Here is a 229213-nt window from a genome sequence, read left to right on the forward strand (position 1 = left end):
CAAACTCTCCGTTGAAGACTCTCGAAACACCCCGAAAGGTGAATCAGAAATATCTAAACTAGAGTCCGAAAACCCAGCAAAACAATCGCCAGCCGGAAATTAGCTGACTAAAATGTCCGACCCTCCACACGGGGGGTGAAAAGGCCGGAACCAAAAAATATTTGGCACTGACATTCATCGACACACTATTGAGTTCTCAAAGAACACACGCACACACATCCGGGCCAGTCTCGACCGGACCTTCCGTGAGGCAACTTTCCCAGCCTAACCAAGCAACCAACCGAAGTCAAGACCATCGGCCGATCTGCGTCATACTGGGCTGACAGGCGCTCCTCGTACTACCTCGTTTCCCGGTCCTGCTCGGCGTTTCCGCTTCGCTTGGCTCCGGGTCGGAGTCCGTGTCGCTCTGACTTGGACTAAGTTACGCGGCGGATAACGCTACGTCAAATCGCCTGAACAACTTGGCGTTTCCGCAGGTCAACGGTGCGCGATCGGAGTGATCGGCGGCTTGAATCACACGGATGTGATTCAAGCCACCGCGACTGTCATGCACCTGCCCGAAGAACCCCCGCCAGGTTCTTCTTGCCGCGCCGCAGCACGAGCCAGCGTCCGTGCAGGTAGTCGGCCTCGGCAGGCGTCCATTCGATGTCGGAGATCTTCGCGTTGTTCACGGCGGCGCCACCCTCGTTCACCGCACGCCTGGCGGCGCCGCGGCTCTCGCACAGGCCGGTCGCGACGAGCAGATCCACAATGGTGTTCGATTCACCCGCCTTGATCTGCGCGACCTCACCGTCGACGGCGGCTTCGCGCAGGGCCGCGCCGAGCGTCGCCTCGTCGAGCTCACGCAGTTCACCTCGGCCGAACAGCGCCTGGCTGGCCAGTTGCACCGCATGGGTGTGGGCCTCGCCATGGACCAGGGTGGTCATCTCGGCGGCCAGCCTGCGCTGCGCCTCCCTGGCGTGCGGACGCTCGGCGGTCGCACGCTCGAGTTCGTCGAGTTCCTCGCGGGACAAGAAGGTGAACCAACGCAGGTAGCGCACCACGTCGGCGTCCGCCGTGTTCACGAAGTACTGGTACCAGGCGTACGGGCTGGTCATCTCGGGATCGAGCCACAGGCTGCCGCCGCCGGTGGACTTGCCGAACTTCTTGCCGTCCGCCGAGGTCACCAGCGGAACGGTCAAGGCGTGCACGGCCGCGCCGTCGACCCGGCGGTTGAGTTCGACGCCCGCGATGATGTTGCCCCACTGGTCGGAGCCGCCGACCTGCAGCGTGCAGCCGTAGTTGCGGCGCAGCTGCAGGTAGTCGTTGGCCTGCAGGAGCATGTAGCTGAACTCGGTGTAGGAGATGCCCTCGCCGTCCAGTCGTCGCTTGACGGTGTCGCGCGCCAGCATGACGTTCACCGAGAAGTGCTTGCCGATATCGCGCAGGAAGTCGACGGCGGACAGCGGCCCGGTCCAGTCCATGTTGTCGGCGATGACCGCTCCGGTCGGGGAGTCGTCCAGGTCGACGAAACGCTCGAGCTGGGAGCGGATCCGCTCGGCCCAGCTCGCGACGGTGTCGGCGGAGTTCATGGTCCGCTCGCCGACGTCGCGCGGGTCACCGATCAACCCGGTGGCGCCACCGGCCAGCACGATGGGTCGATGTCCGGCGCGCTGGAAACGCTTCAGCGCGAGCAACGGCACCAGATGGCCCGCGTGCAGGCTGGCCGCGGTGGGATCGAAGCCGGCGTAGAGGGTCAGCGGCCCGGCGGCCGCCGCCGCACGCAAGGCATCCAGGTCGGTGGACTGCGCGATCAGACCGCGCCAGGTCAGTTCGTCGATGATGTCGCCGCTCACGATGTCCTATCTTTCCGCACGAGGTTCGGGGCCACGTGTGCACCTCGGTCTCGGGCGCGCGGCGGTGTCGGTCGAATGATTTACATGCGAGCGGTCGAGGTGTCCGCCCGACCCGTTCGCGGAGACGGATCGCCGTCCGGTCTCGCCGCGTTCGGTGAACGAGCACAGGTGCGAGGTTCCGTGCCGCATCGGACCGCTACGCGGCGCTCGCCGCACTCGCGCGAGAGTTCGTGGTGGATGGCCGAGGCTCGCGGTCGAGACGGTCGTTCGACGACGAGCCCGGCAGAGTGATCGACGGTAGCGAGCACCTGGTGAGCGCACCGACCCAGAGCGCCCCAGGCGTCCACCGCGACGTATTACCCCGTAATGCGCATCGACGGTCGGTGGACCGGAGTCCACCGACCGTCCACTACGCGTGCACTCAGCGCGGCAGCATTTCCCGGACCGCGGCGATGCTGTCGCGGCGCTGGTAGGCGATCCAGGCGAACACGACGGCCAGCACCAGCGGGAACGGAGCCAGCGCGGGAGCGCCCAAGAGGAATGCCTGGGTGGCGGCCGCCAGCACCATGGTGACCGAAAGGCCGGAGGCGGCCAGTCCACTCAGCCGCGGCACGAGCAGACCTGCGCCGCCCGCGACCTCGACCAGGCCGGTGAGGTACCGGAACCAGTCGCCGAATCCGATCTCGTGGAAGATCCGCACCGCGTCGGACTGACCCACCAGTTTCGGCATGCCCGAGGCGACGATCAGGAACAGGCCGAGCAGGATCTGCAGGGTCCACAGGGTGCGGTTGAGCACCTTGCCGGGGCGGGCTACGGCGACGGTGCCGGTGGTGGTGATGGCGGTCATGGTTCTGTCCTTCGGGTCGGTGGCGCCGGGTTGGTGGCGCGTTCACCTGATAGGACGGGAACCTTCGCGAAAACTCATCGCGCCGCGGCGAAAAGTCTCGACGAGCCGTCAGACCGACTGCGCGGCGGACAAGGGAGCGCGCGGACTGCGCCGGTACACCGACACCGCCCGCGAACCCGGAAGCCAGAAACGCCACGGCACATCCGCCGCGCTGCTGACGCCGACCCGTGGGCCACTCGCGATCTCGGCGGCGTCGACGGGGCTGTCCAGTTCCAGCCGGATCGGCGACGACGGATCGAGCAGCGGAGTTCCGTAGTCGCTCAGAGTGATTCCCAGCGCACCGCCGAGATTGCCCGGGCCACGGGCCAAGTCGAGATCGGATCGGGCGCCGGGACGTCGCGCGCGCGCCGTCTCCAGTCCCGCGACGACCTCGCCGGAGCGGATGAGCGCGGCGCTGGCGATGCCGTCCGGTCCGCTCGTCACGTTGATGCAGGTGTGCATGCCGTAGCTGAGGTACACGTACAGCACACCGGCGGGGCCGAACATGACGCCGTTGCGCTTGGTCCGGCCGCGACCGGAATGCGATGCCGGATCCGGCCACGGCCCGGCCGGGTCTCCCCCGTAGGCCTCGACTTCGACGATCCGGACACCGACCGGGCCCGACCACAAGGTAGCCCCGAGCAGACGGCGGGCGGCGGCGGGAGGTTCGACGGCAAGTTCCTCGACATATTGGGCACACACAGCCGCCATTGTCCTCGACGGCGACAACGGAGGCGGGGCAGCGCAGCCGCTCGGCACGCGTACCGCCTCGGCACGAACGATCGCGACGAGGACATGACGGCGTGCCATGTGGCGTGAGCGCCGATGCGCACAGACCGACCCGACCCTCGACGACCGGCGGAAATCGTTGACCCGGCCGACCGGAGCAGACAGTGTGCGCATTCAGATATACGCGCTGTGCTCGCCGGACCGCAGTGTGAGCAAGTCGTCGGCGATCACGGCGGCGTACGCCACGATCACGATCGCGGCAAGTTGCGCCCAGGAGACCCAGTAGACGCCGATCGGGGTGGTGGCCGCCACCGCGAGCGCCGCGAGCAGGCGCGCCCAGGGACGCGTCAACCGCAGTGCCAGGCGGAAGAAGAACTGACCGAGGAAGTACAGCGCGACGCCGCCGGAGAGCGCGGCGGCCACGGCGACCGGGCTCGCCACGCCGCCCCGGGCGATGCTCATCTGGATACCCGCCGCGGCCACGATGACGCCGATCAGCAGTGGGTACAGGGCGTAGCCGTAGGCCAGTACGGCCGGCCGGGACCGTTCCCGGTCCGGCACCGCGGCCAGCGCGTGCTCGCCGCGCTCGTCGTCGACGCCGAAGTACGCCCACCACAGGACGTAGGCCAGGCAGAGGCCGAGGCCGACGGTGGCGATCAACTCCGGCGTGATCCGCTCTCCGGCCAGCCCGGCGCCGATGGCGACGAGGGATTCGCCGATCGCGACGATCACGACCAGCCCGTGCCGCTCGCAGAAATGACTGGCTCGGACCACGAAGTCGCCCGTGTCGACCAGATAGGGGCTGATCACCTGCACCGCGAACGCCGATATCCAGCAGGCGTACTGCACCCAGTCGTGCACGAACCCACCCGCCAGCACGAGGGCGGCGGCCAGGGCGTTGAGCGGGGCGATCCGGCGGATCGCGGTGGTCGCCGACGTGCCGCCCGCCGAGGCGAACAGCGCGGTATGCACGGCGGTGACCAGGACGTATCCGAACCCGAAGGCGATGCCGGTGCCGTGGAACGCGTCCGGGATGGCCAGAGCGAGGACGAAGAAGGCGAACATGCCGACCAGCAGCCAGGTCCGCCGGGCGGAACTGTTCGGCGCGACCTCGTTGGTGAGCCACACGTAACCGGAATACATCCACCAGATCACCCCGAACAGCAGCGCCACCTGCGCGAGTGCCTGCCAGCCTGGATGGTGTGTGTAGACGTGCGACAGCTGGGTGATGGTGAGAACGAAGACGAGATCGAAGAACAGCTCGAGCGTCGAGGCCCGTACCTGTCCGCCGTCAGCGGACAGGGCACTCTGGTTGGTCACGGCTGGAGCCTAGAACGGCGGAAGATCACCCGAGCGCGTCGGTGCCCATGGAAAGGCCCTTCAGCTTGTACGGGTTGACCTGGAACCGGAGGTTCTGGATTCGTCCGTCGACGATGTCGTAGGTGAACGCGGCCACCGGGGAGCCGCCGATGAATACGAGCGCGCCGAGTTCACCGTTGATGCAGGCGGATTCGAACACGAAGCCCGCGACGACCGGCTTGGCCAGCACGCCGAGGATCCAGCGGGCCACGTGATCGGGTCCGTACAACGGTCGGCGCGCCGCGGTGACCACGCCGCCGCCGTCCGACCACGACGTGACGTCCGGGGCGAGCAGATCCATCAGCGCGTTGAGATCGCCGCCGGAGCAGGCGGCCATGAATCGGGCGGTGACATGGTCGCGCTGCGCCTTGTCGGTGTCGAACCGCGGCCTGCGGGATTGCACGTGCTGCTTGGCGCGGTGCGCGATCTGCCGGATCGCGGGTTCCGGCCGGTCCAGGGTCTCGGCGATCTCGGCGTGCGTGTAGCCGAAGACCTCGCGAAGCAGGAAGACCGCGCGTTCGACAGGACTGAGCGTTTCGAGAACCACCAGCATCGCCGTGGAGACGGTGTCGGCCAAGTCGGTCTCCTCGGCGATGTTCGGTGCGGTGAGCAACGGCTCGGGCAGCCAGGGGCCCACGTAGTTCTCGCGGGTGGCCTTGGCCGAGGTGAGCCGGTTGAGCGACAGGTTGGTGACCGTGCGCACGAGGTAGGACTTGGGTTGCCGCACCGTCGACCGATCGGTGGCGTTCCACTTCAGCCAGGCGTCTTGGAGGACGTCCTCCGTATCGGTGACGGTCCCCAGCATCCGGTACGCGGTGGCGAACAGCAGACGTCGGTGTTCGAGAAACGGGTCCTGCTCGGTTGTCCGGTCGGTCATGGCTGAATTCTCCTGGTGGCTCGGCCACCTTTCGACAGCGCGACCGACACCGTCATCCGCTTGCTCAGCGCGAAGGTCGGTATCGGGCTGCTGCTGACGGTCTCCTTGTAGATGACCGCGGCGCGTCCGGCCAGGTAGCCGCGGCGCGGGCGGTCGTCGGCTTTGGTGAACTGGATGACCGCGTCCTTGCGGCCGAGGCTGACCGGCTGGTGGAAATACCCGAAGCGGAACGGCCGCACGCGCTTGCCGCGCAGTTGCCGCGCGATGACGTCGGCGGTGTAGGCGGCGGTAGGCATCCCGCTCTGGCAGGTGCCGTGGATCTGCCCCCACGCTTGACGGACCGCGGCGGCGTCGCCGATGGCGTGGACGGCCGGATGCGACACCGACCTCAGGGTCGGGTCGACCACGATCAGCCCGTGCGCGTCGGTCTCGATGCCCGCCCGCGCGGCCAGCGGTGACACGCGAACACCCGCCGTCCACAGCGTCAGGTCGGTGGGCACCAACTCGCCACCGGCCAGTTCGACGGCGTCGGGCAGCACCTTCACCACGGCCCGGCCGGTCTCGCGGGTGACGCCGAGGCGATCGAGCGCACGATGCAGGTACGCGCGGGCGTTCGTCCCCATCATGGCCCCGAGCTCGCCGGTGCTGATCAGGGTGACGCGCGCGCCGGGATGACTCTCGGCGATCTCGGCCGCCGCCTCGATGCCGGTGAGGCCGCCGCCGCAGACCGCGACGGCGCCGCCGCGCGCCGCGACCTCGGTGAGGCGCTCGGCGAACCGGTGTGCGGTGGCGGGGTTGTCGAGGGTCCACGCATGGTCTGCGGCGCCGGGCACGATGGTCGTGTCCGCGGTGCTGCCCAGGGCGTAGATCAATTCGTCGTAGGGAAGACGAGTCGTCTCGTCGACGGTCACCTCTTGGTTCACCGGATCGATGGCCGTGGCCCAGCCCTGGACGAAGGCGACCCCGGTGCCTTCCAGCAGTGCGGGAATCCGGTGGTCCGCGAGTTGCTGACCGGCGGCAACCTGATGCATGCGCAGACGCTCGGTGAATCGGGCCGAGGGGTTGACCAGCGTGATCCGGACGTCGAGCGCTCGGGTGCGCCGGGCCAGCCGCACGGCGGCGAGCATGCCGGTGTAGCCGCCGCCGAGGACGACGATGCGATGTTCGGTGTTCATGGCAGTGCTCCAATGGTCGGGTCACCGGGGCAGGAATGGCGGATGGTGACGACCATGGGACAAATGACCGGACCCGGACGTGACACCCCGGGCTGTGTTCTGGGTCACAGTACGCCAGCCGCTTCCGATCGGTGCGTGATCCCGCACCCGGAAAGTCCGGACGCGGGCATCAGGGGTGGACCGGGGGTGGAAATAGGGATGCTCCCGGATGCGTTGGGGCACTTGCCATTTCTACCGTCGGTCCATGCTTTCGGATTTCCGGCCGCGCAAGCGGCGGTGGTTGCTCATCGTTGTCGTCTGCGTCGCGGCGTTGCCGGTCCTCGTGGTCGGTGGGGTCGCCTGGGTCTACGCCCGAGCGGACGTGTCCACGGTCGGGAAGACGGAATTCCGGAACGAACTCGCCATTCCTCCGCTGGCGCCGTCGCGGGTGGGCGCCGACGGGACGCGCACGTTCGAACTCGACATGCGCGCCGGGCGAAGGGAATTCCAGCCCGGCCGGACTACGGAGACGTGGGGATTCAACGGCGACTACCTCGGGCCGACGCTGCGGGCGCGGCGCGGGGAGAACGTGGCCGTCACCGTGCGCAACACGTTGTCGGAGGCCTCCACCGTGCACTGGCACGGCATGCACCTGCCCGCGGCAATGGATGGCGGGCCGCACCAGATGGTGGCTCCCGGCGCGGCGTGGACGCCGCAGTGGACCATCGATCAACCGGCCGCGACGCTCTGGTATCACCCCCATCCGCACGGTGCGACCGAAAAGCACGTGCGCCGCGGACTGGCGGGTATGTTCCTGCTCGACGACGAGGTGTCCACCGCCTTGCCCCTCCCCTCCGACTACGGGGTGAACGATCTGCCGTTGATCGTCCAGGACGTGCGGTTCGACGGCGCGGCGTTCGACTCCGCGCATGCGATGTTCCGCGACGTCGGGTTTCTCGGCGATCGGACGATGGTCAACGGCACGCTGGCGCCGTACCGCGACGTCGGCGACGAACTCGTCCGGTTGCGTCTGCTCAACGCCTCGACCGCGCGGATCTATACCTTCGTCTTCGCCGACGGGCGGCCGTTCTCGCTCGTCGCGACCGACAGCGGGCTGATCGAAAGACCGAGCACCGTGGACCGGCTTCGGCTGTCACCGGGCGAGCGGGCGGAGATCGTGGTCCGGATGCGGCCGGGCGAGCGCACCGTGCTGCGCGGCGGCGAACTCGACGCCGGGCTGGATTTCTGGACTCAGCGGTTCTCCGGCGGCGACGACACTTTCGACATCCTCGAACTACGCGCGGCAAGCACGTTGCGGCCCGCGCCGGAACTCCCCGCGGTCCTGGCGTCTCCGACCACCCCGGACGGCGGTGATTCGGTGCTGGAACGGCATTTCGACCTGAACCTGGCCGGGATCAACGGCAGGCCGATGGCCATGGACCGCATCGATTTCGCGGTCACGCGCGGCACGGCGGAGACCTGGGTGGTGCGCAACAACGACGGCATGCCGCACAACTTCCACATCCACGACGTGCGATTCCGCGTGCTCGCGGTGGACGACGAGCCGCCGCCCCCGGCACTGACCGGCCCGAAGGACACCGTCTTCCTGCCGCCGAACAGCACGGTCCGGCTGGCGATGCGCTTCGACGGCCCGGCCGATCCGGACGCGCCGTACATGTACCACTGCCATCTGCTCTGGCACGAGGACCTCGGGATGATGGGCCAGTTCGTGGTCGTGAACCCGGGCCAGGCGGCGGGAACACCGCCGGTGCGGCACGGCCACTGATTCCGGGAAAAGCACTCTTGCCGGTCGAGCGCGAGCGCGCTAAATTCATCGTACAGTGAATTCAACACTCGATGAATTGAGGCGACCGTGTCGCAAGCCAGCCCCTCCCCCGCCGTCGAGGTACGAGATCTGCGGGTCCACCGCGGCGGCCGTGAAGTCCTGCACGACGTCTCGCTGACCATCCCGCGCGGCTCGATCACCGGGCTGCTCGGTCCGTCCGGATGCGGCAAGACGACGCTGATGCGCAGCATCGTCGGCACCCAGATCATCGAATCGGGTGAGGTCACCGCGCTCGGCCACCCGGCGGGCTCCCCGACGCTTCGCCATCTGATCGGGTATGTCACGCAGGCGCCCAGCATCTACAACGACATCAGCGTCCGGGAGAACGTCGCGTACTTCGCCGCGCTCTACGGCCGCGATCGCGCCGACGTGGACGACGCGATCACAGCGGTGGGCCTGGCCGATCACGCCCAGCAACGCGGCGACGAACTCTCGGGCGGCCAACTGACGCGGGCGTCGCTCGCGTGCGCGCTGGTCGCCCAGCCCGAACTGCTGGTGTTGGACGAACCGACCGTCGGCCTGGATCCCGTGCTGCGCGTCGAGTTGTGGAAGCAGTTCCACGAACTGGCCGCGAACGGGACGACACTGCTGGTCTCCAGTCATGTCATGGACGAGGCCGAGCACTGCGACCGGCTGCTGCTGATGCGCGACGGTCAGTTGCTGGCCCAGCTCAGCCCCGACGAACTGCGCGCGCAGACCGGCGAGCAGAACTTGGAAACCGCCTTCCTCACCCTTATCACGATGGGACAGAACGCATGACCGCCATCTCGGAAGCCGCGCCGAAGCGGACGCCGACGCTGCGCCCCTACGCCGCGACCACCGGCCGCATCCTGCGGCAACTGCGCAACGACCACCGCACCGTCGCCATGATCCTGGTGGTCCCCGCCCTGCTGATGGCGCTGCTGTATTTCATCTACAAGGACACTCCGACCAACCCGCTGAATCCGGTGCCGCTGTTCGACCGGGTCGGCATCAGCATGCTCGGCATCCTGCCGTTCATCGTGATGTTCCTGATCACCGCGATCGCCATGCAGCGGGAACGCACCTCGGGCACGTTGGAGCGACTGCTGTCGACGCCGCTGACGAAACTCGACCTGCTCGCCGGATACGGCACCGCGTTCTCGCTGGCCGCCGCCGCGCAGGCGATCGTCGCCTGCTTGGTCTCGTTCGGTTTGCTCGGACTGGGCTCGGCGGGCAGCCCCGCGTGGGTGGTGCTGATCGCCGTCGTCGACGCGGTGTGCGGGGTGGCGCTGGGTCTGCTGGCGAGCGCGTTCGCCCGCACCGAATTCCAGGCCGTACAGTTCATGCCGGTCGTGGTCGCCCCGCAGATCTTCTTGTGCGGCTTGCTCGTTCCCCGCGGCCAACTGCCCGATTGGCTGGAGGTGATCAGCAACGTGATGCCGTTGAGCTACGCGGTCGACGCGCTGCAACAGGTATCGACGCATCCGGAGGTCACCGGCCAGATGTGGCGCGATCTGGCCATCGTCGCCGGGTTCGCGATCGTCGCCCTGTGCCTCGGCGCGGCCACGCTACGACGGCGGACCGCGTGACGGCAGGCAACGGCGCCGAGCGTCCCGCTCGCACCGGCCGCCGACCCGGGCAATCGGGCGCCCGCGAGGCCATCCTCGCGGCCGCCCGCGCCCGGTTCGCGGATATCGGCTTCGACAAGACCTCCGTGCGCGCGGTCGCCACCGACGCCGGGGTCGATCCCGCTCTGGTGCATCACTACTTCGGCACCAAGCAACAGCTCTTCGCCGCGGTGGTGGAGTTGCCGGTGGATCCCGAGGCGACCTTGCGCGTCATCGAGGCCGCACCGCTGGACCGGTTGGGCGAGACCATTCTTCGCACGGTGGTCGCCGTGTGGGATTCGCCCGCGGGTCCCGGCGTGGTCGCGATGGTGCGCAGTGTCCTGGCCGGCAGTCACGATCCGTCCCTGGCCAGGGCGTTCCTCTTGGAGGTCGTGCTGGAACGCGTCCGCAGGCGGATCGCCACCCCGCAGGACGACGGCCGCGCCCGGATCAGCCTGGTCGCCTCGCAGATGATCGGCGTGCTGGTCGGCCGCAAGGTCATCGGAGTGGAACCGCTGGCCTCGATGTCCGCCGCCGACCTGGTCGCCGCCGTGGGCCCGACGCTGCAGCGCTATCTGACCGGTGACATCGGCCAGGAACCGGTGTCCCGGTGACCGCGACGAGGGGACGCCGGGGCCGTCACTCCACGACTTCGACGACGTCACCGGGCCACAGGTACTCGTAGAACGCCTTGGCACCCTCGTAGGTCATCCGGACGCAGCCGTGCGACTTCTTCTCGATCGGACCGACATGGAAGGCGATGTCGCCGTTGAAGAAGGTCGCGTACTCCATCGGAGCGTTGTGCATGGTGCTCCAGTGGAACTCCTTCTTGAACGAGACGTGGAAGACGCCGGGCGGCGTCTCGTATCCCGGCATGCCGTGCGAAATCGGCGTCGGGCCGTAGACCACCTTGCCGTCGTCCATCAGCCACGCCTCATTGGTGGACAGCCTCATGCACGCACGGGCCGCGGTGGAACACGGCGCCACGGCCGGAGGGGGCGGCGGAGGTGGAATGAGCGCGGGCAAACCGGGGATGTCCGGGCCACCCGGCCACAGTGGCTCGGCCTGCGCGGGCGTCGCCATGGCGAATCCCGCCGCCGCGACTGCGCAGGCCATCGCGCATCGAGCCGTCCAATTACGTAAACGCGAATCGCTCATGACGTTCCCGACCTCTCTCTCATACGCCACCTGTGCGCTGATCAGGTCGGTCGCAACGCCCCTGTGCTGGAGCGAGATGACCGTCTCGAAGTGCAAATGATCATGGCGGAGCCGGCTTCGAACGGTCAATGGACGCGAAACGACCGTGACGCATCCGTTGCCGCGCAGTGGGCGAGTCGTGAGAGAAAGGGGACGGCCGCGCGGAGGGTCAGGCGTCGCCCTGAGCGGTGAACGCTTCGTGCTCGGCGTCGGTGACGTCCCTGGCTTCGTCGACGAGCAGCACCGGGATGCCGTTCTCGATCGGGTATGCCCGCCGCAGGCGCGGGTTGTAGAGCAACGCGCTGTCGTCGGCGGCGCGGACCAGCCGCAGCGGGCCCTTGTCCTGCGGGCAGGCCAGCAGGCTCAGCAGTGTGGCGTCCAGGGTGGTGTGCTCAGGCATATCAGGAACCTACCTTCCGGCCGGGCCGGAACGAGAACCGTCCGCATCGGGGGCGGGCGTCCGGCGGAACGAGATGTGGCGATGACCGAAGAAGCTGGCGCCCGCCACCAGCGCCATCACCGCGATCGCCGACGGAATGCTCGGCAGGTGCAGCACCGAGACGCCCAATTGGAGCAGCACCATGTTCAGCACCAGTCCGCCGGAGTTCACCGCGACGAACGCGACGAAATCCCGCACCGTGCGCCCGCGCACCCGGAACACCAGGGTCCGGTGCAGGACGAACGCCACGAACACGCTGATCGAGTAGGCCAGGGCGGGCGCGAGCGCGGCGGGCGCCCGGTCGCCGAGTACCGCCAGCCACAGCACCGTCAGGGCCATGCCGAGACCCGTGTTCACCATGCCGACGATGGCGAACGCGATCTCTTGCCGACGCACCAGGCGCAGCAGCGGACCCGGGTCCGCGCTCTTGGCTCCGGAACCCGTCTCGGCCGTGACCCCCGCGGCATCGAAGCGCCGCGCGTCCGATGCAGGCGCGCCGACGTCGTCCGCCGCATCCGCGCTCATCGGGCGGCGTCGGCCAGGTGGGTTTCCGGCGTCACGGCCGCGTCGAGCGGGGACGGCTCGGCACCGGAACCTTCGTCGAGCCGCCGCCTGCCGCGCAGATACGCCCACTGCGACAGGCCGACGATGAGCAGGCCGAGCAGTGCCGCGGCGACGCCGATCCGCCACCCCGGCGGCTGCCACGACACGACCAGGTCACCGGAGCTGCCAGCCGGAAGATCCACGGCGACAAAGGTTTTCGCCACCAACGTGGAGGGTGTCTCGCGACCGTCGAGCGTCACGCGGTAACCGGGCCAGCCGAGCCGCGCGAAGACGATTCGGCCGCCCTCCGTGGAACTCACCCGCACCCGGCTGGTCGTGTCCGACTCCCCGACCGAGGTGGCAGTCACGCCCTGGGTGGCGGCGATCCGGCCGTCCCGCGCCGAGATCGAGCCGTCGGTGCGCTCCAGCACCGAGATGTACTTCTCGTGCCCGGGGTAGTCGACCCAGCGCCAGCCGGGCGGCGCGGGCTGGTCGCGCGCGTCCGGGTACAGAGCGCGATGCAGTACCACCCGGTCGACTTTCATCAGGTCGACGATGGTCCGGCCGGTGGTCGGCTCGGTCGCGAACGCGCGCCGGTAGGCATCGGGACAGACGCTGGTGTCCCAGCGCATGCACAACGTCTCGCCGAACCAGTAGTGCCCGTTGGGGGTGTATCCGCTGACGTAGGTCAGCTCGAGGTCTTTGGCGTAGTTGCCGAATACCAGCGATCCGTACGCGCCGGGCAGATTCCGTTCCTGCGGCGGGATGAGCATGCGGTCGCCGAGTTGCAATGTGGTGCCGGGGAAGTCGGGGAACGCGGCTTTCATCTCCGAGCGGTTCTCCGGCAGATTCCAGCCCATCGGCGTCGGTTGCGCGTCCCGCACCTGGACGTACGCGACGGGGAAGACCGAAACGACGATCAGCGCGCACGCCGCGGCCACGCCCCGGCTGCGCCCGAGCCATACCGCGACGGCGCCGAGCGCGGCCACCCCGAGCGCCGCGACGACGTGCCGGATCACCTCGTGCGGCGCGGCCGAGAAAGTGCGCACCCACAGCAGGCCGATCAGCACCGCGGCCGCTGTGCCACGCCGCCGCCAGTCCCGCACGGTCGCGAAACGGCCGAGCAGCACGCACACCAGCACCAGCAGGCCGAGCGCGATCATCGGCAACACCCGCGCGGGCCAGCGCAACGGTCCGACCGCGCCGGGACCGGCCGTCCACATCAGCGCCATCACCGCGAACAGCCCGGGCGCGACGAGCTCACGCGCCGCGCCGAGCGCCTTGCGCCAGTCGACGAACGCCAGCGCGGGAATCAGGAACCACGCGATGTAGACCACCGGCATCGGCTGCACGTAGCCCCACCAGGAACTGAACGCGGGCAGCGTGCTGGGCAGGCTGGCGTTCAGCGACTCCGACCACGGCACCGTCAGGAACTGGTCGTTGTTGATCTGCGCGGTGCCGCGCCAGGTCACCTTCGCCGACAGCATGCTCGGCAGGTAGGTGGCCAGTCCGGCCAGCGCCGCACCGGCGGCGACGGTGAGCAGACGCACCGACGGACGCCACGCCTTCTGGTACACGAGTTCGCCGATCGCGACCGCGACCACCATCAGCCCGGCCTCGACCGCCGGGAAGATGTACTGCACCGAGATGGCCAGATACAAGAAGACGAAGGTGGGAATCGGCCCGCTGCGCCCGCGGGCGTAGCGCACGCCGGAGGCCCAGGCGTGAGCCATCCAGGCGGTGCCGGTGAACGCGGTCATCCAGCTGGACTCGTCGAAGAACAGCAGCCATCCGGTGAACGGAATGGCGGCCCCCGCGACCGCCGCCCACGGCGCCTTCGCTCCGTAGGCCAGGCAGATCCGGTACACCCCGAGCGCCAGGATGATCGCGAAGATCAGTTTCACCACGGTGGCGTACAGCGCGAGGTTGTCGACCGAGGGCGCGATCAGATCGATCAGCAGTTGCGGCGGATTGAGCAGCCCGGCCTCTTCGATGGTGTAGTTGCCCGCCATCCAGTGCTCGGGGATCATGCCGGGCAATCGTCCCTCGCGCAGGTACCGGCCGAGCATCACCCACAGCGGCGCGTACTGCGATTCGGTGTCGTCGGTATAGAAATGCCGGACGTTGGCGAGTAGCACCGCACCGTATCCCGCGATGACCCCGAGCGCCGTGATGACGCCCCATGTGCAGACTTCGCGCGAAGGAAAGGTGCTACGTTCGGCCACGAGTTCCAGACCCTACCGTCACCGCGTTGCCGCTCCGGCAAGCCAGTACCGGGATGCCATTCGGTGACGCGTCATCCGGTCGCGTTCTCGGTCCGCGCCTCCGGCTTGCGGCGGAACGAAATGTAGCGATGGCCGAAGAAACTGACGACGGCGACCAGGCCCATCACCACGACGGCCGACGGAATCCGCGGCAGATGCAGCATCGAGACCGCCAGCGACAGCAGCACCGTGTTCATCAGCAGCCCACCGGAATTCACCACGACGAAGCCCGCGAAGTCGCGCAGCACCCGGCCGCGCACCCGGAACACGAGCGTCCGGTGCAGGACGAAAGCGACGACGATGCCGACGGCGTAGGCCAGCACGACCGCCACGGCGGGCGGCCACGCGTCACCCAGCACCGCCAGCCACACCACGGTCAGCGCGATCCCGAGCAGGGTGTTGCACGCGCCGACCAGCGCGAAGGCGACCTCCTGCCGCCGGACCACCCGCACCAGGAGTCCGGCCGCGGGCCCGTCGCCCACCGCGTCGGCGCCCACGGCGACCGGAGGCGGGTTCGTCGTCACGAAACGACGTCCGCCAACTGGCGATCCGGTTCGGCGGGCTCGGCGGCGGCGCTCTCCTCCGGCTCCTCGCGGCGCCGGGACCGGACGAACAGCCACTGCAGGACGCCGATGCCGAGCACACCCGCCACCACGGCGGCGATGCCGATCTTCCAGCCGGGCGGACGCCAGGTCAGCACCAGTTCGGCGTCCTGGGTGCCCGCGGGAACATCGACGGCGATGAAGGACTTGGCGACCGTCGTGATCGGAAGCGACTTGCCGTTCAACGTGACTCGGTACCCCGGCCAGCCCAGCCGAGCGAACACGACCCGGCCGCCTTCGGCCGAGGACACGCGCACCCGGCTGGTGGTGTCGGTCTCGGAGATCGATGTCGCGGTCGCTTTCTGGGTCGCCGTCACGCGGCCGTTCGTCGTCGAGATCGGTCCGCCGACGCGTTCCAGCACCGCGATGTAGCGCTCGTGCCCGGGATACTCGACCCACGTCCAGCCCTCGGGTGCGGGCTGGCCGGGCGCGTCCGGGAACAGCGCCCGCTGCACCACCACGCGGTCCAGGTTCATCAGATCGACCAACGGCCGCCCGGTGGTCGGCTCCGGCGCGAACATGCGCCGGTAGGCGTCCGGGCAGACACTGCCGTCCCAGCGCATGCACAGCAGCTCACCGAAGTAGAAATGGCCGCTGGGGGTGTACCCGTTGACGTAGTTCAACTCGAGTCCGCGGGCGTAGTTACCGAAGACGAGCGAGCCGTAGGCCGCCTCGATGCTCTTGTCCTGCGGCTGCAGCAGTCCACGGTCGCCCAGCTGGATGGTGTTGCCCGCGAAGTCCGGGAACGCGGCCATCGCCTCCGAACGCTTCGTCGGCAGATTCCACGACATCGGCGTGGGTTGCGCGGCATCGACCTGGAAATAGGCGATCGGGAACATCGCGACGATGGTCAGGGCGCACGCCGCCGCGGTGCCCTTGGCGCGCCCGAGCCACACCACCGCCGCCACCAGCGCCGCCAGCGCCAAGGCCGCGATGACGTGCCAGATGGCGTCGTGGGGGTCGGCGGAGAAGGAGCGCACCCACAGCAGCAGGATCAGCACGCCCGCCGCGATGCCGCGGTTCTTCGGATCGCGGAACGTCCCGAAACGCCCCAGCAGCACGCACACCAGGACCAGCAGCCCGATGGCCAGCATCGGCAGCACGCGTGCGGGCCAGCGCAGCGGCCCGACGGAACCGGGGCCCGCCGTCCACATCAGCATCATGATCGCGAAGATCGCGATCGCGCTGAGCTCCCGCCACGCCTCCTTGGCTCGCCGCCAGTCGACGAACGCCAGGGCGGGGATCAGGAACCAGGCGATGTATGTGACCGGCAGCGGCTGCACGTAACCCCACCACGACGTGAAGGCGGGCATCGAACTGGGCAGGCTGGCGTTCAGCGACTCCGACCACGGCACCGTCAGGAACTGGTCGTTGTTGATCTGCGCGGTGCCGCGCCAGGTCACCTTGGCCGACAGCATGCTCGGCAGGAAGGTCAGCAGGCCCGCGAGCCCGGCGCAGCCCGCCGCCAGCGTCAGCCGCAGCACCGGCTGCCACTTGCGCTGGTACACGAGCTCGCCCACGGCCACGGCCAGCAGCATCAGCACCGCTTCGACCGCGGGGAAGATGTACTGCGTCGAGATGGTCAGGTACAGGTAGACGAAAACCGGAACGGGCCCGCCTCGACCGCGCGTGTAGCGGACCGAGGCCGCCCAGGCGTGCACCATCCACGCTGTGCCGGTGAGCGCGGTCATCCAGCTGGCTTCGTCGAAGAACAGGAAGAAGCCTGACAGCGGCAGCGCGATACCCGCCACCGCCGACCAGGCGGGCCGCCCGCCGTAGACGAGGCAGACGCGGTACACGCCGAGCGCGGCGATGATCGAGAAGATCAGCTTCACGACGGTGGCGTACAGCGCGACGTTGTCCACCGAGGGCGCGATCAGATCGATCAGCAGTTGCGGCGGGTTGAACAGGCCCGCGTCGTCCATGGTGTTGTTGCCCGCCATCCAGTGCTCGGGCACCATGACCGGAAAATCGCCTGCGCGCAGCGCACGGCCGAGGCCGACCCACAACGAGGTGTACTGGGACTCGGTGTCGTCGGTGAAGAAATGCCGGGCGTTGGCGAGCAGGACAGCGAGGTAACCCGCGACCACTCCGAGCGCGGTGATGACCCCCCACCGGTAGACATCTCGCCGCGAATACGCGTCCGGCGGCGAGTCGAGCACTGCACTGTCCGTCACGAGTTCCAAACCCTACAGGGCGGCTCCCGGCTTGGCATCGGTCGCGGACGCCACCAAGATGAGGGCATGATCAGCTGCTCCGCTGGCCACCCGGCGCACCGTGCTAGAGTCCACACCGGTTCGGGCTCCGCAGTTCTGCCACGAGTACCGGCACGCACCGTCATCGAAAGTCGATCCAGCTGATGCCGATCCCACCCGCCCGCACACTCCGTTCCGGCGCCCCCGCGACGAACGGTGACCCGGCACGGCCCGGCGTGGACCGGCCGCACACGGTGTCGGTGGTCGTGCCGGTGTACCGGGGCGAGGACACGATCGCCGGTCTGGTCGCCGAACTGCACGATCTCACGCGCACCACCGAGACTCCCGGCGGTACCCCGTTCGTCGTCTCCGAGATCATCCTGGTGCACGACCACGGCCCGGACCGCTCCGACGTGGTGCTGCAAGAACTGCAACGGACCTATCCGACCGTGCGCACCGTCTGGCTCAGCCGCAACTTCGGCCAGGACGCTGCGACGATCGCCGGGATGTCGGCCGCGGCCGGTGACTGGATCGTCACCATGGACGAGGACGGCCAGCACGATCCCCGCTTCATCAGCACGTTCCTGGACACGGCGCTGGCGCAGCGCGCCGATCTGGTCTACTCCAAGCCGAGCAACACCAGGCCGCACGGCTTCCTGCGCAATCTGACCTCGCGCGGAGCCAAGCTGGTGCTCGCGACGCTGTTCGCGTTCCCGGATTCCACCCGGTTCGAGAGCTACCGGCTGATCCGCGGGGACATCGGCAGGCAACTGGCCGAGGTCGCGTCCAACGGCGTCTACCTGGACGTCGCGCTGACCTGGGTGGTCGGCGCCGTCGCGCAGGCGCCGGTGGTGCTGCGCGCCGAGGGCAGGGAGGAGTCCGGCTACAACTACCGCCGCCTGTTCTCGCTGTTCTGGAAGATGGTGCTGTGCAGCGGGACCCGCGGGTTGCGGCTGGTCAGCCTGCTCGGCGTCACCCTGGCGCTGGCCGGCGGCGTGATGGCCGCGGTCGTCGTGATCGAAGCGCTGACCACCGACGGCTGGGCGCCGGAAGGCTGGGCATCCACCATCGTGGTGCTGCTGCTGTGCTCCGGCGCCATCCTGTTCTCACTCGGACTCATCGCCGAGTACCTGGGCGTGGCGCTGCACATCCTGGTGGGCAAACCGCTCTATCTGACCGTCGAGACGCCGACACCGCGTCCGGCGGACACTTCGGAAATGACCGCGACCACCGCCAGCAGGGGGACCGACCGGGTTGAGCACTGACCGCGTCATCTTCAGCCGTCCGTACCGGGCGCGCCGGGAATTAGCGAATCTGGAGGCCGTGCTGGCCTCCGACCACAGCCACGGCGACGGACAGTTCACCGCGTCGGCCACCGCGAAGCTGAAGGCGATCACGGGCGCTCCACACGCCCTGCTCACCACCTCCTGCACATCCGCGCTGGAAATGGCGGGCCTGCTGCTGGAGTTGGGGCCCGACGACGAAGTGATCGTGCCCAGCTTCGCCTTCACCTCCACCGCCACCTCGATGGCGCTGCGTGGCGCCACGTGCGTCTTCGCCGACATCGATCCGGCCACCGGGAATCTGGACCCTGAGTCGGTGGCGGCCGTGGTCACCGAGCGGACGAAGGCCGTGGTGGTCATCCACTACGGTGGCGTCGCCGCCGACATGGCCGGACTGCTCGACCTGGCGAACACGCACGGCTTCGCCGTCGTGGAGGACAACGCGCACGGACTCGGCGGCACCTGGCGTGACCGGAAGCTCGGCACCATCGGCACGATGGGCACGCTGAGCTTCCACGACACCAAGAACGTGCACTGCGGTGAGGGCGGCGCGCTGCTGCTCACCGACGAAATCCTGATGGCGCGCGCCGAGATCATCCGGGAGAAGGGCACCGACCGGGCCCGGTTCCTGCGCGGCGCCGTGGACAAGTACTCCTGGCAGGACATCGGCTCCAGCTACCTGCCCAGCGAGCTGAACGCGGCCGTGCTCGACGCGCAGTTGGACGAGTTCGACACCATCCAGGCCGGACGCCACCGGGTGTGGGACGCCTACGCCGCCGCCCTGCCGGATTGGGCCGAGCGCAACGATGTCCGTCTGATGTCCGTGCCCGCCGATCGCGGGCACACCGCGCATCTGTACTACCTGCGGACCCCGAACGAGCGCCGCCGCGACGACCTGATCGCGCACCTCGCGGCGCGGGGTATCTCCGCACCGTTCCACTACATCCCATTGGATTCCAGCCCGGCCGGGTTCAAGCTCGGCCGCACGCCGCGGGCCTGCGCCCGCAGCGCGGAGTTCTCCGGAACCGTCGTGCGTCTGCCGCTCTGGCCGGATCTCACCGACGCGCAGGTGGCCCGCGTCGTGGACGCGGTCACCGCGTTCACCGTGTGAACCGGCCCGCACGCCGGTTCACGCGGTGAGTATGTAGAGCTTCTCCCGCCCGCCCGCGATGAGGGACTGCCGCGCCACCCGCGGGCCGTACGCCGTGAAGAACTCGTCCAGCGTCCGCTCGGTGAAGCGGTGCGCCTGCTCGCCGTCGCCCGCGTCGGTGAACCGCTTGCCGATCGTGGCGAGGACCGGATTGTCGCTGGTGGCCAGGTTGCGGACCGGTTCGGCGACGATCACCCGGTCGGTGGCCGCAGCGAGCATCCGATCGAGCAGCGGGCGCGGCTCGGGCAGGAAGTGGTAGAGGCTGGCCTGCATGATGACGTAATCGGCCGTGGGCAGCGCGTCGCCGGAATGCAAATTCCACACCTTGCCCCGCCCGCCCGCTTCGTTCACGCGCGCGACGAAGCGCTCGTTCAGATCGAGCCCGGTGTAGTCGACCGACTTGTGGCGCAAGTAGCGGGTGTAGAGCGTCGCGGGTCCGCAGCACAGATCGACCACGCTCGCCCCTTCCGGGACGAGTTCCGCGATAGCGCGATACCGAGCCGTGTAGTGCTTGCCGTACAACCCGCGCATCAGGACCTCGTAGACAGTCCCGTTGCGGTAAATGAGGCTCGTTCCCACAGGCACTCACTATGCCATCGGTCGATGAATCCGGCTCTTCGGCAACATGTATCGCGTCAGCCACCGAGCAGCGCGCGCGCTTGGTCGTCGGTGAGGATCTCGTAGGCGTCCGATGCCCGGTTGTACCACCAGGTATCCGGCCCCGGCTCCGGCCTGCCCGCCGCCTGCACGGCGCGGGCGGACGGACGGAACGACGGGCTGCGCGGGATGTCGTCCACCACGTACACCAGGTCGGGCCGCTGGTCCGGGTCCAGCACCCGCAACGCCTCGGTGACATCCTTCGGGTCCAGGCGGAGACCTTCGCGCACGCTCACCGCGGCCACCGCGATGCAATGGTCGTCGACGTTCAGTCCGTAGGTGACTTCCATGTCCACAGCGGTGATGTCGTTGAGCACGTCGACGATCGGCTGACCGAAGACCGGCCCGCGCCGGGTGTGGATCACCGTGTCCGTGCGGTCCATCAGCCAGTAGTCGCCGTCGCTGTCGCGGCGGAACAGATTCTCCGTCGGCATCCAGGAGTCGCCCGCCGTGAAGACCCCGCGCAGGCCGCCCGCGGAGATGTCGACGCCGTCGGACGCCTTGCCGATCAGCAGACCCACCTCGTTGTCCGCGCAACGGCGGGCGTAGCCGGATCCGTCGACCAGGATGCGTTCGGTGAGCGGGTCGTAGGCGACCAGTTCCACCTTCGCGGTGCCGGGAACCGGCCTCCCCTTGCAGCCGCGTTTCACCCCGGCCACGTTGGCCAGCACCACGTCACCCTCGATCGAGGCGTAGTACTCGAGCACGCGGGCGGGCTCGAATTGCTCCACGGTGCGCCGCCACAGTCCGGCGGGCATTCCGGAGCCGATGAACAAACGGATCGGGTGGCTGTGGCCGTCCGGGAACACCTCCGCGTCGAGGATGTCGCGCAGCATGGTCCAGGTGTAGGTCACCACGGTGACGCCGTAGCGGTGCACCTCCTCGGCGAAGCGCGCCGGGTCGAGCGACCGGGCCAGCGAGACCCGGCTGCCACCCGCGATCGCCCCGCCGAGACTGACCAGCAGCCCGGACGAATGATGCAGCGGCGCAAGGCAGTACACCGTGTCCCTGCGATTGAGATCGGCCGTGGTCGCGGTGCCGAACGCCGACAGCGCCCAGCGGTGGTTGGTGATGTACTTCGTCTCCAGCCGGTCACCGGTGCCGGTGACGAGCACGAACGCCAGCTCGCGCGCCAGACCGGGGTCCGGCCGGTACCAGGCGGGCACCCGCACCCGCGCCGGGTCGATCTGCTCGAGGTCGATCAGGCGGTCGGTCGTGGGCAGCGCCAGCTCGCGCGTGCTACCACCGCCGAGCACCAGCACCCTGGCGTCGGTCGCGGCGGCCTGCCGCAGGTTCTCCGGATCGGAGATCAGCGTCTCGACGCCGGTGAGCTCGATCGCGCGGCGCAGGTCGCTGTGCGGGGCGAGCAGCACCGCCACCGCGCCCAGCCGCGACAGCGCCGCGACCGAGGCCAGCGCGCTGGGCCGGGTCTCCATCACCACGCCGACCCGCATGGCCGGGCGCACGCCCACCGAGATCAGGCCGCGCACCACGTTGTCGATGCGCTCGTTGACCGCCGCGTTGGTGTGCACGCGGTCGTCGAACAGGAAGAGGTCCCGCTGCGGCGCGCGGCGCGTCTGCTCGGTCAGCAAACGGCCGAGCGATATACGGGTGTGCGGCTGGATCATGCCGAGGCGGGTCAGCCTGGGCAGAGCCCGCGCGGCCTCTCCCGCCAGTTCGATCGATCCGCGCACCGTGTTGCTCGCGATGCCTTCGAGGGCCTTGCCGACGCCGGTGCCCGCCTCGGCCAGCGTCGCGGCGGTGTGCACCACCCGGGTGGCCGCCGAGCGGGGGCGATTGCTGGGCACGTGCTCGGTCATCGGCACGATCTCAGGGGGCAGCGGCTTGTCGCCGTTCATCCATTCCACCCACTGCCGCACCAGCGGCCAGGTGTGTTTGCTGGCCATGCTTCCGGCCACCAGGCCGAAGTGGCCCGCGACCAATGTCGCCTCGTAGACCTCCGCGTTCGGCGCGGCCCGCACGATGCCGCGCACCGCGGCGGGCTGTCCGATGTCGTCGACCTCGCCGACGAACGCCAGGATCGGGCATTTCAGTTCGGCCAGCGAGATCGGGTGATCGCGAATCACGAAACCGCCGAGCATCAGTCGGTTGTGCGCGACGAATTGCTTGAGCAGATCCGCCGCGGCCGGGCCCGCGTAACCGACCCAGCCTTCACTGTTGAGGAATCGGCGCTGGCGCTCCTTCGGCAACAACGCCTCGCGGTCGTGCAGCTGAAGCAGGAAGTCGATCCTCGACTTGGCCGTCTTCACCGGATCGAGCAACTGGAAGCCGATGCGCACCATGGAGTCGGTGATCGGCAACCGGGTGACCACATGATCGGCCAGGAAGTCCGCGACGTCGGAGACCATGCCGTAGGGCAGCCCGAACGGCATGCCCGCGACGATGTCGACCGGGCTGCCGAAGGTGACGATGCTGTCCACGCCCTTGCCGTACCGGTAGGCGGCGGTCTGGTAGGCGAACATGCCGCCCTGCGAGTAGCCCATCAGGTGCACGCCGCTGCCGGTGGCCTCGTTGACGGTGTCGATCGCGCTGTTGACGGCCAGCACGTGGTCGGCGAGATCGCGCTGCCAGCCGCCCTCCTCGCTGGCGGGCGAGCCGAAGTCCACCACCCAGCAGTCGATGCCGCCGCGGTGCAGGATCCCGACGGCGCCCTCTTCGGCGTTCACATCCCAGATGTCGGCGTTCACCATGAGCGGCGGGACCAGCACGGCCACCGGGCGCCCCGGCGTCGTGTCGTCGGGGAAGTAATGCCGCAGCCGGTACATGCGTCTGCGTTCCACGACCTCGAACGGCGAGGACGCCACGTCAGGGGTCAGTCCGCCGAAGCGGATGACCTCCAGGCCGTTCTGCGCGGTCGCCATCAACCGCTGTACCGAGCCCACCACAACCTTCGCATTCAACTTCACCATCGCTCCTGGCCCTACCCTAGAACGTGACCCGCATCACACACGGCGACGTGTTCAGACGAGCTTCCCACACCACTTGTCCATTATGTGTCCGCTGTGACACGTCACATGCCAGGTTGCCGCAGTCGGCTCCCTGCCGGTCACGTATCGACGCGGAAACATTCCATCGCGGCAGCCCCGGCCACCGGCAACCCGGATAGGTCAGCGCCATCGGTGTGCCCGGGCGCCCGCCACCGTTTTCACGCCGCGCCGGAATACGGGCGCACATCGATCGAGGGGTCACCTACTCGACCGTATCCCGGCGGCACCCACGCCCCGGCTCGGACATGGCTTACGTCCGGCAGCACAGCGGGTAGGGACATCGCTCGCGACCGGTGGATGCCACGGCATGGCGGCGATGGCCACTCCAGCCGCCCGATTCGCCCACATCGAGAGAGCGCCGGGCACCGCTTGTGCCGAGGCAGTCGAACGCTCACATAGCTGATCTGCCGCTACCAGAACGCAATTCGGACCGGACCTCCGGACGCAACCCGCCGTTACCGGAATCGACCGCGTGTCGTGACCATCCGGCGCGCGTCGGAACGATCTTCGAAATTTTTCTGTGCACGACCGCTTTCGGCGTCTACCATCGATCACGTCTGGAACGCCCTGGCGCGTAGGCAAATTCGATCGATGAGCTCTCCGCGGGCACGCCCGCTGCTGTTTGATGTGAACACCCGGCGACTCTGAACTATCGACGATCTCGAATCCCCTGCTCCACAACCCGTCACCACGTCTCGGTGGCCGTCTCGAGGTGAGGACCACGCATGACCATTGAAATGCCAGTCCAAACGGAAAACAACGTGCGCAGGAGCCTGAGCACCAGTACCGCGGGCCTGCTCGCGCACACCACGAAATCCGAACCGCAGATGCAGGGCATCAGCTCGCGATGGCTCACTCGCGCGCTGCCGTGGACGCAGGTCAACGGCGGTGTATACCGAGTGAACCGCCGCCTCACCCACACCGTGGGCAACGGCGAAGTGGAATTCGTCATCGACGGCTCCACCGCACGCGTCATTCCCCTGGAATTGCAAGAACTTCCGGCGCTGCGCGGATTCGATGACGAGGACGTGCTGCGCGCCCTCGCGGACCGTTTCGAACAGCGCGATCTCGAACCGGGCATTGTGGTAGCGGAATTCGGCAATCCGATGGATCAAATTCTGCTGATCGTGCACGGCAAATTGAGCAAAATCGGGTCGGGTGAGTACGGCGAGCAGACGAAGCTCGGCATCCTCGGCGGCGGCGACTTCTTCGGCGACACGATATTGACCGAACCTTCGGCGATCTGGCCGGTCACCATCAAGACGGTCACGCGAACAACCATGTTGGTCCTTCCGCGACGATCACTCACAGAGTTCATCGACAGAACTTCGGCATTGCGCGAGCAACTTTCTCGCGTGGCTTCCGCACCCACCCATCCGCAGAACAACAAAGGCGAGGCGGACATCGCGATCGCCTCCGGCCACGCGGGCGAGCCGCTGTTGGAAGGCACGTTCGTCGATTACGACGCCGCCCCACGCCAATACGAACTCAGCCTGGCGCAGAGCGTGCTGCGGGTGCATACCCGAGTCGCCGACCTGTTCAACGACCCGATGAATCAGGTCGAGCAGCAGCTGCGCCTGACCATCGAAGCGCTCTACGAACGCCGCGAATACGACCTGGTCAACAACCCCGACTTCGGGCTGCTGCACAACTGCGATCTCAAGCAGCGCATCTACGCCGAGACCGGCGCGCCCACCCCGGACGACTTCGACGAACTGCTCAGCATGCGCCGCAGCACGAAACTATTTCTTGCCCATCCGAAGGCGATCGCCGCGTTCGGACGCGAATGCACCAAGCGCGGGCTCTACCCGGATCCGGTCGAGGTGGACGGGCACCGGGTTCCGGCGTGGCGAGGCGTACCGATCTTCCCGTGCGGCAAGATCCCGATCAGCGACACCCAGACCACCTCGATCCTGGCCATGCGCACCGGCGAGAAGGACCAGGGCGTGATCGGCCTGCACCAGACCGGGATTCCGGACGAATACGAGCCGAGCCTCAACGTGCGCTTCAAGGGCATCGACGACCAGTCGATCATCTCCTACCTGATCAGCTGCTATTACTCGGCGGCCGTGCTGGTGCCCGACGCGCTCGGCGTGCTCGACAACGTCTCGGTCGCCCGGCAAGCCGACTGACCGGGGTGATGGGCATGTCGGTGCTCTCCCGCGCCGCGGCGGCGCACGCCACCGATGAGGTGGCCGCCACCGTCGTCGCGCTACTCACCAATACCCGGACAACCGCTCCGGCCGACCTGTTGTCGACGAAAGCGGCTGATTCGCCGAATATTTCGTCGGTGGCCGGACAGGCGGGGGTCACACCGCGCGCTCTGCTCGGTCCGTCCGGCCTGGGCGCCGCCGCGCTGTTGCTTCCCCGTACCGGCGCGGACGCTGCCACGACGCCCGCCGTGGCGGCGACTTCCCCTACCGCTGTCCGCGCCGGCACACCGGGAGCAGCCATCGAAGGGGCAGCCGCAGTTCTCGCCACCGCACCGGGGCCGCCCCTGGTGACGGGACGAACTCCGTTGCCCGCAGCGCCACGCATTCCCACCGGACCCACCGGGCTCGGCACGCCGTCGGCGCTGCTACACGGCCTCGCGGGGCCACCTCGCACGGGCACGCGGACGCAACCGAGCATCGGGTCGGATGCCGCGGGCGGTCCCGCACGCGTGCCACGCACACCGACCGGATCCGGCACCGCCGAGGTGTGCCGCGATCGGCAGGATCCGATTCCACCGCTGTACTGCCCGCCGCCGCTGCGTGACGATCCGGCTCTCGCCGAGGCCGTCAACATCGGCATCGTCGACTGGGCCAGGGACATCGGGTTGTACGAGGGGCGGCTGCAGGAGTTGCGCGACGCCGATTTCGGCCGGCTGATCATGCTCGCCCACCCGGACTGCGACGATGCCGACCGGCTGCTGGCGGCGGCGAAATGCGCGGTCTCGGAATGGTCCGTGGACGACTACTACTGCGAGGAGGATGCCGACGACCGGGCACCGGACGGCACCCCCTCGAGCGCCGAGGCGGAGTTGGGTCCCCGGCTCGAATTGGCGGCCGCCGCCATGGACCCGGTCTATCTTCCCGCGCGTTACGTCGCCCAGCTCGAGGCCGCTCTCGAAGCCGATCCGATCCTGCGCGCGTTTCGCACGTCCTTCGAGCACCTCGCACGCTACGCACGCCCTACGCAACTGGCCCGGCTGCGCACCGAGATCGCGGGCTGGTTCATCGCGCTCGGAGCGGAGGCGGGCTGGCGCTCGGCGGGGCGGATGCCGCCGGTGTGGGAGTACCTCGCCAATCGGCAACCGCACAGCTTCCTGCCGTGCATGGCGCCGACCGATGTGGTCGGCGGCTACGAGTTACCGGCCGCCGAGTACACCGACCCCGCGGTGCGCCGCGTGGTCACCACCGCCGCGCTGGCCAGCCAGATGGTCAACGACCTGTATTCGATGGCGCGCGAGGATCTCTCCAACGGCAGGGAGTTCAACCTGCCGACCGTCCTGGCCGCCGAGGAGCGCTGCTCGCGCCGCGAGGCCGTGCTGCGCACCGCCGAGGTGCACGACGAACTCGTGCACCGGTTCGAACGGGAAGCGGCGCCCCTGGCCGCGCTCGGCTCGCCGGAACTACGCCGTTTCCTCGCGGGCCTGTGGGCCTGGATGGGAGGCAACCGCGCCTGGCACGCCGACAGCAAGCGCTATCGCGACCCGCACCAGAGCCACCTGTAAGAGAGCAACGAAGCAGTACCGCACCGAGAGAGGATGATCGCGCATGACCATGCTCAACCCGGAGACCGGGACCGTTCTGCGTACCAGCTACCAGAAATCCGTCGCCGCGTACTGGAACAACAACCCGAACGACGACCGGGTCAACACCAAACTCGGTGAGGTCGACGGGCTCTACCACCACCACTACGGCATCGGCGAGCCGGACCTGTCCGTGCTGACCGGCCCGGCGGACACCCGGGAGGAACGCATCGTCGCCGAACTGCACCGGCTGGAGACCGCGCAGGCGGACTTCCTGCTCGACCACCTCGGCGACGTCCGGCCCGGCGACCGGCTGCTCGACGGCGGCTCGGGGCGCGGTGGCACCAGCTTCATGGCCAACCAGCGCTTCGGCTGCCAGGTCGACGGCGTGACCATCTCCGAATATCAGGTCGGCTTCGCCAATGACCAGGCTGTTCACCGCGGCGTCGCGGACAAGGTGCGGTTCCACTTCCGCAACATGCTCGACACCGGCTTCGAGACCGGTTCCATGCGCGGGATCTGGACCAACGAGACCACGATGTACGTGGACCTCTTCGACTTGTTCAGCGAGTTCTCCCGCCTGCTGGAGCCGGGCGGACGCTACGTGTGCATCACCGGCTGCTCCAACGACGTGACCGGCGGTCGCGCGTCCTCGGTCAGCTGGATCGACGCGCACTACGGCTGCATGATCCATCCGCGCGGCGAGTACTTCCGCGCCCTGGCCGCGAACAACCTGGTGCCCATCTCCGTGACCGAACTCACCGCGGCGACCATCCCGTACTGGGAGCTGCGCACGCATTCCGAGCTCGCCACCGGCGTCGAGAAGCCGTTCCTGACCGCGTACCAGGAGGGGAGCTTCCACTACCTGCTCATCGCCGCCGATAAGGTGGGCAGGTGACCGACGCCCTCGCCCAGCCGTACACCGACCGCGAGGCCCTGCCCGTCGAACTCGTCGACGACGCGGGCCGCGCGGTCGGCGCGTGCACGGTCGCCGAGGCACACCTGGCCCCGGGACGACTGCACCGCGCGTTCTCCGTCTTGCTGTTCGACTCGGCGGGCCGGGTGCTCTTGCAGCAGCGTGCGGCGGTCAAGACCAGGTTCCCGTCACTGTGGGCCAATACCTGCTGTGGCCACCCCGCACCCGGCGAACCGGTCGCTGCCGCGGCGGGGCTGCGGCTGGCCGAGGAAATGGGCCTGACGATCGCGCTCACCGAGGCCGGGATCTACCGCTACCACGCGGCGGACCTGCGCACCGGCCGCGTCGAATCCGAGTGGGATCACGTTCTGATCGGGCGCCTCGACATCGGCAACCCTCGACCGGATCCGGCAGAGGTCGCCGACTTCGCGTGGATTCAGCCGGACGCGCTACGCGACGCGCTGGCCGACAACCCGGACGCCTACACCCCATGGCTGGCCGGTGTCCTCGACGTCGCGGAACACGCGCACGTCACAGGAACCTCTGCGCACTGATTCGTCGTATCGTTTCTCCTGGTCCGAGGCAGCCGAACACATCTCGCCGACTGCGCAGGCGGCGCGGCTGCCTCGATCCAGCCGGCGAATTCACGACGGCTTTCCCTCCCGAGCCGGTTGTAGCTCGACATTCGCGCTGGTCGACACACTCGGCACGGTGCGTGACATCGATTGATGCGCATATCCATGTAACAACATGGAGTGAAACTGAGAGAACTCATAGGAACGGCACAGGCTGTGACCAGGACCGTTCTGCATCGTTGAGAGGTACGAGTTCTCGGTGAAGTGAGGTGCGTGATGGTGGAATTCGAGGTCACCGGAACGACGGTGACGGTGCACGTGCTCGGTGCGCATCAGCTGCTGGCGCTGCGCGACCAGCTGAGTTTCGACCTGTCCGCCGTCACCGCGCTCGGCATGGCCGGGGTCGACCGCCGCCCGCCGTGGGTGCGCACGCCCGGCACTTTCTTCCCCGGCGTGATCGCGGCGGGGACCTTCCGCGGCAAGGGCCGCAAGGAATTCTGGGACACCCGATTCGACGGACACGCCATCCGTATCGACTTGGCGGGCGCGGACGTCACACGGCTCGTGGTCGACGTGGCCGACCCGGACGCCGAACTGCGCAAGCTCGCCATCGCGGTAGCCGCCTGAGCCTCGCTCAGGCCCCGAACGATCGCAGCGAGCCGGTGTAAGGCTTCGGCGGCGGCGCGGCGAATTCGCCCCGGCCGGACTTGCGCAGACCGAGCGTGAGCAGCGATTGGACGGTCAGGGTCGCCGCCGCCACACCGTCCACCACCGGCACGCCGACCTCGGCGCGCACGTGCGCGGACAGATCGGCCATCCCCGCGCAGCCGAGGACGATCGCGTCGGACCGGTCCGCCTCGACCGCTTCCCGGCACGCTTCGGTGACGATCTTGCGCGCGTCCGGATCGGTGTCGAGGGCGAGCACAGGAATCTCGCAGGCGTGGATACCGCGGCAGAAGTGCCGCATCCCGTAGCGCTCCGCCAGATCGGCCGCCCGGCCGACGGTCCGGCCCAGGGTGGTGACCACGCTGAACCCGCGACCGAGATGAGCGGCGGTACGCATAGCGGCCTCGGCGATCCCGATCACCGGTCCCCTGGCCAGCTCGCGCGCGGCGTCGAGACCGGGGTCGCCGAAGCAGGCCAACACGTAGCCGTCGACCCCCTCGGCCTCCCCGCGCCGGATCGCGGCGAGCAGGCCGGGAACGCTGAGCGCTTCGTCGTAGTGACTTTCGATCGAGGCCGGTCCCATCTCCGAGGTCACCGCGTCGAGCAGGGTGCCAGGACCAGCGACGGCCCTGGCACACCGCTCGATCGTGTCGGTCATCGCCCGGGAGGTATTGGGGTTGACCACACGGATATGCATCAGGCCGCGCTCTCCCGCATCGCCGGCCAGGTGCGTGTGGCAAGGACGTAGTAGGCCACGAAGCCGAGGCCGCAACCGATGAACCAGCTGTACTGTGCCGCGGTATACATACCGGTGACATCCTTGGCCAGCACCGGCATCACCGCGGCCAGCGCGCCGACGACCGTCGCGATCACCGCGGCCGGGTTGTATCCGCCGCGATACCAATAGCGTCCGCTGCTGGACATCGTGAACAGGTCGTCCACCGCCACGCGTTGCTTGCGTACCAGGTAGTAGTCGGCGATGAGCACCCCGAACAGTGGGCCGATGAAGGCGCCGAGCACCTCCAGCGTGTAGTGGATGACCTCCGGGTTGTTGTAGAGATTCCACGGCGTGATCAGCACCGAGCCCACCGCGGCGATCATGCCGCCCGCGCGCCAGCTGACGCGCTGCGGACTCACGTGCGAGAAGTCGAAGGCGGGCGAGATGAAGTTCGCGACGATGTTGATGCCGATGGTGGCGACAGTGAAGGTCAGTGCGCCGAGCACGATCGCGAAGGTGCTGTCGATGCGCGCCACCGTGGCGACCGGGTCGGTGATCAGCTCGCCGTAGACCGGCACCGTCAGCGAGGCGGTGATCACCACCAGCAACGAGAACAGCAGGAAGTTCAGCGGGAGACCGAGCAGGTTGCCCCGGCGCACCACGGCGAAGGACTTGCCGTACCGGGAGAAGTCGCCGAAGTTCAACATCGGCCCGGAGAAGTAGGAGACCACGAGCGCGATGGCGCCCAGCATCACGGGCACCGAATCCCATCCGGTGTACCGCACCGCGCCCAGGTTCAGATCGATCGCGCCCCAGCCGGCCTTCGCGATCAGGTAACCGCACAACAGGAACATCACCACGTACACCGCGGGCCCACAGAAGTCGATGAACCGGCGAATGGACTCCATGCCCTGCCAGAAAACGCAGGCCTGCACCACCCACAGCGTCAGGTAGCTGCCCCAGCCGAGCAGCGACAGACCGAGGAATCCGTAGTCGCCTGCCACCGCGTACGGCGCGAGGGACGGAAACAGCTTCACCAGTACGACATCCAGTGCCGCCGAAGCGAGGAATGTCTGAATGCCGTACCAGGCCACCGCGATCAGCCCGCGGATGATCGCGGGGATATTGGCGCCGAGCACGCCGAACGCACTGCGGCAGATGACCGGGTACGGCACGCCGGTCGCCTGACTCGGCTTGGCGACCAGATTGCAGAAGAAATACACCAGGGTGATCCCGATCAACAAGGCCACCAGTACCTGCCAGCTGGCCAAGCCGAGCGCGAACAAGCTACCCGCGGTGACATAGCCGCCGACGCTGTGCACGTCCGACATCCAGAACGCGAAGATGTTGTAAGAGCCCCAGTTCTGCTTGCGCAGCGGCGCGAGATCGTCGTTTGTGAGCCGTGGGTCATAGCCTGCGGGGGCGATCCGCTCGGGAGCGGGTGCCGCGGCGATGGTTTCGGTCATGGTGTTTCCCATCCGAAGGGTGAAACTGTGATCGAAACGACGGTAGGAATCGGCTATTGCCCGTCCATTGCGCGGTTATTGCCCGGCTATTGCGCGGCAGATATATCTTCCGGGGCGAGCAGACCGGTATCGGTGGGCAAGGTCGCGATCACGGACTCCAGCCTGCGATGGTGATGTTCGGCGACGAGCAGCAGGCGCTCGACGTCCCGGGCCAGGAACGCGTCCAGCATCAACGCGTGGTCGGTGTGCAGCCGCACTCGGTCGGCCCGGCCGATGTGCACCATCGACTGCACCGGCTCGGTGACGTTCCACGCCGCTTCGAGCATGTGCAGCAGCCGGAACATGCGTGACGGCCGGGTCAGCGCCACATGGAAGGTGCGCGACCCACGGTGGTAGGCGGCCGGGTCGTCGTCGCGTATCGCCTGTTCCATGGCCTCGTTCACATCCAGCAGTTCGGCGCGGTCGGCGGCGGAGTGGTTCATGGCGGCCGCGGCGAGCGAGGCCGTCTCCAAGGTCTGCCGCACGATGTACATCTCGCGCAATTCGGCGGCGGTCAGTTGCGCCACCGTGTATCCGGCGTGCGGCTCGTGGGTGACCAGCCCCTCCCCGATCAGCGTCTTGAGCGCCTCGCGCACCGGAATATGGCTCACGCCGAACAGTTCCGCCACCTCGCGCAGCGGGATGACGGTACGGGGCGGCACCGCCCCGTCGAGGATCACCCGGCGCAGTTCGCCGAGGATGATCTGCGGGCGGCCGGGGGTGTCGACGACCAACCTCGCGAGCAGCGCCGAACGTCGTCTCGGGGGCATGACAACACGCTAGGGGCAGCGTGTTGCGTTCCCGGTCACCCGTGTGACGGTCAGGAAACGTCTTCTCACAGTACCGACCGGTCGCGTGGTGGGTGCGGGTCCCGGCCACCGGTCTCGAGCGAAACGAGACACCTAGCATTGGATTGTTCGCGACGCCGCAGGCGCTGAAAGACAGGCACAGGTTTCGATGACAGTTTCGGCAGGACAATTCGTAGATCGCCGCTTCGCGCGATTGGTGGCGGAGTTCGACCGGCTGTTCCGGCGTCCGTCCGACGGCGGCGGAGCGCTGGCGGTCTACCTGCACGGCGAGCCGGTGGTCGACGTCTGGGCCGGTTACGCGCATCCGGATGTCCCGTGGGCGCACGACACCGTCGCGATGGCGTTCTCCACCGGCAAAGGGATCGCCAGCACGCTGGTGCATCGCCTGGCCGAGCGCGGCCTGATCGACTACGACGAGCCGCTCGCGACCTACTGGCCGGAGTTCGCGGCGGCGGGCAAGGAGCGCATCAGCGTTCGGGCGATGCTGACCCACCGGGCCGGGCTGCACCGGCTACGTGGGCTGCTGCCCGGACCGGTCGAGCGATTCTTCGACGACGCCGCGGTCACCGCGGCGCTCGCGGCCGCCGCGCCCGATCCGCGGCACAAGGTGACCAGCGGCTATCACGGCATCACCTACGGACACCTCGCCGCGGAGCTGGTGCGCCGGGTGACCGGAACGGAATTCACCGACGCGCTGCGCACCGAGATCGCGCTACCGCTCGCGGCCGAGGAACTGTGGTTCCGGGTCCCGGCAGCCGAGCGCGGGCGTATCGCCACCAATTTCCCGCGCCTGACGGTCGCGGGCATGAGCTGGGAGCGTGGCTCGCGGATGCTCGCCCGCACCCGCTTCGCGGCCGCCGCCGACACCACCCCCGTGGGTTTCGCCGAGCTGGTAGCCGATCCGCGCCTGCACGACTCGGTGATGCCCGGCCTCAACGGCGTCTTCTCCGCCCGCGCGCTGGCCCGCGTGTACGGCGCGCTCGCCAACGGCGGGCAACTGGACGGGTATCAGCTGCTGCGCCCGGACACCATCGAGCAGATCACCCGGCGGCAGGTGTTCACCCCCGACTACGTGCTGGCCTTCCGTATTCCCTGGGCGCTGGGTTACCACGGCGTGCCGATGAAGCCGTCCAAGGCCGAACCCATCTCGGCTTTCGGCCATTTCGGCCTCGGCGGCTCCGGCGGTTTCGCCGACCCGGCGACCGGGATGTCGCTCGGCTTCGTCACCAATCGCCTGGGCAGCCGGATCACCCCGCTCGGCGACGCGCGCCTGGCGCGCTTGGGGACGCTGGCCCACAACCTCGCCAGAGCCGCCTGATCTCGCCTGCCCGAGTGGCAGCATGGCGCTATGGAGACCGTCGACATGCCGCGGATCGCGGCGGCCACGCGGCTGCTGGACCCGGTGATCCGGCGCACGCCGCTGCTGGCCTCGCGAGTGTTGTCCGAGCGCGTGGGCGCCGAAGTGTGGCTGAAATGCGAGAACCTGCAGCGCACCGGGTCGTTCAAGCCGCGCGGGGCCTACAACCGAATCGCGAATTTGCCGCAGGAGGTTCGGGAGCGCGGCGTCGTGGCCGCGAGCGCCGGTAACCACGCGCAAGGCGTCGCGTGGTCGGCGGCCTCGCTCGGCATCGCGTCGACGGTGTTCATGCCGGTCGGGGCGTCACTGCCGAAAGTGACGGCGACCAGGGCATACGGTGCGCAAGTCCGCCAGGTGGGCGAGACCATCGACGAGTCGCTGGACGCCGCACTGGATTTCGCCGACCGGTCCGACGCGACGCTGATCCATCCGTTCGACCATCCCGATATCGTGGCAGGCCAGGCCACCGCCGGCGTGGAGATCGCGGAGCAGCTGCCGCAGGTCGGCACGGTGCTCGTGCCCACCGGCGGCGGCGGGCTCTTGGCGGGAGTCGCGGTCGCGCTGCGGCATATGGCGCCGAACGTCCGCGTCATCGGGGTGCAGGCGGCGGAAGCGGCCGCCTGGCCGGGCTCGCTGGCGGCGGGCCACCCGGTCCGCGTCGAGCGGATGTCGACGATGGCCGACGGCATCGCGGTCGGACAGCCCGGCAAAGTGCCGTTCGGCCATGTGGCCCAGCATGTTTCACGAATCGTGACGGTGGACGAGGAAGCGCTGTCGCAGGCGCTGCTGCTGTGCCTGGAACGCGCGAAGCTGATCGTCGAACCCGCGGGCGCCGCGGCGGTCGCCGCTCTGATGAGTATTTCGCCCGAGGAACTCGGCCTGCGGGGGCCGGTCTGCGCGATCCTGTCCGGCGGCAATATCGACCCGTTGCTGCTGACCCGCGTGATAGGTCACGGCCTGAGCGCGGCAGGTCGCTATCTCGCCGTGCGCGTGACGATTTCCGATCGCCCCGGCGCGCTGGGATCGCTGCTGGCGGTGGTCGGCAAGACGGGCGCAAGCGTGGTCGACGTGGCACACTCCCGCACCGGGACGTGGCTGGCGGTGGACGAGGTGGAAGTGGCGCTCACCCTGGAGACACGAGGTACCGCTCATCGCGACGACGTGCTCACCGCCCTCGGGAACGCGGGATACGGGGTCCGCGTATCGGATTGACCCGCGACAACTCGCGGGCTGCCTCGCAACCGAAGTCAGTGCGCGCCACCGAGTTCCAAGGCGAGCACGCCGAGTATCACGAGCCCGATGCCGCCGACCTGCACGAGGGTCAGCCGCTCGTTGAGGAACAGCACGCCGATCAGCGCGATCGCGGCGACGCCGATCGCCGACCAGATGCCGTAAGCCACCCCGATCGGCATCCCTCGCTTCAGCGCCTGGGCGAGGAAGAAGAACGCCGTGCAATAGCCGACGACCACCACGATCGAAGGGACGAGCTTGGTGAATCCGTCGGACAGTTTCAGTGAAACGGTCGCGGTCACCTCGGAGGCGATGGCCAAGGCGAGCAGCAACAAGGTCATTTTCGCAGCCTAGTCACAGCCGCGACCCGGCCTCGGCCCCCGCACCGGTGGGCACCGGCCCTCCCAGTGCCGGGGATTCGCGGACCGGCGACCGTTGCCGACGTGCCGATACGCTCGGCCGATGCGTAGCTCGAACGTTGCGGTGACCGGTTTCCCCCTCGACGAAGTGACCTGCAACGAGTTGCCGTATGCCGAGCGCGATGAGAGGTACCGGCGTTTGCACGAGTGGCCGGAACCGAGTTACGCGCATCGGTCCGGGCTGCGCATGATCTGGAAGTACGACGACGTGCGCGAAGTGCTGGACGCGACGACACCGGGCATCTCCAACGCGAATTCGCTGGATCCCCTCGTTGGTTACGCGCGCATCGCGGCGACGCCCCGCGCCATCCCGCATTTCGTCCGGCACCTGGTTCCGCCACCCGCGAAGGCGACCGCCAACCTGTCCGACGACCTGTTGCACAAGCGGGTGTGGAATACCATGGCCGGGCCTTCTGGGCATTTCACCATCTCCCCCGCCGATCGGGCCGGCCGGGCCGCCGAGATGGCCGAGCACTTCCACGCGGCGGTGCGGGACGCGGGATTCCGGCCCGGCTCGCCGTTGGACGTGACTGCGTTGTCGATCGGTTATGCCGCCCGCACCGTCGGTGCGGCGGTCGGCTTGCCCGCATCGGACTGGCCGAACGTGGCCGCTTGGAGCGGAGCGCAATCGGGACTGCTCGGCCGGGTGATGCGCGGACGCGAACTGGCCGACGCGGTGAGCGCGCTCGGCTGGCTGTTCACCGTCAGCGGCAGAGCGGTCCGCGCGGGCCGCGGCAGCGAGGCGACCGGGTTCGCCCGCACACTGCGCGACGCCGGGCTGTCCCATCGGATCGCGGTATCCGCCATGGCGAATTCATTGGCCGCAGGCGTGCACACGGTGAGCGGCAGCATTCAGCAAGGCGTCCAGCGACTGCTCGGGGATCCGGACCGCGTCTGGTGGGATCTGCTCACCGAGCCGAACGGCGGCGCACGGGTCGCGGCGAAGATCCTTCAACTCGATCCGGGGCTGGTGGCATGGAAGCGTCGGGCCAGGACGCCGGTCGTACTCTCCAGCGGCACGCGGCTGCCCGCCGGACCGTTGCTCGTGATGTTCGCCGCGGCGAACCGCGACCCGGAGGCGTTTCCCGACTGCCTCGCGCTGGACCGGACCGGCAAATTGCCGTTGACCTTCGGGTTCGGCAGGCATGTCTGTCCCGGCAAGAGCATGGCCACGCTGGCGGTCGAGGTGTTTCTCCGGCAGTTGCGCGAGCTGACGCCGGAGGCCGAACCGGCGCAAGGGTTCGACGTGGGTCCCCGGCGCCGCAGCGATCTGCTGTTCAGCGGAGCCGACATCACCGTCGTCGGATAGGCCGGGTCGCGGATCGCGGACGGGCGTAGCCCGGGTTCAGTCCAGCCAGGCTCGCGCCGCGGCCGCCGCCTCGCGCACCTCCGCGAGCTGCGCCGCGACCTGGACCCCGGCCGTACCGCCCCGGGCGTTGCGGGACGCGATGGAGCCCTGCACGGTGAGCACCTCGCGCACCTTCCCGGTCAGCGCCGGGTCGATCGCGGCGAACTCCTCGTCGGTGAGCTCGTCCAAGCCGACGCCGCTGGACTCGGCGGCACGCACGCACGCACCCGCCGCCTCGTGCGCGACCCGGAACGGAACACCCTGGCGGACGAGCCATTCGGCGATATCGGTGGCCAGCGTGAAACCCGCGGGCGCGAGTTCGGCCATGCGATCGGTGTGGAAGGTCAGCGTCGAGACCAAGCCCGCGATGGCCGGGAGCAGCAGTTCGAGTTGCGCCACCGAGTCGAAGAGAGGTTCCTTGTCCTCTTGGAGGTCGCGGTTGTAGGCCAGCGGCTGCGCCTTGAGGGTGGCCAGCAGGCCGGTGAGATTGCCGATCAGCCTGCCCGCCTTGCCTCGGGTCAGCTCGGAGACGTCGGGGTTCTTCTTCTGCGGCATGATCGACGAGCCGGTCGACCAGGCGTCGGCCAGCGTGACATAGCCGAATTCCGGTGTGCTCCAGAGGATCACCTCTTCGGCCATCCGGCTCAGGTCGACGCCGATCATGGCGAGCACGAACGCGGCCTCGGCGGCGAAGTCCCGCGCCGAGGTCGCGTCGATCGAGTTGGCGGCGGCCGCGTCGAAATCCAGATCCGCGGCGATGGCCTCGGGGTCGAGTCCCAGGGAGGAGCCCGCCAGCGCGCCGGAACCGTAGGGCGACACCGCCGCGCGGCGATCGAAGTCGCGCAGCCGGTCGAGGTCGCGCAGCAGCGGGTGCGCGTGCGCGAGCAGGTGATGGGCCAGCAGCACCGGCTGCGCCGCCTGCAAATGGGTCTTGCCCGGCATCACCGCGTCCGGATGCGCGGCCGCCTGCTCCACCAGCGCGTCGACCACCGCGAGCACGCCCGCGGCCACCCGGCGCACGCCGTCGCGCAGCCACATCCGGAACAGCGTGGCCACCTGGTCGTTGCGCGAACGCCCCGCCCGCAACCGGCCACCGAGTTCGGCGCCGACCCGTTCGATCAGGCCGCGTTCCAGCGCGCCGTGTACGTCCTCATCCGACTCGGCGGGGCCGAACGCGCCGGACGCTACGTCCGCCGCGAGGCGATCCAGCCCGTCGAGCATGCCGGACAGGTCGGTGTCGGAGAGCAGCCGGGCCTTGTGCAGCACACGCGCGTGCGCCTTCGACGCGCGGATGTCGTAGGGGGCCAGCGCCCAGTCGAAGTGCGTCGACTTGCTCAGCGCGGCCATGGCCTCGGCCGGTCCGGAGGCGAATCGCCCGCCCCAGAGCGCACCTTGGTTCGTGCTCATGCTGTTCCGCCTCTCCGGGTATTCAGGCCGTACCAGTTGGGTGGGTGGTCGGTTTGCGTTCAGGTCTTGCGTTGGGTGTCGGTCGGGTTTTGGGCGTACCCGGTGAGTTACCCATGTTCTTGCGAGATCAGTTGGTGCGTTGATTCGCGAGAACAGTTGTGGGTTGGTTTGCGGGATCAACTGGTGCATCGACTTGCGGCTCAGTCGTTCCGTTGGACCGAGGAACGAGTTGTTGCGTCGGCGCGCACAGGTCGAGTCGTTCCTGTTCGACGCAGCTTCGGTGGTTGCTCGAAACCATATGCCGGGGCCTCGAGCGCCGGGGCGAAGGCGTACGCAGGTTGCTTTCGGGGTGCACTGCTGCCCTGTCAGCACACTCCGAACGCCGATTCGAGACTACGGGAAGCCACACTCCTACCCCACCGCCGCCGAAGTCGAGGCGGTGCAGCGCGAATTCTGGTTCGAGGCCACCCTCGTGGGAGCCGTCGGCGTGCCGGTGCTCGGTCGGGCACCGGCACGCCTGAGGCTTACTTCTGGTTCAGGTCGCGGCGGGCGGCGACCTTGGAGGACAGGCCGTGGATCTGGACGAAGCCCTTGGCCAGGGACTGGTCGAAGGTGTCGCCCTCGTCGTAGGTGGCCAGGTTGAAGTCGTAGAGCGACTGCTCCGAGCGGCGGCCGTTGACCACGGCGGAGCCGCCGTGCAGCACCATCCGGATGTCGCCGGAGACGTGCTGCTGGGTGTCCAGGATGAAGGCGTCCAGCGCGCGCTTGAGCGGGGAGAACCACAGGCCGTCGTAGGCCAGCTCGCCCCAGCGCTGCTCGACCTGCCGCTTGTACCGGCCCAGCTCGCGCTCGATGGTGACGTTCTCCAGGGCCTGGTGCGCGGTGATCAGCGCGATGGCGCCCGGAGCCTCGTAGATCTCCCGGCTCTTGATGCCGACCAGGCGGTCCTCGACCATGTCCAGGCGGCCGACGCCCTGGCGGCCGGCGCGGTGGTTCAGCTCGATGATCGCTTCCAGCACGCTGACCTGGCGGCCGTCGATGGCCACCGGAACACCCTTGTCGAACGTGACGATGAGTTCGTCGGGAGCCTCGAAGTTGACGGTCGGGTCGGAGGTGTAGTCGTAGACGTCCTTGGTCGGGGCGTTCCACAGGTCCTCGAGGAACCCGGTCTCCACCGCGCGGCCCCAGACGTTCTGATCGATGGAGAACGGCGACTTCTTGGTGACGTTGATCGGCAGCGCGTTCTCCTCGGCGAAGGCGATGGCCTTCTCCCTGGTCCAGGCGTAGTCGCGAACCGGGGCGATCACGTTCAGATCGGGCGCGAGCGCGCCGATGCCGACCTCGAAGCGGACCTGGTCGTTGCCCTTGCCGGTGCAGCCGTGCGCGACGGTGCTCGCGCCGTGGAACTTGGCGGCCTCGACCAGGTGCTTGACGATGAGGGGGCGGCTGATCGCCGACACCAGCGGGTACTGGCCCATGTACATCGCGTTGGCCTGGATGGTGGGCAGGCAGTACTGGTCGGCGAACTCGTCGCGCGCGTCGACCACGATCGCCTCGACGGCGCCGCAGTCAAGGGCGCGCTGGCGCACCACGTTCATGTCCTCGCCGCCCTGGCCGAGGTCGATGGCCACGGCCACCACTTCGGCGCCGGTCTCCTTGCCGATCCAGCTGATCGCGACGGAGGTGTCCAGCCCACCGGAGTAGGCGAGTACGACGCGCTCGGACATGTTCTGTGTGCTCCTCGATGGTTCGGTAGGTGTATCAGCAGTATGGCGGGTGTCCGAGCAGTGGGAACGGCCCGGCCCCGACGCCCTCGCGACCAGCCTTGAGGCCCTGCGTCATTCTGCAAATGATTATGCACGATGATGCAAGCTCATTCATAATCGGGGGTCGGGTTCCGCGCTCCGCTGGAGAGCCGGCACCCATCAACCGTGCCCATGTACAGCCGCAGTATCTTCAGCTCGACCGACAAGTGAGCTGGATCGAGGTCACTGTCGGCCGTCTCGTTCCGATGCTGGAGTCCGCGTCCTTCCCGTCCGGTCACGCCGCCTCGGCTTTTGCGTTCGCCTATTCGGTGGGCCGACGCTACCCGGCGCTGGCAGTGCCGATCCGGTTGCTCGCCAGTGGGGTGGCCTATTCGAGGGTGCACACCGGCGTGCACTACCCCGGTGACGTCGTGCTCGGCTCGGTCCTCGGAGCCGGAACGTCGGCCATGGTGGCGGGCGTACGCGACCGCAGGTATCGGTCGTCGAGGCGGAGAGGCGTCGTACCCGGCCGACTACTCCGGCGCCTGCCGGCGGACAGACGGTGAAGCGCTCCTCGGGGACCGTGCCGGTCGCAGACGAGCGGAGGGCGAGGCGCCAGGATGCCGGGAGGAGATGCGCACGCGGAGCACTGCCGGGCGAATGGCGAACCTGAGCGGCGCGTTCAGCACCACCGGCTCACCGTCGATACCCGCGTGCACCGGCGCGGGGGCGAAGACCTCGAAGTCCGGTGCGCTCCAAGCGCGCCCTGGAGGATGCCGCCCGGGATCCGGCGCGTCGAGAACGACGATGCCCAGTAGGCCGCTCTCGAGCGACGGGCGACTGCCCAGGACAGGAGGGCCCAAGGCGTAGGGGTTGTTCGAAACCAGCACAACAGCGAGCTGAGCGTGCTGCCGGCCTACGTCGTCGACGAGGTGCAGCGCCGGTGTCCTTCCACCGGGGCCGGCCACCCGATCGGCCGTCTCCATTAGAGTGCGCACCTTGGCGTCGCGATAGGCCGGATGGCGGACCGCCTCACCGTAGATCCCGAGTGAAACGTTGTTCACGAATGCGCGGCCGTTCACTTCTGCCAGGTCGATCCGGCGCTCGACCCCATCGGTGAACGCGTCGAGCCCGCCCGCCACGTCCTGCCGGTTCACTCCCAGGTCGAGCGCGAAGTGGTTACGTGTCCCGGCCGGGACGCAGATGAACGGCACACCCTGCGCGGCGGCGGCCGCTGCCACAACCGCGAGGGAGCCGTCGCCACCAGCCATCCCCAGCGCGTCCGCGCCCTGCCTCACCGCCTCCTCGACGCGCTCGGTGAGGCTCTCGCCGGGATCGAGAACGACCACCTTTATCCCGAGATCCCGTGCCCGTTCAGCAACCCTCGCGCGACCGGCCGCCCCATCGCCCGATTTCGGGTTGACAAACAACACCGGCCGTAGCGGCGGGTCCACGGCACTCCAGCCACAACGTCCCTGCTCGGACGGGCCGCTGCTCGGACGGGGCATCAGGGGGAAGGTCATGAAGCTTTCCCCCGACTGCTATCAGCTACCGATGGCGACCTCAGGCCGCCTTCGCAGACTCCACTGGTCGGGTTCCGCGAAGGATCGTCGGCCGCTCGTCGGCATCGGACTGACACGTCATGTCCCCATTGGCGGTTGCTGACCCTGACACTTCCGTATCTTACGTCTCGGTCCACGGCGACCCGGTACGACGACGAAAGAAATGTGCCCCTGACCAGCGAATTCCTCAGCTCACGTGTGCAGGAGTCGTCGAGCAGCTGCCCGGAAGCCCTGCCGACGTACCCCACCTCGGGAGGGAGGACCAATGGACCTACTCACGCAGTTCGAGAGAAGGTCATTGGCGGTTCGACGAATCAGGCACGGAGTCGGGGACGGATCAGGCTAGTTGTTCGATCTTCGCGGCTACTTCCGCACCGGTCAGGGGTTCGCGCGCGATGACGGCGATGGTGTCGTCGCCCGCGATGGTGCCGACGATGTACGACAGGGCCGCGCGGTCCAGGGCGCTGGCCAGGTAGTGGGCCGCGCCGGGCGGGGTGCGCAGGACCGCGATGTTGCCGCTGGCGTCGGTGGAGACCAGCAAGTCGCCGAGCAGTTTGGACAGCCGGTCGGTGCCGCCGGTGACACCGCGGACGGGGCTGCCGTCCTCGGGGACCACGTAGACGCCCGCGCCGCCGTCTGCCGCGCGCAGTTTCACCGCACCGAGTTCGTCGAGGTCCCGCGACAGCGTCGCCTGGGTGGTCTCGATGCCCTCGGCCGCCAGGAGCGCCGCCAGTTCGGTCTGGCTGCGGACCGCGTGCGCCGACAGCAGTTCGACGATGCGCGACTGCCGCCCGGCGCGGGTGCGCGCGATGGCGGGGCCGCTTCTGACCTCGGTCACGCCCCTCCCCCGTATCGTCGCTCCAGCAGCCAGACCAGCAGCGCCTTCTGCGCGTGCAGGCGGTTCTCCGCCTCGTCCCACACCACGCTGTGCGGCCCGTCGAGCACCTCGTCGGTGACCTCTTCGCCACGGTGCGCGGGCAGGCAGTGCAGCACGACCGCGTCCGGCTTCGCGTGCGCGAGCAGCTCGGCGTTGAGCTGGAACGGGCGGAACGGACCCACCCGGTCCAGGCCGTCGTTCTCCTGCCCCATAGACGTCCAGGTATCGGTGACCAGCGCGTCGGCGCCCCACGCGGCGGCGACCGGGTCGCCGGTCACCGTGACGGTCGCGCCGGTCTCGGCGGCCCGCTTGCGCGCGGCCTCCACCACCCACGGCTGCGGCTCGAACCCCGCGGGCGCGGCGATGGTCACGTTCAGACCCGCCGTGGCGCCGCCGAGCAGCAGCGAGTGCGCCATGTTGTTGGCGCCGTCGCCGAAGTAGGCCAGTTCGCGACCGGTCAGGTCGCCCTTGTGCTCGGCGAGGGTCTGCAGGTCCGCGAGCACCTGGCAGGGATGGAACTCGTTGGACAGCGCGTTGACCACCGGCACCGTCGCGGTGGCGGCCATCTCGTCCAGCCGGGACTGCTCGAAGGTGCGCCACACGATGGCGTCCACATACCGAGACAGCACCCGGCCGGTATCGCCGAGCGTCTCCTCCCGGCCCAGCTGGGTGTCGCGGCCGTCGACGACCACCGCGTGCCCGCCGAGCTGGGCGATGCCCATCTCGAAGGAGAACCGGGTGCGGGTGGAGTTCTTCTCGAAGATCACGCCGACGCCGCGCGGACCCTCCAGCGGGCGCCGCGCGAACGGCGACTTCTTGAGTTCGGCCGCGAGGACGAGGATCTCGGCCTGCTCGGCCGGGCTGACATCGTCGTCACGCAGGAAATGCCGCACGGAAGTCATTGCGCCGCAGCTCCTTTCGCGTCAGCGAGCGCGGCGTCGAGGATCCCGGGCAGGTCGGCGACGAAATTGTCGGCCTGGGTCTCGGTGAGCACCAGCGGCGGCGCCAGCCGGATCACGTCGGGCTTGGCCGGGTTGACCAGGTAGCCCGCCTCCCGCGCCCGCGCCTCGACCTGTGCGGACACCTCGTCGGTGAGCACGATGCCCAGCAACAGGCCCGCACCGCGCACCTGATCGATGAGCGGATGCTCGAGCAGTTCGATGCCGTCGCTGAGCCGCTTGCCGACCGACTCGACGTGCGAGAGCAGGTCGGTCTCATCGATCGTGCGCAGCACCGCGAGCGCCGCCGCGGCGCACACGGGATTGCCGCCGAAGGTGGTGCCGTGCATGCCGGGGGTGAGCAGATCGGCCGCCCGCCCGGTGGCCAGCACCGCGCCGATCGGCAGTCCGCCGCCGAGACCCTTGGCCAGGGTGATCACGTCCGGGACGATGCCGACGGCCTGGTGGGCGTAGAACTTCCCGGTCCGGCCGATGCCGGTCTGCACCTCGTCCAGCACCAGCAGCGCACCCTTGCGCGCGGTGATCTCACGCGCCTTGGCCAGGTAGTCGAACGGCGGTACCACCACGCCGCTCTCCCCCATCATCGGCTCGAGGAACACCGCGGCGGTGTCCTCGTCGACCGCGGCCTCCAGCGCCGCGGCGTCGCCGTAGGGCACGTGCACGACGCCGGGCGGCATCGGTTCGAACGGGGTGCGCTTGGACGGCTGCCCGGTGAGGGCGAGCGCGCCCATGGTGCGGCCGTGGAAGGCCTCCTCGCAGGCGACGAGCTTGGGCCGCCCGGTCAGCCGTGCGATCTTGAACGCCGCTTCGACGGCCTCGGTGCCGGAGTTGCAGAAGAACGCCCGGCCTTCGCCGTCGCCGAAGTGCGCGAGCAGCCGCTCGGCCAGCTCGACGACCGGCTCGCTGGCATACAGATTCGACACGTGCCCGAGCGTGCCGAGCTGCTGGGTGACCGCCTCCAGAATCGCCGGGTGCGCGTGCCCGAGGCTGTTGACCGCGATGCCGCCGAGGAAATCGACGTAGCGCTTGCCGTCCGCGTCGTAGACCACGGCTCCCGCGCCGCGGACCAGCGCGACCTTCGGTGTGCCGTAGTTGTTCATCAGCGCGGCGGACCACCGCTGCTGCAGTTCAGCTGTGCTCATTGTTTCGTTCCGTTCGGCGCGCCGGACCCGTTCGGGATGAGCGGGGCGGGCGTCACCATCGTTCCGATTCCTTCTCCGGTGAACAGTTCCAGCAGCACGGCGTGCGGGACCCGGCCGTCGATGACATGCGCGGTCGGCACCCCGGCCGTCACAGCGCGCAGGCAGGCTTCCATCTTGGGCACCATGCCCGCATCGAGGCGTGGGAGCAACTCGTCCAACGCTTTCGTATCGATGCTGGAGGTGAGCGACGAACGGTCCGGCCAGTTCGTGTACAGGCCTTCGACGTCGGTGAGCATCACCAGTTTCTCGGCGCCGATGCCCTCGGCGAGCGCCGCGGCGGCGGTGTCGGCGTTGATGTTGTGCACCACGCCCTCCGCGTCCGGGGCGATGGTCGACACCACGGGAATTCGGCCCGCCCCGATCAGATCCAGCACGGCATCCGGGTTCACCTCGGTGACGTCGCCGACCAGCCCGATGTCGGTGGGCTCGCCGTCGACCTCGACCGTGCGGCGGGTCGCGGTGAACAGCCGGGCGTCCTCACCGGAGATGCCGACCGCGTACGGGCCGTGCGAGTTGATCAGGCCGACCAGCTCGCGGCCGACCTGACCGAACAGGACCATCCGCACCACGTCCATCACCTCGGGTGTGGTCACCCGGAAGCCGCCGCGGAATTCGCCTTGCAGCCCGAGCTTTTTCAGCATCGCGCTGATCTGCGGGCCGCCGCCGTGCACCACCACCGGGTGGACGCCGACCGTGCGCAGGAACGCCATGTCGGCGGCGAAGGCCCGCTTGAGGTCGTCGTCGACCATGGCGTTGCCGCCGTACTTCACGACGACGATCTTGTCCCGGAACTTCTGCAACCACGGCAGGGCGTCGGCCAGGACGTGCGCCTTGTCCAACGCCGAAAGCGTGTGCAGCACATCGCTGGTCATGAGCTGTAGGCCGAGTTCTCTTCGACGTAACCGTGCGAGAGGTCGGTGGTGCGGATGGTCGCACGCGCGGAGCCCACGTTCAGGTCGATCAGCACCTCGATGTCGGCGCCGGACAGATCGACCTCGCGTGCGCCGGGCGCGCCGACGCCATCGATGCACACCGGTTTGCCGTTGAACGACACCGAGATCCGATTCGGGTCCAACGTCACCGGCGCCATGCCGACCGCCGCGAGCACCCGGCCCCAGTTCGGGTCGGATCCGAACAGCGCCGTCTTGACCAAGCTGTCGCGGGCGACGGTGCGCGCCGCGGCCACGGCCTCGTCCTCGGTGACCGCGCCTGCGACGGTGACCAGCACCCGCTTGGTGACGCCCTCGGCGTCGGCCATCAGCTGGGCGGCCAGATCGTCGCAGACCGCGAGCACGGCGGCGTCCAACTCCTCCTGGCTCGGGCTGACCTCGCTCGCGCCGTTGGCCAGCAGCAGGACGGTGTCGTTGGTGGAGCAGGAGCCGTCCACGTCGAGCCGGTCGAAGGTGCGCGCGGTGGCGTTGCGCAGCGCGCGGTCGAGCTGATCGGCGGTCACCGCCGCGTCGGTGGTGAGCACGACCAGCATGGTCGCCAGCGACGGGGCCAGCATGCCCGCGCCCTTCGCCATGCCGCCGACGTTCCACTTGTCGCGGTGGTGGAACGCCGCCTCCTTGGGCACCGTGTCGGTGGTCATGATGGCCCACGCGGCATCAGCGCCGCCGGACAGGCCGCCGCCCATCTCGTGCACGATCTCGGTGACGGCGGGGATCAGTTTGTCCATCGGAAGCCGGTCACCGATGAGCCCGGTGGAGCAGACCGCGATCTCCCCCGCTCCGGTCTCGGTGCCCCAGTTGCTCAGCGCGGCGGCGAGTTCCTCGGCGGTCTTGTGCGTGTCCTGGAATCCGCCCGGGCCGGTGCAGGCGTTGGCGCCGCCGGAGTTCAGGATCACCGCGCGCAGCCGCTTGCCGGTCAGCACCTGCTGCGACCACAGCACCGGAGCGGCCTTCACCTTGTTGCGGGTGAACACGCCCGCGGCCGGGTACTCCGGACCCTCGTTGAACACCAGCGCCAGATCCGGCTTGCCGCTGACCTTGATGCCCGCGGCGATGCCCGCCGCGCGGAAGCCGAGCGGTGCGGTCACGCCCTGGGTGCGGACCAGCTTGCCGCTGGCGGTGTCGGTCGATGTCACGGTGCCACTCCTACGGTGGAAAGTCCTTCGGTCTCCTCGAAGCCGAGGGCCAGGTTCATCGATTGCACCGCGGCGCCCGCGGTGCCCTTGGTCAAGTTGTCGATCGCGCCGATCACCACGAGCACGCCCGCGTCGGCGTCCACGGCCACCTGCAGGGTCACGGCGTTGGAGCCGAGCACCGACCCGGTCTGCGGCAGCGCGCCCTCCGGCAGCAGGTGCACGAAAGGCTCGTCGGCATAGGCTTTTTCGTAGACCGCGCGCGCCTGCGCCGCGTCGACGCGAATCGGTGCGGTGCAGGTGGCCAGGATGCCGCGCGGCATCGGCGCGAGTACCGGCGTGAAGGACACTGTGACGTCCGTGCCGCCTGCCGCCGTGAGGTTCTGCGCGATCTCCGGGGTGTGCCGGTGCGCGCCCGCGATCCCGTAGGCCCGCGCCGAACCCATCACCTCCGACCCCAACAGCCCGATGTCCAGCTTGCGGCCCGCTCCTGAGGTGCCGCTCACCGCGACCACATGCACGGTGGGCTCAACGATGCCGGCGGCGACGGCGGGAGCCAGCGCGAGGCTCGCGACGGTCGGATAGCAGCCGGGGACCGCGATCCGCGTCGCGCCCCGCAGCTTCTCCCGGCCGCCGGGCAGCTCGGGCAAACCGTAGGGCCAGCTGCCCGCGTGCGGGCTGCCGTAGTATTTCTCCCAGGCCTCGGGGTCGGTGAGCCGGAAGTCGGCGCCGCAATCGATGATCACGGTGGACTCGGGCAACTCGGCGGCGATGGCCGCGGACTGGCCGTGCGGCAGGCCGAGGAAGACCACGTCGTGCCCGGCCAGCTCGGCGGCCGTGGTCGGCGCGAGCACCCGATCGGCCAGCGGCAGCAAATGCGGTTGCAGCTCCCCCAGCGGGGTGCCCGCGTTGGAGCCCGCGGTCAGCGCCCCGATGACGAGGCGCCCGGTTCGGTAGGCCGGATGCCCCAGCAGCAGACGCAACACTTCGCCGCCCGCGTACCCGCTGGCACCGGCTACCGCGACCCGCACGGCGGGTCCGCCCGAGGAATCAACCATGTGATGATTATGCATGACTATGCAAGCTCATTCACAGCCTGGTCGCCGGGAGCGGTTCACGACCACCAGATACCCGCCGCGTCGTCACACGAAACGGCGAGCTCGCGGTATCGGTCCCGCGAGCAACGGCGCATTTTTCCGCCGCAGGTCAGCGCAGTAGTTCGGGCGCGATGCCCAGCGTATCCACCAGCCCGGCCTCGCCCCGCGCCGTCACGCGCACGGCGCGCCCGCTACCGATCCGCTTGATCCACGCCAGCTCGATCATGCGGCGGCAGAGTTGCGCGCCCGCCGCGCCGCCCAGATGAACGCGGCGCTCGGTCCAGTCCAGACACGGCCGGACGATCGGCCGTCGCGTGGCGCGCAGCGCGGCGGGGTCGACGCCCATCGGCCCGGTGAGCCACGCCGAGCCGGGCTCCGTCAGCGCGAACCCGCTGTCGCCGCGCAACAAGCCCTGCGCGGTCATGGCGTCGGTGACCGCCACACCCAACCGGCCCGCGAGATGGTCGTAACAGGTGCGGCCACGGGCCAGCGCGGCGGCGGCGGTCGCGGTGCGCAGTCCGGTCGCCGGGGCGGCGGGCGGGCCGACATGGGCGACCATGGCCTCGAGCAGGTCCGCTACCCGGGGCCCGGCCAGCCGCAGGTAGCGGTGCCTGCCCTGCCGATGCTCGAGCACCAACCCGCCGTCGCGCAGCCGGTCCAGGTGTTGTGTCGCGGTGGACGGCGCGACACCGGTATGGCGCGCGAGTTCGCCCGCGGTCCAGGCCCGTCCGTCCAGCAGCGCGAGGCAGATGTCGGCGCGGGTGCGGTCGGCGAGCAGAGCGGCCAGGCCCGCCAGTTCGGCTCCTCGATCGGACATCACCTCATCATGGCGCGTCGTCGTTTCGGCGGGCGCCGAAACGTCCCGTGGCTACGGTCGCGGCATGACTTCGTCTTCTCCGGCGGCGCCCGCGCCGACCAAGTTCGAGATCTTCCGCGCTTTGCACCACCGCGACCTGCCCCTGGTGCTGCCGAACGCCTGGGATTTCGCCTCGGCGGCGTTGCTGGCGACCGAGGGATTCCCGGCGATCGGCACCACCAGCCTGGGCGTGGCCGCCGCGGCGGGGCTCGCCGACGGTGCGGGCGTCACGAAGGCGGAGACCTTCGATGCCGCCCGGCGCCTGGGCCGGCTGCCCATCCCGATCACCGTCGACATCGAGGGCGGGTTCGACGAGCGGCCCGAAGCGGTCGCCGATTTCGCCGGACAACTCGCCGCCTGCGGGATCGCGGGTATCAACCTCGAAGATGGCCGCGCGGGTTCCGCTCTGGCCGACCCACGGCACCAAGCCGCGCTGATCGGCGCGATCAAGGACCGCACGCCACAGCTGTTCGTCAATGCCCGCGTCGACACCTACTGGCTCGGCCTCGACCACGGCTCCACGCATGAGCGTGCGCGGCGCTACGCCGCGGCCGGAGCCGACGGCGTGTTCGTGCCAGGCGTGGCCGACCCGGCCCGCGTCGAGCGGATCGTCGCGGCGACCGAGCTGCCGGTGAACGTCCTCTATTCGGCCACCGGCCCCGGCATCGCGACGCTGGCAGACCTGGGTGTCCGCCGGATCAGCACCGGATCGCTGCTCTACCGCGCCGCGCTGTCGGCCGCGGTGGACGTGGCCCGCGCCGTGCGGCACGACGCTCCCGTCGCGCCGGGCATCGTCAGCTATTCCGACATCCAACGCCTGCTGCCTGACAAGTGAGTCCGCCCGATGCCGCGGTGCCGGAAATTGGGCGGAAAATATTCCGCGCTCGCTGTCGATACGCCGGTCGTCCGTTCGTGTACGTGGTGAGACCGGCGCCGCGCCGGTCGCGGAAGGAGCGGAGATGAGCAAGATCATCGCGGTGGAGCATCTGAGCTTGGACGGCGTCATGCAGGCGCCCGGCCGGGCGGATGAGGACAGCAGGGACGGATTCGCCCACGGCGGCTGGGCACACCGGCACGACGACCCGGTGCAGGCGGAGGTCATGGGCAGGCATATGGCGGCCAACCGCGGCGCGCTGCTGCTCGGCAGGCGCACCTACGAGGATTTCGCGGGATACTGGCCGCGACAGGTCGGCGATCCGATGGCCGAGGCGCTGGACAAGACCGAGAAGATCGTCGCCTCTCGCACCGGAAGCGGGCCGCTGGCCTGGCAGAATTCGATCTGGCTCGGCGGCGACGCGGCGACGGCGGTGCCCGGAATACAGCGGCGGCAGCCGGACCGGAACCTGGTGGTACTCGGCAGCGGTGACCTGTTGCGCTCTCTGATGCGTCACGATCTCGTGGACGAGTACCTATTGCTGACCCACCCGCTGGTGCTCGGCACCGGTCGCCGCCTGTTCGACGGCGTGGGGCCGGTCGGCCTGCGGTCGGTCGACACCGTGGTGACCGGCACCGGTGTCGTCATCACCACCTACCGGCGTGCGTGAGGGAGGACGACGGAATGAAGAACTATCTGCTCGGCATCTACCAGCCCGACGATGGCGTGCCGGACAACCTGGACGAGATCATGCGCGATCTCGCGGCGCTGAACGACGCGATGCGGGCGGCGGGAGCCTGGGTGTTCGCGGCGGGCCTGCACGCGCCGAGCACCGCCACCGTGCTGCGCGCCGAAGGCGACGACATGCTGATCACCGATGGCCCGTATGTCGAGGGCAAGGAGCACATCGGCGGGTTCACCGTCATCCGCGCCGCCGATCTCGACGAGGCTCTGGAATGGGGCCGCAGGCTCGCCGCCGTCGTCACTCTGCCCATCGAAGTCCGTCCGATCCGAGACGAATAGATGAGCGAGGCCGTGACCGGCTCGGTGATCGAAGCGGTGTTCGCCGAGCACTACGGCCGTGCGGTGGCGAGCCTGATCCGCGTGTTCGGGGACATCGGCGTCGCCGAGGACGCGGTGCAGGACGCGTTCGCCGCCGCCGTCCAGCGCTGGCCCGCCGACGGTGTCCCGCCGAGCCCGCCCGGCTGGATCATCACCACCGCGCGCAACCGGGCGATCGACCGCCTGCGCCGCGATGCCTCCCGGGCGGACCGGCACGCGCAGGCCAGGCTCCTGCATGCCGAGGACGAACCGTTGGAGCCCGTGAGCGCCGTGCGCGACGACCGCCTCCGGTTGATCTTCACCTGCTGCCACCCAGCCCTCGCGCAACAGGCGCGGGTGGCACTGACCCTGCGGCTGCTCGGCGGGTTGGGCACCGCCGAGATCGCCCGCGCATTCCTGGTCTCGGAAGCGACCATGGCGCAACGCTTGGTGCGCGCCAAAGGCAAGATCCGGGATGCCCGCATTCCCTACCGGGTGCCCGCCGACGCCGAGCTGCCCGCCCGGCTGCGCGCGGTACTCGCCGTCGTGTATCTGATCTTCACCGAGGGGCACACCGCCTCCTCCGGCGCGCGGCTGGTCCGGGCCGACCTCTGCGCCGAGGCGATCCGCCTCGGGCGCTTGCTGGCAGAGCTGATGCCGGACGAGCCCGAGGTGACCGGACTGCTCGCGCTGATGCTGCTGAGCGAGTCCCGCCGCGCCGCCCGCACGGGTGCCGACGGCTCTCTCGTCCCGCTCGCGGAGCAGGATCGCAGCCGGTGGGACCGCGACCTCGTCGCCGAAGGACACGCACTCGTCCGGCAGTGCCTGCGCCGCAACCAGCCGGGGCAATACCAGCTGCAGGCGGCGATCAACGCGGTGCATGCCGACGCACCCACCGCCGCGGCCACCGACTGGACCCAGATCCTGCGGCTCTACGACCAGCTCGCCGCACTCGCGCCGAGTCCGATCGTCGCGCTCAATCGCGCGGTGGCGGTCGCCGAAATACACGGTCCGGCAACGGCCTTGACACAGGTGGACGCCCTGCCCCTGGCGGGGTACCACCTGTTCCATGCCATCCGCGCCGACCTGTTGACCCGGCTCGGCAGCACCGAGGAGGCCACCGCCGCCTACGACGCCGCCATCGCCCGCACCGACAATGCCGCCGAGCGCAGTTTCCTGGCGCGTCGGCGCGCCGACCTCGGTGGGCAACCACGCCGGAGCGATTGACGGCGCGCCACGCCGGGCGGCTGCCACCACCGCCGCCCAGCTGGCCGCCGCCGGACTCGGCACCGCACTCGTGCCGACCAGCGCGCTGACGGCCACGTTCTCCGGCGCCGTCCGCAGCCTGCGTCCGCCCCTGGTGCGCGAGGTCGTCTGCCTCACCGCCACCCCGGGCGATCCTCTCGTCCGCCGATTCCTGGAAGACCTGCGCCGGCGCGGTGTCCCGGTCCCGAGCCCGATCGCCGTCCAGTTGACGGCACGGGAGTGAGGCGGCGGCGCCGGGTCAGTGCTTGCGCACCACGCGTTCGCCTTCGCCCGGTTTCCAGATGGTGATGTCGAGGTGGTCGCCCGCGACCTCCACTGTCGACGCGCCGGTGAGATCGGCGACGTAGAAGTGGTCGAACTGTTGGCCCCTGATGTCGAACCCGGTCTGGTCGAACAGGTGCTGAGCGAAGCGAACGTGCACGTCGCGGTCAGGAAGCTCGACGACCGTGCCGAAGAGTTTGGCGTCGCCGTCGGAAACGTTCGTGTCCACCGTGGCGGTGTGCAGGCAGAAGCGCGGATCGCGCGCCAGATCGCGGAACTTGGTCGTGCCCGGCATCCCCGCGATCACCAGGAGCCCATCGAAGACGCGCGGCTCGATCGGACTGATCCGTGGATATCCGTCCGAACGGATGGTGCCGAGCATGCAGAGATTGCCCGCCGCGCGGTGCCTGCGCAGGAAGATCTCGGCGATGTGCGGCGCTTCTTCGGTGAACCGGCTCCAAGTGGTCATACCGGCGACGGTACGGCGAATACTTGCCATCTCCTGTCCGGGTTTCCGGCTAGTGTCGCCTACGTGCGAGCGAGTCGACTGGTGCAGCTGCTCTTGCTGTTGCAGACGCGGGGCAGGCTCACCGCGCCCGAACTGGCCAGGGAACTGGAGGTGTCGGTGCGCACCGTCTACCGCGACGTCGAGGCCCTCTCGTCGGCCGGTGTCCCGGTCTACAGCGAGCCGGGCCGGGCCGGTGGCGTGCGGCTGGTCGACGGCTACCGCACCCGGCTCACCGGCCTCACCACCGACGAAGCCGACGCGGTGCTGCTGACCGGTCTGCCCGGTGCAGCCGCCGATCTCGGGCTCGGCACCGTGCTGGCCACCGCGCAGTTGAAGGTGCTCGCCGCGCTGCCGCCGGAACTGCGCGGGCGGGCGACGCGCATCGCCGAACGTGTGCTCGTCGACGCGCCGGGCTGGTTCCACCGGCCGGACGCGACGCCGATGCTCGCGACGATCGCCGACGCGCTCTGGCACGACCGCAGGCTGCGGGTGCGCTACCGCCGCAACGACAAAGTGGTCGAGCGCCTGCTCGACCCGCTCGGTCTGGTGCTCAAGGCGGGCACCTGGTATCTGGTGGCGCGCAGCGGGTCCACACCGCGCTCGTACCGGGTCGGCCGGATACTCGCCGCCGAGCCGACCGGCGAAACCTTCTCCCGCCCAGCGCAATTCGATCTGCGCACACATTGGTCCGAGGCCGCCGACGAATTCGCGCGCTCGATGCTGCGCGTGCGGGCGCGCTGCCGGATCGCCGCCACCCACCTGCGCCTGCTGCGGCTGACGAACGATCCGGCGGCGGTCGCGGAGGCACTGGCCTCGGCGGGACCGCCCGATGCCGAAGGGTGGGTCGAGGTGGTGGTTCCGTCGGAGTCCTACGACGTGCTCGCCCACGGCCTGCTGCCGCTCGGCGAGCACGTCGAGGTTCTGGACCCACCGCAGTTGCGCGCGCGACTCGCGGCGACCGCCGCCGCCATGCACGCGCGCTACTCCGGGAAGTAGTTCCTATGTCACCTGATGCCGAAATCCCCCTGACCGGAGGACGAATCACCCCCGGCGTGGTCCGCGTCGGCGACACAGTGCGACGACCCGCCACCGCCTCGTCGGCCTTCGTCGCCGAACTGCTCACGCACCTCCCGCAAGTCCGTTTCGCCGGCGCACCGCGTTATCTCGGAATCGACGACACCGGCCGCGATACCTTCACCTACCTGCCCGGATGGGTGCCCGCCAGGTTCCAGCGCTGGACGGACACCCAGGTCGCCGCGGCAGGGGCCCTGCTCCGTTCGCTCCACGACGCGACCCGCGACAGCGGCCTCACGGCAGGCAGGCCGGTCGTCTGCCACCACGACCCCGGCCCCAACAACACCGTCTTCCGGAATGCCCGACCGGTCGCCTTCATCGATTTCGACACCGCCGCCCCCGGCGACCCGCTCGAAGACTTCGGATACCTGGCCTGGACGTGGTGCGTCTCCTCGAAGCCCGACGCACCACCCGCCCCCGCCCAGGCAGCCCAGGTGCGAATCCTCACCGACGCCTACGGCCTCACCAATGCCGAGCGAGCCAACGTCGTCGACGCGATGCTCGACCGCCAGATCCGCAACGCCCACTGGTGGACAGCACAGCTGGCCGACCCCGGCCATCGCGGCACCAGCCCCGAGCAGGTCGCCTCCCGCATCGCCTGGTCCGAACGGGAACAGGCCTACACCAGCGCCCACCGCGCCGCCTTCGAAGCGGCACTCCGGTACGACGGATGATCCGGGTCTCGAGCGTGCCGCCGCACCGACATTCGACCCGGGAAAGCCCGGCGGGACAAGCGGATCCGCCGAGGTCCATCGACGGATGGACCACTCACCGGCCGTGCGCGGCCGCCGGGTGGTGTCCGGCCCGGTCAGCCCTGTGGACGAGTGGGCCGGATCAGCGCAGCGTGCGGAAGAACTCGCGCACGTCCGCGAGCAGCAGATCCGGCGCCTCCATCGCCGCGAAATGCCCGCCGCGGTCGAACTCGGTCCACCGGACGATGTTGTGCGCGTCTTCGGCGAGTTTGCGGACGGACATGTCGCCAGGGAAGATCGCCGCCGCGGTCGGCACATCGGACTTCCGCGTCGGCGCGCCCCAGACCGCGGATTCGCTGTAGAGCCGCAGCGAGGAGGCGAAGGTTCCGGTGAACCAGTACAGGCTGACGTTGGTCAGCAGCGCGTCCCGGTCCACCGCGTCGTCGGGCAGCTCGATCGCCGGGTTGGTGTACTGCCGGAACAGGTCGGCGATCCAAGCCAGCAGCCCGGCGGGTGAGTCCTGGAGGCCGATCGCGAGCGTCTGCGGACGGTTCGCCTGCACGGTCGCGTAGTCGTAGCGGGCATAGCTGTCCGGACCGGTCATCGTGTCCAGCTTCGCCTGATCCGCCGCGGACCATTCCGCCTGAGCCACGTATTCGTCCGGGCCGCCGGAGTTTTCGGCGTCGCCGTCCCAGGATGGAATCGTGATCGGACCGTTCACGTGCAGGCCTACCAAATGCTCGGGGTCGATATGGCCCAGTTGGGCGGCGACGAAGTACCCCGCGTCGCCGCCCTGCACGCCGTAGCGGTGGTAGCCCAGACGCGCCATGAGTGCCGCGACCACCTCCGCGAACCGCTCGGTCGAGCCCGCACCCGGGTCCGGGGCCACCGTGGAGAACGCGAAACCCGGCAGCGAGGGCACAACCACGTGGAACGCGTCGGCCGGGTCGCCGCCGTGTGCGCGCGGATCGCTCAGCGGTCCGAGCAACTCCAGGAACTCGACGAACGACGCGGGCCAGCCGTGCCCGAGCACCAGCGGCATGGCATCCGGCTCCGGCGAGCGCAGGTGCAGAAAGTGCACCTGCTGCCCCTCGATGTCGGTGACGAACTGCGGCAGCTCGTTCAGCTCCGCTTCCACTGCGCGCCAATCGAATTCGGTACGCCAGTACTCGGCCAGCGGTCGCAGGTAGGACACTCGCATGCCCTTGTCCCATCCGGCGCCGGGCAGGTCGCTCGGCCACGACGTGCCTGCGAGGCGCCGGCGCAGATCGTCGATCTGCTCCTGCGGGATGGCGATGCGGAAGGGGCGAATGTCCGGTTCGGTAGTCATATCGGCCACGGTAGGAAGGGCTTAGGACGGGAGCGTTCCTAACTTCCGGGCATGCTGGCGTCATGCTGGAAACGTCGGCCCGCCTGCTCGCCCTGCTGACTCTGCTGCAGACCCGTCCGGACCGGACGGGCACCGAACTGGCCGAACGGCTCGGCGTCACCGGCCGCACCGTTCGCCGCGACGTCGACCGGCTGCGCGAGCTGGGCTACCCGATCCATGCCACCCGCGGCGCAGCGGGCTACCGGCTGGGCGCGGGGACAGCGCTGCCGCCGCTGCTGCTCGACGACGACGAAGCGGTCGCGGTGGCGGTCGGGCTGCGCGGCGGTACCGTGACCGGGCTCGAAGAGGCATCGCTGCGCGCGCTGACCAAACTGGAGCAGGTGCTCCCGCCGCGCTTGCGGCACCGGATCCGCACCCTGCGCGGCGCCACCTTGCGCGTCGGCGCACCGGCGCCGCAGGTCGATCCGGACACGCTCATGGCCATCGCCGAAACGTGCCAGCGCCACGAACGGCTCCGGTTCGACTACCGCGCGCACAACGGCGCGCTCGGCCCGCGCACCGTCGAGCCGCACACCCTCGTGCACTTCAGCAGGCATTGGTACCTGGTCGCCTGGGATGTCGACCGCACCGACTGGCGCACCTTCCGGGTGGACCGGATGACCCCGCGGATTCCGACCGGGCCGCGCTTCACGCCCCGGGAGCCGCCGGAAGGCGATGTCGTGGCATATCTTTCGATGCGGCTGTCGGCCCACTCGTGGCCGTATCAGGCGACGGTGCTGCTGCACCGATCGGCCGACGACGCCGCCGGACGCGTCTGGCCCGGTGCGGGCGTCGTGGAAGCCGTCGACGAGCACAGCTGCCGCCTGCATGTCGGCAGCGAGACGCCCGAACAGCTGGTCTGGATGATCACCTCGGTCGATCTCGACTTCACCGTGCTCACCGGCCCACCGGAACTCCTCGACGCGCTCCGCGCCCAGGCCGCCCGCTGCGAGCGCGCGGTACGCGACTTCGCGCCGTAGCGAGCTAGCAGCGCCAATCCAGGACCGGCGCGAACGACCTGAGTTGCACCGAGCCGGGGATCGCCCGCAGCAAGGCGTCCCGCAGCGCGACGCCGGGCGGGAACGACAGTTGCGCCACCGCGCCGATCCGGCGCGAGCGAGCCGCGATCATCCGGGTACGCGGCCCGCGTTCCCGGTCGTAGGCGGTCAGGTCACCGTCGCGGGTCACGACCCTGGCCAGCACCACGGCGTCCTCCAGCGCCTGGCAGGCGCCTTGCCCGAGGTTGGGCATCATCGCGTGCGCGGCGTCGCCGACGAGCGCGATCCGCCCTGCCACAAAAGTTTTCAGCGCGGGCAGGTCGTAGAGATCGTGCCGCAGTACCTCGGCGTTCCCGGCCGCGGCGAGCAGGGCGGGAATCGGCTCGTGCCAGCCGCCGAACCGGGCGCGCAACTCGGCGAGCCCGCCGCTCGCCGTGCCCGCGGGCATGTTCGCGGTGGCGAAGCAGTAGACCCGGCCGTCCGCGAGCGGCGCGTACCCGAAACGCTCACCGCGCCCCCAGCTTTCGCCCATATCGGTGACCGGCTGGTGCGGCGTGACGACCAGACGCCATGCGGTGTATCCGCCGTAGCGGGGCCGAATCTCGCCGCAGACGGCGCGGCGCACCACACTGCGGATGCCGTCGGCGCCGACGACGAAGTCTCCGCTGGACGTCCCGGCCGAGTGCACCACCGTGCCGTCCACCCTCGCCTCGGCCACGGTGACACCGGTGCGCAGCGCCTCCGCCGGGATGGCCGACCGCAGAATGTCCACCAGATCGGCGCGGTGCAGCATGATCGGGCTGCCGTACGCCGCCCGGAGCTTCTCGGCGTCGATCCTGGTCAGCCACCGCCCGGTGCGGTCGCGAATACCCGCAGCGCCCTCCTCGACGGCCCGTGCCCGCACCGCGTCGCCCAGGCCGAGTACATCGAGAGCACGCAGGGCGTTGGGCCACAAGGACAACCCCGCCCCGACCTCGGTGATTTCGGCACTCCGCTCGAGCACTTCGACGCGCAGGCCCTGCCGGAGGAAGGCGACCGCGGTCGCCAGACCACCGATGCCACCGCCCACGATGACCACCTCGGGCATCGTTTCCCCTTTCTCCGGACCACTCGGTTCCCCGAACGCTACTACGTATGTAGTGTCGCCGCGCCGGACTGTAACCGGTATCACTACCGCTGTAGTATCGAGGAATGTCCGGTAAGCGCGAACTCGTCTTGGACGCGGCGATCGAGCTGCTCGGGTCCCGCGGGATCCGAGCCCTCACCCACCGCGCGGTGGACGAGGTCGCGGGCATGCCCGCCGGATCGGCGTCCAACTACTTCCGCACCCGTGCGGCGCTGCTGACCGGCATCGCCGAGCGACTCGAAGCTCGCGACTACGCGGATTGGGAGGCGCTCAACCGGCGACCCGCCCCCGCCACCATCGAGGACCTCGTCGACGGCACGGCCGCCTTCGTCGTCCACGCGGCGCGAACCGACCCCACAGGGACATTGGCACGCTACGCGCTGTTCCAAGAAGCGCGGACCTCGCCCGCGCTGCGTGAGACCGTGCGGAGCGGCCACCGCAGGCTGACCGAATGGGCCGCGAGCCTGCTGGCGAACGTCGGCGGGGACCGGGCGACGACGCAGATCCTGGTCGGCCAGCTCGAGGGCATCATCCTGCACCAATTGGTCGATCCGACACCGGATTTCGATCCGCGTCCGGTGCTGGACCGGTTGGTGCGCGCGCTGATCGCTTCGAACGACTAGCGCCGGGCGTCGCGGCCGAGAGCCCGGCGCCACCCGTCAGAAGAACGTGTGCAGGAGATCCACCACTCGCGGCGAGGGCGCATCGGCGTCATCGATCACCGGGATCAGCCGCCATTTGTCGAAAGCCGTGCACGGGTGTGACAGACCGAGCCGAACGACCGCCCCGATGGGCAACTCGGTGGCGGCGCCGCCCGGTAACCGGAGGAAGGCGTGCTGGTCGTTGAGCGCGGAGACCGTCGCGTCCGAGTCGAGCGCACCGCCCCGCGGTCCCGCGACGCGCTGCGGAACCGGCATCCCCTCGTCGAAAGGCAGATCACGTTTGCCCGCGTCGAGCAACGCGAGGCCGGGCTCCGGGCGCGAGAGTGCGCGTGCCCAGCCGTGCATCGCCGAGCGCAGCGGCCGCGCGCACTCGGGAGCCGCCAGTGGCGACATGCTCGCGTAGAAGCCGTCATCGTGGATGACATACGCGCCCGAGCGCAGCACGACCGTCGTCGCGACACCTTGCCTGCCCTGCTCGTCGGACAGCGGGGCGAGGTACTCGAGCGCCAGCTCGGGATAGGCGCTCCCACCGGCGGTGACGACGGCCGGACCGCGATATCGCCCCGCCGCGTCGAGTTCCCGGTGCAGCCGGGCGAGTTCCCCGAGGTAGTCGCGCACCGCGCGGATGCCGGTCGCGGTGCGGTCGTGTGCGAGCGCGCCCTCGTAACCGCCCACCCCGGCGAGCGTCAGCCGGGACGCGCCGGCGATCGCCCGAGCTACGGCGTGCGCCTGTTCCACCGTGCGTGCGCCGGTTCTGCCGTGCGGGCCGCCGAGTTCCACCAGCACCCGGATCCGCGCCGACTCGGGGGCGGTGCGCAGATGCGCGTCCATCAAGGCAACCGTTTCGGGGCTGTCGGCCCAGCAGTAGAACTCGAAAGACGGATCGCGCGCCGATTCCGCCGCGACCCACCGCAATCCGACCGGGTCAACCAGCGCGTTGGCCAGCAGCACCCGCGCGACGCCGAAGGACCGCGCCACCTGCGTCTGCCAGATGGTGGCGAGGGTGATGCCCCATGAGCCCGCGGCCAGCTGATCGGCCCACACCTGCGGCGCCATCGTCGTCTTGCCGTGCGGCGCCAGCCGAACGCCTGCCGCCCGCACCCACTCGGCCATGACCGCGATGTTCTCCGCGAGGGCCGCGCGATCGACCGTGAGCACCGGCGTCTCCAGCTGATCGAGCGCCGGTGCGGCAGCGCGGAGTTCGCGCACGGTCCGCCCCCAGAACGCGGGTGGCATGCCCTTGTGCTCGGGACCGATCCGGCGGTCCGCCAGCGCCGCCACGGCTGCTTCGTCGATCGACACGACGTCCTTCCTACCGGACGCGGGCCCTTCGGCGGCTAACCCGAGTTGCGCAGGGCGGTGGCCAGGCCGTTCATCGTCAGCAGGATGCCGCGTTTCACCAGTTCGGAGTCGTCCCCGGCCCGGAGGCGGCGCAGCAGCTGCACCTGCATCTGGTTCAGTGGTTCCAGGTAGGGGAAGCGGTTGTGGATCGACTCGGCCAGCGACGGGTTGTCGGCCAGCAGGTGATCGTTGCCGGTGATCGCGGCGTGCATGCGGACGGTCCGGGCGTGTTCGTCGTGGATCATGCCGAAGATCTGCTCCCGCAACGCCACGTCGTCCACGAGTTCCGCGTAGCGGGCGGCGATGTCCAGATCGCTCTTGGCCATCACCTGCGCCAGATTGGACAGCACCGTGCGGAAGAACGGCCAGCGGCGATACAGATCCGCCAAGGTCGCCAGACGTTCCGGGTCGCCGCCGATCCATTCCTCCAGCGCGGCACCGGTGCCGTACCACCCCGGCAGCATCACCCGCGCCTGACTCCACGACATCACCCACGGGATGGCGCGCAGGTCCGCGACCGAATTCGTCGGCTTGCGCGAGGCAGGCCTGCTGCCGATGTTCAGATCGCCCACCTCGGCGACCGGCGTGGACTGCCGGAAGTACTCGACGAATCCGGGTGTCTCGTGCACGAGCCGCGCGTACGCGGCTCGGGCGCGGGCCGCCAGGTCGTCCATGATGCCGTAGGACGGCTCGGCGTCGGCGCCGAGACCCTCCACGTCCAGCAGCGTCGACTCCAGGGTGCCCGCGATCAGCGACTCCAGATTGCGATGCGCCGCACCGGGTTCGGCGTATTTCGCGGCGATCACCTCGCCCTGCTCGGTGAGCCGCAGCGAGCCGCGCACCGCTCCGGCCGGCTGGGCGAGGATCGCGTCGTAGCTGCGGCCGCCGCCGCGACCGACCGTGCCGCCGCGGCCGTGGAACAGCCGCAACCGGATGCCGGTCTTGCGGGCGACCTCGACCAGATCCAGCTCCGCCCGGTACAGCGCCCAGTTGGCGGCCAGATACCCGCCGTCCTTGTTGGAGTCGGAGTAGCCGAGCATCACTTCTTGACGCATCCCCTGCGCGGCCACCAGCTCGCGATAGACCGGCACCTCCAGCGCCGCCGACAGCGTGGCCGCGCCAGCGCCGAGGTCCTCGATGGTCTCGAACAGCGGGACGATGCCCACCGGGCAACTCGGCGGCCCGTCCGGCTCCCCTGGGTCGAGCAGACCGCCCTCCTTCAGCAGCAGGGCGGCTTCGAGCAGATCACTGACCGACGTGCACATGCTGATGATGTAGTTCGGCACCGCCGCCGCGCCGAGCGTTTCCACCACGTCCCGGGCGGCGCGGACGATGCCGAGTTCCTTGACGGCCAGTTCGCTCAGCCGGGCGTGCGGACCGAGCAGCGGGCGGCGAGTGCGCAGCTCGGCGGCGAGCAGTTCCACTCGGCGCGACTCCGGCAGGCTCGCGTAGTCGGAGTGCACCCCGGCCCAGGCCAGCAGTTCGGCGACGACCTGCTCGTGCACCTCCGAGTTCTGGCGCATGTCCAGGCTCTGCAAATGGAAGCCGAACGTCTCCAGGGCGTGGCGCAACGTGGCGAGGCGATCGTCGGCGAGCAGGCCGTCGCCACTGCGCCGCAGCGAGGCGTCGATCGCGTCCAAGTCGTCCAGGACGGCCTGCGGAGTCGGGTAGGGCCGCGCCCCGGCATCGAGGCCGTTCGGCGGCACCTGCTCGAGCGCCGCCAGCGCGGTGGCGGTCAGCCGGGCCCGGACGTGGTGCAGCGCACGGCGATACGGCTCGTCGGCGTGCGTCGCCGGATCGGGGTACCCGGTCTCGGCGAGCGCGGCGACCTCGGGCGTCACGGCGACCAACCGGGCCGACAACGACAGCGTCTTCTCCAGTTCCACCAGATCGCGCAGGTAGCGCTCGAACGCGACGCCCGCGGCGCGGGAGGCGGCCTGCCGCACCACCTCGGCGGTGACGTACGGGTTGCCGTCGCGGTCGCCGCCGATCCACGAACCGGGACGCAGCATCGGGCGCGGCAGCAGCTCGACGCCGGGCCAGCGCGAGCGCAGCGCGGCGCGCACCTCCGCGTTGATCGCCGGGATCACGTCGAACAGGGTCAGGTCGTAGTAGCGCAGACCCACCGAGATCTCGTCCTGGATGCGCAAGCGCGCCAAGCGGATCAGCGCGGTGCGCCACAGGCTCAGCACCTGGCGGCGGATCCGCCGCTCGAGGTCGGCGCGCTCGCGCTCGTTCTCGGCGTAGCGCTGGCGCAGGCGCATCAGCTCGGTGATCCGGGCCTGCGCGTCGAAGACGGTGCGGCGGCGCGTCTCGGTCGGGTGCGCGGTGATCACCGGCGACACCAGCGCGTCGGCCAGCAGATCCGCGACCCGGGTTCCGTCCAGCGCCGCCGCGTCCAGCTTGCGGTAGGTGGCCGCCAGTGACGAGTCCTGCGGCGGTTCGCCCGCCGTCTCGTGCGCGGCGCGGCGGCGGTCGCGCTGGATGTCCTCGGCCAGATTGGCCAGCAGCACGAAGTAGCTGAACGCGCGGATCAGCGGAAGGGCCACCGCGATGTCCACTCCGTCGAGCATCTCCGCGACGGCGCTGCGCCCGACCTCCTCGCGGCGCACCCGGAACGCTTCGATGCGCACGCGCTCGATGAGGTCGAAGACCTCCGGCCCCTCGTGGTCGCGAATGGTGTCGCCGAGCACGCCACCGAGGAACCGGATGTCGTCGCGCAGCGGCCGGATGGCGTCCTGTTGGGTCTCGCTCGTCGTTTCACCCATGATCAGACAGTATTGTCCTCCGGCCCGCCGGGAAATGCGACGCGGCCCACACCGGCCGCGCCCGGCTCAGCCGAGGAGTTCGGAGAAGCGCAGGTGGTTGCCCCACGGGTCACGGAACCCGCAGTCGCGGACGCCGTACGGCTGCGAGATCGGCTCCTGCGTCACCTCCACCCCGGCGTCGCGCAGCCGGGCGAACGTGGCGTCCACGGCATCGGTGGTGAAGATCAACGTGCCCTGCGCCCCGTTGGCCAGCCGGGCCCGCGCCGCCGCGGCGGCCGCCTCGTCCGGCACCATCTCGGGGGTCTCCAGAATGAACTCGATGCCCGGCTGCTTCGCCGGCCCGACGGTCAGCCAGCGCCCACCGGCGAACGGCAGGTCCGCACGCACTTCCAGACCGATCACGTCGCGATAGAACTCCAAGGCCTTGTCCTGGTCACTGACCAGCACGCCGATGTGGGTGAGGCCGAGGTCCGCGCCGTTGCTCATGATGATGCTCCTTCTGTTCGTCAGGGCCGGGCAACAGTACGGACGACGCACGCGCGGCGAATTCATCGGTCGCGGCGCAATCTCGCGGCGATTCTCAGCCCGCGTCCCTTGCGGTCAGGTGATCCGTCCGGTGCAACAGGACCTGTTCGAGTAGCGAGACCAGCACCTCCTTGACCGAATCGCGCTGCCTGGCATCGCATTCCAGCACCGGGATCCAATCCTCCAGTTCGAGCGCCTCGCGGACCTCGTCGAGGTCGAAACGCGTGCTGCCGTCGAAGCGGTTGACCGCGATGACGAACGGCGTGCCGCGTGCCTCGAAATAGTCCAGTACCGGATAGCAGTCGTCGACGCGGCCGGTGTCCACCACGATCACCGCGCCGAGCGCACCGTCGACGAGGTCGTCCCACAGGAAGACGAAACGGTCCTGGCCCGGCGTGCCGAACAGGTACAGCAGCAGTGCGCTGTCCAGGGTGATGCGCCCGAAGTCGAGGGCGACCGTGGTCTGCGTCTTGTCGGCCCGATGCCCCGCGTCGTCCACGCCGACGGCCATCTCGGTCATCGCCGCCTCGGTCACCAGCGGCTCGATTTCGGAGATGGCTCCGATGAATGTTGTCTTCCCGACGCCGAAACCACCGCTGACCACGATTTTCACCGAGGACGGCATGGTAGGCGTTCGCATGTCAGAGTGCCCGGACAAGGTCCCTGATCCTCTCGATGGCGGCGGCGGTGAGCTGGTCGGCCGAGCGCACGGTCACGTGTCCGGTGGCGGCCAGGTCGCTGACCACGACCTTGGCGACCCCGACCGGCACGCCGAGCGCGGCGCCGATCTCGGCGATGGAGTGCGGCCGCTGGCACAGCCGCACGAGGGTGCGCTGCTCGAAACGCAGCGGCGCGGACAGCGCTGCGGGCTCGGCCCGCACCAACGTCTCGATGCGCAGTCCGTCCAGCAGCGGCCTGGTGCGTCCCGCGGTGACCACGAAGGGCCGCACGAATCGGTCCTCGCCGGAGGCGAATTCGTGTCTCATCGCCGCAGCGACTCACGCAGTTCGGCGATGAGCGCGGGATCGAGCAGCGCACCAGCGCGGTCGGCGAGCACCGCCATCTCGTAGCCGACCAGACCGACGTCGCAACCGCTGTCGGCGATCACGCCGAGACAGCTGCCGTCGCCTATGGCGGAGACGAGCAGGAACCCGCGCCTCATCTCGATCATGATCAGTTTCAGGCCGTCGAAGGAGTAGCTGCGCGAGGCGCTGCGGGCCAGCCCGACCAGCCCGGACACCATGGCGGCGAGCCGGTCGGCGGAGGCGCGGTCCAATCCGTCGGACATGGCGATGAGCAGGCCGTCCGAGGACACCGCGACCGCCTCGCGCACACCGTCGGTCTCGCGAACGAAGTTGGCCAGCATCCAATTGAACGTGTGCGGGTCGGCGCTCGATATGTGGGTGGTCACCGGATCTCCTCTGCCATGGTCGCGGCGGGCTGGAATTCGGGCGCCGCGGCGGCGGCGCGGACGCGGTCGTCCCGCGCGGCGGCGTGCCGTGCGGGCGCGCCACGCTGATGTCCCGTCCGGAAGGAGGACAGCATGCTGCGGATCTCCTCGGGTGAGCGCTCGACCGCGGGGGCGGGCTCCGTCCGGGGCGGCGCGTCGGGCCGCGCGCCGGTGGCGGCAGCGCGGGCCTTCTTGTTTCGTTTCACCAAGCCGTTCTTGGTGTGCCGCGCCGCGGGGTCGCTCGGCGCCGGGCCGAACGGCTCTTCTGAGCGGCGGGATTCGGTGCGGCCGACGCTCGCTGTCGGCTCGGTCCGTGCGGAAACGAACTGCGTGTAGGGCGACGACCCGGCGTTCACCGCGTGCGCCGGTGGGCGGTCGGCGGTCGTAGCGGTAGCGGTACCGCGCGATTGTGGCCTCGAACCGGTGGCAGACCCAGCGGTATCGCCCACCGTGGCGGTGTGGGAGGTGGCGGGATCGTCGCGCCGATCCGGCTCGGTCTCGACCATGCCGGGCGGCAGCGTCAGGCGCGCGACGATGCCGCTCACCGGCGAGACGCTCAGTTCGACCGTGATGCCGAGCCGTTCGGCGAGCCTGCCGACCACGTAGTGGCCGAGGTGGCGGGTCGGTGCGACGACGAAGTCCTGTTCGCCGCGCAGTCGTGCGTTGGCCTGGGCCAATTGGTCGGCGGGCATGCCCACGCCGTGGTCGACCACCGCGAGCAGGTACCCGTTGGGCCCGGCGCGCCCGTAGATCTCCACCTCGACATCCGGTGGGGAGAACGCCAGCCCGTTCTCGATCAGCTCCGCGAGTATGTGCGCGAGTTCGCTGGCCGCCGCGCCGGCGATGAGCACGTCGTCCATCCGGCGCAGCACCACCCTGCGGTAGTCGTCGACCTCGGAGAGGCCCGCGCGGATCACGTCGCTGAGCGGGATCGGTTCGGCCCAGCGGCGCGGGCTCGCCTCGCCGACCAGCACGAGCAGGCTTTCGGCGTTGCGGCGCATGCGGGTGGCGAGATGGTCGAGCTCGAACAGATTCGACAGCGCCTTGGGATCGAGCTCCTCGCGTTCGAATTCGCTGATCAGGCCGAGCTGGCGGCGCACGAGGTTCTGGTTGCGGCGGGCCAGGCTGACCATCGACTCGGTGGTGTTGCGGCGCACCAGCGCCTGTTCCGACGCGAGGTCGAAGGCGGTGGACTGCACCCGATCCAGCGCTCGGGCCACGGCGACGATCTCGACGCCCGCCCCCGGCGGCGGTCGCACCGGGGCGGGCGGGTCCGGCGGCCGGGTGTCGTCGCCGGTGCGCCAGGCCGAGATCACGTCGGGCAGCCGCCGACCGGATACGTCGTCGGCGTCCGCGGCCAGCGTGGCCAGCGGCCGGACGATCGCGCGCACCGCCGCGACGACCAGCGCCACCTCCAGCGCGATCGCCGCCAGCGCGGCGAGCACGAACGCGCCGAGGGCCAGCGCGGCGTCGCCGCGCAACACCTCTGCCCGCTGCCGCACGTCGGCGCCGACCGTCTGCTGCACGGTGCGCTGCTCGTCGATGACCGCGGTCATCCTGGCCCACCAGGCGATCGGATCGACCGGGCGCGCCAGCGGTCCGCCGCCCGCGGCGATCGCGACGTTCTCCGACTCCGCGGCCGCGGCCGCGTCCGCGCCGTCCAGCACGGCGTCCAAGCGCGCCTGCTGCGCGCCGGTCGCGTCGCGGGCGAACGCGGCCAGTCCGGCCAGTTTGGCCGCGCGGATGTCGAGGAATTGCACGTACTCGCCCGGCCCGAAGGCATCCGCGGCGAAGACGCCGTTGAGGAAGCCGCGCTCGCGAGCCGTCTGCTCCTTCGCCTCACCCAGCGCGTACAGCGCTTGCAGCCCGTGCCGGACCACCGGGTCGGCAGCCTGATCCTGACCGAGGGCCAGGTGGTTCAGGGCGTCGATCGCGTCGGTGTAGTACTGGAACGCCGCCTGCCGGGGTTCTCGCCGCTGGTCGATCGTGGATCGGGTCGCGTCCAAATCGGCCAGCGGCCGGGCGGCCTCCCGCACCCGCTCCGCGCCGGGCGGGCCGTCCGCCGCCGCCTGCCGCAGGGCACGCAAGGCGCGGTCGACCGCACCGCGCTGGTCGTCGACCGGCTGGCGCAAGCGCTGGTCGCCGCCGAGCAGGCCGTTGGTCAGGCCGCGCTCGCGCTGCGTCTCGTGCACCAGGTCCTGCACCGCCAGCGCGAGCGTCACCGCGGCGACTGTGTCCCGGCTCTTCCGGTACGCGTCCACTTCGCGCGCCACCAGCGTGCCCAACAGCGCGAGCACCAGCACGAGCGACACCACGAGGATGCGGGCCAGCTGCCCGCGGATGGTTCGCGGGCGCACAATTCCGCTGCCGGACACCTGGCGTTCACCATCGGAAATGCGGAGAGGGACAACCGGTGTGCCGCCGGAATTCTCCGGTCGTCCAGGTGACCGCACCACCCTCTGCTCCTCCGATCAGCCGCCGCGCCTGCTCCACAGCGAGCACGCGGAAATCAAGGGGAAACTGTCACACGGCCTACCCGTCGTCAACGCGAGAATCGGACAAAACGGACACTGTGCGGACTTCTAAACACACTGGCAACGAAGAGTTACGAGCGCGACAAAACCGGCATCCGCGAACGAATGCCGAGACTCGTTGTGTCCTACCCACCTTCGCCCGCCGCGAAACCTCGCGGCCCGACTCTGATACAGTCCGGCGCGACAAACCGGATGGCAAGAGGGCTGGATGGCGCACCGAATTACGTTGGTTCCCTTGGCGATCGCACTCGCGTTAGGACTGGCCGCCTGCGGCGACGAGTCCGGCGGGTCCCCCGCGACGACCAGCACGCAGACCGCGAGCGCCGCGGGCACGGCCACCCAGCTGTTCGATCCCTGCACCGGCATCCCCGACGCCGCGCTGACGAGCGCCGGACTCGACCCGGCGAGCAAGCAGGTCGGCGTCGGCGGGGTGAAGCAGCCCGGTTGGGAGATCTGCGGATGGAAGGGCGCCGACTTCACCCTCGGCGTGTTCTCCAACAACATGTCCGTTGCCGAGTTCGAGCGGAAGCCGGGCAATGTCGACTTCCAGGACGTCACCATCGCCGGACGCACCGGACGCCAGTTCCGCGTGGACGACGCCGCCAAAGACCAAATGTGCGACGTGCTCTTCCCCGCCCGGCAGGGCCTGCTGCAACTGACCCTGGTCAACAAGACCGCGGACCAGAACCCCTGCGATCGCCTCGCGACCATCGGCGAAGCGATCGTCCCGGCGCTGCCGAAATAGCACCGCCCCCTCGGCGCAGGACCGGGTACGGATTCGCCTGGCGCACCCGACAACCACGACCATCGCTGCGGCATCGGCGGAGTTCAGCCGCCGGTTACCTCGCACGCAACCACACCAAGCTCAACCACCGGTTTCGAGCGAAGCGAGACCGAGCATGCGCCGTTCGCGGCCCGGCTCGCGTCCGAGTGGCCGTCGCGTCCGCGACGAAGGAGCAAGCGGCGGTCGCTCGGACGCGAGCCATAAGGGGGCCGCGAACACCCAGCGCCGCAGGCGCTGGAAAACGAACACAGCCCGGCTCGCGTCCGAGTGGCCGTCGCGTCCGCGACGAAGGAGCAAGCGGCGGTCGCTCGGACGCGAGCCATGAAGGGGCCGCGAACACCCAGCGCCGCAGGCGCTGGAAGAACGAACACAGCCCGGCGCTGGAAATCAGACAGAGAGGATGGCGAGTACCTCGTCGGAGGTATAGAAGGGGGCGAGGCGCTCGCGGATCAACCCGGCGAGAACCCCTTCGCGCTTCGCGCCCTCGATGACCGCCGGTCCGTACCGGAGGATCTCCTGGACGATGTCGTCACCGGTCAGACCGAGTTCGGGCAGCATGGCCGCCAAGGTGTAGTCGCCGTACTTGGTGAAGAACACCTCCACGCACTCGTCCAGGAGCAGGCCGAAGTACTCCTTCTCGCGGGTGGTGACGGCGATCTCGTAGCACAGCAGCACCAGCTCGTTGAGATCCTTCCGGCTGAGGTATTCGCGCAGACCGCTGACCGGCTCGTCGGCATGCAGATCCCAGAACTCCATCGCGGCGGCGTGCACCGGGGCATCGCGCAGCATCTCGCGGATGGCGTTGTTGGTCCGCTTGAGGGCGAACAGCGCGCCCTTGCCCGCGAGGTCGCCGACGAAGGTGCCGTCGGCGGCCTTCTTGGCGCGATTGGCCGCGGACTGGCCCAGCGACATCAGCGAGGACACACCCGGGATCTTCTCCGCGCGTTCCCGGTTGGCCTGCATGAAGTCGTTGATCAGCTTGTCCACGAACTTCGACGCGACCGTGGCCACCAGCGGGCTCTCGGTGAGCCGATCCAGGATGCGCTCCTGCGCCTGGTGCATGCCGAAGATCTTTTCCAGCAGCGCCTCCACCGGCTCGCGCTCGACCACCTCGCCGAGCGTGTAGTCGTGGTTGGCGGCGATGTGGTCGTAGATGGAGTCGGCGAACACCCCGACCATATCGGCGAGAACCGGACTGCCGCCGATCAGCTCGACGACCGTGCGGACGGTCTGCTTGGCCTGGTCGATCTCCACCACGTCCCGGAAGACGAGCGTGTCGGCGACTCCGAGCACCGCCTCGGTGTCGCGCGCGACCACCTCCGCGAAACGCTCGCCGGTCACCTCGGCGAGCAGGAATGCCACCTGGGCCTCCAGTAGCCGTTCGGCGATCTCACGCGGCTCGCTCATCGAATTCCACCCATCACACCTCGTGCGGCGCGCCCGGCACGGTTCACGGCTGGTGCGGGTCGGCGTCGTTGCGTGCAACGATTTCCGGATCCGGTCCAGGCGCTCACGCGCGGCCTGCTCACGTGCCTGCCATTGTTCGTCCACGCCGTGGCCCGCTGGAGTCTGCCGGTCGAGTTCACCCATCCCCTGCGCGGTGCCGTAGCGATGCTCGACCTTATCGCGAACTGACTCGAAAGTAGGAACACCGGAGGCCGAATATCCGCCACTCGCGGCGGGCTCCGGCATACCCGGCGGCGGTACCGGTACCGCCGGTACCGCGGAACCGCCGCCGACCTGGCCCGACACATCGGGCGTGTGCTGCGGGAACCCAGGCCCGCCGGCCGGGGTGGCAGGAGTCACATCTCCGGCCGCAGCCGCATCACCGGTTTCCAACAGCCCGACCAGCGCGGCGTGGACCGCCGCGAACCCGGGACGCGCCGCCGTTGCGGCCAGCAGTACACCTGCCAGCTCCGCGTCCGGCAGCCCGGCCAACCGGCTCGCGATTTCGCTGTTGTCACTCATACCGCCAGGCTACGCACGCGCGACCGCACCGAAGGCCGTTCACGACCGCACGCGCGCACCCGCCCAGTCGCGCACCAGGTCGTACCAGGCCGAGCCGCCCACGACGATCAGATCGTTGTGCCCGGCTCCGGGGAAGACCACCAGCCGTTTCGGCTCCGGCGCTGCGGCGTAGAGCCGTTGCGCGTGCCGCAGCGGCAGCAGTTCGTCCTGGTCGCCGTGCATGATCAGCACCGGGGCGCGCAGCGCGCGGATGCGGCGTTCGTTCGGATAGGCGTTCGGCACCAAGGCCGCGGGCAGGAACGGATACACCGAGCGAGCCGCGTCGCGCAGGCCGCTGAAGGTGGACATCAGCATCACTCCGGCCGGGGGATGGTGCTGTGCCAGCTCGAGCACGACACCGCCCCCGAGGGACTTGCCCAGGTACAACACGCGATTCGGATCGACGCCGGGTTGTTCCAGCAGCGCCCTGCGCGCGGCGCGCGCGTCCAGGTAGGTGCCGTGCTCGGTCGGTTTCCCGGTGCTGCGCCCGTAGCCGCGGTAGTCGAAGGCCAGCACGTCGAAACCGGCCTCGGTGAGCAACGCGAAGATCGGCACCCGGTCGCCGAGATTGCCCGCGTTCCCGTGCGCGAACAGGATGTGCCCGATCGAATCGCGGGCAGGCATCCACCACGCGTGCACGGTCTGCCCGTCGGCCGTGGGCAGGGACAGGTCCGTGTACTCCATGCCGAGCAGCGCCGGAGTTTGCAGCACCGTCCGCTCCGGCAGATAAGTCAGCGCGTTGAGGATCGGACGGGCCGGGTGTCGCATGCCCATGTTCTTACTCCTGAACAGGCAAGGCCGGGTCGGGCGGGTGCCGCGACACGAGCGCTCGAAGCCGCGGCCCACCGCCGCAGGGCCGGTGCGGACGCCGGTCGCCGCCCGACCCGCGGAGACGATCGAACTCGGCCGGTAGCCGGTTGGGGTGACCGCGTGCGTCAGCCGCGCAGCACCGCGCCCACGGCGTCGGCCGCCGCCGCGACGGCCGCGTCGCGTGCCGCACTTGCCTCGTCCTCGGTGAGGGTCCGGTCGGTGGCACGGAAACGCAGGGCGTAGGTGAGCGACTTACGTCCCTCACCCGCCTGAGCGCCCTCGTACACGTCGAACAGCGCGATGTCCTCCAGCAGCTCGCCGCCGCCGGTGCGCAGTGCGGACTCGACGGACGCCGCCGGGACGGTCTTCTCGACGCTCACCGAGACGTCCTGGAGCACCGCGGGGAACGGCGACACCGTCGGGACCGGCCGGGACTCGCGCAGCGGCAGCGCGTCCAAGTCGAGTTCGACGGCGCAGGTGCGCGGCGGCAGGCCGGAACGTTCCAGCACGGCGGGATGCAGCTCACCCGCGTAGCCGACAACCGTTCCGTCGACCACCAGCTCGGCGCAGCGCCCGGGATGCCAGGGCAGCTGAGCCGCCGCACGGCGCTCGATGGTCACACCGGCCGCGTCGCCGACGGCGTCGGCGAGGGCGAACGCGTCGGCGGCTTCGACCGGACGGCCCGGCCCCCACGGCCCGCGCGGCTCCCTGCGGCCGGTCAGGACAGCGGCCACGTGCACCGGCTGTTCCGGCAGCGAGTCCAGCAACTCGGCGATCTCTTCGTCGGTGGGGCGCCGGTCCACCGGCAGCGGATCGACCGCTCTGGTGTTCGCGCCCGGCAGCACGACTTGCGCGATGCCGTAGATCGCCAGGTCACGCGCGCCCCGCGAGATATTGCGGACCGCCACCTCGAGCAAACCGGGGAGCAGGGTGGTGGCCAGCTCGGCGCGCTCCACGTCGAGCGGATTCAGCACCCTGGTGGTGGCGCGGCGCGGGTCGTCGGCGTCCAGGCCCCAGGTGTCGAACACTCCGGCGGGCAGGAACACCGGCGGCGGCACCTCCACGGCGCCCGCGAACGCCAGCGCGCGGCTGACGGCGCGCCTGCGGCGCTGGGTCGGCGTGAGCCCACGCCCGGCCGGTGCGGCCGGCAGCACGGACGGGATCCGCTCCAGGCCCTCCAGCCGCAGCACCTCCTCCACCAGGTCGGCGGGCTGAGCCAGGTCGGGCCGCCAGCTCGGCGGGGTCACCACCAGCTGACCGTGCCCGGCCTCGCTGACGCCGACCTCGACCGTGCAGCCGATCTGGGCCAGGCGGCGCGCCGAGGTGCCGGTCGCGTACGTGACGCCCGCGACGCGGTCGGCCAGGTCGATGTCCATCCGGATCGGCTCGGGCGCCGGGACGGGGGTCCGGACGTCGGTCAGCACGGGTTCGATGGTGCCGCCGGCGATTTCGGCCAGCAGCGTGGCCGCTCGATCGAGCGCGGCCACGTTGATCTCCGGGTCGACGACCCGTTCGTACCGCTTGCCCGCCTCGGACACCAGCTTGTGCCTGCGCGCGGTCCGGTAGATCAGCAGCGGGTTCCAGGTGGCCGCCTCGAGCAGGATGTCGGTGCTCTCCGCGCCGACCTCGGTGCTCGCGCCGCCCATCACACCGGCCAAGGAGATGACGCCGGAATCGTCGGCGATCACCACGTCCTCGACGTCGAGGGCGCGCTCGACGTCGTCCAAGGTGCGCAACTTCTCGCCCTTGTGCGCGGAACGGACCACCAATCCGCCCGACACCTTGTTCGCGTCGAAGGCGTGCAGCGGCTGCCCCAACTCCAGCATCACGTAATTGGTGACGTCCACGGCGGGCGAGATCGGGCGTACGCCCGACAACAGCAGCCTGCGCTGCAACCACCACGGGCTCACCGCCTCCGGGTCGACGCCGGTGACCCGGCGGGCCGCGAAGCGCGTGCACCGGGAGTCCGGCTCGACCCGGATCGGCCACGCTTCCTGCTCGTGGTCGGGCAGGGTGCGCACCGCCGGATCGGCGTACTCGAGATCGAAACCGCAGGCCAGCTCGCGCGCCAGGCCGCGAACGGAGAAGCAGTAACCGCGGTCGGGAGTGATGTTCAGCTCGATGACGGTGTCGTCCAGACCGAGTAGCGCGTTGGCGTCGGCGCCGGGCTCGGCGGTGCCCGGTTCCAGCACCAGGATGCCGGAATGGTCCTTGCCGATCCCCAGTTCGGCGACCGAGCAGATCATCCCGTTGGACACGTGACCGTAGGTCTTGCGCGAGGTGATCTCGAACCCGCCGGGCAGCACGCCGCCGGGCAGCACCACGACCACCAGATCACCGACCTGGAAATTCCGGGCGCCGCAGATGATCTCCTGCAACTCGGGCTTACCGATGTCCACCTTGCAGAAGCGGATCGGCTTCTTGAACTCGGTCAGTTCGGTGATCTCGGCGACGCGGCCGACCACCAGCGGCTCGCCGCCCTCCTCCGAACCCGCGATCCGCTCGAGCTGGTCGAGCTCTTCGACTTCCAGCCCGACCCGGACGAATCCCGCGTCGAGCTCCTCCGGCGTCACCGACCACTCCGGGTTGGTGCGCTGGATGATGTCGGTCAGCCAGGACTGCGCTACTCGCACTTGACGTTTCGCTCTCTCGATCGAAGGGTGGGGTCAGGACCGGATACCGAAGGGCAGCGTGAAACGCACGTCGCCCTCGACGATGTCGCGCATGTCCGGGATGCCGTTGCGGAACTGCAGCGTGCGCTCCAGGCCCATGCCGAAGGCGAACCCGCTGTACACCTCGGGGTCGATCCCGCTGGCGATCAGCACCTTCGGGTTCACCATGCCGCAGCCGCCCCATTCGACCCAGCCCGCACCGCCCTTCTTGTCCGGGAACCACACGTCGACCTCGGCGGAGGGCTCGGTGAACGGAAAGTAGTTGGGCCGCATGCGCGTGCGGGTCTGTGGTCCGAACAGCGCGCGAGCGAACGCGTCCAGCGTGCCGCGCAGATGCGCCATGGTCAGGCCCTTGTCCACCGCCAGGCCTTCGACCTGGGAGAACACCGGTGTGTGCGTGGCGTCCAGTTCGTCGGTGCGGAAGGTGCGGCCCGGGCAGACCACGTAGATCGGCAGCTCGCGTTCCAGCATCGAACGCACCTGCACCGGCGAGGTGTGCGTGCGCAGCACTTGGCGCGAGCCCTCCGGCGCGATGTGGAAGGTGTCCTGCATGGTGCGGGCCGGATGGTCGGGCAGGAAGTTCAACGCGTCGAAGTTGAAGTGCTCGGTCTCCACCTCGGGACCTTCGGCGACCTCCCAGCCCATCGCGACGAACACGTCGGCGATCTGCTCGGAGATGACGGTGATCGGATGCCGCGCGCCGACGGCCGCCCGGCGTGCGGGCAGCGTCACGTCGATGGTCTCGGCGACCAGCACGGCGGCGTCGCGCTCGGCCAGCAACGCGGCGCGGCGGGACTCGAATGCCTCCGACACCCTGGACCTGGCGACGTTGACCCGTTTGCCCGCGTCCGCCTTCTCCGTCTTGGGCAGGCTGCCCAGCGCGCGTTGGGCCAGCGCCAGCGGCGCCTTACCGCCGAGGTGCTCGGTTTTCGCGACCGCGAGCGCATCCAGGTCGGCGGCAGCGGCGAACGCCTTCTCGGCGGCCGCCGCGGCCGCGGCCAGTGCCTCCTCGGTCAGCGCCGCGTTCTGCTCGCCTGCGTCGATGTCGTCGGCCACGATGCTCCGTCTCTCCCCTGGGGATCAATTCGCGGGCACCGCTGCACGCCTGCCCGCATTGCTGCTGGTCGCAATCGTATTCGATGGGCCTCGGCGGATTCACGCGGATTACCCGCCACGCCGCGCGAGCCGTGTGGTACCCGCGAGCCGGACGGGCGCGCGCCGGCCCCGCTCCACTACCCGTCCGGAACGGCGCGACTCATCACAGGCTCGCAGGCGGTGACCGGTCAGGGCAGCGAAAGACCAGCTCCGACAGCCGCCGCGAAACGCCCGGCCCTGGCCGATACCCAGTGACCGGGCGCTCCGCGATCAGCGCGCGACAGTGCGGTCAGCGCGCGGCGGTGATGTGGCGGGGCAGCAACCGCGACCCCAGCGCGCCGACCGCCACGATCGCGGCACCCACCCACACCGCGGGCACCAGTCCGTCGACGTAGCTCTGCGGATCCAGGTACGAGCCCCGCGCCGCGAACACCGACGCCAGCACCGCGACGCCCATGGCGACACCGACTTCCCGCAGGGTGTTGTTGGTTCCAGACGCCATCGCGCGATCCTCCTCCGCCGCGGCGGCCATCACCACGGTCGCGCCGGGCGCGAAAGTCAGGCCCATGCCGATCCCGCCGAGCAGGAACGGACCGACGAACAACAGGTAACTCGCGTCGACGGAAGTGACCAACGCCATCCAGCCCAGCGCGACGGCGAGCAATGTCTGCCCGGTGGTGAGCAGCGCACGGGCGCCGACCTTGTCGACGATCAAACCCGCCAGCGGAGCGACCACCATCGGCGCCATCGTCCACGGCATGGTGCGGATGCCGGATTGCAGCGGTCCGTAGCCCTGCACGACCTGGAAGTACTGGGCCAGCAGGAAGATCGAGCCGAAGACGCCCATCGAGAAGGTGAAGCCGGTCATGTTGCTCACCCGGAACGCGCGGGAGCGGAACAGGCGCAGCGGCAGCATCGGCTCCCGCGTGCGCAGCTCCCAGGCGATCAGGCAACCGAGCAGCAACACGCCACCGATCAGCGCGGACAGCACGCCACGAGACGTCCAGCCATCATCGGCGCCGTGGATGACGCCCCACACCACCGCCAGCACGCCGCCCGCCGACAGCAGCAGTCCCAACAGGTCGACTCGTCGGCTGCCGCCGTGCGACTCCGCCAGCACCCGCAGCGCGAACGGCAGCACGACCAGGCCGATCGGCACGTTCACCCAGAAGATCCACTGCCAGGTCAGCCCTTCGACGACCGCGCCGCCGATGAGCGGCCCCAGCGCGACGCCGAGGCCGGCGATCCCGCCCCAGATGCCGATGGCGGCGCTGCGCATCTTCTCCGGCACCGCCGCCGACAACAGTGTCAGCGACAGTGGCATCACCCCCGCCGCGCCGAATCCCTGTACCGCCCGCGCCGCGATGAGCATGCCCGGTCCGGTCGCCAGCGCGCAGACCGCGGACGCCAGTGTGAACAGCGCGATACCGAGCAGGAAGATCCGCCGCCTGCCCAGTCGGTCACCGACCGCGGACGCGGTGAGCAACAGCGAGGCGAACGACAGCGTGTAGGCGTTGACGAACCATTGCAGGTCGGCCAGCGAGGCGCCCAGCTCGGTGCGGATCACCGGCAGCGCGTTCGTCACGACCAGGTTGTCCAGCGTGACCATGAACATCGGGATACCGACCGCGGCGAGGACGGCGGCGAGCCTGCGACCGCCGATCGTCGCCTCGGGCGCGGCGACGGTCGCCGTGGCGGATGGAAGGGTCTCGGTCATGTCCAGTCCTTGTTGTAATCGACTGATAACTAATGCTCGAAACGGTATGCATCGACTGATAACATGTCAAGAGCAAGGCCGGTACCAGCGAAAATGGAGAACGATGGCGACCAGAACCAGGATGACGGCGTCCGAACGGGGCGAGCAGGTGCTGCACGCGGCGGTCTCCGCGTTCGCCGAATGCGGTTACGCCGCTACCAGGACCGACGAGATCGCCCGGCGAGCGGGCGTGTCACAGCCCTACGTGATCCGGCTGTTCGGCACCAAGCAGAACCTGTTCCGCGCCGCCCAGCACCGCGTCTGCGACCGGATCGAGGAGATCTTCCGCGCCGCGCGCGCCGAGGCATCGCCCGAGGCGGCCCCCGACGAAGCCCTCGCCGCCCTCGCCACCGGCTATTCGGTCTTCCTCGCCGAACGTGAACTGCTCCAACTTCTGCTGCACGGCTTCGCGGCCAGCGCGGACCCGGAGATCGGCGACCAGGTCCGGGCCAGGTTCGGCGGTATCTACCACCTGATCCGCGACCTGACCGGAGCGCCGGAAACCGAGGCGCGCCGCTTCCTCTCCACCGGAATGCTGCTCACCGTCATGAGCGCCATGCGAGTGGCGGGCCCGGACGCGGTCCCCGCGACGTGGGCGACGGAGATCTTGGAGAACTTGAGCACCGAAGGCGACTGAATTCCATTCGCGGCCCGGCTCGCGCTCGGGCCTGCGCGCCCCGGGACACCCTCAGCACCGGTCAGGCACCCGAGCTACATGCGAATGTCCCGAGCTCGAACGCCAACGCGGCCAGCGCACCGTCACTCCAGGTTCCGAGCGAAGCGAGATCGAGCCTGTTCCGTTCGCGGCCCCGGCCCCCGGGGGGGGGGCGCGCCCCCCCCCCCCCCCCCCCCCCCCCCCCGCGGCCCCCCCCCCCCCCCCCCCCCCACCGGGGGGCCGCCAACACCCAGCGCCGCAGGCGCTGGAGATCTAATACCGCACGCGCGAGTTCGCGTACAGGCAGATCGCGGCGGCCGTCGCCAGATTCAGGCTCTCGGCGCGGCCGCGAATGGGAATGCGGACGCGGTGGTCGGCGCGGCGCGCGACGGCCGGGTCGAGGCCGTGCGCCTCGTTGCCGAACAGCCAAGCCACCGGTTCGGTGAACAATTCGTCGGCGTCGTCGAGGTCGACCTCGCCGTTCGCCGCCGTAGCGAGGATCGTGATGCCCGCCGCGGCGATCGCATCCAGCGTCTCGGCGACATCGCGGTGCCGGGCGACCGGCACATGGAAGATGCTGCCCGCGCTGGCTCGCACGCATTTGCCGTTGTGCGGGTCGACCGTGTCGCCCGCCAGCACCACGCCGTCGGCGCCAACCGCATCGGCGACTCGGATGACCGTGCCGGCGTTTCCCGGCTCGGCCATCTCGACCGGGACGGCGAGCATCCGGGGTCCGGTGTCGAGGATCGTGGCCAAGGGCACGTCGAGCAGATCGCAGACCGCCACCAAGCCCGGCGCCGTGACCGTTTCCGCGAGATGCTCCGCCGCGCGGTCGCTGACCAGCGTGGTGCGGACGCCCGCCGCGGACGCCCCCGCGATCAGCGCGTGGTCGCGTTCGGCGGCCGCCTGCGAATAGAACAGCTCGTGGACGCGCGCGGTCTCCAGGGCCGCGGCGACGGCATTGGCTCCTTCGGCGAGGAATCGGCCCGCTTTGCGGCGCTGCGCTCCGCGTTGCAGCTTGACAGCGGAAACGACCCGCGGATTGCGCTCACTGAGCGCTTCCACGGGTCGTTCCGAAAGTCGTCCGGGTGTCAACGAACGCGACTCAGGCGGCCGGCGCGTTGACATCCTGCGGCAGGGCGGCCTTGGCGACCGCGACGAGGCCGGCGAACGCCTCGGCGTCCGACACCGCGAGCTCGGCGAGGATCTTGCGGTCCACCTCCACACCGGCGGCCTTCAGGCCCTGGATGAAGCGGTTGTAGGTGATGTCGTTGATCCGCGCGGCGGCGTTGATGCGCGCGATCCACAGCTTGCGGAAGTCACCCTTGCGCGCCCGGCGGTCCCGGTAGGCGTAGGTGAGCGAGTGCAGCTGCTGCTCCTTGGCCTTGCGGTACAGCCGCGAGCGCTGGCCGCGGTAGCCCTTGGAGGCCTCGAGGATGGAACGGCGCTTCTTCTGAGCGTTGACGGCCCTTTTGACGCGTGCCACTGGTCAGTCCTGTTCGATCTGGGGGCGCGGGGCGGCGCCCGGAAATGGGTCGGGGTGGCGACGGAGGTAACTCCGGTCGCGAGTGCGTGCCGGTCTGCGCGCGGGCGCGATCAGAGACCGAGCAGCTTCTTCACGCGACGGACGTCGGCGGAGGCGACGACTTCCACACCGTCCAGACGACGAGTCCGGCGGCTGGGCTTGTGCTCGAACAGGTGGCGACGGTTCGCCTGCTGGCGCAGCAGCTTGCCTTTGCCGGTCACCTTGAATCGCTTCGAGGCGCCGCTGTGCGTCTTCATCTTCGGCATGGATTCCTCTATCTGTCGTCCCGGCGGTCGGGGCGGACCGCCGGTGTTCTGATCGGTGTTACTGCGGGCCGGCCGTCTCGGCCTGCTCCGGGGCGGGCTGACCGGCCGGGGCGGCGCTGGGCGCCGGGCGCGAAGCCGACTCCTGCTGCGCCTTCACCCGGGTCTTCGCGCCCTTGTGGGGGGCGAGGACCATGGTCATGTTGCGACCGTCCTGCTTGGCCGAGGTTTCCACGAAACCGAGATCGGCGACGTCGGACGCCAGCCGCTGCAGCAGCCGGAAACCGAGTTCGGGGCGGGACTGCTCGCGTCCCCGGAACATGATCGTCACCTTGACCTTGGACCCGGCCTCGAGGAAGCGCACGACGTTGCGCTTCTTGGTCTCGTAGTCGTGGTCGTCGATCTTCGGGCGGAGCTTCTGCTCCTTGATCACCGTCTGCTGCTGGTTCTTCCGAGACTCGCGCGCCTTCTGCGCCGTCTCGTACTTGAACTTGCCGTAGTCCATGATCTTGCAGACCGGCGGACGGGCATCCGGTGCCACCTCGACCAGATCGAGGTCGGCTTCGAGGGCGACGCGTAGTGCATCTTCAACACGCACGATCCCAACCTGCTCGCCGCCCGGTCCGATGAGCCGGACCTCGGGAACACGGATGCGATCGTTGATGCGGGTCTCAGTGCTGATGGGGCCTCCTAGGTCAAGCGGTGTCGTCAGACGACCGCGCGCAATAACTGCAACCCCTGTTCAACACGAAGGCCCCGGTGCGGTATTCCGCGCACGGGGCCCGATGTCGACCGATCACCGACCACGAGCGAACTCGAGTCGACTCTCGCGCGGCAGGGTTCTCCATGAGAACCCCGGCACGAGAAACCCACCCTCGCGGGTGAGTGACCGGACCGCTGGACCGTACGATGACTCGTCGGCAACGGTGGGAGTCGGGCTCCACTTATCAGCCCCGGGGCAGCCCGGGGCGGTCGTCAGCGGAAAGTCTAACATTCCGTTCGGCTATCGCCGAATCGGCCGCGAATCATTGCCCGGCCGCGTCCGGCATGGCACGCTCCCCCGGTGCCCACACCACCCCGCGACCTGCTGCGATGGCAGTTCGACCCGACCTGGTCACTCGCCGGGATCCACCTCGCCGACATCACCGAGATCGGCCACCTCCGGATGCTCCGGGCGGCGTCGCTAGCCTGAAGGCATGACTGACGAGCTCGACGCCTCCGTACGCGAACTGGCCGACATCCCCGCGGTCGAGGTGATCAGCCGCGCCGCCGTGATGCTGATGAGTTCGGCGGCCGAGAAGCTCGGGCTGGCGGACGAGGACCCCGAGACCAGCCCGCGCCGCGACCTGGACGAGGCACGCCGCGTGATCACCGCGCTGGCCGGACTCGTGACGGCGTCGGTGGAGTACCTGGGGCCCCACGCCGGACCGATGCGCGAGGGATTGCAGTCGCTGCAACGTGCGTTCCGTGAGTCCTCCGCGCATCCCGATGAGCCGGGCAAAGGCCCGGGCGAGAAATACACCGGTCCGGTCTACTGAGCTCGCGCGGTTCCCGAGCCTGGCATTGGAAGACGCCGAACACCGCACCGCGCTGAACAATCGACAGGCCGCGGCGGGTCAGGAGCAGGTCGTCCATCGGTGACGTGCCCGCCCCCATCCATTCTCAGCGTTCCGCCCGGTCGAGCACAGAATTCCGAAGTACCGGCGGAATTGTGAGCGAATACCGTTGGGTACAACGATGTTTAGGAAATTTACCAACGGGTGGGGCACAGTGAGCCCATGGCTACTCGGATTCTTCTCGCTCCCGGATTCTGGCTCGGTGCATGGGCGTGGGACGAGGTCGCACCCGATCTGCGGCGGCGTGGCAACGAGGTGGTGGCGCTCACACTGCCCGGCTTGGATGAAGCCGACCCGGACCGGTTGTCGGCCACCCTGGAATCCCAGGCGCAAGCCATCGTCGATGCGGTGCCCGAGGGCGAGACCGTCGTGCTCGTCGCGCATTCCGGCGGGGCGGCGCCCGCCTATCTCGCCATCGACCGCGCGCCCGAGCTGTTCCGCCGGGCGATCTACGTCGACAGCGCGCCGCTGCCGAACGGTTTCGTCATCAACTCCGCGCTCGACGTCGCCGTGCGCGAATGGATTCTGCCGGAATGGCCGGAACTGGAGGCCGCGGGCAACAGCCTGGCGGGCCTGGACGAGGCCGCCTTGGCGCGCTTTCGGGAGCGTGCCGTGTCGGAGCCCACGTCCGTCGCGGCCGCCCCGCTCCGGTTGAGCGATTCGGACGCCCGCCTGTCGGTCCCGACCACCGTGATCTGCAGCAGCATGACCGCCGACGTGGTCGAGAAGCTGCGCGACAACGGTGAAACTCCCCTCTTCGCCGAACTGGCACGCATCGACGCCGAGTACGTCGACCTGCCCACGGGACATTGGCCGATGTGGTCCAAGCCGAAGGAACTCACCGAACTGATCCACGCCATCGCCAACCGCTGAACGAACGGCGGCGCGGCCCGGCGCACCCGGACCGCGCCCGCTTCGGACGAGAGGTCAGCCGACCGCCGCGGCCTTCTTCGCCGGACGCTTGGTGGGCTTGGCCGCGGTCTTCTTCGCCGGAGCCTTCTTCGCGACGCTCTGCGGCGCGGGTGGCTGGTCCAGCACTTCCTTCAGGAACTGACCGGTGTAGCTGTCCGCCACGCCCGCGACCTCCTCCGGCGTGCCCTCCGCCACCACGGTGCCGCCGCCGGAGCCGCCCTCGGGACCCATGTCGATCACCCAGTCGGAGGTCTTGATGACGTCCAGGTTGTGCTCGATGACGATCACCGTGTTGCCCTTGTCCACCAGGCCGTTGATGACGTTCAGCAGCTTGCGGATGTCCTCGAAGTGCAGGCCCGTGGTCGGCTCGTCGAGGATGTACACCGTGCGGCCGGTGGACCGCTTCTGCAACTCGGCGGCGAGTTTCACTCGCTGGGCCTCACCACCGGAGAGGGTGGGAGCGCTCTGGCCGAGACGTACGTAGCCGAGCCCGACGTCCACCAGGGTCTTGAGGTAGCGGTGGATCGAGGTGACCGGTTCGAAGAACTCGGCGGCTTCCTCGATGGACATGTCCAGCACCTCGGCGATGGTCTTGCCCTTGTAGTGCACCTCGAGGGTTTCCCGGTTGTAGCGGGCGCCGTGGCACACCTCGCAGGGGACGTAGACGTCCGGCAGGAAGTTCATCTCGATCTTCAGCGTGCCGTCGCCGGAGCAGGCCTCGCAGCGACCGCCCTTGACGTTGAAGGAGAACCGGCCCGGCTGGTAGCCGCGCACCTTCGCCTCGGTGGTGGCCGCGAACAGCGTGCGGATCTTGTCGAAGACGCCGGTGTAGGTGGCCGGGTTGGACCGTGGCGTCCGGCCGATCGGCGACTGGTCCACCTGCACCAGCTTGTCCAGGTGGTCGAGCCCGTTGACCCGGGTGTGCCTGCCCGGCACCTGCCGGGCGCCGTTGAGCCGGTTCGCCAGCACCGTGGCCAGGATGTCGTTCACCAACGTCGACTTGCCCGATCCGGAGACGCCCGTCACCGAGGTCAGCACACCGAGCGGGAAGGCGACGTCGATGCCTTTCAGGTTGTGCTCGCTCGCCCCGACCACGGTGAGCTGCCGCTTCTTGGTGACCGGGCGGCGCACCAGCGGCACGTCGATGCGTTCCCGGCCCGACAGATATGCCCCGGTGAGCGAGTTCGGATCGGTGAGCAACTCTTCGTAGGGCCCGCTGTGCACCACCGTGCCGCCGTGCTCGCCGGCGAACGGGCCGATGTCGACCACCCAGTCCGACGCGCGGATGGTGTCCTCGTCGTGCTCGACCACGATCAACGTGTTGCCCAGATTGCGCAGCCGCGTGAGGGTTTCGATGAGCCTGCGGTTGTCCCGCTGGTGCAGGCCGATGGACGGCTCGTCGAGCACGTACAGCACACCGACCAAGCCGGAGCCGATCTGGGTGGCGAGCCGGATCCGCTGCGCCTCGCCGCCGGAGAGGGTGGCCGCCGCGCGGGACAGCGTGAGGTACTCCAGGCCGACATCGAGCAGGAAGCCCAGCCGCGCCTGCACCTCCTTGAGCACCTGCCCCGCGATCGCCGCCTCGCGCTCGCCCAGGGTGAGCGAGTTCAGGAACGCCGAGCACTCGCCGATGGACAGATCGCTGACGTCGGCGATGGACTTCTTGTCGCCGTTCGCGGCGATGGTGACGGCGAGGATCTCCGGGCGCAGCCTGGCGCCGTTGCACACCGGGCACGGGATGTCGCGCATGTACCCGTCGTAGTGCTCTTTCATCTGCTCGGACTCGGTGTTCTCCATGCGCCGCTGCAGGAACGGCATCACGCCCTCGAAGTCCGCGTAGTACGAGCGCTTGCGGCCGTAGCGGTTGGTGTAGGAGACGTGCACCTGGTCGGCGCTGCCCTCCAGCACGGCCTTGCGCGCCTTGGGCGGCAGATCCTGCCACGGGGTGTCCATGGAGAAGCCGATGGAATCGGCGAGGCCCGAGAGCAGCCGGGTGAAGTACTCGGCGGTCTGGCCGCGCGACCACGGCGCGATGGCGCCGTCGTTCAGGCTCAGCGCCGGGTCGGGCACCACCAGTTCCGGGTCGACCTCCTTGCGGATGCCGAGGCCGGTGCAGTCCGGGCAGGCGCCGTAGGGCGAGTTGAACGAGAAAGAGCGGGGCTCCAGGTCCTCGATGTCGAGCGGGTGGCCGTTCGGGCAGGCGAGGCGCTCGGAGAAGCGGCGCTCCCGGTCGTGCGCGTGCTCGTCGCGATCGACGAAGTCGAGCACCACGATGCCGTCGGCCAGGCGCAGCGCGGTCTCGATGGAATCCGTCAGGCGCTGCTTGGAACTCGGCTTCACCGCCAGGCGGTCGACGACGACCTCGACGTCGTGCTTCTCCTGCTTCTTCAGCTTCGGCGGATCGGTGAGCGGATACACCACGCCGTCCACCCGCACGCGGGAGTAGCCCTGGGTGTTGAGCTGGTCGAACAGGTCGACGAACTCGCCCTTGCGGGTGCGCACCACCGGCGCGAGCACCTGGAATCGGATGCCCTCCTCCATGGCCAGCACCTGGTCGACGATCTGTTGCGGCGTCTGCTTTGCGATCAGCTCGCCGCAGACGGGGCAGTGCGGCGTGCCTGCTCGCGCGTAGAGCAGCCGCAGATAGTCGTAGACCTCGGTGATGGTGCCCACGGTCGAGCGCGGGTTGCGGTTGGTCGACTTCTGGTCGATGGACACCGCGGGCGAGAGGCCTTCGATGAAGTCGACATCGGGCTTGTCCATCTGACCGAGGAACTGCCGCGCGTACGCCGACAGCGACTCGACGTAGCGCCGCTGCCCCTCCGCGAAGATCGTGTCGAAGGCCAGGCTCGACTTGCCGGAGCCGGACAGACCGGTGAACACGATGAGGCTGTCGCGGGGCAGGTCGAGATCGACACCCTTGAGGTTGTGCTCCCGAGCTCCGCGCACAGTGAGGCGTTCCGCCACGGCCGTCCCTTCTCCTTCGTGTTCGGCGTCCAGACATACCCCCGGCCGCCATGCTAGGCATGGGCACCGACAAGTTTCGCGGACCGGCCGTCACCTGGGCGAATGACGGGACCCCTGTGGCCGGACGTTGCGGATGAGCCGGGAAACGGGCCAGGACGCCTCCGTAGCATCGCCCTCCCGGCACCACTGGTCAACAGCGCGACGTCATTCGGCATTCCCTGGTCGACACAGTTACGGCAGGCAGCCCGACGCAGGGCGGCCGGCGACGCCCCCAACGGATGCGCGGTGCGCGAGATCACTCCGCGGTGGTGGGATGGAAAACCTCGAGCACGCGCGGCGAACGAACTGGTCAGCACGGTGCGAGCACCCACAGAAGCGCGGCGCGGATGTCTCCGGCGAGACCGGTCACCACTCCGCACAACTGCGCCCCGCGCGCACCGGTCCCCGACTAAACTGAGCCCGCTGTGCGCCCCCCACCGGCCTCCCCCACTCATCCATGACGATCCTGACCCAGCATCTCCCGTCAACGGTGCTCGACACCCTGCGCGCCCTGCTGCGAACCGCCACCCGCTCGGTCGCGGCCCGCTACGGCGCGCTCGGCATCCGCGGCCACGACGACCGGCTGGTCGAGTTCATCTTCCACGGCGTCGACGACGCGACGGCCGCCCACATCGGCCGCTCCCCCGAGGGACACGGCGTACTGGGCTTGCTGCCGGCGCACCCGCACCCGATCCGGCTGGACGATCTGTCGGAACATCCGGCCGCTGTGGGCTTTCCGCCCGGCCATCCGCCGATGGGCAGTTTCCTCGGCGTCCCGGTGCGGGTCGGCGAGGAGATCTTCGGCAATCTCTACCTCACCGAAAAGGCCGGGGGACAGTCGTTCACCGAGGACGACGAGGCCATCGTGCTCGCCATGGCCGCCGCGTCGGGTATCGCCATCGAGAACGCGAAGCTGTACGAATCCGCGCGGACCAGGCAGGCGTGGATCGAGGCGACGCGCGACATCGCGACCGAGTTCCTCGCGGGCACGGCGCCGGATCTCGTGCTCGCGCAGGTGGTGGCGCGCGCCCGCGCGCTGACCGGTTCGCAGCAGGCGCTGCTGGCCGTGGTGGCGCCGGGGACGCCGCCCGATGAAGCCACCGAACTCGTTGTGGCGCAATGGTTCGGCCCCGGAGGGGGCCCGGAGCGGGTGCGTATCGCGGATACCGCCACCGGCACGGCGTTCACTCGTCGCGCGCCGGTGCGGTTAGCCGACGCCGAATCGGTCGATCTCGGGGCCGAGGTCGGCGCGGCGGGGCCCGCGCTGGTGCTGCCACTGCAGACCGCGGACCTCGCGCTCGGTGTGCTGATCGTGGTGCGGCCACCCGGGTGTCCCCCGTACCCCGGCGAACTGGTGGACCTGACCGCCGCGTTCACCGATCAGGCGGCGCTGGCCATGCAACTGGCCCAGACCCAGCGCAGAATGCGCGAACTCGACGTGCTCGCCGACCGCGACCGCATCGCACGCGACCTGCACGACCATGTGGTCCAGCGACTGTTCGCGGTCGGGCTCGGGTTGCGGGCCACCGCGGCCCGCACCGAGGATCCCGTGGTGCGGCAACGGCTTTCGGTGGAGATGGACGGTCTGCAGGAGGTCGTGCAGGAGATCCGCACGTCGATCTTCGACCTGCACGGCGGCGACCCACTGCGCCGTCGGCTCGAGGACGCCATCCGCCAGCAGACCGCCGACGGCGCGTTCCGGACCAGTGTGCGATTCTCCGGGCCGCTGTCGGTGGTCGGCGACGAGCTCGCCGACCACGCGGAAGCCGTGGTGCGCGAATCGGTCAGCAACGCGGTGCGCCATTCCGGCGGGAACCGGCTCGCCGTCGAGATCACCGTCGGCGACGAACTGACCGTGCTCGTCGAGGACAACGGCGCGGGGATGCCCGCGCAGGTGACACCGAGCGGTCTGGCCAACCTCGCGCAGCGTGCGAGCATGTCCGACGGTCACTGCACGGTGCAGCGGACCGACAGCGGCGGCACCAGGGTGCACTGGTCCGCGCCGCTGGCCTGAGAGTCAGGCGGGCAGCACGATCGCCAGGTCGCCGTCGTGGCGCCGGTACAGCAACCCGCCACGCCCGCTACCCGGATCGGTACAGAACAGGAACGGCAATCCCTTGTGGCACAGGATGTTCGCGGCCTCGGCCGGGTCCAGGCAGGCGGCGGGAGCCGCGTCGGCCAGGATCGGCGGGGTGCCGCGCACCGGCTCCGTCGACCGGATCGGCGGATACGTCGCCCACTGGCGGACGAGTCGCACGCCCGCCTCCGCCCAGTGCACCACCGCGTCCGCACCGGTCTCGGCGTCGATGAACAGGTGGGCGTCGTAGTCCATGGCGTCCAGCACCGCGACCGCCTCGGCGGGCGTGCAGACGGACAGGACGCACCGCTTGCGGCGCACGATCGGACGCGGCGCACCCGCGCGGGCCAGCGGAGGGCGGGCCGGATCGGGCCAGGTCCGCGTCTCACCCGCGGCCGAGCGGGCCAGTCGGCGGTCGAGCCGCTCGGCGGCGAAGGTCACCGCGAACCCGCGCGGCCCGGTGACCTGCACCCGGGTGACCACATCCCGGTGGTGGACGTCGACTTGGACCACCGTCGGCGCCTCCGGATCGGGCGGCGCGCCGAGACGCACCCGGGCGGGCCCGTCGAGATGATGCCTGCGCAGAACCCGGGTGATGGCGCGCACCGCCCGCGTCACGTCCATGGCCGAGACCTCTCCACGCGTGTTCACCGCCACTTCCGGCCCCGCGGCCGTCGTCCACTGGTCCGACGCGAATCGCAGCCCCGATGAGACCATCTGCATTGCCCCGCCTTCCGGATCGATTCGTCCCACCCCATGCCAGCACCGCGGGGGATGCCGCGAACAGGGCCGAAAGTCCCCATCGAGCGAAAAAGACTGGCGCAGGCGGAATTCAGGCTCGGCCCGGGGCGAGTGCCCGCGCCGCGCCGCGCGTGGCGGCCACGATCACGCGGCGCCGAGCACCACGACGGAGTTGTTGCCGCCCATACCGAGGGAGAGCTTCACGGTGATGCCGCCCTCGAACGGTGTGGGGCCGTCCAGCAGCCGTGGATGCGCGGGCGCGACGATCGGGGCCGCGGGCACGATGCCCCGGTCGTAGCCGAGCGCGGCGGCCGCGACCTCGACGGCGGCCGCGGCGCCCTGGCAGTGGCCCGCAAGCGGCTTCACCGCGTAGATGTGCGGGCGGTCGGCGAACACGTCCGCGAGCAGATGGTGCTCGGCCACGTCACACTGCCGGGTCCCGGTGCCGTGCGCGTTGAAATAGCGCACGTCGGCGGCGGTGACGTGCGCGGCGGCGAGCGCGCCGCGAGCGCAGTCGAGGATCTGCTCGTGTGTCGGGTCGACCGAGACCACGTGATAGGCGTCGTTGGACATGGCGCCACCGAGCACCGCCGCATAGGGCCGATCCACCGAACGGGTCAGCACGAACGCCACCGAGGCCTCGCCCATGCTGAACCCGCGACTGCCCTCCTGGAAGGGACGGCAGGCGTCCAGCGGTTCGGCGTCGGCGACCGCGGCGCCGAGCCGCACGAAACTGTCCAGCATGTCCGGGGTTGCGGACAGGTCGGTCGCCACGAAGATCACGTCGTCGGCCATGCCCGCGTCCAGCCAGAGCTTCGCGGTGATGAGCGCGACGTTGGCGGAACTGCACGCGGCGGAGATGTTCATCGCCGGGCCGTGGAAGCCGAATTCCTGCATCAGCATCGAGACCGGCGTGGACGGCAACAGCCGCAGGTAGTCCCTCGACCGGCGGCGGCCGCCGTCGACGAGGTAGAAGTCGCGCCAGTTCACCACGTCGCCGAGCACGATGGCGTGCAGCAGGCCGACGGTGCGGCCTGGCCGCCAGCCCCGGTCGCGTGCGTCGGCGACGGCCTCCCGCGCCGCCTCGTGCACGGCCCGCCCGTACCGGCTCGTGCTCACCTCGGGGTCCCCGCCGTCGGGGACGAGCGCGACCCACGCGTCGTCGTCGCGGCCGGGCCCGTAGCCCGGTTGCAGAGCCGCCGCCGACTTGCCGCTGAGCAAGCCGTCCCACAGCTGTTCACGTCCCCATCCGTACCCGGTGATCGCGCCGATCCCGGCGATGGTCATGTTGTCTCGAGGCCCCCGCGGATCGGTGCGGAACCGCGTAGCGGCGTTCGGGTCGGCACCCGGCATGTATCGCTCCTTCACCGGCTCCCAGGGCGGGCCGAACCGTCTGCCCCGCCTCGACGCAGAAACCGGTTTCTGCCATGATCGCCGGATCCGGCCCGAGAACGTGCCAGTACTGTGATCGAAGCAATAGCGTGGAGGATGTGATCTTGTCCACGTCGATACCAGAATAATCCCGTGTTCCAATGGCCATAATGGGGTCGATGATCGGGGGTTCGAGTGGGTGACGACAAGCTGGCCGCGGCGGTCGACGCCGCCGAACAGCTGGCTGCGCGCTACCGCTCCCTGGTCGAGCACACCCCGGACGGGATCTGTGTGCACGAGCGTGGCCGGGTCGTCTACGTCAACCCGGCCACCGTCCGGTTGCTCGCCGCGGAGGACGCCGAGGAGATCATCGGCCGCCCGCTGACCGACTTCGTCCACCCCGCCTCCGTCCCCTCGATGCTCGACCGCATCAGCACACTCACCACCGCGGGCGCGGCCTCGATTCCCACCGAGATGACCTTGATGCGGGTGGACGGCGGCACCGTGCCCGTGGAGACGGTGTCCGTGCTGACCGCGTGGCACGATCACCTCGCCTATCAGGTGGTCATCCACGACCTCACCGCCCAGCGCCATGCCGAGGCCGCGCAGCGCAGGGCCGAGCACTACTTCACCACGGTCGTGTCCCAGTTGGAGGAGGGCGTCGTGGTGATCGATCCGGAGGGCCGGATCGAGTCGATGAACCCGGCGGCCAAGCGCATCTTCGGTACCGAGGGGCCCGACGGCATGGTCATCGGGCGCACCATCCAGTCGTTGCCGCTGGTGCTGCTGGACGCGAACGCCCAGCCGCTGCCGCCGAGCCGCCATCCGGTAGCGCGCACGCTGGCCACGGGCGAGACGATCACCGGCTATGTCTTCGGCGTCGACCGGGTGGACGGCCAGCGGCGCTGGCTGTCGGGCAGCAGCCGCCTGCTCAATCCAGGCGATCCGCGTTCGTCGGCGGTGTCATCCTTCGCCGACATCACCGAATTCCGCGCCAGCAGAAGGCAATTGGAGTATCAGGCCACGCACGACTCGCTGACCGGGCTGGCCAATCGCTCGCTGATCCTGTCCCAGCTGGCCGCCGCGCTGGCCAGCACCGAGGAACTGCTGCCGGTGTCCACCGTGCTGTTCATCGATCTTGACGGGTTCAAGGCGATCAACGACACGCTCGGGCACGCCATCGGCGACACCGTGCTGCAGATCGTCGCCCAGCGCCTGCAGCGCGCACTGCGCGGCGACGACATCGTCGGCAGGCTCGGCGGCGACGAATTCCTGGTCCTGCTGTCCGGCCGCACCCGCCGCGTCGACATCGACGCGCTGGTGAGCAGGCTGCGCTCCACCATGGCCGAGCCGATCATCGCGCGCGGGCACCGGATCGAGGTGAACGCCTCGATCGGCGTCACCGAACTGGGGGTGGGCGACCGGCGCAGCCCGGAGGCGGTGCTGCACGACGCGGACTTGGCGATGTACCGCGCGAAGCCGCCTGGACGGCGGGAAGGCACCGTCACCAAAGGCCGCAGACCCAACAGCACCCACGCGTCCTGACGAGCTCGCCATGATCATCGAACACGCACTTCTGCCGGTTCGCCCCGAACTCGCCGCCGATTTCGAAGCCGCCTTCGCCGCGGCACGGCCGATCATCGCGAGCATGCCCGGCTTCCGGGCGCTGTCGCTGTCGCGCGGTGTCGAGTCGCCGGGCAGCTACCTGCTCCGGGTGGAATGGGACCGGCTCGACGATCACGTCGTCGGATTCCGCGGCTCGCCGGAATATCAGCGCTGGAAGGACCTGCTACACCACTTCTACGACCCGTTCCCGGTGGTCGAGCATTTCACGCCGGTGCAGCTCACACCGCCCGCCGACCTCGCCCCCGCCCCGGCGCCGGGGGCCTCACCTGCGGTTACGGCGAGCCCGCCGCAACCCCAGTAGACTCGACAACTCTGTTTTCCGTGCGTGCACCTGCCCGATCCCGGCGGCGTGCGCGCGCCTGTTCGCGGTGACAAGGAGTTCAGTTTGCCCGACCTCACTCAGGACCGTGCCGCAGGCGGCGGCGCGCCCGAGCGGACCCGCGAAACCGATCAGGAGCAGGCCTACCTGTCGGTGCTGTACGAGCGGCTCGACGAGATGCGCGACTACGCGCGCAATCGCCTGCGCACCGTGCTGCTGGAGACCGGCGGCACGCCGCAGGCCCGCAGCGAACGGGAGTCCTTCAGTCAGCTCTACACCGAGGACCTGGCGAAATACGACGCCGCCGAGCACGGCCTGTGTTTCGGCCGCATCGACCTCGACGGTGAACAGGAGGAGTACCGCTACATCGGCAGGCTCGGCATTCTCGACGAGAAGGACGACTACGAGAGCCTGCTGCTGGACTGGCGCGCCCCGCTGGCGCGGCCGTTCTACCTGGCCACCACCGCGGCGCCGGACGGGGTGACCCGGCGCAGGCATATCCGCTCGCGCAACCGCAAGGTCACCGCGATCAACGACGAGTACCTCGATCTGACCGCCGCGCGCCGGGCCGGTGTCACGGCCGCGGACGGCGGTGTCGGCAGCGAGAGCGCGCTGCTGTCCGCGCTCAACGCCGCGCGCACCGGCCACATGAACGACATCGTCGAGACCATCCAGCACGAGCAGGACGCGATCATCCGCTCCGAGCACAAGAGCGTGCTCGTGGTGCAGGGCGGGCCCGGCACCGGCAAGACGGCGGTCGCGCTGCACCGGGCGGCGTATCTTCTCTACACCTATCGGCAGCAGCTGGCCAAGAGCGGCGTGCTGATCATCGGGCCGAACGCCACCTTCCTCGACTACATCGGCCAGGTGCTGCCGTCGCTCGGCGAAACCGGCGTGCTGCTGTCCACCATCGGCGATCTGTACCCCGGCGTCCGGGCCGCGCGCGAGGACTCGTTGCGCGCGGGCGAGATCAAGGGGTCGCTGACGATACTCGAGGTGCTCAAGCAGGCCGTGCGCGACCGTCAGGAGGTGCCCGCCGAACCGATCCGGTTGGGCTTCGACGGCTATCCGGTCACGCTGGATCGCAAGATCGCCACCAAGGCCCGTGGCCGCGCCCGTTCCTCGCGCCGCCCGCACAACCTGGCGCGGCCGATCTTCGCCGCCTCGGTGATCGATGCGCTGACCGATCAGCTCGCCGCGACCATGGGCGCCGACCTCTCCGGTGGGCCCAGTCTGCTCAGCTCGGCCGATCTCACCGAGATCCGCGACGAGATGCGCGCCGACCCGCAGATCCAGGCGGCGATCGCGAAACTGTGGCCGATCCTGTCCCCGCAGGATGTCCTGGCCGAACTGCTCGCCGACCCGAAGCGACTGGACCGGGCCGCCAGCTCGCTGGACCCGGCCGACCGCGCCGAACTGCTCCGGCCGGACGACGGGCGGTTCAGTCCGGCGGACGCACCGCTGCTGGACGAGCTGGCCGAACTGCTCGGCGTGGACGACACCGAGGAACGCGAACGCGCCCGCCGCCGCTGGCGCGCCCAGCTCGCCGAGGCGCAGGACGCCCTCGACATCCTCACCGGCTCCGCGCCCCAGGATCTGGAGGACGACCTCGATCCCGAGATTCTGATGGCCTACGACCTGATCGATGCCGGCCAGCTGGCCGAACGCCAGGACTTCCGCACCCGCCAGACGACCGCGGAGCGCGCTGCGGGCGACCGCACCTGGACCTACGGCCACGTGATCGTGGACGAGGCGCAGGAGCTGTCTGAGATGGCCTGGCGCATGGTGATGCGGCGCATCCCGAACCGGTGGGTGACGGTGGTCGGCGACGTCGCGCAGACCGGCGACCCGGCGGGCACGTCGTCGTGGCAGCGGATGCTGGAGCCCTACGTCGCGGCCCGGTGGAAGCTGACCGAACTCACCGTCAACTACCGCACCCCCGCGGAGATCATGGACGTAGCCGCCGACGTCCTCGCCGCCATCGATCCGACGGCGACCGCGCCGCGCTCGGTCCGCGCGACCGGCGTCGCGCCGCGCGCGTACCGGGTCGAGCCCGGCGACGTGCACGCGGAGGTCGCCCGGCTGGTCGCCCCCGAGACGGGGCCGGGGACCACGGCGGTGATCGCGCCGCAGGCGCTGGTGGCACCGCTGGCCGACCTCGCGGGCGAATCGGTGCGCGTGCTGACCGTGCACGAGGTGAAGGGTTTGGAGTTCGACGCGGTCTATCTGGTCGAACCGCGGGACATCCTCGACGAATCGCCGCGTGGCCTCAACGATCTGTACGTCGCGCTGACCCGCGCCACCCAGCGGCTCGGCGTGGTGCACAGCGCGGACCTGCCCGCCGTGCTCGACCGGCTGCGCTGATCACCGACGCACCGGAAGACGAAAGGCTCCGTGCCACAACGCTGTTCGCGGTGGGCACGGAGCCTTTCGGCCGAGGCGGGACTCAGCGCACGGTGTGCACGATCAGGACGTCGGAGCGCGATTTGCGCGCCACATCGGAGGGCACCGAGCCGAGCAGCCGTCCGGCCAAGGTGTTCAGGCCCCGGTTACCGACGACCAGCAGATCGGCGTCGACCTCCTTGACCAGCGCCAGCAGCGATTCCACCGGCTCGCCGACGATGGCGCGCTCGACGATGTCGGCCGCACCCGCCGCGATCGCCTTGTCCCTGGCGACGCGCAGGATCTCATTGGTCGGCGCGGAACCGCGTACCTGGTAAGCCTCCTCCTTGAGCACGTCGGCCGCGGCGGCGACATCGCGGTCGTCGGTCGGGTAGTACGCGCAGGCCACGACCAGGGTCGCGCCGGACACACCGGCCAGCGCCCCTGCCTTCTCGACGGCGACATACGACGAGTCCGAGCCATCGGTACCGACGACAATGGTCCGGTAGGCGGTCATTTCTCCTCCAACTATGCGGTGTGTCGGGTGCTGCGCACGGGTTCGCCTCTGGTTCGACGGCGCGCCGGCGCGGCGACTGGGGTCGACCATAGCGGCAATCGGTGCGGAAATTTCAGAAATCGCAAGACATCACACCGGGGCCGTCCGGCCATTCCCGCCGCGTATTCGCCAGGGAATACCGGAAGGGCCGGACCAACCAGGGCAGACGCAATTTCGGAGAACTAAACTTGTGATGTGCCACAACGGCCTTCAACGCCGTTGCGGGCCTGGGATATTCATCACAGAGCCAGGTCCGTCACACGAAGATCGGTCCGCCCCGCACGTTGATCACGTGCCGGGAACGGACCGATCGGGCCCGGACTACCGTGCGGCTACGGCCACTGCCGATAGTTTGCCCAGAATATGCCGAGAATCGCTCCGATGATGTCCATGGCTTCTTCTTCCTGCGGTGAAAAGGACGCGCAATATTAGCGCGCGGAGCGCGGACTAGAGGTCGAAAAGCGGACCGGTGATGGTCAATCCGAGTTCGTCGACGTGCGCGAAGAACGCGAACAGCATCAGGGCGGCGCCCGCCAGGGCGACGTCCTTGTTGAAATGGATCATCTCGCCCTGTCTGGTCTGCGGATCGGACTCCTGCCAGAACCGGTGCATCACGGCCGCCGTCGGCAGCAGCGCGACTACCAACAGCAGCGAACCGAGGTCGGCCCAGATGCCCAACAGCACGCTGAGGCCGCCCAGCAGGAACAGCGCCCCCGAGCCGAACACTGCGGCCTTCGCCATCGGGACGCCCTTACTCCGCGCGTACCCCGCCATCGCCTCGGTCTGAGTGAAATGCCCGAGGGCGGAGGCCAGGAACAGCAGCGCGAACAACACTCGTCCGATCAACACCACGACATCCATGTCCAGCTCCTCGTCGGCTGTCCGGCAACTAAGCCCTCGCCGGGATGACCTTGGCGGTGACCTCGTTCCGGAGACGTAGGGAATTCTTGGCGTATTCCAGGGGTGCCATACCCACTTCCGCGGTGAACTCACGCGAGAAATGGGCCTGGTCGAAATAGCCCAGGTCCGCGGCCAACGCGGCGAGATCCCCGGTACGGCCTTTCGCGAGCAGATCGGCGCCGTCCTGCAATCGATAGCGCCGCAGCACCCATTTCGGCCCCGCGCCGACGTAGCGGCGGAACATGCGCTGCAGCGTGCGGGCGGGCACATCGAACCGCTCGGCGATCTGATCGACCCTGGTGAGCTCCTGGTCGGTGGCCATGGCGTCGATGATGCGCAGCACCGACCGATAGGTCGGGTCCTCGACCGCGGGGTGGTCGGCGAGGTATTCCTCGACGATGTGGCGACGCCGCTCGACAGTCGGCGCGTCCAGCACGCGTTCGGTCAAGTTCGCGGCGTCGGGCAGCACGTCGGCGAGTGGCACGGCGCGATCGCGGAACGAGCCGACATCCAGGCCGGTGAACGCGCCGAATCCGCCCGCACGGAAGCGGATGCCGAACGTCTCCCCGAGCCCGCTGAGTTCGCGGATGAATTTCGTGGTGGTCACGCCGTTGACGAATCCGCCGGTGCGCGTTTCGGATCGCTCGAAGGTGACGTTCACGCTCGGATAGGACAGGACCTCCGCCCGGTACGGCGGCCTTCCCCGCAGATCCCAGCTCACCGCCCAGTACCACTCGATGTAGCGGTCGACCGCGGGACCCGGCGGCAAGCGAACCAGAGAGCGATGCTTCGCCTGCTCGTCCGGATGCAGAATGCCCTTCGTGTCCTCGGGCGCAAAGGGATTGCGGGGCTGCGGCGGCTCGGCGGCGGATGATTCGGCGCTACGCGGCACGGTGTCGCTTTCTTACAAGACCCGGGGGCCCGGACCGGCGAAAGTAGTGGTCATGACGAACACAGTGAATCCCATCGCCGATGGCTACCACTCGATCACCTGTTTCCTCGCGGTCGGCGACGGCAACAAAGCGATCGATTTCTACACCGCCGTCTTCGAGGCCGAGGTCGTCACTCGCAACGACATGCCCGACGGGCAGCCCGCGCACGCCGAACTGAAGATCGGCGACTCGACCCTGCAGATGGGGCTGCCCATCCCGGACAACGGCGTGCTGGCGCCGAACGGCGAGTGGGTGCACACCTCGATCGTGCACTACTGCCCCGATGTCGACGCCGTAGTGCGGCGCGCCGTCGAACACGGCGCCCGCAAGGTCGAGGAGCCGCAGACCTTCGTGACCGGCGACCGGTTCGGCGTGGTGATCGATCCCTTCGGGCACCGCTGGGTGGTGCTCACCAAGGTCGAGGACGTCTCGCGCGAAGAGGCCGAGCGCCGGGTGAACGAATGGATGGCCACCCAGGCCTGACGGCTCGGCTGCCTCCGCGGTCGTTCCGGGAACGGACCGCGGAGGCAGCGCCGCTGCGCCCCGGATCAACTCAACCCGGCGGCGTCCATGCCGCGCAATTCCTTCTTCAGATCCGCGATCTCGTCGCGTAACCGCCCGGCGAGTTCGAACTGCAACTCCCGAGCCGCGTTCATCATCTGTGCGGTGAGTTCCTTCACGAGATCGGCCAGTTCGGCGCGCGGCATCGACTTGACGTCGCGGCCCTCGTACACACCCGCGCTCACCGCCCGCCCCGGCTCGCCTTGCGCGCGTCTGCCCCGGCTGGCGTTGCGTCCGGAGCCGCCGACCTCCACCTCGGTCTCGTCGGCCTCGCGGTACACCTGATCGAGGATGTCGGCGATCTTCTTGCGCAGCGGCTTCGGATCGATGCCCATTTCCTCGTTGTAGGCGATCTGTTTCGCGCGGCGGCGTTCGGTCTCGTCGATGGCGAACTGCATCGAGTCGGTGATCTTGTCCGCGTACATGTGCACTTCGCCGGAGACGTTGCGCGCCGCGCGCCCGATCGTCTGGATCAGCGCGGTCGTGCTGCGGAGAAATCCTTCCTTGTCCGCGTCGAGGATCGCCACCAGCGACACCTCGGGCAGGTCGAGGCCCTCGCGCAGCAGGTTGATGCCCACCAGCACGTCGTATTCGCCGAGCCGCAGCTGCCGCAGCAGCTCGACGCGGCGCAAGGTGTCGATCTCGGAGTGCAGATAGCGCACCCGAACCCCCAGCCCGAGCAGGTAGTCGGTGAGGTCCTCGGCCATCTTCTTCGTGAGCGTGGTGACCAGGACCCGTTCGTCACGCTCGGTGCGCTGCCTGATCTCGTGGATCAGATCGTCGATCTGCCCCTTCGTCGGCTTCACCACGACCTGCGGATCGACCAGGCCGGTCGGCCGGATGACCTGCTCGACCACCTCGCCACCGGTCTGCCCGAGTTCGTACGGACCGGGAGTCGCCGACAGATACACCGTCTGCCCGATCCGATCGGCGAATTCCTCCCAGGTCAGCGGCCGGTTGTCCACCGCGGACGGCAACCGGAAGCCGTACTCCACCAGGTTGCGCTTGCGGGACATGTCGCCCTCGTACATACCGCCGATCTGCGGGACGGTGTTGTGCGACTCGTCGATGACGAGCAGGAAGTCCTCCGGGAAGTAATCCAGCAGCGTCGCGGGCGCCGAACCGGCCGGGCGGCCGTCGATGTGGCGGGAGTAGTTCTCGATGCCGGAGCAGAAGCCGACCTGCCGGATCATCTCCAGGTCGTATTGGGTGCGCATGCGCAGCCGTTGCGCCTCGAGCAGCTTGCCCTGACGTTCCAGCTCGGCGAGCCGGTCCTCCAGCTCGGCCTCGATGTCGTGCACCGCGCGCTCCATCCGCTCCGGGCCCGCCACATAGTGGGTGGCGGGGAAGATCCGCAGCATGTCGACCTGACGGACGACGTCGCCGGTGAGCGGGTGCAGGTAGTACAGCGCCTCGATCTCGTCGCCGAAGAACTCGATGCGAACGGCGAGTTCCTCGTAGGACGGGATGATCTCCACGGTGTCGCCGCGCACCCGGAACGAGCCGCGGGTGAACGCCATGTCGTTGCGGGTGTACTGCACGTCGACCAGCAGCCGCAGCAGCGCGTCCCGATCGATCTCGGTGCCGACCTGCAGCTGCACCGACCGGTCGAGATACGACTGGGGCGTGCCGAGGCCGTAGATGCACGACACCGAGGCGACCACCACCACATCGCGCCGGGACAGCAGGCTCGAGGTCGCCGAATGGCGCAGCCGCTCGACGTCGTCGTTGATCGAGCTGTCCTTCTCGATGTAGGTGTCGGTCTGCGCGATGTACGCCTCGGGTTGGTAGTAGTCGTAGTAGGAGACGAAGTACTCGACGGCGTTGTTCGGCAGCATCTCGCGCAGTTCGTTGGCCAGCTGGGCGGCGAGCGTCTTGTTCGGCGCCATCACCAGCGTCGGCCGCTGCAACCGCTCGATCAGCCAGGCCGTCGTGGCCGACTTGCCGGTACCGGTGGCGCCGAGCAGCACCACGTCGCGTTCCCCCGCGGTGATCCTGCGCTCCAGTTCGGCGATCGCGGCAGGCTGGTCGCCCGCGGGCTGGTGCTCGCTGACCACCTCGAACCGGCCGCCGACGCGCTCGATCTCGCCGACCGGGCGGAACTCCGAGTGCGCGAGCGGCTGCTCGGCGGCCCTGTCCTCGAAGCCCTCCGCCGGAATCTCGGTTGCGAATGCCATGCTCACCAGCCTAGGCCCACCCACCGACAGGTTCCCGTGGACAACGGACGGTCACGAGCCGGGTGATGCCCCGCGCTTCGGCGCTGTGAAACCGATCACACCGAAAGCGGTCGCCGGCCGGTCGTTCGCCGAAAGTTCCCGAGTTCGCGTGCCACCGATACGCGCGGACGCGATCGAGCCGCCTGTCGGCCATCGAGAAGAAGGGGATAAGCGACACCGCGCGGTGGGTACACCGAAAGCGAACGATTTCAACGACTTTCGATGAAGCGGTGCGAGCCCGCTCCTATCATCCTCGGCGGCACGGAGTTCGCCGTGCGGCCTGCGCTCGACCGCATCCTCACAGCCCACGTACCCGCGCTCGGCGCGAACGGTTACATGTCCGAAATGTCCGTTGCGGCAACAGGTTTCGTGTGGAAGAACACCTTATCGCGAACCGCGCGAGCACCCCGACCCAGGTGTAACCTGATCTGGTTGTTCGGACGTGGTGAAGGACAAAAGCCATGAGCGGTCTGATTCCATTGCTCGTCGCCGTGCCGGCTGTGACCGGCATCGCCGGGTACGTCGCCAGAGACATCCGCGCGGTGGTTCCCTCCGTCGCCGGCGCCGTCATGGCCGCCCCACCAGGGCCGATCGCTCCCGTCAGACCGGCGCCGCACCGGCCGCGGGTGGAGTTCTTCAATCTGGCCGAACTCAGCAACACCGACGCCAAGGGCTTCGTCCGCCCGGTCGACCGCTTCCACGTCGAGCCGTGGGGCCTGTACATGGCCCGCCGGGTCGGCGGACCGGATTCGCACTACCTCGAATCCTGGTTGCTGCCGGGACTCTCGTTGCGCGCGACGCTGGCGCGGACCAACCCGGCGCACCACCGGGAACCGGTCTACCGCCTCGACGTCGGCGAGTTCAGCCGGGTCGGCCAGAAACGCTGGAAGGCGGTGGACCAGTACTTGTCCATCGCCGTGCGCCGCGGCGGCACCGCCGAACTGCTCGGCGTCGACGAACTGCTCGCCGCGCATGCCGCGGGACTGGTCGAGACGGCGCAGGCGCACCGGGCGTTCGAGCGGGCCACGGCCGTGCTGGACGGGCTGGCCGCGCACGATCACCGCGTGGAGGGCTGGCTCGCCACCCACGGCATCACCCTCACCTGGATGTAGCCCGCGGATTACTGCCTCCGGCTCGACGCGCCGGGAACGGCGGTAGATTCTTGATGCATGACGCAGGCACCCATCGTCGACGTGCACCGGCCCAAAGTCGAGTACTTCAACCTCGCGGACCTGACGAACACGGATCCGAAAGGCTTCGTGCGCCCGGTCGAGAAGTACCACGTCGAGCCGTGGGGCCTGTACATGGCGCGCACCTCGGATCACCCGCAGTTCCACTACATCGAGTCCTGGTTGCTGCCGAAGCTGCACCTGCGCGCGACCATCTTCCACTACCTGCCCGCGCATCGGCGCGACCAGGACTATTACCTCGACATCGGTGAATTCACGCCGGTCGCCCCGAAGAAGTGGAAGTCCGTCGATCACTACCTCGACATCGTCGTGCGCTCCGCACGCGAGACGCAGCTGCTCGACGTCGACGAGCTGATCGCCGCGCACGCCGCGGGCCTGATCAGCCTCGCCGACGCCGAGGCGGCGGTGCAGCACGCCACCGCCGCCATCGACGGCATCGCCGCGAACGGTCACACCTTCGAGGGCTGGCTGGAGACCATGGACATCACCTTGACCTGGCTGTAGTCCCGGACCTGCGCACACCCGACCCGATCGGCGCGGCGGACGGCCGGGGCCGGAGCGGCTAAGGCGCCGACGACTCCCGCCAAGCGAGCGCCCGCGGATACGCGGCGTCGAACCAGGGCTCTTTGACGTCGAGGTAGGCGGCGGTGGCCTCCGCTCCCGTCAGCCCTGCCGCCTTGGCTTCACCCTCACGCTTGACGGCGAGATACTCCGCGCGAGCCCCGGCGTCGGCACGCAGCCAATCCCGCAGCAGCAGCGCGTACTGCTGCCCCGGCGAACCCTCGACGCGCACGTGCACGTTGGCCAGCCGGCCGGGGTCGGCGCTCTGGTGGAAGCGCTTGCTCCACAGCGCGGTGTCCACGCCCGCCGGGTCCTGCGGCGTCGGCTTGGGATTGTCCTGGGTACTCTCTGGCCGCGCCGGGAATCCCGCGGCGGCGATGGCATCGCGCAGGCCGTCGGCGGCGGCCAGGTCGGCGACCGTGATCTGCAGATCGATTACGTCCTTGGCGGGCAGGCCCGGCACGGACGTGGAACCGACGTGGTCGATCCGGGAGGCGGCGCTGCCGCAGGCCACCCACAGCCTTGCGATCAGCCGCTGCGCCTGCGCCGGCCAGGCCGGATCGGCGGGCACCAGCCGGATGTCACCGCGTCGCGCGGGCGTCCCGGCGCGCAGGTTGCGCTCGAAGGGCACCAGGCGCTCCGCCCACAGCGCGCGTACCTCCGCCTCGACCTCACCCGGCGCGCCACTGTTGTCCAGCAAAACATCGGCAACGGCTCGACGCTGCTCGTCGGTGGCCTGCGCCGAAATACGCGCACGCGCATCGGATTCGGCGACACCACGGAATTCCACCAAACGGCGAATTCGCGTTTCCGCGTCGACGTCGACGATGAGCACGAGATTCATCAACGGCGCCAGGCCGTTTTCCACCAGAAGCGGAATATCCTGCACCACAACGGCGTCCGCGGGTGCGGCCGCGATCAATTCCGCGGTACGTTTTCCGACGAGCGGGTGCACGATCGAATTCAGTCTCGCGCGCGCCGCGTCGTCACCGAAGGCCGCGGCGGCCAGGGCGGGCCGGTCGAGACTGCCGTCCGCGGCGAGGATGCCTGCGCCGAACGCCTCCACCAGCGCGGCGAGTCCCTCGGTGCCCGGCTCGACCACCTCCCTGGCGATGAGGTCGGAATCGATGACCACCGCGCCGAGGTCGGCCAGTGCGCGAGCCACCGTCGACTTCCCCGCTCCCATGCCTCCGGTGAGGCCGATTCGTAACATTCGACCAGTCTCGCATCCGGGCCTGGCGGGGGCCTGTGCTGCCCCGAACGCGTCGGCGACGGTCCGCCTCGTAGGCCCGGCCCGTCGACGGGCGATCCGGCCGATTACCCGATGCGGTCGCGTATTCCACCGCCCGGGAAGCCATTTGCCCGATCCGTGACAGCGCCGAGACCGATTCGCAACAATTCCGGATGTTTACGGTTCGGCCGCGACGACTTTCCGACACGCCGAGGCAATTACTCGGGCAAAATACTCTGCCGATCAGTTTCGTTCCGCTAATCTTCGCCGTGGCGATCCAGGCCGACACCAGCGAAGCAAAGGAACACCATTGGGCACCAGAATCAACCGGGCGGGTCGCCACCGCCTGGGCATGGCGGGGCGAGTGCACTGCATTCAGATCCCCGCTGTCGCGGCGGCGCTCGCCGAGCACCGTCGCTCTTGGTTCACCGCGTTCATCAGTCCCGCGCGGCACAGTTTCGCTGCCATGCGGAACCGTCCGGCCGCACCCGCGGTCCGGTGGGTACCTGCTACCGCAAGCTGAACCCGAGCTCGAAGTGGCCCAGCCTCTCGCCAAGGCTGGGCCACTGTTTTGCGTGCCAACGGTGAGCGCGGTTCCCGGTGCGCGACATCGGCCGGACAGAATGTAAGTACAGATGCAAGATCGATGGCGGGCCGCGACAGTGAACTCGCTTCCGGCGGAACTCCGCGCCGACCGTCCCCGAATAAGCCGTGCTTCCCCGAGCGCGAACTCCGAGCGGCCCGGATGCCCGGGTGACATCGTAAATAATTACGAAAGTTCTCCTCCGATTCGGTGACGAAGCCGTGCGACGACACGGCATGCACTCGGTTTCGATTCGTGACCGTCACCGGGACGAGAGAAAAACATCTCCGAAACCGCCGCCGTTTCCACGGCTTCTCGCGCAACTCGACCCACCGAACGGTCCCATAAGCGCCGACGACCGAATTCCCGGCATTATCGCCAGCGGGATATCGCCTTTCACCAGCGGCCGACGCCTTTCGGATTCTCGATGTGGTGCGTCTCCTGGCAAACCATCCGCAGCGAGCCGGGCTACCGGGTCTCTCGCGGCGCTCAGCCCGACGTCACGCGGCGCAGCAGCCCGTACAGTTGCCTGCGCTCCGGTTCGTCGAGCACGGCCAGTGCTGGCACGTTGTCGAACACCTCTCGATCGAGAGTTCTCCGGAGGTCCTCTCCCCGCTCGGTGAGAGTCAGCAGGCGCGCGCGGCGATCGGTGGGGTGCACCTCCTTGCGCACCAAGCCCAGCGCCTCCAAGCGGTCCACCATGGTCGCGGTATTCGACAGGTCGGCACCCAACTGACGGGAGAGATCCTTCGGCGTCATGGGCGTAGCCAGTCGCCCCAGCGCCTTCGCCTGCGCCGGGGTCACGCCCAAACGCGCTGTGGCAGCGGCGAAATGCGCACGCACCAGCCCGACCGCGCGCTGCAGCACGTCGACCAACTCCGCCATGCTCGGCACCTCTTGCGGTTCGCTCACCGGCACAGCCTACCCACGGCACACTAATTAGTGGTTGACCACCATTAAATCGGATGTCACCATAGCTCGGTAATAGTGGTACACCACCAATGAAGGAACCATGACTACTTCGACGATCGCACCGCGCCCCGGCCTGAGGTCCGGCTATCTGGCGTTGACGCTGTTGTGCTCGGTGCAGATGATGCTGAATCTCGACGACACCGTGGTCAACGTCGCACTGCCCACCATCCAGCGCTCGCTGCACATGTCCGAAAGCGACCTGACCTGGATCGTCAACGCCTACCTCCTGCTGTTCGGCGGGTTCCTGATCTTCGGCGGACGTTGCGCCGACCTGTTCGGCGGCAAGCGCGTCTTCCTGGTGGGCGTCACCGTGTTCGCGGTCGCGTCACTGACCACCGGCCTCGCGCAGAACGGCTTGATGGTGGTGGCGAGCCGGGCGGGTCAGGGCATCGGCGGCGCTCTCGCCAGTCCGGCCGCGCTGAGCATCGTCGCGGGATTGTTCACCGACCCACGGGCGCGAAGTCGCGCCTTGGGCATCTGGGCCGGCCTCGGCGGCTTGGCGGCCACGCTCGGCGTGGTGCTTTCCGGCGTCATCACTCAGTACGCGAGCTGGCGTTGGTGCTTCTTCATCAATGTGCCGGTGGCGCTGATCGCCCTGGTCGCGATTCCACGACTGGTCGAGACGGGAACCCGGAGCGAGGCCGTGCGGCCGCGCATCGACGGGCTCGGCGCAGCCCTGATCACCGCGGCGGTCGCGGCGTTCGACTACGGGCTGATCGACAGCGGCCGAGCATCCTTCGCCGCGACGGCGTTCCGGCTGGATGCGGGTCTCGCGCTGCTGCTCGCGTTCCTCGTCCGCGAACGGCGCCACGCGTCCCCCCTGATTCCCTTGTCGTTCTTCCGCGATCGGGATCGGGCGGTCGCCAACGCGGCCAACGTCCTGTTCTGCTCGGCGATCCTGTCGATGTTGTTCTTCCTCACCCTCCACCTGCAGCAGGTCATGCACTACAGCCCGGCCCGAACCGGAGCGGCCTGGCTGCCGTTCTGCGCGTTGGTGATCGCGGGCTTCGCGACTTCGGCGGCCCTCACTCCACGTTTGGGCGTCCGCTGGGTTCTGACCACCGCGATGGTCGCCTGCGGTCTCGGCATGCTCGCGCTGTCGCGGCTGTCACCCACGGGAGGCTATCTCGAGCTGTTGCCGGGCATGCTGGCCGCCGGGTTCGGAATGGGCTTGGCGTTCGTGTCGATCACCATCGCGGCGGTCGGTGAAACCCACGAGGACATCACCGGACTGGCCTCCGGACTGGTGACGACGACGCAACAGCTCGGCGGCGCGTTCGGGCTCGGCGTGCTCAGCACCGTCGCGATCAGCCGCAGCACCGCGTTGCTCGAGTCCGGGATCTCCACCGAATCCGCACTCACCCAGGGATTCCGGCTCGCATTCGAAATCAGCTCGGCGATTCTCGCGGTGGCGGCGATCCTCGCGGCACTCGGCATCACAGCGAAAGCCGGCACCGCTCCGGCACCGGCTCGCTGAATTCATGGACCGGCGACGGCGAGACACCTCATCGGATGCCTCGCCGAAGCCGCACCAGCCCGGAACGCGGGGTCAGGCAGTCGTACCCGCGTGCATCTGCCGAGGCGGATTCGGCAGCCCGAGTGCGGTATTGAGGCGGTAAGCCCCACCCAGACCGTGGAAGACCGCCATGCTCAGGCCTCCGATGCCGATGCTCACCGCACCGACCCATGGATGACTCGCCAAGTCGGCCCAGTACACCAGCAGCGCCGTCAGCAGCAGTCCGAGGAATCCGGCCACGGAGTTGCGCACGGGCGCGTTACCCGTGACGTTCGGGAACTCCTCCCCCATCATCCCTTTCACGAAATGCGGAACGGCGTTCACTCCCAGGATCCCGGCACCGAGGGCCAGGGCGACAGTGGACCACATCGCTACCACCTCACTCTCCAATTCGGTCAACAGTTGTAGACCGAAAGCTACCCCTGCGCGGCCTTTGAGTCAACGCACGTAGACTGAATTCATGGATGCCACTCCCACCCGAGCCCAGCAGCGCCGCAACACGGAGGAACGGATCCTGGCGGCGGCGGGCCGGTTGTTCGCGGAGATCGGCTACGACCGGACGACCATCCGGGCCGTCGCGACGGAGGCGGACACCGATCCGAGCCTGGTGATGCGCTATTTCGGATCGAAAGAGAATTTGTTCGCGCGGGTCGCGGTCTTCGCCGACGACCACCCGATCACCGGGACGCCGGAGCAGGTCGCCGAACTCCTGCTCGACGCGCTCGCCATCAAGCTCGCCGACCAGCCGGTCAACACGCTGGCGGCGATCCGCTCGATGCTCACCCACCCGGACGCCGCCGACGAGGTACGCGCGGCCATGACCGCGCGACAGCGGGAAGCGGCCGGGCAGTTGCGCGACGATGAGGCGGACCTGCGCGCCGGATTGCTGGGAGCCCTCACCATCGGCGTGGTGATCGGCCGTCATCTGCTCGAACTCGATGGTCTGCGCGACGCGCCGCCGCAGCGCATCATCGCCTTGCTGCGCAACGCCTTTCACGACATCGCGCACGGCCCCGCCGAACCGGGATCGCACGAGGGAACACGACCGGCACGCTAGACCGTCCGAGCTCCGCGACGCCGCTGCGGAACCGCCGCCGAACCCGACGGGCTAGAAGCCGAGCGAACGAACCAGGTCGCGCATCTCGGCGCGGAACAGTTTCCCCGGGTCCTGCGACTGTGGACGCAGGTGGCCGTACACCTCCAGTGCGATCGGGCCGTGCATCCGGCCCCACAGACGCAGGGCGAGGGCGAGCGCGTCGGGAGGTAGATCCGGGAAGTCGGACCGGACATGGTCGACCAAGCTCACGTCGAAGTCGGACCACGTGCAGTCACCCGCGGACTGGGTAGCCGCGGCCCGTGGCCACGCGGCGGCCGCGAGACCGACCAGGCCGGTACAGGCGCGTAATTCGGCCGCGCCGGCGGGTCCGCCCGGCGGCGGCCGATAACCGGGCACCGGGTCGCCGTAGATGAGCCGGAATTCGGCGGGCCGTTCGATCGCCCAGGCGCGCACGGCCTCGGCCCAGGCCATGATGCGTCCGGCCGGATCCGCCGCCGGAACGGCGTCGCGCGCCGCTTCCAGCCGGTCGACCAAGGCGGTGTAGACGTCCGAGATGAGGGTGGAGATCAGGTCGTCGCGGGTGGCGAAGTAGCCGTAGATCGCGCCCGCCGTCATGCCCATTTCGCGAGCGATGGCGCGCAGCGAGATCGCGTCGGGACCGCCCTCGGCGAGCAGCCGCATCGCGATCGTCGTGATGTCCTCCAGCGTCTGGGCGCGCAGGCGCTCCCGGCGACTTCTCACGATTTCGGCCACGGTTGACACCCTACAGCGTTTGTATACTATCTGCCGTGTTGTTACTGAACAGCGTGTAGTAAATGAACATTGCTAAGGAGAATCGTGGACATCGGAGTTTTCGGGGCGACCGGCGTCATCGGGTCGCGCGTGGTCACCGAAGCGCTGCGGCGGGGGCACCGGGTCACCGCGTTCACTCGCGACGCGGCGCGTATCCCGACCCGCGAGGGGAGCGCGACGTGGGCGGTGGCCGACTGGCTGGATACCGACAGCATCGCCCAGGCCATAGCCGGGCTCGACGTCGTCGTGAGCGCGGTGAACGCCGGGCACGGCATCGCCGACACCATCGCCAGAGCGGACGACTTCGTGGTGGGCGCACGGGCGATGGTCGCCGCGCTCGACCGGCAGCCGCGCGTCCGGCTGATCGCGGTGGGCGGGGCGGGCAGCCTGGAAGTCGCGCCCGGCATCCAATTACTGGACACCGGAGACGATTTCACTCGCACCCTCACCGAAGTGCTCGACGTTCCCGCGGACTACGCGCGGGTGGTGCGCGCATTGCGCGACGCGTTGAACATCTATCGGCTGTCCAACCGCAATTGGACCTACCTGAGCCCCTCCTCTGGGCGGATCGCTCCGGGCGAGCGCACCGGCCGCTTCCGGATCGGCGGCGATCAACTCTTGGTCGGCGGCGGAGACCTCTCCGCCGAAGACGTGGCGGTCGCCCTCATCGACGAGGCCGAGCAGCCGCGTTTCGTTCAGCGCCGCTTCACCGTGGGCTACTGAGGCTGGAGTCGCCTGCCGAACAACCCGGGGCCTACGGGCGAACAGCCGGGCGCCGCGCACGGTTTCTGTCGGACCCCTCCGGCACAATAAGGGATGTCGGACGTCGATCAGGTTGCCACACAAAGTAATCCGCAACCCGAGAGATAGGGGTCACCATGCCCGACGTCCTTGCTTCGACGCCCGACCGTCTCACCGTGGACCACGAAGAGCTCGTGGCCTTCGCGGCGGAGATCGAGCGGCACCGTGCCCTGCTGCGCCCCGCCGCGGAGGATTACCGGTACCGCGTGGCCCAGCGGATCGAGCATCTGGACCCGTCGGACCAAGAGCCGTTCCTGCGGCAGGCGGAGCAATTCGTCGAGTCGCTGCTGATCGACCCGATCCGGCACAACACACTGGATCTGGCCGCTTACCGGGCGATCCGGGACGGTGTCCCCGTGCGGTTCGACGCCGAACGTCGAGCCTACGTTCTGCGTCGATCGGAGCGGGAACCGCTGGTGATTCGCCCCGGCTTGCCGGAACATCGGCTGGGCGTCATCGCCCGGCTGGCCTCGCTCGGGTTGCGGCTCGAGCAGATTCAGGTCGTCGCGCTCACCACGGCCCAGATGGTGGCGCCACATGAGGCGCTACGGCCGCCCGCTCACGCGCCACGAGTGCAACGCGGCACGACGAAAGCCTCACGGCACGAGAACGACTGAAAAACTCACCGAAAAACGACTGTGCCCCAACCGAATCCCGGTTGGGGCACAGTCGTTCAGCCTATTGCCGATCAGGCGTTGCCGGACAGCTTCTCACGCAGAGCCGCCAGCTGGGCGTCGCTGGCCAGCGAACCGCCGGCGGGCTCGGCCTGGCCCGCGGAGGACTGCGAACCGCTCTCGGAGGAGTAGTTCGACGCGCCGCCGCCGTTCGCGGCCTCGGCCGCGGCGTCGGCCGCCATCTTCTCCATCTGCGCGGTGTGCATCTTGTGGCGACGCTCCGCCTCGGCGTAGCGGCCCTCCCACTCCTCGCGCTGCTTGTCGAAGCCCTCGAGCCACTCGTTGGTGTCGGGGTCGAAGCCCTCGGGGAAGATGTAGTTGCCCTGCTCGTCGTAGCTGTCGGCCATGCCGTACTTCGACGGGTCGAACTCGGCGTGGTAGTCCTCGTTGGCCTGCTTGAGGCTCAGCGAGATCCGGCGACGCTCCAGGTCGATGTCGATGACCTTGACCATCGCGTCGTCGCCGACGGCCACGACCTGGTCCGGCACCTCCACGTGACGCTCGGCCAGCTCGGAGATGTGCACCAGGCCCTCGATGCCCTCCTCGACGCGGACGAACGCGCCGAACGGAACGAGCTTGGTGACCTTGCCCGGCACGATCTGGCCGATCGCGTGGGTGCGGGCGAACTGACGCCACGGGTCTTCCTGGGTCGCCTTGAGCGACAGCGAGACGCGCTCGCGGTCCAGATCGACGTCGAGCACCTCGACGGTGACCTCGTTGCCGACCTCGACGACCTCGGACGGGTGGTCGATGTGCTTCCAGGACAGCTCGGAGACGTGCACCAGACCGTCCACGCCGCCCAGGTCGACGAAGGCGCCGAAGTTGACGATCGAGGAGACCACACCCTTGCGGACCTGGCCCTTCTGCAGCTGGTGCAGGAACTCGCTGCGCACCTCGGACTGGGTCTGCTCCAGCCAGGCGCGGCGGGAGAGCACGACGTTGTTGCGGTTCTTGTCCAGCTCGATGATCTTGGCCTCGATCTCCTTGCCGACGTACGGCTGGAGATCGCGGACGCGTCGCATCTCGACCAGCGACGCGGGCAGGAAGCCGCGCAGGCCGATGTCGAGGATCAGGCCGCCCTTGACGACCTCGATGACGGTGCCCTTGACGGCCTCGTCCTTCTCCTTGAGCTCCTCGATGGTGCCCCACGCACGCTCGTACTGCGCCCGCTTCTTCGACAGGATCAGGCGGCCTTCCTTGTCCTCCTTGGTGAGAACAAGGGCCTCGACCTCATCGCCCACGGAAACGACCTCGTTGGGGTCGACGTCGTGCTTGATGGAGAGTTCACGAGAGGGGATGACGCCTTCGGTCTTGTAACCGATGTCGAGCAGGACCTCGTCGCGATCGACCTTGACGATGGTTCCTTCGACGATGTCGCCGTCGTTGAAGTACTTGATCGTGGCGTCGATGGCGGCGAGGAAATCCTCGGCGGAGCCGATGTCGTTGACGGCTACCTGCGGCGAGGTGACGGTGGTGGGCATATGTCGGTTTGCTCCGGACGGATTGTGGTCGGTTGCGGACATTGGAACTTTCGGTACGCTGCGATCTCACCGCGAAGTGTGAAGACGGACACTAGGAACGTACCGCACGCGACGCGCGTGAAACTCAGCACGGGTTGAACTTCGGTACGGCTGTACGGAAGACACTCGCGCGTTCAGCGTACGCGACCTCGGTCCGGGCGGGCAAACCGGTCGGGTCGCCACGCCGATAGTCTGATCGGCGTGTCGGAAGATCGCCATGCGCAAGCAAACGCACTGCTCGGAACGACGGGCACGGTGCGGACCCGGATCGGATCGGCGGCCAGCAGACTGGCCAGCAGGCGATGGTGGGACGCCGACGCCGCGCAGTACCACGAGACGCACGCGGAGTTCCTCGGCGTGGACTCCCCCGGCGGCGAGTTCGTGTGGTGCCCGGAGGGCCTGCACGAAGGCGACATGAGATTCCTCGGCGACGTCACCGGCAAAGCGGTGCTGGAGATCGGCTGCGGCTCCGCTCCGTGCTCGCGCTGGCTGGCGGGGCAGGGCGCGCGTCCCGTCGGGCTCGACCTGTCGCGCGGGATGCTCGAGCGGGGCCTCGCGGTGATGGCGCGCGGCGGCCCGCGAGTGCCGCTGGTGCAAGCGGACGCCGAGGCCCTTCCGTTCGCGGACGCGTCGTTCGATCTGGCCTGCTCGGCGTTCGGCGCGGTGCCGTTCGTCGCCGATTCGGCGCAGGTGATGCGCGAGGTCGCGCGAGTGCTGCGCCCCGGTGGGCGCTGGGTGTTCTCGGTGAACCACCCGATGCGCTGGATCTTCCCGGACGATCCCGGCCCGGCGGGCCTGACCGCCACCATCCCGTACTTCGACCGCACCCCTTACGTCGAGGTCGACGGCGACGACGTGCCCACCTACGTCGAGCACCACCGGACCATCGGCGACCGGGTCAGGGAGATCGTCGCGGCGGGCCTGGCGCTGGAGGACATCGTCGAACCGGAGTGGCCGGAATGGCTCGACCGCGAATGGGGGCAGTGGAGCCCGCTGCGCGGTGAGCTTTTCCCCGGTACGGCCATCTTCGTCACGAGGAAGCCCGGGCCGTGAGGCGGCGGTCATCGACGAGCTCGAGGATGGAGACCTCGTGGCTGACCAGTAGCATCTGCGTCCGCGGCAGGTCGATCAGCTTGTGCAGACCGTCCCGGAAGGCTTCGGCCTCCGCCATGGTGTCGAAGTCCAGCTCGATGAGCACCCGGTTGGGGTTGTGCGTGAACCGCGCCACCCGGCAGTTGCGGGCTCCCGCCTCGGTGTAGTACTGCACCAGACCGTCGAAGGCGGGCTTCCACGTCTCGTAATCGCGGACGGTGTCATCGATGTGCACGACCGTGGTCATCATTTCCCCTTTCGGTTCCGATGGCCGGACATTTGCTGACACCTTGCAAGTCTTCGCGCCCTCGGGCCGGGGCACCATCTCTGATCGGTATCGAGGTCGTGTCACTGCGACTTCGGTTTGCGTCCGGCCTGCTCCAGCGCCAGGCGCAGCGCGTACTCGATCTGGGCGTTGATGCTGCGCAGGTCGTCGGCCGCCCACTTCGCGATGGCGTCGTGGACGGCCGGGTCCAGGCGTAGCAGCAGTTTCTTGCGCTCGGCCATGGGCAGCCCGCCTCAGGAGTAGAGCGAACCGGCGTTGACGACGGGCTGGGTGGGACGGTCACCGCACAACACGACGAGCAGGTTCGACACCATCGCCGCCTTGCGCTCCTCGTCCAGTTCCACCATGCCCTCCTGAGCGAGCCGCTCCAGCGCCAAGCCGACCATGCCGACCGCGCCCTCGACGATCCGGGTCCGCGCGGCGACCACCTGGGCGGCCTGCTGGCGGACCAGCATGGCCTGGGCGATCTCGGGCGCGTAGGCGAGGTGGGTGATCCGCGCCTCCAGCACCTCGATACCCGCCATTTCGGTGCGTTCACGCAGTTCGACGGTCAGTTCCCCGGCCACCTCCGCGCCGTCGCGCAGGCTGGTGCGGTCGGCCTCGTGCGCGTCATACGGGTGCGTCGTGGCCAGGTGCCGGACGGCCGCCTCGGACTGGGTCTCGACGTACTCCTCGTAGTCGTCGACGGCGAAGGCCGCCTTGAAGCTGTCCACCACCCGGTAGACGACTACCGCGGCGATCTCCACCGGGTTGCCGTCGGCGTCGTTGACCTTGAGCTTCTGGGTCTCGAAGTTCCGCACGCGCAGCGAGATGCTCTTGCGGTCGGTCAGCGGGAGCACGGAATAGAAGCCGGGCTCGCTCACCGAGCCGACGTAGCGGCCGAAGAACTGCACCACCTTGGCCTCGTTCGGGTTCACCACGGTCAGCCCGGTCGCGAGCAGCAGCAGGACGACGACCACGACGACCGCCGCCACCGCACCGGCCACCGCGAAGCCGTTGCCGTCCCTGGCGCCCACGGCGAAACCGAGCGCCGCGCCGCCGCCGAACAAGACCGTGAGCACGAACCACCCGAGCAGCACCAGAAAGCCGTCGACGTGGAACGCGGATCGAAACTGCATGACATTCTCCCAATATCAGAGTGATATCACGAAGATAGCATGACGCCGCCGCGCCGCACCAGGGCGCGGCGGCGGTGGGATCAGCTGGCTTCCGGCCGGATATTGCGGTTGAAGCGGAACAGATTGCGCGGATCGTGCTCGGCCTTGAGCGCGGCCAGCCGGGCGTAGGTGTCGGGCCGATAACCCGCGCGGGTCTGCGCCTCGTCCGCTTCGGCGCCCGCGCCGTAGAGGAAATTGAGGCTGTGCCCGAGCGTCCACGGCGTCAGCGCGGCGCGGATCGCGGCGCGAGTCGCGGCATCCTCGGGGCCGGTGATGATTCGCACGACATACGCGGCCTCGCGATGATCCACGGCGATGCCGGTATCGCTCGGGCGGGCCAGTGCCCCGCCGAGATGACGGACGTCGACGACCGCGCCCGCCCCGGAATCCGGGCCCGCGGCGGCGAGGAGGGCAGCGGCCGTCTCCTCGGTGAATTCGCCGAGTAGCGCGTTGGTAGCGGCATAGGCGTGTGGATGATCAGGGTCGCTGTGAATGGTGTGCGACTCCGGGTACGGCATTTCGCGCAGATCGTCCTTCAGCCGTTCCCCCACCGCCCGCAGTGGCGCGACCAGCCGTTCCCCTTCTTCCGCGGGCCCGTTGTAAGCGATCCGTGCGGAGGCGACGTACCGTCCGCGCAGCGGCGCGGGCACCTGGGGGATATCCGGGAAGGCGAGCATGGTGACCGTCGAGGTGAGGTTTTCCGGCACGGTCGCGGTCCATCGTCGCCACGCGTCCAGCGCCCGCTCGACCAGCGGCGTGTCGAACACCAACTGTCCGCCGTACACCGTGGTGACCGGGACCAGGCCGACTTCCAGCGCGGTCACGACGCCGAAGTTGCCCCCGCTGCCGAGTACGGCGCCGAACAACTCGTCGTCCGGCGTCAGCGTGCGCACCCGGCCGTCGGCGGTGACCAGCTCGATCGATCGCACGTGCTCGGCCGCGTACCCGAACCGGCGCGCGAGCAGACCGACGCCGCCGCCGAGCAGATAGCCGACCACGCCCACCGACGGCGACGAACCGTTCAGCGGCGCCAGTCCGTGCTCGGCCGCCGCGTCGACCAGCGCGCCCGCCCGCACTCCCGCGCGGACATGCGCGATCCGACGCACCGGATCGATCCGGAGGTCGGTCATGCGCCCGGTGCTGATCAGCACACCGCCGTCCGCGGCGACCGACAGTCCGTGGCCGGTGGCCTGCACGGCGATCGGCAGATCGTGGCGCGCGGCGTATTCCACGGCCGCGCGCACGTCCTCGGTGTGCACCGCGCCCACGATCAGCGCGGGCCGATGGGTGTAGGCGGTCTGGAACCCGGCGATCTCGGCGTCGTAACCGTCGTCGCCAGGGCGGAAGACCGGGCCGGTGAAGATGTCGCTGTTTTCTTCGATCTGTGCGGCGTTGTTTCCCATGGCTTCGACCCTGCCCGGCCAGGGTGAAGAAGTAAAACAGATAGTTCTTCTAGTTCCTATAATGATCGATTATGGAGCTGCGTCAGCTACGGTACTTCGTCACGGTCGCCCAGGAAGCGAGCTTCACCCGCGCGGCGGCTCGGCTGCATCTGGCCCAACCCGGCCTGAGCGCCCAGATCCGGCAGCTGGAGCGCGAACTCGGCCAACCGCTGCTCGACCGTGGGGGGCGTACGGTGACCCTGACCGAGGTGGGCGCCGCCGTTCTGCGGCACGCGCAGGCGGCGCTGGCCGCCGCCGAGCGGATCACCCATACGGTGGACGAGTTCAGCGGGTTGCTGCGGGGTCAGGTCCGAGTCGGCCTGATCTCGGGAGCGGCGGTCGAGGAGTTCGACGTCGCCGCCGTGCTCGCCGAATTCCACGGGGACCACCCCGAGGTCGGCATCAGCCTCACCGAGGACACCTCCGAGCGGATGCTCGCCGCCCTCGGCCGGGGTGATCTCGACATCGCCCTGATCGGGGTGACCGGCGCGGACCTCGAACCGGGCATCGGCATTGAAGTGGTGCTGGAGACCGCGGTGGTCGCCGCCGTCGCGGTGGCGGACCTCGACTACGGTGCGGAGATCCCGCTGACCGCGCTGCGGGATCGTCCGCTGATCTGTCTCACCCCCGGCACCGGAATCCGCGGCGTCTTCGAGCGGGCATGCGCCGCGGCGGGATTCGAGCCCGCGATCGCCTACGAGGCGGCGGCGCCCGCGCTGCTGCTGCGCTTGGCCGCGCGCGGTCTCGGTGTCGCGGTCGTGCCCGCGCTCAGCACCGAGGAGGCCGCGGCCTTCGGGGTGCGGACCGTCCGGATCGTCGAACCGGAACCGCGCGGGCGCCTCGCACTGGTCTGGCGCACCGACCGTCCTGCGAGTCCGGCAGCCAAAGTGCTGCTCGGACAGCTGCGCATCGCGCTGCGCGCCGGGACGTAACCTCCTCAGAGCAGTCGCGAGAGGAACGCCTTGGTGCGCTCGTGCTGCGGATCCGCCAGCAGTTGTCTGGGCGGCCCCGACTCGACGACCACGCCGCCGTCCATGAACGCCAGCTGGTCGGCGACCTCGCGGGCGAATCCCATCTCATGGGTCACCACGACCATCGTCATGCCCGAGCGGGCCAGTTCCCGCATGACCGTGAGGACCTCACCGACCAGCTCCGGATCCAGCGCCGAGGTCGGCTCGTCGAACAGCATGAGCTTGGGGTCCATGGCCAGGGCACGGGCGATCGCGACGCGCTGCTGCTGCCCGCCGGACAGCTGCGCCGGGTAGGCGTTCGCCTTGTCCGCCAGCCCGACCCGGTCCAGCAGCTCACGCGCCCTGGTCACCGCCTCCGCTTTACGCACCTTCTTGACCTGGGTGGGCGCCTCGATGATGTTGTCCAGCGCCGTCCGGTGCGGGAACAGATTGAAATGCTGGAACACCATGCCGATCTCGCGGCGCTGCTTTGCCGCATCACGCGGGTGCATCTCGTAGAGCTTGTCGTTCTTCTCCCGGTAGCCCACGATCTCGCCGTCGACGTACAGCCTGCCCGCGTTCACCTGCTCCAGGTGATTGATGCAGCGCAGGAAGGTGGACTTACCCGAGCCGGACGGCCCGATCAGGCACAGCACTTCGCCGCGGCCCACCTCGAGGGAGACGCCCTTGAGCACCTGCAGTGCGCCGAAGTTCTTGCAGACCCGGTCCGCCAGGACCATCGGAGGGGCCGTGGTCTTCTCGACCTGCACGCTCATTTGGCCTTCTCCCCCTGCTGGGCGTCGGCCAGCTCCTGCAGCTGCTTGGTGGTCAGCGTGCGGGAGACGCCGCGCGAGTAGTAGCGCTCCAAGTAGTACTGCCCGACCATGAGCACACTCGTGATCGCCAGATACCAGGTGGCGGCGACCAACAGCAGCGGAATGGGCTGGAAGTTCACGCCGTAGATGTCCCGCGCCCGGCCGAACAGATCGGTGCTCAGCGGGATGCCGGTGACCAGCGAGGTGGTCTTCAGCATGCCGATGAGCTCGTTGCCGGTCGGCGGGATGATCACGCGCATGGCCTGCGGCAGCACCGTGCGGCGCATGGTCTGACTCCAGGACATGCCGAGCGCCAGCGACGCTTCCCGCTGCCCTTCACCGACGGAATTGATCCCGGCCCGCACGATCTCGGCCATGTACGCCGCTTCGTTGAGCCCGAGGCCGAGGACGGCGAAGGCGAACGCGGCCTGCAGTTGCTGCACGTCGAGGTGGAAGAACTCCGGCCCGAACGGAACGCCGAGCTGGATCCGGCTGTACAGCGACGGGACCAGCCCCCAGAACACGAGCTGCACGAACACCGGGGTGCCACGGAAGATCCAGAGGTACACCCATGCCGAGCTGCGCAATACCGGGTTCGGCGACAGCCGCATCACGGCCAGCACCGTTCCGAGCACGACCGCGATCGCCATCGCGCACACGGTGAGTTCCAGCGTGACGATCGCGCCTGCCGTGATCCTGGTGTCGAACAGGTACTTCCCATAGGTATCCCAGCGATAGGCCGGGTTCGTGGCGGCGCCGTAGACGAACAACCCCACCAGGACGAGGATGACCGCCGCCGCTATCCAGCGCCCCGGCCTGCGCAGCGGAACCGCTTTGATCGGCTCCGGCTCCCGCGTCGAATCCGCTCCGCCGGGCCCGGGATCGCCGGGCGCCGGCCGAGTGTCGTTGTCCGTCATCGATCAGCTCACGGCGCCGTTGACGACGGACTTCGTGATCGCGCCTTCCTGCACGCCCCAGTTCTTCGTGATCTCGGCGTATTTGCCCGTGTCGATCAGGTGCTGGACCGCCTTCTGCAGCACGGCGGCCAGCGGCGCGCCCTTGGGCACCGCCCAGCCGTAGGGCGCGGAGTCGAACACCGGCCCCGCGTTCTCGATCTTGCCGCCGCTCTGCTTGATCGCGTACGCCGTCACCGGCGAATCGGCCGACATGGCGTCGACCTGACCGAGCACCAGCGCGTTGGTCGCGGCGCTCTGCTCGTCGAACGACTTGATATCGATGGCGGGTTTGCCCGCGGCGACGCACTTGGCGCTCTTGGCGGGCACCTCGTCGGTGTGCTCCACGGTGGTGGCCTGCACGGCGACCTTCTTGCCGCAGGCGTTCTCCGGATCGACCGGCTTGCCCTTCTGCTGGGCCCACTGGATGCCCGCGTTGAAGTAGGTGGTGAAGTCGACCTGCTGCTCACGTTCCTTGGAGTCGGTGATCGACGACATGCCCACGTCGTAGGTGCCCGCCTGGATCGAGGGGATGATCTTCTCGAAGGCCGACTCGAGGTACTCGGCCTTGACGCCGAGCACGGAGGCGATCGCGTCCATCAGGTCCACGTCGAAGCCGACGATCCGGCCACTGGCGTCCTTGTACTCGTTCGGCTGGTAGGGGATGTTCACGCCCACGACGAGCCGGCCGGATTGCTTGATCTTGTCGGGGAGTTGTGCGGCGATCTCGTCGACCTTGTCCACCTGCACCTTGGCCACCGAGGGTCCGGTGTCCTCGGTGTTGGTGGTACATCCGGTCAGCACCAGTGCGCCCGCGGCGAGCGCGCCCGTGGCGGCTCGCAGGGCGCGCCTGCCGAGAAACGAACGATCAGACACAGCAGCCCTCCACATTTTGGCTCCACGCTACCCGGGCGTCATCACCCGTTTGGCAATTTAAGCGACCGGGCCGCTCCGCGCTGGACAGTAATGCAACAGCAACACGATCTGCTCGCGCGCCCCGTGCCGGGGCGCCGGCGGGGAGACCCTACTCCGCCGGGTGCCGCTCCGCGGATCGAATGAACGACGTCGGCTCGGGCTCTGCGTCGGCCCGGTTCCGCCGCCGTACGCCGCGGCTCTTCCCACGCGTGCTGTCCGGGGCGTGGCGGTGGACACGGCGCTCACATCCGCGCACGCGGTCCATCGGACACCGGCTCCGTTCGCGCGACGACGCCGTTGCGGCACCGGCGCCGAATTCCCCGGCAATCTTGACGACGCCTCCGCCAGCGCCGATGATTATTTGCCGGTCTTTTCGGGCCGGACGAGTTTCTCCGGATCGACGGATGAACCGAACGACTGTCCGGACACTCGAAAATTGATGTGCCCTCGAATATTCGAGCGACACGGCGGCGGTGAAACGTTCCCTCTTTCGGACGCTTCGCACCGACGCCCGCCCCGAGCACCGATGCGGGCCGGCCTACCGAACAAAGAGATATACGGCAGGCAGAGCCCGGCAAGCGCACAGAGAAAGGTTTGTTTTCCGGCCACCGGGCCGTCCGACGGTCCGATCCAGGACATGGTGAGCCGCGGATTTCGAATGCGCCGCGGGCTCGTCAGAGGAGGTTCACATCATGGATTCGTTCTGGGACTACGTGTGGTACACGATCCTCGTATTCGCTTTCGTGGCATACCTGATCGTGCTGTTCCAGATTCTGGTCGATCTGTTCCGGGATCACTCCGTCTCGGGCTTCGCCAAAGCCGTGTGGGTGATCGCCTTGGTGGTGTTCCCTTACCTCGCGGCATTGGTCTACCTCGTCGTCCGGGGCCGGGGCATGGCCCTGCGCGCCCAACATGCCCAGGCAGAAGCGAAACAAGCCACCGACCAGTACATCCGGGAGGTCGCTGGCAGGTCTCCCGCGGAGAGTATCGCCGACGCCAAAGCCCTCCTCGACTCCGGCGCGATCACCGTGGCCGAGTTCGAGCAACTCAAGGCCCAGGCACTGGCAGGACAGCAGCCCGGTGCGGTGCCGCAAGCGGGCGCGGCGCCGACGCCGACGCCGCAACCGAGCGGGGCGCCCACCCGGCCGGCGGGTCGGTGACCAGCGCCGGTCTCGCGCTCAGGAAGCGAGGATGCGGGCCTTCTCGGCCTCGAATTCGGGTTCCGTGAGTACGCCCTGAGCTTTGAGTTCGGCGAGTTCCTTCAACGCGGTGATCCGGTCCATGCCCGCACCGCCGCCACTCGGCGGTGCGGGCGCGGGCTGCGGCGCGGCGGGTTGCTGCGCATACTGCTGCTGCGCGTACTGCTGTTGCGCGTACGGGTCGTACTGCGACTGTTCCTGCGCCGCCCAGCGGTCCCCCTGACGTCGGGAGACCCGATTGGAGACGGCGGTCGCGGTGCCCGCGACGACGGCGGTGCGGGCGACTCCGCGAAGCAAACCTGGCATGACTGTCTCCTATCGACTCTGTGCCTCGAGGGCATCCAACGACGACAAAAGGCTTTGCACCGGGATGCGCCCGGAGGCCACGAGCTGAGCGCCGTTGCGGCGCAACGCGGACGCGAAAGGCGCCGCCCACCTGTTCTCGTAGACCAGGATCGCGGCCGAACATCCCGGTTCGAGCGCCGCCCCGGCTTCCCTGCGGTCGGCTTCGTCGAGCAGGCCCGAGCCCGCCTCCGCGAACAGGGTGATGTCGAAGTCCCCTTCGAGTCCCATGTCGGCGATGTCGATTCCGGTGAGGGAACCGTCGGTGTCCTTGCGGACGAACGCCAGATCGAGGACCCGGACTATGCCGCGCTCGACGAGGTCGGCCAGCATGGGCAGCGCCGAACCGTCCGGGGGTCGATCCGGGGGAAATTCGATAACGAGATAGTCAATAGGGCCTATCGCGTCGATATCGGTATCGGTCACCGGAAGCCTCTTTTCCGTTGCGAAATGGAGAAATTCGTTCGAATCGGGCCGCCGTACCGATCGGCCTCTCACAGGTCTGCCGGAATACGCACCGGCATCCCGGATCCGAGAAATGACAACTTCGAACTCGGCTGCCATCCCGATGCTAATCTCAGTCATAGCGTACGCCGCCGACCGCTACCCGGTCGCGAAACCTTCAGCCCGGCCCGGACCCTCAGGTTCGAAGCCCGTCCCGACATGGCGTGCGTGCGCACATCCCATGCCGATACGAAATCGTCGCGAAAGGGAACCGCAAATGTCGCAACACACGCCTGTGGGCCAGGAAAACCACCGCGTCCGGCAAGGCATCGCCGCGGGCACATCGATTGCGGCCGCGATCATACTGACCACCGTCGGGTTCCTTCAGCTGTTCCAAGGAATCTCGGCGGTCGCCGAGGACGAGTTGTTCGTCCAGGGCCAGCAGTACACCTTCAAATTCGACTTCACCGCCTGGGGATGGACGCACATCGTGCTCGGCGTGGTGATGATCGTCGTCGGCATCGCGTTGATGACCGGCGCGACCTGGGCGCGGGTGTCGGCGATCGTCATCGCGGCGCTGTCGATCATCGCCAACTTCCTGTGGCTGCCGTACTACCCGGGTTGGTCCATCCTGATCATCGCGCTGGACGTGGTGGTGATCTGGGCCGTCACGACGTGGAACCCGGAGACCACGTTCCAGGGGCCGGGTTCCGCCGCTGGCCCCGGAGCGCCGCCCTCCGGCTCGGCGACGGCCTGAGCAGCGCCGCTGCCGGTCGCGTCCCGCAGCCCGAATCCGTTCCTGGAGTGAGGAACCCATGGATTCCAACGCGAGTGACAATGCACCCGAAAGTCGGCTGAGCGCGGACGAACGCGCCGAGCTCGTGCGCCTGCGCGCCGAGGTCGCCGCGCTGCGGACGGAGGCGCGCGGCGCGCCGCCGCGGGTGTCGCGGCCACCGCGGCATGCGTGGCGGTGGACCGCGGTGGTGATATTGACGGTGCTGGTCGCCGTCCTGGCGATCACCACGGTGCTGGCGCGCTTCGTGCGCGGCGAGATCCTCGACACCGACCGGTACCTGAGCACGGTGGCGCCGCTGGGGTCGGATCCGGCGCTGCAGACGGAGGTGGCCGACACGGTCACCGACGAGATCTTCGCTCGCGTCGACATCGAGGGCCTGACCGCGGACGCCCTGGCCGCGCTGACCGACGCCGTTCCGGCGACCGCGAACCGGCCTCGGGTGGACCGGGCGGTCGAGGGTCTGGCGCCGGTGATCACGCAGCAGGCCCGCGGCTTCGTCAACGACACCGTGCTGTCGTTCGTGCGCAGCGACCAGTTCGAGGATCTGTGGGTGCAAGCCAACCGCGCCGCCCACACCGCGCTGGTGGGGGTGCTGACCGGCCACGTCGGCCCGCAGTCGGTGACCGTCGACGAGAACGGCACGGTGAGCCTCTCGCTGCGCACCGTGATCGAGAACGTCAAGGCGCGGCTGATCGATCGCGGCTTCACGTTCGCCGAGAAGATCCCCGCGGTCGACAAACAGTTCGTGTTGTTCCGGTCGCCGGAACTGGTACGGGCGCAACGGGCGGTCGACAATCTCGACAAAGCTTCGGCAGTGCTGCCGTGGGTGACGATCGCGGCCGCTGTGGCCGCGATCGCCGCGGCACCCGTCGGCCGTCGCCGCCGCGCCCTGGCCTTCGTGGGTCTCGCGCTTGCGGTGGGCATGCTGATCTTGGCGATCGCGCTGATGATCGCGCGAGCGGTGTATTTGGACAGAATGCCGCCCGATGTGCTGTCCCCGGACGCGGCCACCGTTCTCATCGACACGGTGCTGGTTCCGCTGCGGACCGCGCTGCGCGGGGTCGCCGTGCTCGGTCTCGCGATCGCGGTGGGCGCTTACCTCACCGGAGGCTCGGCCTCGGCCACCGTGGTGCGCCGCGATTTCGGGCGTGCCATGGACGCGGTACAGCGACTGCGGCGATCGCGTCCGCCGAACCCCGTGGAGACCTGGGCTTTCCGGGCGCGCACCGCGCTGCGCTGCGCGATCATCGGCATCGCCGCGCTGCTGCTGGTGTTCTGGCGGTACCCCACCGGTCTCGTGGTGGTGTGGATCGTCCTGGGCGCGCTGCTGGCGCTGCTCCTGCTGGAGCTGTTGATTCGTCCCGCTCGGGCCTGGCAACAACCAGCCGAGCCCGAAACGAAGGACGGGGCCACGGCCGGGACCGGTACGTGATGGCGGGAGCGGAGCGCCGCTCGGCGCAGCCGCCGATGGCTGGGCAGTGGTGGGCCAGGGCGGCATTCGCCGCCGTGATCGCCGCGGCCGTGCTGCCACTCGCGGTGGCCGGGCTGCTCGGTCTGCTCACCTTGCTGATCGCCGTGACGGGCGGCGTCGCGGTCGGCGTCGCCGGAATCTACTGGTCCTTGGTCAACCGTGGCGCGGTGCGGGTCGCTTCGGCGGCTCTGGCGATCCTGGCGCCGGTCGCGGTGGCGCTTCTCTTCGTCCGGGAGCGTCAGCTGTGGGTGGTGCTGGTCTCCGGAGCCCTGGTCGCGGTGGCCGTGGCGTGCGCACGCCGGGCATTGCGGAACGATCCAGGCGAGTCGCGACTGCCCGAGTTCCCCGCCGCCCCGGCACAACACCCGTTCCTGGTGATGAATCCCCGCTCCGGCGGGGGCAAGGTGGTCGAGTTCGAGCTGCCACGCAAGGCCAGGGAACTCGGCGCCGAAGTGGCGCTGCTGTCCGGGTCGCATCCCACCGATGTCGCCGCGCTGGCCCGGCGAGCGGTTCAGCGGGGCGCCGACCTCCTCGGCGTGGCAGGCGGCGACGGAACGCAGGCCTCGGTCGCGGCGGTCGCCGCGGAACACCGGCTACCGTTCGTGGTGCTCGGCGCCGGTACGCGAAACCATTTCGCGCGGGATCTCGGACTGGATACGAAGAACCCGGCCGCGGGCTTGGCTGCGCTGCGCGACGGTGTCGAGATCCTGGTCGACCTCGGCACCGTCAACGGGCGCACGTTCGTCAACAACGCCTCCTTCGGCGTCTACGCGGAGGTGGTGCGGAGTCCGCAGTATCGCGACGACAAGACCGGGACCGTGTTGCGCCTGCTACCCGACCTGCTCGGACGTGGCTCCGACACCGGGTTGCGAGCGCGCATCGGCAACGTGTCCGTGGACGGGCCCCAGGCGGTCCTGGTCAGCAACGGCCCTTACGCCACCGGCGATCTCGCGGGCCTCGGCCGCCGCGCCCGGTTGGACGCGGGGCTGCTCGGCGTGGTGACGGTCACGGTGGCGAGCACGCGCCAAGCGGTGGGCCTGCTGCGGAGGGCGCACGATCGCGGTCTGGTGCGGCTCACCGCCACCGAGGTGGTCGTCGACGCGGACCGGGCCGAGATCCCGGCCGGTGTGGACGGCGAATCCCTCCGCCTCGAAACGCCGGTGCGCTGCGCGATCTCGCCGGGCGCGCTGCGGGTGCGGGTGCCGCGGACCCGGCCGGGCACGCGGGTGCCGCCACCGACGCTGAACTGGGCGCGGTTGCGAGAACTGGCCGGGCCGCGCAAATTTCGCTGACCGCTACCTGCGATGCACCCTGGCGCAAACCTGCTCGGTGAATTCGCTGGTGGATGCCAGTCCGCCGAGGTCGGCGGTGGCGATGCCCGCCTCGAAGGTCGCGGCGACGGCGCGTTCGATCCGCTCGCCCGCCCGCGCCAGGGCCATCTCGGCGTCCCGGGTCGCCAGCCAGCGCAAGAGCATCGCCGCCGACAGTTGCAGCGCCACCGGGTTCGCCCGGTTGTGCCCGGCCAGCGACGGGGCCGCGCCGTGCACCGCCTGCGCCATGGCCGCGGTGGCCGAACAGTTGAGCGACGCGGCCAGCCCGAGCGATCCGCTCAACTCACCGGCCAGGTCGGACAGGATGTCGCCGAACAGGTTCTCGGTGACCAGGACGTCGTAGTCGGAGGCGGCGCGGACCAAGTGCGCGGCCGCCGCGTCGACGTGTTCCTCGTCGACCTCGATTCCCGGGTAGTCCTGGCCGACCGCACGGCAGACGTCGCGGAACAGGCCCATGGTCAGGGGCAGGACGTTGGCCTTGTGCACGATCGTCACCCGTTTGCGCCGGGTCGCGGCCAGCCGGAACGCCTGATGCGCGATCCGCTCGCAGGCGGCCCGGGTCACCAGTCCGACCGACATCGCGATGTCCGGCGTCGGCCGGAATTCCCCCGACCCGGCGAACATGTTGCGGTCGGCATAGAACCCCTCGCTGTTCTCCCGCACGATCACCAGGTCGATATCCGGGGCCGCCGCGTGCACACCCGCGAAGGCCCGGGCGGGACGGATGTTGGCGTAGAGGTCGAAATGCTTGCGGATCACCCCGCCCGGCGCGACGCGATGTTCGGCCGGATAGGACGCGTTGTCGTGCGGGCCGAGAATCCACGCGTCCACACCGGCCAGCTGCTCGAGCGTCTGCTCGGGCAGCGGAGTGCCGAACTCGGCGATGGCCTGGTGTCCCATGGCCAGTGGCACCCACTCGACCGGGGCGGCGCCCGCCGCGGACAGCGCCTCGTCGACGACCTGCCTGGCGGATCGCACCACCTCGGGGCCGATGCCGTCGCCGTCGATCAGGCCGAGTCGCAGTGCCCGGTGCGCCCGGGGTCGCTTCACGTCGTTCACCGGGACATCCTCCCGCCGGCGCGCCCGGCCGCCGGAACCGGCCCGCGGACACGCCGGTTGCGGCTACCTTCGGGAGACCATGGTGCAGTCGGTCGAACTACTCCTCGACGAGGCCGCCGACACGGAGATCCGCCGCCAGTGGCAACTGCTGGCGGAAGCAGGCGTGCCGAGCCTCGCCGCGCGCACCGACGAGTCCAACCGCCCGCACATCACCGCAGGGGTGGCCAGGCAGATCTGGCCGCGCATCGAGCAGGCACTGGACGAGCAGGCCTTCGCGCCGATCCCCGTGCGGCTCGGCGGGCTGGTGGTCTTCGGCGCCCGCCGCTCCATCCTGGTGCGGATGGTGGTCCCGTCCGAGGCACTGCTCGCCCTGCACCGCCGGATCTTCCACACGATCTCCCCGTGCCCCGGCGTTCCGGCCAACCTGCATCCGGACGCGTGGACCCCGCACATCACCCTCGCCAGGCGGGTGCCCCCGCACCAGCTCGGCGAGGCCATCCACGCCGTCGCGCGGGACCGGGATTTCCCCGCGACGGTGCTGGGTATCCGTCGATGGGACGGGGATCAGCGACGCGAGTGGCCGGTCGGCCGGATCCGTCGTGGAAGATAACCGAGGCAGCCCGCGTTGTAGCAGGCACACCGAAACGAGAGGACGTCATGGCCACCCAGACGCTGACCCAGCACAATTTCGATGAGGTAGTCACCGGAAACGACGTGGTACTCGTCGATTTCTGGGCCGATTGGTGCGGCCCGTGCAAGAGTTTCGCACCGACTTTCGAGGCCTCCTCCACCAAGCACCCCGACGTGGTGCACGGAAAGGTCGACACCGAATCCGAGCAGGGCCTCGCGGCGGCTGCCAACATCCGCTCCATCCCGACCATCATGGCTTTCCGGGAGGGCGTGCTGGTGTTCGCGCAGCCCGGCGCGCTGCCGCCCGCGGCGCTCGAGGACCTGGTGACCCAGGTCAAGGCGCTGGACATGGACGAGGTGCGCAAGCAGCTCGCCGAGCAGCAGAAGGCCGAACAGTAGTTCGCGTGGCGCGGTGCGGCACTGCGCCACAACGGAATTCACTCGGGCCCGGGGACGGACACGCGAAAGCGGCAGTCCGTGTCCGGGCCTGTCGCACGTCAGTGGCCGGGCGCGAACCTCGGGGCGCGGCAGGCCGCCGCCCCGAGGCCGAATGACCCGATGTCAGGACACGCCGAGCAGGTTGACGCCCGCGATCATGGCGCGGACCGTCGACTCGGCGCCGTCGTCGGCGATCGCCGCGCCCCAGCCGCGCCTGCCGTTGCATTCGCACTGCACGAAGGTGGCGGTGCCCTCGGCGGTGCGCCGCTGGTGGAATTGCAGGATCTCGACGGGGTAGCCCTCCTCGTAGAGGGCCGAGGTCATCGCCGCGACGGGGCTGCCGGTGGCGACGACGGTCCGCAGATGCCCGGCGAACTCCAGCGTGGCGGTGAACTCCGCGGTTCTGGCGCCCGCGGGCGACCACTCGCCGAGCCGGATCGGACCGCCGTGCGCGCAGTAACGGCTGTGGAACTGCGCCGAGGTCAGCCCGGTGGCTTCGGCCCGTAGGCCCTTGGGCGCGGCGGCCTGGAACATGTCTGTATCAAGAGTCAGGATGGTCATTGAAAGTAGGTCTTCCCGAAGAATGTCGTGGCTCAGTTGACAGAGGGGACCAGCACTAACAAGTGGAAATGCCCGCAGCGAGGGGGCCGGCCCGAATCAGACCCCGCTACGGCGGGCTACTACGAGAACTCGGGGAAGCGGCGCCACCATCGCGGTGAGCGGAAGTAGCTCGGCGCGATCCTCGGACACGGAGGCGGTAGCCTGCGTTGCCACGGAGGGCCCGATGAGCGACGCCGAAAGCAAAGCGCTGTCGCGGTCTGCGACATGGAGCGCTGCGTTGCGGCGGTCGGCGGGTTTCGGCACGGCATCGAGGATAGGGACATCGCGGCGCAATAGCAACCACATTCGATGCCCGAATTGTCTACTGGCGAGTATCAAACGTGCAGTTCAGCGCGGTGCGGCCAGGGCAAGGGTAGCGTCGGTGACATGGGTCTCCTCGTGGCGATGACCATTCCCGGTCTGGCCGTCCTGCTCATCCTGTTCGCCTTCGCCGAAGTCGCCTGGAACAAACTCACCGGCGGCCGCGCGCTGCCCTGGACTCGCAAGCGGTCGGGGCTTCCGGTCGCGGCGGCGGGGTTCGAAGAGGTCACGGCGGTTTTCCAAGGCGGCAAGCACCACGAGTTCGAGCAGCGGATGACGACGCTGATGCATCGGGAGGACGCATCCGACGGCGCGCCACCCCGCGACGAGGTGGATCTCGGCGCCGGATCGGCGCGCCTGATCGTGCGACAGCCCTCGTGAAATACGCCACACGCAGTGCGATCCGGGTGACTTCACCCGGATCCCACTGGCGCAGTGTGAAATTCGTCCCTATCGGGGCAGAACCTCGTTCAGCTTTCCGGTGGCGACGTCGAAGACGAAGCCGCGGATGGAGTCCTTGTGCGGCACGAACGGGCTCGCGACGATGCGCGCGATCGATTGGCGCACATCGGTTTCCAGGTCCGAGAAAGCCTCAGCCGACCACTCGGGCTTGATGCCGGTCTCCTCCTGGATGCTCGCCTTGAAGTCGTCGTCGGTGAAGGTGAGCATGCCGCAGTCGGTGTGGTGGATCAGGATGATCTCCCTGGTTCCCAGCAGCCGCTGGCTGATGGCCAGCGAGCGGATCTCGTCGGCTGTGACGACGCCGCCGGCGTTGCGGATGACGTGCGCCTCGCCCTCGGCGAGGCCGAGCGCGCCGTAGACATTGAGCCGCGCGTCCATACACGCGACCACGGCCACGCCCTTCGCGGGCGGCAGCGGCAGCGGGCCTTGGAAGGTGCTCGCGTACGCCGCGTTGTTCTCCAGGTACTCATCGGTGACAGTCATGGGCCATCCCTGCGCTCGGTATGCGTGAATCCCTATGTATGACCAGCCCCACGGTAGGTGGCCGCGCGGCACGGGACATGGATCCCGTTCACCGTGATTCGTTTACTTGCGCGCGGTGGCCCGATGATAGCTCTCGGGATGCCCGATGCCGGGCCCGTGCGGTGGGGCCCGGCATGTCGGTGCGGTGTGCCCGCGCCGGTCAGTGCGCGGCGGAGTCCCAGCTGCGGCCGACGCCGACGGAGACCTCCAGCGGCACCGAGAGGGCGATCGCGGCGGACATCTGCTCACACGCCAGCGCCTCGAGCGTCTCTCGTTCCCCGTCGGCGACCTCGAACAGCAGTTCGTCGTGGATCTGCAACAGCATCCTGGAGCGCAAACCCGCCTCGCGCATCGCCCGGTGCACGTTGATCATCGCCACCTTGATGATGTCGGCCGCGGTGCCCTGGATGGGGGCGTTGAGCGCCATCCGTTCGGCGGCCTCCCGGCGCTGCCGGTTGCTGGAATCCAGATCGGGCAGGTACCGGCGGCGGCCGAACAGCGTCTCGGTGTAGCCGACCTTGCGTGCCTGCTCCACCACCTCGTACAGATAGTCGCGGATGCGGCCGAAGCGGGCGAAGTAGACCTCCATCTGCTCCTTCGCCTCGGTGGTGCTGATCTTCAGCTGCGCGGACAGACCGTAGGAGCTCAACCCGTAGGCCAGGCCGTAGGACATCGCCTTGATCCGGCGGCGCAGTTCCGGGCTCACCTCGGAGATCGGGATGTCGAAGGCCTTCGACGCCACGAAGCTGTGCAGGTCCTCCCCCGAGTTGAACGCCTCGATCAGGCCCTCGTCCCCGGACAGGTGCGCCATGATCCGCATCTCGATCTGGCTGTAGTCGGCGGTCATCAGCGACTGGTACCCGGAGCCGACCACGAAGGTGTCGCGGATCTGCCTGCCGGTATCGGTGCGGATCGGGATGTTCTGCAAGTTCGGTTCGGTGGAGGACAGCCGCCCGGTGGCCGCGATCGTCTGGTTGAACGTGGTGTGGATGCGACCGTCCTCGGCGACGCACTTGAGCAGGCCGTCGACGGTGACCTTCAAGCGCGTGGCGTCGCGGTGCGTGAGCAGATGCTCCAGGAAGGGGTGCTGGGTCTTCTCGTAGAGCGATTCCAGCGCGTCCGCGTCGGTGGTGTAGCCGGTCTTGGTGCGCTTGGTCTTCGGCATGTCCAGCTCGTCGAACAACACCACCTGCAACTGCTTGGGCGAGCCCAGGTTGATCTGCTTGCCGATCACCTCGTAGGCCGCCTCGGCCGCCTCGGCCACCCGGTCGGCGAACTGCCGCTGCAGCGTCGCCAACTGGTCGGTGTCCACCGCGATGCCCGCTTCCTCCAAGGTGGACAGCACACCCAGCAGCGGCAGCTCCATGTCCGCCAGCAGCGGGGTGGACTCGATCTGGGCCAGTTCCCCGTCGAGCGCGTCGGCCAGGTCGGCGACGGCACGCGCGCGCAGCATCTGCGCCCGCGCGAGCTCGGCGTCGACGGCGTCCTCGTCGTCGAGCAGCGACAGCTGCGCGGTCTCGCCGGTCTCGGCGCGCAACTCGCGGTGCAGGTAGCGCAGTGACAGGTCGTCGAGGTTGAACGTGCGCTGGCCCGGGCGGACCAGATACGCCGCCAGCGCGGTGTCGCTGGTCAGCCCGCCCAGTGCCCAGCCGCGGCCGCGCAGGGCGTGCAGGGCGGCCTTGGCCTCGTGCAGCGCCTTCGGCACGGCCGGGTCGGCCAGCCAGGCGCCCAGCGCCGCCTCGTCCTCGGGGGTGAGCACCGTGACGTCGATGTAGCCGCTCTCGCCGTCACCCGCGGCGATGGCGAGCGCACGAACGTCACCGCCGGCCGGGGAGCCGGTGCCGAGGATCGAGATACCGTGGCGCACACCGGCTTTCGCGTGCTCGGCGAGCCAGTCCGCGACCGCGCCGATCTCCAGCGCGCCGCCGCTGATCTCGAAACCGGCCTCCGCCTCCGGCTCCGGCGGAGCCAGCGTCTCGAACAGCCGGTCGCGCAGCACGCGGAACTCGAGATCGTCGAACAGCTGATGGATCTTCTCTCGATCCCACGGCCCCTGCGCCAGCTGATCGGGGGTGTACGGCAGCGGCACCTCCCGCATCAGCTCGGTGAGCTGCCGGTTGAGCACCACGCTGCTCAGATTGGCCCGCAGCGCGTCGCCGACCTTGCCTTTCACCTGGTCGACCTTCTCGACCAGCGTGTTCAGGTCGCCGTACTCGCGGATCCACTTGGCCGCGGTCTTCTCCCCCACGCCGGGAATGCCGGGCAGGTTGTCACTCGGATCGCCGCGCAGCGCCGCGTAGTCGGGGTACTGGTTGGGTGTGAGGCCGTATTTGGCCATCACTTCGTCAGGGGTGAACCGGGTGAGGTCGGACACGCCCTTGCGCGGGTACAGCACCGTGACGTTCTCGTTCACCAACTGGATGGAGTCCCGGTCGCCGGTGACGATGAGCACGCGGAAACCCGCGGCCGTCGCCTGCGTGGTGAGCGTGGCGATGATGTCGTCGGCCTCGAAGCCCTCGATCGCCATCACCGGAATGCCCAGCGCGCCCAATACGTCCTTGGTGAGTTCCACCTGTCCGCGGAACTCGTCCGGCGTGGTGGTGCGGTTGGCTTTGTACTCCGGATACGCCTCGGCGCGGAAGGTCTGGCGCGACACGTCGAACGCCGCGGCCACGTGCGTCGGCTTCTCGTCGCGCAGCAGGTTGATCAGCATCGCGGTGAAGCCGTAGACCGCGTTGGTGGTCTGCCCGGTGACCGTCTTGAAATTCTCCGCCGGTAGCGCGAAGAACGCGCGATAGGCGATCGAATGCCCGTCCAGCAACAGCAGCGTCGGCCGGTCTCCCGAGCCGGGATCGCCGGAGCCGGACGCGGGGGCAGGACGCGGAGCGGTCGTGGGTGAACTCACGCCCCAGAGTCTAGGGACCGGCACCGACAAGGCGATACGCCGACACCCGGCAGCCGGAGCCGCCGGGACCGGATTCCGGTCCGCGGGGCGCGAGTACCGGTCGCGCCCCGCGCCGTCAGAGTGTGCCCGCCAGTTCCCGCAGCACCGGCAGACTCACCGATCCGGAGCCGAGCACCACGTCGTGGAAGGCCTTGATGTCGAAGTCCGCGCCGAGCCGCTCGGTGGCCGCCACCCGCTGGCGCAGGATTTCCAGCTGCCCGATCTTGTAGCCGACCGCCTGCCCCGGCATCGCGATGTAGCGGTCCACCTCCACGGTGATCTCGGCCAGCCCGACCGGCGCGTTGGCCACCATGAAGTCGATGGCCTGCTGCCTGCTCCAGCCTTTCGCGTGCAGGCCGGTGTCGACCACCAACCGGCAGGAGCGCCAGGAATCGCCCGCCAGCATGCCCAGGCGGCCGAGATCGTCCTCGTACAAACCCATCTCGTCGGCAAGCCGCTCGGTGTAGAGCGCCCAGCCCTCGACGAACGCGGTGTTGGCGAAGGACTGGCGCTGGAAACGCGGCAGGTGATCGAGTTCGTTGGCGATGGTGAGTTGCAGATGATGACCGGGGATCGCCTCGTGGTAGGCCACCGACGCGGTCTCGAAGCGCCCACGGCCGGAGGGATGGTGCTGGTTGACGAAGTACGTGCCCGGCCTGGACCCGTCGGCGGCCGGCGGGAAGTAATACGCCGCAGGCGAATCCGCGGCCAGGAACTCCGGCACCGGGACGATGTCGCAGGACTCCTTCGGCAGGCGCCCGAACCAGTTCCCCATTTCGGCGGTCGCCACGGCCAGGGCGCGGCGGGCGTCGAACATGATCTGCTCGGCGTCGTCGTAGCGCAGCGCGGGATCGTCGCGCAGCCGACCGAAGATCGCACCGAGATCGCCGGTGCCGAACAGGCGCGCGCCCACCGTCGCGTATTCCTCGCGCAGCTTCGCCAGCTCGGCGAGGCCGAGTTCGTGGATCTCGTCGGCGCCGAGATCGGGCAGCGTGGTGTGGTGGCGCAGCAGCCGCCGGTAGATGTCCTCGCCGTCGGCGCCGAGCCAGCACAGGCCCGGCTGGTCGTCGGGACGCGCGGCGGGCAGCAGCTCGTCGTACAGCGCGTCGCGGTAGACCTGGAACGCAGGCCGGATGACATCCCGCGTCACCTCGGACAATTCCGAGCGCCATGCGGCCTCGCCGTCCCAGCCCTCCGGACCGGCGAAGGTGACGAACGGATCGGCGGCTACGTCGGAATCCAGGTAGCCGTCCAGCTGATTGAGCGAGCGCTCGATGGCGATCCGGGCGGGCGTGCGGCCCGCGGCCAGTCCCGCGCGGAACCGCTCCACGGCCTGGCCGAGCATGTCCCCGAACTGGCGGTAGCGGCGTACCAGCGCCAGCGCGTGCTCCGGCCGCGGCGCGTTCGTCTGCGGCGCCACCATCAGCACGCCCGCGTGCACGCCGTTCATCTGGTCGGAGGCCAGTTCCAGCGGCCGCCACTCCAGATGCTCGACCGCACCGTTCAATTCGGTGCGCAGCAAGCTGCGGGTGATGCGGTCGCCCTGGCTCAACCGCTCGGCGTCGAGCGCGTCGACCGCGCGCAGCAGATCTCGCCAGGTCGACAGCAACCGCTGTTCGGCGTCGACGGACAGATCCTCGATCCGATCGTCGAAGCGGCGGTCGCCGAGCAGGGTCGCCTCGCTCGGCGCCGCCTCGAGGACGCTGTCCCAATACCGATCGGCCAAGCTCATCAGCTCGTCGTGACCATCCATGGTCACGATCATGCCTCGAGCCAGGCCGCGCGGCACCGGAGTCTGCGGCGAGCCAGGCGAAGCCGCCCTAGCGAAGGCGGAGGTACGCCTAATCGGCGCAGTCGGACGAAGTCCGTCCTCAGCCCGCGCATGGCCGCAGCGAAGGCGGAGGTACGCCTCAACGGCGCAGCCGGACGAAGTCCGTCCTCAGCCCGCGCATGGCCGCAGCGAAGGCGGAGGTACGCCTAGCCCACGCCGAGATACGCCGATTTCACCGCGGGATCGGTGAGCAATTCCGCGCCGCGGCCGGTCTTGGTGACCTCACCGGTCTCCATGATGTAGGCGCGGTCGCTGCGGGCCAGCGCCTGCTGCGCGTTCTGCTCCACCAGCAGCACCGTGGTGCCCTGCTGGTTGATCTCGCCGATGATCCGGAAGATCTGCTGGATCACCATGGGCGCCAACCCCATCGACGGTTCGTCGAGCAGCAGCAGCCGCGGCCGCGCCATCAGCGCGCGGGCGATGGCCAGCATCTGCTGCTCACCGCCGGAGAGCGTGCCGCCGACCTGCTTGCGCCGCTCCAGCAACCGGGGAAAGAGCTCGAACACCCACTCCAAGGTCCGGTCGTACTCGGCCTTCTGCTTGAAACCTCTTCCGTAGCAACCCATGTCGAGGTTTTCCTGCACCGTCATGCCGGGGAAGACGCCCCGGCCCTCCGGCGCTTGGATCAACCCGTGCAGCACCCGCTCGTGCGCCTTCATCTGGGTGATGTCGCGACCCTCGAACAGGATCCGGCCACGCGTCAACGGCAGCAGTCCCGACATCGCGCGCATCGTGGTCGTCTTGCCCGCGCCGTTGGCGCCGAGCAGGGTGACCAGCTCGCCCTCCGCGACGGTCAGCGAGATCCCGTGCAGCGCTTGGATCCTGCCGTAGTTGACGACCATGCCCTCGACTTCGAGCAGCGGTGTGCCCGCTGCGGTCTCGCGTGCCGTCTCCGCCACCGGCTCGGTGGCCGCGGCCTTGGCGAGCGGCACCGCCTCCGGCTCGGGCCCGGACGGCGCGACATCCCCGGACGCGCCGTCTTCGCCCGTGGCGGAGCCGGTTTCGACCGCTTCGGCGTCCGGCACGCCGAGATACGCGGCGATCACGGCGGGGTCGTCCTTGATGTCCCCGGGGAGCCCGTCGGCGATCTTGCGGCCGAACTCCAGCACCACGATCCGGTCGGTCACGCCCATCACCAGCCGCATGTCGTGCTCGATGAGCAGCACGGTGAACCCGTCGTCGCGGATCTTGCGGATCAGGTCCATGAGCGCGGACTTCTCGCTCGGATTGAACCCGGCCGCCGGCTCGTCCAGGCACAGCAGCTTCGGCTCGGTGGCCAGCGCGCGGGCGATCTCCAGGCGACGCTGGTCGCCGTAGGACAGGTTGCGCGCCTTCTCCACCGCGCGCGGAGCGATCCCGACGAACTCCAGCAGCGCCATACCGCGCTCGATGGCGTCGCGTTCCTCGCGCCGATGCCGCGGCGTCCGGAACACCGCGCCCGGCACCGAGGTCTTGTGCCGCGCGTCGGTGCCGACCACGACGTTCTCCAGCGCGGTCATCTCACCGAACAGGCGCACGTTCTGGAACGTGCGGGCGATGCCGAGGCGAGTGATCGCGTTGCGTTTGGTCTTGGTCAGCGGTTTGCCGTCGAAGTAGACCAGTCCGGAGGCGGGTTGGTAGACGCCGGTGATCGCGTTGAAGCACGTGGTCTTGCCGGCGCCGTTGGGTCCGATGAGACCGAGGATCTCGCCGCGGCGGATCTCGAAGCTCACCTGGTCCAGCGCGGTGAGCCCGCCGAACTGCACCGTGAGGCCCTCGGTCCGCAGCAGCGGCGCACCCACCGCGGTCTCGATCTCGCGGCGCGGGGCGACCACTTCCGCCACGGCCTCCGCGTCGGCGAGTTCCGGGATCACCTGGGTGACGTCGACCGTGCCCGCGGACTCGGCCTGTGGCTCGGCAGCGTAGCCCGCGGCCATGTCCTCGTTGTCGAACAGCGCGTCGCCCGCACCCGGCCCGGTCATCGGCCCGCTCCGATCGGCTCGACGGGGGCCGGTCTGCGCACGGCCTGGTACACCTGCCTGCCGTAGGTGAGCAGCTTCTGCCGCACCGGGAACAGACCCTGCGGACGCAGAATCATCATCACCACCAACGCGATGCCGAAGTACAGATATTTGAGGTCGCCCAGCGACTGCGCGCCGCCCTTGCGGAACAGCAGCACACTGCCGAGCAGCAGCAATGCCAGCACGCCGGTCACCACCATCGCGGTGATCACGCCGCGCCGCGGCCATACGCTCAGCCGGCCCGACCACAGCCGCCACGCGACGATCAGCGCGACGAACACCGCGACATCGATCGCCAGCAGGACGTACCCGGTCGACTCGTTGCTCACCAGGTTCACCGACTGCAACCTTGCGGGCAGATAGGCGATCACGAACGCGCCGAAGATCACCCCGAGCTTGTTGCCTTGCCCGCCGATGACCACCGCGCACAGGAACAGCATCGAGTTGATGATGTTGAACCCGGTGGGATTGATGAACTGCACCTGTCCGGCGTAGATCGCGCCGGACATGCCGCCCACCGCGGCGCCGATCATGAACGCCCACAGCTTGAACTTGAACGTCGGCACGCCCATGATCTCGGCCGCGTCCTCGTCCTCGCGGATGGCGACCCAAGCGCGGCCGACGCGGCTGCGCTCCAGGTTCCCGACCAAGAGCAGCACGATCACCACCAGCACCATGCCGAGCCAGTACCAATAGGTGCCGTAGCCGGCGCGGTCGAGCAGGTCGGCGCTGTCCGGGTTGCCGCTGTTGCCGCCGGAGAACACGCCTTCCGGTCTGCTCGCGGACTCGCCGACGTGCGGGTACGCGACACCCGACAGGCCGAGGCTGCCGTTGGTGATCTCGGTGAGGTTCTCCGCGAGCAACCGGACGATCTCACCGAAGCCGAGCGTCACGATCGCCAGGTAGTCGCCGCGCAGGCGCAGCGTCGGCGAACCGAGGATCAGACCGGACACCGCGGTCACCGCGACCGCGATCGGCAGGCACGCCAGCCAGGCCCATTTCGGATCGAGCCAGCCGCCGTCGGTCTGGTTCCACGGGCTGTTGGGGCTGGTGAGCAGGCCGACGGTGTAGGCGCCGACCGCGTAGAAGCCGACGTAGCCGAGATCGAGCAGGCCCGCCTGCCCGACCACGACATTGAGGCCGATGGCCAGCAGCGCGTACATCGCGACCTGCGCCATCACCAGGCCGAAATTGTAGGAAGGGGTGTTCAGCAGCGGCGGCGGGAACAGCGGGAGCAAGGCGAGCAGGAGCAGGATCGGGACGCCGACGCCCCACTGCGCGGGCCTGCTCAAGCCGTCCCACCAGGTCCGGATCGCGTCCCCGAGGCCGCGGCGCGCGGGGTCCGGCGTGGACGCCGTCGTAGTCGTGTCGGTCATGCGCGCGCCCTTCCGAGACTCTCGCCGAGGATGCCCGTCGGGCGAACCATCAGCACCAGAACGAGCACCACGAACGCGACCACGTCACGCCACTCGGTGCCGAACAGCATCTGGCCGTACTGCTCCACCACGCCGAGCACCAGACCGCCCAGCAGCGCGCCGCGCAGGTTGCCGATGCCGCCGAGCACCGCGGCGCTGAACGCCTTGATACCGAGGATGAATCCGCCGGAGTAGATGATCCCGTTCGGGATCTTCAGCGTGTACAGCATCGCCGCCGCGCCCGCGAGCACACCGCCGATGAGGAAGGTCAGCATGATGACCCGCTCCCGCGAAACGCCCATCAACGTCGCGGTGTCGGGATCCTGCGCCACGGCGCGGATACCGCGCCCGAACTTGGTCCGGTTGATCAGGACCTCGGTGACGATCGCCAGCGCCACGGCCGCGATCACGATGAGCAGCATGATGTTGGTGACGTCCGCGCCGCCGAAACTGAACTGCACGGTGGGCTCGACGAGCCGGATGGCCTGCTGCGCGTTGGTGCCGCCGAGATCGGGGCGGATCTTCGGCAGCACGAAGTGCACCAGTTCCTGGAGGACGAACGACATGCCGATCGCGGTGATCAGGAAGGCCAGCGGTTTGGCGCCGCGCTTGCGCAGCGGACGATAGGCCACCCGCTCCAATCCGACGGCCGCGCCTCCGGATACGAGCATGCCCACCACCATCGCCAAGCCCAGGTACACGACCGTGAGCGCCACGCCCTGGGTGTAGGCGTCGGGGCCTGCCGTGAATCCGAAGATCATCAATCCGATCAACTGGCCGAACAACCCGAGCATGAAAATTTCCGAATGGGCGAAATTGATCAGCCGCAATACGCCGTACACCAAGGTGTAGCCCACGGCGACCAAGGCATAGATGGCGCCATAGGTCACGCCGTCGACGGTCAGCCGCCAGAAATTATCGATCAGGCCCTCGTAGTTGAAGTCGACCGAGCCGGCCGCGAGTTGTACCCCGGCGGCCAATGCCGTTTGTTTCATTTATTTCTGCCCTCATCCATTCGCCCACCGAACAACGGCACGTACGGGGATTCGTCCGAATCCCCGTACGTGCCGTGCGCCCGGGATCCCGGGCTACTTGACCTCGTACACCCAGATCAGCGCGTTCGACAGTTCACCGTTCGGGTTCCACTTGTACTGACGCGCGAGGCCGGCACCGTCGTACGTCCGCACATAGTCGAGCAGGTCCGGGCGGGTGACCTTCCCGCCGTCGATGCCCTTGGCCAGGATCGTGGTGAGGTCGTAGGCCTCGACCGAGTAGACGCCCGGCGCCTGACCGTTGAGCGCCTCGTAGTCCTTGGCGAACTTCTCCGGGGCGGGACCGCACGGGCACGACAGCTTCGCGCCCTTGGCCGCGCTGCCCGCCTGGGCGACGAACTGCGGGTCGTTGGTGCCGTCGGCGGAGACGAAGACCGCCTTCACGCCACCGGACTTCAACTGCTGGGCCAGCGGCGCGGCCTCGGAGTAGTAGCCGGAGTAGAAGATGGCGTCCGGATTCGCCGCCGCCACCTTGGTGACCGTCGCGGAGAAGTCCTTGTCGCCCTTCTTGATGCTGGCCGCGCACGCCGGGTCAGCGGCGGCGCCGAGGCCTTCGGTGATGGACTTCGCCAGGCCGGTGCCGTAGTCGGTGTTGTCCTGGATGACGCAGACCTTCTTGTAGCCGGCACTGTTTACCAGGTACTTCGCCACCGAGGGACCCTGCACGTCGTCGTTGGCCAGACCGCGGAAGAAGGTGGTCCAGCCGTTCTGGGTCAGCGTCGCGTTGGTCGCCGACGAAGTGACCGAGACCAGGCCCGCGTCGCTGAGGATCTTGCCGGTCGCCTTCGTCTCACCGGAGAAGGCGGGACCGACCAGGCCGATGATCGAGCGGTCGTTGACGATCTGCGGGATCACCTGGGTGGCCTTCTGCGGGTCGCCCTCGGTGTCGAACTGCTTGAGCTCGATCTTGCAGCCGGGGTTGGCCTTGTTGTGCTTGTCCAGGGCCAGCTTGACGCCGTTGACGATGTTGATGCCGAGCGCGGCGTCGGGGCCGGTCAGCGCGCCCGCCATCGCGATGGCCGTGCCCGGCGCGCAGGTCGCCTTGCCGTCGCCTGCGGGATCGGCCGCCGTGGCCGCGTCGGCCTTCGGCACTTCCTTGCCCTGCTGGTCGACCTGCAGAACCGGCTGGATGGAGAGGCCGCCCGCCCCGCTGGTACCCGAGGAATCCGAACCGCTGCTGGTGGATTTGTCGCTACAACCCGTCAGCACCAGCGCGGCGGCGGCGCCGACGGCCAGAACAGCTCGCGTCGAGCGACTGCGCCATGTCGAACTAAGCACGTTTCACCTCATCTAAGTTCTGTGCTCCCCCGGGATCGCCGAGGAGGCCGACTCACATCAGCCCGGTCAGAACATAGCGTCGGTACGTTAGTTCCGCATCACATTCGGATCATGCGCGCGACATCGTTTCGAATTCTTGTTCACGACTACGTTTCGTTCGCGTAAATTTTCCCGCGAACGGCGCCGTCACTTCGGTGTCAGGTTCTCCAGCACTACCTCGGCGACCGCCTTCATCGTCGTGCGGCGGTCCATTGCGGTGCGCTGAATCCACTTGAACGCCTGCGGCTCCGAAAGGCCCTGCGTCTGCATCAGCACACCCTTGGCACGCTCCACCAGTTTGCGCGTCTCGAGTCGCTCGGCGAGATTCGCGACCTCGCTCTCCAGCGCGGTGATCTCGTGGAAGCGACTGGCGGCCAATTCGATGGCGGGCACCAGATCCGATTTCGTGAACGGCTTCACCAGGTAGGCCATCGCACCCGCGTCACGGGCCCGCTCCACCAGATCGCGCTGGCTGAACGCGGTCAGGATGACCACCGGGGCAACGCGTTTCGACGCGATCTCCGCCGCCGCGTCGATCCCGTCACGGCGCGGCATCTTCACGTCCATGATGACCAGATCGGGCCGGTGCTCGACGGCGAGGTCCACCGCCTGCTGGCCGTCACCCGCCTCGCCGACCACCTGATAGCCCTCTTCGGTCAGCATCTCGACCAGATCCATGCGAATGAGCGCCTCGTCCTCGGCGACGACGACCCGCTTCGCCCCGGCGTCCTTCTTGGTGCCGGCGCCCCCAGCTGCTGTGCTCATAGGTAGACCCCTCTGGTTCCGATGCCCTGTACCCGACCCAACCAAAGGAAAGCCGCGCTCGCACGGGGCGAGCTCCGGCCATCCTTCGGGCTGTCGAGTGATGTAAAGAGTACCTTTCACTTCGGCATAGAACGCATATACCCTGCGCAAACCGCGCCTCCGCGCCGTTCGGGCCAACCCATTTCCGTCCACGCCACCCGACCCGCTATAGTTCCACCCGGTGCGCCGAGTTGGCGGAACTGGCAGACGCGACGGTCTCAAAAACCGTTGTCCGAAAGGACGTGTGGGTTCGAGTCCCACACTCGGCACCAAGGTGGAACGCGATCTCTGCGATTGCCACTCCCTGATCCCGTCACGCGGCCCCCGCCGAGCGCAAGCGCGGTGCCACACCACGTGATGCCACGGCCACGCCTCCGCCTAAACGTCCGGCGTCGTCGGCTGCCGCAGCTTCGGCCGTGGTTGCCGTGCTTCGGCGTCTTCGGCGGTTCTGATCACCTCGCGAAGGGTTTCCCGGGCCTGCGCCAGGTCGGTCGCACGGTGATCGAGCCGGACCAGCTGGGTGCGTAGCTTCTCCAGCACCCCGGGGCAAGGGCGCAGGGAGCCCTCGTCCAGAGCGCAGGGCAGCACTTGTCGAACCAAGCGCGTCGACAGGCCCGCGGCCAGTAAGGCCCGGATCTGCCGGACGGTCTGTTCCGCGGTGCGGTCGTAGTCGCGGTAGCCATTGGCCTGCCGCTGCGGTGTGAGCAAACCGGCGTGCTCGTAGTAGCGCAGCTGACGTTCGCTGGCGCCGGTGCGTTCGGCCAATTCTCCGATCAACATGCGACGTCACTCCCGATCTCTTGACCTTGCACTGCGTCAACCTTCAACACTGCACCCGCGGCCCTATTCCTCGAACGCCACGGGAGGCATCCCTTGATCATCGACGCGCACAGCCATGTTCACGACCCGGTGCGGACTCATATCGAACTCATGGACGAAGCGGGAGTGGACCGGGCGGTGCTGTTCGCCACACGTCCGCATCCGGAACGGGCGACCGATCTCGTGTCGCTCCGAAACGAGATGAGCGCTTTGACCGCCGCCCTCGACGGGCGCGGGAAAGACGCCGACAGCTACCGCCTGGCGTGGCAGGAACTCGACGCGGCGCTCGCGGCATATCCCGATCGTTTCATCGGCTTCGGCACGGTGCGGCTCGATCTGCCCGCGTCGGAGATCGCCGAGTACGTGTACCGCGAGGTGGTCGGCCGAGGCCTGCGCGGCATCGGCGAACTGACACCACAGCCCGACAACGCGGCGCGGATCGAACCGGTCCTGCGAGCCGCCGCCGACCACGGGGGCCTTCCGGTGGTGGTCCATGGATTCGCCCCGACCACGGCCCGGGACTTGAGAACTCTGGCGGACCTCGCACGTCGGCATTCGACCGTTCCACTGATCATCAGCCAGATGGGCGGGCTCAACTGGCTGTCGGCCATCGAATTGGTCCGTGAAATTCCGAACATGTACCTCGAACTGTCCACCGCCAACGTCATATTCGCTGTTCGGCTCGCGATCGACGAAATTCCCGACCGTACTCTGTTCGGCTCGGACGCCCCCTACGGCGACCCTTTCCTGGCCCGCGCCACGGTGGAACGCGTCACCGCTTCGGGCGAAGTGCGGGAACGCGTGCTCGGCGGAACCATCGCCCGGCTACTGGAACTCTGACACCGACCGGTCACTGCGATGGCCACCGCCGACACCCGCCGAAGCCGTGATCGACACGCCCCGGCCACTGTCGCAGCCAACCGTGTACCAGCGGATGGCGATGGGTACTCGACGGCCGGGGCGATATCGCGGATGGCGAGCATGCGTCCTCATCGAACCGATCCGAGTGTCGAATCGTTGTCCCTGTGGCGGCATTCGACATCCGGGGCCAGCGGAGGTATGCGATGCGAGTGAACAGGACCACCGTGGATCTGTCGGAGTATCCGGATCTGGTGGTCATCTATATCGGCATGCGGGTGCGGCGGCCTCGGGGGATGCTGCGGTTGCTCGGGCTGGGGCCGAAACTCTATCGCTCGCACAAGGATCGTCCGGACGGGTTGCTGCTGCACGAAGATCTCGTGTGGGCGCTGTTCCCGCCGCATTGGGGCGCACGGCAGTACTGGCGTGATCTCGAGAGCCTCGAAGCCTGGACCCGGACGGCGCCACATCGGGACTGGTGGCGGGAGTTCCTGCGCGACTCCGGCGGCACCGGCTTCTGGCACGAGGCGTACTTCGCTCGTGGCGGCATCGATGCCATGTACGACGACATGGACCCCGCGACAGGACTCGCGCGGTTCGCGCCCGTGGTCGCCTCGCGCGGTCAGCGCTTCTCCACTCGCGGTCGGGTCCAGGGCAGACCGGCCGGGGTCGAGCCCGTGGTGAGCGAAAACGTTTACTACGGCAGCGAATCCGAGTAGTCTGCGCGCGCTGTCATATCACGAAGCAATCACAATGCAGCGTTTGAATGCCTGCGCGCCGGGGTACAGCAAGAAGGAGAATCGAACAGCACCACTCCTCGGAGTGACGTACGTCGCAGGCCAGAGGCCGGAAGCGGCGTACTTCGTGTACGGCGCGCTACGAGCAGATGAATATGTTGTTCCCACATGTGGGACTAACGACTCATGCCCTTCTGATAGCCTCTGCGCCGTTTATCGTTATCGGTATGCACGTCTTGTTCGTCTGCAACGGCAACGTTTGCCGTTCGGTGATCGCCGAGCGGCTCACGCGCGCCCTCGCGGTCGAACACGATCTCCCCTACCTCACCGCCGAAAGCGCGGGAACCCGTGCGCTGGTGGGATTTCCCGTCGAGCCACTGGCCGCGCAGACCATCACCGGGCTCGGCGCCGACGCGAGCAACTTCCGGGCACGTCGCCTGAAGCCGGAGCTGGTCGACAAGGCCGACCTGGTGCTCACGATGACCGAGCAGATCCGCGACCAGGTGGTCGACCTGGCTTTCGGCGCCGGAGCGCGCACCTTCACGCTGCTGGAGGCCCATCGCATCGCGCACGTCACCGGCGCGCGCACGGTCGCCGAATTGCACCGGGCGCGCAACGATCTGTCGCTGGTCGGCCGGGAGAACATCGCCGACCCGGTCGGGCTGTCCCCCCAGGCGTTCTGCGAGGTCGGCGACCGCATCGCCGAGGCGCTGGTGCCGCTGCTGCTCGCGCTCGCCCCGCACGAGCAGCCGCGCTGGCCGCACGACGAGCGCCGCGGACTGGTGATCCGCCCCGGCGGCGCACCGGCGCCGCTGGCGACATTCCTCGCCGCCCAACGCACCCGGTGACCGCAGGCGAAAACCGCACGCGACAGCGCACGCAGCCGTCGCGTATCGAACCTGTTATCAACGGGCTGTGTTCATTTCCGCATCGGACGCACTAAACTCCCGCCGGACAACACTCTCCGCCGTTGCTGGTTCGACACAGGACAGGAATCAGACATGCCGAAACGCATTTCGGATGTTTCGCTCCATGTTTATGTGACACCGGAAACTCTCGAACGCGTCGTCGACACCGTGCGCGAGGTGGTCGACGACCATCTCACCGACCGGGACGTGTTCGCCTGGCGCTTCACCCTGCCGGTCGACGCCGACGACCCGGCCCACGCGGCTCTCGAGAGCCGCTGCCCCGCGGATCCGCCCGGCGACCGCTCGGACCGTCGCAGCACCTACGAGATCGCGCTCAGTCTGGTCGGCGCACCCGACCAGCTGACCGACGACCATATGGCCGCACTGGAACGCCAACTGCTGCAGCGCATCTCAGGGCTGGCGCGAACCGAGCCGGGATCGGATATCCCGGTCTCGATCCGCGCATCGCAACGCACCGACGTCGATCTCGACATCGATCGCGATCTCGAACTGCTGTAACTCCGGACCTCAGCGCCGCGAGGGGAAGTGGCGGATGAGTCCCTCTTGCACCGTGGTGGCCAGCAGATCGCCGCTGCGGGAGTAGAAGCGGCCGGTCGCCAGGCCACGGGAGCCCGCGGCCACCGGCGATTCGGTGCAGTACAGCGCCCACTCGTCGAAACGGAACGGGCGGTGGAACCAGATCGAATGGTTGACCGTGGCCGCGACGATGCGGTCCAGACCCCACGACAGCCCGTGGGTGGTGATGATCGAGTCCAGCACCGTGGTGTCGGACGAGTAGCCCAGCGTCGCCACATGGATCAGCGGATCGTCGGGCAGCCTGCCGTCCGCGCGCATCCACACCCGGTTGTGGTTGAGCCGCTCCCCCGTGCCCTTCAGGATCCACGCCGGATCGTTGGTGTAGCGCATGTCGATCGGATGCGGCGCCTTGACGAACATCTCCAGCTTGTCCTCCAAGCCTTCGAAGCTCTCCTCGACCCGCGGCAGTGTCTCCGGGTCCGGCACCTCCGGCTGGGCGTGCGCGTGCTCGAGTCCCCTGCCCCAGTCCTGGAACGCGGCGAGCATGACGAACAGCTCCTGGCCGTCCTGGCTGGCGGTGACCGTGCGGTTGGCGAACGCCCGGCCGTCGCGATGACGGTCCACCCGGTACTCGATCGGCTTCTTCACATCGCCGCCGCGCACGAAGTGCGCGTTGACCGCGTGCACCGGCCGGTCGCCGACCGTGCGGCCCGCGGCGATGATCGCCTGCGAGACGAGCTGACCGCCGAAGGTACGGCTCCACACCTTCTCCGGGTGCTGGCCGACGAACACGTCCTCGTCCATCTGCTCGAGATCGAGCAGGGCAAGCAGCACATCCAGGTCGGAACGCTGCGTGCCGTCCGCGACGTCGACGGGGCTGCTCAGGGAAGCACTCACTAATGGTCCTCCTCACCGATTCGGTGAACGTGGATCAGGTTGGTGGAACCGACGGTACCGGGCGGCGACCCGGCGACGATGACCACCAGGTCACCCTTCTGGTATCGGTCCATCGACAAAAGTGCTACATCCACCTGGTGGATCATCGCGTCGGTGCTGCTCACGGTCGGCACGATGAAGGTCTCGGTGCCCCAGGTGAGCGCCAGCTGGCTGCGGACCTCCGGCAGCGGCGTGAACGCCAGCAGCGGCAGCGGGGTGTGCAGGCGGGCCAGGCGGCGCACCGTGTCGCCCGACTGGGTGAACGCGACCAGCGCCTTGGCGTTGAGCCGCTCGCCGATGTCGCGGGCGGCGTAGGAGATCACGCCGCGCTTGGTGCGCGGCACGTGGGTCAGCGGCGGCACCCGGGTCGACTCGGTCTCCACCGCGTGCACGATGCGCGCCATCGTGCGCACCGTCTCGATCGGGTACTTGCCCACCGAGGTCTCGCCCGACAGCATCACCGCGTCGGCGCCGTCGAGCACCGCGTTCGCGACGTCGGAGGCCTCGGCGCGGGTGGGGCGGGAGTTCTCGATCATCGATTCCAGCATCTGCGTGGCGACGATGACCGGCTTGGCGTTCTCGCGGGCCATCTGGATGGCGCGCTTCTGCACGATCGGAACCTGCTCCAGGGGCAGCTCGACACCGAGATCGCCGCGCGCGACCATGACCGCGTCGAAGGCCAGGACGACGGCCTCCAGGTTGTCGATCGCCTCCGGCTTCTCCAGCTTGCCGATCACCGGCACCCGGCGGCCCACCCGGTCCATCACGTCGTGCACGAGCTCGACATCGGACGGGGACCGCACGAACGACAGCGCGATGAAGTCCACGCCGAGCTTCAGCGCGAATTCCAGGTCCTCGATGTCCTTCTCCGAGAGCGCGGGGACCGACACGTCCATGCCCGGCAGCGAGACGCCCTTGTTGTTGGAGACCGGCCCACCCTCGGTGACCCGGCAGACCACGTCGTTGCCATCGACGCGGGTGACGATGAGGCCGACCTTGCCGTCGTCGACCAGCAGGCGATCGCCGGGCTTGGCGTCCTGCGCGAGTTCCTTGTAGGTGGTGGACACGCGGTCGTGGGTCCCGTCGATGTCGTCGACGGTGATGCGGACCTCTTCACCCGTCGCCCAGACGGTCTTGCCTTCCAGGAAGCGGCCGAGGCGGATCTTGGGACCCTGCAGGTCGGCGAGAATGCCGACCGCCCGGCCGAGGTGGTCGGAGGCCTGGCGCACCTTCTTGTAGTTCTCGGCATGGTCGGCGTGCTCGCCATGGCTGAAGTTCAGCCGAGCCACGTCCATGCCGCTCTCGACGAGTTCGCGGATACGGTCCTCGGTGGCAGTGGCCGGTCCGAGCGTGCACACAATCTTCGTCCGTCGCATCACGGGTAGAGCCTAGTCCCGCTCGGTGGGCAGGTCCCGCCGTGGCCATGGTGAATCCTTGGTGAAAAAAATGAACGACAGCTCCATAGCAGGTACAAACGGATATTCAGCGAGCGACATGACGGGCCAACCTCGTTTCCAGCCGGGTCTGCCCGAACCCGAGGATCAGGCAGATCACCCAGTAGTACAGCGCCGCGACTCCGTAGAGCGCGAAGAAGTCGAAAGTGGGGGCGGCGGCGAGCTGGGCGACGCGCAGCAGTTCGGTCACCAGGATGGTGGAGGCCAGTGAGGTGTCCTTCACCAAGGAGATCAAGGTGTTCGACAGCGGCGGCACGGCGATGCGCGCGGCCTGCGGCAGGATGACCAGCCGCAGCATCATCGGGTACGACATGCCGAGCGCCTGCGCCGCCTCCCATTGCCCCGTGGCGACGCTCAGGATGGCGGCGCGCACCACCTCGGCCGCGTACCCGCCGACATTGAGGCTGAACGCGATCACCGCGGCGGGAAAGGGGTCTATCACGATGTCGAACTGCGGCAGCGCGTAGAACACGATGAACAGCTGCACCAGCAGCGGTGTGCCGCGAATCAGGGAGATGTAGAAGCGGGCCGCCGCCGACAACGGCCGCACCGGCGACATCCTGGCCAGCGCGACGAACAACGCGAGCGCAAGGCCGATGGCGAAGCTGATGGCGGTGAGCGGAAGGGTCTTGGTGACGGTGGCCTGCAGCATCGGCCACAGGTTGTGCCAGATGAGGTCCCGGGTGGCGGCGTCCATGAACGATGTCGGCTACTGGCTGACGTCTGTCCCGAAATACTTCTCGGAGATCTTCGCCAAGGTGCCGTCGGCGCGCAGCTGGTTCAGCGCGTTGTCCACGTCGGTGATCAGGGCGTCGCCCTTGCGCGCGGCGAACGCCTGCTTGCTCACCGATCCGGTCCGGCCCGCGATCTTCACGCTGGTGTCGCCGGTCTTCTTGGTGTATTCGGCGACGGCGAGATTGTCGTTGACGGTGGCGTCCACGCGGCCGTTCTTCAGCAGCTGGATGGCCTGCACGAAACCTTCGACGGCCTCGACCTTCGCACCCGCGTCGGTGGCGACCTTGCTCCAGTTGCTGGTGGCCGACTGCGCGCAGGTCTTCCCGTTGAGATCGGCGAGGCCGGTGACGGCGTTGTTGTCGGCGCGGGTGACGATCACGCCCGCCGATGTGGTGTAGGGCGCCGACAGCGCGTACTTGACCGTGCGCTCGTCGTTCACGGTCACCTGGTTGGCCACCAGGTCGAAGCGCTTGGATTCCAGGCCCGCGAAGATGGCGTCCCACGGAGTCTGCACGAACTCGACCTTCTTGCCGAGCTTGGCACCGACCGCCTGGATCACCTCGACGTCGTAGCCGGTGAGCTTGCCGTCGGAGCCCTGAAAACTGAACGGGGAGTAGGTGCCCTCGGTGCCGACCTTCAGCACATTCGGGTCGCTGTCACCGCACGCGCTCAGTCCGGTGGCGGCGACGATGGCGAGCATGGCGGCGGCGAACAGCTTGCGACGCACGGAAATCCTCTCTTCGGTGCGTGGACCTCCACACACGGCACGCGAGTCCGGTCATGCTACGCCCGGACCCGTGCGCGCGACAGTATCGCGATCACCACGCTCGAAAAGGTTGTGCTCATTGATTTCGCCCGAACGACCGGGAGGCGGGTATCCCCACCTCCCGGCATAGTCGATACCGCGGCGGTCAGTCGCGCAGCGGACGGCCCTGCGAATCGGGGACCTTGCCGACCAAGATCATGACGCCGTCGATGAGACCCCAGATGCCGCCGAGACCACAGGTCAGGATCGTGACCACCAGCTGGGCGATGCCGAGGCCGGTGTACCCCAGGTAGAAACGGCCGACACCGAAACTGCCGAGGAAGATCTGCAGCAGGCCCGCGACCAGCTTCTGCTTGTCCGACAGCGGAACACCGAACGGGTCGCGGCCCCAGGGCGCCTCCGGGTCGTTCGGGTTGTAGCCCTGCGGGCCGACCGGGTACGGCGCGGCCGGGTAGCCACCGGGCTGCTGGCCGTAGGCTCCGACGGGCTGGCCGTACTGGGGCTGCTGGCCGTAAGGGTCCGGCGGCGGACTGTACTGCGGCTGGCTCTGTTCCTCCAGCGGCTTGGTCAGGTCAGGGCCGGTGCCCGGCGGGCCGTACTGCGGGCCCCCGGCGCCCGGATTCTGCTGGTAAGGGTCGGTCACTCATGTCCTCCTCATTAGTGCGGGCACCCTCTTGTCGGCCCCCGGCCTCACTGGATCGCCGAACCGCGGCTCGTCACGATCACGAGTCATTGTCACCGGGAACGACCGGGTTGTCGCCTCCGGAGCGTTCGGCGCTACCAGTGGTTATCGCGGCGGATCGCCCGATCGTTGCCGCCGAGCAGAGTCGAGGCCGCCCGCGACGGATCGGGCCGTCGCGGCGACCGGCGGCGATCAGCCCTTGTCCGACGCGGCCGTGCCGGAATTCGTTTTCGCCGAACCGTTTTCGGAGCCATCGGGATGTCCGCCCAGCTCGGCAGCGGACGTCCCGGTCTCGGCTGCGTCGGCGGCGGACCCAGCCTTCTCGAATTCGCCGGTACCCGAGGACTTCTCGGTCGGCGCCGCTGCGGCGGCACGCAGCGCGCGGAGCTGCCACGGCCACGGCCGGGGGCTCGCGCCGGGTTGCAACTGCTCGGGCGTCTCGCGTCCCTTGGTGGCGAACACGAAGTAGGCGATCGCGGCCAGGAACACGAGGGCGGAGGTGAACGAGTTGATCCGGATGCCCGCGATCTTCGTCGCCTCGTCGGCGCGCATCAGTTCGACGAAGAACCGTCCGAAGCAGTAGCCGGCGACGTACAGCGCGAACAGCCGTCCGTGACCGATCCGGAAACGCCGGTCCACGTACACCAGCAGCACGACGACCAGCAGGTTCCACAGCAGCTCGTACAGGAAGGTGGGGTGCACGATCTTTTCGACCACGCCGGTGGAGCCGCCGTTCATCATGTCGAGCTGACCGTCGTCGCCCACCCGCCGGTAGATCTCCAGGCCCCACGGCAGGTCGGTCTCGCGCCCGTAGAGCTCTTGGTTGAAGTAGTTTCCGAGCCTGCCGATGGCCTGCGCCAGCAGGATCGGCGGCGCGACCGCGTCACCCAGAGCGGGCAACGGGATCTTGTATACCCGGCAGCCGATCCACGCTCCGATGCCGCCCAGCAGCACCGCACCCCAGATGCCGAGCCCGCCTTGGTAGATCTTCAGCGCGTCGACCGGGTGCCCGCCCGCGCCGAAGTATTTCTGCCAGTCGGTGGCCACGTGGTAGAGCCTGCCGCCGACCAGGCCGAACGGCACCGCGAACATCGCGACGTCCAGGATCGCGCCGGGCTGGCCGCCGCGAGCGCGCCAGCGCCGTTCGCCCCACCAGATCGCGACGATGATGCCGAGGATGATGCACAGGGCATACGCCCGCAGCGGAAACGGACCGAGCTGCCAGACGCCGCGCGCGGGGCTGGGGAGGTAGGCCAGCACGGCGCCGCTGACGCCGCCGTCGGCCAGGACACTGTCTGCGAGGACTCGTAACGTCACGGGGCCACCGTAGCGGAGATGCTCGACCGTCCCGCCACCACCGCACCGCCCTCGCCGCGTCGGGGTTCGCCGAAGACGCCCAGAGCAGGCCCGTGCCGAGCCCGATCATGGCGATTCGGCGGCTACCGGGTCCGGAGTCCGGGAGTCGGAGCCCGTCGGACGCGCTTCGGAACCGTGCGCTGCGCTGGACTCCGACCGGTTGCTAGGACGCGACGGTCGCCGACCGCACGCCTTCGGCCAGCTCCGCGGTGAGTGCTCGCACCGCGTCCAGCCCTCGGCCCGCCGCGCTCACCAGCGCCGAGCCGACGATGACGCCGTCGGAGTAGGACGCGATCTCGGCGGCCTGCTCGCCCGAGCGGACGCCGAGGCCGACGCCGATCGGGATATCGGAGTGGGCCCGGATCCGCGCGCACAGGGCGGGTGCGGCCGAGGACACCACGTCCCGCGCGCCGGTCACGCCCATGGTCGAGGCCGCGTAGACGAAGCCGCGACTGGCCTCGAGCGTCTTCACCAGGCGTTCCTCGGTGGACGACGGCGCGACCAGGAAGATGCGGTCCAGGTTGTGCGTCGACGAGGCGATGAACCAGTCGTCGGCCTCTTCCGGAATCAGGTTCGGGGTGATGATGCCCGCGCCGCCCGCGGCGGCCAGATCCCGCGCGAAGCGATCCACGCCGTACTGGAGCACGGGATTCCAGTAGCTCATCACGACGGCCTTGCCCCCGGCTTCGGTGATCGCCTCGACCACCGCGAACACGTCGCGCACCCGCACACCGCCGCGCAGCGCCTGTTCGGCGGCGGCCTGGATGGTCGGGCCGTCCATCACGGGATCGGAGTAGGCGACGCCGACCTCGACGATGTCGCATCCGGCTTCGACCATCGCGCGCACGACCTCGATCGAACCGGCCAGGTCGGGGTAGCCCGCGGGCAGGTAGCCGATCAGTGCCGCGCGGCCCTCGGCTCGGCAAGCGGCGAAGGTGTTCGCCAAGCGGGACTGCTGGCTCACCGGCCCTCCTCCTTCGGCTCGTCGAACAGCCCGAACCACCGCGCTGCCGTGTCCATGTCCTTGTCGCCCCGGCCGGAGAGGTTCACCAGGATGATCGCGCCCTCGCCGAGTTCCTTGCCCAGTTGCAGGGCGCCTGCCACCGCGTGCGCCGACTCGATCGCGGGGATGATGCCCTCCTTGCGACTGAGCAGCAGCAGGGCGTCCATCGCCTCGGCGTCGGTGATCGGGCGGTATTCGGCGCGGCCGACGTCCTTGAGGTAGGCGTGCTCGGGTCCGACGCCCGGATAGTCCAGGCCCGCCGAGATCGAATGCGACTCGATGGTCTGGCCGTCCTCGTCCTGCAGCAGGTACGAGTAGGCGCCCTGGAACGCTCCCGGCGTCCCGCCGGTGAACGTGGCCGCGTGCCTGCCGGTGTCGACGCCGTCACCGGCCGCTTCGTAACCGATCAGCCGGACCTCGGGGTCGTCGAGGAACGCGTGGAAGATGCCGATGGCGTTGGATCCGCCGCCGACGCAGGCGACGACCGCGTCGGGCAACCGGCCGGTGGTGGCTTGCACCTGGGCGCGGGCCTCCAGGCCGATGATGCGCTGGAAATCGCGCACCAGCATCGGGAACGGGTGCGGGCCCGCGGCGGTGCCGAAGCAGTAGTAGGTGTCGTCGGCGTTGGTCACCCAGTCGCGCAGCGCCTCGTTGATGGCGTCCTTGAGCGTCTGCGAACCGGAGGTCACCGAGATCACCTCGGCGCCGAGCAGGCGCATCCTGGCCACGTTGAGCGCCTGGCGCGCGGTGTCGACCGCGCCCATGTAGACGACGCAGTCCAGGCCGAGCAGCGCGCAGGCGGTCGCCGTGGCGACGCCGTGCTGGCCCGCGCCGGTCTCCGCGATCACCCTGGTCTTGCCCATCCGCTTGGCGAGCAGCGCCTGGCCGAGCACATTGTTGATCTTGTGCGAGCCGGTGTGGTTGAGGTCTTCGCGCTTGAGCAGGATGCGGGCGCCGCCCGCCTGCTCGGACAGCCGCTTGCACTCGAACACCGGCGACGGGCGGCCGGTGTAGTCGCGCTGCAGCCGATCGAGTTCGTTGAGGAAGGAGTCGTCGAGCCGGGACTTCTCGTACTCGGCGGTGACCTCCTCGATGACGGCCATCAGCGCTTCCGGCACGTGCCTGCCGCCGTAGACGCCGAAGTGCCCGCCCACGTCGGGCTCGTGGCCGCTGCGCTGGGCGACGCCGTCGCTGGCCTGAGGTACCGCCGCCACGCCGGTCACCGACCCCGCCGTGCCGGCTTCGGGCAGGACGGGTGGGTGCCCGCGGTCACCAGCTCGGAGACCGCCGCGCGGGGGTCGCCACTGGTCACCAGCCCCTCGCCGACGAGCACGGCGTCCGCGCCCGCGCCCGCGTAGGCCAGCAGGTCGGCGGTGCCGCGGATGCCGGACTCGGCGATCCGGATGACCTCGGTGGGCAATCCGGGCGCGATCCGCGCGAACACGTCGCGGTCGACCTCGAGTGTCTTGAGGTTGCGGGCGTTGACGCCGATCACCGACGCGCCCGCCTCCAGCGCGCGGTCGGCCTCCTCCTCGGTGTGCACCTCGACCAGCGCGGTCATGCCAAGCGACTCGGTGCGGTCGATCAGGGAGGACAGCACGTCCTGTTCCAGCGCCGCGACGATCAGCAGGATGACGTCCGCGCCGTGCGCGCGCGCCTCGTGGATCTGGTACGGGCCGACGACGAAGTCCTTGCGCAGGATCGGGATGCTCACCGTGGCGCGGACCGCGTCCAGGTCGTCCAGCGACCCGTTGAAGCGGCGGCCCTCGGTGAGCACGCTGATGATCCGCGCGCCACCGTCCTCGTAGGCCTTGGCCAGACTCGCCGGGTCCGGGATGTCCGCCAGCTCGCCCTTGGACGGACTTGCTCGCTTGACCTCGGCGATCACGCCGATGCCGTCCTCGAGCAGCGCCGCGCGGGCGTCCAGCGGCGCGGGAGCCGCCGCGGCGGCCGCCTTGACCGCCTGGAAGTCCAGCAGGGCTTCCCGAGCGGCCACATCCGCGCGGACCCCGTCGAGAATCGAGTCGAGTACCGTCATCTGGCTCGAATCCTTTCTGGGGAGACGGACTTGCTACCTGAGAATCCCCCCAGGCGCTGTCTCACCGATGCTGTCAAAGAATAAATGGACCTACCGGGCGCGTTCGCGCCGGGGCTGGGGTTGAACCATGCGGAAGGGCTCCGCGCAAGGTGGCACCCGCCACACCCGCCGCGCGGAGACAGCTCAGCGGCCACGTCGGCCCGCCTCGCCCGGGTCGGAATCTTCTGGGGACGCCTGCCCGGCCTGCGGTTCGTCGGTCGGGTCGGTGCCCGCGTCCAGCGCGTCCCACAGCACGCGCTCGGACAGCTGAGGTGCCGACCGGTCGTCCGGAGACTGCGCGCGCCGCTGCGTGACCTCGGCCGTGGCGGCGGCGCGCCGGAAGACCGGGTTGTCGTACTTGCCGGACAGCCGCGCCGTCTCGGCGGGCATGCGGGCCAGCAGGGCGCCAGCGCCGAACGCGGCGATCGCGCCGAGCAGCGCGAGCACGGCGGGGAACGCCGAGGTGGTCGCCGTCTCGACCTGCGCGCGCGCCGGGAGCTCCGCGAGCTTCGCGGCCCGCTCGGCGGTCTTGCCGGAATCGGTCAGCAACGCGAACGCGGGTACCGCGGCCACCGCGGCGACCAACGCGATCAGCACGCCGACCACGCGACGCAACCAGCCCTTGGTGGCCAGCACGGCCGCGATCGAGGCGAGCAGGACCAGCGCCAGCGGTGTCAGCGCCCCGAACCACACGCCGCCGTTCAGATGATCGGTGCGGGGCTGGGTCAGACCGTCCGACGAGGTGACCGTCACCCAGGTCATCCGGGACGACGCCCACAGCGCGGCGGCGGCGAGGGCGAGCAACGCCACTGGAGCGACGGGGTAGTTGCGGCGCGAATGGCCTTCCGCGCTCGCCGATCCGGCCGAGCCGTCGGCCGCTGGAACGGCTTGTGGCCCCGCGGTGTCCGGGGTCGGTTCTCGCGCTCGGTCCGGTTCGTCTCCGGGATGGGCAGCCGTCATCGCGTGCCGCCGTCCGCCGCGCCGGGTTCCGTGCCGTAGGCCCGCACCGTTCCGGCCGCCGCGATCGCCTTGAGCACCGCCATCGCCTTGTTGCGGGACTCCACGTCCTCGTACTCCGGGTCCGAGTCCGCGACGATACCCGCGCCCGCCTGCACGTAGGCCGTGCCGTCCTTCAGCAGCGCGGTGCGGATGGCGATGGCGGTGTCGGCGTCACCGGCGAAGTCCAGGTACCCGACGACGCCGCCGTAGACGCCGCGCCGGGTCGGCTCGAGTTCCTCGATCAGTTCCATCGCGCGCACCTTGGGAGCGCCGGACAGGGTGCCCGCCGGGAAGCACGCCCGCACCGCGTCCAGCGCGATCCGTCCGGGCGCCAACCGGCCCGACACCGTCGACACGAGGTGCATGACATGGCTGTAGCGCTCGATGTGCCGGTACTCGGTGACCCGCACGGTGCCCGGCTCGCACACCCGGCCCAGGTCGTTGCGGCCGAGGTCGACGAGCATGAGGTGCTCGGCGTTCTCCTTCTCGTCGGCGAGCAGGCCCTTCTCCAGCAGCAGGTCCTCCTCCTCGCTGACGCCGCGCCAGCGGGTGCCCGCGATCGGATGTGTCGTCGCCACACCGTCTTTCACGGTCACCAGCGATTCCGGGCTGGAGCCGACGATGGAGAACGCGGTGCCGCCCGCGCCGTCGGGGATGTGCAGCAGGTACATGTAGGGGCTCGGATTCGACGCGCGCAGCATCCGGTACAGATCGATCGGCGCACCGTCGTAATCCATCTCGAAACGCTGGGACAGCACCACCTGGAACGCTTCGCCCGCCTCGATCTCCTTGACCAGGCGGCGCACGCCCGCGCCGAACTCCTCGGTGGTGCGCTTGCGCCGGTATCGCGGCTCGGGCCGGTCGAACACCGACACGGTGGAGTCGGCGGGCGCGCCGAGCGCGGCGGTCATCCGGTCCAGGCGGGCCACCGCGTCATCGTAGGCCTCGTCGACGCGCTCGGCGGTGCCGTTCCAGTTCACCGCGTTGGCGATCAGCGTGATCGCGCCCTCGTGGTGGTCGAACGCGGCCAGGTCGGTGGCGAGCAGCAGCACCATCTCCGGCAGTCGCAGATCGTCCAGCGCCAGGGCGGGCAGCCGCTCGATCCGGCGCACCGCGTCGTAGCCGAGGTAGCCGACCATGCCGCCGGTCAGCGGCGGCAGCCCGGGCAGCCGCTCGGTGCGCAGCAGCTCCAGCGTCTCGCGCAACGCGACCAGCGGATCGCCGCCGGAGGGCGCGTCGGCCGGGACATTGCCCAGCCAGGCCGCCTCGCCGTCCACGACGGTCAGCGCCGAGGGGCTGCCCGCGCCGATGAACGACCAGCGCGACCACGACCGGCCGTTCTCCGCGGACTCGAACAGGAAGGTGCCCGCCCGGTCGGCCGCGAGTTTGCGGTAGGCCGACAGCGGAGTCTCCGAGTCCGCCAGTACCTTTCGGGTGACCGGGACCACCCGGTGCTCCGCGGCCAGCTGATGGAACTGCTCGCGGGTCGTGGTGGTGGGAGTGGACGCGCCTGCCATGTACTCATCATCCCAGGCCGGACCGACCGGCGATTGAGCGGTGCCGCCGACGCGGCGACCCGGCGCGACAAACCCGACAAATCAGGTCGACCGTCCGGTTCTCACGCGGTCGCCGAAGGTGTGGCGAGGCTCACTACACTCGCGGCGTTCCACGTCGCATGCGGTATCCATCTCGAGAGGAGACAACTGATGTACCCCTCGCAATCGGTAGCGCCCGAGGGTTCTCGGCACATCCCGAACCACAGCGTCCCGCGCCCGCACGCCCCGCGCACCGGGGGCACGAGTCATCCGGCCTACCAGCAAAGCGCCCCGGCCAACGCGCTCGCGTCCTTCGTCACCTACGTCAAAGCACTGGAGTCCCTCGACAAGAACCGCTTCCCCGACGAATACGCCGTCCACAGCGACCGCATCAAAGAGCTGAGGCCGTTCCTGCGGGCCCACGGCATCCTCGATGTGATGGCGATCAAGAACCCTGAGGTGGCGGCGCTCATCGGCGCGTAGCCGCCCTGCCCCTCGGCTCGTGCCCGATGACCGGCGCCGCGATCGGATCGCGGACAGCGCACGGCGGGCACGAGCACCAGGTCCGGCGCGCACGAAATACCCGATTCGACCGACCGCGCGGTAGTGTTCCCGGGTATGCAGCAAGGACAGCTCGCCCCTGATTTCGAGCTTCCCGATCAATCCGGCACTCGCCGCTCGCTCGACGCGCTGCTGGCGGACGGCCCTCTGGTCCTCTTCTTCTATCCCGCGGCGAACACGCCCGTCTGCACGGCCGAGGCCTGTCACTTCCGCGACCTCTCCGCCGAATTCGCCGCACTCGGCGCCACCTGTGTCGGCATCAGCGCCGACAACGTGGACACCCAGGCCGGGTTCGCCGAGAAACAGCGCCTCGGCTACCCGTTGCTCTCCGACGCCGACGGCGCCGTCGCCGCGAAGTTCGGCGTCAAGCGCGGGCTGCTCGGCAAACTCGCACCGGTGAAGCGGCAAACGTTCGTCATCGACACCGACCGCACCATCCGCAAGATCATCACCGGCGAGCTGCGCGCCGCCGTCCACGCCGACGAAGCGCTGAACTACCTGCGCAACCGGTAGACGAGCGCTGCCGGGCAGTCCGTATCAGCCCTTCGCATGGCCGCAGCCAAGGCCGGAGGTACGTAAAGAGCGCGCGCCGTGACCGCTTCCCGATGACGGCGCGGCCTAGGCTGGACGCATGACTTCGACCGACGTGCAGCCGGGCGAGCGCAAACCCGCGGCAGCCGTCTGGCGCACGCGGATCATCGTCGGCGCGGCGATTCTCGCGGTGCTGGTCGTCTCGTACTTCATCCTGTCCGCGTTCGTCCCGCGCTGGTGGGCGCAGCGGGTCGGGTCGATGGTGCACGGAAGCTTCGCCAAGGGCATCGGCTGGGGGCTGTTCTACGGCGGATTCTGTACCGTCGTCACGCTTTTCCTGCTGCTGTTCGCCGTGCTGGTGTGGCGGCGTAAGGCAGGCAGGTTCCTGGCCGGAGCGGCCGCGGTGGTCGCGATCCTGTGCGCCATCCCCAACCTGATGACGCTGACCATCGTGCTGGGCAACAGCAGTGCCGCCCACGCGGGTCAGCGGATCTTGGATGTCGACGCGCCCGCCTTCCGTGGCGCCGCGCTCACCGGCGCCGTCATCGCGACGCTGTTGTTCCTCGTCGCCGTGGCGCTGTTGCTGCTGCGCAGGTGGCGGCGCACCCACCCGGCGAAACCGAAGGCCGAGGACACGCCGCCGCGCCACGTGTGAGTGAACTCACGTCATGCGGCATCTTTATGACGGTCGAGCGAAGTCGTGGCAAACTCAATGTCGCGGGTGACTGTGCACAAGATTTTCGACAATCACTAGGACAACGAACAAAACCACGTCACTTGGCTTGAAAGAAGGCACACAGTGACGAAGTGGCTCGACCCGGTCGAACAACGCGCGTGGCGTGCGATCGTGGCGCTGATGACGCGGCTGCCAGGAGCCTTGGACACCCAGCTGCAGCGCGAGTCCGGCGTGACGCATTTCGAGTACTGGGTACTGACGCTGTTGTCGGAGGAACCGGGCCATCGCCTGCAGATGAGTGAGCTTGCCCACAAGGCAAATGCATCGCTATCGCGATTGTCGCATGTGGTGTCCAAATTGGAGCGCATGGGCTGGGCACAGCGTTCGGCGACGGCGGGGCGGCGCGGCGTGCACGCGGTACTCACCGACGACGGGTACCTGAAGGTCGTCGAGGCCGCACCCGGATATCTGGAAGCCGTGCGGCACTTGGTGTTCGACGGCTTGGACGAGGCGCAGAAGGCGCAGGTCGCCGAACTCGGCGAACTGCTGGCCGAGCGGCTGGCCGACGCACTCGACCGGCTCGGCGAACTCACGCCCGCGAGCCGGGACGACCAGCAACCGAACGGCTCCTGAACGTACCTCTGCCTTCACTGCGGCCATGCGCGGGCTGAGGACGAACGATGTCCGACAGCGCCCATTCGGGGCATCCCCGGTTCAGGATCGCGCGGCCAGGAGCACGTCCGAGTCGAAGCAGGTGTGCGTGCCGGTGTGGCAGGCCGCGCCTTCTTGGTCGACGATCAGCAGGATCGTGTCGCCGTCGCAGTCGAGTCGTACTTCGTGCACGTACTGGGTGTGGCCGGAAGTCTCCCCCTTGACCCAGTACTGCCGACGGGAACGCGAATAGTACGTGGCCTTACGGGTTTCCAGCGTGCGCGCCAGCGCCTCGTCGTCCATCCACGCGACCATCAGCACGTCACCGGTGGCGCGTTCCTGCGCGACGGCCGAAACCAATCCGGCGTCGTTGCGCTTGAGACGGGCGGCGATGGCGGGGTCGAGACTCATAGCACCGTTATAACAAGGGCGCCCGCGACCGAGCGCGCCGGGAGTGCACGATCAGCCCACCCGGGAGCGCTGGAGTTCGCCGAGCACCGCCCAGGTGCGCCGCTGGTCCTCCGGGGTGGTCAGATCGGTCTGCGAGAACACGACCTCCGTCGCGCCCGCCGCGAAGTACTCCGCGACGCGGGCCGCGATCAGGTCCTCGTCGCCGATCACCACGAGTTCCGCCGCCCGCGAGGCACCGGACAGCTCGATCACCCGCGCATAGGAGGGGATGTCGTCGTAGAACGTCGTCTGGGCCGCGGCGGCCGCACGGGCGGCATCGAGGTCGGCGGTGATCACGCCGGGCACCAGGACGGTGATCCGGGGTGCGGGCCGCCCGGCCCGCTCGGCCGCGGCGGTGAGCGGTGCGACGATGTGCTCGGCCAGCGCCTTCGGGCCGACCAGGAAGGGCAGGGTGCCGTCGGCCAGCTCACCCGTGACGCGCAGGGCCTGCGGGCCCATGGCGGCCGCCAGGATCGGCACCGGCGGCTGTGCGCCGGCCACCGCGGCGGGCAGCGGCGTGGCGGCGGTGAGCGTCTCGCCGTGGAAATCCACCGTGCCGGTGTGCAACACGGTGCGCAGCGCGGTGAGGAACTCGCGCAGCCGGGTGATCGGCCGGTCGAAGGATCCGCCGAAGACCGGGTCGGCGAGGAATTTCGCGCCCAGGCCGAGCCCGAGGGTGAACCGGCCGCCGGTGGCCGCCTGCGCGGTCTGCGCCTGGCTGGAGATCAGCAGCGGATGACGCGCCGTGATCGGCACCGCGGACGTGCCGACCGTGAGTCCCGGCACGGCGCGGCCGACGATCCCGGCCAGCGCGATGGCGTCGTAGCTGAGCGTCTGGCCGAACCACACGGACGACACTCCGGCGGCGAGCGCCGACTCACCCAGCGACACCGCCGTGTCCACGGCGTTGCCGGGGGCGTCGAGGGCGAACGGCGACAGCGCGATTCCGATGGTCATGCCCGATGCAACCGCGCCGCTTCGACCCGCCTTCCTGGTCGGCGAATTTCCGCCAGTCGCTACCGGACGACGATCTTCTCCGCCCGCATCGAATCCTTGACCTGGCCGATGGTCAGATCGCCGAAGTGGAACACGCTGGCCGCGAGCACCGCGTCGGCGCCCGCGTGCACCGCAGGGGCGAAGTGCTCGACCGCGCCGGCGCCGCCGCTGGCGATCACCGGGACGGTGACCGCCGCCCGCACGGCACGGATCATCGACAGGTCGAAACCGGCCTTGGTGCCATCGGCGTCCATGGAATTGAGCAGGATCTCGCCGACACCGAGTTCGGCGCCGCGCACGGCCCATTCGACGGCGTCGATGCCGGTGCCGCGTTTGCCGCCGTGGGTGGTCACCTCCCACCCGGAGGGGGTGTCGGGTTGCCCCTGCGGCACGGTGCGCGCGTCCACCGAAAGCACGATGCACTGGGAGCCGAATCGCTCGGACATCTCGCGCAGCACCTCCGGCCGCGCGATCGCGGCGGTGTTCACCGAGACCTTGTCCGCGCCCGCGCGCAGCAGGCGGTCCACGTCCTCGACCGTGCGCACCCCGCCGCCCACGGTGAGCGGGATGAAGATCTGCTCGGCGGTGCGGGTCACCACGTCGATCATGGTGCCGCGGTCGCCGGTGGAGGCGGTCACGTCGAGGAAGGTCAGCTCGTCGGCGCCCTGCGCGTCGTAGAGCGCGGCCAGTTCGACGGGATCACCCGCGTCCCGCAGGTTCTCGAAGTTGACGCCCTTCACCACGCGTCCCGCGTCGACGTCCAGACACGGGATCACCCGTACGGCCAACGTCATTGCCTCACCCTTTCTCCGCGGCCGCCGGATCGGCGACCGTGCAGATCATGTCGAGCAGTTCCTCGTGCACGCCGGGCGCGGCCGCGAGCACGGAGCCGGAGGCGATGGTCCACGGCTCGCCCACCAGGTCGGTGACCACTCCGCCCGCCGCGCGCACCAGCGCGACGCCCGCCGCGTTGTCCCAGGGATGGTGCCCGAACACGATCGCGCCGCCGAGCACGCCCGAGGCGGTGAACGCCAGATCGATGCCGGTCGAGCCGTGCATGCGCACCCGGGAGGACAGCCTGCTCAGCGGGCCGAGCAGGTCGAAGCGGAACTGGCCGGGGATGCGGCCGTGCGAGTCGACGTTGAACGCGCCGAAACCGATCATCGCCTCGGCCAGCTTGCCGCGCGGCAGCGGCGGCAGCGGTCGCCCGTCCAGCAGCACTGGGCCTCCGGTCATGGCGGCGTAGCGGCGGTCGAGCAGCGGCAGCCAGGTCAGCCCGAGCACCGGCTCGCCGTCGCGAACCAGCGCGAGCAACATGCCGGAGAGCGGATGCCCGGACGAGTAGTTGAAGGTGCCGTCGATCGGGTCGAGCACCCATGCGGTGCCCGAGGTGAGTTGCGGTCCGCCGAACTCCTCACCGTGCACCTCGATGCCGGTGCGTCTGCGCAGTTCGGCGGAGACGGTGCGTTCCAGTTCCAGGTCCAGCTCGGTGGCGAAGTCGTTGCGGCCCTTGGCCACCGCGCTCGGCGCGCCGATGCCCTCGATGAACCGCGGGCGCACCGAGTCCAGGATCTCGCTCGCCTCCGCGAGCAGTGCCGACAGCTCCTGGGTCATCTCACCGCGGCCAGCGCCTCGGGCAGGGTGAACCGGCCCGCGTAGAGCGCCTTGCCGACGATCGACCCCTCGACGCCTTCCGGCACCAGTTCGGCGATCGCGACCAGGTCCGCGATGGTGGAGACGCCGCCGGAGGCGATCACCGGGGCGTCGGTGGCCGCGCAGACCTCGCGCAGCAGGTCCAGGTTCGGGCCGGTGAGCGTGCCGTCCTTGGTCACGTCGGTCACCACGTAGCGCGAGCAGCCGTCGCGCTCCAAGCGCTCGAGCACCTCCCACAGGTCGCCGCCGTCGCTCACCCAGCCGCGTCCGCGCAACCGGTGTTCGCCGTCGACGATGCGCACGTCGAGGCCGACGGCGATGCGCTCGCCGTGGCGGGCGATGGCCTTCGCGCACCAGACCGGGTCCTCCAACGCGGCGGTACCGAGGTTGACCCGGGCGCAACCGGTGCTCAGGGCCGCTTCCAGGCTCTCGTCGTCGCGGATGCCTCCGGACAGTTCCACCTTGACGTCGAGTTCGCCGACGACGCCGGCGAGCAGTTCCCGGTTCGAGCCGCGCCCGAAGGCCGCGTCCAGGTCGACCAGGTGCACCCATTCCGCGCCGGCTTCCTGCCAGGCCAGCGCCGCCTCACGAGGCGAGCCGTAGCTGGTTTCGCTTCCGGCTTCTCCTTGCACGAGGCGCACGGCCTCTCCGTTGGCGACATCGACGGCGGGTAGCAGCACAAGACTCACGAGAGCAGCCTAGTGGTTACCCGGCCGCGTCCGAGTGCAGGGCCTGGGCGGATGGGAGCTCGATCACGGATTCGGGCCGATCGACGCGAGCCGGTGGCCGCCGGTGTGCGACCCAGCCTGGCGGGTACCCCGCGGACCTTCACCTGCGCGACGTCCACGCGGCCACCTCGCCAAAATTTGTTGGCTGCGCCCACAATCTGTTAAGTTGGCGTAGCCAATGTTGGAATCACCAACGTTATCCTGAAAGGTGCGTTCGATGCGCAAAGTCCGGCTCGCCCTCCCCCTGCTGACCCTCCCGCTGGCCGCACTCACCGCCGCCTGCGCCTCGGCCACCGCGACGCCGACGGCGGAGGTGCGCGAACTGCTGGACCGCGGGCAGATCACCGCGTTGGTCGACCGGCTCGGTCGCGCCCTGGACGAGGGACGATTCGACGAACTGCGGACGATCTACACCCCCGACGCGACCGCGAAGACACCCGGCGGCACGGCCGAGGGCCGCGACGCGCTGATCGCCCAGGCGAGCCGCAACCACGGCGAACATCTGCGCATCCAGCACGTCATCGGCAATGTGCTGATCGACCTGCGCGGCGACACGGCGGAGGTGCGGGCCAACCTGATCGCCACCTTCGCGCTCGCCGCCTCCGACGGCACACCTCCGCAGCCGGTCTACACCCTCGGCGAGGTCTACCGCTTCGACGCGATCCGCACCGGCGAAGGGTGGCGTCTGTCCCGGGTGCAGACGACCCCGATCTGGTCCACCGGCACGCGCCCGTGATCAGGGGCGCGTCGAACACGCGAGAGCGGTTCCGGGCCGCAGCGGCGAGCACGGCCGTCACCACGGCCGCCGCGATCCGCGCACCCCGGTCGACCTGGACCTCCCTTCGCCGTCCGTTCGATCTCGGTGAGCGTGGGCGTGGGCGTGCTCCGGCGGTCGAACAGGATCCAGCCCCGCGGTCACGAATAGCGCCGAGTTACTGCCGCCCGGTCCGGTGCGCAGGCGACACCGTGCCCGCGATCAGGGCGCAGCGTCGGCGCTGCGCCGAGGTGAGGTCCTCGCCGGGGACGGTGCTCGCGAATCGCTCGATGGTTTCAGCGAAGCCGGGATGTCGTGATCCGCCGCGAGATCGCCGCGATCCCCGGTGGCGCGGGCGGTATCGTCTCCGCTCGGCGATCACCCCGGTCGCCGCTTCCATTTCGCACCGAGGAAGTGCATGTCACGATCCAAACTCGCTGCCGCCCTGTCTCTTTCGGCAGCCGCATGCTCCGCGGCCTTCGTCGCCGCTCCCGCCGCCACCGCCGCCCCGCCCGAGGAGGCGCGGCTGGCGGGATGCGAATTCGGTTCCGCCGCGGCGACCTACGACTACGCGCGGTTCGGCGACCACGCGCGGCGGATGCTCGACCTCAGCACCGGGGAATTCCGGACCGAGTTCGAGAACTTCCGCGCCAACATCCAGTCGAGCGCGGAGGCCGCGCACATTCGCGCCGAGGCCAACTCGGCCGATTGCCGCATCGTCTCGGGTGACGACAACCGGGCCGAGGTGGACGTCGACGTGGTACGGACGGTGACCAGCGACGAGACCGACGGTCTCCCGCAGACCAGCCGCATGTCGATGACCGTGACGGTGGACCGGGTCGACGGGCGCTGGCTGGTCAGCAAGGTCAGGAAGCACTGACCGGACGGCCGGTCTCGCGCGCTCGGTGCGCGGGACCGGCCTACAGCGCGTTCACCCAGTTGCGCAGCAGGTGTGCACCCGCGTCACCGGACTTCTCCGGGTGGAACTGGGTCGCCGACAGCGCACCGTTCTCCACCGCCGCCAGGAACGGCACTCCGTGCTCGGCCCAGGTCAGCTTGGGTGCGGCGAAGTGCTCGCTGGGCGGCAGATCCCACGTCTGGGCGGCGTAGGAGTGCACGAAGTAGAACCGGGTGTCGGCGTCGAGGCCCGCGAACAGCACGCTGTCGGACGGGGCGGAGACGGTGTTCCACCCCATGTGCGGCAGCACCGGCGCGGACAGCCGTTCGACCGTGCCGGGCCATTCGGCGCACCCGTCGGTCTCCTCGCCGAACTCGACGCCGCGCTCGAACAGGATCTGCATGCCGACGCAGATGCCGAGCACCGGCCGCCCGCCTGCCAGCCGCTGACCGATCAGGCGCTCGCCCCGCACCCCGCGCAGTCCCGCCATGCACGCGGCGAACGCTCCGACGCCGGGCACGACCAGACCGTCGGCGGCCAGCACCGCTTCGGGGTCGGCGGTCACCTCCACCCGCGCGCCCGCCCTCGCCAGCGCTCGTTCGGCGGAGTGCAGGTTTCCGGAGCCGTAGTCGAGCAGGGCCACGGACTTGCCGCTCACAGGGTTCCCTTCGTCGACGGAATCCCGCTCACCCGGGGATCGAGTTCCACCGCGGTGCGCAGCGCACGCGCCACCGCCTTGAACTCGGCCTCGGTGACGTGGTGCTGGTCGCGGCCGTAGAGCACCCGCACGTGCAGCGCGATGCGCGCGTTCAGCGCGATCGACTCGAAGACGTGGCGGTTGAGCACCGTTGAGTACGGCGCGCCGGGCCCGGAACCGGGAATCACCGTGTGCAGCAGGTGATCCGGCTCGCCGGTGTGCACGCAGTAGGGGCGGCCGGACACGTCGACCGCGGCGTGCGCCAGCGTCTCGTCCATCGGGATGTAGGCGTCGCCGAACCGGCGAATGCCCGCCTTGTCGCCCAGCGCCTTGCCCAGTGCCTGACCGAACACGATCGCGGTGTCCTCGACCGTGTGATGCGCCTCGATCTCGATGTCGCCCTCCGCGCGCACGGTCAGGTCGAAGCTCGCGTGCGCGCCGAGCGCGGTCAGCATGTGGTCGTAGAAGGGGACGCCGGTGGCGATCTCGGTCTTGCCGGTGCCGTCGAGATCCAGCTCGACCACGATGCTGGATTCCTTGGTGACCCGCTCCACCCGGGCGGTCCTACTCATGCTCACGTCCAATCGAATCGTCGCCTAGGGATGTCCGGCGCTGGTTCATCGCGGCGCCAGGTCGGTGCCCGCCAGCAGTCCGCTGACCCGCAACAGTTCGTCGTTCTCGGCGGCTAGGCCGATCGTGGTGCGCAGGTAGCCGGGCAGGCCGACATCACGGATCAGCACGCCGTGATCGAGGTAGCGCTGCCAGCTGCGCGCCGCGTCGGTGAAGCGGCCGAACAGCAGGAAGTTGGCGTCGCTGGGGATCACGTCGTAACCGAGTTCTCGCAGCGCCGCCGCCACCCGGTCGCGCTGCGCGGCCAGTTCGGCGACGCTGCCGAGGGTCTCCTCGGCGTGCCGCAGGGCGGCGCGCGCGGCGGCCTGGGTGACCACCGACAGGTGGTAGGGCAGCCGCACCAACAGCATCGCGTCGATCACCGCGGGTGCGGCGACCAGATAGCCCAGACGCCCACCGGCGAACGCGAAGGCCTTGCTCATCGTCCTGGTCACCACGAGCTTCGCGGGGAAACGGTCGATCAGCCCGATGGCGCTCGGCTGCGCGGAGAATTCGCCGTAGGCCTCGTCGACCACCACGATGCCGGGGGCGGCCGCGAGGATGCGCGCGAGGTCGTCCTGCGGGATGCTGTGCCCGGTGGGATTGTTCGGGCTGGTCACGAACACCACATCCGGCCTGCGCTCGGCGATGGCGGCCAGCGCGTGCTCGATGTCGAGGGAGAAGTCGGCGTTGCGCTTGGCCTCGATCCACTCGGTGTCGATGCCCTCGGAGATGATCGGGTGCATCGAGTACGAGGGCACGAAACCCAGTGCGCTGCGGCCCGGTCCGCCGAAGGCCTGCAGCAGCTGCTGCAGGATCTCGTTGGAGCCGTTGGCCGCCCAGACGTTGCCGGTCTGCACCGCGACACCGGTCTGCGCGGTCAGATACCGCGCCAGGTCGGTGCGCAGCGCGACGGCGTCGCGGTCCGGATAGCGGTGCAGGTCCGCGGCGGCCGCCCGGATCGATTCGGCGACATCGTCGATCAGCGCCCGGCTCGGCGGATGCGGGTTCTCGTTCGTGTTCAACTGCACGGGGACCGTCAATTGCGGTGCGCCGTAGGGTTTCCTGCCACGCAGGTTCTCCCGCAGCGGCAGATCTTCCAGGGTCAGGTCCGCGCCGGGCGCGCTCACCGCGCGCGTCACGACAGGGCCTCGAAACGCGCCTGCACGGCCTGGCCGTGTGCGGGCAGGTCCTCGGCGTTCGCCAGCGCCACCACGTGGCCTGCCACGTCCTTCAGCGCCGCTTCGGTGTACTCCACGACGTGGATGCCGCGCAGGAAGGTCTGCACGCTCAGGCCGGAGGAGTGCCGCGCGCAGCCCGCGGTGGGCAGCACGTGGTTGGAGCCCGCGCAGTAGTCACCGAGGCTGACCGGCGCGTACGCGCCGACGAACACCGCGCCGGCGCTGCGCACCCTGGCCGCGACCGCGGGCGCGTCGGCGGTCTGGATCTCCAGGTGCTCGGCGGCGTAGGCGTTCACCACGCGCAGGCCCTGCTCGATGTCGTCGACCAGGACGGTGCCGGACTGCTTGCCGCGCAGCGCCTCGGTCACCCGGTGGGCGTGCTTGACCACGGCCAGTTGCGTGGTGAGCGCCGCGTCCACCGCGTCGGCCAGCTGCGCGCTGTCTGTGACCAGCACGCTCGCGGCGAGGACATCGTGCTCGGCCTGGCTGATCAGGTCGGCGGCGACGTGCACCGGATCGGCGGTCGCGTCGGCGAGGATGGCGATCTCGGTGGGCCCCGCCTCGGCGTCGATGCCGACCAGGCCGCGGCACAGCCGCTTGGCAGCGGTGACGTAGATGTTGCCCGGCCCGGTGATCAGATCGACCGGTTCCAGCTGCGCGCCATCGGTGTCGACGCCGCCGTAGGACAGCAGCGCGACGCCCTGGGCGCCGCCGACCGCCCACACCTCGTCGACGCCGAGCAGTTGCGCGGCGGCCAGGATGGTGGGGTGCGGCAGCCCGCCGAACTGGGCCTGCGGCGGCGAGGCCACCACCAGCGAGCCGACGCCCGCGGTCTGCGCGGGCACCACGTTCATCACGACGCTGGACGGGTAGACGGCGTTCCCGCCCGGCACGTACAGGCCGACCCGCTCGACGGGCACCCAGCGCTCGGTGACGGTGCCGCCCGGCACCACCTCGGTGGTCTTGTCGGCGCGCCGCTGGTCGGCGTGCACCTTGCGCGCCCTGGCGATGGATTCCTCCAGCGCGGCGCGGACCGCCGGATCCAGCCGCTCCAGCGCGGCTTCCAGCTCGGCCGCGGGCACCCGCACCGTCGCCGGGATGACCCCGTCGAAGCGCTCGCTGAACTCCAGCGCCGCCGACACACCGTGATCACGGATCGCCTCGACCACCGGGCGCACCTGATGCAGCACCGAGTCCACGTCGACTCCCCCGCGCGGCAGCGCGGCGCGCAGCTCGGCGACGGAGGGAGTACGACCGCGCAGATCGACGCGGGCGAGCTCGATGCGGGTTGTCATGTGGTGTCGGTCCTTGTCTCCAGCTGATTCCGCAACAGGAAAGTTGCCGCTACCAGCCTAATGGGCCGACGCCAGCCGTTATCCGCGTGGTCCGGGCGGCGGGGCCGCAGTGGACCCATGTGCGCAGGTCCGGGCAGCGGGGGTGTTCCCGCGGCGCGCCGAGTCCGGCACCGCTCTCGATCTATCGCGGGGGGTGCGCCGGGTTCACGCGTCAGCGGGTGTCGCTGTCGATGAGCACGGACCCGTTTCCGGGATTGATCAACCGGAGCGTCACCGACTTGTTCCGGCTCCCGTAGGACACGCTGGCCACGTTGACGTCCACCGAACCGTCCGCGTTGACGCCCGAACCGCCGCCGGTGTCGACGGTGTTGAACGTCGACACCCGATTCTGCGTCCAATAGTCCTCGAAGGCTTGCTGGCTGCCGTATACCTGCTGGGCAGCGGGGGTCAGCTGTTTCCAAGCAGCGGAGAAGCTCGAGTACGTCAGATTGTTGTAGAAGTTCACCACTAGATCGATGGACTGCCGCGAGTCGGCCTTGCCGACGCTCTTCGTCTCCCCGACCGAGGCGGCGGCCGACGTCGTGTTCGCGCCTGGGTGCGTCGACGCGACCACGGAAGACGTGCTGCCCTGGGCCGTGCTGGTGCCCGAACCCGACGAACTCATCATGTTCACCACGATGGCCCCGACGACGGCGACCGCGCCGATCAGTGCGCCGATCAAGATCGCGCGGCGTTTGCCGCCCGAGCCCTGCCGGGACTGCGGCCGCGGCTGGGCCATGGTGCGGGGGTGCGTCGCGGTGTCCGGGTGGGCGGGTGGCGGCGGGGGGACCGGACGGGAGCGCGGCTGGCGCTCGGTCGGCGTGTAAGGCGTCGACGCCATCGCCGAAGGCCGCAGCTCGCGGGTCGCCGATTCGGACTGGCCCGCCCTCGGCCGGGCGAACGCCTCGCTGGCGGGCACGAATCCGGCGGCCACCGGGGCCGGACCCGCGTCGGCGAACGCGGCGAGGTGCTCGCGCGCCGCCCGCATGCTCGGACGCTCGCGCGGCTCGGGGCTGAGCAGGTCGAGCAGGAAGTCCGTGGCGGGGCCCGCGTTGCGCGGTTCGCTCAGCTGACCGTTCGCGGCCGCGTAGAGCACCGCGAGCGGATTGGAGCCCGCACCGTAGGGCGGTTCGCCCTCGAGCGCGTGGAACAGCGTGGCGCCCAGCGCGAACACATCGGAGGCGGGACTCGGATCGGAGCCACGGGCGACCTCGGGCGCGAGGTAGGCGGCGGTGCCGCAGATCAGCCCGGTCTCGGTGAGGGTGACGTCACCGGTGGCGCGGGAGATGCCGAAGTCGGTGATCTTCACCGTGCCGTGATCATCGAGCAGGATGTTGCCCGGTTTCACGTCACGGTGCACGATGCCCGCCTGATGCGCCGCGATCAGCGCCGAGGCGACCTGCTCGCCGATCCGCGCGACCTGGGTCAGCGGCAAGGTGCCCTGCGCGGCGATCACCGCGGCGAGGCTCTTGGACTTCAAGTACTCCATCACCAGGCAGGGGTCGCCCTCGTGCTCGGTGATGTCGAACACGACGATCGCGTTCGGATGCTGGAAACGGGCGGCGTTGCGGGCCTCCCGGATCGCGCGCTGGCGCACCACGTCGCGTTCGGCCTCGGGCAGGCTCGGCTGGATGTGGATCTGCTTGACGGCCACGGAGCGCTGGAGGCGTTCGTCGACGGCACGCCAGACCACGCCCGTGCCGCCGCTACCAATCCGCTCGACCAGGCGGTAATGCTCCGCGATCAACTGACCGGTATCGATGGCGCCTACTCCGAACCTTCTCGAAATCGTGACATCCCGCATATTGATTACTCACGCGGTCCGGGGATGAGTGTAGCGGGCGTAGGAATGCTCGCACGCGTCAGCCGGGCCTTCACACTGCCTCGAATCGCCCGAAAGGGACTAACCGCGAGCACGCAGCATCCGGCCCGCCGCGTCCACCGCGGGAGCCGAACTGCCCGCGTCGCTGATGAACACGGAAAAGGCCAGGTCGCCGTCGATGCCGACGAACCAGCCGTGGGCGTGGGCGTCATCGATGTACTCCGCGGTGCCCGTTTTGCCGAGCAGGCCGGGAATGTCGCGCAATTGGGTCGCGGTGCCACCGGTGACGGTCTCGCGCATCATGGCTTTCAGCTGGTCGTCGACCTGCGGCGGCAGCGCGTCCGAGGTGCGGTCCGGGGTGCCCGGCTTGCCCGCGACCAGGGTGGGCGCGGGCACCGAGCCGCGAGCGATGGACGCGGCGACCAGGGCCATGCCGAACGGCGACGCTGTCACCTGCCCTTGACCGATCGCCGACTCCACACGTAACGCGGAGGTCTCGGCCGCGGGCACCTTCCCCGTGACCGTGGTCAGGCCCGGTGTGACGTAATCGATGCCGAGGCCGAGTTGTGTGGCCGCTTTCGTCAGCGCGTCGGCGGGCAATCGCACGGCGAGGGCGCCCATCGTGGTATTGCAAGAGCGGGCGAACGCGGTGTGCAGCGGAACCGCGCCGAGATCGAAATTGTTGTCGTTGGGGATGCGGCGACCCTCGATGTTCGCGGTGCCGGGGCAGGGCAGCACGGTGTCGGGTGTGACCGTCCCCGCCTGCAACGCGGCGGAGACGGTGACCGTCTTGAACGTCGAACCCGGCGGGTACAGCCCGGTCAGCGCGATCGGGCCCTGCGCGTCGGCGGGGGCGTTCTGCGCGATCGCGACGACCTCGCCGGTCGACGGACGCAGGGCGACGATCGCCGCGGGCTGTGCGATCGGGGCGAGCGCCGCCTCGGCCGCGCGCTGCAAGCCGAGATCGAGCGTGGTCGCGATGTCGGCGGTGGGCGTGGGATCCGTTCCCGCGACCCGCTCGGTGCCCTGCGGCGTCTGGGCGCGCACGGCCCACCCGGCGTGCGCGTCGGCGGACTGCTGCCACAACTCGGCCAGTCCGGACAGGGTCGGGGCGGCCAACGCCTTGTCGGTCGTCAGCAGGCGGGTCTGCGGCGCGAGGGTGACACCGGGCAGCGCGGCCAGGCGGTCTCGGATCGGGGCGAGGTCGGAATCGCGCAAGGTGATCGCGGTGATCGGCTTTCCTTGCGCCGCCGCCAGTTCCGTTTGCACCGACCCGGCGGTGAGGCCGGGCGCGAGTGGGCCGAGCAGATCCGCGACCGCGGGGATGTCGGCGCCGGGGCCGACGTCGACCAGCGTGACGACCTGTTCGGTCATCAGCTCGCCGCCTGCGGAATCGAGGATGCGGGCCGGTTGCGGATAAACCCTGCCGTAGCTCAATGGCCCCGCCGCGAGCCCGGGGGCGACCGTGGCGGGATCCCACTTCACCCGCCATCCGTTCCCGTCGTCGTGCGCGGCGCCGTTGGTGGTGTAGGTCCACTCCGACTTGCCGTCCGCGCCCAGCTTCCAGGTGGCGGCCAGGGCGAAGCGGTTGTCGTCGACCGAGCGGACGTCGAAGCGCACGTCCTTGCCGAGGCCGTCGTACAGCGCACCGAGGGTGTCGGCGGCTACGGCCGGATTGTCGGTGAGCGCGGCCGCGGCGGCGATATCGTCGCGGTTCAACGCCTCGGCGAACTGCCCTGCCACGGTATCGGGCTGGTCCGGCCCTGACGAGCAGGCGGCGACCACGAGCAGCGGTGCGGCGAACAGGACGAGGGCTTTCCGGTTGGTACGCACCCGACGACCATAATGGGCGCAGCCGGACATCACCGGTCAACAGCCCGCTCGCGGGGTCAGTCGCGTATCCACGGAGCATTCGCGAGTGCGGCGGCATCGGCCTCGGTGAGGTCGATGTCGAACACCTCCGCGAGGACCTTGGGCAGCTCGGTCGGCTCCAGTTCCCTTGTGTTGCCGGTGCCGTCGGGGTACTCGGTGACGAGCGTGGTGCCGTCCAGCACGTGGTGGACTTCCGGGTGGAAACGCTGCACGAACGGCCGGGTGGTGAACGGGGAACGCGGCGAGGTCGACACGAAATGGTTGCCGACGGCGTAGTCGATGCCGTACTGCGGATTCAAGGTGAAACTGTACCGGTCGATCCAACCGTCTCGGCCGAATTGGTGCAGTACCCACAGGTCGGAATCCAGCTCGCCGCGCCTGCTCTCCAGCCGGAACTGCCAGTCGCCGCCGGTGAATTCGCCCGCGGACAACTCGAACGGCACCAGCGGTCCGGCGCCGAAGCCGACGTCGCACAGCCAGACGCGGTCGTCGTCGGCGGTCGTCACGCGCAGCAAGGCATGGGTGGCAGGCCGCAGCGCCGTGCCCGCGCCCATGCTCACGCGACCGCTGAGGCCGGTGACACCGAATCCGAGCCGTTCCAGCGCGGCCGCGAACAGTCCGACGTTCTCGTAGCAGTAACCGCCGCGGCGGCGCCGCACGAGTTTGTCCTGCAAGGTCGCCAGATCCAGGGGGATCGACCGGCCCAGGATGATCTCCAGGTTCTCGAACGGGATCGCGGTGGTGTGCGCCCGCACCAGCTCGTGCAGCGTCCGGACGGTGGGGGCGCGCTCGCCGTCGAACCCGATCCGGGCCAGGTAGGCGTCCAGATCGAGATCCGCTCCGTTCCAGTGGTAAGCCGGGTCGGCGGGTTTGCTCATCGCGTCCTCACTTCGTCGTCGGTTCTTCTCGGTCAACTGCGCGCAACGGCGATCGTGTTCCCTCACGCCGCGCACTTCGCGCCCGGCGGGGCGGCCGGTGCGGTGACGACGTCGTGCGCGACGTCCACGAGGTAGTCGCGATCCGGGCCGTCGACCGGCTCCGCGCCGAGCAGCAGGCGCTCGACGACGCAACCGCCCTCGAAGAGGGCCGGTCCGACGCTGTGGTCGCCGGGAACCACTTGCCCGTTCAGATCGCGGCCGGTCACGACGGTGTACATCGAGGTGGGTCGGCCCGCGGCGAGCAGCCCCGCGCGCATCTCGACGCTGGTGGCATACGGCACCACGTCGTCGGCGGTGCCATGCACGAGAAACGCCCGCCGCACGTCCATCCGGGCCGCCAGCAGCGCGGGCGAGCGTTCGGCGTAGGCGAGCGGGCAGGTGGCGGGCGGGCAGCCACCCGCGTCGCGCTCGATCTGCGCGGGCAGCGCCGGATCCACGGACCCGGCGCCCAACCACATCGTGAAATCGTCGGCGGGACCGTAATTGTCGACCCAGTAGTCGAACATCCCGCGCGGGCCGTGCGCCACCGCGAGACCACTGGTGATGCCGCCCTGGCTCCAGCCCCACAGCACCGTGCGGGTGATCGAGCGATGGGTATCCCGGTACCACGTGGTCGCGGCGACGATGTCGCGCCACCCTGCCCACAGATTCCATTCTCCGGTGCGCCACATGCTCTGCGCCGAGCGCAGATCCATCGACAGGATCGGCGTCGCGGTGCGCCGGGCGATCGACTCGAGGTAGCCCGCGAAATCGGCCGACGACCCGTCGTGCCCGTGCACCGCGACCACGAGCGCGTGCGCGGTCGCGTCGTCCTCGGCGCACCGATAGGGCTCGAATACCCGGCCGGTCGCCTCCTCCCCGTCCACGGTCAGCGAAACAGGGCGCACCGCCACATCGACGGCGCAGTCCCCATCCGCCGAAACTCGTGGCGCCACAAGAACTGTCGTCAGGAGCACACCGGCCAACGCGCAGCACGATACGAGAGATGCCCATCGCATCCCCGGATGATGTCACGCCGTCAGCGCGGCATCGCGGCGCAGGCGCGCCACGACGAGCAGTCCGCCCGCTGCGGCCGCGAGGCCGACCACCACGCCGAACGCGATCACACCTGCGCTCAATCCATAAGCGTCGCCGAGAAACCCGGCGGCCAGCGGTAGCACCGCGGCGGGGAGATACCCCCCGACGTTCTGCGCGGCGTTGGCCTCGGCCAGCCGCTCGCCCGGCACGCTCGCGCTGATCGCCGTCAGTCCGCCGAACTGGCCGAGCCCCTGACCGGCACCGGCGAGCACGGCCGCCGTCACGAACAGCGGAAGCGAGGTCGCGACCAGTGAGAGCACCAGCGCGGCCATGCTCGTCACGGTCGCGATCGTGCCGCCGAGCAGGATGACGCCCACACCGAACCGCCGGGCCGCGAACTGGACTCCGGTCGCGGCCAGGAACATCGCGAACGCCACCGCACCGGCGAGCACCCGGTCGGCGACACCGAGCAGATGTGCCAGCACCGACGGCCCCAGCGACAGGACGAACGACGTCGCGGTGATGCCCGGTCCGAACACCGCGATCCCCAGCAGCACCGCGGTGCGGCCTTCCCTTACGACCGACGGGATCCGGATCCACGGTCCGCGCCCGCCGGCACCGGCGGGCAGAGGCAACCGGGCCACCACCGCGAAAGCCGTAGTGAGCACGGCGATCTCGACCAGGAACACCGTCACCGTCGGGCCGGGCAGCGCTTCGGACAGGATGCCTGCCAGCAATGGCCCGCTCCCAGCTCCCAGCACCATCGCCGTGGACGCGGCCAGCGCGGCGACCCGTTTGCGGTCGGACCCGCCCACATCGGTGACCGCCGCCATTCCCGCCGACACCGTCGCGCCGACCGCCAGGCCGGTCAGCAGCCGCGCCAGGGCCAGCAGCGGGACCGACTGCGCGACCGCGAACAACACACAGGCCGCCACCGCCGCCGCCACCGCGGGCAGCAGCACCGGTTTGCGACCCACCCGGTCCGACACCACGCCCGCGACCAGCAGCGCACCCAGCAATCCGGCGATGTAGCAGGCGAACACCGCGGTCAGCGTCCCGGCGGAGAAGCCGATCGCCCGCTGCCACACCACGTACAGCGGGGTCGGCGCGTTCGACAACACGAACACCGCGAACACCGGCCACGCCGCCGCCCACACCGAACGTCCGCCCGTCCGTGGTGCTTCCGTGCGTGGCACCGTCACCGTCGATCCCATCACCACTCCTTGGTTCGAATTTTTTCGTACTGGTACGACAGTAATCGAACTTAGCGCCTAGTACGATAGAAGTCGTACAAGTCGTCCGAAATCCGAGGAGAACGCGATGCCAGCGGCCGCCGACACCGCCGATGCCACCTCCGTCCTGCCCGAGCCGGCCCGCGCCGACCTGCGACTGGATCACGTGCTGGCCGCGCTGAGCGACCCGCTGCGCCTGACCATGGTCCGCCGGTTGCTACTGGACTCCCCCGACACCGACCGGTCGTGCTCCTGGTTCGGCATCGATCGCCCCAAATCCACGTTGACGCACCACTTCCGGGTCCTGCGCGAGGCGGGCGTCACCCGGCAGCGACGCTACGGACTCGAACGCCGCAGCCAGGTCCGCGTCGACGATCTCGAGGCGCGCTTTCCCGGCTTGCTCGACCTGGTCCGCGCCTGGGAGCCCGCCGACTGATCCAGAACTTTGTGGGGCAGGACCCGACGCCCGAGATCGCCGCGACCTGGCGCGAACAACTGCTCGCCAGGCGGAACGAATTGCGCGGCGGGTCCTTTCGCGACGCCGCCGTGGCCCTGTGCGCGCTGGTCGCCGTGGCCGACGACGCGACGTCGGCGGCGGACGCGGCACCGTCGCCGAACTGGTCGCGGCGGATCCGGTGCTGCGCAACTTCCCGGTCGACGACTTGCGCGCCTTGTTCGAGGACAACTGCAATCGGCTGGCGAACGATCCGGTCCTCGGCTGCGCGCACGTGCTGCGGCAGATCGCCAAAGCGATGCACAAGCCGGCCGAGGCGGACGCGGTCGTCCGCACCGGCATCCTGATCGGCGGCGAGGCGGGCGCGTGCGGCCCGGCGGCGAAGCGGGCGCGTGCGGCCCGGCGGCGACCGAGGCCGTCCGCGACGCCTGCCGGACGCTGCACCCGGCTCCGGAGCGCTTCGGCCTCTGACCCGACGGTGCGAACGCTACGATTCGCCTATGCGTTCGATTGATGTCGCCGAGCGGCGCGCCCGGCTGGCGGTGCGACACCGGCTGGCCATCCCGGAGCGGGCCGGACAGGTCGCGGAGATCGCCCGCTCGCTGGTCGCCCTGCACGCGACCGATCCGGCGACTGTCTTCCTCTCCGTCGCGGCCCGCGCCGAGGGGCTGGCGCCCGCGGATGTCGAACAGGCGCTCTACGACGACCGTTCGCTGCTACGGATGCTGGCCATGCGCCGCACCATGTTCGTCGTGCCGGTGGAGCTGGTCGCGATCCTGCAGGGTTCGTGCGCGGACGCGCTGGCGCACAAACAGCGGCGCACCTACGGCAAGTACCTGGAACAGGCGGGCATCGGGGACGGCGATGTGCGGCGCTGGTGGGCCGAAGTCGAGACCGAGACGCACAAGGCGCTGCTCGATCGCGGCGCGGCGACCGGCGCGCAGCTGAGCAAGGACGTCCCACGCTTGCGCACCCAGGTGAACACCGCGCCGGACAAGCCGTATTCGAAGCCGACGAACATCACCACCTGGGTACTGGTGACGCTCGGCTGCGAAGGCCGCATCGTGCGCGGGCGGCCGAACGGCAGCTGGACCAGCAGCCAGTACACCTGGGCGCCGATCGAATCGTGGTTGCCGGACCCCGTCCCCGTGATTCCGGCCGCAGAAGCCCGCGCCGAGCTGGTCCGCCGCTGGTTGCGCGCGTTCGGTCCCGCGCCGGTGTCCGACATCAAGTGGTGGACCGGGTGGACGCTGGGCGAGGTGCGCGCGGCGCTCGGCGCGCTCGAGCTGATCGAGGTCGACCTCGACGGCGTGACGGGCGTACTACTGGCCGACGACGCGGAGCCGGTCGCCGCCCCGGAGCCATGGGCGGCATTGCTTCCCGCGCTCGATCCGACGCCCATGGGCTGGCAGGCTCGAGAATGGTTCCTCGGCCCCCACGCACCGAACCTGTTCGATCGCAACGGGAACATCGGGCCCACCGTCTGGTGGGACGGGCGCATCGTGGGCGGCTGGGCGCAGCGCGGTGACGGCGAGATCGTCTACCGCCTGCTCGAAGACGTGGGGACCGACGCCGAGGCGATGATCGCCGCGCAGGCGCAGCGAGTCGCCGAATGGTACGGCGACGTGCGCGCCATTCCCCGTTTCCGGACGCCGCTGGAACGGGAACTCACCGCCTGACCGAGCGCCCCGGCGCACCGCCGGGTAGCTCGGGCGACATGGAGATTCGCGCATTCGCCGAGTCCGACCGAGCCACGCTGCGCGGCTTGCGCGTTCGGGCGGGTACCTACATGTCCAGTCCGAGGTCGAGGACGCGGACCGAGTGGGTGAGCGCGCCGACGGCGAGGTAGTCGACGCCGGTGCGGGCGTAGTCGGCGGCGACGTCCAGGCTCAGGCCGCCGGAGGACTCCAGTTTCGTCCGCGGTGACGCGGCGTTGCGGCGCTGCACTGCCGCCTGGGTCTGCCAGAGCGGGAAATTGTCCAGCAGTACCAGTTCCACGTTCTCGGCGAGCACGGCGTCGAGCTGTTCGAGGCTGTCGACCTCGACCTCGCAGGCGATGTCGGGGGCGGCGGCGCGGACCGCGCGCAGCGCCTCGACCACCGACCCCGCGGCGACCACGTGGTTGTCCTTGATCAGGGCGGCGTCGCCGAGACCCATCCGGTGGTTGACGCCGCCGCCGACCCGCACGGCGTACTTCTGCAGCGCGCGCAGTCCGGGCAGCGTCTTGCGGCTGTCCCGGATGCGGCAGCGGGTGCCCGCGACGGCGTCCACCCAGGCGGCTGTCGCCGTCGCGATGCCGGACAGATGGCACACCAGGTTGAGCATGGTGCGCTCCGCGGTGAGCAGCCCACGGGTGGGCGCGATCAAGGTCAGCACGGACTGTCCGGGCGACACCCGGGTGCCGTCGGCGACGCGGTCGGTGATCTCGTAGGCGTCCGCGCCGATCACCTCGTCGAGCACCAGCAGCCCGGCGTCGAGCCCGGCCACGGTTCCCGGTTCCCGCGACACCACCGATGCCTTGATCACCGCGTCCGCGGGCACGGTGGCCGTCGTCGTGACGTCCGGGCCGTAGCGCAGGTCCTCGTCCAGCGCGGCGCGGATGACGCGCAGCACCTCGTCGCGATCCAGGGCGTCGTCCAGAGCCATCGAAGCGTTCCTCTCTGACCGAGCGGGGTTCTCGCGGTCCACCGGATGCCGCGCTCGGTGCGTGTGGTCAGGGAATGGGGGCGTACTCGGGGACGCCGTCGCCGTTGAGCCGGATCGGGAGGCTGTGGCGGAGTTCGGGCAGGGCGTCCGGGTGATCGGACCGGGTGTGACAGCCGCGGCTCTCGGTGCGGGCGAGCGCGGCCAGCAGCAGCGCGCGGGCCGCGAGAGTGAGTGCGGCGTCCTCGATTCCGGCGATCGGGTGGGTGGCGGCGGCGAGCGTGTCGCGGTTGGTGACCACGTCGTCGAGTCGCTTGAGCGCTTCCGCGAGTCCGGCGCGGTCGCGGACCACCGAGGCGTGCGTGGTCATCAGGTGCTGCACTACGTCGCGGTCGACGTATTCGGCTACGCGAGTGGGAATCTCACTCACCCGGGCCCGCTCACCGAGCCGCTCGGCGGCGGCGGCTCCGGCACGCTCGCCGACCACCAGCCCCTCCAGCAGACTGTTGGACGCCAACCGGTTCGCCCCGTGCAGTCCGGTGCGCGCGACCTCTCCGGCCGCGTACAGGCCGGGCACTCCGGTACGGCCGTGAGTGTCGGTGACGACGCCCCCGCACTGGTAATGCGCGGCAGGCGCGACCGGGATGAGGTCGGTGCGCGGATCGATGCCCGCCGCCAGGCACGAGGCGGTGATCGTCGGAAACCGCTGCGGGAAACCGTCGATCGAGCGGGCGTCGAGATAGACGTGCTCGGTGCCCAGCGCCCGCATGCGCGCGGCGATGGCGCGGGAGACGACATCGCGAGGCGCGAGATCGCCCCGTGGATGCACCCCCTCGGTCACCGCGTTGCCTTCGGTGTCGACCAATGTCGCGCCTTCGCCGCGCACCGCTTCGCTGATCAGCGGCCTGCGCCCGATACCGCCCGGGGTGTACAGCACCGTCGGGTGGAACTGCACGAATTCGAGGTCGGCGACGGCGGCGCCGGCCCACAGCCCGAGCGCGATGCCGTCGGCGGTGGCGCCCGGCGGATTGGTGCTCAGCGCGTACAACTGGCCGAGCCCGCCGGTGGCCAGCAACACAGCGGGCGCGTGCACGACACCGAAACCTCGGTCCGACAGCGCGACCACGCCCCGCACACCGTTCGGCCCCGTGACGATCTCGCCGACGGCCGCGCCGAACAGCACCGGCAAGCCGGCTTCGTTCAGCGCCCGCTGCACCTCGGCGCCGGTGGCGTCGCCCCCGGCATGGATGATCCGGCGGGTGCTGTGGCCGCCCTCGCGGGTCCGCGAGATCTGGCCGTCGCGGCCGAGGTCGAACACCGCGCCCAGGTCGGTCAGCGCGGCCACCGCGTCCTGCCCGCCCTCGACGATGGAGCGCACGGCGTCCACGTCGCACAGGCCGACGCCCGCCTCCACCGTGTCGTGCACGTGTGACTCGACCGAGTCACCGTGCGGCGCCACGACGGCGATGCCGCCCTGGGCGTACTGGGTGGACGTATCCGTCGGCCCGCCCTTGCTGAGCGTGAGCACCCGCAGCCCGCGCAGTGACGCGGTGCGCGCCGCGGTCAGTCCCGCGACGCCACCGCCGATCACGACCAGATCGGCCTCGGCCTCCCAGTCGATGGAAACCCGGGTTGTCATCGCCCCGCGCCTCTCTGCCTTCCGATCCGCGAACGTTCCGCGGCGCGGGCGCTGTGGTCAGCGCGTTGCGCCGGAGAGCGACCCGCCGCCGCGAGGGCAGCGGTCGGACTCATTCACCGCCGCCGGGATTGCCGATCGCGATCATCCGCTGCACCGAGTTGCGGCCCAGCGCGGCGGTTTCCGGATCGACATGGACCTCGTCACGGCCCTCGACCAGGCAGCGCAGCAGGGCCGCCGGAGTGATCATCTTCATGTACTTGCAGGACGCCCGGTCGTTCACGGCCTGGAAGTCGATGCCGGGGGCGGCCTTGCGCAGCTGGTGCAGCATGCCGACCTCGGTGGCCACGAGCACCTGATTCGACTTCGCCGCCTTGGCCGCGTCGATCATGCCTCCGGTGGACAGGATGTGCACCCGATCGGCCGGGAACGCTCCCTCGCCCGCGAGGTACAGCGCCGAGGTGGCGCACCCGCATTCGGGGTGCACGAACAGTTCCGCGTCCGGGTGGGTACGCGCCTGCTCGGTGAGCTCGTCGCCGTTGATGCCCGCGTGCACGTGGCACTCGCCCGCCCAGATGTGCATGTTCGTGCGGCCGGTGACCCGCTTGACGTGCGCGCCGAGGAACTGGTCCGGCAGGAACAGCACCTCGCGGTCCGGGTCGATCGAGGCGACCACGTCCACCGCGTTGGAGGAGGTGCAGCAGATGTCGGTGAGCGCCTTCACCTCGGCCGTGGTGTTCACGTAGGACACGACCACCGCGTTCGGGTGCTCGGCCTTCCAGGCGCGCAGTTCGTCGGCGCTGATCGAATCCGCGAGCGAACATCCCGCACGCTGATCGGGGATGAGCACGGTCTTCGCCGGGCTCAGGATCTTGGCGGTCTCGGCCATGAAGTGCACGCCGCAGAACACGATGGTGTCCTCGGGCGCCTCGGCCGCGATCCGCGACAGCGCCAGCGAGTCGCCGACGTGGTCGGCCACGTCCTGGATCTCCGGCAGCTGATAGTTGTGCGCCAGGATTGTCGCGTTGCGCTCCCTGGCCAGACGCTTGACTTCCTGCGCCCACTCCGGCGTCGCCTCGACACCCGCGAACCCGGAGGGTCCGTCGAACACCTGCCCCATCAGCGGGGGCGCCAGTTTCGCACCCGTCGTCGCCATGGATGGCTCCCTTCCTCGTGCGGTCGGCTACACCGCCGATTCGCACCAAACCAGGTTTTCGACTTATAATCGAAAACGTGGCCCATAGTAGCACCATCCACGAATCGCTCACCGCGGTGTTCCAGGTTCGTCGCTACCCCCGGGACATCGCCGCAGGTCACGCCCCTGCCGACCGGGCAGAAGGCATGCTGCTACGTTGCCCGCCCGACCAGCGGACCGAACTCGCGGTGTTGTTGTGGGAACGCGCACTCGACCCGCAGAAGGGCACCTGGTCGCTCCCCGGCGGACGTCTCGGCGACGACGAGGACCTCGACGCCTCCGCGCGCCGCCAGCTCGCCGAGAAGGTCGACGTGCGCGAGCTGAGTCATCTGGAACAGCTCTCCGTGTTCAGCGCCCCCGACCGGGTGCCGAGCCCGCGCCGCATCGCCTCGGCCTACCTCGGGCTGGTCCCGCTGACCGCCGACCCGCAGCTGCCCCCGGACACCGCCTGGCACCCGGTGTCGGCACTGCCGGACATGTCCTTCGACCACCGCACGGTAGTCGACCACGCCCGCACCCGGCTGGCGGCGAAACTGTCCTACACCAACATCGCCTTCGCTCTCGCGCCGGACCGGTTCACCATGTCGACACTGCGCGAAATCTATTGCGCCGCACTCGGTTACGACGTGGACACTACGAACCTTCAGCGAGTCCTCTCCCGCCGCAAGGTGATCACCCCCACCGGAGCCACCGCCGCCCCCGGCCGCGCGGGCGGCCGCCCCGCCGCGGTGTACCGCTTCACCGACTCCGGCCTGCGCGTGACAGACGAATTCGCGGCGCTGCGCCCACCCGGCCCTTCGTAACCGGCCGGAAAGCCGGCGATATCGGCGGGTACGCCAGATGCCGGCCGCGGAAGCGGCGGTCAGGCATTGCTCAGCCTTCTGCCGCAGTCTTGCGATGCTTGTCCCGGCGACGGTACTGCCGTTTGCTCGGAATGGGCCGCGCCGCATTACCGCGCCGCAGCGCATCCCGCCGCCGCCACGCCGCCAGATCGGCCCGTTCGCCCCGCGCAGAAGCCGCCCCATCCTCCACCGCGTGCGCGGTCTTCACCACCCCAGCCCCTTTCCGACAACCCTCGGCCACTCCGGCCGCCCACCATATCCTCGCGCCCACGGCGGCTCCAACGGATTTTCAAGATCAGCGGCACATGGTTGCGGCATTTCGCGAGAAGGCCCTCCGTCGTGTGCCGTTGATCATGAGGAGGCGTCGAGGAAGGCGACGATCGCCGGGAGGTCGGGGCGGTAGGCGGAGGTGGTGTCGACCTCGAGTGTCGGCGCGTCGAGGGAGATACGCTGGAAGGCGGCGGGTGCGGGGTGGTCTGGATCGTCGTGGGCGCGGCGGAGCGGATCCGAACGGTGGCGCTGGTGGATTCGCTGTGTCGCGAGAGCTGGATCGATCGTGCAGTGCACGATGCGGAGCTGGGCGTGGGCGCGCAGCGGTGTGAGGCCGGGACGCCACAGCCGGTCTTGGAAGGCGGCTTCGGCCACCACCGTGACACCGGCCCGCAGGAGCAGTTCCAGCGTCTGGAAGAACACCGGCAGCGTGCGGAGGTTCAGCTCGTTCGAGCGGCTCGGGGCGTAGTTCTCCGTCGCGTGGACCATGCCCTCCTTGATCTCGTCCCGGCAGATGGCTGGGCAGCCGATCGCCCGGGCGAGAGCGTGCGCGAGCGTCGTCTTGCCCGACCCCGGCGGGCCACTGACGACGACGAGGGTGGGGAGCCTGGGCGATCCGTCGCTCATATCGGCACCGTAACTCGTGCGCCGCTGCGGCAGCCGAGAACTCGTCCGCGCCGGTGGCGGGTTGCCCGCGCGGATCCGGCGACCCGGCCGGGCTCGCCGGCGCGAGGCTCGCCAGCAGCGCGCACGAAGTTCGCACCGAGACCCCAGGTCGGTCAGGCGGTCTTCATCTGCGGACCGGGCGGCGGAGCTTCGGTCCGCTGCGTTAGGCGCGACCCGGCCCAGAAGGCCAACTCCACCAACCAGAACAACAGGAGGAACACCGTCACCACGGTCGCGGGAACGGCGAGGAAGAACACCGAAGGGACCGCGACGACGACGAACCGGGCGACGTCGCCCGCACTCGCGCCGCGTAACCGGTGCGCCGCGCGCACGGCCGCCCACATCATCCAGCGGCGTGGCAGGGAGACTCCGAGTTCGTGCAGGCATCGGCGGAAGATGCCGTCGGCGTCGGCCACGCCGACCGTGTCCGTGCTCAGCAGGTAGTCGTGCAGGATGGCGGCACGGGTATAGCTGCCGTAGCGGGGAATCAGCCAGATCAACGGGCGCGGCACCGAGGCGAAGTCCGTCCGGAAACCAGCTGGGACCACGAATTCCTCACTCGCACCGCGATAGACCAGTGGTTCGGTCACCCGCCAGAACTTGGCGTCGAGCTCTTCGACGACCGGACCGCCACCCACGAAGGCCACGTCCCATTCCTTCCCAGCACGCCACGAGTTCCGGACCCCGAAGTGGTTCGGAAAGCCTTCCCCGTCGCGGCGACGTGCCGGACGACGCGTCAGCGGCGCTGGCGATATTCGGGCAGCGAATATCCCTCTGGGGCAGGCTGGTAGCCACCATAGGGCAGCTCTGCGCTGCTCGCAGCGTCACCATAGGGCATGAAGGCGCCCTGGCCGTCGTAGGAGGCTTCCTCCTTCCGGGCGGCGCGGCGGCCACTGCCGAGATCCGCCGAGGTACTCAGCGCCGCGAGGAACAGCATGACGAACGACGCGATCAGCGGCTGCACGATCAGCGCGAGGTCGCTGCCGAGTTCGATCGGCAAGGTGACGATCTGGCCCACCGGCGGGTCGTGCGGGCGCGGATGCGACCACTCGGCGACCTGCTCCCCTACACCGGCCATCACCACCGCACCCAGGCCGGAACCGATCAGCAGGCCCAGCTGCAACAGCGGCCCACGCGCCGAGCGCCAGCGCCACACGGCCAGTGCGCACAGCAATCCGAGCACCGCCCCCGCGAGGACGAACAACGCCAGCGCGTCGAACTGATGCGCACTCTCCCCGGTCAGTCCGACACCGCGACCCGGCTCGACCACGAGCAGCCGCTCGGTCGGCGCGAGCAGGCCCCAGCCGACACCGGCGAGCGCGCTCACCACCACCACGGCGACGGCGACCACAGCCGCCGCCCGCACCTCACCGCGCAACGGCGACGCCACTAGCGGCGTTCCAGTTCGGCCGAGTCGACGACGCCGTGCCGGGAGCACTTGGCCCACCAGCCGTCCGGGCTCACCTGCACGATCATGCGGCGTCCGCACTGTTCGCAGAAGCGCGGCGGCTCCAGGCCCAGCGCGGCGGCGGCCGGGATCGCGTCGTCGAGGCCCGGCACGATTCGCTTGCCGGTGAACGGGTTGTAGCGCTCGTCCATGTCCATGACAGTACTCATGCTCGCTCGCCTCTTCGTCGCAACCGAGCCGGTCAGAGCGTTTCGTTGAGCGCCTTGATCGGCATCTTCAGCTCGCCGAGCAGGTCCAGGTCCTGTTCGGCCGGGCGGCCGAGGGTGGTCAGGTAGTTGCCGACGATGACGGCGTTGATGCCGCCCAGGATGCCCTGCTTGGCGCCGAGGTCACCGAGGGTGATCTCCCGGCCGCCCGCGAAGCGCAGCATGGTGCGCGGCAGCGCGAGCCGGAACGCGGCCACGGCGCGCAGCGCGTCGGACGCGGGCAGCACCTCCAGGTCGCCGAAGGGCGTACCCGGACGCGGGTTGAGGAAGTTCAGCGGCACCTCGTCGGGCTCGAGTTGGGCCAGGTTCGCGGCGAACTCGGCGCGTTGCTCCAGCGTCTCGCCCATGCCGAGGATGCCGCCGCAGCAGACCTCCATGCCCGCTTCGCGGACCATGCGCAGGGTGTCCCAGCGCTCCTCCCAGGTGTGCGTTGTCACCACGTTCGGGAAGTAGGACCGCGAGGTCTCCAGGTTGTGGTTGTAGCGGTGCACACCCATGGCGGCCAACTGGTCCACCTGCTCCTGGGTGAGCATGCCCAGCGAGCAGGCGACCTGGATGTCCACCTCGTTGCGAATCGCCTCGACACCGGCGGCCACCTGGGCCATCAGGCGCTCGTCGGGACCGCGCACGGCCGCCACGATGCAGAACTCGGTGGCGCCGGTCTTCGCGGTCTGCTTGGCGGCTTCCACCAGGCTGGGAATGTCCAGCCACGCGGCGCGCACCGGCGACTGGAACAGGCCCGACTGCGAGCAGAAGTGGCAGTCCTCCGGGCAACCGCCGGTCTTGAGGCTGATGATGCCCTCGACCTCGACCTCGGGGCCGCACCACTTCATGCGCACCTCGTGCGCCAGGGCGAGCAACTCCTCCAGCCGGTCGTCACCGAGCCGTAGCACCTCCAGCGTCTGCTCCTGGGTCAGCCCCACCCCGCGCTCGAGCACCTGCTCGCGGGCGATCGACAAGATTTCGGTGTCTACAGGTGCCTGGGTCACTGCACGAATCCCTTCGTCCGGCCGAGGTGGCCGTGCAACTTGAACGGTGTTCAGGCTAGGGTAGCGGTAGGAGTGAGTCAAAGCACGACGGGAAGGGCATCGAGTGCAGCTGCACCGGGCGGACGTGGTCGACGGAGCCATCGCGATTCTGGACCGATACGGCCTGGCCGACCTCACCATGCGCAGGTTGGCCGGCTCGCTCCAGGTGCAGCCCGGCGCGTTGTATTGGCACTTTCCGAACAAGCAGGCGCTGCTCGGCGCGGTCGCGGACAAGATCCTCGCGCCCATGGAGGACCCGATCGCGGCCGAGGAATGGTCCGGGCAGATCACCGAACTGGCGCACCGGCTGCGCGACTGCTTGCTGGCCTATCGCGACGGCGCCGAATTGGTGTCGGCGACCTACGCGTCCCGGCTCACCACGAGCAAAGGGCGAGAACGGCTGGTGAGCGCCGCCATCCGCGCGGGCATGCCGCGCCAGGAGGCCGAACTCGCGGCGTTCACGCTGCTCTACTACGTCCTCGGCGAGACCGTGGACGAGCAGTCCAGGATGCAGATGGACTCGGCGGGCGCCCTGCCCGAGGGCGCCTCGCCGTTGGAGGAGACCACCGACCCCACCGCCCGTTTCGACTTCGGCCTGCAATTGTTCGTCGCGGGTGTGCGGCACTTGCTCGGCACCCGCGTCCGCTGACGCCGGGCGGGTAACCACGCCGTTCCGAACCTCAGCGCAGGTGCGTGTTCAGGAAGGCCAACGCGTCCGGGAGCGATGCCAGGAACGCGCCGCTGTGGTCCTGGCCGGGGTACTGCTGGACCGTCACCCGTATTCCGGGGTTCAGCTCTTGCAGTTTCTTCCCGTAGTTCGCGGTGTCGGTCGGAGGCACATCGATGTCCGCGGTGCCGTAGCCGATCAGGAGATCGCTGGTGAACCGGTCTTCCGGATATCCCGTCAGGGCGGCGATGTCTTCGGCGAAGGTGGGCGTCGGCCGGTCGGGGTCGGCGACGAGCGCCGACGGTCGGCGGCCGTCGGCGCGCTCGACCAGATGCGAAAGGCATTCGTGGGCGGCCTTTTCCACGAAGTCCTTGCCGAAATCGGACAGGTACGGGGTGACGCTGCCTGGGTTCAGTTCCTCCAGCGAGGCCAGATAGTACGCGGCGTAGGCGATCTGGTTCTTGGAGCCGGTCGAGTCCGCCCGGAACATCTCCGGCAGGCTCTTGCTCGGGTCGGTGCGCAGCCCGGTGGCCACCACTCCGCTCAACCCCGTAGCGGAACCGCCTTTCTCGGCATACAGACCGGCCGCGCTCATCACCGCGTGCGCTCCCTCCGACTGACCGACCAAGGCCCATCTGCGTGATAGCGGAATCGGAGTCGTGCGCACCGCCGCGACCGCGTCGATTATCGACATCCCCTCGACGTTCGTGTTGTAGTAGCTGAACTGCCCGCGGGTGCCGAGGCCTTGATAGTCGGGAGCCAGTACCGCGTACCCGTTCTCCAGGATCTGGTCGAAATAGGTGATGTTCCGCTCGGACTGCGGGCGGCGCGACGGCGCGCAGGCATCGCCGATGCCCGCGGTTCCGTGTGCCCACACCACCAGCGGCCATCCTCCCTGCGGCGGCAGGCCCGGGGGCAGATAGAGCGCACCGGATGCCTGCGCGGGTGCGCCGTGCTGATCGGTCGTGGTGTAACCGATCCCGAGCGACACCGCGGCCTTGGGGAAAGTCCACGCGGGATCGAGCAGCTCGATCCCGCTCAATTGCCCGGTCGTCGGGCTTTCCGCTGTCGCAGGGGCCACCCCGAGCGTGACCGCGACGCACATACTTATCGAGGCGGCGACCAGGCCGGATCGCCGAAGGAACGATAGGGACATGCCGCAGCACCATACCGACGCACGCCGATGACCAGACCCTAGCGACACGTGCCACCAGTGGAAATTCTCGAATCCCGCGCAACGGCGGCGAGGGCGAGCGCCTACCCGGTCCGGGCCGACCGCCGCCCTGGCGCCCCGACCACGCCCGGAAACCAGCGATGCATCGCGTAGGCGCCCGCCGCGGCGGTGAGCGCGAGCGCGATGGCCGCTCCGCCGAGCACGGTCACGGCGCTGATCGCGCCGACCGCCACCGGTCCGACGAACATGCCGATGTCGTGGGTGAGCCGCCAGGCCCCGAGGAACTCGGCCCGCTGCCCGTCGGGCGCGACATCAGCGCCGACCGTCATGATCAGCCCGTTGCTCATGCCGTTGGCCAGCCCGAGCAGCACGGCGACGCAACCGAGCCCGAGCACCGAGGAGGTGCACGGCAGCACACCGAAACCGGCGGCGAACAGGACCATCGACGGCACGCCGGTCGCCCGCCTGCCGTAGCGATCCAGCCACACGCCCGCCGGATACGACATCAGCACGTCCACCGCGCCCGCCAGGCCGAACACCAAACTGGTGGTCGACGCGCTCAGTCCGATGTGCGCGGCCCACAACGGAAGCAGCGCCAGCCGGGCCGCACGCGCGGCCCCGACCAGCAGCGCGGCCAGGCCGAGCGTGCCGAGGGTCCTGCGGTGCTCGACCACGATCGCCGTCAGCGCGTGCCCCGCGCCCGCCTCGCCCGATCCCTCCGGCGATCGGATCGCCGCCATGGCCGCGCCGGACACCACCGTGGTCACCAACTGCAACCACAACGCGCCGTTGGGACCGAGCGAATGCACCACGGCCGCACCGAGGAACGGTCCGCAGAAGAACCCCAGCCGCATGGAACCGGCCAGCGTCGACATCGCGCGGCCGAGGTCGTTCGGGGGCACCACGGCAACCAGATAGGACTGGCGAGCCAGGCCCCACACCGCGCCCGCCGCGCCGCCCAGCAGCATGCCCAGCGCGAGCACGCCGACATTCGGCGCGATGATCGCCGCGAGCACGCCGATCGCACCGAGCACCGAACCCACCGCAAGCGCACCGCGTTCCCCGATGGTCGCGACGACCCGCCCCGCGGGCAGGTCGGTGAGCACCATGCCCAACCCGGACAACGCGACGATGATCCCCGCCAGCCCGGCCGACGCGCCCAGGTCGAGCGCGCGCAGCGCGTACATCGGCGCCGCCGCGCCGGACCCGATGCCGTACACCACCATCGGCACGAACACCGTCCAGGTCAGCGACCGCAACCGCACGCCGCCGATGTCGCCCGCTACGACGGACCGCTCGCTCATCGCATCGCCGATCGATGCCGCGAGGCCGCGCTCCGCCCGATCACATTCAGCCCGAAGCCGCCGCCCGAGGCGAGACCGCGCGCCGATTGCCATTCCCCATTTCCAGCGAACCTCGCTACCGGAGGGCGGCCGCAGGCAGCTGGTTCACGGCACGCGGTAGGCGTGGTGGAGGCAACCCGCGACACGACAGCAGGAGACTCGGAACCGGCCGACCACCAGCACCCGGAGCGCACCTGGCTCGCATTGCCCTGGAACCCGACTCGCTGGTTCGAGTCGACCAGCACAGCGTGTGGATCGAAGACGCGCACGCTAGCGTGCGCGACCGACTTCGAATGCCCGACCCGTGAGCGGGGCACGGCGTCGGCCGGCCCCGCACCGAACGCGCGGGGCCGACCCATCGCATGCACCGGTGCCGTCCTGTGGCGGACAGCCCGGCGCCCAGGCGGACAGTCGCTTTCGTCGGCGCCGCTCACCGGGCCAGCGCGGGCTGCGGGGCGAAACGGCTGTCGGGGCGGGGCAGGCCGAAGTGGTCGCGCAGCGTGGTGCCGGTGTACTCGGTGCGGAACAGGCCGCGTTCCTGCAGGATCGGCACGACCGTCTCGGCGAAGATCTCCAGTCCGCCCGGGTAGTACGGCGGCATGACGTTGAACCCGTCGGCCGCGCCGTTGCGGAACCATTCCTCGATGGTGTCGGCGACCTGCTCGGGGGTTCCGGCGAACACCCGGTGGCCGCGCGCACCGGCGAGGCGGTGCAGCAGGCCGCGCACGGTCGGCCGTTCGCGCTGCACGATGCCCGCCACGACCTGCAAGCGGCTCTTCCCGTTGTCGGTCACATCGCCCGCCGCGTCGAACAAATCGACCGGGATCGGCTCGTCCAGCGGCAGGTGCCGCAGGCTGATCCCGACGATGCCCTCCAACTGGGCCAGGCCGTATTCCGGCACGGTGAGCTCGTTGAACTCCTGCTCCAATTTCTTGGCCGCCGCCTCGGTGTCGGCGATGAACGGGCTGATCCCCGGCAGGATCTTGATGTGCTCGGGGTCGCGGCCGAAGCCACGGGCCCGCTCCTTGATGTCGGCGTAGAACGCCTGGGCGTCGCTGAGCCGCTGATGCGCGGTGAAGATCGCCTCGGCGTACTTGCCCGCGAACGCCCGCCCGTCGTTCGACGCGCCCGCCTGCACCAGCACCGGGTGGCCCTGCGGCGTGCGCGGCGCGTTGAACGGTCCACGCACCCGCAGGTATTCGCCGGCGAAGTCGATCTGGTGGATCTTCTCCGGGTCGGCGTACACGCCTGAGGCCTGGTCCAGGACGATGGCGTCGTCCTCCCAGCTGTCCCACAGCGCCACCACGGCGTCGACGAATTCCCTAGCACGGGCGTACCGTTCGGCATGGTCGGGATGCTTGTCCAGACCGAAGTTCGCCGCGGCGAGATCGGTGCCGGTGGTGACGATGTTCCAGCCCGCCCGGCCGCGGGAGATGTGGTCCAGCGTGGAGAACAGCCTGGCCAGGTTGTAGGGCTCGTAGTACGTGGTCGACGCGGTGGCGATGAGGCCGAGATGCGTCGTCGCGGTGGCGATCGCGGTGAGCAGGGTGATCGGTTCCAGGCCGGAGGTCGCGTTGTGCTTCACGTTGTTGTGCAGGGCGGGTCCGTCGGCGAAGAACACCGCGTCCAGTTTCGCCGCTTCGGCGGTGCGTCCGATCTCCTGGTAGTAGGCGACGTCGTAGATCCGTTCGGGGCTGCTCCACGGATGCCGCCATGCCGCCTCGTGGTGGCCGGAGGGGTAGATGAAGGCGTTGAGGCTGAGTTGGCGCGGTGCGGTCATGAGGCTTTCTTCTCGTCGGTGGGCCTGTCGACGACGTCGACGCCCAGGCTGGCCAGCAGCAGGGAACGGTGCCGCAGGAAGGCGGGATCGCCGTGGCGGCGTGGGCGTTCCAGGTCGATGCGCTGGTCCACCGCGATGCGCCCGTCGTCGAGCACCAGGACACGGTCGGCCAGCAGCACCGCCTCGTCCACGTCGTGGGTGACCAGCAGCACGGCGGGCCGATGCTCGGCGCACAGGTCCTGCAGCAGTGCGTGCATCTTGATCCGGGTCAGCGCGTCCAGCGCGCCGAACGGTTCGTCCGCCAGCAGCAGCTCGGGTTCGCGCACCAGCGAACGCGCCAGGGCGACACGCTGTTGCTCGCCACCGGAAAGCTCCTTGGGCCAGGCCTTCTCCCGGCCCGCGAGCCCGACCTCGGCCAGTGCCGCGCGACCGCGACCGGCGGCGTCCGAACCTCCTAGACCGAGGGTCACATTGTCGAGCACCCGCACCCAAGGCAGCAACCGGGAGTCCTGGAACACCACCGAACGCTCGGTGGGCACGCTCAATTCGCCGGAACCCGGCACGTCGTAGTCCAATTCGGCGAGCGCCCGCAGCAGCGTGCTCTTGCCCGAACCGCTGCGGCCGAGCAGCGCGACGAACTCGCCGCGCGCGATGTCGATGTCGATGTCGCGCAGCACCACCCGGTCGCCGAAGCCACGGCGCAGCCGCCGGGCGCGCACGACGTTCAGTCCCCGAGTGTCTGCCGCCATGACAGCGCCTTCCTTTCCACCGCGCGCACCAGGATGTCGCCGAACAGGCCGAGCAGGCCGTAGATCACCAGGCCGACCACGATGATGTCGATCTGGCCGTAGGTGCGGGCCTGGGTCATCAGGTAACCGATACCGCTGGTGGCGTTGACCTGTTCCACCACGACCAGCGCCAGCCAGGAGATCGTGACGGCCAGCCGCAGGCCGGTGAAGAAGCCGGGCAGCGATCCCGGCAGCGCGATCCGGCGGACGAATCCCCACCGCGACAGTCCGACGGTCTGGGCGAGTTCCACATACCTGGCGTCGACGCTGCGCAGGTGCGCGTGCGTATTCAGGTAGATCGGGATCGCCACGCTGGTGGTGATCACCACCAGCTTCATTTCCTCGCCGATGCCGAACCACACGATGAACAGCGGAATCAGCGCGAGCGTCGGAATGGCGCGCTTGATCTGGATCGGCCCGTCCACCAACGCTTCACCGACCCGGCTCAGCCCGGCCAGCAGCGCCAGCACCAGGCCGATCGCGACACCGAGCCCGAGCCCGATCACGGCGCGCTGCACCGAGGTCAGCAGATTGCTCTGTAAACGGCCGTCGGCGAGCAGGTCACCGGCGGTCTCGGCGACCGTCCACGGCGCGGGCAGGGTCTCCGGATCCAAAGCGCCCGTGGCCGAACCGGCCACCCAGGCGGCGATCAGCAACGCCGGTCCCACCGCGATGCCGAACGGGATGGGGCGGCCAGGACCGAGGCGCGGCCGGGTCGGTTTGCGTTTCCCCAGTATCGGTTCCGCCGTGGAGCGGCCGAGGCCGAAGCGGCGCAGCACCCCGGCGTCGAGGGTCGCCATCAGCGTGCCTTCGGTTCGAACGACGCGCCGCTCTCGGTGACCGCTTGCGTGATCGCGGCGTCGAAGCGCAGGTCGAAGCCGTTGGACGCCTGCACCTTCTTGGGCAGTTCGCCCGCCTTGGCGATGGCGTCGATGGTGGCCTGCTGCCGGTCGACCAACTGCTGGTCCAGATGCGGGAAGACGTAGGTGCCCAGCGAGTCGACGATGCGCTTGGCGTCGTCGGCGCTCACCTTCTGGTTGTCCACGTAGTAGCGGCGCGCCCAGTCCTCCGGGTGGGTGTTGGCCCACTGGTAGGCGCGGACGAACGCGCCGACCAGCGCCCGGGTGGCGGCCGCCTTCGCCGGATCCCGCACGACCGCGCGGCGGGCGTACAGATAGGCGAGACCGCCGTAGAGACCTACGGTCTCGGAGTCGGGGACCAGCGAGGTGCCCGGCGTGCGCAGGAACCGGGTGACGTTCGGCTCGATCAGCGGCGCGACGTCGACCTGGCCGGTGCGCACGGCATCGAGGAACTCGGCCAGTTGCAGCCGGACCAGCTGCACGTCGGAGGTGGTGAGCCCGGCCTTGTCGATGGCGCGCAGCACGGCGGCCTGCTGTGCCGTGCCCTCCGCGTAGGCGATCTTCTTGCCCTTCAGATCCGCGAGCTTCGTCACCGACTTGCCCGGCGCCACCGCGAGTTTCAGGGCGGTGGTGCTGGTCTGGTAGGACGCGATGATCGGGACGTCCTGCCCGGCCACCAAGGCGTGGATCGGCGGGACGTCGCCGACCTGGGCGACGTCGGCGGCGCCCGCCCGGAACGCCTCCAGGATGGCGGGACCGCCGACGAAGTTGGCGAACTCCACCTTGAACGGAAGCTTGTCGAGCTCGCCGGAGATGCGCAGCACCGATTGCAGGCGCTCGGATTGGTCGGCGACCACGAGGGTGGTGCCTGCGGGAACCTCGGTCGGCAGTGGTCCTTCGGCGGTGGGACCGACCGGCTTGTCGTCCTTCGCGCAGCCGGTGAGTCCGAGGGTCGCAACGGTCGCCACGGCGAGCAATGCGGCGGTCGCGCGGCCACGGAGGCCGGACCGGAACGTACTTGGTCGGAACATAAGGCGAATTAGAACAAGACGAAACCGGCGCGAAAACGGTTTGTCTCAGCCTGGTTCGAACCCCTCAGCGGGGCGGCGCTGCCACCGTCGTCGACCGGACCTGCTGCTGGTAGCGCTGCACGAACGGCAGAATCTGCTGCTCGATCACCGTGTTGTATTCCCGGGGCCGCTGCATCGGATTCGCGTGCCCGGTGTTTCGCGCCAGCACCACCAGCAGCGTGCCGTCCACTCCGCCGGACCGCTCGATCAGCACCCGATGGGAGTACTCGACGTCGACCACGCGGTCGGCGCTCGCGTCGCGCGGCCGGATGAAGACGATGGCGGGCCGTGGCTTGTCGGCCACGGGCTGGGCGAGGGCGCGCAGGTCGTCCGTCGCGCCACCGGCCACGATTGCGGTGAACTGGGATTCGATCAGACCGTTGCTCGCCGCGTCGCGCGAGACGATCTTCTCCCGCATCACTTCCGCCAGCACCTGGCCCAGTTGGCCGAACCGGATGCCGGGCAGCCCGTCGCCCCGGTCGACGAAACGGTCCCGGCGAGCGTAGGTCTCCACGGCCAGCCGGAGCATGCGGCTTTCCCGCGCACCGGGCAGCCAGCCCATCCACCGCAGCATGTCCTCACCGCGCCCGCGACTCTCCGGACGGACCGCGTTCAGGTCGACCGGCGTGCAGTCCAGGATCACCCCGACCAGTCTGCGGTCGCTGTCCCGGTGGATGTGCTCGGCGACCTCCAGTGCGATCACGCCGCCCATGCTGTGGCCGACGAGCACGATGTTGCGCAGGCCCGACAGTTCGGCGGCGCGCACCACGAGGTCGGCGATCACCTTGGTATCGATACCTTGATTGTCGTAGCGGATCGCCCACACCATGCCCATCCTGCGCAGAGCGGGCAGCGCGGCGGCGGTGCCACTGGCGTCGAGCCCGCCGAGCCCGACCAGATCCACCACGACGGTGTCCCAGTTCTGCGGGTCCACCGGCGGGGCGACGGGCAGGATGGCGGGCTCGGTGCGCGCCAGTCGCGCCTGTTCCGGCGCGACGTCGTACTTCCAGTACTGCGCGAACACCACGAGTCCGGCAAGCAGCAGTGCGGCCACCCGAAGCAGCGTCACCCTGGTGCGGCGCAACGTCTTCCACCCGTGCCCCAGGCTCGTGTCCCGCAGCCGAGATCGGCGTCGCGCGTCGTCCCAGTCGGAGACGGTGGACGGGTGCCTCTCGTCCATCGGCGACATCCATCCCACTGTAGGCACGGGTGCGGGCGGTCGCCATGAGCCCGCTATCGTTCAGCGTGCCGCCTCGGCCTTGGCCGCGAGTTTGCCCAGCGAGTTCCGCCGACCGAGTTTGTTGTCGTCGAGCGCGATTAAGCTCGACAGACCGTCGGGTACCTCCTGGATGTCGGTGCCGCCCTCGACATGGTGCAAGGTAGCTGACAGTGTGCTCGTCGCCACCGACGGATCGCAGGTCGTGAATTCGATGATCTGCACCACGTGCTCGTGCGGGCCGCGCGAATTGCTGTGCGCGGTGGCCTTGCCGCTACCGTGGACTCGTCGCGCAAGCGAGCGTGATTCGGAACACGCCGACCTCCCCAGGTATCGAATTCGCGCACGTGTCCGGTCCTGCCGTCTGGCACCATCCACTGCCGCACCGCTTCCGCGCGCAGATGCCACCGAACACGGGTCGCGCGTCCGCACTCAGCGGGGTCACCGACACGTTCGGGGAGACTCGCGTCGCGGAAACGCCATCGATCAGCGGAAAGGCGACCAGGCGGGCTCGAACCACCCCGGGGCGGCGGCGATGAATCGCGCACGCTCCCAGCCGCCCGCGCCTTGCGGCACCGAACCCACCAGGTCGACGCCGCTGACGCGCGGCAGGTCGATGCGATTGCATTCGGCGGCGAGATCCGGTTCGGCGGGCCAAGAGCCGATCACCAGGCCTTGGCACCGCACGCCCGCCGATTGCAGTGCGCGGGTGGTCAGTTCGGTGTGGTTGAGCGTCCCCAGCCCGGCCGCGGTGACCAGCAGGACGGGCGCGCCGAGTTTCTGGGCGAGGTCGAGCAGGGTGAAATCGCCTAGGCGCACCAGCAATCCGCCCGCGCCCTCGACCAGGACGAGGTCGGCGTCGGTCAGGGAATCGACGGCGGCGGCGGTCTCGGCGAGTGTCAGCTCCGGCAGCCCGGCCCGGCGGGCGGCGGTGTCGGGCGCCAGCGGGTCCCGGTAGCGGGCGAGTTCGAGCGTGCGGGTGACGCCGGACAACCGTTGGATCTCCGCGAGGTCTCCGGGTTCGCCCACCGCGACACCGGTCTGGCCCGGCTTGCACACCGCCACCGAACGGCCGTTCGCCATCGCCGCGGCGGCGACGGCCGCGGTGACGACGGTCTTGCCGACATCGGTGGAGGTTCCGGTGATCAGCAGGACGGTCATGCCGCCACCGCCTCTCGCGCCTGCGCCAGCACTTCGCCGAGCACCGTCGCGATGGAGTCGAGTTCGGCCGGTGTGAGATTCGCCCGCGCGGTCAAGCGCAGTCGCGACGTGCCTTCCGGAACCGTCGGCGGACGGAAGCAGCCAACGTCCAGCCCGTGCGCTCGGCACGCCTGCGCGGCGTCGAAGGCCACTTGCGCCGGACCGAGCACGACCGACACCACCGCCGAAGGCGGCGCGGGCACACCGGCGATCCCGGCGATGTCCGCGGCGCGCGCCAGCACCCGCTCGGCCAGCTCCGGCTGGGCGCGCAGCACCCGCAACGCGGCCCGCGCGGCGCCGACGGCGGCGGGCGCGAGACCGGTGTCGAAGATGAACGTGCGCGCGGCGTCGATCAGGTGGGCGCGCACCCGGCCACTGCTCAGCACCACACCGCCCTGCGCGGCAAGGGATTTCGACAGCGTCGCGGTGATCACCAGATCCGGCGCCCCCGCCAGGCCCGACTCGTGCGCCAACCCGCGTCCGCCCGCCCCGCGCACACCGATGCCGTGTGCCTCGTCCACCACGAGCACCGCCCCGTTGGCCCTGGTCACCCGGTGCAGTTCGGTCAACGGCGCGAGATCGCCGTCGGCGCTGAACACCGAATCCGTGAGCACCAGCGCACGTTCCTCGACGCGCTCCGACAGCAGCCGCTCCACCGCCGCGACGTCGCGATGCGGCGCGATCTCCACCCTGGCGCGGGAGAGCCTGCACGCGTCCACCAGCGAGGCGTGGCTGCCCGCGTCGGAGATCACCAGCGAACCGCGCCCGGCCAGCGCGGTCACCGCGCCGAGGTTGGCCGCGTATCCGGAGGCGAACACGAGTCCCGCTTCGACGCCGACGAATTCGGCCAACTCGGTCTCCAGCAGTTCGTGCTCGGTGGTGGTGCCGGTGACCAGCCGCGACCCGGTCGACCCCGCACCCCAGCGGCGCACCGCCTCGATCGCGCCTTCGATCACCTCGGGGTGGCGCACCAGGCCGAGATAGTCGTTGGAGGCGAGATCGATCGACGGCGCCTGCGGGGCGCGCGGCCGCAGCTCGCGGCGCAGTCCCGCGGCCACGCGCGCGGAAGCGCGTTCGTCCAACCAGCTCAACGGATCGGTAGTCACAGCTCCGAAGCATACTTGAACACCGTTCAGGGCACTCTCCCGCAGGTCCGCTGGTACCGTTGAGCCCATCGTTGGTGGTGTCACCGGCCCGCGGTGACAAGCTGCACCGGGAGGTACACGGCCGGATGCCGCGGTGGGCGATAGTCGTCGAGGAAACAACGGGCTCGGGCGATCACAAGCGCTGGTCACCCCGAATCCTGACGGAAGTGGTCGGCACGCGCGCACAAGCGCTGGCGAAACTGGCCGGAGTGCTGCCCACCTACACCCCGGAGCATCCCAAGCTGCGCGGTCGCCGCGTCGTGCTCCGCGACGGTGACACCTATCTACTGATGGTGCGCGGCTGGTCGGACGACTACCACTGCATCTTCCGGGTGTGGGAGATGCTGTCCGACAGCGATCGTCCCGACCTCGCCGACGGCCGCCCTAATTCGTCCGATCGGCTCACGGACCGGTGAACCAGTTCGGCGTATCCAGCCGGAACACCTCGCCGGGCGTCAGCGAGCGCAGATCGCGCTCCAGGTCGGCCAGCCGATCCGCGCCGAGCAGTTCCGACCAGCGATCGTGGATCCGGTCGAACGTTCGCGCCGATCGGGTCAGCACGTCATCGGCGCGTTCGGTGAGCGTGTAGACCTTGCGCCGCGCGTCGGACGGATCGTGCCCGCGGCGAAGGTAGCCCAGCCGCTCCAACGCCTCGATATGCTTGCCCGCGGCCTGTTTCGAGACACCGAGCGCGCGCCCCAGGTCGGCGGCCGTGCAACCGTGCGGCCCGCCCGCGCGGCCGATCGCCTGGAAGACGAAGCCGTGCATCGGCCGCAACTCGGCGTGACCGTGCTCGGCCAGATCCGCGTGCACCTCGTCGATCACAGCCCGGAAGCCGAGCAGCATGCGCAGCGGCAGCTCATAGCCACCCCTGTCACTTGACATGATGGACAACCTCGTTGACTATATAGACAACCATGTTGTCTATTATAGAGGTGGTAGCCAGATGACCGTCATCCGACACTCCGACACCCGCCGCACCGAAACCCCTGGCGGTGTCATGACCACGCTCGCCTCCCCCACCCAGGGCGGCTCCGGACTCGCGTTGTGGCGGGTCGAGGTGCCCGCCGACACCGCGGGACCGCTGCACTTCATCGACGCCGAGCAGATCTGGACCGTCCTCGCCGGACGGCTCGACGTCACGCTCGACGGCACGGAACTCACCGCGGCCGAAGGGGATACGGTGATCCTCCCGCCGAACACGCTGCGACAGGTGCACACCGGCGACGGCTTCACCGCCATCGTCACCGCGCCCGCGGGGGCGCGGGCAGGCACACCGGACAGCGACGGCACCATCGTCCCGCCCTGGATCGCCTGACCGGTCACCGACCGATCCCCGCGGCGACCGCGGCGCGCATGCCGGCGGTGATCGTGGCGATGTCGCCGGACGTGCTGATGAACGGCGGCATGGTGTAGACGAGGTTGCGGAACGGACGCAGCCACACCCCGGCCGCCACCGCGGCGTCGGTCGCGGCGCGCATGTCGACCGGGTGGTCCAGCTCGACCACACCGATCGCACCGAGCACACGCGCCTCGATCACGCCCGGCAGCTCGCGCGCCGGGGCCAGGCCCGCAGCCAGCTCCGCTTCGATCCGGGTCACCTCGCCGCGCCAGTCGCGCGAGCGCAGCAACTCGATCGACGCGACGGCGACCGCGCAGGCCAGCGGGTTGCCCATGAACGTGGGGCCGTGCATGAGCCCGCCGTGCGCCGCGCTGATCGTCTCGGCGATCCGCGTGGTGCACAGCGCGGCGGCCAGGGTGAGGTAACCGCCGGTCAGCGCCTTGCCCACGCACATCACATCCGGGCTCACCCCGGCCAGGTCGGCCGCGAAAAGCGTTCCGGTGCGGCCGAATCCGGTCGCGATTTCGTCGAAGACGAGCAGCACCCCGTGCTCGTCGCACAACCTGCGCAGGTCGGCGAGATAGCCGGGATGATGCCAGCGCATCCCGCCCGCCCCTTGGACGATCGGCTCCACGATGACCGCCGCGAGTTCGCCCGCGTGCGCGGCGATCATGCGCTCCAGTTCCGCCGTGTATTCCGGGTGGTACTCGCTCGGCGGCATCGGCGCGAACAGCTGATTCGCCAGGATGTCGGTCCACAGCGAGTGCATGCCGCCCTCGGGGTCGCACACGCTCATCGGGGTGAAGGTGTCGCCGTGGTAGCCGCCGCGCCAGGTGAGCAGCCGCCGCTTCTCCGGCTTGCCCAGCGAACGCCAGTACTGCAGGCACATCTTCACGGCGACCTCGACCGACACCGAGCCGGAGTCGCACAGGAACACCTTGTCCAGCCCGGCCGGTGTCGATTCGACCAGCAGCTCGGCCAGCCGGGCCGCCGGCTCGTGGGTGAGCCCGCCGAACATCACATGACTCATCCGCCGCGACTGGTCGACCAGCGCGGCGTCGAGCACCGGGTGCCGGTAACCGTGGATGGCGGCCCACCAGGAACTCATGCCGTCGACCAGCTCGCGTCCGTCGGCCAGGGTCAGCCTGGTCCCCGCGGCGGCGGCCACCACCAGCGGTTCGGTCGTCGCGGGGAAGCCGCCGTACGGATGCCAGACGTGCTCGGCGTCGAGGGCGGTGATCTGGTCGGGGGTCAGTGCCACAGGAATCCTCGCGTCACGGCCCGGGTCGCCCCGGAGCGGATTGAACACCGTTCAAGTTAGCACCCGAGCTGGTCGGGTTCGCAAGGGTGGGCCGAGTTCGGCCGTTTCCCAGCCCGGTGGCGTCGCGGCGGAATATTCTTTGACAAAGTCAAAGATTGGAGCCGCCGTGACCGCTGCCGCCCCCGCCGACATCGCCGCCGTCCGCGAGTTCAACCGCCACTACACGCGCGTGATCGGCGTGCTGCGCGAAGGAGTGCACGACAGCCGCTACTCGCTCACCGAGGCGCGGATACTGTTCGAGCTGGCCGCGTCCGACGCCACCGAAGTGGTCGCGCTACGCCACGCCCTCGACCTGGACGCGGGCTACCTCAGCCGCATTTTGGCCCGGTTCGAGCAGTCCGGCCTGGTGCGGCGCAACCGCTCCGGCAGTGACGGCCGCCGCCAGGAGGTCCGGCTGACCGATCGGGGCAGGGAGATCTTCGCGACGCTCGATCAGCGCTCCAGCGACGAAGTGGGCGCGCTGCTCGACGCGCAGCCGCAAGCGACCCGCGCGCGCCTGATCACGGCGATGCGAACCATTCAGCAGATTTTGGACCGGCCCGCCGACGCACCTGCTTTCTCGCTGCGACGCCCGCGCTCCGGTGATTACGGCTGGGTGATCCAGCGTCATGCCGAGCTCTACGCGAACGAATACGGCTGGGACGCGACCTACGAGGAACTGATCGTGCGCATCGTGGCCGACTATCTGACTTCCCGCGACGAGCAGCGCGAGCGCGCCTGGATCGCGGAATCCGACGGCCGCCCGGTGGGTAGCGTCTTCTGCGTTCGCGAGGACGACACCACCGCGCGCCTGCGGTTGCTCCTGGTCGAGCCGACCGTCCGCGGTCTCGGCGTCGGCTCGGCGCTGGTGGACGAATGCCTGCGATTCGCCACGGCGGCGGGCTACCGGGAGATCGTGCTGTGGACCAACGACGTGCTCACCGCCGCGCGGCGCGTCTACCAGCGCGCGGGATTCGAGCTCGTCGACCAGAGCCCGCATCACAGCTGGGGGCACGACCTGGTCGGCCAGACCTGGCGGCGGTCGCTCACATCCGCGAAGTGAGCCGCGCGCCCGCTCACGAGCCGCCACACGATGCGCCGGGTCGCATGCGCTTCCGCTATGTCGAGCACCACACGGCCCGTCGCTGTCAGTGATCCGTATCGACGCACCGCGTGCCGGGCCGTCAGTGATCCGTATCAACGCACCGCGTGCCGCGGCACCTCGGACGCGTCCGGCGAGGGCTCGCGTCATCGCGACCGCCGCTACGGATGAGCTCGCGACCACCGCGCCCCGCTCGGGGCAAGGCCGACGCGGCGTTGGGTCCGTTCGCCCGTGCTGTGCCGCGAGACTGCGCGGCGTTGCCACCGCGGGCCGTGCTCGGTGCTCGCACCATTCCCCCGATGGCGCGAAAAATGCCTCCGACCTCGTCCGATCCGGTCACCCACAACCACCCGCACCGCTGGACGCCCGGCTGACGCTACTGTCGTTGCCATGGCTCAGCCCGACGCAGCGCCCGGTGACGCGGCACCTCTGGGTGTCTGGCCCGGCACCGCCTATCCCCTCGGGGCCACCTACGACGGCGCAGGCACCAATTTCTCGGTGTTCTCCGAGGTCGCCGACGCGGTCGAACTCTGCCTGATCGACGCCGACGGAGCCGAGAACCGGATCGCGCTCGATGAGGTGGACGGGTACGTCTGGCATGCCTACCTGCCCGGAATCGACCCTGGTCAGCGCTATGGATTCCGCGTGCACGGCCCATACGACCCCGACCGGGGGTTGCGCTGCGACCCGAGCAAGTTGCTGCTCGATCCGTACGGCAAGGCTTTCGACGGCGACTTCGACGATCACCCCTCGCTCTACACCCACGGGCTCGACTCGCTCGGCCACACCATGACCGGCGTGGTGATCAACCCGTACTTCGACTGGGGCGCCGACCGGCCGCCCAACCGGCCGTACCACGAGACGGTGATCTACGAGGCGCACGTCAAGGGCATGACGATGACGCATCCCGAGGTGCCCGAGGAATTGCGCGGCACCTATTCCGGCATCGCGCACCCGGCGGTCGTCGACCATCTGAAGGGGTTGGGGGTCACCGCGATCGAACTGATGCCGGTGCACCAGTTCCTGCAGGACCGCGTGCTGCTGGACCAGGGACTGCGGAACTACTGGGGCTACAACAGCTTCGGCTACCTCGCGCCGCACAGCGAGTACGCGACGATGGATCGCGCCGGGTCGGCGGTCACCGAGTTCAAGGCGATGGTGCGCGCGCTGCACGCCGAGGGCATCGAGGTGATCCTCGACGTCGTCTACAACCACACCGCCGAGGGCAACCACAACGGCCCCACGATCTGCTTCCGCGGCATCGACAATGCCGCCTACTACCGCTTGGTCGACGACGATCCGTCGCACTACATGGATTACACGGGCACCGGAAACAGTCTCAACGTGCGCCACCCGCACACCTTGCAGCTGATCATGGACTCCCTGCGCTACTGGATCCTGGAGATGCACGTCGACGGCTTCCGCTTCGATCTGGCCGCGACGCTGGCGCGGGAACTGCACGACGTGGACCGGCTGTCGACGTTCTTCGACCTGGTGCAGCAGGATCCGGTGGTGAGCCAGGTCAAACTCATCGCCGAACCGTGGGACGTCGGCGAGGGCGGCTACCAGGTGGGCAATTTCCCCGGCCTGTGGACGGAGTGGAACGGCAAGTACCGCGACACCGTGCGGGACTACTGGCGCGGCGAACCGGCGACGCTGGGCGAGTTCGCCTCTCGGCTCACCGGTTCCTCGGACCTGTACGAGGCCACCGGCCGCAGGCCGAGCGCGAGCATCAACTTCGTCACCGCGCACGACGGGTTCACGCTGCGGGATCTGGTGTCCTACAACGAGAAACACAACGCGGCCAACGGCGAGGACAACCGCGACGGCGAGAGCTGGAACCGCTCCTGGAACTGCGGTGTCGAAGGCCCGACCGACGACCAGGACATCCTCGCCCTGCGCGACCGGCAGAGCCGCAACCTGCTGGCCACGCTCATGCTCAGCCAGGGTGTGCCGATGCTGGCGCACGGCGACGAGATGGGCCGCACCCAGCACGGCAACAACAACGTCTACTGCCAGGACTCGCCGCTGGCCTGGATGGACTGGTCGCTGCGGGAGAAGAACGCCGATCTGCTGGAGTTCACCCGCGCGGTGGTCGCGTTGCGCACCCGGCACCCCGTCTTCCGGCGCCGTCGCTTCTTCGCGGGCGGCCCGGTCCGTTCGGCGGACAACGCCCGCGACATCGCCTGGCTCACCCCGTCCGGCGAGGAGATGACCGGGGCGGACTGGGACAGCGGATTCGGCAAGTCGCTGGCGGTCTACCTCAACGGCGAGGCGATCCCCGAGCCGGGCCCGCGAGGCGAGCGGATCACCGACGACTCGTTCCTGTTGTGTTTCAACGCCCACGACGCGGCTATCGACTTCGTGCTACCGAGCACCGGCGACGGCGCGGAATGGTCGGTGGCACTGGATTGCTCGACCCCGACCGGCATGACCGACGCCAGGTATCCCGGCGGCGCGGCCGTCACCGTCGAAGCTCGCTGTCTCCTCGTCCTCCGCCAGGCCGCCTGACCCGAATGCCGATGAACGCACCCGATCCCACCGAGATGCACGTGACCGACCCGGTGTCCCTCCGACGCAAGCCCGCCCGCCAGACGACGATCCGCAGCGCCTACCGGCTACAGCTGCGACCGGACGCATTGACCTTCGCCGAGGCCCGCGCCATCGCGGAATACCTTCAGCAGCTGGGCATCTCGCACCTGTACCTGTCGCCGATCCTGACCGCGGCGCACGGTTCGACGCACGGTTACGACGTCACCGACCCGACCACGGTCTCCGCCGCCCTCGGCGGGCCGACGGGGCTCAAGGCACTCGCCGACGAGGTGCGCAGCCGCGGCATGGGACTGATCGTCGACCTGGTGCCCAATCACGTCGGCGTCGCCGATCCGCGACAGAACGCCTGGTGGTGGGACGTGCTGCGGAATGGCCAGGAGTCGCGGTTCGCGCCGTATTTCGACATCGACTGGAGCCCCGGCAACGGCGCGGGCGGCAGGCTGGCGCTGCCGGTGTTGCAGAGCGAGAACGACCCGGCCGCCCTGACCGTGGACCGCACCGGCGCCGAGCCGATGCTCGCGCTGCACGATCTGCGTTTCCCGATCGCGCCCGGCACCGACGGCGACAACGCCCTGCGCATCCACGACAAACAGCACTACCGGTTGGTGAGCTGGAAGGCCGGGCTGTGCACCTATCGGCGTTTCTTCGCGGTGAGCAGCCTGGCCGCGATCCGTCAGGAGAACCCGGAGGTCTTCGAGCTCACCCACCGCGAGCTCGCCGCGTGGTGCGAGCACGACTTGATCGACGGCGTGCGGGTCGACCATCCGGACGGTCTGGCCGATCCCGCCGGTTACCTCACCCGGCTGCGCAGACTGATCGGCCCGCACCGGCTGTTGCTGGTGGAGAAGATCCTGGCCAACCGCGAGCCGCTGGACGCGACGCTGCCCATCGACGGCACCACCGGCTACGAGGCGCTGGCCGACTTCGGCGGCGTGCTGATCGATCCGCGCGGGGAGCACGCGCTCACCGAACTCTCGCGCCGGGTGGCCGGGCACGGCAGCGACCGGGCTTGGATCGGCGAGACCGAACACCGGATCAAGCGCGCGGTCGCGGAAACCATTCTGACACCGGAGGTCCGGCGGCTGGTGGCCGCGATCAAACAGGACGCGAACGCCGAGAGTTTCGACACCATGGCGCTGACCAACGCCACCATCGAGGTGCTGGCGTTCATGCCGGTCTACCGGGCCGACTACGCGCCGCTGTCCGGGATGACGGGCGCGGTGATCGCCGAGGTGGAGAAGCGCAACAGCGAACTCACCGCGCCGCTGGCGGTCCTGGTCGCGGCGCTGGCCGCCGACGGGGCCGCGGCGATGCGCTTCAGCCAGGTCTGCGGCGCGGTGACCGCGAAGGCGGTCGAGGACACCATGTTCTATCAGGCCGCGCGGCTGGTCTCGTTGCAGGAGGTCGGCGGCAACCCGGCGCGCTTCGGCCACTCGCTCAACGAGTTCCACCTGTCCAACAGCCAGCGCGCGCAACGCTGGCCCGCCACTCTGACGACGCTGTCCACGCACGACACCAAGCGCGGCGAGGACGTGCGCGCCCGCATCGGCGTGCTGTCCCAGGCCGCGGAGACCTGGGCGCGCAACGTCGACTCCTGGTTGGAGACCGCCCCCGCGCCGGACGGTGCGACGGCGTTGTTCCTGCTGCAGAACATGTTCGGGGTGTGGCCCGCGGACGGGCGACCGGCCGCATCGGTGCCCGGCCTGCGTGAGCGTGTGCACGCGTTCGCCGAGAAGGCGATGCGGGAGGCGAACAGCAAGACCTCCTGGGAGGAGCCGGACGCCGAGTTCGAGGCCGCGGTGCACGCGTGGCTGGACACGGTGATCGATGGCCCGGTGGGCTCCGAACTCGGCGACCTGGTGCACGAACTGGCCCCGCACGCCTGGTCGGACGCCTTGTCGCAGAAGCTCTTACAGCTGTGCGGGCCGGGCATCCCGGACGTCTACCAGGGCTGCGAGCTGTGGGAGGACTCCCTCGTCGACCCGGACAACCGCAGGCCGGTGGACTTCGCCGCCCGTGCGGGCATGCTGCAATCGCTCACCGGCACGCCCGCGCTGGACACCACCGGCGCGGCGAAGATGTGGATCGTCGCCTACGCGCTGTGGTTGCGCCGCGAACGTCCCGAATGCTTCGTCGGCGGCACGTACCGGCCGCTGTTCGCCACCGGCGACCACGCGTCCAAGGTGGTGTCCTACGCCCGCGGCCGCGCGGGCGAGGCCCCCGAGGTCATCGTCGCCGCCACCCGCCACAGCGTGAGCCTGGCCGAGACCGGCTGGAGCGATACGTTCATCGACCTACCCGCGGGCAGCTGGACAGACCGGCTGACCGGCCACACCTTCCAGGGCCGGGCCAGGCTCGAGAAGATGTTCGCCAGGCTGCCGGTCGCGCTGCTGGTGCGCTGACGGCTCGGGCACGGGCGCGCCCGCCTGCTCGAGTTTCTTGGAGAACACCCCGCGGATCTGCTCGAAAGCGGCTTCCGGGATCACACCGCCCAGTTCTTCGCGCCAGCGTCGCAGATTCGCGGGATGGTAGTCCAGCGCGTCCTGCGCGCTCGCGGACAACCGCACGCCCTGATCGGTGGGCATGGACATCCGGCGCCAGGAATCCCAGTGGAACCGGCGACTGCGCGGATTACGCAGCGTCCGAACCACGTTCAGGACGCGGTAGCCGATGCTCAGGGAATCGTGCAGCCGCATGTGGTCGCCGTCGGTGTGGTCGCAGCGCTTCGACAGCGCCGCCAGCCGGGCCCGGTCGAAGGCCAGCCCGACCGACTCCGCCTCGCGGACCATCCACTGCAGCGTGATGTCGGACAGGCCGCATTCGGTGTAGCCGCCACCGATGTCGCTGTGCACGCCGGGGAACCACACCTGCTTGACTCGCTCGAAGCCGCGCCGGTACTTCACCGTCGGTTCGACCGGCACCTCCCACACGGCCGGTTCGAAGTTGCGCCGCCGCTCGTCGATGGCCAGCGCCTGGCGGGCGCAGTGCACGTGCCGGGAGAGTTTGACGTCGTGGAAGCGGTGCCGCAGGGAGGTGATGCCAGGGACGCCGAGCGCGCCGACGGTGTCGAACACGCCGAGGAAATCGATCTTCGCTCGGTGACAATGCTTCCGGCGGAATTCCTGCCACTGCTCGGGCTCGGCCGGATCGGGGTTCTCCCGCGTCGGCGCGGGCGGTCGCTGCCGATAGATGTTCAGGGCGTCGGGGTACTTGCCTTCGATCATCGCTTCGGGGGTCATGATCCCGACACGGTTGATCAGGCCGGCCAGGCTGCGGGCGGTGAAGGCGCCGCGGCTGAAGCCGAAGATGTAGATTTCGTCGCCCTTCTCCCAGTTCAAGGCCAGATGCCAGTAGGCGGACGACAGGTTCGCCTCGAGTCCGAGTCCGAAGGCGCCGCCCATCAGGCGATCGCTGAGGAATCCGCGGGCACCTGGGCCGGAGACGTAGGTGACCCACTGCTGGATCGTCTCCCCCGCCGGTCCGGGCGCATCGAACCGGATCGTCTGCGCGATCTTGACTATGTTCGAAACCGTGCTGCTCGATTCGGCCTTCCAGGTGCCGTCGCAACACACAACCAGACGTTTCATGCGCTGATCCTCCCGCCGGCATCCCACCGAAACCCGCGTATTCGACTACTCGAATTCATCGCCCGCGGCGGGGAAGCGTTAATGCGGGGCGCGCTACGGCGTGCCGCCGGGCCCCTCGCCGAGACCCGCGACCGCCATGCCGATCAGCCACCGCGCCGCGCCGAGCGCTGCCGCGACGAGTACCGCGAGTTGCAGCGATCCGGTGATCAGGGCCAGGACGAGGCAGGTCACCAAGCCGACGACCAGTGCGTCGAGCTTGTATACCGGCCACGCGCTACCCGCGATGTCGATCGTGGTGCCGCGCGCCGAAGAGTGAACGACCGCCATCTCCTCAGGGTAGTCGGAATTGGAAGTTCGGGCCAGCGAACTTTTTGTCGCCGGGAACACAAGTAATCGCCGCGGCGTTGCCGCAGATATGCCACTGACAGGTGAATACGAACCGAGTACATCCGACTGGGCCCGCGAACAGGCCGAGAAGTACGAGAACTCCGGCGGCACCGAGGGCGCGACCTTGCAAGGTGTGCCGATCATCCTGCTCACCACCAAGGGCGCGAAGAGCGGCAAGCTGCGCAAGACGCCGCTGATGCGGGTGGAGCACGACGGCGAGTACGCCGTGGTGGCCTCGCTGGGCGGCGCGCCGAAGCATCCCGTCTGGTACCACAACATCAAGGCCGAACCGCACGTCGAACTGCGCGACGGCACGGTCAACAAGGACTACACCGCCCGCGAGGTGTTCGGCGACGAGAAGGCGCAGTGGTGGGAGCGCGCGGTCGAGGTGTGGCCGGATTACGCGAACTACCAGACCAAGACCGATCGTCAGATCCCCGTCTTCGTTCTCACCCCGCAGTAGCTTTCTGCGCAGGTAGCCCGCGTGTCACCGCCACCCGCCGCAGCTCGCCGCCGCGGCGGGTGGCAGCATATTCGGGGTGTCCGATCCGCTTGATGTCCTCGACGCACTGACCGCTTCTCGTCCCGCCCTCACCGCGGACGAGATCGATGCTGCCGCCAAGCGAATTGCCGACGTCATTGATCCGACCCCGCTGCAGCGCAGCGAGCGGCTGTCCAAGCTGACCGGGGCGAACGTTTATCTGAAGCGCGAAGATCTCAGCGCGGTCCGCTCCTACAAGCTGCGCGGCGCCTACAACCTCGTGGTCCAGCTGACCGAGCGGGAACGCGCCGCCGGCGTGGTCGCGGCCAGCGCGGGCAACCACGCGCAGGGCGTCGCGTTCGCCTGCCAGGCGATGGGGATCAAGGGCCGCATCTACGTGCCGACCACGACGCCGAAGCAGAAGCGTGACCGCATCCGGGTGCACGGCGGGGAGTTCGTCGAGCTCATCGCGGTCGGCGAGACCTACGACGCCGCCGCCGCGGCCGCCGCGGCCGACGTGGAGCGCACCGGCGCGACCATGGTGCCGCCGTTCGACGACACCCGCACCGCGGCCGGTCAGGGCACCATCGCCGCGGAGATCCTGGAGCAGCTCCCCACCACGCCCGACCTGGTGATCGTGCCGGTGGGCGGCGGCGGCTGCCTGGCGGGCATCGGCACCTACCTGCGCGCCCGATCCCCGCGCACCGCCATCCTGGGCGTGGAGCCCGCGGGCGCGGCCTCGATGACCGCGGCTCTGGTGGCGGGCGGCCCGGTCACGCTGCCGGAGATCGATCCGTTCGTCGACGGCGCCGCGGTCCGCCGGGTAGGCGCCGTGCCGTACGCGGCGGTGTCCGGATTCGGCGGGCGCGTGGTTTCGCACGCCTCGCTGCCGTTGCTGACCACCACCGAATCCCCCAGGGGCGCGGGCACTTTCCAGATGATGCAGGTCGACGAAGGCGCGATCTGCACGACCATGCTCGACCTGTACCAGAGCGAGGGCATCATCGCCGAGCCCGCGGGCGCGCTCACCACGACGGCGCTGGCGGAGATCACCGTGGAGCCGGGCTCCACGGTGGTGTGCCTGGTGTCCGGCGGCAACAACGACGTCTCCCGCTACGGCGAGATCATCGAGCGCTCGCTCGTGCACAGCGGGCTCAAGCACTACTTCCTGGTGGACTTCCCGCAGGAACCCGGCGCGCTGCGCCGCTTCCTCAACGAGGTGCTCGGCCCGGAAGACGACATCACGCTGTTCGAGTACGTCAAGCGCAACAACCGGGAGACGGGCGCGGCGCTGGTCGGCATCGAACTGGGCGCCCCCGACGGGCTGGCGCCGCTGCTGGAACGGATGCACCACTCCCCGATCCAGTGCGAGCGCCTCGAGCCCGATTCACCGGCCTACCGCTACCTGACCTGAGCCCGACTCCGACGGTCAGGCGGCCTCGGGCGTCTGACCGACCGGTATCCGACTGCCACGCAGCCTGGGGCCTCCGCGCGACCGCAATCCGACATGTCACGCTCGGGCCTCCGCGCGACCGCAATCCGACATGTCACGCTCGGGCCTCCGCGCAGCCGGGATCCGACGTGTCACGTGGCCTTGGGCGTCTGTGCAGCCAGCATCCGACGGTCACGCAACCTCGGGCCTCCGCGCAGCGGGGATCCGAGGTGCCAAGCAGCCTCGGGCCTCCGCGCGACCGCAATCCGACATGCCACGCGGCCTCGAGCCTCCGCGCAGCCGGGATCCGACGTGCCACGTGGCCTTACGCGTCTGCGCAGCCGAAATCCGACGCGTCCCGCAGTCTCGGGCCTCTGCGCAGCCGGGATCCGAGGTGCCAAGCAGCCTCGGGCCTCCGCGCGACCGCAATCCGACATGCCACGCAGCCTCGAGCCTCCGCGCAGCCGGGATCCGACGTGCCACGTGGCCTTACGCGTCTGCGCAGCCGAAACTCGACGCGTCACGCGGCCTTGGGCGTCTGCGCGGCCGGGATCCGGCGGCGGGACGAACGCAGGCAGTTCAGCATGAGCGGCAGCAACCAGAACGCCGCCGACTGGTCGTAGCTGAGCTGCGCGACGGAGAGCCGGTTGTGCACGAAGCCGACCGACAGGCCCAGCCGAGGTTCGGCCCAGCCGAAGGAGCCGCCGAGGCCGATGTGCCCGAACCCGGCGTGGGCGCCCGGCATCGGCAGCGAGTGGTAGCCCAGACGCCACATCATCGGCAGGTAGAACAGCGCGCGATCGGGCTGGTAGGTCTCGACGCGGCGCAGCGCCTTCATGGTGCGGCGGCCGAGGTACCTGTGGTCGGCCACGGTGCCGTCGCCCGCGAGCGCGCCGTACATCGTGGCCAGTGCCGGCGCGGTGGCCACACCGTTGCCCGCACCGAGTTCGGTGTCCAGGATCGGCGGGCTGACGCCCTCGAGGATGCCTTCCAGACCGGGCAGGAACAGGCAGCGGGTGGCGGCACCCAGCGCGCCGGGAATCCGGTGGCTACGGCCGAGAACCGCGGCGCCGAGCGGCTTTCCGAGCGCACTCAGCTGGGTGCCCGCCAGCGGGGCGTAGGTGATCGGCGCACCAGCGGGCGGCCTGCCCAGGTGCAGCCCCTCGATGCCGAGCGGCTCGGCGACCTCGGTGCGGATCAGCTCGGCCAGGCCGGTGCCGGTGATCGCGCGCGTCAAGCCTCCGACCAGCCAGCCGAAGGTGAGCGCGTGGTAGGTGGGAACGCCGAGCAGGCGGTCGGGCTTGGCCGCGGCCAGGCGCTGTTCCATGAGTTCGTGGTCCAGCACGTCGGCCAGGCCGCCGGTGGCGATCGGGGCCAGCGCGGACAGTCCCGCCCGGTGGGTGAGCAGATGACGAATGGTGATCTTGTGCTTGCCGTTGGCGCCGAACTCCGGCCAGTACTCCGCGACCGGAGCGGAGTAATCGAGCAACCCGCGGTCGGCGAGACGGTGCACGACGGTGGCCGCGATCCCCTTGGTGGCCGAGAAGATGATCGTGCCGGTGTCCCTGGTCCACGGAACGTCACCGCCGGAGCCGACCCAGATGTCCACCAGCGGCTCTCCGTGCCGGTGCAGCGTGAACGCCGCCCCCGCGCCCCGGCGATTGCCGAACGCCCGTGCGAAAGCGCGCACGAACGGTGCGAATTCGGCGGCAGCGCTGCCACCCATCCCCGGGGGAAGAACCGCAAAGTCCCCGGAAGCGACGTTGCTCATCTCTCCACGGTAATGGCATGGGACGATTCCGGCAAAGTACCTGTCTCGGACAGTTGTACGCCCGTTACCGGGCGAGTGCCCGAAAGGCCGCCGCGAGCTGGGGTTCCACGCGCTCAGCGCGGGCCGGGCGGCGCCGTCTCCAGCAGGGTGAACGAGTGGCCGGGAACGGTTGTGGCGGAACGGCCGATCGTCGGGGATTCCCAGGACAGCAGCGGAAGGCCCGCGATCGGCACCGCGACCTGGTCCTCGCCGAGGTTGCACACCAGGGCCAGTGTGCCCCGGCGCACGACGATCCACCGCGCGGACTCGTCGTAGTCCACCGAAACGTGGGTCAACCAGGGATCGCTGAGCTCCGCACGAGCGCGGCGCAGGGCGAGCAGGGCGCGATAGCACGACAGCAGCCGGGCGTGGCCCGGCTCGTCGGCTTCCGTCCAATCGAGTTTGGAGCGCAGGAACGTTTTCACATCCTGCGGGTCGGGCACCTCGCCCTCGGGCCAGCCGTGCTGGGCGAACTCCTTCTTGCGCCCGGATGCGGTGGCGGCGGCGACATCCGGGTCGGTGTGCGAGGTGAAGAACTGGAACGGTGTGCGGCCGCCCCACTCCTCCCCCATGAACAGCATCGGCGTGAACGGTCCGCACAGCACCAGGGCGGCCTTGATCGCGAGCTGGCCGTCGGTGAGATAGGCGCTCGGGCGCTCGCCAAGCGCCCGGTTGCCGATCTGGTCGTGATCGCAGGTGTAGGCCAGCAGCGCGCTGCCCGGGATCAGGCTGCGATCGATCGGGCGGCCGTGCGTGCGGCCACGGAAACTGGAATACGTTGCGGCGTGGAAGAACCCGTGCTTCAACGTGTGGGCCAGGCAGCGCAAGGAACCGAAGTCCGCGTAATAGCCCTGCCGCTCACCGGAGACCGCGGTGTGCACGGCGTGGTGCAGGTCGTCGTTCCACTGCGCGGTCAGGCCGTAGCCGCCCGCCGCGCGCGGGGTGATCAGCTTCGGATCGTTGAGATCGCTCTCCGCGATGAGCGTCAGCGGCCTGCGGACATGGGTGGCCAGGCGCTCGGTCGCGACGGCGAGTTCGGCCAGCAGGTGGGTGGCGGTGCGGTCGACCAGGGCGTGCACCGCGTCCAAGCGCAGCGCGTCGATGTGGAAATCGCGCAGCCAGCGCACCGCGTTGTCGATGACGTACCCGCGCACGTGATCGGACTGCGGGCCGTCGAGATTGAGGCTCTGCCCCCAGGTGTTGCGGCCCTCGGTCAGGTAGGGCGCGAAGCGCGGCAGGTAGTTCCCGGACGGGCCGAGGTGGTTGTAGACGACGTCGAGGCAGACCGCGAGCCCGCGGGCATGACAGGCGTTCACGAACCGTTGCAGGCCGTCGGGCCCGCCGTAGCTCTCCTGCACCGCGTACCAGAGCACGCCGTCGTAGCCCCAGTTGTGCGGGCCGTCGAAGGCGTTCACCGGCATCACTTCGACCACGGTGACGCCCAGCCCGACCAGGTGGTCGAGCCGTTCGATCGCGGCGTCGAAGGTGCCTTCCGGGGTGAAGGTCCCGATGTGCAGTTCGTAGTAGACCGCCCCGGCCTGCGGCCGACCGGTCCACGCCGCATCGGTCCACCCCGCCGGATCGAGGGTGTGCAGCGCCGAGCGGGCGTGCACGCCGTCGGGCTGGCGCGGCGAGCGGGGATCGGGCAGCACGGTCGGATCGTCGTCGAGCAGGAAGCCGTACCTGGCGCCCTTCGCGGCGGGCACGTCGGCGCGCCACCACCCATCCGGCGACCGCGTCATCGAATGGACGACACCCTCCAGATCCAGTCGCACCGACTCCGGCCGCGGTGCCCAGACTTCGAACACAGTCACCGCGCCAGCATCCCACGGGCACGCCCGGTCCGCCCGATACGGACACCAGTCCCAGGCGCAGCGGCGCGTACGGTCCCGGCTTCCTGACCGGCTGGCCGGAGCCGCTTCCCTCGGTCCCGTGCAGCCACTGGGGCCGGGTCGAGCAGAGGACCGCAAAGGCGCGGAAATCTGTCGGGCTGGGGCCGTGTAGCCCTGTCCGCAATGGGCGATGCCTGTCAGAGTGAAGACGTGGGTGCCTATGCCGAGTATGTGCTGCCGCGGATCGTCAACCGGTCCTGCGGGTTGCGGGAGTTGGCTCCGCTGCGCGAGCGGGTGTGTGCCGGACTGCACGGACAGGTCGTGGAACTCGGTTTCGGTTCGGGACTGAACGTCCCGTTCTACCCGGCGGGGGTCGCGTCGGTGCGCGCGGTCGAGCCCGCCGATCTCGGCTGGCGGCTGGCGAGCGAACGCGTCGCCGCCGCCACCGTGCCGGTCGAGCGGGCCGGGCTGGACGGGCAGGCGCTGCCCTTCCCGGACGACGCCTTCGACTGCGCGCTGTCGACCTGGACGATGTGCACCATCCCCGACATCGCCGCCGCGCTCACCGAGGTGCGCCGGGTGCTCGTCCCCGGCGGGACCTTGCATTTCGTCGAGCATGGGCTTGCGCCCGACGAGAAGGTGCGGGCGTGGCAGAACCGGCTGAACCCGGTCCAGAAACGACTGTTCGGCGGCTGCCACCTCAACCGCGACATTCGCGGCCTGGTGACAGACGCCGGTTTCGAGATCCGCGACGCCGAGTCGTTCTACGGGGAGCACGCTCCCCGCTTCCTGGTCGCCCAGACGCTCGGTGTCGCGGTGTCGCCCTGAGGACTCAGACGATGCGCACCGACAAGGTGTAGGTCGCGTTGCCCCGGCTCGGCGCTACCGAGATCGTGTAGTAACCGTTCTGCGGCAAGGTGATCCGGCTCCCGGTCTCCTCGGCGCACAGCACGCGTCCGTCCGGGGCGGTGGCGCTGAACCGCGCGTTGCCCTCGACCGAGGTGAGTTCGGTGGTCAGGGTCTGCCCCGCCCGCGCCTCGAGCACGTAGGTGTCGGCGTCGCCGCGCACGACCGCTCCGCCGACCGACGCGTGATCGCTTCCCGGCGCGAACTCGATCAGCTCGACCGCGCCCGCGTTCGCGGCGCCCGCGCCGACCGTCGCGACGGCGAACGCGGGCACGAACAGCGTGACGCCGAGAACGAGCAGGCGCAGGGTGCGCAGGATGGCTTGCATGATGATCCTCGTTTCCTGGAGTGGACTCGCTCAGAACTATCCGCGAGCCCGCCTATCGGACGCTTAACAGCCGCTTGGACTCCGGAACAACGCTGGCCAGAAGGCCCTTCGAAGTATATTGGAACGAGCTGTTCAAAACTGTGCTAGCGTAAACCCATGCCACGACCCAGAACCTTCGACGAGGACCGCGCGGTGGACGCGGCGATGCACGCGTTCTGGCGCGCGGGATACGAGGCGACCTCCACCGAAGACCTCTGCGCAGCGACCGGCCTTGGCCGCAGCAGCATCTACAACACCTTCACCAGCAAGCGGGACCTGTTCGGCCGCGCCCTGCGCCGCTACATGACAGCCGAGAACGCGGCGACGTTCGACCTGCTCGACAGCGAGACTGGGGTGCGCGGCAAGATCCGCGCCCTGCTGTGGCAGATCGTCGAGGCCCCCGAGGAGGACCCGCTCGGCTGCCTCGTGGTCAACTCGACGATCGAACTGGCCCCGCGCGACCCCGAACTGGCCGCCGTTCTCGCCACCGATTACCAGCGACGACTCGCCGTGCTGACGGACGTGTTCGAGACGGCCAGGCGCGCCGGTGAGATCGCGCCGGACAAACAACCGACCGCCTTGGCGCACTTCGTGATCGCCACGATCGGAGGGATGCGGGTGGCCGCACGCGGCGGCGCGGACCGCGAGACGCTCGCCGCCATCGCGACCACCGCCCTCGACGCCCTCTGAGACTTGTCGGCTTCGGCGACGCCCTTGCCGCGCCCTAATTTTGGATAGATCAGTACAAAATAAGGAGGTACCGATGCCCGTGGCGATCTACGTCCTGGGTCTGTCGATCTTCGCCCAGGGCACCTCGGAGCTGATGCTCGCGGGCCTGCTCACCGAGATGGCCGCAGACCTGGGCGTCTCCGTGCCGCGCGCGGGCCTGCTCATCTCGGGCTTCGCACTGGGCATGCTGGTGGGCGCGCCGGTGCTGGCGGTGGCGACACTGCGGTGGTCGCGGCGCACCGCACTGCTCGCCTTCCTCGCGGTGTTCGTCGGCACTCACGTCGTCGGAGCGCTCACCTCGGAGTACTGGGTGCTGTTCGCCACGCGGGTCGTCGGCGCGTTCGTCTACGCCGGGTTCTGGGCGGTTGCCGCGACAACGGCGATCGGTCTCGTCCCGGCCACGGCGCGCGGCAAGGCGATGAGCATCGTCGCGGGCGGGCTCACTTTGGCCATCATCATCGGGCTTCCGGCGGGCACCGTGATCGGACAACAGCTCGGCTGGCGCGCGGCGTTCTGGGCGGTCGCGCTGCTGTCGGCGGCGGCCGGGATCGGCGTGCTGGCGAAGATCCCCGGCGGACGGACCGACGCGCCGCTACGCCTGAGCACCGAACTGCGCACGATGATGCGCCCCGCGCTCTGGCTTTCCTATGCCACCACCGCGCTCGCGATCGCCGCCCTGATGGTCACCTTCGCCTACCTCGGCGCTCTGCTGTCCCGCACCACCGGCATGGCGGACGGCTGGATTCCGGCGGTACTCGGCATCTACGGACTCGGCGCGTTCCTCGGCATCGTCATCGGTGGGCGCACCGCCGACAATCACCCGCTGACCAGCCTGTACGTCGGCATTACCGGCGGCGTGCTCACCTCGGCGCTACTCGCCCTCACGATGGAGCACATCGCCCCCGTCGTACTGCTGTCGTTCCTGTTGGGCGCCTTCGGTTTCGGCATCAACCCGACCCTGAACAGCCGCGTCTTCACCCTCGCGGGCAACGCGCCCACCCTGGCGGGAGCCACCAACATCTCCTCGTTCAACGTAGGCATCACCGCAGGTCCCTGGCTCGGCGGCCTGGCCATCAGCGCGGGCCTCGACTACCCGGCGGTGGCCTGGATCGGCGTGATTCTCGGCCTCGCCGCCCTCACCGTCGTCGCTTGCAGCCACGCGCTGCACCGCAAGGAGGTTTCACGCGCGTCGGTCGACACACCTGCCCCGACCCTGGCGGAGGTGAACTGATAGCTCCGTCAGCGGCCCTGGCCCGACCATGCGTTGCTCGGGTGCGGGGCCGCTGTTGTTCGCGGTGGGAATCCACTTCAAGCCGATCGGTCGAACTCCCCGTCACGGATGCCGGAGGCAAAGACATCCCACTGGCCCGGCGCGAAGATCAGCGCCGGGCCGGTTGGGTTCTTCGAATCGCGAACACCGACATGCCCTGCCTCGAGCCAAGCAACTTCGACACATTCGTGTGCCGAAGTGCTACGCGATGACTTGAGCCACTGTGCGTTATCTAGGCCGATGGTCACTGTTCGTATCTCCTTGCCATCTGCCTGAGCAGATCTCTCGACGTTTTCTCCTCGAGCGCGGCGCGCTGAAGGGCCTCGTGAATCTCGCGATATCGTTTCACATCAATACTGTCCTCGAAAAACATCGATCCTGTGAAGGTTTCGGCGTAGACCACAGGTGGCTCCGTCCCAAACTCTCGGCTGCTCAACGGAAAGTTGAGGATGATGTACGGCTGGACCGGGCCCTCATCCACCGGAAAACCAGCCGAGAACGGCAGTATTCGCAACGTAACATTGGGCAGCGTGCTCATGTCAGCCATATGTCGCGCTTGCGCAGACATGACCGCATTCGATCCCACGATCGTATGCAGAACACTCTCGTGCACAACGAAATCGGCTGCGACCGGGCTGTACTTCCGGGTCAGAATCGCCGCTCGACGCAATCGCAGCAGCACACGACGTTCGAGTTCTTCTTGCGTGTCATCCGCGTAATACGGCCGCTCGATACACCTCGCGTAGTCAGCCACTTGCAGCAAGCCGGGAATAATCATCGACTGGTAGACCGACAGATCTGATACGCCGGATTCGAGCCCGAGATATGTTTTGAATACAGGCGGGGTGGTCGCGCCGCCGAGAATCTGCGGCTCGGCTGATGTCGAGTTGGCGCACCGGCTTATGCGGCGGCACCGGGGATGCCGGGTCGATCGGTGCGCGTGGAAGTGGGTCGCCTTCTACACCTTGGTACGGCGCGGCCGGATCGTGCCACAGGAGTCGAGCCCGCGCGAACGCGCTCACCGGCGCGGTATCGCCTTCCCTACCGACCACACCGACCACCTGCCGCACGCCGACACCGCACCGGAACTCTGGACGTTCCAGCAGGTTCTGGACGGATTGCACGAGCTCGCCGAGGACCTGCGCACCGGTTCCGGCGACGGCTGCCAGCGGTGAGCCGGGTGGGGATATGGGCCCTGCTGTCGAGCATCGTGACGGTATTCGCGGGATGTGGCGCTGTGCTGCTCGGCGTCGGGTGCGTGTGGCCGACCGATCAGCCGCGCCGATTCGCTCCTCGGCGCAAACCGACTCGCTCGCAGAGTCATTCGTGCCCGGTCCGGTGGCCGGAAGCGTGGACATGCGCCGCACCCGCCCAGCCGCTGACCGTCGCCGCAGCACACCACGCCATGCAGTTACACCGCGATCACGACTGCGCCAGAAAGCGCGCCGCATTCGCCGCGTTGGTCGCCGCCGGGCGCATCACGCCGGATTCCGCACGACAACACCGCCCATGGAGCAATCCCTCATGAATCGAACCGCAGCGGCCGCACCGGATCCGAACTCCGAGCGATTCCGCGACCTCACCGACCGCGCCACGCGAGCGGGCTATTTCCTGGTGCGCGATCCGGTGTCACCGCACGACTGGAAGCTGCTGGACGCCGAAAACGGTGACGACGTCATCTCCGCCGCGAATCTGGAGCAGATCGAGCAGTGGCTCCATTCCTGACCGCGCACGACCCGCCGCGTCGACCCGGGCTGGGTAGCGCCTCGAAGTCGCCGCCAACGCAGCGGCCGGTGCGCACAGCACCTCGATGCCACCGGTGTGCGCTCCCAGCCGCGCCGCGGCCTGTGGCATTCGAGCCGTTCTGCCTCGGCGAGGCCCTGGGCGGCCACTGCGCGAGGCCCGATGGCGTCGGCTAGGGATTGATCGAGGGCTTCGAGCGCCGGTCAGCCGATCGGGCGTCAGCGCCGGGCGGCAGCAGCACAGAAGCAGGACCGCGCGCAGCGTCAGCGCGAGACGGCGGCGACCGGATCGCTAACGCTTCGGATCGGACAGGTCGGCTGGGCCCAGCGCCTTGCGTAGCGCCCCGGCCAGAGCTCGGAGTTCGTCCGGGCTGAGGCCGCTGAACCGGCGTTCGATCCCGGCCAGATAGTGCGGAGCCGCCTCCCGCAGCCGCTGCCGACCAGCCTCGGTGATGCTCACGAACGCTGAACGCCCGTCGTCCGGATTGGGCTCACGGCGCACCAAGCCGTGCGACTCCAGTTCGCCGACCAGGCGACTCACCCGCGTCCGGCTCAGCACGACCCGTTCGCCGAGATCGCTCACCCGCAGCCCCTGCGGTCCGTCGAGTTCCAGAAGGACGTCGTACCAGGTCAGTGGCAGCGCGGTGGCGCGACGTAGTTCCGCGTCCAGCTCCGGCACCAGCTTGGCGTGTACCTGAAGCAGCGCGGACCACGCGCGGACGGCCGGGTGGGAACGGCTCACGGAATTCGGCACGAATCGAAGCATACCAGTTGCGTGCACACGCACACATATAATAGCGTGCGCACGCACATAAATTTCCCCTGAAGGAGGCACTGCCATGACCGAACTGATCACGCGCCAGGAACTCGCCGAGCAGATCGAGGCGGGTTCGGTGACCGTCATCGACGCGCTCGGCGCCGAGTACTACGCCAAAGCGCATCTTCCCGGCGCGCTCAACCTGGTCGAAGCCGACGTGGAAACCAAAGCCCCGCAACTCCTTCCGGCAAAGGACGCCGCGATCGTCACCTACTGCTCGAATGCCGCCTGCGCCAACAGCCAGCACGTGGCCACCAAGCTGGAGGCACTCGGCTACACCAACGTCCGGAAGTACCGTGAAGGCATCCAGGATTGGACCGATGCCGGACTTCCGGTCGAGAGCTGAACGCATCCGAGGGTGTCCGGCGGACGGATCCTTTCGGGCCGCTGGGCATCCGGTAGTCGGACCGCACGGATGGAACGCGGGCCTGACCGAGCGTAGAGCCGGACCGCGCTGCCGAGGGGTGGCTGGACAATGGACGAGGGTCGGTTCCATTGCCGCCGAGTTCATGTGGTGATCCGCTCGGATGCGGATTCCCCGCACCGGAGGCGTCGGGATCGAACTCCGTTACCTGGGCCTGGCGCGCCAACTGGTGAAAACCGTTCAACCGGCAGAGCAGAGAGAACAACCATGACCGACCGCGTTCGTCCCTACCGGATCGATATCCCCGAGGCTGATCTGCGTGACCTGCGCGAACGGCTCCGTCGCACCCGGTGGCCGGAGCGTGAGCCGGTCACGGACTGGTCCCAAGGTGTGCCGCTGTCGTATCTGCGAGAGTTGTGCCGGTACTGGGCCGACGAATACGACTGGTCGGCCACCGAAGCGCGGCTGAACCGAATTCCGCAGATCGTCACCGAGATCGACAGCGTGCCGATACACGCGCTCCACGTTCGTTCTCCGTATCCGGAAGCCGTCCCGCTCGTCCTCACTCACGGCTGGCCCGGCTCGTTCCTGGAGTTCGAGCAAGTCCTCGGCCCGCTCACCGATCCGGCAGCGCACGGCGGCGATCCCGCCGACGCGTTCCACGTCGTCGCGCCGTCCCTGCCGAGCTACGGTTTCAGCGGTCGTCCCACCGAGCCGGGCTGGGGCATCCACCGCATCGCACATGCCTGGGCCGAGTTGACGACCCGGCTCGGCTACCAGAAGTTCATAGCCGCAGGCAGCGACTGGGGCAGCAGCATCTCCACCAGCATCGCGTTGCAGCAACCGCACAGACTGCTCGGCCTGCACCTCATCCCACCGCTGGCCGCACCCGAGCACAACGAAGCGCACCTCACCGAGGCCGAACGGCGGGCCCTCAGCGATCTCGAGGAACGCACCCGCACCGGATCCGCCTACTCGGCGGTCCACGCCACGCGCCCGCAAATCCTGGGTTATGGGTTACTGGACTCACCGGCCGCGCTGTGCGCGTGGATCATGGAAAAGGTCTGGACCTGGAGCGACCACGAAGATGACCTCGACACCGTCTTGGACCGCGACCGGGTATTGGACAACGTGATGCTCTACTGGGTGACCGCGACCGGCGCTTCCTCCACTCGCCTCTACTGGGAGAGCATCACCGAAGTCACCGAGTGGTTCACCACCGCGGTCGGCGACCAGATCACAGTGCCGACCGCCGGCAGCGTGTTCCCCGCCGAGGTGCCCCGCCCGTCACAGCGCTGGGCAGCCAAGCGCTTCACCAACATCGTGCACTGGGGACAGCCCGCGCGCGGTGGTCATTTCGCCGCGTGGGAACAACCAGAACTGTTCGTCGCCGAGGCCCGCGCCGCTCGACGAGCTTGCCTTGCCGCTCAACGGTGATCGCTCACAGCGGGAGCGGTGACCATTCGCCCTGACGGGTGCCGTTCCGTCTCCACGCCGCGGCGAAGCGCCCGTGAGGCCGGCACGCGGCCGATCGGCGATACAGGCGGCTGATCGCGGCCGGGCTGGATCCGGCGGGGTCCGTGGTGTCGGCGCATCAGCGACACTGTTGCTTTCGGATTGCGGCGACACCGCCGCCGTCGGGTCGATCGCACCGGCCCCACGCCGCCCGACGACGGCGCGAGCGGGCCGGCATCGCTGCGGGTCACACAACCGCCGGACAGCCCGACCGCCGACCCGAACCCGACCGTGCGGAATCCGCCGATCAGCCGGCCAGGCAGCCCGGGCCGAGCAGCGCCTTGAGGTCACCCATCAGCGCCGACGACGGTGAGACGCGCAGGCGCTCATCGAGTTTCAGCAGTGTGGTCTTGTCTCGTGCGCCGACGTGCCGGATATGGACATCCGACGTGCCGGGGTGCCTGGACAAGACTCGCTTGAGTTCGCCGATCTTGTCCGGTGTGCACATGCGGGTGGTGACGGTGACCGCGAGCGGCTTGGCCACGCCGACGGCGGAGAGGTCGGGCACGGCGAGATCATTGGCGATCAACGAGATTCGGTCGTCGCGGACCGAGACGCGCGCCTTGACCAGCACCACGGCGTCCTCGACGACGTCCATCCCGTACACCGAGTACGACTGCGGGAAGAACAGCACCTCGATGCCACCGGTGAGGTCTTCCAGCTGCGCCGAGGCCCAGGCCAGACCGTTCTTGTTGATGCGCCGGTTCACCGAGGCCAGGATGCCGCCGACGGTCACCTGAGTGCCGTCCTTGATGTCGCCTTCCAGGATGGCGGGAATCTGCGTGTCGGCCTGCGCGGCGAGCACGTGCTCGACGCCGTTGAGCGGATGCCCGGATACGTACAGCCCGAGCATCTCCCGCTCCAGCGCGAGCCGGTGCTTGGACTCCCACTCGTCCTCGGGCACCTTCACGTTGAACACCGAGGTCACCGACTCGTCCGCGTCCAAGCCGCCGAACAGGTCGAATTGACCCATCGCTTCGGCCTTCTTGGTGGCCATCACGGCATCGATGGCGTCCGAGTGGATCAGCATCAGACCCTTGCGCGGATGCCCGAGGGAGTCGAAACCGCCCGCCTTGATGAGCGATTCGGTGACCTTCTTGCTCGCGGCGATCGCGTCGATCTTGTTCAGGTAGTCGGAGAAGTCGGTGAACTTCGACTTCTCCTTGCGCGCCTGGATGATCGAGGCGACGACGTTCGCGCCGACGTTGCGCACCGCGCCGAGACCGAAGCGGATGTCCTTGCCGACCGAGGCGAAGTTCTGCTCGGACTCGTTGACGTCCGGCGGCAGCACGGTGATGCCGAGACGGCGGCAGTCGGACAGGTAGACCGCGGCCTTGTCCTTGTCGTCACCGACGGAGGTGAGCAGGCCCGCCATGTACTCGGCCGGATAGTTGGCCTTGAGGTAGGCGGTCCAGAACGAGACGAGGCCGTAGCCCGCGGCGTGCGACTTGTTGAACGCGTAGCCGGCGAACGGAAGGATGGTGTCCCACAGCGCCTTCACCGCGGCCTCGGAGAAGCCGTTGGCGGTCATGCCCTCGTGGAAGCCCTTGTATTCGGCCTCGAGCACCTCGAGCTTCTTCTTACCCATGGCCTTGCGCAGCGCGTCGGCCTTGCCCATCGAGTAGGAGGCGACCTTCTGCGCGATGAACATGATCTGCTCTTGGTAGACGATCAGGCCGTAGGTCTCGGCGAGGATGTCCTTGAGCGGCTCCTCCAGCTCCGGATGGATCGGCTTGATCGGCTGCCGCCCGTTCTTGCGGTCGGCGTAGTCGTTGTGCGCGTTCATGCCCATCGGGCCGGGCCGGTACAGCGCGAGCACGGCGACGATGTCGTTGAAGCCGGTCGGCTGCATGCGGCGCAGCAGGTCGCGCATGGGGCCGCCGTCGAGCTGGAAGACGCCGAGCGTGTCACCGCGCGAGAGCAATTCGTAGGTCGCGGGATCGTCCAGCGGCAGGTTGTCCATGTCCAGGTCGATGCCGCGGTTGGCTTTGATGTTGTCCAGCGCGTCACCGATGACGGTGAGGTTGCGCAGGCCGAGGAAGTCCATCTTCAGCAGGCCGATGGCCTCGCAGGACGGGTAGTCCCAGCCGGTGATGATCGCCCCGTCCTGGGGCCGCTTCCACACCGGGATCGCGTCCATCAACGGCTCGGAGGACATGATCACCGCGCAGGCGTGCACACCGGCGTTGCGGATCAGGCCCTCCAGACCGCGCGCGGTCTCGTAGATCTTGGCCACATCCGGGTTGCTGCCGATGAGCTCGCGGACCTCGGCTGCCTCCTTGTACCGCTCGTGATCGGGGTCCATGATGCCCGACAGCGGGATGTCCTTGGCCATGATCGGCGGCGGCAGCGCCTTGGAGATCTGGTCGGCGATGGCGAAACCGGGCTGGCCGAACTGGACGCGCGCGGAGTCCTTGATCGCGGCCTTGGTTTTAATCGTGCCGAAGGTGATCACCTGGGCGACGCGGTCGGTGCCCCACTTCTCGGTGGCGTAGCGGACCATCTCACCGCGGCGGCGATCGTCGAAGTCGATATCGATATCGGGCGCGGACGGGCGCTCCGGGTTGAGGAACCGCTCGAACAGCAGGCCGTGCGGCAGCGGGTCGATATTGGTGATGCCGAGCGCGTAGGCCACCAGCGAACCGGCCGCCGAACCACGGCCGGGACCGACCCGGATGCCGACCTCCCGCGCGTGCTTGACGAGGTCGCCGACGACGAGGAAGTAGGCGGGGAAGCCCTTCTGCTTGATGACGTCGAGTTCGAAGTAGGCGCGGGTGTAGTACTCCTCGGGCACGCCGCTGGGGAACCGGCGCGCCAGGCCACGGTCGACCTCTTTGCGCAACCAGGAATCCTGGTCCTCGCCCTCGGGCACCGGGAAGACCGGCATGCGGTCCTTGAAGGCCCACACGTCGTCGTAGGACTGGACCCGCTCGCCGATCAGCACCGTGTTGTCGCACGCGCCGGGCACCTCGGCTTCCCAGAGCGCGCGCATCTCCTCGGCGGACTTCAGGTAGTAGCCGTCACCGTCGAATTTGAACCGGGTGGGGTCCGACAGCGTCTTGCCGGTCTGCACACACAGCAACGCCTCGTGGTTGCTCGACTGGTCCTTGGTGACGTAGTGGCAGTCGTTCGTGGCCAGCGGCGGAATGCCCAGCTGCTTGCCGACGTTCAGCAACCCCTCACGCACCCGGCGCTCGATGGACAGGCCGTGGTCCATGACCTCGAGGAAGAAATTGTCCTTGCCGAAGATCTCCTGCCACTTCGCGGCGGCCTCCAGCGCCTCACGGTCGTGGCCGAGACGCAGGCGGGTCTGCACCTCGCCGGAGGGGCAGCCGGTCGTGGCGATGATGCCCTCGGCGTACTGGGCGATGATCTCCGCGTCCATGCGCGCCCACTTGCCGAGCTGCCCCTCGATGGAGGCCAGCGAGGAGAGCTTGAACAGGTTGCGCAGGCCGGTCGCGTTCTCGGCGACCATGGTCATGTGCGTGTAGGCGCCGGAGCCGGAGACGTCGTCGCCCTTCTGGCTCGGATCGCCCCACTGCACGCGCTTGGTGTCGAACCGCGAGGCGGGCGCGATGTAGGCCTCGATGCCGATGATCGGCTTGATGTCGTGCTTCTTGGCCGAGTTGTAGAACTCCGAGGCGCCGTACATGTTGCCGTGGTCGGTCATCCCGACCGCGTTCATCCCCAGCCGTTTCGCCTCCGTGAACAGTGGCGAGATCTTCGCCGCCCCATCGAGCATGGAGTACTCGGTGTGGTTGTGCAGATGGACGAACGATCCGGACGAGGCGGCCAAGACGGTCCTTCCTCCCAAGGTCTCGACGGGGGTTGGCTGGACCGATTCTAGGCGGGCGCACCGACTGGTTCGGAACGGCTCGCGGGCGCTCCTCGGGCACCCGGCGTGTCGGTGGGGAAGATCACCGGCGCGTCCTGGCGACTCGCCGTCTGAGCGGCCGATTTCCGCGAGTGTCGCGATCGTGCCGAATGCCGGAACACCCCGATGACTCGGCCCGTTCGGCCGACCGCCGTCTCGATCGCCTGGCGCGAGCGCCCGCGCTCGGTGGCCCGCCCCGTATTCACGCCCACGGCCGCCACCATGCCGCACACGATCTCCCGGCAAGCGGCACTGCGCCCCCGTTGCCGGAATCGGCCCGTTCGCGCAGGCACTGTCTGGATCGGATGCGCACCCGCGTCCGCACCACATGGCCGCCACCTGCCGCACGCGATCGGAGCACCGCGATAATCGGCCCATGAAGTCCCCGCGCCGCTGCCCGCCATGACCACCGCGCTGGCCGTCGTGGCCGCGGCCGCGTTGATCGCCGGTGCGTTGCTGATCTGGTCGCGCACCCGCAGAGTGGTGACCACCCCCGCCGAGCGGGCGGTGCATTCGGCGCTGCACACCGCGTCGCTGGCGGCGGTTCCGCTGCGGCGCGGGCTGACCGAGGAGTCCGCGCGGGAAGCCGCGCCCCATCTGCGCGCGCTCACCGGCGCCGAGGCGCTGGCGCTGGCCGACGCCGACGGCACGGTGCTCGCCTGGGACGGGCCGCACGCCGAACTGGCCGAGTACTTCGGCGAAGCCGCCGAACGCGCCGTCGCGGGCGAGCGTCCGGTGCTCGTGGCCGGACCCGGCCGCGGCGAACACGCCGGGCGCACGCTGATCGCGCAACCGTTGCTGATCGAATCGAACGGCGTGGCCGGTGTGCTGGGCGTCGTGAATACCGGGCAGCCGGGGCCGGGGCGGCTGGGTGCGGTCGCCGAAGTGGCGCGGTACGCCTGCGGGCAGCTCGAATTGGCCGAACTGGACGCGTCGCGGGCCCGGCTGGACCGGGCCGAGGTGCGCGCGCTGCGGGCGCAGATCAGCCCGCACTTCATCTACAACGCGCTGAACACCATCGCCTCGTTCGTCCGCACCGATCCGGCGCGGGCCCGCGAGCTGATCCTCGAGTTCGCCGACTTCACCCGCTACTCCTTCCGCGCCGCGGGCGAGTTCACGGTGCTGTCGGACGAGCTGCGCAACATCGAGCGCTACCTCGCGTTGGAACGCGCCCGCTTCGGCGACGCCCTCCAGGTCCGGCTGCGGATCGCGCCCGAGGTGCTCGGCGTGGTCCTACCCTTCCTCGCGCTCCAGCCGCTGGTGGAGAACGCGGTGCGGCACGGACTGGCGGGCGCCGCCCACGGCGGCACCGTCAGCATCGTCGCCACCGACGCGGGCACCGACTGTGTGATCAGCGTCGAGGACGACGGCGTCGGCATGGACCCGGATCTCTTGCGCTCCGGCGCGCTGGACGCCGTCGACACCGGGACCGGCCCCGCGGGCTCCGGGGAGGCCGCGCACGTCGGACTGGCCAACGTCGACGACCGGTTGCGCGCGGCCTTCGGCGACGACTACGGCCTCGTCGTGGAAACCGCACCGGGCGCGGGCACGAAGGTCAGCCTGCGGGTTCCCAAATTCCGCGCGGGCATCCGGCCGTGAAACCGGCGCGCGACGCGCCCTAAGCAGGACAGCTCGCGCCCACAACGCACATCGGGCCCGCACCAGCTCGTCGGTTCGGCCGCTGACCGCTGCGGCCAGGAATTCCTCCAACAACGCGAATCGGTGTCGATCGCCATGCTCACGCTCATGGAACGCTCACCGCCAAGGAACGCGTGGTGTACGTACTGCGTGAGGCCTTCGGCTACCCGCACCCACGAAACCGGCACACGCAACGCCCGGACGCAGGCACGAGACCACCCATGCAACGCCTCGAAGCACGGGCCCGTGCCCACCAGGCATCCCGGCTCGAACGCGGACGCACACGAGTAGGCAGCCTCACGCCGACGGCACCGGCTCGGCTGCCCAGCGCGAGCCCCTTACGATGGAGCGATTGTGACCCGCGTTACCGGCAAGCCGGCGGGCGCGCTGCGCGTGCTCGCCGTGGACGACGAGAAGCCCGCTCTGGACGAGCTGGTGTATCTGCTGCGCGCACGGGCCGAGATCGGGGAGATCCACGCGGCGGGCGATGCCACCAGCGCGTTGCGGGTGCTGCGCGCTCATCCCGTGGACGCGGTGTTTTTGGACATCAACATGCCCGGCCTGGACGGTATGGAGCTGGCGGGCATCCTGTCGGAGTTCGCCAATCCGCCCGCCGTGGTGTTCGTGACCGCCCACGACGACCGGGCGATCGCCGCGTTCGATCTGGGCGCGGTGGACTACCTGCTCAAGCCGCTGCGCGAAGCGCGGCTCGCCGAGGCGGTGCGGCGAATCGCGGCGTCCCGCAGCGCGCCGCACCGGCCTGCCGCCGACGAGCGCGCCGATCCGAGCGAGGTCATCCCAGTGGAACTGGGCGGAGTGACCACGCTGGTACCGAGGTCGAGCGTGAGTTGGGTGGAAGCCGACGGGGATTACGCGCGGCTGCACACGAGCGCCGGATCGCATCTGGTGCGGATCCCGTTGTCGGCATTGGAAGCACGCTGGCACGACGCGGGATTCCTGCGGGTGCACCGCTCGTATCTGGTGGCGTTGCGGCTGGTCACCGGGCTGCGCACGATAGGTTCCGGCACGGTGGTGTGCCTGCGGGCCGAGGGCGACGCGCAAGCGGTCGAACTGCCGGTGAGCCGAAGGCAGGTGCGTGAACTGAAACAGCGGCTGGTGCACAGGCCCCGGCAACACTGGGGCAATCAGTGACCGCGCCGCAGCGTCCGGCGCGCGAGCGCGTGGTGCTCTCCGAACGACGCGGCGCGCGGCGAGTGCGCACGAGAGTCGAGGTCGCCGAGCAGACGGAGTTCGGCGAGGCGCTCATCGGCGGCCTGATCCGCGCGCAACTCGGGCTCGCGCTGCGCGTGGGCCTGGTGACGATCGCGCTGCTGTGCGCGCTGCCCATACTGTTCGGCATCGGTTTGATCGGCTCGTTCACGGTGCTCGGCATCCGGCTGCCCTGGTTGCTGCTCGGCGGCGCGGTGTACCCGCTGCTGTTCCTGATCGGCCGGACCTACGTGCGCCTGGCCGAACGCAACGAACAGGACTTCCTCGAACTGGCCGAGGACTGACGGTGCGACCGGCCCGAATGCCTGCCGCGGCGCGGACCACGGTATCGATGCGCTCCGGTCCGACGGGCTTCGTTCGTCGCTCGGCGTATCGGTGCACCTGGTCCGAGAACACGCGCGCCGCGTTCGAGATCGGTATGTCATGACCTCCGCCACGGCCCCCGCGCTGACGGTCGCGGCGCTGATCCTCGCGGCCCTGGCGACCGTCGCGATCGGCGCGTACGGCGTGCGGCTCGCGCGCACCACCTCGGACTTCCTCGTCGCCTCCCGCAGCGTGGGGCCGCGCTGGAACGCGGCCGCGATCTCCGGCGAATACCTTTCGGCCGCCTCGTTTCTCGGGGTCGCCGGGTTGATCGCGAAATACGGCGCGGACGCGCTGTGGTACCCGGTCGGCTTCACCGCCGGATACCTGGCGCTGCTGCTGTTCGTCGCCGCGCCGCTGCGCCGCTCCGGCGCGTACACGGTGCCCGACTTCGCCGAATTCCGTTTGGGCTCGGTGCGTTTGCGCAGGCTCGCGGCCACCGTCGTGGTGCTCATCTGCGCGGTGTACCTGATCCCGCAATTCCAGGGAGCGGGACTCACGCTGCACATCCTGCTCGGGGTGCCGGACTGGGTGGGCGCGGTGGCGGTCGGCGCGATCGTGATCGCCAATGTGGTGGGTGGCGGGATGCGCTCGATCACCTTGGTCCAGGCGTTCCAGTATTGGTTGAAGCTGACCGCGGTGGCACTGCCCGCGCTGGTGCTGCTCGGGCACTTCCTCGCCGACCAACGGGAGCTCGGCGCGCCCGCACCGCCGGTGGTGTCCGAACGTACGACCGTCGACGTGACCACCGACGTGGTGGTGCGGGTCGGTGCACCGCAACAGGTTTCGATCACGGGAACCATCGACGAGCACGCCGTCGACGGCACGGTGCCGCTGACGCCCGGCACGCACGAACTGGCGGCGGGGACGCGATTGGTGCTCGAGGCCGGAGCGGCGGTGCCGGTGGTGGCCGGCGCCCCCGCCGACGGCGCGGGCTGGCTGACGCCGGGCGGCGGACTCGGCGGTCCGCATCCCAGCTACCAGGTCTATTCGCTGATCCTGGCGACCTTCCTCGGCACCATGGGCCTTCCGCACGTGCTGGTGCGCTTCTACACCAACCCCGACGGGCGGGCCGCGCGCACGACCGCGCTCGCGGTGATCGGCCTGGTCGGCCTCTTCTATCTGTTCCCCGTCCTACTGGGCGTTTTCGCCCGGCTGTACGTGCCGCAACTGCTGATCACCGGAACCTCCGACGCCGCGGTGGTGCTGCTGCCCGGGTCGGTGGTCGCGGGGCTGCCTGGTCAGCTGCTCGCGGCGCTGGCCGCGGCGGGCGCGATCGCCGCGTTCCTGTCCACGTCGTCGGGGCTGCTGGTGAGCATCGCGGGCGTGCTCAGCACCGACATGCTGCGCGGGCGCATCCGGGACTTCCGCACGGCCGCACTGGTCGCGGGCTCGGTACCGCTGGCGTTGTCGCTGACGGTGGTGTCGCTCGATCTGTCCCGCACCGTCGGCCTGGCCTTCGCTGTGGCCGCCTCCACGCTGTGCCCGCTGCTGGTCCTTGGCATCTGGTGGCGCGGGCTGACCGCGACGGGCGCGGCGGCCGGTCTGGTCGCGGGCGGGCTCGCGGCGGGCGCCGCGACCGCCGTCTCGGTCACCGGCGGCTTCTCCGACGACGTGGCGGGCGGCTGGCCCGCCGCGTTGCTGAGCTATCCCGCGGCGATCAGCGTGCCGCTGGCGTTCGCCACCATGGTGCTGGTGAGTTCGTTCACCCGTGGGCTCGGCGCGAGGACGGTGAGCCGGATCTTCGTCCGGATGCACGCGCCGGAGCGCTTGGGCATGGGCGCGGACCGCGAGCGCAGCCTGCGTTCGGACTGAGCGGGCTCGCGCCGACCGTTCGTCGCGCCGTACCGACCGCTCACCGCAGATTCGGACACCTTCGTGGAGTGACCCACACCACAGCCTACTGGTGGCCCCTATCCCTGGCTTACCGTCCTCGAGAAGTAAGCCACGTCACTTGGTAGGACCATCATGACCAGTACCGAACTCGACGACACCGCAGGGCGGCGAGCGCCGAGCGCAGCAGAATTCGCCGAAGTCCAGGCCAGCCCCCAATTCCAGGAACTGCGAACGCGATTGCGCCGCTTCGTATTTCCGATGACCGCGCTGTTCCTGCTCTGGTACCTCGGTTATGTCCTGCTCGGCGCCTACGCGCACGACTTCATGAGCCGCCCCGTCTTCGGCGAGATCAACGCCGGATTGCTGCTCGGCCTCGGCCAATTCGTCTCCACCTTCGCCATCACCGCGCTGTACGTCCGGTTCGCCAACCGGGAACTGGATCCGCGCGCAGCGAAAATCCGCGGCTACCTCGAGGGAGACCGGGCATGAACACCGTGCACACCTACGCCGCGGCGGCGACGGTCGGCAACCCGGTCGCCAATATCGCCATCTTCGGCGTCTTCGTCGCGATCACGATGATCGTGGTGATCCGCGCCAGCCGGAACAACGCCACCGCCGCCGACTACTTCACCGGCGGGCGCGGCTTCTCCGGTCCGCAGAACGGCGTCGCCATCGCGGGCGACTACCTCTCGGCCGCCAGCTTCCTCGGCATCGCGGGCGCCATCGCGGTCTACGGCTACGACGGATTCCTCTACTCGATCGGATTCCTGGTCGCCTGGCTGGTCGCGTTGCTGCTGGTCGCCGAGATGCTCCGCAACACCGGCAAATTCACCATGGCCGATGTGCTGAGCTTCCGGCTGAAGGAAGGCCCGGTGCGCACCGCCGCGGCATTGTCCACGCTGACGGTGTCGCTGTTCTACCTGCTCGCGCAGATGGCGGGCGCGGGCGGGCTGGTCGCGCTGCTGCTGGATGTCACCGACAAGACCGGGCAGTCCATCGTGATCGCCGTCGTCGGCGTGCTGATGATCGTGTACGTCCTGGTCGGCGGCATGAAGGGCACCACATGGGTGCAGATCATCAAGGCCGTGCTGCTGATCGTGGGCGCGGCGCTGATGACCGTCATGGTCTTCGCCAAGTTCGGTTTCGACTTCTCCGAGATCCTCGGCTCCGCGCAGAAAGCGGTCTCCGGTTCGGCGAACAAGGCCGTCGCCGCACGCGACGTGCTCGCACCCGGCGCGCAGTACGGCGGCAGCGAGACCTCGAAGCTCAACTTCCTCTCGCTGGGCCTGGCGTTGGTGCTCGGCACCGCGGGCCTGCCGCACGTACTGATGCGCTTCTACACCGTGCCCACCGCCAAAGAGGCGCGACGCTCGGTGGTCTGGGCCATCGGCCTGATCGGCGCGTTCTACCTGTTCACCCTGGTCCTGGGCTACGGCGCGGCGGCGATCGTCGGGCCCGATCGCATCCTCGCGGCCGCGGGCGGGCAGAACTCGGCCGCGCCGCTGCTGGCCTTCGAACTCGGCGGCGTGGTGCTGCTCGGGGTGATCTCGGCGGTCGCCTTCGCCACCATCCTCGCGGTGGTCGCGGGCCTGACCATCACGGCGTCGGCGTCGTTCGCCCACGACATCTACGCGAATGTCATCAAGCGCGGGAAAGCCGGTGAGCGCGAACAGGTCCGGGTCTCCCGGATCACCGCCGTGGTGATCGGCATACTGGCCATCGCGCTGGGCATCCTGGCCAACGGCCAGAACGTCGCCTTCCTGGTGGCGCTGGCGTTCGCGGTCGCGGCGTCGGCGAACCTGCCGACCATCCTGTACTCGCTGTTCTGGCGGCGGTTCAACACCACCGGCGCGCTGTGGAGCATGTACGGCGGCCTGATCTCGACGATCGTGCTGATCGTGTTCTCCCCCGCGGTGTCCGGCAGCAAGACCGCCATGCTGCCCGGTTCGGACTTCGACTGGTTCCCGCTGTCCAACCCGGGCATCGTTTCCATCCCGTTGGCGTTCCTGCTCGGCATCATCGGCACCTTCGTGGGAGGCAAGACCGAGGACCCGGCCAAGGCCGCTGAGATGGAAGTCCGCTCGCTCACCGGCGTCGGCGCCGAGAAGGCGGTGGTGCACTGAGCACTGCCCGGCATTCCTCGTCCCCTCTGTTCTTTCGTTAGGAGATCTCGCGTGACCAGCGCAACCACCGATGACCGCGACACCACCGCCTACCCGCCCGCCGCGGAGTTCGCCGCCCAGGCGAACGCGAGCGAGGCGCTGTACGACCGGGCGCGGTCCGATCGGCTGGAGTTCTGGGCCGAACAGGCTCGCAGGCTGCACTGGGAGCAGCCGTGGACCCAGGTGCTGGACTGGAGCGAGGCTCCGGTGGCGAAATGGTTCGTCGGCGGCAAGCTCAACGTCGCCTACAACTGCGTGGACCGCCACGTCCTGGACGGACACGGCGACCAGGTCGCCATCCACTGGGAAGGCGAACCCGGCGACTCGCGCGCCATCACCTACGAACAACTGCGGGACGAGGTCTGCCGGGCCGCCAACGCGTTCACCGAACTGGGCCTGGTCGCGGGCGACCGGGTGGCGATCTACATGCCGATGGTGCCGGAAGCCATCGTGTCCATGCTCGCCTGCGCTCGCCTCGGCCTGACCCACTCCGTCGTCTTCGCCGGATTCTCCCCCACCGCGTTGCGCCAGCGCGTCGACGACGCCGGGGCGCGCCTGGTGATCACCACCGACGGGCAGTGGCGGCGCGGCACGGCAGCGCCGCTCAAGGCCGGGGTGGACGAGGCATTGGGTGACGGGCCATCGACCGTCGAGCATGTGCTGGTGGTGCGCCGCACCGGCATCGAAGTCCCCTGGACCGAAGGCCGCGACCTGTGGTGGCACGACACCGTCACCACCGCCGCACCCCACCACGAACCCCAACCCTTCGACGCCGAACACCCCCTGTTCATCCTCTACACCTCCGGCACCACCGGAAAACCCAAAGGCATCCTCCACACCACCGGCGGCTACCTCACCCAAACCGCCTACACCCACCACAACGTCTTCGACCACAAACCCGGACAAGACATCTACTGGTGCACCGCCGACATCGGCTGGGTCACCGGACACAGCTACATCGTCTACGGCCCCCTGGCCAACCGCACCACCCAAGTCGTCTACGAAGGCACACCCAACTCGCCCAACGAGCACCGGCATTTCGAGATCATCGAAAAGTACGGCGTCACCATCTATTACACGGCGCCGACGCTGGTCCGAACGTTCATGAAGTGGGGCAGGAACATTCCCGACAGCCATGATCTGTCGTCGCTGCGCCTGCTCGGTTCGGTCGGCGAACCCATCAACCCGGAGGCGTGGCGCTGGTACCGCGAGGTCATCGGCGCGGGCCGCACGCCCATCGTCGACACCTGGTGGCAGACCGAGACCGGCGCCATCATGATCTCCCCCCTGCCCGGCGTCACCGCCGCCAAACCCGGCGCGGCGATGACTCCCCTGCCGGGTGTCTCGGCGCGGGTGGTGGACGAGGACGGCGGCGAACTCGGCCGGGACAGTTCCGGTCTGCTCGTGCTCGACGAGCCGTGGCCGTCGATGCTGCGCGGCATCTGGGGCGACACCGAACGCTACAAAGCCACCTACTGGGAACGCTTCGCCGACCAAGGCTGGTACTTC

217 protein-coding genes, 1 tRNA gene and 2 pseudogenes are annotated in these 229213 nt (G+C 69.3%); 86 read left to right on the forward strand and 134 right to left on the reverse strand.

Annotation, left to right across the window (positions count from 1 at the left end; translation table 11 throughout):
- Positions 1-545 precede the first annotated feature (545 nt).
- The 6 genes from tyrS to ACIHAX_RS22090 form a co-directional block, all read right to left on the reverse strand.
- The gene (gene tyrS / locus ACIHAX_RS22065; protein WP_364430181.1) at positions 546-1835 is read right to left on the reverse strand and encodes a tyrosine--tRNA ligase; all 1290 of its coding nucleotides are present in this window, start codon (positions 1833-1835) and stop codon (positions 546-548) included.
- Positions 1836-2256: 421 nt separating this feature from the next.
- Positions 2257-2682, reverse strand: coding sequence for a DoxX family protein (locus ACIHAX_RS22070; RefSeq protein ID WP_364430184.1), 426 nt, complete (start codon positions 2680-2682; stop codon positions 2257-2259).
- Between the two features lie 108 nt (positions 2683-2790).
- Positions 2791-3432 carry a DNA-3-methyladenine glycosylase gene (locus tag ACIHAX_RS22075; protein ID WP_364430187.1) on the reverse strand — a complete coding sequence of 214 codons (642 nt, stop codon included), beginning with the start codon at positions 3430-3432 and terminating at the stop codon, positions 2791-2793.
- Between the two features lie 192 nt (positions 3433-3624).
- Positions 3625-4770, reverse strand: coding sequence for a low temperature requirement protein A (locus ACIHAX_RS22080; RefSeq protein WP_364430190.1), 1146 nt, complete (start codon positions 4768-4770; stop codon positions 3625-3627).
- A 25-nt stretch (positions 4771-4795) separates the two neighbouring features.
- Complete coding sequence (locus tag ACIHAX_RS22085) at positions 4796-5686, reverse strand: RNA polymerase sigma-70 factor (RefSeq protein WP_397279316.1); 891 nt, start codon at positions 5684-5686, stop codon at positions 4796-4798.
- Positions 5683-6861, reverse strand: a complete 1179-nt coding sequence (locus ACIHAX_RS22090) for an FAD-dependent oxidoreductase (protein WP_356969058.1) — start codon at positions 6859-6861, stop codon at positions 5683-5685. Before ACIHAX_RS22090 ends, ACIHAX_RS22085 begins: the two co-directional genes overlap by 4 nt.
- A 244-nt stretch (positions 6862-7105) precedes the next feature.
- On the opposite strand from ACIHAX_RS22090, the gene ACIHAX_RS22095 reads away from it, so the two are divergent.
- From ACIHAX_RS22095 to ACIHAX_RS22110, 4 genes are all read left to right on the forward strand, one after another.
- Positions 7106-8626: a multicopper oxidase family protein gene (locus ACIHAX_RS22095; protein WP_397279318.1), complete on the forward strand. Its 1521-nt coding sequence runs from the start codon at positions 7106-7108 to the stop codon at positions 8624-8626.
- A gap of 87 nt (positions 8627-8713) precedes the next feature.
- Positions 8714-9445, forward strand: coding sequence for an ABC transporter ATP-binding protein (locus ACIHAX_RS22100; protein ID WP_364430198.1), 732 nt, complete (start codon positions 8714-8716; stop codon positions 9443-9445).
- Positions 9442-10236 (forward strand): ABC transporter permease, encoded by a 795-nt coding sequence (locus ACIHAX_RS22105; protein ID WP_356969053.1) that lies wholly within the window; start codon positions 9442-9444, stop codon positions 10234-10236. Before ACIHAX_RS22100 ends, ACIHAX_RS22105 begins: the two co-directional genes overlap by 4 nt.
- Entirely contained in the window at positions 10233-10868 is a 636-nt protein-coding gene (locus ACIHAX_RS22110) for a TetR family transcriptional regulator (RefSeq protein WP_355080819.1), read from the forward strand. The genes ACIHAX_RS22105 and ACIHAX_RS22110 overlap by 4 nt, the downstream gene beginning before the upstream one ends.
- A gap of 25 nt (positions 10869-10893) precedes the next feature.
- Here the strand turns inward: ACIHAX_RS22110 and ACIHAX_RS22115 are convergent, their stop codons facing one another.
- The 6 genes from ACIHAX_RS22115 to ACIHAX_RS22140 all read right to left on the reverse strand — a co-directional run bounded on the left by ACIHAX_RS22115 (position 10894) and on the right by ACIHAX_RS22140 (position 17389).
- Positions 10894-11412, reverse strand: coding sequence for a L,D-transpeptidase (locus ACIHAX_RS22115; RefSeq protein WP_355080817.1), 519 nt, complete (start codon positions 11410-11412; stop codon positions 10894-10896).
- 208 nt (positions 11413-11620) lie between these two features.
- Positions 11621-11851 carry a Trm112 family protein gene (locus ACIHAX_RS22120; protein WP_355080815.1) on the reverse strand — a complete coding sequence of 77 codons (231 nt, stop codon included), beginning with the start codon at positions 11849-11851 and terminating at the stop codon, positions 11621-11623.
- Between the two features lie 9 nt (positions 11852-11860).
- Positions 11861-12415: a GtrA family protein gene (locus ACIHAX_RS22125; protein WP_355080814.1), complete on the reverse strand. Its 555-nt coding sequence runs from the start codon at positions 12413-12415 to the stop codon at positions 11861-11863.
- The gene (locus ACIHAX_RS22130) at positions 12412-14658 is read right to left on the reverse strand and encodes a hypothetical protein (RefSeq protein ID WP_364430205.1); all 2247 of its coding nucleotides are present in this window, start codon (positions 14656-14658) and stop codon (positions 12412-12414) included. The genes ACIHAX_RS22125 and ACIHAX_RS22130 overlap by 4 nt, the downstream gene beginning before the upstream one ends.
- A 71-nt stretch (positions 14659-14729) precedes the next feature.
- On the reverse strand, positions 14730-15221 hold the full coding sequence (locus ACIHAX_RS22135; RefSeq protein WP_397279323.1) for a GtrA family protein: 492 nt from the start codon (positions 15219-15221) through the stop codon (positions 14730-14732).
- A complete protein-coding gene (locus ACIHAX_RS22140; protein ID WP_364430622.1) occupies positions 15218-17389 on the reverse strand; it encodes a hypothetical protein in 2172 nt (723 codons plus the stop codon). The genes ACIHAX_RS22135 and ACIHAX_RS22140 overlap by 4 nt, the downstream gene beginning before the upstream one ends.
- A 269-nt stretch (positions 17390-17658) precedes the next feature.
- Here ACIHAX_RS22140 and ACIHAX_RS22145 point away from each other — a divergent pair, with 269 nt between their 5' ends.
- Both ACIHAX_RS22145 and rffA read left to right on the forward strand, forming a co-directional pair.
- Entirely contained in the window at positions 17659-18759 is a 1101-nt protein-coding gene (locus ACIHAX_RS22145) for a glycosyltransferase family 2 protein (RefSeq protein ID WP_355080809.1), read from the forward strand.
- Positions 18749-19888, forward strand: coding sequence for a dTDP-4-amino-4,6-dideoxygalactose transaminase (gene rffA, locus ACIHAX_RS22150; RefSeq protein WP_356969045.1), 1140 nt, complete (start codon positions 18749-18751; stop codon positions 19886-19888). Before ACIHAX_RS22145 ends, rffA begins: the two co-directional genes overlap by 11 nt.
- Positions 19889-19906: 18 nt before the next feature.
- Here the strand turns inward: rffA and ACIHAX_RS22155 are convergent, their stop codons facing one another.
- Positions 19907-20506: a class I SAM-dependent methyltransferase gene (locus ACIHAX_RS22155; RefSeq protein ID WP_355080806.1), complete on the reverse strand. Its 600-nt coding sequence runs from the start codon at positions 20504-20506 to the stop codon at positions 19907-19909.
- Positions 20507-20562: 56 nt separating this feature from the next.
- Entirely contained in the window at positions 20563-23514 is a 2952-nt protein-coding gene (locus tag ACIHAX_RS22160) for an AMP-binding protein (RefSeq protein ID WP_355080804.1), read from the reverse strand.
- An 803-nt stretch (positions 23515-24317) separates the two neighbouring features.
- Between ACIHAX_RS22160 and ACIHAX_RS22165 the strand changes: the two genes are divergently transcribed.
- The 5 genes from ACIHAX_RS22165 (at position 24318) to ACIHAX_RS22185 (ending at position 29443) form a co-directional block, all read left to right on the forward strand.
- Positions 24318-25724, forward strand: coding sequence for a family 2B encapsulin nanocompartment shell protein (locus tag ACIHAX_RS22165; RefSeq protein ID WP_364430214.1), 1407 nt, complete (start codon positions 24318-24320; stop codon positions 25722-25724).
- Positions 25725-25738: 14 nt separating this feature from the next.
- Positions 25739-27307 (forward strand): family 2 encapsulin nanocompartment cargo protein terpene cyclase, encoded by a 1569-nt coding sequence (locus ACIHAX_RS22170; protein ID WP_397279326.1) that lies wholly within the window; start codon positions 25739-25741, stop codon positions 27305-27307.
- 43 nt (positions 27308-27350) lie between these two features.
- Complete coding sequence (locus ACIHAX_RS22175) at positions 27351-28223, forward strand: geranyl diphosphate 2-C-methyltransferase (protein WP_355080798.1); 873 nt, start codon at positions 27351-27353, stop codon at positions 28221-28223.
- Positions 28220-28795: an isopentenyl-diphosphate Delta-isomerase gene (gene idi, locus ACIHAX_RS22180; protein ID WP_355080797.1), complete on the forward strand. Its 576-nt coding sequence runs from the start codon at positions 28220-28222 to the stop codon at positions 28793-28795. Before ACIHAX_RS22175 ends, idi begins: the two co-directional genes overlap by 4 nt.
- A gap of 297 nt (positions 28796-29092) precedes the next feature.
- Complete coding sequence (locus ACIHAX_RS22185) at positions 29093-29443, forward strand: hypothetical protein (RefSeq protein ID WP_355080795.1); 351 nt, start codon at positions 29093-29095, stop codon at positions 29441-29443.
- 7 nt (positions 29444-29450) lie between these two features.
- Here the strand turns inward: ACIHAX_RS22185 and ACIHAX_RS22190 are convergent, their stop codons facing one another.
- The 3 genes from ACIHAX_RS22190 to ACIHAX_RS22200 form a co-directional block, all read right to left on the reverse strand.
- Positions 29451-30179, reverse strand: a complete 729-nt coding sequence (locus tag ACIHAX_RS22190) for an aspartate/glutamate racemase family protein (protein WP_355080793.1) — start codon at positions 30177-30179, stop codon at positions 29451-29453.
- On the reverse strand, positions 30179-31666 hold the full coding sequence (locus ACIHAX_RS22195; protein ID WP_364430224.1) for an NCS1 family nucleobase:cation symporter-1: 1488 nt from the start codon (positions 31664-31666) through the stop codon (positions 30179-30181). Before ACIHAX_RS22195 ends, ACIHAX_RS22190 begins: the two co-directional genes overlap by 1 nt.
- An 86-nt stretch (positions 31667-31752) precedes the next feature.
- Positions 31753-32475, reverse strand: coding sequence for a GntR family transcriptional regulator (locus ACIHAX_RS22200; protein ID WP_355080789.1), 723 nt, complete (start codon positions 32473-32475; stop codon positions 31753-31755).
- A 187-nt stretch (positions 32476-32662) separates the two neighbouring features.
- Between ACIHAX_RS22200 and ACIHAX_RS22205 the strand changes: the two genes are divergently transcribed.
- Together ACIHAX_RS22205 and ilvA (ACIHAX_RS22210) are read left to right on the forward strand one after the other, a co-directional pair.
- Positions 32663-33832: a serine hydrolase domain-containing protein gene (locus tag ACIHAX_RS22205; RefSeq protein ID WP_364430228.1), complete on the forward strand. Its 1170-nt coding sequence runs from the start codon at positions 32663-32665 to the stop codon at positions 33830-33832.
- A 30-nt stretch (positions 33833-33862) separates the two neighbouring features.
- Positions 33863-35083, forward strand: a complete 1221-nt coding sequence (ilvA, locus tag ACIHAX_RS22210; protein ID WP_364430231.1) for a threonine ammonia-lyase — start codon at positions 33863-33865, stop codon at positions 35081-35083.
- Positions 35084-35118: 35 nt separating this feature from the next.
- Here the strand turns inward: ilvA (ACIHAX_RS22210) and ACIHAX_RS22215 are convergent, their stop codons facing one another.
- Positions 35119-35442 (reverse strand): DMT family transporter, encoded by a 324-nt coding sequence (locus tag ACIHAX_RS22215; protein WP_397279331.1) that lies wholly within the window; start codon positions 35440-35442, stop codon positions 35119-35121.
- Between the two features lie 121 nt (positions 35443-35563).
- Here ACIHAX_RS22215 and ACIHAX_RS22220 point away from each other — a divergent pair, with 121 nt between their 5' ends.
- Positions 35564-36829, forward strand: a complete 1266-nt coding sequence (locus tag ACIHAX_RS22220) for a hypothetical protein (RefSeq protein ID WP_397279333.1) — start codon at positions 35564-35566, stop codon at positions 36827-36829.
- A 36-nt stretch (positions 36830-36865) separates the two neighbouring features.
- Here ACIHAX_RS22220 and argH read toward each other — a convergent pair whose 3' ends face one another.
- Complete coding sequence (argH, locus tag ACIHAX_RS22225) at positions 36866-38275, reverse strand: argininosuccinate lyase (RefSeq protein WP_397279335.1); 1410 nt, start codon at positions 38273-38275, stop codon at positions 36866-36868.
- A 524-nt stretch (positions 38276-38799) separates the two neighbouring features.
- Positions 38800-40002 carry an argininosuccinate synthase gene (locus ACIHAX_RS22230; protein WP_355080705.1) on the reverse strand — a complete coding sequence of 401 codons (1203 nt, stop codon included), beginning with the start codon at positions 40000-40002 and terminating at the stop codon, positions 38800-38802.
- Positions 40003-40130: 128 nt separating this feature from the next.
- On the opposite strand from ACIHAX_RS22230, the gene ACIHAX_RS22235 reads away from it, so the two are divergent.
- Positions 40131-40586: a phosphatase PAP2 family protein gene (locus ACIHAX_RS22235; protein WP_364430243.1), complete on the forward strand. Its 456-nt coding sequence runs from the start codon at positions 40131-40133 to the stop codon at positions 40584-40586.
- Here ACIHAX_RS22235 and ACIHAX_RS22240 read toward each other — a convergent pair.
- The 8 genes from ACIHAX_RS22240 to ACIHAX_RS22275 all read right to left on the reverse strand — a co-directional run bounded on the left by ACIHAX_RS22240 (position 40554) and on the right by ACIHAX_RS22275 (position 48617).
- On the reverse strand, positions 40554-41543 hold the full coding sequence (locus ACIHAX_RS22240) for a diacylglycerol/lipid kinase family protein (protein ID WP_397279337.1): 990 nt from the start codon (positions 41541-41543) through the stop codon (positions 40554-40556). The genes ACIHAX_RS22235 and ACIHAX_RS22240 overlap by 33 nt on opposite strands.
- Before the next feature lie 376 nt (positions 41544-41919).
- A complete protein-coding gene (locus ACIHAX_RS22245; RefSeq protein WP_397279339.1) occupies positions 41920-42420 on the reverse strand; it encodes an arginine repressor in 501 nt (166 codons plus the stop codon).
- On the reverse strand, positions 42417-43361 hold the full coding sequence (gene argF, locus ACIHAX_RS22250) for an ornithine carbamoyltransferase (RefSeq protein ID WP_364430250.1): 945 nt from the start codon (positions 43359-43361) through the stop codon (positions 42417-42419). The genes ACIHAX_RS22245 and argF overlap by 4 nt, the downstream gene beginning before the upstream one ends.
- Complete coding sequence (locus ACIHAX_RS22255) at positions 43358-44560, reverse strand: acetylornithine transaminase (RefSeq protein WP_356968995.1); 1203 nt, start codon at positions 44558-44560, stop codon at positions 43358-43360. The genes argF and ACIHAX_RS22255 overlap by 4 nt, the downstream gene beginning before the upstream one ends.
- Positions 44557-45492 (reverse strand): acetylglutamate kinase, encoded by a 936-nt coding sequence (gene argB / locus ACIHAX_RS22260; RefSeq protein WP_397279342.1) that lies wholly within the window; start codon positions 45490-45492, stop codon positions 44557-44559. The genes ACIHAX_RS22255 and argB overlap by 4 nt, the downstream gene beginning before the upstream one ends.
- Positions 45489-46706 carry a bifunctional glutamate N-acetyltransferase/amino-acid acetyltransferase ArgJ gene (gene argJ, locus ACIHAX_RS22265; protein WP_355080694.1) on the reverse strand — a complete coding sequence of 406 codons (1218 nt, stop codon included), beginning with the start codon at positions 46704-46706 and terminating at the stop codon, positions 45489-45491. Before argJ ends, argB begins: the two co-directional genes overlap by 4 nt.
- Positions 46703-47761 carry an N-acetyl-gamma-glutamyl-phosphate reductase gene (gene argC / locus ACIHAX_RS22270; RefSeq protein WP_356968990.1) on the reverse strand — a complete coding sequence of 353 codons (1059 nt, stop codon included), beginning with the start codon at positions 47759-47761 and terminating at the stop codon, positions 46703-46705. Before argC ends, argJ begins: the two co-directional genes overlap by 4 nt.
- A 148-nt stretch (positions 47762-47909) precedes the next feature.
- Entirely contained in the window at positions 47910-48617 is a 708-nt protein-coding gene (locus ACIHAX_RS22275) for an ArsR/SmtB family transcription factor (RefSeq protein ID WP_397279344.1), read from the reverse strand.
- A 64-nt stretch (positions 48618-48681) separates the two neighbouring features.
- Here ACIHAX_RS22275 and ACIHAX_RS22280 point away from each other — a divergent pair, with 64 nt between their 5' ends.
- From ACIHAX_RS22280 to ACIHAX_RS22300, 5 genes are all read left to right on the forward strand, one after another.
- Positions 48682-49491: an isocitrate lyase/phosphoenolpyruvate mutase family protein gene (locus ACIHAX_RS22280; RefSeq protein WP_356968986.1), complete on the forward strand. Its 810-nt coding sequence runs from the start codon at positions 48682-48684 to the stop codon at positions 49489-49491.
- A 124-nt stretch (positions 49492-49615) separates the two neighbouring features.
- Complete coding sequence (locus ACIHAX_RS22285; RefSeq protein ID WP_364430265.1) at positions 49616-50200, forward strand: dihydrofolate reductase family protein; 585 nt, start codon at positions 49616-49618, stop codon at positions 50198-50200.
- A 14-nt stretch (positions 50201-50214) separates the two neighbouring features.
- A complete protein-coding gene (locus tag ACIHAX_RS22290) occupies positions 50215-50553 on the forward strand; it encodes a YciI family protein (RefSeq protein WP_397279347.1) in 339 nt (112 codons plus the stop codon).
- A complete protein-coding gene (locus tag ACIHAX_RS22295) occupies positions 50554-51798 on the forward strand; it encodes an RNA polymerase sigma factor (protein WP_397279349.1) in 1245 nt (414 codons plus the stop codon).
- Positions 51773-52060 (forward strand): hypothetical protein, encoded by a 288-nt coding sequence (locus ACIHAX_RS22300; protein ID WP_397279351.1) that lies wholly within the window; start codon positions 51773-51775, stop codon positions 52058-52060. The genes ACIHAX_RS22295 and ACIHAX_RS22300 overlap by 26 nt, the downstream gene beginning before the upstream one ends.
- Positions 52061-52075: 15 nt before the next feature.
- Here the strand turns inward: ACIHAX_RS22300 and ACIHAX_RS22305 are convergent, their stop codons facing one another.
- A complete protein-coding gene (locus ACIHAX_RS22305; RefSeq protein WP_364430280.1) occupies positions 52076-52567 on the reverse strand; it encodes a pyridoxamine 5'-phosphate oxidase family protein in 492 nt (163 codons plus the stop codon).
- 63 nt (positions 52568-52630) lie between these two features.
- Here ACIHAX_RS22305 and ACIHAX_RS22310 point away from each other — a divergent pair, with 63 nt between their 5' ends.
- Both ACIHAX_RS22310 and ACIHAX_RS22315 read left to right on the forward strand, forming a co-directional pair.
- Positions 52631-53602 (forward strand): helix-turn-helix transcriptional regulator, encoded by a 972-nt coding sequence (locus tag ACIHAX_RS22310; RefSeq protein ID WP_397279353.1) that lies wholly within the window; start codon positions 52631-52633, stop codon positions 53600-53602.
- A 5-nt stretch (positions 53603-53607) separates the two neighbouring features.
- Positions 53608-54354 carry an aminoglycoside phosphotransferase family protein gene (locus ACIHAX_RS22315; protein WP_397279355.1) on the forward strand — a complete coding sequence of 249 codons (747 nt, stop codon included), beginning with the start codon at positions 53608-53610 and terminating at the stop codon, positions 54352-54354.
- 160 nt (positions 54355-54514) lie between these two features.
- Here the strand turns inward: ACIHAX_RS22315 and ACIHAX_RS22320 are convergent, their stop codons facing one another.
- On the reverse strand, positions 54515-55702 hold the full coding sequence (locus ACIHAX_RS22320) for an epoxide hydrolase family protein (protein WP_364430289.1): 1188 nt from the start codon (positions 55700-55702) through the stop codon (positions 54515-54517).
- A gap of 62 nt (positions 55703-55764) precedes the next feature.
- Here ACIHAX_RS22320 and ACIHAX_RS22325 point away from each other — a divergent pair, with 62 nt between their 5' ends.
- On the forward strand, positions 55765-56721 hold the full coding sequence (locus tag ACIHAX_RS22325) for a YafY family protein (protein WP_355080669.1): 957 nt from the start codon (positions 55765-55767) through the stop codon (positions 56719-56721).
- A gap of 4 nt (positions 56722-56725) precedes the next feature.
- Here ACIHAX_RS22325 and ACIHAX_RS22330 read toward each other — a convergent pair whose 3' ends face one another.
- Entirely contained in the window at positions 56726-57826 is a 1101-nt protein-coding gene (locus ACIHAX_RS22330) for an FAD-dependent monooxygenase (protein ID WP_397279358.1), read from the reverse strand.
- Positions 57827-57930: 104 nt separating this feature from the next.
- Between ACIHAX_RS22330 and ACIHAX_RS22335 the strand changes: the two genes are divergently transcribed.
- On the forward strand, positions 57931-58488 hold the full coding sequence (locus ACIHAX_RS22335; RefSeq protein WP_397279360.1) for a TetR/AcrR family transcriptional regulator: 558 nt from the start codon (positions 57931-57933) through the stop codon (positions 58486-58488).
- A gap of 36 nt (positions 58489-58524) precedes the next feature.
- On the opposite strand, the gene ACIHAX_RS22340 is transcribed toward ACIHAX_RS22335, so the two are convergent.
- The 7 genes from ACIHAX_RS22340 to ACIHAX_RS22370 all read right to left on the reverse strand — a co-directional run bounded on the left by ACIHAX_RS22340 (position 58525) and on the right by ACIHAX_RS22370 (position 66986).
- Positions 58525-59829 (reverse strand): alanine racemase, encoded by a 1305-nt coding sequence (locus ACIHAX_RS22340; RefSeq protein ID WP_364430301.1) that lies wholly within the window; start codon positions 59827-59829, stop codon positions 58525-58527.
- Between the two features lie 35 nt (positions 59830-59864).
- The gene (ppc, locus tag ACIHAX_RS22345; protein ID WP_397279362.1) at positions 59865-62636 is read right to left on the reverse strand and encodes a phosphoenolpyruvate carboxylase; all 2772 of its coding nucleotides are present in this window, start codon (positions 62634-62636) and stop codon (positions 59865-59867) included.
- A 66-nt stretch (positions 62637-62702) separates the two neighbouring features.
- Positions 62703-63122 carry a VOC family protein gene (locus ACIHAX_RS22350; protein ID WP_397279364.1) on the reverse strand — a complete coding sequence of 140 codons (420 nt, stop codon included), beginning with the start codon at positions 63120-63122 and terminating at the stop codon, positions 62703-62705.
- 94 nt (positions 63123-63216) lie between these two features.
- Positions 63217-63765 (reverse strand): GTP-binding protein, encoded by a 549-nt coding sequence (locus tag ACIHAX_RS22355; protein ID WP_397279481.1) that lies wholly within the window; start codon positions 63763-63765, stop codon positions 63217-63219.
- A gap of 37 nt (positions 63766-63802) precedes the next feature.
- The gene (locus tag ACIHAX_RS22360) at positions 63803-64147 is read right to left on the reverse strand and encodes a DUF742 domain-containing protein (protein WP_355080657.1); all 345 of its coding nucleotides are present in this window, start codon (positions 64145-64147) and stop codon (positions 63803-63805) included.
- Complete coding sequence (locus tag ACIHAX_RS22365; RefSeq protein WP_397279483.1) at positions 64144-64527, reverse strand: roadblock/LC7 domain-containing protein; 384 nt, start codon at positions 64525-64527, stop codon at positions 64144-64146. The genes ACIHAX_RS22360 and ACIHAX_RS22365 overlap by 4 nt, the downstream gene beginning before the upstream one ends.
- 41 nt (positions 64528-64568) lie before the next feature.
- Positions 64569-66986, reverse strand: coding sequence for a nitrate- and nitrite sensing domain-containing protein (locus tag ACIHAX_RS22370; protein ID WP_397279366.1), 2418 nt, complete (start codon positions 66984-66986; stop codon positions 64569-64571).
- A 394-nt stretch (positions 66987-67380) separates the two neighbouring features.
- Between ACIHAX_RS22370 and ACIHAX_RS22375 the strand changes: the two genes are divergently transcribed.
- Positions 67381-67890 carry a DUF3558 domain-containing protein gene (locus tag ACIHAX_RS22375; RefSeq protein ID WP_355080653.1) on the forward strand — a complete coding sequence of 170 codons (510 nt, stop codon included), beginning with the start codon at positions 67381-67383 and terminating at the stop codon, positions 67888-67890.
- 426 nt (positions 67891-68316) lie between these two features.
- Here the strand turns inward: ACIHAX_RS22375 and ACIHAX_RS22380 are convergent, their stop codons facing one another.
- The 5 genes from ACIHAX_RS22380 to ACIHAX_RS22400 all read right to left on the reverse strand — a co-directional run bounded on the left by ACIHAX_RS22380 (position 68317) and on the right by ACIHAX_RS22400 (position 76230).
- Positions 68317-69897, reverse strand: a complete 1581-nt coding sequence (locus tag ACIHAX_RS22380; RefSeq protein ID WP_397279368.1) for a hypothetical protein — start codon at positions 69895-69897, stop codon at positions 68317-68319.
- Between the two features lie 39 nt (positions 69898-69936).
- Positions 69937-70710, reverse strand: a complete 774-nt coding sequence (locus ACIHAX_RS22385) for an alpha/beta hydrolase (protein WP_355080647.1) — start codon at positions 70708-70710, stop codon at positions 69937-69939.
- A gap of 161 nt (positions 70711-70871) precedes the next feature.
- Positions 70872-73379: a phenylalanine--tRNA ligase subunit beta gene (pheT, locus tag ACIHAX_RS22390; RefSeq protein WP_397279371.1), complete on the reverse strand. Its 2508-nt coding sequence runs from the start codon at positions 73377-73379 to the stop codon at positions 70872-70874.
- 33 nt (positions 73380-73412) lie between these two features.
- Positions 73413-74474, reverse strand: coding sequence for a phenylalanine--tRNA ligase subunit alpha (gene pheS, locus ACIHAX_RS22395; protein WP_364430322.1), 1062 nt, complete (start codon positions 74472-74474; stop codon positions 73413-73415).
- Between the two features lie 328 nt (positions 74475-74802).
- Complete coding sequence (locus ACIHAX_RS22400) at positions 74803-76230, reverse strand: MFS transporter (RefSeq protein ID WP_397279373.1); 1428 nt, start codon at positions 76228-76230, stop codon at positions 74803-74805.
- Positions 76231-76333: 103 nt separating this feature from the next.
- Between ACIHAX_RS22400 and ACIHAX_RS22405 the strand changes: the two genes are divergently transcribed.
- A complete protein-coding gene (locus ACIHAX_RS22405) occupies positions 76334-76906 on the forward strand; it encodes a TetR/AcrR family transcriptional regulator (protein ID WP_397279375.1) in 573 nt (190 codons plus the stop codon).
- A gap of 291 nt (positions 76907-77197) precedes the next feature.
- On the opposite strand, the gene ACIHAX_RS22410 is transcribed toward ACIHAX_RS22405, so the two are convergent.
- The 4 genes from ACIHAX_RS22410 to infC form a co-directional block, all read right to left on the reverse strand.
- Positions 77198-77989: a TrmH family RNA methyltransferase gene (locus ACIHAX_RS22410; RefSeq protein WP_397279377.1), complete on the reverse strand. Its 792-nt coding sequence runs from the start codon at positions 77987-77989 to the stop codon at positions 77198-77200.
- A gap of 40 nt (positions 77990-78029) precedes the next feature.
- Positions 78030-78410 (reverse strand): 50S ribosomal protein L20, encoded by a 381-nt coding sequence (gene rplT / locus ACIHAX_RS22415; RefSeq protein WP_039797323.1) that lies wholly within the window; start codon positions 78408-78410, stop codon positions 78030-78032.
- 110 nt (positions 78411-78520) lie between these two features.
- The gene (rpmI, locus tag ACIHAX_RS22420; RefSeq protein ID WP_355078204.1) at positions 78521-78715 is read right to left on the reverse strand and encodes a 50S ribosomal protein L35; all 195 of its coding nucleotides are present in this window, start codon (positions 78713-78715) and stop codon (positions 78521-78523) included.
- Positions 78716-78773: 58 nt separating this feature from the next.
- Positions 78774-79439 (reverse strand): translation initiation factor IF-3, encoded by a 666-nt coding sequence (gene infC / locus ACIHAX_RS22425; protein ID WP_379255697.1) that lies wholly within the window; start codon positions 79437-79439, stop codon positions 78774-78776.
- Between the two features lie 336 nt (positions 79440-79775).
- Here infC and ACIHAX_RS22430 point away from each other — a divergent pair, with 336 nt between their 5' ends.
- From ACIHAX_RS22430 to ACIHAX_RS22440, 3 genes are all read left to right on the forward strand, one after another.
- Positions 79776-79904 carry a hypothetical protein gene (locus ACIHAX_RS22430; RefSeq protein ID WP_397279379.1) on the forward strand — a complete coding sequence of 43 codons (129 nt, stop codon included), beginning with the start codon at positions 79776-79778 and terminating at the stop codon, positions 79902-79904.
- A 4-nt stretch (positions 79905-79908) separates the two neighbouring features.
- On the forward strand, positions 79909-80250 hold the full coding sequence (locus ACIHAX_RS22435) for a DUF1844 domain-containing protein (RefSeq protein WP_355078206.1): 342 nt from the start codon (positions 79909-79911) through the stop codon (positions 80248-80250).
- 240 nt (positions 80251-80490) lie between these two features.
- Positions 80491-81201 (forward strand): alpha/beta hydrolase, encoded by a 711-nt coding sequence (locus ACIHAX_RS22440; RefSeq protein ID WP_364430342.1) that lies wholly within the window; start codon positions 80491-80493, stop codon positions 81199-81201.
- A gap of 54 nt (positions 81202-81255) precedes the next feature.
- Here ACIHAX_RS22440 and uvrA read toward each other — a convergent pair whose 3' ends face one another.
- Entirely contained in the window at positions 81256-84207 is a 2952-nt protein-coding gene (uvrA, locus tag ACIHAX_RS22445; RefSeq protein ID WP_397279381.1) for an excinuclease ABC subunit UvrA, read from the reverse strand.
- Positions 84208-84703: 496 nt separating this feature from the next.
- Between uvrA and ACIHAX_RS22450 the strand changes: the two genes are divergently transcribed.
- A complete protein-coding gene (locus ACIHAX_RS22450) occupies positions 84704-86260 on the forward strand; it encodes a GAF domain-containing protein (protein ID WP_364430349.1) in 1557 nt (518 codons plus the stop codon).
- 3 nt (positions 86261-86263) lie between these two features.
- Here the strand turns inward: ACIHAX_RS22450 and ACIHAX_RS22455 are convergent, their stop codons facing one another.
- On the reverse strand, positions 86264-87046 hold the full coding sequence (locus ACIHAX_RS22455; protein WP_397279384.1) for a sigma 54 modulation/S30EA ribosomal C-terminal domain-containing protein: 783 nt from the start codon (positions 87044-87046) through the stop codon (positions 86264-86266).
- Positions 87047-87208: 162 nt separating this feature from the next.
- Complete coding sequence (locus tag ACIHAX_RS22460; RefSeq protein ID WP_355078341.1) at positions 87209-88351, reverse strand: beta-ketoacyl synthase N-terminal-like domain-containing protein; 1143 nt, start codon at positions 88349-88351, stop codon at positions 87209-87211.
- Between the two features lie 279 nt (positions 88352-88630).
- On the opposite strand from ACIHAX_RS22460, the gene ACIHAX_RS22465 reads away from it, so the two are divergent.
- The 3 genes and pseudogenes from ACIHAX_RS22465 (at position 88631) to ACIHAX_RS22475 (ending at position 92744) form a co-directional block, all read left to right on the forward strand.
- Positions 88631-89980: a diguanylate cyclase domain-containing protein gene (locus tag ACIHAX_RS22465; RefSeq protein WP_355078211.1), complete on the forward strand. Its 1350-nt coding sequence runs from the start codon at positions 88631-88633 to the stop codon at positions 89978-89980.
- Between the two features lie 10 nt (positions 89981-89990).
- Positions 89991-90275, forward strand: a pseudogene (locus tag ACIHAX_RS22470) (antibiotic biosynthesis monooxygenase family protein); the annotation flags it as partial.
- A 171-nt stretch (positions 90276-90446) separates the two neighbouring features.
- Positions 90447-92744, forward strand: coding sequence for a HelD family protein (locus ACIHAX_RS22475; protein WP_397279386.1), 2298 nt, complete (start codon positions 90447-90449; stop codon positions 92742-92744).
- A gap of 82 nt (positions 92745-92826) precedes the next feature.
- On the opposite strand, the gene ACIHAX_RS22480 is transcribed toward ACIHAX_RS22475, so the two are convergent.
- The 3 genes from ACIHAX_RS22480 to ACIHAX_RS22490 all read right to left on the reverse strand — a co-directional run bounded on the left by ACIHAX_RS22480 (position 92827) and on the right by ACIHAX_RS22490 (position 95110).
- Positions 92827-93279: a universal stress protein gene (locus ACIHAX_RS22480; RefSeq protein ID WP_355078212.1), complete on the reverse strand. Its 453-nt coding sequence runs from the start codon at positions 93277-93279 to the stop codon at positions 92827-92829.
- Positions 93280-93765: 486 nt separating this feature from the next.
- Positions 93766-94179, reverse strand: coding sequence for a DoxX family membrane protein (locus tag ACIHAX_RS22485; protein WP_355078213.1), 414 nt, complete (start codon positions 94177-94179; stop codon positions 93766-93768).
- 28 nt (positions 94180-94207) lie between these two features.
- A complete protein-coding gene (locus tag ACIHAX_RS22490; RefSeq protein WP_397279388.1) occupies positions 94208-95110 on the reverse strand; it encodes a DUF6597 domain-containing transcriptional factor in 903 nt (300 codons plus the stop codon).
- Between the two features lie 52 nt (positions 95111-95162).
- On the opposite strand from ACIHAX_RS22490, the gene ACIHAX_RS22495 reads away from it, so the two are divergent.
- Positions 95163-95633 carry a VOC family protein gene (locus ACIHAX_RS22495; protein ID WP_355078215.1) on the forward strand — a complete coding sequence of 157 codons (471 nt, stop codon included), beginning with the start codon at positions 95163-95165 and terminating at the stop codon, positions 95631-95633.
- A 65-nt stretch (positions 95634-95698) separates the two neighbouring features.
- Here ACIHAX_RS22495 and uvrB read toward each other — a convergent pair whose 3' ends face one another.
- On the reverse strand, positions 95699-97888 hold the full coding sequence (gene uvrB, locus ACIHAX_RS22500; RefSeq protein ID WP_356967868.1) for an excinuclease ABC subunit UvrB: 2190 nt from the start codon (positions 97886-97888) through the stop codon (positions 95699-95701).
- 500 nt (positions 97889-98388) lie between these two features.
- Here uvrB and ACIHAX_RS22505 point away from each other — a divergent pair, with 500 nt between their 5' ends.
- Complete coding sequence (locus tag ACIHAX_RS22505) at positions 98389-99039, forward strand: hypothetical protein (RefSeq protein ID WP_356967866.1); 651 nt, start codon at positions 98389-98391, stop codon at positions 99037-99039.
- 57 nt (positions 99040-99096) lie between these two features.
- The gene (locus ACIHAX_RS22510) at positions 99097-99621 is read left to right on the forward strand and encodes a DUF402 domain-containing protein (protein WP_355078218.1); all 525 of its coding nucleotides are present in this window, start codon (positions 99097-99099) and stop codon (positions 99619-99621) included.
- Positions 99622-99679: 58 nt separating this feature from the next.
- Here ACIHAX_RS22510 and coaE read toward each other — a convergent pair whose 3' ends face one another.
- A complete protein-coding gene (coaE, locus tag ACIHAX_RS22515; RefSeq protein WP_364430365.1) occupies positions 99680-100891 on the reverse strand; it encodes a dephospho-CoA kinase in 1212 nt (403 codons plus the stop codon).
- Between the two features lie 1090 nt (positions 100892-101981).
- Entirely contained in the window at positions 101982-102404 is a 423-nt protein-coding gene (locus tag ACIHAX_RS22520) for a MarR family transcriptional regulator (protein ID WP_355078220.1), read from the reverse strand.
- Positions 102405-102504: 100 nt separating this feature from the next.
- Here ACIHAX_RS22520 and ACIHAX_RS22525 point away from each other — a divergent pair, with 100 nt between their 5' ends.
- The gene (locus ACIHAX_RS22525) at positions 102505-103941 is read left to right on the forward strand and encodes an MFS transporter (RefSeq protein WP_397279391.1); all 1437 of its coding nucleotides are present in this window, start codon (positions 102505-102507) and stop codon (positions 103939-103941) included.
- A gap of 72 nt (positions 103942-104013) precedes the next feature.
- Here ACIHAX_RS22525 and ACIHAX_RS22530 read toward each other — a convergent pair whose 3' ends face one another.
- Positions 104014-104349: a hypothetical protein gene (locus tag ACIHAX_RS22530; RefSeq protein ID WP_355078222.1), complete on the reverse strand. Its 336-nt coding sequence runs from the start codon at positions 104347-104349 to the stop codon at positions 104014-104016.
- Between the two features lie 91 nt (positions 104350-104440).
- Between ACIHAX_RS22530 and ACIHAX_RS22535 the strand changes: the two genes are divergently transcribed.
- Positions 104441-105037, forward strand: coding sequence for a TetR family transcriptional regulator (locus ACIHAX_RS22535; RefSeq protein WP_364430374.1), 597 nt, complete (start codon positions 104441-104443; stop codon positions 105035-105037).
- 51 nt (positions 105038-105088) lie between these two features.
- Here ACIHAX_RS22535 and ACIHAX_RS22540 read toward each other — a convergent pair whose 3' ends face one another.
- The gene (locus ACIHAX_RS22540) at positions 105089-105790 is read right to left on the reverse strand and encodes a TetR/AcrR family transcriptional regulator (RefSeq protein WP_397279393.1); all 702 of its coding nucleotides are present in this window, start codon (positions 105788-105790) and stop codon (positions 105089-105091) included.
- Positions 105791-105874: 84 nt separating this feature from the next.
- On the opposite strand from ACIHAX_RS22540, the gene ACIHAX_RS22545 reads away from it, so the two are divergent.
- Both ACIHAX_RS22545 and ACIHAX_RS22550 read left to right on the forward strand, forming a co-directional pair.
- Entirely contained in the window at positions 105875-106552 is a 678-nt protein-coding gene (locus tag ACIHAX_RS22545) for an NAD(P)-dependent oxidoreductase (RefSeq protein WP_397279395.1), read from the forward strand.
- A gap of 155 nt (positions 106553-106707) precedes the next feature.
- Entirely contained in the window at positions 106708-107247 is a 540-nt protein-coding gene (locus tag ACIHAX_RS22550; RefSeq protein WP_355078226.1) for a hypothetical protein, read from the forward strand.
- A gap of 71 nt (positions 107248-107318) precedes the next feature.
- Here the strand turns inward: ACIHAX_RS22550 and rpsA are convergent, their stop codons facing one another.
- Positions 107319-108785, reverse strand: coding sequence for a 30S ribosomal protein S1 (rpsA, locus tag ACIHAX_RS22555; protein ID WP_039797295.1), 1467 nt, complete (start codon positions 108783-108785; stop codon positions 107319-107321).
- Between the two features lie 240 nt (positions 108786-109025).
- On the opposite strand from rpsA, the gene ACIHAX_RS22560 reads away from it, so the two are divergent.
- A complete protein-coding gene (locus tag ACIHAX_RS22560) occupies positions 109026-109877 on the forward strand; it encodes a class I SAM-dependent methyltransferase (RefSeq protein ID WP_364430381.1) in 852 nt (283 codons plus the stop codon).
- On the opposite strand, the gene ACIHAX_RS22565 is transcribed toward ACIHAX_RS22560, so the two are convergent.
- From ACIHAX_RS22565 to ACIHAX_RS22580, 4 genes are all read right to left on the reverse strand, one after another.
- Positions 109855-110163, reverse strand: coding sequence for a hypothetical protein (locus ACIHAX_RS22565; RefSeq protein ID WP_355078228.1), 309 nt, complete (start codon positions 110161-110163; stop codon positions 109855-109857). The two genes, ACIHAX_RS22560 and ACIHAX_RS22565, sit on opposite strands and share 23 nt — an antisense overlap.
- 101 nt (positions 110164-110264) lie before the next feature.
- The gene (locus ACIHAX_RS22570) at positions 110265-110423 is read right to left on the reverse strand and encodes a toxin-antitoxin system HicB family antitoxin (RefSeq protein WP_168434213.1); all 159 of its coding nucleotides are present in this window, start codon (positions 110421-110423) and stop codon (positions 110265-110267) included.
- A 12-nt stretch (positions 110424-110435) separates the two neighbouring features.
- On the reverse strand, positions 110436-111320 hold the full coding sequence (locus ACIHAX_RS22575) for an SPFH domain-containing protein (RefSeq protein ID WP_355078229.1): 885 nt from the start codon (positions 111318-111320) through the stop codon (positions 110436-110438).
- Between the two features lie 80 nt (positions 111321-111400).
- On the reverse strand, positions 111401-112762 hold the full coding sequence (locus ACIHAX_RS22580) for an FAD-binding oxidoreductase (protein WP_397279399.1): 1362 nt from the start codon (positions 112760-112762) through the stop codon (positions 111401-111403).
- Between the two features lie 71 nt (positions 112763-112833).
- Between ACIHAX_RS22580 and ACIHAX_RS22585 the strand changes: the two genes are divergently transcribed.
- Positions 112834-113733: a LysR family transcriptional regulator gene (locus ACIHAX_RS22585; RefSeq protein ID WP_364430389.1), complete on the forward strand. Its 900-nt coding sequence runs from the start codon at positions 112834-112836 to the stop codon at positions 113731-113733.
- A gap of 5 nt (positions 113734-113738) precedes the next feature.
- Here the strand turns inward: ACIHAX_RS22585 and ACIHAX_RS22590 are convergent, their stop codons facing one another.
- From ACIHAX_RS22590 to ACIHAX_RS22600, 3 genes are read right to left on the reverse strand one after another with little or no spacing between them, the layout of a single operon-like run.
- Positions 113739-114491, reverse strand: coding sequence for an amino acid ABC transporter ATP-binding protein (locus ACIHAX_RS22590; protein WP_355078343.1), 753 nt, complete (start codon positions 114489-114491; stop codon positions 113739-113741).
- A gap of 32 nt (positions 114492-114523) precedes the next feature.
- Complete coding sequence (locus ACIHAX_RS22595; protein WP_355078232.1) at positions 114524-115483, reverse strand: amino acid ABC transporter permease; 960 nt, start codon at positions 115481-115483, stop codon at positions 114524-114526.
- Between the two features lie 3 nt (positions 115484-115486).
- Positions 115487-116410, reverse strand: coding sequence for an ABC transporter substrate-binding protein (locus ACIHAX_RS22600; protein WP_364430393.1), 924 nt, complete (start codon positions 116408-116410; stop codon positions 115487-115489).
- Between the two features lie 716 nt (positions 116411-117126).
- Between ACIHAX_RS22600 and ACIHAX_RS22605 the strand changes: the two genes are divergently transcribed.
- Positions 117127-117594 (forward strand): PLDc N-terminal domain-containing protein, encoded by a 468-nt coding sequence (locus tag ACIHAX_RS22605; protein WP_397279402.1) that lies wholly within the window; start codon positions 117127-117129, stop codon positions 117592-117594.
- A gap of 18 nt (positions 117595-117612) precedes the next feature.
- On the opposite strand, the gene ACIHAX_RS22610 is transcribed toward ACIHAX_RS22605, so the two are convergent.
- Both ACIHAX_RS22610 and ACIHAX_RS22615 read right to left on the reverse strand, forming a co-directional pair.
- The gene (locus tag ACIHAX_RS22610) at positions 117613-117939 is read right to left on the reverse strand and encodes an SHOCT domain-containing protein (RefSeq protein ID WP_364430399.1); all 327 of its coding nucleotides are present in this window, start codon (positions 117937-117939) and stop codon (positions 117613-117615) included.
- 9 nt (positions 117940-117948) lie between these two features.
- Complete coding sequence (locus ACIHAX_RS22615; protein WP_364430402.1) at positions 117949-118401, reverse strand: DUF6325 family protein; 453 nt, start codon at positions 118399-118401, stop codon at positions 117949-117951.
- 295 nt (positions 118402-118696) lie between these two features.
- On the opposite strand from ACIHAX_RS22615, the gene ACIHAX_RS22620 reads away from it, so the two are divergent.
- Genes ACIHAX_RS22620 through ACIHAX_RS22630 form a run of 3 tightly spaced genes read left to right on the forward strand, consistent with a single transcriptional unit; the run spans position 118697 to position 121978 of the window.
- A complete protein-coding gene (locus ACIHAX_RS22620) occupies positions 118697-119176 on the forward strand; it encodes a hypothetical protein (protein WP_356967835.1) in 480 nt (159 codons plus the stop codon).
- A 58-nt stretch (positions 119177-119234) separates the two neighbouring features.
- Positions 119235-120647, forward strand: coding sequence for a hypothetical protein (locus tag ACIHAX_RS22625; RefSeq protein WP_397279405.1), 1413 nt, complete (start codon positions 119235-119237; stop codon positions 120645-120647).
- Positions 120648-120682: 35 nt separating this feature from the next.
- Positions 120683-121978: a diacylglycerol/lipid kinase family protein gene (locus ACIHAX_RS22630; RefSeq protein ID WP_397279407.1), complete on the forward strand. Its 1296-nt coding sequence runs from the start codon at positions 120683-120685 to the stop codon at positions 121976-121978.
- Between the two features lie 3 nt (positions 121979-121981).
- On the opposite strand, the gene ACIHAX_RS22635 is transcribed toward ACIHAX_RS22630, so the two are convergent.
- Positions 121982-123076: an isocitrate/isopropylmalate family dehydrogenase gene (locus ACIHAX_RS22635; RefSeq protein ID WP_355078239.1), complete on the reverse strand. Its 1095-nt coding sequence runs from the start codon at positions 123074-123076 to the stop codon at positions 121982-121984.
- A 79-nt stretch (positions 123077-123155) separates the two neighbouring features.
- On the opposite strand from ACIHAX_RS22635, the gene ACIHAX_RS22640 reads away from it, so the two are divergent.
- Complete coding sequence (locus ACIHAX_RS22640; protein WP_355078240.1) at positions 123156-123686, forward strand: 2'-5' RNA ligase family protein; 531 nt, start codon at positions 123156-123158, stop codon at positions 123684-123686.
- A 47-nt stretch (positions 123687-123733) separates the two neighbouring features.
- The gene (gene trxA / locus ACIHAX_RS22645; RefSeq protein ID WP_355078241.1) at positions 123734-124105 is read left to right on the forward strand and encodes a thioredoxin; all 372 of its coding nucleotides are present in this window, start codon (positions 123734-123736) and stop codon (positions 124103-124105) included.
- A gap of 162 nt (positions 124106-124267) precedes the next feature.
- Here the strand turns inward: trxA and ACIHAX_RS22650 are convergent, their stop codons facing one another.
- Entirely contained in the window at positions 124268-124705 is a 438-nt protein-coding gene (locus ACIHAX_RS22650) for a 2-keto-3-deoxygluconate kinase (protein ID WP_355078242.1), read from the reverse strand.
- Between the two features lie 426 nt (positions 124706-125131).
- Here ACIHAX_RS22650 and ACIHAX_RS22655 point away from each other — a divergent pair, with 426 nt between their 5' ends.
- The gene (locus tag ACIHAX_RS22655) at positions 125132-125446 is read left to right on the forward strand and encodes a DUF6191 domain-containing protein (RefSeq protein ID WP_355078243.1); all 315 of its coding nucleotides are present in this window, start codon (positions 125132-125134) and stop codon (positions 125444-125446) included.
- A 69-nt stretch (positions 125447-125515) separates the two neighbouring features.
- On the opposite strand, the gene ACIHAX_RS22660 is transcribed toward ACIHAX_RS22655, so the two are convergent.
- The 9 genes and pseudogenes from ACIHAX_RS22660 to ACIHAX_RS22700 all read right to left on the reverse strand — a co-directional run bounded on the left by ACIHAX_RS22660 (position 125516) and on the right by ACIHAX_RS22700 (position 137373).
- Entirely contained in the window at positions 125516-126010 is a 495-nt protein-coding gene (locus ACIHAX_RS22660; protein WP_355078244.1) for a carbonic anhydrase, read from the reverse strand.
- A gap of 199 nt (positions 126011-126209) precedes the next feature.
- Positions 126210-128954, reverse strand: a complete 2745-nt coding sequence (gene polA, locus ACIHAX_RS22665) for a DNA polymerase I (RefSeq protein WP_397279411.1) — start codon at positions 128952-128954, stop codon at positions 126210-126212.
- Positions 128955-129069: 115 nt separating this feature from the next.
- Positions 129070-130746, reverse strand: coding sequence for a DUF885 domain-containing protein (locus ACIHAX_RS22670; protein ID WP_397279413.1), 1677 nt, complete (start codon positions 130744-130746; stop codon positions 129070-129072).
- A gap of 224 nt (positions 130747-130970) precedes the next feature.
- Positions 130971-131666, reverse strand: a complete 696-nt coding sequence (locus ACIHAX_RS22675; RefSeq protein WP_245562527.1) for an ABC transporter ATP-binding protein — start codon at positions 131664-131666, stop codon at positions 130971-130973.
- Between the two features lie 186 nt (positions 131667-131852).
- Positions 131853-132785: pseudogene (locus tag ACIHAX_RS22680) on the reverse strand (ABC transporter ATP-binding protein); the annotation flags it as partial.
- Positions 132782-134200, reverse strand: coding sequence for a branched-chain amino acid ABC transporter permease (locus tag ACIHAX_RS22685; protein WP_355078247.1), 1419 nt, complete (start codon positions 134198-134200; stop codon positions 132782-132784). The gene ACIHAX_RS22685 and the pseudogene ACIHAX_RS22680, both read right to left, overlap by 4 nt.
- Positions 134197-135234, reverse strand: a complete 1038-nt coding sequence (locus ACIHAX_RS22690; RefSeq protein WP_355078248.1) for a branched-chain amino acid ABC transporter permease — start codon at positions 135232-135234, stop codon at positions 134197-134199. The genes ACIHAX_RS22685 and ACIHAX_RS22690 overlap by 4 nt, the downstream gene beginning before the upstream one ends.
- Before the next feature lie 93 nt (positions 135235-135327).
- Positions 135328-136569, reverse strand: coding sequence for a branched-chain amino acid ABC transporter substrate-binding protein (locus tag ACIHAX_RS22695; protein ID WP_379255589.1), 1242 nt, complete (start codon positions 136567-136569; stop codon positions 135328-135330).
- A 186-nt stretch (positions 136570-136755) separates the two neighbouring features.
- The gene (locus ACIHAX_RS22700) at positions 136756-137373 is read right to left on the reverse strand and encodes an ANTAR domain-containing response regulator (RefSeq protein ID WP_039797267.1); all 618 of its coding nucleotides are present in this window, start codon (positions 137371-137373) and stop codon (positions 136756-136758) included.
- A 224-nt stretch (positions 137374-137597) separates the two neighbouring features.
- Here ACIHAX_RS22700 and ACIHAX_RS22705 point away from each other — a divergent pair.
- Positions 137598-137684, forward strand: a tRNA-Leu gene (locus ACIHAX_RS22705).
- Between the two features lie 106 nt (positions 137685-137790).
- Here the strand turns inward: ACIHAX_RS22705 and ACIHAX_RS22710 are convergent.
- A complete protein-coding gene (locus ACIHAX_RS22710) occupies positions 137791-138192 on the reverse strand; it encodes a MerR family transcriptional regulator (RefSeq protein ID WP_355078249.1) in 402 nt (133 codons plus the stop codon).
- Between the two features lie 93 nt (positions 138193-138285).
- Between ACIHAX_RS22710 and ACIHAX_RS22715 the strand changes: the two genes are divergently transcribed.
- The 4 genes from ACIHAX_RS22715 (at position 138286) to ACIHAX_RS22730 (ending at position 141253) form a co-directional block, all read left to right on the forward strand.
- Complete coding sequence (locus tag ACIHAX_RS22715) at positions 138286-139071, forward strand: amidohydrolase family protein (RefSeq protein WP_364430430.1); 786 nt, start codon at positions 138286-138288, stop codon at positions 139069-139071.
- A 224-nt stretch (positions 139072-139295) separates the two neighbouring features.
- On the forward strand, positions 139296-139808 hold the full coding sequence (locus ACIHAX_RS22720; RefSeq protein ID WP_364430433.1) for a monooxygenase family protein: 513 nt from the start codon (positions 139296-139298) through the stop codon (positions 139806-139808).
- A 245-nt stretch (positions 139809-140053) separates the two neighbouring features.
- Positions 140054-140674 (forward strand): low molecular weight phosphatase family protein, encoded by a 621-nt coding sequence (locus tag ACIHAX_RS22725; protein ID WP_355078252.1) that lies wholly within the window; start codon positions 140054-140056, stop codon positions 140672-140674.
- A 192-nt stretch (positions 140675-140866) separates the two neighbouring features.
- On the forward strand, positions 140867-141253 hold the full coding sequence (locus tag ACIHAX_RS22730; RefSeq protein WP_364430437.1) for a hypothetical protein: 387 nt from the start codon (positions 140867-140869) through the stop codon (positions 141251-141253).
- A gap of 9 nt (positions 141254-141262) precedes the next feature.
- Here ACIHAX_RS22730 and ACIHAX_RS22735 read toward each other — a convergent pair whose 3' ends face one another.
- From ACIHAX_RS22735 to ACIHAX_RS22785, 11 genes are all read right to left on the reverse strand, one after another.
- On the reverse strand, positions 141263-142075 hold the full coding sequence (locus ACIHAX_RS22735; protein ID WP_355078346.1) for an acyl-CoA thioesterase II: 813 nt from the start codon (positions 142073-142075) through the stop codon (positions 141263-141265).
- 92 nt (positions 142076-142167) lie between these two features.
- On the reverse strand, positions 142168-143586 hold the full coding sequence (gene pyk, locus ACIHAX_RS22740) for a pyruvate kinase (protein ID WP_355078254.1): 1419 nt from the start codon (positions 143584-143586) through the stop codon (positions 142168-142170).
- 103 nt (positions 143587-143689) lie between these two features.
- Entirely contained in the window at positions 143690-144358 is a 669-nt protein-coding gene (locus tag ACIHAX_RS22745; protein ID WP_355078255.1) for an amino acid ABC transporter permease, read from the reverse strand.
- 12 nt (positions 144359-144370) lie between these two features.
- Positions 144371-145096 carry an amino acid ABC transporter substrate-binding protein gene (locus tag ACIHAX_RS22750; protein ID WP_356967892.1) on the reverse strand — a complete coding sequence of 242 codons (726 nt, stop codon included), beginning with the start codon at positions 145094-145096 and terminating at the stop codon, positions 144371-144373.
- 211 nt (positions 145097-145307) lie between these two features.
- A complete protein-coding gene (locus ACIHAX_RS22755) occupies positions 145308-145805 on the reverse strand; it encodes an NINE protein (RefSeq protein WP_364430442.1) in 498 nt (165 codons plus the stop codon).
- 231 nt (positions 145806-146036) lie between these two features.
- On the reverse strand, positions 146037-147161 hold the full coding sequence (gene lgt / locus ACIHAX_RS22760) for a prolipoprotein diacylglyceryl transferase (RefSeq protein WP_355078257.1): 1125 nt from the start codon (positions 147159-147161) through the stop codon (positions 146037-146039).
- A gap of 202 nt (positions 147162-147363) precedes the next feature.
- Entirely contained in the window at positions 147364-148164 is an 801-nt protein-coding gene (gene trpA, locus ACIHAX_RS22765; protein ID WP_355078258.1) for a tryptophan synthase subunit alpha, read from the reverse strand.
- On the reverse strand, positions 148161-149426 hold the full coding sequence (gene trpB, locus ACIHAX_RS22770; protein ID WP_397279418.1) for a tryptophan synthase subunit beta: 1266 nt from the start codon (positions 149424-149426) through the stop codon (positions 148161-148163). The genes trpA and trpB overlap by 4 nt, the downstream gene beginning before the upstream one ends.
- Complete coding sequence (gene trpC, locus ACIHAX_RS22775) at positions 149423-150241, reverse strand: indole-3-glycerol phosphate synthase TrpC (protein WP_039797261.1); 819 nt, start codon at positions 150239-150241, stop codon at positions 149423-149425. Before trpC ends, trpB begins: the two co-directional genes overlap by 4 nt.
- A gap of 183 nt (positions 150242-150424) precedes the next feature.
- The gene (locus ACIHAX_RS22780) at positions 150425-151240 is read right to left on the reverse strand and encodes a TIGR02234 family membrane protein (protein WP_355078260.1); all 816 of its coding nucleotides are present in this window, start codon (positions 151238-151240) and stop codon (positions 150425-150427) included.
- Positions 151237-152796 carry an anthranilate synthase component I gene (locus ACIHAX_RS22785; protein WP_397279421.1) on the reverse strand — a complete coding sequence of 520 codons (1560 nt, stop codon included), beginning with the start codon at positions 152794-152796 and terminating at the stop codon, positions 151237-151239. The genes ACIHAX_RS22780 and ACIHAX_RS22785 overlap by 4 nt, the downstream gene beginning before the upstream one ends.
- Positions 152797-152985: 189 nt before the next feature.
- Between ACIHAX_RS22785 and ACIHAX_RS22790 the strand changes: the two genes are divergently transcribed.
- From ACIHAX_RS22790 to ACIHAX_RS22805, 4 genes are all read left to right on the forward strand, one after another.
- Positions 152986-153297 carry a hypothetical protein gene (locus tag ACIHAX_RS22790; protein ID WP_355078262.1) on the forward strand — a complete coding sequence of 104 codons (312 nt, stop codon included), beginning with the start codon at positions 152986-152988 and terminating at the stop codon, positions 153295-153297.
- Positions 153298-153432: 135 nt separating this feature from the next.
- Positions 153433-153888, forward strand: coding sequence for a peroxiredoxin (locus tag ACIHAX_RS22795; RefSeq protein WP_356967800.1), 456 nt, complete (start codon positions 153433-153435; stop codon positions 153886-153888).
- A gap of 118 nt (positions 153889-154006) precedes the next feature.
- On the forward strand, positions 154007-154561 hold the full coding sequence (locus ACIHAX_RS22800; protein ID WP_397279424.1) for a permease: 555 nt from the start codon (positions 154007-154009) through the stop codon (positions 154559-154561).
- A 201-nt stretch (positions 154562-154762) separates the two neighbouring features.
- A complete protein-coding gene (locus ACIHAX_RS22805) occupies positions 154763-155215 on the forward strand; it encodes a MarR family transcriptional regulator (protein WP_356967890.1) in 453 nt (150 codons plus the stop codon).
- Between the two features lie 81 nt (positions 155216-155296).
- On the opposite strand, the gene hisI is transcribed toward ACIHAX_RS22805, so the two are convergent.
- The 5 genes from hisI to priA are packed head-to-tail and all read right to left on the reverse strand — an operon-like array spanning position 155297 to position 159021.
- The gene (gene hisI / locus ACIHAX_RS22810; protein WP_195082714.1) at positions 155297-155644 is read right to left on the reverse strand and encodes a phosphoribosyl-AMP cyclohydrolase; all 348 of its coding nucleotides are present in this window, start codon (positions 155642-155644) and stop codon (positions 155297-155299) included.
- A gap of 51 nt (positions 155645-155695) precedes the next feature.
- Positions 155696-156640: a TIGR03564 family F420-dependent LLM class oxidoreductase gene (locus ACIHAX_RS22815; protein WP_397279426.1), complete on the reverse strand. Its 945-nt coding sequence runs from the start codon at positions 156638-156640 to the stop codon at positions 155696-155698.
- A 59-nt stretch (positions 156641-156699) separates the two neighbouring features.
- Positions 156700-157473, reverse strand: a complete 774-nt coding sequence (gene hisF / locus ACIHAX_RS22820) for an imidazole glycerol phosphate synthase subunit HisF (protein ID WP_355078267.1) — start codon at positions 157471-157473, stop codon at positions 156700-156702.
- Between the two features lie 4 nt (positions 157474-157477).
- Positions 157478-158293: an inositol monophosphatase gene (locus ACIHAX_RS22825; protein ID WP_355078268.1), complete on the reverse strand. Its 816-nt coding sequence runs from the start codon at positions 158291-158293 to the stop codon at positions 157478-157480.
- A complete protein-coding gene (priA, locus tag ACIHAX_RS22830; RefSeq protein WP_355078269.1) occupies positions 158290-159021 on the reverse strand; it encodes a bifunctional 1-(5-phosphoribosyl)-5-((5-phosphoribosylamino)methylideneamino)imidazole-4-carboxamide isomerase/phosphoribosylanthranilate isomerase PriA in 732 nt (243 codons plus the stop codon). The genes ACIHAX_RS22825 and priA overlap by 4 nt, the downstream gene beginning before the upstream one ends.
- Before the next feature lie 256 nt (positions 159022-159277).
- Between priA and ACIHAX_RS22835 the strand changes: the two genes are divergently transcribed.
- Both ACIHAX_RS22835 and ACIHAX_RS22840 read left to right on the forward strand, forming a co-directional pair.
- Positions 159278-159796 (forward strand): nuclear transport factor 2 family protein, encoded by a 519-nt coding sequence (locus tag ACIHAX_RS22835; protein ID WP_397279429.1) that lies wholly within the window; start codon positions 159278-159280, stop codon positions 159794-159796.
- A gap of 436 nt (positions 159797-160232) precedes the next feature.
- Positions 160233-160694: a hypothetical protein gene (locus tag ACIHAX_RS22840; protein ID WP_364430473.1), complete on the forward strand. Its 462-nt coding sequence runs from the start codon at positions 160233-160235 to the stop codon at positions 160692-160694.
- A 40-nt stretch (positions 160695-160734) separates the two neighbouring features.
- Here the strand turns inward: ACIHAX_RS22840 and hisH are convergent, their stop codons facing one another.
- The 9 genes from hisH to ACIHAX_RS22885 form a co-directional block, all read right to left on the reverse strand.
- A complete protein-coding gene (gene hisH, locus ACIHAX_RS22845; protein ID WP_355078272.1) occupies positions 160735-161370 on the reverse strand; it encodes an imidazole glycerol phosphate synthase subunit HisH in 636 nt (211 codons plus the stop codon).
- On the reverse strand, positions 161367-161981 hold the full coding sequence (gene hisB / locus ACIHAX_RS22850) for an imidazoleglycerol-phosphate dehydratase HisB (RefSeq protein ID WP_039797249.1): 615 nt from the start codon (positions 161979-161981) through the stop codon (positions 161367-161369). The genes hisH and hisB overlap by 4 nt, the downstream gene beginning before the upstream one ends.
- Before the next feature lie 45 nt (positions 161982-162026).
- The gene (locus ACIHAX_RS22855; RefSeq protein ID WP_364430478.1) at positions 162027-163160 is read right to left on the reverse strand and encodes a histidinol-phosphate transaminase; all 1134 of its coding nucleotides are present in this window, start codon (positions 163158-163160) and stop codon (positions 162027-162029) included.
- The gene (hisD, locus tag ACIHAX_RS22860; protein ID WP_397279432.1) at positions 163157-164494 is read right to left on the reverse strand and encodes a histidinol dehydrogenase; all 1338 of its coding nucleotides are present in this window, start codon (positions 164492-164494) and stop codon (positions 163157-163159) included. The genes ACIHAX_RS22855 and hisD overlap by 4 nt, the downstream gene beginning before the upstream one ends.
- A 211-nt stretch (positions 164495-164705) precedes the next feature.
- Complete coding sequence (locus ACIHAX_RS22865) at positions 164706-166337, reverse strand: serine/threonine-protein kinase (RefSeq protein ID WP_397279434.1); 1632 nt, start codon at positions 166335-166337, stop codon at positions 164706-164708.
- A 99-nt stretch (positions 166338-166436) separates the two neighbouring features.
- Positions 166437-168218, reverse strand: a complete 1782-nt coding sequence (locus tag ACIHAX_RS22870; RefSeq protein WP_397279436.1) for a penicillin-binding transpeptidase domain-containing protein — start codon at positions 168216-168218, stop codon at positions 166437-166439.
- Between the two features lie 26 nt (positions 168219-168244).
- A complete protein-coding gene (locus ACIHAX_RS22875) occupies positions 168245-169105 on the reverse strand; it encodes an arylamine N-acetyltransferase (protein WP_364430488.1) in 861 nt (286 codons plus the stop codon).
- Positions 169106-169167: 62 nt separating this feature from the next.
- Complete coding sequence (locus ACIHAX_RS22880) at positions 169168-170052, reverse strand: prolyl oligopeptidase family serine peptidase (protein WP_364430491.1); 885 nt, start codon at positions 170050-170052, stop codon at positions 169168-169170.
- A 123-nt stretch (positions 170053-170175) separates the two neighbouring features.
- The gene (locus ACIHAX_RS22885; protein ID WP_364430494.1) at positions 170176-171396 is read right to left on the reverse strand and encodes an MFS transporter; all 1221 of its coding nucleotides are present in this window, start codon (positions 171394-171396) and stop codon (positions 170176-170178) included.
- A 106-nt stretch (positions 171397-171502) separates the two neighbouring features.
- On the opposite strand from ACIHAX_RS22885, the gene ACIHAX_RS22890 reads away from it, so the two are divergent.
- The 3 genes from ACIHAX_RS22890 to ACIHAX_RS22900 all read left to right on the forward strand — a co-directional run bounded on the left by ACIHAX_RS22890 (position 171503) and on the right by ACIHAX_RS22900 (position 173547).
- A complete protein-coding gene (locus ACIHAX_RS22890; RefSeq protein WP_356967776.1) occupies positions 171503-171850 on the forward strand; it encodes a helix-turn-helix domain-containing protein in 348 nt (115 codons plus the stop codon).
- Between the two features lie 118 nt (positions 171851-171968).
- A complete protein-coding gene (locus ACIHAX_RS22895; protein ID WP_364430498.1) occupies positions 171969-172382 on the forward strand; it encodes a hypothetical protein in 414 nt (137 codons plus the stop codon).
- A complete protein-coding gene (locus tag ACIHAX_RS22900; protein WP_364430501.1) occupies positions 172369-173547 on the forward strand; it encodes a winged helix DNA-binding domain-containing protein in 1179 nt (392 codons plus the stop codon). The genes ACIHAX_RS22895 and ACIHAX_RS22900 overlap by 14 nt, the downstream gene beginning before the upstream one ends.
- Before the next feature lie 106 nt (positions 173548-173653).
- Here the strand turns inward: ACIHAX_RS22900 and nadC are convergent, their stop codons facing one another.
- From nadC to nadA, 3 genes are all read right to left on the reverse strand, one after another.
- Positions 173654-174514 (reverse strand): carboxylating nicotinate-nucleotide diphosphorylase, encoded by an 861-nt coding sequence (nadC, locus tag ACIHAX_RS22905; RefSeq protein WP_355078283.1) that lies wholly within the window; start codon positions 174512-174514, stop codon positions 173654-173656.
- 67 nt (positions 174515-174581) lie between these two features.
- Positions 174582-176150 (reverse strand): L-aspartate oxidase, encoded by a 1569-nt coding sequence (locus ACIHAX_RS22910; RefSeq protein ID WP_364430506.1) that lies wholly within the window; start codon positions 176148-176150, stop codon positions 174582-174584.
- A gap of 109 nt (positions 176151-176259) precedes the next feature.
- Complete coding sequence (gene nadA, locus ACIHAX_RS22915) at positions 176260-177303, reverse strand: quinolinate synthase NadA (RefSeq protein ID WP_364430509.1); 1044 nt, start codon at positions 177301-177303, stop codon at positions 176260-176262.
- A gap of 77 nt (positions 177304-177380) precedes the next feature.
- On the opposite strand from nadA, the gene ACIHAX_RS22920 reads away from it, so the two are divergent.
- Positions 177381-178145 (forward strand): NUDIX domain-containing protein, encoded by a 765-nt coding sequence (locus tag ACIHAX_RS22920; RefSeq protein ID WP_364430512.1) that lies wholly within the window; start codon positions 177381-177383, stop codon positions 178143-178145.
- Between the two features lie 390 nt (positions 178146-178535).
- Here the strand turns inward: ACIHAX_RS22920 and ACIHAX_RS22925 are convergent, their stop codons facing one another.
- The 5 genes from ACIHAX_RS22925 to bioB form a co-directional block, all read right to left on the reverse strand.
- A complete protein-coding gene (locus ACIHAX_RS22925; protein WP_355078287.1) occupies positions 178536-179081 on the reverse strand; it encodes an ATP-binding protein in 546 nt (181 codons plus the stop codon).
- A gap of 152 nt (positions 179082-179233) precedes the next feature.
- Positions 179234-179767 carry a DUF1353 domain-containing protein gene (locus ACIHAX_RS22930; protein WP_397279442.1) on the reverse strand — a complete coding sequence of 178 codons (534 nt, stop codon included), beginning with the start codon at positions 179765-179767 and terminating at the stop codon, positions 179234-179236.
- An 89-nt stretch (positions 179768-179856) separates the two neighbouring features.
- Positions 179857-180510, reverse strand: a complete 654-nt coding sequence (locus ACIHAX_RS22935; protein ID WP_397279444.1) for a DUF2567 domain-containing protein — start codon at positions 180508-180510, stop codon at positions 179857-179859.
- The gene (locus tag ACIHAX_RS22940; protein ID WP_355078290.1) at positions 180510-180737 is read right to left on the reverse strand and encodes a hypothetical protein; all 228 of its coding nucleotides are present in this window, start codon (positions 180735-180737) and stop codon (positions 180510-180512) included. Before ACIHAX_RS22940 ends, ACIHAX_RS22935 begins: the two co-directional genes overlap by 1 nt.
- 32 nt (positions 180738-180769) lie before the next feature.
- Positions 180770-181783, reverse strand: coding sequence for a biotin synthase BioB (gene bioB, locus ACIHAX_RS22945; protein WP_355078291.1), 1014 nt, complete (start codon positions 181781-181783; stop codon positions 180770-180772).
- A 103-nt stretch (positions 181784-181886) separates the two neighbouring features.
- On the opposite strand from bioB, the gene ACIHAX_RS22950 reads away from it, so the two are divergent.
- Positions 181887-182471 carry a TetR/AcrR family transcriptional regulator C-terminal domain-containing protein gene (locus ACIHAX_RS22950; protein WP_355078292.1) on the forward strand — a complete coding sequence of 195 codons (585 nt, stop codon included), beginning with the start codon at positions 181887-181889 and terminating at the stop codon, positions 182469-182471.
- 31 nt (positions 182472-182502) lie between these two features.
- On the opposite strand, the gene ACIHAX_RS22955 is transcribed toward ACIHAX_RS22950, so the two are convergent.
- The 10 genes from ACIHAX_RS22955 to ACIHAX_RS23000 form a co-directional block, all read right to left on the reverse strand.
- The gene (locus ACIHAX_RS22955) at positions 182503-183645 is read right to left on the reverse strand and encodes a lipase family protein (RefSeq protein ID WP_364430528.1); all 1143 of its coding nucleotides are present in this window, start codon (positions 183643-183645) and stop codon (positions 182503-182505) included.
- 101 nt (positions 183646-183746) lie between these two features.
- Positions 183747-184967, reverse strand: a complete 1221-nt coding sequence (locus ACIHAX_RS22960) for an MFS transporter (RefSeq protein ID WP_397279446.1) — start codon at positions 184965-184967, stop codon at positions 183747-183749.
- 469 nt (positions 184968-185436) lie between these two features.
- On the reverse strand, positions 185437-186786 hold the full coding sequence (locus ACIHAX_RS22965) for an LLM class flavin-dependent oxidoreductase (RefSeq protein ID WP_397077985.1): 1350 nt from the start codon (positions 186784-186786) through the stop codon (positions 185437-185439).
- Positions 186783-187535: an ABC transporter ATP-binding protein gene (locus ACIHAX_RS22970; RefSeq protein WP_397279448.1), complete on the reverse strand. Its 753-nt coding sequence runs from the start codon at positions 187533-187535 to the stop codon at positions 186783-186785. Before ACIHAX_RS22970 ends, ACIHAX_RS22965 begins: the two co-directional genes overlap by 4 nt.
- Positions 187511-188374 (reverse strand): ABC transporter permease, encoded by an 864-nt coding sequence (locus ACIHAX_RS22975; RefSeq protein ID WP_364430537.1) that lies wholly within the window; start codon positions 188372-188374, stop codon positions 187511-187513. The genes ACIHAX_RS22970 and ACIHAX_RS22975 overlap by 25 nt, the downstream gene beginning before the upstream one ends.
- On the reverse strand, positions 188374-189465 hold the full coding sequence (locus tag ACIHAX_RS22980) for an ABC transporter substrate-binding protein (protein ID WP_355078298.1): 1092 nt from the start codon (positions 189463-189465) through the stop codon (positions 188374-188376). The genes ACIHAX_RS22975 and ACIHAX_RS22980 overlap by 1 nt, the downstream gene beginning before the upstream one ends.
- A gap of 64 nt (positions 189466-189529) precedes the next feature.
- The gene (locus tag ACIHAX_RS22985) at positions 189530-190693 is read right to left on the reverse strand and encodes an alpha/beta hydrolase (protein ID WP_364430540.1); all 1164 of its coding nucleotides are present in this window, start codon (positions 190691-190693) and stop codon (positions 189530-189532) included.
- A gap of 51 nt (positions 190694-190744) precedes the next feature.
- Entirely contained in the window at positions 190745-190945 is a 201-nt protein-coding gene (locus ACIHAX_RS22990; RefSeq protein ID WP_397279451.1) for a hypothetical protein, read from the reverse strand.
- Between the two features lie 261 nt (positions 190946-191206).
- Positions 191207-191881 carry a dethiobiotin synthase gene (gene bioD, locus ACIHAX_RS22995; RefSeq protein WP_397279453.1) on the reverse strand — a complete coding sequence of 225 codons (675 nt, stop codon included), beginning with the start codon at positions 191879-191881 and terminating at the stop codon, positions 191207-191209.
- Entirely contained in the window at positions 191878-193026 is a 1149-nt protein-coding gene (locus ACIHAX_RS23000; protein ID WP_397279455.1) for an 8-amino-7-oxononanoate synthase, read from the reverse strand. Before ACIHAX_RS23000 ends, bioD begins: the two co-directional genes overlap by 4 nt.
- A gap of 59 nt (positions 193027-193085) precedes the next feature.
- On the opposite strand from ACIHAX_RS23000, the gene ACIHAX_RS23005 reads away from it, so the two are divergent.
- Positions 193086-193481 carry a hypothetical protein gene (locus ACIHAX_RS23005; RefSeq protein WP_355078303.1) on the forward strand — a complete coding sequence of 132 codons (396 nt, stop codon included), beginning with the start codon at positions 193086-193088 and terminating at the stop codon, positions 193479-193481.
- Here the strand turns inward: ACIHAX_RS23005 and ACIHAX_RS23010 are convergent.
- Positions 193468-193950, reverse strand: a complete 483-nt coding sequence (locus tag ACIHAX_RS23010; RefSeq protein ID WP_364430550.1) for a MarR family winged helix-turn-helix transcriptional regulator — start codon at positions 193948-193950, stop codon at positions 193468-193470. The genes ACIHAX_RS23005 and ACIHAX_RS23010 overlap by 14 nt on opposite strands.
- A 61-nt stretch (positions 193951-194011) precedes the next feature.
- Between ACIHAX_RS23010 and ACIHAX_RS23015 the strand changes: the two genes are divergently transcribed.
- Positions 194012-194383 carry a cupin domain-containing protein gene (locus ACIHAX_RS23015; protein WP_364430553.1) on the forward strand — a complete coding sequence of 124 codons (372 nt, stop codon included), beginning with the start codon at positions 194012-194014 and terminating at the stop codon, positions 194381-194383.
- Between the two features lie 4 nt (positions 194384-194387).
- Here the strand turns inward: ACIHAX_RS23015 and ACIHAX_RS23020 are convergent, their stop codons facing one another.
- The gene (locus ACIHAX_RS23020) at positions 194388-195668 is read right to left on the reverse strand and encodes an adenosylmethionine--8-amino-7-oxononanoate transaminase (protein WP_364430556.1); all 1281 of its coding nucleotides are present in this window, start codon (positions 195666-195668) and stop codon (positions 194388-194390) included.
- Between the two features lie 166 nt (positions 195669-195834).
- Here ACIHAX_RS23020 and ACIHAX_RS23025 point away from each other — a divergent pair, with 166 nt between their 5' ends.
- From ACIHAX_RS23025 to treY, 3 genes are all read left to right on the forward strand, one after another.
- Positions 195835-196770 carry a GNAT family N-acetyltransferase gene (locus ACIHAX_RS23025; protein WP_397279459.1) on the forward strand — a complete coding sequence of 312 codons (936 nt, stop codon included), beginning with the start codon at positions 195835-195837 and terminating at the stop codon, positions 196768-196770.
- A 429-nt stretch (positions 196771-197199) separates the two neighbouring features.
- Positions 197200-199320 carry a glycogen debranching protein GlgX gene (glgX, locus tag ACIHAX_RS23030; protein WP_355078308.1) on the forward strand — a complete coding sequence of 707 codons (2121 nt, stop codon included), beginning with the start codon at positions 197200-197202 and terminating at the stop codon, positions 199318-199320.
- Positions 199321-199355: 35 nt separating this feature from the next.
- Positions 199356-201764 (forward strand): malto-oligosyltrehalose synthase, encoded by a 2409-nt coding sequence (treY, locus tag ACIHAX_RS23035; RefSeq protein WP_356967888.1) that lies wholly within the window; start codon positions 199356-199358, stop codon positions 201762-201764.
- Here treY and ACIHAX_RS23040 read toward each other — a convergent pair.
- Positions 201657-202949: a DUF2235 domain-containing protein gene (locus ACIHAX_RS23040; protein ID WP_397279461.1), complete on the reverse strand. Its 1293-nt coding sequence runs from the start codon at positions 202947-202949 to the stop codon at positions 201657-201659. The two genes, treY and ACIHAX_RS23040, sit on opposite strands and share 108 nt — an antisense overlap.
- Before the next feature lie 93 nt (positions 202950-203042).
- A complete protein-coding gene (locus tag ACIHAX_RS23045; RefSeq protein WP_355078310.1) occupies positions 203043-203276 on the reverse strand; it encodes a hypothetical protein in 234 nt (77 codons plus the stop codon).
- 88 nt (positions 203277-203364) lie between these two features.
- On the opposite strand from ACIHAX_RS23045, the gene ACIHAX_RS23050 reads away from it, so the two are divergent.
- Both ACIHAX_RS23050 and ilvA (ACIHAX_RS23055) read left to right on the forward strand, forming a co-directional pair.
- A complete protein-coding gene (locus ACIHAX_RS23050; protein WP_355078311.1) occupies positions 203365-203799 on the forward strand; it encodes a nitroreductase family deazaflavin-dependent oxidoreductase in 435 nt (144 codons plus the stop codon).
- Positions 203800-203875: 76 nt separating this feature from the next.
- Positions 203876-205231 carry a threonine ammonia-lyase IlvA gene (ilvA, locus tag ACIHAX_RS23055; protein WP_355078312.1) on the forward strand — a complete coding sequence of 452 codons (1356 nt, stop codon included), beginning with the start codon at positions 203876-203878 and terminating at the stop codon, positions 205229-205231.
- A 538-nt stretch (positions 205232-205769) separates the two neighbouring features.
- Here ilvA (ACIHAX_RS23055) and ACIHAX_RS23060 read toward each other — a convergent pair.
- The gene (locus ACIHAX_RS23060; protein WP_355078313.1) at positions 205770-207020 is read right to left on the reverse strand and encodes a serine hydrolase domain-containing protein; all 1251 of its coding nucleotides are present in this window, start codon (positions 207018-207020) and stop codon (positions 205770-205772) included.
- Between the two features lie 113 nt (positions 207021-207133).
- On the reverse strand, positions 207134-208873 hold the full coding sequence (gene treZ / locus ACIHAX_RS23065; protein ID WP_397279464.1) for a malto-oligosyltrehalose trehalohydrolase: 1740 nt from the start codon (positions 208871-208873) through the stop codon (positions 207134-207136).
- A gap of 228 nt (positions 208874-209101) precedes the next feature.
- Here treZ and ACIHAX_RS23070 point away from each other — a divergent pair, with 228 nt between their 5' ends.
- Positions 209102-209719 carry a class I SAM-dependent methyltransferase gene (locus ACIHAX_RS23070; protein WP_364430570.1) on the forward strand — a complete coding sequence of 206 codons (618 nt, stop codon included), beginning with the start codon at positions 209102-209104 and terminating at the stop codon, positions 209717-209719.
- A gap of 4 nt (positions 209720-209723) precedes the next feature.
- Here ACIHAX_RS23070 and ACIHAX_RS23075 read toward each other — a convergent pair whose 3' ends face one another.
- A complete protein-coding gene (locus ACIHAX_RS23075; RefSeq protein ID WP_355078316.1) occupies positions 209724-210125 on the reverse strand; it encodes a hypothetical protein in 402 nt (133 codons plus the stop codon).
- A gap of 156 nt (positions 210126-210281) precedes the next feature.
- Between ACIHAX_RS23075 and ACIHAX_RS23080 the strand changes: the two genes are divergently transcribed.
- Both ACIHAX_RS23080 and ACIHAX_RS23085 read left to right on the forward strand, forming a co-directional pair.
- Positions 210282-210854 carry a TetR/AcrR family transcriptional regulator gene (locus ACIHAX_RS23080; protein ID WP_397279467.1) on the forward strand — a complete coding sequence of 191 codons (573 nt, stop codon included), beginning with the start codon at positions 210282-210284 and terminating at the stop codon, positions 210852-210854.
- Between the two features lie 73 nt (positions 210855-210927).
- Positions 210928-212124 (forward strand): Cmx/CmrA family chloramphenicol efflux MFS transporter, encoded by a 1197-nt coding sequence (locus ACIHAX_RS23085; RefSeq protein ID WP_364430577.1) that lies wholly within the window; start codon positions 210928-210930, stop codon positions 212122-212124.
- A 77-nt stretch (positions 212125-212201) separates the two neighbouring features.
- Here ACIHAX_RS23085 and ACIHAX_RS23090 read toward each other — a convergent pair whose 3' ends face one another.
- Both ACIHAX_RS23090 and ACIHAX_RS23095 read right to left on the reverse strand, forming a co-directional pair.
- The gene (locus ACIHAX_RS23090; RefSeq protein WP_364430580.1) at positions 212202-212411 is read right to left on the reverse strand and encodes a DUF397 domain-containing protein; all 210 of its coding nucleotides are present in this window, start codon (positions 212409-212411) and stop codon (positions 212202-212204) included.
- Positions 212408-213067, reverse strand: coding sequence for a DUF5753 domain-containing protein (locus tag ACIHAX_RS23095; RefSeq protein WP_397279487.1), 660 nt, complete (start codon positions 213065-213067; stop codon positions 212408-212410). The genes ACIHAX_RS23090 and ACIHAX_RS23095 overlap by 4 nt, the downstream gene beginning before the upstream one ends.
- On the opposite strand from ACIHAX_RS23095, the gene ACIHAX_RS23100 reads away from it, so the two are divergent.
- Positions 213051-213338: a hypothetical protein gene (locus ACIHAX_RS23100; RefSeq protein ID WP_397279470.1), complete on the forward strand. Its 288-nt coding sequence runs from the start codon at positions 213051-213053 to the stop codon at positions 213336-213338. The genes ACIHAX_RS23095 and ACIHAX_RS23100 overlap by 17 nt on opposite strands.
- Before the next feature lie 349 nt (positions 213339-213687).
- Positions 213688-213888 (forward strand): hypothetical protein, encoded by a 201-nt coding sequence (locus tag ACIHAX_RS23105; protein ID WP_364430592.1) that lies wholly within the window; start codon positions 213688-213690, stop codon positions 213886-213888.
- 309 nt (positions 213889-214197) lie between these two features.
- On the opposite strand, the gene ACIHAX_RS23110 is transcribed toward ACIHAX_RS23105, so the two are convergent.
- Complete coding sequence (locus ACIHAX_RS23110) at positions 214198-214659, reverse strand: MarR family transcriptional regulator (protein WP_355078324.1); 462 nt, start codon at positions 214657-214659, stop codon at positions 214198-214200.
- Between the two features lie 85 nt (positions 214660-214744).
- Between ACIHAX_RS23110 and ACIHAX_RS23115 the strand changes: the two genes are divergently transcribed.
- Both ACIHAX_RS23115 and ACIHAX_RS23120 read left to right on the forward strand, forming a co-directional pair.
- Positions 214745-215068, forward strand: coding sequence for a rhodanese-like domain-containing protein (locus tag ACIHAX_RS23115; RefSeq protein WP_356967711.1), 324 nt, complete (start codon positions 214745-214747; stop codon positions 215066-215068).
- Positions 215069-215353: 285 nt separating this feature from the next.
- Positions 215354-216523: an epoxide hydrolase family protein gene (locus ACIHAX_RS23120; RefSeq protein ID WP_397279473.1), complete on the forward strand. Its 1170-nt coding sequence runs from the start codon at positions 215354-215356 to the stop codon at positions 216521-216523.
- 325 nt (positions 216524-216848) lie between these two features.
- On the opposite strand, the gene dnaE is transcribed toward ACIHAX_RS23120, so the two are convergent.
- Positions 216849-220397, reverse strand: a complete 3549-nt coding sequence (dnaE, locus tag ACIHAX_RS23125; protein WP_397279475.1) for a DNA polymerase III subunit alpha — start codon at positions 220395-220397, stop codon at positions 216849-216851.
- A 480-nt stretch (positions 220398-220877) separates the two neighbouring features.
- Between dnaE and ACIHAX_RS23130 the strand changes: the two genes are divergently transcribed.
- From ACIHAX_RS23130 to acs, 7 genes are all read left to right on the forward strand, one after another.
- Positions 220878-222074: a histidine kinase gene (locus ACIHAX_RS23130; RefSeq protein WP_356967695.1), complete on the forward strand. Its 1197-nt coding sequence runs from the start codon at positions 220878-220880 to the stop codon at positions 222072-222074.
- 393 nt (positions 222075-222467) lie between these two features.
- Complete coding sequence (locus tag ACIHAX_RS23135) at positions 222468-223265, forward strand: LytTR family DNA-binding domain-containing protein (RefSeq protein WP_355078334.1); 798 nt, start codon at positions 222468-222470, stop codon at positions 223263-223265.
- Positions 223262-223627, forward strand: a complete 366-nt coding sequence (locus ACIHAX_RS23140) for a hypothetical protein (RefSeq protein ID WP_364430609.1) — start codon at positions 223262-223264, stop codon at positions 223625-223627. The genes ACIHAX_RS23135 and ACIHAX_RS23140 overlap by 4 nt, the downstream gene beginning before the upstream one ends.
- 139 nt (positions 223628-223766) lie before the next feature.
- Complete coding sequence (locus tag ACIHAX_RS23145; protein WP_364430612.1) at positions 223767-225521, forward strand: cation acetate symporter; 1755 nt, start codon at positions 223767-223769, stop codon at positions 225519-225521.
- Positions 225522-225674: 153 nt separating this feature from the next.
- A complete protein-coding gene (locus ACIHAX_RS23150; RefSeq protein ID WP_355078337.1) occupies positions 225675-226031 on the forward strand; it encodes a DUF485 domain-containing protein in 357 nt (118 codons plus the stop codon).
- Complete coding sequence (locus tag ACIHAX_RS23155; RefSeq protein ID WP_355078338.1) at positions 226028-227665, forward strand: cation acetate symporter; 1638 nt, start codon at positions 226028-226030, stop codon at positions 227663-227665. Before ACIHAX_RS23150 ends, ACIHAX_RS23155 begins: the two co-directional genes overlap by 4 nt.
- A 51-nt stretch (positions 227666-227716) precedes the next feature.
- Positions 227717-229213, forward strand: a 1497-nt coding sequence (gene acs / locus ACIHAX_RS23160; RefSeq protein ID WP_397279479.1) for an acetate--CoA ligase, incomplete at its 3' end; no start/stop codon positions are given.

Source organism: Nocardia sp. NPDC051929 (genome assembly GCF_044548645.1).
GTDB lineage: Bacteria > Actinomycetota > Actinomycetes > Mycobacteriales > Mycobacteriaceae > Nocardia > Nocardia sichangensis.

Coding starts and splice junctions, on each gene's coding strand:
- ACIHAX_RS22840 (WP_364430473.1), top strand. CDS start 160,233: ATGTCACGATCCAAACTCGCTGCCGCCCTGTCTCTTTCGGCAGCCGCA.
- ACIHAX_RS22700 (WP_039797267.1), bottom strand. CDS start 137,373: ATGAGCACAGCAGCTGGGGGCGCCGGCACCAAGAAGGACGCCGGGGCG.
- ACIHAX_RS22480 (WP_355078212.1), bottom strand. CDS start 93,279: ATGACCGCCTACCGGACCATTGTCGTCGGTACCGATGGCTCGGACTCG.
- ACIHAX_RS22575 (WP_355078229.1), bottom strand. CDS start 111,320: ATGCAGTTTCGATCCGCGTTCCACGTCGACGGCTTTCTGGTGCTGCTC.
- ACIHAX_RS22285 (WP_364430265.1), top strand. CDS start 49,616: ATGAGCAAGATCATCGCGGTGGAGCATCTGAGCTTGGACGGCGTCATG.
- hisD (WP_397279432.1), bottom strand. CDS start 164,494: ATGACAACCCGCATCGAGCTCGCCCGCGTCGATCTGCGCGGTCGTACT.
- trxA (WP_355078241.1), top strand. CDS start 123,734: ATGGCCACCCAGACGCTGACCCAGCACAATTTCGATGAGGTAGTCACC.
- treY (WP_356967888.1), top strand. CDS start 199,356: ATGCACGTGACCGACCCGGTGTCCCTCCGACGCAAGCCCGCCCGCCAG.
- ACIHAX_RS22835 (WP_397279429.1), top strand. CDS start 159,278: ATGCGCAAAGTCCGGCTCGCCCTCCCCCTGCTGACCCTCCCGCTGGCC.
- ACIHAX_RS23145 (WP_364430612.1), top strand. CDS start 223,767: ATGACCTCCGCCACGGCCCCCGCGCTGACGGTCGCGGCGCTGATCCTC.
- ACIHAX_RS22320 (WP_364430289.1), bottom strand. CDS start 55,702: ATGACTACCGAACCGGACATTCGCCCCTTCCGCATCGCCATCCCGCAG.
- ACIHAX_RS22510 (WP_355078218.1), top strand. CDS start 99,097: ATGACGCAGGCACCCATCGTCGACGTGCACCGGCCCAAAGTCGAGTAC.
- ACIHAX_RS22605 (WP_397279402.1), top strand. CDS start 117,127: ATGGATTCGTTCTGGGACTACGTGTGGTACACGATCCTCGTATTCGCT.
- ACIHAX_RS22590 (WP_355078343.1), bottom strand. CDS start 114,491: ATGGTCCTGGCGGACCGGGTCTGCAAGAACTTCGGCGCACTGCAGGTG.
- ACIHAX_RS22655 (WP_355078243.1), top strand. CDS start 125,132: ATGGGTCTCCTCGTGGCGATGACCATTCCCGGTCTGGCCGTCCTGCTC.
- ACIHAX_RS22785 (WP_397279421.1), bottom strand. CDS start 152,796: ATGGCAGGCGCGTCCACTCCCACCACCACGACCCGCGAGCAGTTCCAT.
- ACIHAX_RS22290 (WP_397279347.1), top strand. CDS start 50,215: ATGAAGAACTATCTGCTCGGCATCTACCAGCCCGACGATGGCGTGCCG.
- ACIHAX_RS22660 (WP_355078244.1), bottom strand. CDS start 126,010: ATGACTGTCACCGATGAGTACCTGGAGAACAACGCGGCGTACGCGAGC.
- ACIHAX_RS22640 (WP_355078240.1), top strand. CDS start 123,156: ATGGTGCAGTCGGTCGAACTACTCCTCGACGAGGCCGCCGACACGGAG.
- argC (WP_356968990.1), bottom strand. CDS start 47,761: ATGGTTGATTCCTCGGGCGGACCCGCCGTGCGGGTCGCGGTAGCCGGT.
- ACIHAX_RS22585 (WP_364430389.1), top strand. CDS start 112,834: ATGGAGCTGCGTCAGCTACGGTACTTCGTCACGGTCGCCCAGGAAGCG.
- ACIHAX_RS22215 (WP_397279331.1), bottom strand. CDS start 35,442: ATGACCTTGTTGCTGCTCGCCTTGGCCATCGCCTCCGAGGTGACCGCG.
- glgX (WP_355078308.1), top strand. CDS start 197,200: ATGGCTCAGCCCGACGCAGCGCCCGGTGACGCGGCACCTCTGGGTGTC.
- ACIHAX_RS22460 (WP_355078341.1), bottom strand. CDS start 88,351: ATGACCATCGCCGGGATCGGCGCGATCACCGGGTACGGATGGGGACGT.
- ACIHAX_RS22940 (WP_355078290.1), bottom strand. CDS start 180,737: ATGAGTACTGTCATGGACATGGACGAGCGCTACAACCCGTTCACCGGC.
- ACIHAX_RS23075 (WP_355078316.1), bottom strand. CDS start 210,125: ATGCAAGCCATCCTGCGCACCCTGCGCCTGCTCGTTCTCGGCGTCACG.
- ACIHAX_RS22235 (WP_364430243.1), top strand. CDS start 40,131: ATGCACGATGATGCAAGCTCATTCATAATCGGGGGTCGGGTTCCGCGC.
- ACIHAX_RS22720 (WP_364430433.1), top strand. CDS start 139,296: ATGCGAGTGAACAGGACCACCGTGGATCTGTCGGAGTATCCGGATCTG.
- ACIHAX_RS22175 (WP_355080798.1), top strand. CDS start 27,351: ATGACCATGCTCAACCCGGAGACCGGGACCGTTCTGCGTACCAGCTAC.
- ACIHAX_RS22400 (WP_397279373.1), bottom strand. CDS start 76,230: ATGACCGAGACCCTTCCATCCGCCACGGCGACCGTCGCCGCGCCCGAG.
- ACIHAX_RS22280 (WP_356968986.1), top strand. CDS start 48,682: ATGACTTCGTCTTCTCCGGCGGCGCCCGCGCCGACCAAGTTCGAGATC.
- ACIHAX_RS22795 (WP_356967800.1), top strand. CDS start 153,433: ATGCAGCAAGGACAGCTCGCCCCTGATTTCGAGCTTCCCGATCAATCC.
- ACIHAX_RS22360 (WP_355080657.1), bottom strand. CDS start 64,147: ATGAGACACGAATTCGCCTCCGGCGAGGACCGATTCGTGCGGCCCTTC.
- ACIHAX_RS22910 (WP_364430506.1), bottom strand. CDS start 176,150: ATGACAACCCGGGTTTCCATCGACTGGGAGGCCGAGGCCGATCTGGTC.
- nadC (WP_355078283.1), bottom strand. CDS start 174,514: ATGGCTCTGGACGACGCCCTGGATCGCGACGAGGTGCTGCGCGTCATC.
- ACIHAX_RS23010 (WP_364430550.1), bottom strand. CDS start 193,950: ATGTCAAGTGACAGGGGTGGCTATGAGCTGCCGCTGCGCATGCTGCTC.
- ACIHAX_RS22815 (WP_397279426.1), bottom strand. CDS start 156,640: ATGACCATCGGAATCGCGCTGTCGCCGTTCGCCCTCGACGCCCCCGGC.
- bioD (WP_397279453.1), bottom strand. CDS start 191,881: ATGACCGTCCTGCTGATCACCGGAACCTCCACCGATGTCGGCAAGACC.
- uvrB (WP_356967868.1), bottom strand. CDS start 97,888: ATGGCATTCGCAACCGAGATTCCGGCGGAGGGCTTCGAGGACAGGGCC.
- ACIHAX_RS22325 (WP_355080669.1), top strand. CDS start 55,765: ATGCTGGAAACGTCGGCCCGCCTGCTCGCCCTGCTGACTCTGCTGCAG.
- ACIHAX_RS22985 (WP_364430540.1), bottom strand. CDS start 190,693: ATGTCGCCGATGGACGAGAGGCACCCGTCCACCGTCTCCGACTGGGAC.
- ACIHAX_RS22435 (WP_355078206.1), top strand. CDS start 79,909: ATGACTGACGAGCTCGACGCCTCCGTACGCGAACTGGCCGACATCCCC.
- ACIHAX_RS23080 (WP_397279467.1), top strand. CDS start 210,282: ATGCCACGACCCAGAACCTTCGACGAGGACCGCGCGGTGGACGCGGCG.
- ACIHAX_RS23150 (WP_355078337.1), top strand. CDS start 225,675: ATGACCAGTACCGAACTCGACGACACCGCAGGGCGGCGAGCGCCGAGC.
- ACIHAX_RS22185 (WP_355080795.1), top strand. CDS start 29,093: ATGGTGGAATTCGAGGTCACCGGAACGACGGTGACGGTGCACGTGCTC.
- ACIHAX_RS22170 (WP_397279326.1), top strand. CDS start 25,739: ATGTCGGTGCTCTCCCGCGCCGCGGCGGCGCACGCCACCGATGAGGTG.
- ACIHAX_RS23040 (WP_397279461.1), bottom strand. CDS start 202,949: ATGAAACGTCTGGTTGTGTGTTGCGACGGCACCTGGAAGGCCGAATCG.
- ACIHAX_RS22975 (WP_364430537.1), bottom strand. CDS start 188,374: ATGGCGACCCTCGACGCCGGGGTGCTGCGCCGCTTCGGCCTCGGCCGC.
- ACIHAX_RS22650 (WP_355078242.1), bottom strand. CDS start 124,705: ATGACCATCCTGACTCTTGATACAGACATGTTCCAGGCCGCCGCGCCC.
- ACIHAX_RS22295 (WP_397279349.1), top strand. CDS start 50,554: ATGAGCGAGGCCGTGACCGGCTCGGTGATCGAAGCGGTGTTCGCCGAG.
- ACIHAX_RS22960 (WP_397279446.1), bottom strand. CDS start 184,967: ATGAGCGAGCGGTCCGTCGTAGCGGGCGACATCGGCGGCGTGCGGTTG.
- ACIHAX_RS22240 (WP_397279337.1), bottom strand. CDS start 41,543: ATGACCTTCCCCCTGATGCCCCGTCCGAGCAGCGGCCCGTCCGAGCAG.
- ACIHAX_RS22710 (WP_355078249.1), bottom strand. CDS start 138,192: ATGTTGATCGGAGAATTGGCCGAACGCACCGGCGCCAGCGAACGTCAG.
- coaE (WP_364430365.1), bottom strand. CDS start 100,891: ATGTTACGAATCGGCCTCACCGGAGGCATGGGAGCGGGGAAGTCGACG.
- ACIHAX_RS23115 (WP_356967711.1), top strand. CDS start 214,745: ATGACCGAACTGATCACGCGCCAGGAACTCGCCGAGCAGATCGAGGCG.
- ACIHAX_RS22630 (WP_397279407.1), top strand. CDS start 120,683: ATGGCTGGGCAGTGGTGGGCCAGGGCGGCATTCGCCGCCGTGATCGCC.
- ACIHAX_RS22275 (WP_397279344.1), bottom strand. CDS start 48,617: ATGTCCGATCGAGGAGCCGAACTGGCGGGCCTGGCCGCTCTGCTCGCC.
- ACIHAX_RS22145 (WP_355080809.1), top strand. CDS start 17,659: ATGCCGATCCCACCCGCCCGCACACTCCGTTCCGGCGCCCCCGCGACG.
- nadA (WP_364430509.1), bottom strand. CDS start 177,303: ATGGCGACGACGGGTGCGAAACTGGCGCCCCCGCTGATGGGGCAGGTG.
- ACIHAX_RS22550 (WP_355078226.1), top strand. CDS start 106,708: ATGCCCGACGTCCTTGCTTCGACGCCCGACCGTCTCACCGTGGACCAC.
- ACIHAX_RS23130 (WP_356967695.1), top strand. CDS start 220,878: ATGACCACCGCGCTGGCCGTCGTGGCCGCGGCCGCGTTGATCGCCGGT.
- ACIHAX_RS22790 (WP_355078262.1), top strand. CDS start 152,986: ATGTACCCCTCGCAATCGGTAGCGCCCGAGGGTTCTCGGCACATCCCG.
- ACIHAX_RS22160 (WP_355080804.1), bottom strand. CDS start 23,514: ATGGTGAAGTTGAATGCGAAGGTTGTGGTGGGCTCGGTACAGCGGTTG.
- ACIHAX_RS22305 (WP_364430280.1), bottom strand. CDS start 52,567: ATGACCACTTGGAGCCGGTTCACCGAAGAAGCGCCGCACATCGCCGAG.
- ACIHAX_RS23155 (WP_355078338.1), top strand. CDS start 226,028: ATGAACACCGTGCACACCTACGCCGCGGCGGCGACGGTCGGCAACCCG.
- ACIHAX_RS22620 (WP_356967835.1), top strand. CDS start 118,697: ATGTCGCAACACACGCCTGTGGGCCAGGAAAACCACCGCGTCCGGCAA.
- ACIHAX_RS23060 (WP_355078313.1), bottom strand. CDS start 207,020: ATGAGCAACGTCGCTTCCGGGGACTTTGCGGTTCTTCCCCCGGGGATG.
- ACIHAX_RS23050 (WP_355078311.1), top strand. CDS start 203,365: ATGCCACTGACAGGTGAATACGAACCGAGTACATCCGACTGGGCCCGC.
- ACIHAX_RS22125 (WP_355080814.1), bottom strand. CDS start 12,415: ATGAGCGCGGATGCGGCGGACGACGTCGGCGCGCCTGCATCGGACGCG.
- ACIHAX_RS22365 (WP_397279483.1), bottom strand. CDS start 64,527: ATGCTGGCCAACTTCGTTCGCGAGACCGACGGTGTGCGCGAGGCGGTC.
- ACIHAX_RS22070 (WP_364430184.1), bottom strand. CDS start 2,682: ATGACCGCCATCACCACCACCGGCACCGTCGCCGTAGCCCGCCCCGGC.
- ACIHAX_RS22335 (WP_397279360.1), top strand. CDS start 57,931: ATGTCCGGTAAGCGCGAACTCGTCTTGGACGCGGCGATCGAGCTGCTC.
- ACIHAX_RS22220 (WP_397279333.1), top strand. CDS start 35,564: ATGCGTAGCTCGAACGTTGCGGTGACCGGTTTCCCCCTCGACGAAGTG.
- ACIHAX_RS22505 (WP_356967866.1), top strand. CDS start 98,389: ATGAGCGGTCTGATTCCATTGCTCGTCGCCGTGCCGGCTGTGACCGGC.
- ACIHAX_RS22805 (WP_356967890.1), top strand. CDS start 154,763: ATGACGCGGCTGCCAGGAGCCTTGGACACCCAGCTGCAGCGCGAGTCC.
- ACIHAX_RS22735 (WP_355078346.1), bottom strand. CDS start 142,075: ATGGACGAGGACGTGTTCGTCGGCCAGCACCCGGAGAAGGTGTGGAGC.
- ACIHAX_RS22670 (WP_397279413.1), bottom strand. CDS start 130,746: ATGGATGGTCACGACGAGCTGATGAGCTTGGCCGATCGGTATTGGGAC.
- ACIHAX_RS22885 (WP_364430494.1), bottom strand. CDS start 171,396: ATGGGATCGACGGTGACGGTGCCACGCACGGAAGCACCACGGACGGGC.
- ACIHAX_RS22725 (WP_355078252.1), top strand. CDS start 140,054: ATGCACGTCTTGTTCGTCTGCAACGGCAACGTTTGCCGTTCGGTGATC.
- ACIHAX_RS22385 (WP_355080647.1), bottom strand. CDS start 70,710: ATGGGCATGCGACACCCGGCCCGTCCGATCCTCAACGCGCTGACTTAT.
- hisF (WP_355078267.1), bottom strand. CDS start 157,473: ATGACGTTGGCCGTACGGGTGATCCCGTGTCTGGACGTCGACGCGGGA.
- ACIHAX_RS22970 (WP_397279448.1), bottom strand. CDS start 187,535: ATGGCGGCAGACACTCGGGGACTGAACGTCGTGCGCGCCCGGCGGCTG.
- ACIHAX_RS22570 (WP_168434213.1), bottom strand. CDS start 110,423: ATGGCCGAGCGCAAGAAACTGCTGCTACGCCTGGACCCGGCCGTCCAC.
- ACIHAX_RS22120 (WP_355080815.1), bottom strand. CDS start 11,851: ATGCCTGAGCACACCACCCTGGACGCCACACTGCTGAGCCTGCTGGCC.
- ACIHAX_RS22800 (WP_397279424.1), top strand. CDS start 154,007: ATGACTTCGACCGACGTGCAGCCGGGCGAGCGCAAACCCGCGGCAGCC.
- ACIHAX_RS22190 (WP_355080793.1), bottom strand. CDS start 30,179: ATGCATATCCGTGTGGTCAACCCCAATACCTCCCGGGCGATGACCGAC.
- ACIHAX_RS22925 (WP_355078287.1), bottom strand. CDS start 179,081: ATGAGCGACGGATCGCCCAGGCTCCCCACCCTCGTCGTCGTCAGTGGC.
- ACIHAX_RS22600 (WP_364430393.1), bottom strand. CDS start 116,410: ATGTGGAGGGCTGCTGTGTCTGATCGTTCGTTTCTCGGCAGGCGCGCC.
- ACIHAX_RS22675 (WP_245562527.1), bottom strand. CDS start 131,666: ATGGTCGTCAACTACGGCAGGATCCAAGCGCTGCACGGGATCTCGCTG.
- ACIHAX_RS22350 (WP_397279364.1), bottom strand. CDS start 63,122: ATGAGCAACGGCGCGGACCTCGGCCTCACCCACATCGGCGTGCTGGTC.
- ACIHAX_RS22495 (WP_355078215.1), top strand. CDS start 95,163: ATGACGAACACAGTGAATCCCATCGCCGATGGCTACCACTCGATCACC.
- ilvA (WP_364430231.1), top strand. CDS start 33,863: ATGGAGACCGTCGACATGCCGCGGATCGCGGCGGCCACGCGGCTGCTG.
- ACIHAX_RS22565 (WP_355078228.1), bottom strand. CDS start 110,163: ATGACCACGGTCGTGCACATCGATGACACCGTCCGCGATTACGAGACG.
- ACIHAX_RS22685 (WP_355078247.1), bottom strand. CDS start 134,200: ATGACCGACACGACTACGACGGCGTCCACGCCGGACCCCGCGCGCCGC.
- ACIHAX_RS22205 (WP_364430228.1), top strand. CDS start 32,663: ATGACAGTTTCGGCAGGACAATTCGTAGATCGCCGCTTCGCGCGATTG.
- ACIHAX_RS22450 (WP_364430349.1), top strand. CDS start 84,704: ATGACGATCCTGACCCAGCATCTCCCGTCAACGGTGCTCGACACCCTG.
- ACIHAX_RS22315 (WP_397279355.1), top strand. CDS start 53,608: ATGTCACCTGATGCCGAAATCCCCCTGACCGGAGGACGAATCACCCCC.
- ACIHAX_RS22535 (WP_364430374.1), top strand. CDS start 104,441: ATGGATGCCACTCCCACCCGAGCCCAGCAGCGCCGCAACACGGAGGAA.
- ACIHAX_RS23105 (WP_364430592.1), top strand. CDS start 213,688: ATGAATCGAACCGCAGCGGCCGCACCGGATCCGAACTCCGAGCGATTC.
- ACIHAX_RS22075 (WP_364430187.1), bottom strand. CDS start 3,432: ATGGCGGCTGTGTGTGCCCAATATGTCGAGGAACTTGCCGTCGAACCT.
- hisB (WP_039797249.1), bottom strand. CDS start 161,981: ATGAGTAGGACCGCCCGGGTGGAGCGGGTCACCAAGGAATCCAGCATC.
- argF (WP_364430250.1), bottom strand. CDS start 43,361: ATGACTTCCGTGCGGCATTTCCTGCGTGACGACGATGTCAGCCCGGCC.
- ACIHAX_RS23045 (WP_355078310.1), bottom strand. CDS start 203,276: ATGGCGGTCGTTCACTCTTCGGCGCGCGGCACCACGATCGACATCGCG.
- ACIHAX_RS22525 (WP_397279391.1), top strand. CDS start 102,505: ATGACTACTTCGACGATCGCACCGCGCCCCGGCCTGAGGTCCGGCTAT.
- ACIHAX_RS22405 (WP_397279375.1), top strand. CDS start 76,334: ATGGCGACCAGAACCAGGATGACGGCGTCCGAACGGGGCGAGCAGGTG.
- ACIHAX_RS22780 (WP_355078260.1), bottom strand. CDS start 151,240: ATGACGGCTGCCCATCCCGGAGACGAACCGGACCGAGCGCGAGAACCG.
- rpsA (WP_039797295.1), bottom strand. CDS start 108,785: ATGCCCACCACCGTCACCTCGCCGCAGGTAGCCGTCAACGACATCGGC.
- ACIHAX_RS23085 (WP_364430577.1), top strand. CDS start 210,928: ATGCCCGTGGCGATCTACGTCCTGGGTCTGTCGATCTTCGCCCAGGGC.
- argH (WP_397279335.1), bottom strand. CDS start 38,275: ATGAGCACGAACCAAGGTGCGCTCTGGGGCGGGCGATTCGCCTCCGGA.
- ACIHAX_RS22875 (WP_364430488.1), bottom strand. CDS start 169,105: ATGAGCAAACCCGCCGACCCGGCTTACCACTGGAACGGAGCGGATCTC.
- ACIHAX_RS22090 (WP_356969058.1), bottom strand. CDS start 6,861: ATGAACACCGAACATCGCATCGTCGTCCTCGGCGGCGGCTACACCGGC.
- ACIHAX_RS22380 (WP_397279368.1), bottom strand. CDS start 69,897: ATGAGTGACAACAGCGAAATCGCGAGCCGGTTGGCCGGGCTGCCGGAC.
- argB (WP_397279342.1), bottom strand. CDS start 45,492: ATGACCAGCGATGTGCTGCACACGCTTTCGGCGTTGGACAAGGCGCAC.
- ACIHAX_RS23120 (WP_397279473.1), top strand. CDS start 215,354: ATGACCGACCGCGTTCGTCCCTACCGGATCGATATCCCCGAGGCTGAT.
- ACIHAX_RS23015 (WP_364430553.1), top strand. CDS start 194,012: ATGACCGTCATCCGACACTCCGACACCCGCCGCACCGAAACCCCTGGC.
- ACIHAX_RS22230 (WP_355080705.1), bottom strand. CDS start 40,002: ATGTCCGAGCGCGTCGTACTCGCCTACTCCGGTGGGCTGGACACCTCC.
- ACIHAX_RS22900 (WP_364430501.1), top strand. CDS start 172,369: ATGCGTTCGATTGATGTCGCCGAGCGGCGCGCCCGGCTGGCGGTGCGA.
- ACIHAX_RS22890 (WP_356967776.1), top strand. CDS start 171,503: ATGCCAGCGGCCGCCGACACCGCCGATGCCACCTCCGTCCTGCCCGAG.
- ACIHAX_RS22085 (WP_397279316.1), bottom strand. CDS start 5,686: ATGACCGACCGGACAACCGAGCAGGACCCGTTTCTCGAACACCGACGT.
- ACIHAX_RS22610 (WP_364430399.1), bottom strand. CDS start 117,939: ATGCCAGGTTTGCTTCGCGGAGTCGCCCGCACCGCCGTCGTCGCGGGC.
- trpC (WP_039797261.1), bottom strand. CDS start 150,241: ATGACGGTACTCGACTCGATTCTCGACGGGGTCCGCGCGGATGTGGCC.
- ACIHAX_RS22095 (WP_397279318.1), top strand. CDS start 7,106: ATGCTTTCGGATTTCCGGCCGCGCAAGCGGCGGTGGTTGCTCATCGTT.
- hisI (WP_195082714.1), bottom strand. CDS start 155,644: ATGAGTCTCGACCCCGCCATCGCCGCCCGTCTCAAGCGCAACGACGCC.
- ACIHAX_RS22105 (WP_356969053.1), top strand. CDS start 9,442: ATGACCGCCATCTCGGAAGCCGCGCCGAAGCGGACGCCGACGCTGCGC.
- ACIHAX_RS22485 (WP_355078213.1), bottom strand. CDS start 94,179: ATGGATGTCGTGGTGTTGATCGGACGAGTGTTGTTCGCGCTGCTGTTC.
- ACIHAX_RS22825 (WP_355078268.1), bottom strand. CDS start 158,293: ATGACCCAGGAGCTGTCGGCACTGCTCGCGGAGGCGAGCGAGATCCTG.
- ACIHAX_RS22595 (WP_355078232.1), bottom strand. CDS start 115,483: ATGACGGACAACGACACTCGGCCGGCGCCCGGCGATCCCGGGCCCGGC.
- ACIHAX_RS22330 (WP_397279358.1), bottom strand. CDS start 57,826: ATGCCCGAGGTGGTCATCGTGGGCGGTGGCATCGGTGGTCTGGCGACC.
- ACIHAX_RS22865 (WP_397279434.1), bottom strand. CDS start 166,337: ATGCGGGATGTCACGATTTCGAGAAGGTTCGGAGTAGGCGCCATCGAT.
- ACIHAX_RS22750 (WP_356967892.1), bottom strand. CDS start 145,096: ATGCTCGCCATCGTCGCCGCCACCGGACTGAGCGCGTGCGGTGACAGC.
- rpmI (WP_355078204.1), bottom strand. CDS start 78,715: ATGCCGAAGATGAAGACGCACAGCGGCGCCTCGAAGCGATTCAAGGTG.
- ACIHAX_RS22530 (WP_355078222.1), bottom strand. CDS start 104,349: ATGTGGTCCACTGTCGCCCTGGCCCTCGGTGCCGGGATCCTGGGAGTG.
- ACIHAX_RS22745 (WP_355078255.1), bottom strand. CDS start 144,358: ATGGACGCCGCCACCCGGGACCTCATCTGGCACAACCTGTGGCCGATG.
- ACIHAX_RS22980 (WP_355078298.1), bottom strand. CDS start 189,465: ATGTTCCGACCAAGTACGTTCCGGTCCGGCCTCCGTGGCCGCGCGACC.
- ACIHAX_RS22955 (WP_364430528.1), bottom strand. CDS start 183,645: ATGTCCCTATCGTTCCTTCGGCGATCCGGCCTGGTCGCCGCCTCGATA.
- ACIHAX_RS22625 (WP_397279405.1), top strand. CDS start 119,235: ATGGATTCCAACGCGAGTGACAATGCACCCGAAAGTCGGCTGAGCGCG.
- ACIHAX_RS22965 (WP_397077985.1), bottom strand. CDS start 186,786: ATGACCGCACCGCGCCAACTCAGCCTCAACGCCTTCATCTACCCCTCC.
- ACIHAX_RS22870 (WP_397279436.1), bottom strand. CDS start 168,218: ATGTCCGGCTGCGCCCATTATGGTCGTCGGGTGCGTACCAACCGGAAA.
- ACIHAX_RS22115 (WP_355080817.1), bottom strand. CDS start 11,412: ATGAGCGATTCGCGTTTACGTAATTGGACGGCTCGATGCGCGATGGCC.
- ppc (WP_397279362.1), bottom strand. CDS start 62,636: ATGGGTGAAACGACGAGCGAGACCCAACAGGACGCCATCCGGCCGCTG.
- ACIHAX_RS22440 (WP_364430342.1), top strand. CDS start 80,491: ATGGCTACTCGGATTCTTCTCGCTCCCGGATTCTGGCTCGGTGCATGG.
- ACIHAX_RS22580 (WP_397279399.1), bottom strand. CDS start 112,762: ATGGGAAACAACGCCGCACAGATCGAAGAAAACAGCGACATCTTCACC.
- ACIHAX_RS22165 (WP_364430214.1), top strand. CDS start 24,318: ATGACCATTGAAATGCCAGTCCAAACGGAAAACAACGTGCGCAGGAGC.
- ACIHAX_RS22690 (WP_355078248.1), bottom strand. CDS start 135,234: ATGAAACAAACGGCATTGGCCGCCGGGGTACAACTCGCGGCCGGCTCG.
- ACIHAX_RS22255 (WP_356968995.1), bottom strand. CDS start 44,560: ATGAGCACAGCTGAACTGCAGCAGCGGTGGTCCGCCGCGCTGATGAAC.
- ACIHAX_RS22200 (WP_355080789.1), bottom strand. CDS start 32,475: ATGCCCCCGAGACGACGTTCGGCGCTGCTCGCGAGGTTGGTCGTCGAC.
- ACIHAX_RS22195 (WP_364430224.1), bottom strand. CDS start 31,666: ATGACCGAAACCATCGCCGCGGCACCCGCTCCCGAGCGGATCGCCCCC.
- ACIHAX_RS22455 (WP_397279384.1), bottom strand. CDS start 87,046: ATGCAGATGGTCTCATCGGGGCTGCGATTCGCGTCGGACCAGTGGACG.